The sequence below is a fragment of the Pseudomonas sp. IPO3778 genome (genome assembly GCF_013386825.1).
In the GTDB taxonomy this organism is placed as follows: domain Bacteria; phylum Pseudomonadota; class Gammaproteobacteria; order Pseudomonadales; family Pseudomonadaceae; genus Aquipseudomonas.
Genome location: NZ_JACARC010000034.1, coordinates 38,032 through 263,599 on the forward strand (window position 1 = coordinate 38,032; position 225,568 = coordinate 263,599).

214 protein-coding genes, 1 pseudogene and 1 riboswitch are annotated in these 225,568 nt (G+C 61.5%); of the genes and pseudogenes, 100 read left to right on the plus strand and 115 right to left on the minus strand.

The features are described 5' to 3' along the window. Positions 1–24: 24 nt before the first annotated feature. Positions 25–1,128, minus strand: a complete 1,104-nt coding sequence (locus HX855_RS16355) for a GlxA family transcriptional regulator (protein WP_003216915.1) — start codon at positions 1,126–1,128, stop codon at positions 25–27. Positions 1,129–1,644: 516 nt separating this feature from the next. Next, positions 1,645–3,021 (minus strand): L-serine ammonia-lyase, encoded by a 1,377-nt coding sequence (locus HX855_RS16360; RefSeq protein ID WP_177087051.1) that lies wholly within the window; start codon positions 3,019–3,021, stop codon positions 1,645–1,647. A gap of 435 nt (positions 3,022–3,456) precedes the next feature. Here HX855_RS16360 and HX855_RS16365 point away from each other — a divergent pair, with 435 nt between their 5' ends. The 3 genes from HX855_RS16365 to choV all read left to right on the plus strand — a co-directional run bounded on the left by HX855_RS16365 (position 3,457) and on the right by choV (position 6,492). Next, a complete protein-coding gene (locus HX855_RS16365; RefSeq protein WP_010167544.1) occupies positions 3,457–4,404 on the plus strand; it encodes a choline ABC transporter substrate-binding protein in 948 nt (315 codons plus the stop codon). Between the two features lie 67 nt (positions 4,405–4,471). Beyond that, positions 4,472–5,317, plus strand: a complete 846-nt coding sequence (gene choW, locus HX855_RS16370; protein ID WP_076017809.1) for a choline ABC transporter permease subunit — start codon at positions 4,472–4,474, stop codon at positions 5,315–5,317. Continuing rightward, positions 5,314–6,492, plus strand: coding sequence for a choline ABC transporter ATP-binding protein (gene choV, locus HX855_RS16375; protein ID WP_010167547.1), 1,179 nt, complete (start codon positions 5,314–5,316; stop codon positions 6,490–6,492). Before choW ends, choV begins: the two co-directional genes overlap by 4 nt. 156 nt (positions 6,493–6,648) lie before the next feature. Here the strand turns inward: choV and HX855_RS16380 are convergent, their stop codons facing one another. Further along, positions 6,649–8,583 carry a BCCT family transporter gene (locus HX855_RS16380; protein WP_309139806.1) on the minus strand — a complete coding sequence of 645 codons (1,935 nt, stop codon included), beginning with the start codon at positions 8,581–8,583 and terminating at the stop codon, positions 6,649–6,651. Between the two features lie 376 nt (positions 8,584–8,959). On the opposite strand from HX855_RS16380, the gene betI reads away from it, so the two are divergent. From betI to yccS, 10 genes are all read left to right on the plus strand, one after another. Next, complete coding sequence (betI, locus tag HX855_RS16385) at positions 8,960–9,553, plus strand: transcriptional regulator BetI (protein ID WP_177087047.1); 594 nt, start codon at positions 8,960–8,962, stop codon at positions 9,551–9,553. Between the two features lie 109 nt (positions 9,554–9,662). Further along, entirely contained in the window at positions 9,663–11,135 is a 1,473-nt protein-coding gene (gene betB, locus HX855_RS16390) for a betaine-aldehyde dehydrogenase (protein ID WP_177087045.1), read from the plus strand. Between the two features lie 196 nt (positions 11,136–11,331). Then, positions 11,332–13,035 carry a choline dehydrogenase gene (gene betA, locus HX855_RS16395; RefSeq protein WP_177087043.1) on the plus strand — a complete coding sequence of 568 codons (1,704 nt, stop codon included), beginning with the start codon at positions 11,332–11,334 and terminating at the stop codon, positions 13,033–13,035. 216 nt (positions 13,036–13,251) lie between these two features. Further along, positions 13,252–14,694, plus strand: a complete 1,443-nt coding sequence (locus tag HX855_RS16400) for a TldD/PmbA family protein (RefSeq protein WP_177087041.1) — start codon at positions 13,252–13,254, stop codon at positions 14,692–14,694. After that, positions 14,694–16,010, plus strand: a complete 1,317-nt coding sequence (locus HX855_RS16405; protein ID WP_177087039.1) for a TldD/PmbA family protein — start codon at positions 14,694–14,696, stop codon at positions 16,008–16,010. The genes HX855_RS16400 and HX855_RS16405 overlap by 1 nt, the downstream gene beginning before the upstream one ends. A 385-nt stretch (positions 16,011–16,395) precedes the next feature. Next, the gene (locus tag HX855_RS16410; protein ID WP_177087037.1) at positions 16,396–17,286 is read left to right on the plus strand and encodes an alpha/beta fold hydrolase; all 891 of its coding nucleotides are present in this window, start codon (positions 16,396–16,398) and stop codon (positions 17,284–17,286) included. A gap of 37 nt (positions 17,287–17,323) precedes the next feature. Continuing rightward, positions 17,324–18,751 (plus strand): multidrug transporter subunit MdtD, encoded by a 1,428-nt coding sequence (gene mdtD, locus HX855_RS16415; protein ID WP_003216894.1) that lies wholly within the window; start codon positions 17,324–17,326, stop codon positions 18,749–18,751. 130 nt (positions 18,752–18,881) lie between these two features. Further along, positions 18,882–20,219, plus strand: coding sequence for an ATP-dependent RNA helicase DbpA (gene dbpA / locus HX855_RS16420; protein WP_237151081.1), 1,338 nt, complete (start codon positions 18,882–18,884; stop codon positions 20,217–20,219). A gap of 163 nt (positions 20,220–20,382) precedes the next feature. After that, positions 20,383–21,561, plus strand: a complete 1,179-nt coding sequence (locus HX855_RS16425) for an NAD(P)/FAD-dependent oxidoreductase (RefSeq protein ID WP_177087035.1) — start codon at positions 20,383–20,385, stop codon at positions 21,559–21,561. 238 nt (positions 21,562–21,799) lie between these two features. Beyond that, positions 21,800–23,983, plus strand: a complete 2,184-nt coding sequence (yccS, locus tag HX855_RS16430; RefSeq protein WP_177087033.1) for a YccS family putative transporter — start codon at positions 21,800–21,802, stop codon at positions 23,981–23,983. A gap of 88 nt (positions 23,984–24,071) precedes the next feature. Here yccS and HX855_RS16435 read toward each other — a convergent pair whose 3' ends face one another. Continuing rightward, positions 24,072–24,809: an ABC transporter substrate-binding protein gene (locus HX855_RS16435; protein WP_177087031.1), complete on the minus strand. Its 738-nt coding sequence runs from the start codon at positions 24,807–24,809 to the stop codon at positions 24,072–24,074. Positions 24,810–25,029: 220 nt separating this feature from the next. Between HX855_RS16435 and HX855_RS16440 the strand changes: the two genes are divergently transcribed. Beyond that, positions 25,030–25,482 (plus strand): GNAT family N-acetyltransferase, encoded by a 453-nt coding sequence (locus tag HX855_RS16440; RefSeq protein ID WP_177087029.1) that lies wholly within the window; start codon positions 25,030–25,032, stop codon positions 25,480–25,482. Positions 25,483–25,649: 167 nt separating this feature from the next. Here HX855_RS16440 and HX855_RS16445 read toward each other — a convergent pair whose 3' ends face one another. From HX855_RS16445 to HX855_RS16455, 3 genes are read right to left on the minus strand one after another with little or no spacing between them, the layout of a single operon-like run. After that, positions 25,650–25,946 carry a helix-turn-helix domain-containing protein gene (locus HX855_RS16445; protein ID WP_177087027.1) on the minus strand — a complete coding sequence of 99 codons (297 nt, stop codon included), beginning with the start codon at positions 25,944–25,946 and terminating at the stop codon, positions 25,650–25,652. Between the two features lie 19 nt (positions 25,947–25,965). Beyond that, on the minus strand, positions 25,966–26,466 hold the full coding sequence (locus tag HX855_RS16450; RefSeq protein ID WP_010167569.1) for a M48 family metallopeptidase: 501 nt from the start codon (positions 26,464–26,466) through the stop codon (positions 25,966–25,968). 43 nt (positions 26,467–26,509) lie between these two features. Continuing rightward, positions 26,510–28,621 (minus strand): bifunctional diguanylate cyclase/phosphodiesterase, encoded by a 2,112-nt coding sequence (locus HX855_RS16455; protein WP_177087025.1) that lies wholly within the window; start codon positions 28,619–28,621, stop codon positions 26,510–26,512. Positions 28,622–28,929: 308 nt separating this feature from the next. Here HX855_RS16455 and HX855_RS16460 point away from each other — a divergent pair, with 308 nt between their 5' ends. The 3 genes from HX855_RS16460 (at position 28,930) to HX855_RS16470 (ending at position 31,730) form a co-directional block, all read left to right on the plus strand. After that, complete coding sequence (locus HX855_RS16460; RefSeq protein WP_177087023.1) at positions 28,930–29,595, plus strand: polysaccharide lyase family 7 protein; 666 nt, start codon at positions 28,930–28,932, stop codon at positions 29,593–29,595. Between the two features lie 141 nt (positions 29,596–29,736). Then, complete coding sequence (gene alr, locus HX855_RS16465) at positions 29,737–30,966, plus strand: alanine racemase (RefSeq protein WP_177087021.1); 1,230 nt, start codon at positions 29,737–29,739, stop codon at positions 30,964–30,966. 470 nt (positions 30,967–31,436) lie between these two features. Then, positions 31,437–31,730, plus strand: a complete 294-nt coding sequence (locus tag HX855_RS16470; protein WP_008434070.1) for a hypothetical protein — start codon at positions 31,437–31,439, stop codon at positions 31,728–31,730. A 60-nt stretch (positions 31,731–31,790) separates the two neighbouring features. Here the strand turns inward: HX855_RS16470 and fba are convergent, their stop codons facing one another. From fba to tkt, 6 genes are all read right to left on the minus strand, one after another. Further along, positions 31,791–32,855: a class II fructose-bisphosphate aldolase gene (gene fba, locus HX855_RS16475; RefSeq protein WP_003177554.1), complete on the minus strand. Its 1,065-nt coding sequence runs from the start codon at positions 32,853–32,855 to the stop codon at positions 31,791–31,793. A gap of 162 nt (positions 32,856–33,017) precedes the next feature. After that, positions 33,018–33,353, minus strand: coding sequence for an MliC family protein (locus HX855_RS16480; RefSeq protein ID WP_177087019.1), 336 nt, complete (start codon positions 33,351–33,353; stop codon positions 33,018–33,020). 60 nt (positions 33,354–33,413) lie between these two features. Further along, positions 33,414–33,641: a hypothetical protein gene (locus tag HX855_RS16485; RefSeq protein ID WP_177087016.1), complete on the minus strand. Its 228-nt coding sequence runs from the start codon at positions 33,639–33,641 to the stop codon at positions 33,414–33,416. Positions 33,642–33,670: 29 nt separating this feature from the next. Beyond that, complete coding sequence (locus HX855_RS16490) at positions 33,671–34,834, minus strand: phosphoglycerate kinase (RefSeq protein ID WP_177087014.1); 1,164 nt, start codon at positions 34,832–34,834, stop codon at positions 33,671–33,673. A gap of 19 nt (positions 34,835–34,853) precedes the next feature. Then, a complete protein-coding gene (gene epd, locus HX855_RS16495; protein ID WP_177087012.1) occupies positions 34,854–35,903 on the minus strand; it encodes an erythrose-4-phosphate dehydrogenase in 1,050 nt (349 codons plus the stop codon). A 170-nt stretch (positions 35,904–36,073) separates the two neighbouring features. Continuing rightward, positions 36,074–38,071 carry a transketolase gene (tkt, locus tag HX855_RS16500; protein WP_177087010.1) on the minus strand — a complete coding sequence of 666 codons (1,998 nt, stop codon included), beginning with the start codon at positions 38,069–38,071 and terminating at the stop codon, positions 36,074–36,076. Positions 38,072–38,318: 247 nt separating this feature from the next. Here tkt and HX855_RS16505 point away from each other — a divergent pair, with 247 nt between their 5' ends. From HX855_RS16505 to HX855_RS16525, 5 genes are all read left to right on the plus strand, one after another. After that, complete coding sequence (locus HX855_RS16505) at positions 38,319–39,314, plus strand: metalloregulator ArsR/SmtB family transcription factor (RefSeq protein ID WP_177087008.1); 996 nt, start codon at positions 38,319–38,321, stop codon at positions 39,312–39,314. Positions 39,315–39,333: 19 nt separating this feature from the next. Continuing rightward, on the plus strand, positions 39,334–40,524 hold the full coding sequence (gene metK, locus HX855_RS16510) for a methionine adenosyltransferase (RefSeq protein WP_177087006.1): 1,191 nt from the start codon (positions 39,334–39,336) through the stop codon (positions 40,522–40,524). 112 nt (positions 40,525–40,636) lie between these two features. Next, positions 40,637–40,912, plus strand: a complete 276-nt coding sequence (locus tag HX855_RS16515; RefSeq protein ID WP_177086476.1) for a hypothetical protein — start codon at positions 40,637–40,639, stop codon at positions 40,910–40,912. 38 nt (positions 40,913–40,950) lie between these two features. Then, positions 40,951–42,636 carry an NAD-dependent DNA ligase LigB gene (ligB, locus tag HX855_RS16520; RefSeq protein ID WP_375140085.1) on the plus strand — a complete coding sequence of 562 codons (1,686 nt, stop codon included), beginning with the start codon at positions 40,951–40,953 and terminating at the stop codon, positions 42,634–42,636. Positions 42,637–42,717: 81 nt separating this feature from the next. Beyond that, on the plus strand, positions 42,718–43,113 hold the full coding sequence (locus tag HX855_RS16525) for a DUF1090 domain-containing protein (RefSeq protein WP_177087004.1): 396 nt from the start codon (positions 42,718–42,720) through the stop codon (positions 43,111–43,113). A gap of 6 nt (positions 43,114–43,119) precedes the next feature. Here the strand turns inward: HX855_RS16525 and HX855_RS16530 are convergent, their stop codons facing one another. Next, complete coding sequence (locus HX855_RS16530) at positions 43,120–43,569, minus strand: cytochrome c (RefSeq protein WP_088425324.1); 450 nt, start codon at positions 43,567–43,569, stop codon at positions 43,120–43,122. A gap of 128 nt (positions 43,570–43,697) precedes the next feature. Between HX855_RS16530 and HX855_RS16535 the strand changes: the two genes are divergently transcribed. Continuing rightward, the gene (locus HX855_RS16535) at positions 43,698–44,867 is read left to right on the plus strand and encodes a murein transglycosylase A (RefSeq protein ID WP_177087002.1); all 1,170 of its coding nucleotides are present in this window, start codon (positions 43,698–43,700) and stop codon (positions 44,865–44,867) included. A 143-nt stretch (positions 44,868–45,010) separates the two neighbouring features. Here the strand turns inward: HX855_RS16535 and HX855_RS16540 are convergent, their stop codons facing one another. Both HX855_RS16540 and HX855_RS16545 read right to left on the minus strand, forming a co-directional pair. Further along, positions 45,011–45,397, minus strand: a complete 387-nt coding sequence (locus tag HX855_RS16540) for an MAPEG family protein (RefSeq protein ID WP_177087000.1) — start codon at positions 45,395–45,397, stop codon at positions 45,011–45,013. Positions 45,398–45,428: 31 nt separating this feature from the next. Then, on the minus strand, positions 45,429–46,262 hold the full coding sequence (locus HX855_RS16545; RefSeq protein WP_177086998.1) for an EamA family transporter: 834 nt from the start codon (positions 46,260–46,262) through the stop codon (positions 45,429–45,431). A gap of 199 nt (positions 46,263–46,461) precedes the next feature. Between HX855_RS16545 and HX855_RS16550 the strand changes: the two genes are divergently transcribed. Together HX855_RS16550 and HX855_RS16555 are read left to right on the plus strand one after the other, a co-directional pair. After that, positions 46,462–47,631 carry an MFS transporter gene (locus tag HX855_RS16550; RefSeq protein WP_177086996.1) on the plus strand — a complete coding sequence of 390 codons (1,170 nt, stop codon included), beginning with the start codon at positions 46,462–46,464 and terminating at the stop codon, positions 47,629–47,631. A 157-nt stretch (positions 47,632–47,788) separates the two neighbouring features. Then, positions 47,789–49,054: a sodium:proton antiporter gene (locus HX855_RS16555; RefSeq protein WP_177086994.1), complete on the plus strand. Its 1,266-nt coding sequence runs from the start codon at positions 47,789–47,791 to the stop codon at positions 49,052–49,054. Here the strand turns inward: HX855_RS16555 and HX855_RS16560 are convergent. From HX855_RS16560 to HX855_RS16570, 3 genes are all read right to left on the minus strand, one after another. Beyond that, positions 49,048–49,935 (minus strand): formate/nitrite transporter family protein, encoded by an 888-nt coding sequence (locus HX855_RS16560; protein ID WP_177086992.1) that lies wholly within the window; start codon positions 49,933–49,935, stop codon positions 49,048–49,050. The genes HX855_RS16555 and HX855_RS16560 overlap by 7 nt on opposite strands. A gap of 67 nt (positions 49,936–50,002) precedes the next feature. Continuing rightward, positions 50,003–51,946: a patatin-like phospholipase family protein gene (locus HX855_RS16565; protein WP_177086990.1), complete on the minus strand. Its 1,944-nt coding sequence runs from the start codon at positions 51,944–51,946 to the stop codon at positions 50,003–50,005. 97 nt (positions 51,947–52,043) lie between these two features. Beyond that, positions 52,044–52,448 carry an acyl-CoA thioesterase gene (locus HX855_RS16570; protein ID WP_010167614.1) on the minus strand — a complete coding sequence of 135 codons (405 nt, stop codon included), beginning with the start codon at positions 52,446–52,448 and terminating at the stop codon, positions 52,044–52,046. A 198-nt stretch (positions 52,449–52,646) separates the two neighbouring features. Continuing rightward, positions 52,647–52,752: riboswitch (S-adenosyl-L-homocysteine riboswitch) on the plus strand. 21 nt (positions 52,753–52,773) lie between these two features. Between HX855_RS16570 and ahcY the strand changes: the two genes are divergently transcribed. The 4 genes from ahcY to HX855_RS16590 all read left to right on the plus strand — a co-directional run bounded on the left by ahcY (position 52,774) and on the right by HX855_RS16590 (position 58,305). Beyond that, positions 52,774–54,183, plus strand: a complete 1,410-nt coding sequence (gene ahcY / locus HX855_RS16575) for an adenosylhomocysteinase (RefSeq protein WP_177086988.1) — start codon at positions 52,774–52,776, stop codon at positions 54,181–54,183. A 174-nt stretch (positions 54,184–54,357) separates the two neighbouring features. Further along, positions 54,358–55,203, plus strand: a complete 846-nt coding sequence (gene metF / locus HX855_RS16580; protein WP_177086986.1) for a methylenetetrahydrofolate reductase [NAD(P)H] — start codon at positions 54,358–54,360, stop codon at positions 55,201–55,203. A gap of 183 nt (positions 55,204–55,386) precedes the next feature. Further along, complete coding sequence (locus HX855_RS16585) at positions 55,387–56,190, plus strand: ABC transporter substrate-binding protein (RefSeq protein WP_177086984.1); 804 nt, start codon at positions 55,387–55,389, stop codon at positions 56,188–56,190. Between the two features lie 222 nt (positions 56,191–56,412). Further along, positions 56,413–58,305, plus strand: a complete 1,893-nt coding sequence (locus tag HX855_RS16590; RefSeq protein ID WP_177086982.1) for a DEAD/DEAH box helicase — start codon at positions 56,413–56,415, stop codon at positions 58,303–58,305. A 68-nt stretch (positions 58,306–58,373) separates the two neighbouring features. On the opposite strand, the gene HX855_RS16595 is transcribed toward HX855_RS16590, so the two are convergent. Next, positions 58,374–58,970 (minus strand): YceI family protein, encoded by a 597-nt coding sequence (locus tag HX855_RS16595; protein WP_177086980.1) that lies wholly within the window; start codon positions 58,968–58,970, stop codon positions 58,374–58,376. Positions 58,971–59,002: 32 nt separating this feature from the next. Continuing rightward, positions 59,003–59,554 (minus strand): cytochrome b, encoded by a 552-nt coding sequence (locus tag HX855_RS16600; RefSeq protein WP_076017768.1) that lies wholly within the window; start codon positions 59,552–59,554, stop codon positions 59,003–59,005. 281 nt (positions 59,555–59,835) lie between these two features. Here HX855_RS16600 and HX855_RS16605 point away from each other — a divergent pair, with 281 nt between their 5' ends. Further along, positions 59,836–61,242 (plus strand): adenosylmethionine--8-amino-7-oxononanoate transaminase, encoded by a 1,407-nt coding sequence (locus tag HX855_RS16605; RefSeq protein WP_177086979.1) that lies wholly within the window; start codon positions 59,836–59,838, stop codon positions 61,240–61,242. An 88-nt stretch (positions 61,243–61,330) separates the two neighbouring features. After that, positions 61,331–62,050 carry a 16S rRNA (uracil(1498)-N(3))-methyltransferase gene (locus HX855_RS16610; protein ID WP_177086977.1) on the plus strand — a complete coding sequence of 240 codons (720 nt, stop codon included), beginning with the start codon at positions 61,331–61,333 and terminating at the stop codon, positions 62,048–62,050. Positions 62,051–62,192: 142 nt separating this feature from the next. Here the strand turns inward: HX855_RS16610 and HX855_RS16615 are convergent, their stop codons facing one another. From HX855_RS16615 to HX855_RS16625, 3 genes are read right to left on the minus strand one after another with little or no spacing between them, the layout of a single operon-like run. After that, positions 62,193–63,128 (minus strand): transporter substrate-binding domain-containing protein, encoded by a 936-nt coding sequence (locus HX855_RS16615; protein ID WP_256353025.1) that lies wholly within the window; start codon positions 63,126–63,128, stop codon positions 62,193–62,195. Between the two features lie 24 nt (positions 63,129–63,152). Further along, positions 63,153–63,506 (minus strand): RidA family protein, encoded by a 354-nt coding sequence (locus HX855_RS16620; RefSeq protein WP_177086975.1) that lies wholly within the window; start codon positions 63,504–63,506, stop codon positions 63,153–63,155. Positions 63,507–63,516: 10 nt separating this feature from the next. After that, positions 63,517–64,758, minus strand: coding sequence for a D-amino acid dehydrogenase (locus HX855_RS16625; RefSeq protein WP_177086956.1), 1,242 nt, complete (start codon positions 64,756–64,758; stop codon positions 63,517–63,519). 108 nt (positions 64,759–64,866) lie between these two features. On the opposite strand from HX855_RS16625, the gene HX855_RS16630 reads away from it, so the two are divergent. Beyond that, positions 64,867–65,769, plus strand: a complete 903-nt coding sequence (locus HX855_RS16630) for a LysR family transcriptional regulator (protein WP_177086954.1) — start codon at positions 64,867–64,869, stop codon at positions 65,767–65,769. A gap of 105 nt (positions 65,770–65,874) precedes the next feature. On the opposite strand, the gene HX855_RS16635 is transcribed toward HX855_RS16630, so the two are convergent. Beyond that, entirely contained in the window at positions 65,875–66,492 is a 618-nt protein-coding gene (locus HX855_RS16635; RefSeq protein WP_177043129.1) for a hemolysin III family protein, read from the minus strand. A 247-nt stretch (positions 66,493–66,739) separates the two neighbouring features. On the opposite strand from HX855_RS16635, the gene HX855_RS16640 reads away from it, so the two are divergent. From HX855_RS16640 to HX855_RS16650, 3 genes are read left to right on the plus strand one after another with little or no spacing between them, the layout of a single operon-like run. Then, positions 66,740–67,306: a chromate transporter gene (locus tag HX855_RS16640; RefSeq protein ID WP_177086952.1), complete on the plus strand. Its 567-nt coding sequence runs from the start codon at positions 66,740–66,742 to the stop codon at positions 67,304–67,306. After that, the gene (locus tag HX855_RS16645) at positions 67,306–67,848 is read left to right on the plus strand and encodes a chromate transporter (RefSeq protein WP_177086950.1); all 543 of its coding nucleotides are present in this window, start codon (positions 67,306–67,308) and stop codon (positions 67,846–67,848) included. The genes HX855_RS16640 and HX855_RS16645 overlap by 1 nt, the downstream gene beginning before the upstream one ends. A gap of 37 nt (positions 67,849–67,885) precedes the next feature. Then, entirely contained in the window at positions 67,886–68,800 is a 915-nt protein-coding gene (locus HX855_RS16650; protein WP_177086948.1) for a LysR substrate-binding domain-containing protein, read from the plus strand. A gap of 120 nt (positions 68,801–68,920) precedes the next feature. On the opposite strand, the gene madM is transcribed toward HX855_RS16650, so the two are convergent. The 13 genes from madM to HX855_RS16715 form a co-directional block, all read right to left on the minus strand. Further along, the gene (gene madM / locus HX855_RS16655) at positions 68,921–69,685 is read right to left on the minus strand and encodes a malonate transporter subunit MadM (protein ID WP_177086946.1); all 765 of its coding nucleotides are present in this window, start codon (positions 69,683–69,685) and stop codon (positions 68,921–68,923) included. A 5-nt stretch (positions 69,686–69,690) separates the two neighbouring features. Next, positions 69,691–70,083, minus strand: a complete 393-nt coding sequence (gene madL / locus HX855_RS16660; RefSeq protein WP_177086944.1) for a malonate transporter subunit MadL — start codon at positions 70,081–70,083, stop codon at positions 69,691–69,693. Between the two features lie 67 nt (positions 70,084–70,150). Further along, the gene (mdcH, locus tag HX855_RS16665; RefSeq protein ID WP_177086942.1) at positions 70,151–71,056 is read right to left on the minus strand and encodes a malonate decarboxylase subunit epsilon; all 906 of its coding nucleotides are present in this window, start codon (positions 71,054–71,056) and stop codon (positions 70,151–70,153) included. Beyond that, positions 71,053–71,649: a malonate decarboxylase holo-ACP synthase gene (locus HX855_RS16670; RefSeq protein ID WP_177086940.1), complete on the minus strand. Its 597-nt coding sequence runs from the start codon at positions 71,647–71,649 to the stop codon at positions 71,053–71,055. The genes mdcH and HX855_RS16670 overlap by 4 nt, the downstream gene beginning before the upstream one ends. Further along, the gene (gene mdcE / locus HX855_RS16675) at positions 71,643–72,419 is read right to left on the minus strand and encodes a biotin-independent malonate decarboxylase subunit gamma (protein ID WP_177086938.1); all 777 of its coding nucleotides are present in this window, start codon (positions 72,417–72,419) and stop codon (positions 71,643–71,645) included. Before mdcE ends, HX855_RS16670 begins: the two co-directional genes overlap by 7 nt. Continuing rightward, entirely contained in the window at positions 72,416–73,258 is an 843-nt protein-coding gene (locus HX855_RS16680; protein ID WP_177086936.1) for a biotin-independent malonate decarboxylase subunit beta, read from the minus strand. Before HX855_RS16680 ends, mdcE begins: the two co-directional genes overlap by 4 nt. Next, the gene (locus HX855_RS16685; RefSeq protein WP_088425476.1) at positions 73,251–73,550 is read right to left on the minus strand and encodes a malonate decarboxylase subunit delta; all 300 of its coding nucleotides are present in this window, start codon (positions 73,548–73,550) and stop codon (positions 73,251–73,253) included. The genes HX855_RS16680 and HX855_RS16685 overlap by 8 nt, the downstream gene beginning before the upstream one ends. Then, positions 73,550–74,398: a triphosphoribosyl-dephospho-CoA synthase gene (locus HX855_RS16690; RefSeq protein WP_177086934.1), complete on the minus strand. Its 849-nt coding sequence runs from the start codon at positions 74,396–74,398 to the stop codon at positions 73,550–73,552. Before HX855_RS16690 ends, HX855_RS16685 begins: the two co-directional genes overlap by 1 nt. Beyond that, entirely contained in the window at positions 74,399–76,069 is a 1,671-nt protein-coding gene (mdcA, locus tag HX855_RS16695; protein ID WP_169386924.1) for a malonate decarboxylase subunit alpha, read from the minus strand. A 291-nt stretch (positions 76,070–76,360) separates the two neighbouring features. Next, positions 76,361–77,104, minus strand: coding sequence for a hypothetical protein (locus HX855_RS16700; protein ID WP_177086932.1), 744 nt, complete (start codon positions 77,102–77,104; stop codon positions 76,361–76,363). Positions 77,105–77,217: 113 nt separating this feature from the next. Next, a complete protein-coding gene (locus HX855_RS16705; protein WP_177086930.1) occupies positions 77,218–77,652 on the minus strand; it encodes a hypothetical protein in 435 nt (144 codons plus the stop codon). After that, a complete protein-coding gene (locus tag HX855_RS16710; protein WP_177086928.1) occupies positions 77,615–78,244 on the minus strand; it encodes a nucleotidyltransferase domain-containing protein in 630 nt (209 codons plus the stop codon). The genes HX855_RS16705 and HX855_RS16710 overlap by 38 nt, the downstream gene beginning before the upstream one ends. A 61-nt stretch (positions 78,245–78,305) precedes the next feature. Beyond that, positions 78,306–78,632, minus strand: a complete 327-nt coding sequence (locus tag HX855_RS16715) for a DUF6124 family protein (protein ID WP_177086926.1) — start codon at positions 78,630–78,632, stop codon at positions 78,306–78,308. Between the two features lie 668 nt (positions 78,633–79,300). Between HX855_RS16715 and HX855_RS16720 the strand changes: the two genes are divergently transcribed. From HX855_RS16720 to HX855_RS16735, 4 genes are all read left to right on the plus strand, one after another. Then, on the plus strand, positions 79,301–79,765 hold the full coding sequence (locus HX855_RS16720) for a mobile mystery protein A (protein WP_177086924.1): 465 nt from the start codon (positions 79,301–79,303) through the stop codon (positions 79,763–79,765). Further along, positions 79,756–80,343: a mobile mystery protein B gene (locus tag HX855_RS16725; protein ID WP_177086922.1), complete on the plus strand. Its 588-nt coding sequence runs from the start codon at positions 79,756–79,758 to the stop codon at positions 80,341–80,343. The genes HX855_RS16720 and HX855_RS16725 overlap by 10 nt, the downstream gene beginning before the upstream one ends. 441 nt (positions 80,344–80,784) lie before the next feature. After that, a complete protein-coding gene (locus tag HX855_RS16730) occupies positions 80,785–81,063 on the plus strand; it encodes a type II toxin-antitoxin system RelE/ParE family toxin (RefSeq protein ID WP_177087144.1) in 279 nt (92 codons plus the stop codon). 14 nt (positions 81,064–81,077) lie between these two features. After that, positions 81,078–81,365, plus strand: a complete 288-nt coding sequence (locus tag HX855_RS16735) for a HigA family addiction module antitoxin (RefSeq protein WP_010167658.1) — start codon at positions 81,078–81,080, stop codon at positions 81,363–81,365. 19 nt (positions 81,366–81,384) lie between these two features. Here HX855_RS16735 and HX855_RS16740 read toward each other — a convergent pair whose 3' ends face one another. Then, positions 81,385–82,020, minus strand: coding sequence for an NBR1-Ig-like domain-containing protein (locus HX855_RS16740; RefSeq protein ID WP_256353024.1), 636 nt, complete (start codon positions 82,018–82,020; stop codon positions 81,385–81,387). Positions 82,021–82,228: 208 nt separating this feature from the next. On the opposite strand from HX855_RS16740, the gene HX855_RS16745 reads away from it, so the two are divergent. Further along, complete coding sequence (locus HX855_RS16745; RefSeq protein ID WP_177087142.1) at positions 82,229–82,864, plus strand: LysE/ArgO family amino acid transporter; 636 nt, start codon at positions 82,229–82,231, stop codon at positions 82,862–82,864. A 140-nt stretch (positions 82,865–83,004) separates the two neighbouring features. On the opposite strand, the gene HX855_RS16750 is transcribed toward HX855_RS16745, so the two are convergent. The 6 genes from HX855_RS16750 to pilG form a co-directional block, all read right to left on the minus strand. Continuing rightward, a complete protein-coding gene (locus tag HX855_RS16750; protein WP_010167660.1) occupies positions 83,005–83,460 on the minus strand; it encodes a chemotaxis protein CheW in 456 nt (151 codons plus the stop codon). Continuing rightward, complete coding sequence (locus tag HX855_RS16755; RefSeq protein ID WP_177086918.1) at positions 83,453–89,293, minus strand: Hpt domain-containing protein; 5,841 nt, start codon at positions 89,291–89,293, stop codon at positions 83,453–83,455. Before HX855_RS16755 ends, HX855_RS16750 begins: the two co-directional genes overlap by 8 nt. Before the next feature lie 147 nt (positions 89,294–89,440). Then, positions 89,441–91,480 (minus strand): methyl-accepting chemotaxis protein, encoded by a 2,040-nt coding sequence (locus HX855_RS16760; RefSeq protein ID WP_177086916.1) that lies wholly within the window; start codon positions 91,478–91,480, stop codon positions 89,441–89,443. Continuing rightward, on the minus strand, positions 91,477–92,001 hold the full coding sequence (locus HX855_RS16765) for a chemotaxis protein CheW (RefSeq protein ID WP_177086914.1): 525 nt from the start codon (positions 91,999–92,001) through the stop codon (positions 91,477–91,479). The genes HX855_RS16760 and HX855_RS16765 overlap by 4 nt, the downstream gene beginning before the upstream one ends. 12 nt (positions 92,002–92,013) lie before the next feature. Then, complete coding sequence (gene pilH, locus HX855_RS16770) at positions 92,014–92,379, minus strand: twitching motility response regulator PilH (RefSeq protein ID WP_017476512.1); 366 nt, start codon at positions 92,377–92,379, stop codon at positions 92,014–92,016. Between the two features lie 47 nt (positions 92,380–92,426). Continuing rightward, entirely contained in the window at positions 92,427–92,834 is a 408-nt protein-coding gene (pilG, locus tag HX855_RS16775; RefSeq protein ID WP_003213736.1) for a twitching motility response regulator PilG, read from the minus strand. Between the two features lie 239 nt (positions 92,835–93,073). On the opposite strand from pilG, the gene gshB reads away from it, so the two are divergent. From gshB to HX855_RS16810, 7 genes are all read left to right on the plus strand, one after another. After that, entirely contained in the window at positions 93,074–94,027 is a 954-nt protein-coding gene (gshB, locus tag HX855_RS16780; protein WP_010167673.1) for a glutathione synthase, read from the plus strand. Positions 94,028–94,104: 77 nt separating this feature from the next. After that, a complete protein-coding gene (locus tag HX855_RS16785) occupies positions 94,105–95,004 on the plus strand; it encodes an energy transducer TonB (protein ID WP_177086912.1) in 900 nt (299 codons plus the stop codon). Positions 95,005–95,194: 190 nt separating this feature from the next. Beyond that, positions 95,195–95,764 carry a YqgE/AlgH family protein gene (locus HX855_RS16790; protein ID WP_003213742.1) on the plus strand — a complete coding sequence of 190 codons (570 nt, stop codon included), beginning with the start codon at positions 95,195–95,197 and terminating at the stop codon, positions 95,762–95,764. Continuing rightward, the gene (gene ruvX, locus HX855_RS16795; RefSeq protein WP_003213744.1) at positions 95,764–96,201 is read left to right on the plus strand and encodes a Holliday junction resolvase RuvX; all 438 of its coding nucleotides are present in this window, start codon (positions 95,764–95,766) and stop codon (positions 96,199–96,201) included. Before HX855_RS16790 ends, ruvX begins: the two co-directional genes overlap by 1 nt. A 72-nt stretch (positions 96,202–96,273) precedes the next feature. Beyond that, entirely contained in the window at positions 96,274–96,780 is a 507-nt protein-coding gene (pyrR, locus tag HX855_RS16800; RefSeq protein ID WP_003213746.1) for a bifunctional pyr operon transcriptional regulator/uracil phosphoribosyltransferase PyrR, read from the plus strand. 24 nt (positions 96,781–96,804) lie between these two features. Then, positions 96,805–97,809, plus strand: a complete 1,005-nt coding sequence (locus HX855_RS16805) for an aspartate carbamoyltransferase catalytic subunit (RefSeq protein WP_177086910.1) — start codon at positions 96,805–96,807, stop codon at positions 97,807–97,809. Then, positions 97,806–99,077, plus strand: coding sequence for a dihydroorotase (locus HX855_RS16810; RefSeq protein ID WP_177086908.1), 1,272 nt, complete (start codon positions 97,806–97,808; stop codon positions 99,075–99,077). The genes HX855_RS16805 and HX855_RS16810 overlap by 4 nt, the downstream gene beginning before the upstream one ends. Before the next feature lie 133 nt (positions 99,078–99,210). Here HX855_RS16810 and HX855_RS16815 read toward each other — a convergent pair whose 3' ends face one another. Then, positions 99,211–99,639, minus strand: a complete 429-nt coding sequence (locus HX855_RS16815) for a TM2 domain-containing protein (RefSeq protein WP_177086907.1) — start codon at positions 99,637–99,639, stop codon at positions 99,211–99,213. Positions 99,640–99,889: 250 nt separating this feature from the next. Between HX855_RS16815 and HX855_RS16820 the strand changes: the two genes are divergently transcribed. Beyond that, positions 99,890–100,525 (plus strand): C40 family peptidase, encoded by a 636-nt coding sequence (locus HX855_RS16820; protein WP_177086906.1) that lies wholly within the window; start codon positions 99,890–99,892, stop codon positions 100,523–100,525. A 173-nt stretch (positions 100,526–100,698) separates the two neighbouring features. Here HX855_RS16820 and HX855_RS16825 read toward each other — a convergent pair whose 3' ends face one another. After that, positions 100,699–101,733, minus strand: a complete 1,035-nt coding sequence (locus HX855_RS16825) for a type IV pilus twitching motility protein PilT (protein WP_177086904.1) — start codon at positions 101,731–101,733, stop codon at positions 100,699–100,701. A 57-nt stretch (positions 101,734–101,790) separates the two neighbouring features. Here HX855_RS16825 and HX855_RS16830 point away from each other — a divergent pair, with 57 nt between their 5' ends. The 9 genes from HX855_RS16830 (at position 101,791) to HX855_RS16870 (ending at position 108,533) form a co-directional block, all read left to right on the plus strand. Beyond that, positions 101,791–102,477 carry a YggS family pyridoxal phosphate-dependent enzyme gene (locus HX855_RS16830; protein ID WP_177086902.1) on the plus strand — a complete coding sequence of 229 codons (687 nt, stop codon included), beginning with the start codon at positions 101,791–101,793 and terminating at the stop codon, positions 102,475–102,477. Between the two features lie 33 nt (positions 102,478–102,510). Next, positions 102,511–103,329, plus strand: a complete 819-nt coding sequence (proC, locus tag HX855_RS16835; protein ID WP_177086900.1) for a pyrroline-5-carboxylate reductase — start codon at positions 102,511–102,513, stop codon at positions 103,327–103,329. 24 nt (positions 103,330–103,353) lie between these two features. Further along, positions 103,354–103,941, plus strand: a complete 588-nt coding sequence (locus HX855_RS16840; protein WP_177043870.1) for a YggT family protein — start codon at positions 103,354–103,356, stop codon at positions 103,939–103,941. Between the two features lie 230 nt (positions 103,942–104,171). Next, on the plus strand, positions 104,172–105,311 hold the full coding sequence (locus HX855_RS16845) for a homoserine O-acetyltransferase (protein WP_177086898.1): 1,140 nt from the start codon (positions 104,172–104,174) through the stop codon (positions 105,309–105,311). A gap of 10 nt (positions 105,312–105,321) precedes the next feature. Then, entirely contained in the window at positions 105,322–105,942 is a 621-nt protein-coding gene (metW, locus tag HX855_RS16850) for a methionine biosynthesis protein MetW (protein ID WP_177086895.1), read from the plus strand. Between the two features lie 21 nt (positions 105,943–105,963). Continuing rightward, positions 105,964–106,398, plus strand: coding sequence for a DUF4426 domain-containing protein (locus HX855_RS16855; RefSeq protein WP_177086893.1), 435 nt, complete (start codon positions 105,964–105,966; stop codon positions 106,396–106,398). Next, positions 106,395–106,991, plus strand: a complete 597-nt coding sequence (rdgB, locus tag HX855_RS16860; protein WP_177086891.1) for an RdgB/HAM1 family non-canonical purine NTP pyrophosphatase — start codon at positions 106,395–106,397, stop codon at positions 106,989–106,991. Before HX855_RS16855 ends, rdgB begins: the two co-directional genes overlap by 4 nt. Further along, complete coding sequence (gene hemW, locus HX855_RS16865; RefSeq protein ID WP_256353022.1) at positions 106,988–108,190, plus strand: radical SAM family heme chaperone HemW; 1,203 nt, start codon at positions 106,988–106,990, stop codon at positions 108,188–108,190. The genes rdgB and hemW overlap by 4 nt, the downstream gene beginning before the upstream one ends. A gap of 19 nt (positions 108,191–108,209) precedes the next feature. Then, on the plus strand, positions 108,210–108,533 hold the full coding sequence (locus HX855_RS16870) for a DUF3392 domain-containing protein (RefSeq protein ID WP_003213776.1): 324 nt from the start codon (positions 108,210–108,212) through the stop codon (positions 108,531–108,533). Positions 108,534–108,684: 151 nt separating this feature from the next. Here the strand turns inward: HX855_RS16870 and trmB are convergent, their stop codons facing one another. The 4 genes from trmB to HX855_RS16890 all read right to left on the minus strand — a co-directional run bounded on the left by trmB (position 108,685) and on the right by HX855_RS16890 (position 110,949). Next, positions 108,685–109,410, minus strand: coding sequence for a tRNA (guanosine(46)-N7)-methyltransferase TrmB (gene trmB, locus HX855_RS16875; protein WP_177086889.1), 726 nt, complete (start codon positions 109,408–109,410; stop codon positions 108,685–108,687). A 9-nt stretch (positions 109,411–109,419) separates the two neighbouring features. Next, entirely contained in the window at positions 109,420–110,214 is a 795-nt protein-coding gene (locus HX855_RS16880) for a thiazole synthase (protein WP_177086887.1), read from the minus strand. A 65-nt stretch (positions 110,215–110,279) separates the two neighbouring features. Then, positions 110,280–110,480 carry a sulfur carrier protein ThiS gene (gene thiS, locus HX855_RS16885; protein ID WP_177086885.1) on the minus strand — a complete coding sequence of 67 codons (201 nt, stop codon included), beginning with the start codon at positions 110,478–110,480 and terminating at the stop codon, positions 110,280–110,282. Between the two features lie 91 nt (positions 110,481–110,571). Beyond that, positions 110,572–110,949 (minus strand): DUF423 domain-containing protein, encoded by a 378-nt coding sequence (locus HX855_RS16890; protein WP_177086883.1) that lies wholly within the window; start codon positions 110,947–110,949, stop codon positions 110,572–110,574. Between the two features lie 74 nt (positions 110,950–111,023). On the opposite strand from HX855_RS16890, the gene mtgA reads away from it, so the two are divergent. Next, positions 111,024–111,746: a monofunctional biosynthetic peptidoglycan transglycosylase gene (gene mtgA / locus HX855_RS16895; RefSeq protein WP_177086881.1), complete on the plus strand. Its 723-nt coding sequence runs from the start codon at positions 111,024–111,026 to the stop codon at positions 111,744–111,746. A 196-nt stretch (positions 111,747–111,942) separates the two neighbouring features. Here mtgA and rpoH read toward each other — a convergent pair whose 3' ends face one another. From rpoH to ftsY, 4 genes are all read right to left on the minus strand, one after another. Next, positions 111,943–112,797 (minus strand): RNA polymerase sigma factor RpoH, encoded by an 855-nt coding sequence (gene rpoH / locus HX855_RS16900; protein ID WP_003176698.1) that lies wholly within the window; start codon positions 112,795–112,797, stop codon positions 111,943–111,945. A 129-nt stretch (positions 112,798–112,926) separates the two neighbouring features. Then, positions 112,927–113,949 carry a permease-like cell division protein FtsX gene (ftsX, locus tag HX855_RS16905; RefSeq protein ID WP_177086879.1) on the minus strand — a complete coding sequence of 341 codons (1,023 nt, stop codon included), beginning with the start codon at positions 113,947–113,949 and terminating at the stop codon, positions 112,927–112,929. Next, positions 113,946–114,617, minus strand: coding sequence for a cell division ATP-binding protein FtsE (ftsE, locus tag HX855_RS16910; protein WP_003213784.1), 672 nt, complete (start codon positions 114,615–114,617; stop codon positions 113,946–113,948). The genes ftsX and ftsE overlap by 4 nt, the downstream gene beginning before the upstream one ends. Beyond that, positions 114,614–116,035, minus strand: coding sequence for a signal recognition particle-docking protein FtsY (gene ftsY, locus HX855_RS16915; RefSeq protein WP_177086877.1), 1,422 nt, complete (start codon positions 116,033–116,035; stop codon positions 114,614–114,616). The genes ftsE and ftsY overlap by 4 nt, the downstream gene beginning before the upstream one ends. Before the next feature lie 232 nt (positions 116,036–116,267). Between ftsY and HX855_RS16920 the strand changes: the two genes are divergently transcribed. From HX855_RS16920 to HX855_RS16935, 4 genes are all read left to right on the plus strand, one after another. Beyond that, positions 116,268–117,623, plus strand: coding sequence for a pitrilysin family protein (locus HX855_RS16920; protein WP_177086875.1), 1,356 nt, complete (start codon positions 116,268–116,270; stop codon positions 117,621–117,623). Beyond that, on the plus strand, positions 117,616–119,106 hold the full coding sequence (locus HX855_RS16925) for a pitrilysin family protein (RefSeq protein WP_177086873.1): 1,491 nt from the start codon (positions 117,616–117,618) through the stop codon (positions 119,104–119,106). Before HX855_RS16920 ends, HX855_RS16925 begins: the two co-directional genes overlap by 8 nt. Then, on the plus strand, positions 119,106–119,723 hold the full coding sequence (gene rsmD, locus HX855_RS16930) for a 16S rRNA (guanine(966)-N(2))-methyltransferase RsmD (protein WP_177086871.1): 618 nt from the start codon (positions 119,106–119,108) through the stop codon (positions 119,721–119,723). Before HX855_RS16925 ends, rsmD begins: the two co-directional genes overlap by 1 nt. Before the next feature lie 246 nt (positions 119,724–119,969). Then, complete coding sequence (locus HX855_RS16935) at positions 119,970–120,965, plus strand: hydrolase (RefSeq protein ID WP_177086869.1); 996 nt, start codon at positions 119,970–119,972, stop codon at positions 120,963–120,965. A gap of 120 nt (positions 120,966–121,085) precedes the next feature. On the opposite strand, the gene HX855_RS16940 is transcribed toward HX855_RS16935, so the two are convergent. Continuing rightward, on the minus strand, positions 121,086–121,940 hold the full coding sequence (locus HX855_RS16940) for a sulfurtransferase (protein ID WP_177086867.1): 855 nt from the start codon (positions 121,938–121,940) through the stop codon (positions 121,086–121,088). A gap of 39 nt (positions 121,941–121,979) precedes the next feature. Continuing rightward, positions 121,980–122,651, minus strand: coding sequence for a TetR/AcrR family transcriptional regulator (locus HX855_RS16945; RefSeq protein ID WP_177086865.1), 672 nt, complete (start codon positions 122,649–122,651; stop codon positions 121,980–121,982). 147 nt (positions 122,652–122,798) lie between these two features. Between HX855_RS16945 and HX855_RS16950 the strand changes: the two genes are divergently transcribed. From HX855_RS16950 to HX855_RS16970, 5 genes are all read left to right on the plus strand, one after another. Next, complete coding sequence (locus HX855_RS16950; protein ID WP_177086863.1) at positions 122,799–124,226, plus strand: coniferyl aldehyde dehydrogenase; 1,428 nt, start codon at positions 122,799–122,801, stop codon at positions 124,224–124,226. A 28-nt stretch (positions 124,227–124,254) separates the two neighbouring features. Beyond that, on the plus strand, positions 124,255–124,800 hold the full coding sequence (locus HX855_RS16955) for a twin-arginine translocation pathway signal protein (protein ID WP_177086861.1): 546 nt from the start codon (positions 124,255–124,257) through the stop codon (positions 124,798–124,800). 33 nt (positions 124,801–124,833) lie between these two features. Then, a complete protein-coding gene (locus HX855_RS16960) occupies positions 124,834–126,429 on the plus strand; it encodes a GMC family oxidoreductase (RefSeq protein ID WP_177086859.1) in 1,596 nt (531 codons plus the stop codon). A 114-nt stretch (positions 126,430–126,543) separates the two neighbouring features. Then, positions 126,544–127,023, plus strand: a complete 480-nt coding sequence (gene coaD / locus HX855_RS16965) for a pantetheine-phosphate adenylyltransferase (RefSeq protein ID WP_049711086.1) — start codon at positions 126,544–126,546, stop codon at positions 127,021–127,023. A 340-nt stretch (positions 127,024–127,363) separates the two neighbouring features. Then, on the plus strand, positions 127,364–127,615 hold the full coding sequence (locus HX855_RS16970) for a YfhL family 4Fe-4S dicluster ferredoxin (RefSeq protein ID WP_003213796.1): 252 nt from the start codon (positions 127,364–127,366) through the stop codon (positions 127,613–127,615). Between the two features lie 133 nt (positions 127,616–127,748). Here the strand turns inward: HX855_RS16970 and mutM are convergent, their stop codons facing one another. Both mutM and HX855_RS16980 read right to left on the minus strand, forming a co-directional pair. Then, complete coding sequence (gene mutM, locus HX855_RS16975) at positions 127,749–128,561, minus strand: bifunctional DNA-formamidopyrimidine glycosylase/DNA-(apurinic or apyrimidinic site) lyase (protein ID WP_076013010.1); 813 nt, start codon at positions 128,559–128,561, stop codon at positions 127,749–127,751. Between the two features lie 21 nt (positions 128,562–128,582). After that, positions 128,583–129,395, minus strand: a complete 813-nt coding sequence (locus HX855_RS16980) for an HDOD domain-containing protein (RefSeq protein ID WP_177087138.1) — start codon at positions 129,393–129,395, stop codon at positions 128,583–128,585. Between the two features lie 298 nt (positions 129,396–129,693). Between HX855_RS16980 and HX855_RS16985 the strand changes: the two genes are divergently transcribed. The 4 genes and pseudogenes from HX855_RS16985 to ilvD all read left to right on the plus strand — a co-directional run bounded on the left by HX855_RS16985 (position 129,694) and on the right by ilvD (position 135,214). After that, complete coding sequence (locus HX855_RS16985; protein WP_015886370.1) at positions 129,694–130,890, plus strand: class I SAM-dependent rRNA methyltransferase; 1,197 nt, start codon at positions 129,694–129,696, stop codon at positions 130,888–130,890. 241 nt (positions 130,891–131,131) lie between these two features. Then, on the plus strand, positions 131,132–132,328 hold the full coding sequence (locus tag HX855_RS16990) for an MFS transporter (protein WP_177086857.1): 1,197 nt from the start codon (positions 131,132–131,134) through the stop codon (positions 132,326–132,328). A 213-nt stretch (positions 132,329–132,541) separates the two neighbouring features. After that, positions 132,542–133,000, plus strand: a pseudogene (locus HX855_RS16995) (transposase). A gap of 372 nt (positions 133,001–133,372) precedes the next feature. Beyond that, complete coding sequence (gene ilvD, locus HX855_RS17000) at positions 133,373–135,214, plus strand: dihydroxy-acid dehydratase (protein WP_177086855.1); 1,842 nt, start codon at positions 133,373–133,375, stop codon at positions 135,212–135,214. A 198-nt stretch (positions 135,215–135,412) separates the two neighbouring features. On the opposite strand, the gene HX855_RS17005 is transcribed toward ilvD, so the two are convergent. Then, positions 135,413–136,471 carry a haloacid dehalogenase-like hydrolase gene (locus HX855_RS17005; protein ID WP_256353021.1) on the minus strand — a complete coding sequence of 353 codons (1,059 nt, stop codon included), beginning with the start codon at positions 136,469–136,471 and terminating at the stop codon, positions 135,413–135,415. 241 nt (positions 136,472–136,712) lie between these two features. Between HX855_RS17005 and HX855_RS17010 the strand changes: the two genes are divergently transcribed. Beyond that, positions 136,713–138,104: an L-cystine transporter gene (locus HX855_RS17010; protein WP_177086853.1), complete on the plus strand. Its 1,392-nt coding sequence runs from the start codon at positions 136,713–136,715 to the stop codon at positions 138,102–138,104. 147 nt (positions 138,105–138,251) lie between these two features. Here HX855_RS17010 and HX855_RS17015 read toward each other — a convergent pair whose 3' ends face one another. Next, the gene (locus tag HX855_RS17015) at positions 138,252–138,764 is read right to left on the minus strand and encodes a dihydrofolate reductase (RefSeq protein ID WP_177086851.1); all 513 of its coding nucleotides are present in this window, start codon (positions 138,762–138,764) and stop codon (positions 138,252–138,254) included. Positions 138,765–138,854: 90 nt separating this feature from the next. Between HX855_RS17015 and HX855_RS17020 the strand changes: the two genes are divergently transcribed. Together HX855_RS17020 and HX855_RS17025 are read left to right on the plus strand one after the other, a co-directional pair. Next, the gene (locus tag HX855_RS17020) at positions 138,855–140,234 is read left to right on the plus strand and encodes a DUF2868 domain-containing protein (protein ID WP_177086849.1); all 1,380 of its coding nucleotides are present in this window, start codon (positions 138,855–138,857) and stop codon (positions 140,232–140,234) included. Beyond that, positions 140,227–141,600 carry a GTPase/DUF3482 domain-containing protein gene (locus HX855_RS17025; protein WP_177086847.1) on the plus strand — a complete coding sequence of 458 codons (1,374 nt, stop codon included), beginning with the start codon at positions 140,227–140,229 and terminating at the stop codon, positions 141,598–141,600. Before HX855_RS17020 ends, HX855_RS17025 begins: the two co-directional genes overlap by 8 nt. Here the strand turns inward: HX855_RS17025 and HX855_RS17030 are convergent. The 7 genes from HX855_RS17030 to HX855_RS17060 all read right to left on the minus strand — a co-directional run bounded on the left by HX855_RS17030 (position 141,597) and on the right by HX855_RS17060 (position 150,584). Next, positions 141,597–142,151 carry a phosphonate degradation HD-domain oxygenase gene (locus tag HX855_RS17030; protein ID WP_177086845.1) on the minus strand — a complete coding sequence of 185 codons (555 nt, stop codon included), beginning with the start codon at positions 142,149–142,151 and terminating at the stop codon, positions 141,597–141,599. The genes HX855_RS17025 and HX855_RS17030 overlap by 4 nt on opposite strands. Beyond that, positions 142,151–143,275: a TIGR03364 family FAD-dependent oxidoreductase gene (locus tag HX855_RS17035; protein WP_177086843.1), complete on the minus strand. Its 1,125-nt coding sequence runs from the start codon at positions 143,273–143,275 to the stop codon at positions 142,151–142,153. The genes HX855_RS17030 and HX855_RS17035 overlap by 1 nt, the downstream gene beginning before the upstream one ends. A gap of 125 nt (positions 143,276–143,400) precedes the next feature. Next, positions 143,401–144,417 (minus strand): putative 2-aminoethylphosphonate ABC transporter substrate-binding protein, encoded by a 1,017-nt coding sequence (locus HX855_RS17040; RefSeq protein WP_177086841.1) that lies wholly within the window; start codon positions 144,415–144,417, stop codon positions 143,401–143,403. 23 nt (positions 144,418–144,440) lie between these two features. After that, entirely contained in the window at positions 144,441–146,165 is a 1,725-nt protein-coding gene (locus HX855_RS17045; RefSeq protein WP_177086839.1) for a putative 2-aminoethylphosphonate ABC transporter permease subunit, read from the minus strand. A gap of 1 nt (position 146,166) precedes the next feature. Then, on the minus strand, positions 146,167–147,231 hold the full coding sequence (locus HX855_RS17050) for a putative 2-aminoethylphosphonate ABC transporter ATP-binding protein (RefSeq protein WP_177086837.1): 1,065 nt from the start codon (positions 147,229–147,231) through the stop codon (positions 146,167–146,169). Positions 147,232–147,427: 196 nt separating this feature from the next. Then, positions 147,428–148,291, minus strand: a complete 864-nt coding sequence (locus HX855_RS17055; protein ID WP_177086835.1) for a LysR family transcriptional regulator — start codon at positions 148,289–148,291, stop codon at positions 147,428–147,430. A 16-nt stretch (positions 148,292–148,307) separates the two neighbouring features. After that, positions 148,308–150,584: a heavy metal translocating P-type ATPase gene (locus HX855_RS17060; RefSeq protein ID WP_177086833.1), complete on the minus strand. Its 2,277-nt coding sequence runs from the start codon at positions 150,582–150,584 to the stop codon at positions 148,308–148,310. An 85-nt stretch (positions 150,585–150,669) separates the two neighbouring features. Here HX855_RS17060 and cadR point away from each other — a divergent pair, with 85 nt between their 5' ends. Continuing rightward, positions 150,670–151,119 (plus strand): Cd(II)/Pb(II)-responsive transcriptional regulator, encoded by a 450-nt coding sequence (cadR, locus tag HX855_RS17065; protein WP_177086831.1) that lies wholly within the window; start codon positions 150,670–150,672, stop codon positions 151,117–151,119. A 3-nt stretch (positions 151,120–151,122) separates the two neighbouring features. Here the strand turns inward: cadR and HX855_RS17070 are convergent, their stop codons facing one another. From HX855_RS17070 to HX855_RS17110, 9 genes are all read right to left on the minus strand, one after another. Then, the gene (locus tag HX855_RS17070) at positions 151,123–152,643 is read right to left on the minus strand and encodes an aldehyde dehydrogenase (NADP(+)) (protein ID WP_177086829.1); all 1,521 of its coding nucleotides are present in this window, start codon (positions 152,641–152,643) and stop codon (positions 151,123–151,125) included. Between the two features lie 24 nt (positions 152,644–152,667). Then, positions 152,668–153,666: an ABC transporter permease gene (locus HX855_RS17075; protein ID WP_177086827.1), complete on the minus strand. Its 999-nt coding sequence runs from the start codon at positions 153,664–153,666 to the stop codon at positions 152,668–152,670. Positions 153,667–153,692: 26 nt separating this feature from the next. After that, positions 153,693–155,201 (minus strand): sugar ABC transporter ATP-binding protein, encoded by a 1,509-nt coding sequence (locus HX855_RS17080; RefSeq protein ID WP_256353020.1) that lies wholly within the window; start codon positions 155,199–155,201, stop codon positions 153,693–153,695. Between the two features lie 69 nt (positions 155,202–155,270). Then, positions 155,271–156,359, minus strand: a complete 1,089-nt coding sequence (locus tag HX855_RS17085; protein WP_177086823.1) for a sugar ABC transporter substrate-binding protein — start codon at positions 156,357–156,359, stop codon at positions 155,271–155,273. A gap of 90 nt (positions 156,360–156,449) precedes the next feature. Further along, entirely contained in the window at positions 156,450–157,160 is a 711-nt protein-coding gene (gene rpiA / locus HX855_RS17090; protein ID WP_177086821.1) for a ribose 5-phosphate isomerase A, read from the minus strand. A gap of 40 nt (positions 157,161–157,200) precedes the next feature. Then, entirely contained in the window at positions 157,201–158,040 is an 840-nt protein-coding gene (locus HX855_RS17095; RefSeq protein ID WP_177086819.1) for a MurR/RpiR family transcriptional regulator, read from the minus strand. Continuing rightward, positions 158,037–158,711, minus strand: coding sequence for an HAD family hydrolase (locus tag HX855_RS17100; RefSeq protein ID WP_177086816.1), 675 nt, complete (start codon positions 158,709–158,711; stop codon positions 158,037–158,039). Before HX855_RS17100 ends, HX855_RS17095 begins: the two co-directional genes overlap by 4 nt. Before the next feature lie 10 nt (positions 158,712–158,721). Continuing rightward, on the minus strand, positions 158,722–160,221 hold the full coding sequence (gene xylB, locus HX855_RS17105) for a xylulokinase (protein ID WP_177086814.1): 1,500 nt from the start codon (positions 160,219–160,221) through the stop codon (positions 158,722–158,724). Positions 160,222–160,224: 3 nt separating this feature from the next. Beyond that, a complete protein-coding gene (locus HX855_RS17110; RefSeq protein ID WP_177086812.1) occupies positions 160,225–161,709 on the minus strand; it encodes an aldehyde dehydrogenase in 1,485 nt (494 codons plus the stop codon). Positions 161,710–161,996: 287 nt separating this feature from the next. Here HX855_RS17110 and HX855_RS17115 point away from each other — a divergent pair, with 287 nt between their 5' ends. The 3 genes from HX855_RS17115 to HX855_RS17125 are packed head-to-tail and all read left to right on the plus strand — an operon-like array spanning position 161,997 to position 164,873. Continuing rightward, on the plus strand, positions 161,997–163,139 hold the full coding sequence (locus tag HX855_RS17115; RefSeq protein ID WP_177086810.1) for a fumarylacetoacetate hydrolase family protein: 1,143 nt from the start codon (positions 161,997–161,999) through the stop codon (positions 163,137–163,139). Then, the gene (locus tag HX855_RS17120) at positions 163,136–164,101 is read left to right on the plus strand and encodes a C-terminal binding protein (RefSeq protein WP_177086808.1); all 966 of its coding nucleotides are present in this window, start codon (positions 163,136–163,138) and stop codon (positions 164,099–164,101) included. The genes HX855_RS17115 and HX855_RS17120 overlap by 4 nt, the downstream gene beginning before the upstream one ends. 10 nt (positions 164,102–164,111) lie before the next feature. Beyond that, positions 164,112–164,873 carry an SDR family NAD(P)-dependent oxidoreductase gene (locus HX855_RS17125; RefSeq protein ID WP_177086806.1) on the plus strand — a complete coding sequence of 254 codons (762 nt, stop codon included), beginning with the start codon at positions 164,112–164,114 and terminating at the stop codon, positions 164,871–164,873. Positions 164,874–164,908: 35 nt separating this feature from the next. On the opposite strand, the gene HX855_RS17130 is transcribed toward HX855_RS17125, so the two are convergent. The 3 genes from HX855_RS17130 to HX855_RS17140 form a co-directional block, all read right to left on the minus strand. Continuing rightward, positions 164,909–165,742, minus strand: a complete 834-nt coding sequence (locus tag HX855_RS17130) for a thymidylate synthase (RefSeq protein ID WP_177086804.1) — start codon at positions 165,740–165,742, stop codon at positions 164,909–164,911. A gap of 51 nt (positions 165,743–165,793) precedes the next feature. Then, positions 165,794–166,606, minus strand: a complete 813-nt coding sequence (gene lgt / locus HX855_RS17135; RefSeq protein WP_177086802.1) for a prolipoprotein diacylglyceryl transferase — start codon at positions 166,604–166,606, stop codon at positions 165,794–165,796. Positions 166,607–166,672: 66 nt separating this feature from the next. Continuing rightward, positions 166,673–167,455: a sulfite exporter TauE/SafE family protein gene (locus tag HX855_RS17140; protein ID WP_177086800.1), complete on the minus strand. Its 783-nt coding sequence runs from the start codon at positions 167,453–167,455 to the stop codon at positions 166,673–166,675. An 89-nt stretch (positions 167,456–167,544) separates the two neighbouring features. On the opposite strand from HX855_RS17140, the gene HX855_RS17145 reads away from it, so the two are divergent. Further along, complete coding sequence (locus HX855_RS17145) at positions 167,545–168,291, plus strand: NRDE family protein (RefSeq protein ID WP_177086797.1); 747 nt, start codon at positions 167,545–167,547, stop codon at positions 168,289–168,291. Between the two features lie 99 nt (positions 168,292–168,390). Here the strand turns inward: HX855_RS17145 and ptsP are convergent, their stop codons facing one another. Together ptsP and HX855_RS17155 are read right to left on the minus strand one after the other, a co-directional pair. Then, positions 168,391–170,670 carry a phosphoenolpyruvate--protein phosphotransferase gene (gene ptsP, locus HX855_RS17150; protein WP_177086795.1) on the minus strand — a complete coding sequence of 760 codons (2,280 nt, stop codon included), beginning with the start codon at positions 170,668–170,670 and terminating at the stop codon, positions 168,391–168,393. A gap of 22 nt (positions 170,671–170,692) precedes the next feature. Beyond that, the gene (locus tag HX855_RS17155; RefSeq protein ID WP_003176750.1) at positions 170,693–171,172 is read right to left on the minus strand and encodes an RNA pyrophosphohydrolase; all 480 of its coding nucleotides are present in this window, start codon (positions 171,170–171,172) and stop codon (positions 170,693–170,695) included. Between the two features lie 143 nt (positions 171,173–171,315). On the opposite strand from HX855_RS17155, the gene HX855_RS17160 reads away from it, so the two are divergent. Next, on the plus strand, positions 171,316–171,972 hold the full coding sequence (locus HX855_RS17160) for an HAD family phosphatase (protein ID WP_177086793.1): 657 nt from the start codon (positions 171,316–171,318) through the stop codon (positions 171,970–171,972). A gap of 111 nt (positions 171,973–172,083) precedes the next feature. Here HX855_RS17160 and HX855_RS17165 read toward each other — a convergent pair whose 3' ends face one another. Both HX855_RS17165 and ilvA read right to left on the minus strand, forming a co-directional pair. Next, positions 172,084–172,497, minus strand: a complete 414-nt coding sequence (locus HX855_RS17165; protein WP_177086791.1) for a DUF2269 family protein — start codon at positions 172,495–172,497, stop codon at positions 172,084–172,086. A gap of 40 nt (positions 172,498–172,537) precedes the next feature. Further along, positions 172,538–174,052: a threonine ammonia-lyase, biosynthetic gene (gene ilvA, locus HX855_RS17170; RefSeq protein ID WP_177086789.1), complete on the minus strand. Its 1,515-nt coding sequence runs from the start codon at positions 174,050–174,052 to the stop codon at positions 172,538–172,540. A gap of 136 nt (positions 174,053–174,188) precedes the next feature. Between ilvA and rpiA (HX855_RS17175) the strand changes: the two genes are divergently transcribed. Beyond that, a complete protein-coding gene (gene rpiA / locus HX855_RS17175) occupies positions 174,189–174,860 on the plus strand; it encodes a ribose-5-phosphate isomerase RpiA (protein WP_177086787.1) in 672 nt (223 codons plus the stop codon). Between the two features lie 119 nt (positions 174,861–174,979). Here rpiA (HX855_RS17175) and HX855_RS17180 read toward each other — a convergent pair whose 3' ends face one another. The 4 genes from HX855_RS17180 to HX855_RS17195 form a co-directional block, all read right to left on the minus strand. Continuing rightward, on the minus strand, positions 174,980–175,894 hold the full coding sequence (locus HX855_RS17180) for an SdiA-regulated domain-containing protein (protein ID WP_177086786.1): 915 nt from the start codon (positions 175,892–175,894) through the stop codon (positions 174,980–174,982). 118 nt (positions 175,895–176,012) lie between these two features. Beyond that, a complete protein-coding gene (locus tag HX855_RS17185; protein ID WP_177086784.1) occupies positions 176,013–176,942 on the minus strand; it encodes an SdiA-regulated domain-containing protein in 930 nt (309 codons plus the stop codon). Positions 176,943–177,179: 237 nt separating this feature from the next. After that, positions 177,180–177,845, minus strand: coding sequence for a fumarylacetoacetate hydrolase family protein (locus tag HX855_RS17190; protein ID WP_177086781.1), 666 nt, complete (start codon positions 177,843–177,845; stop codon positions 177,180–177,182). A gap of 22 nt (positions 177,846–177,867) precedes the next feature. After that, complete coding sequence (locus HX855_RS17195) at positions 177,868–179,262, minus strand: FAD-binding oxidoreductase (RefSeq protein ID WP_003213844.1); 1,395 nt, start codon at positions 179,260–179,262, stop codon at positions 177,868–177,870. 204 nt (positions 179,263–179,466) lie between these two features. On the opposite strand from HX855_RS17195, the gene serA reads away from it, so the two are divergent. After that, the gene (gene serA / locus HX855_RS17200) at positions 179,467–180,696 is read left to right on the plus strand and encodes a phosphoglycerate dehydrogenase (RefSeq protein WP_177086779.1); all 1,230 of its coding nucleotides are present in this window, start codon (positions 179,467–179,469) and stop codon (positions 180,694–180,696) included. A gap of 139 nt (positions 180,697–180,835) precedes the next feature. Here the strand turns inward: serA and HX855_RS17205 are convergent, their stop codons facing one another. Beyond that, positions 180,836–181,276 (minus strand): DUF4399 domain-containing protein, encoded by a 441-nt coding sequence (locus tag HX855_RS17205; protein ID WP_177086777.1) that lies wholly within the window; start codon positions 181,274–181,276, stop codon positions 180,836–180,838. A gap of 134 nt (positions 181,277–181,410) precedes the next feature. Between HX855_RS17205 and HX855_RS17210 the strand changes: the two genes are divergently transcribed. After that, positions 181,411–182,190: a transporter substrate-binding domain-containing protein gene (locus HX855_RS17210; protein WP_177086775.1), complete on the plus strand. Its 780-nt coding sequence runs from the start codon at positions 181,411–181,413 to the stop codon at positions 182,188–182,190. Positions 182,191–182,299: 109 nt separating this feature from the next. Here the strand turns inward: HX855_RS17210 and HX855_RS17215 are convergent, their stop codons facing one another. Together HX855_RS17215 and HX855_RS17220 are read right to left on the minus strand one after the other, a co-directional pair. Then, positions 182,300–182,794: a DUF523 domain-containing protein gene (locus HX855_RS17215; protein WP_177087123.1), complete on the minus strand. Its 495-nt coding sequence runs from the start codon at positions 182,792–182,794 to the stop codon at positions 182,300–182,302. Between the two features lie 2 nt (positions 182,795–182,796). Then, positions 182,797–183,429 (minus strand): 2OG-Fe(II) oxygenase, encoded by a 633-nt coding sequence (locus HX855_RS17220; protein ID WP_177087121.1) that lies wholly within the window; start codon positions 183,427–183,429, stop codon positions 182,797–182,799. A 131-nt stretch (positions 183,430–183,560) separates the two neighbouring features. Here HX855_RS17220 and HX855_RS17225 point away from each other — a divergent pair, with 131 nt between their 5' ends. Further along, a complete protein-coding gene (locus HX855_RS17225; RefSeq protein ID WP_063026433.1) occupies positions 183,561–184,313 on the plus strand; it encodes a DUF2059 domain-containing protein in 753 nt (250 codons plus the stop codon). Between the two features lie 101 nt (positions 184,314–184,414). Here the strand turns inward: HX855_RS17225 and HX855_RS17230 are convergent, their stop codons facing one another. After that, positions 184,415–185,356: an alpha/beta hydrolase gene (locus HX855_RS17230; RefSeq protein WP_177086773.1), complete on the minus strand. Its 942-nt coding sequence runs from the start codon at positions 185,354–185,356 to the stop codon at positions 184,415–184,417. Positions 185,357–185,467: 111 nt separating this feature from the next. Between HX855_RS17230 and HX855_RS17235 the strand changes: the two genes are divergently transcribed. From HX855_RS17235 to HX855_RS17250, 4 genes are all read left to right on the plus strand, one after another. Next, on the plus strand, positions 185,468–186,052 hold the full coding sequence (locus HX855_RS17235) for a DUF6436 domain-containing protein (protein WP_177086771.1): 585 nt from the start codon (positions 185,468–185,470) through the stop codon (positions 186,050–186,052). Between the two features lie 147 nt (positions 186,053–186,199). After that, positions 186,200–186,556, plus strand: a complete 357-nt coding sequence (locus HX855_RS17240) for an EamA family transporter (RefSeq protein ID WP_177086769.1) — start codon at positions 186,200–186,202, stop codon at positions 186,554–186,556. Continuing rightward, positions 186,556–186,969, plus strand: a complete 414-nt coding sequence (locus tag HX855_RS17245) for a multidrug efflux SMR transporter (protein WP_177043825.1) — start codon at positions 186,556–186,558, stop codon at positions 186,967–186,969. Before HX855_RS17240 ends, HX855_RS17245 begins: the two co-directional genes overlap by 1 nt. Next, complete coding sequence (locus HX855_RS17250; RefSeq protein WP_177086767.1) at positions 186,966–188,192, plus strand: DegT/DnrJ/EryC1/StrS family aminotransferase; 1,227 nt, start codon at positions 186,966–186,968, stop codon at positions 188,190–188,192. Before HX855_RS17245 ends, HX855_RS17250 begins: the two co-directional genes overlap by 4 nt. Here the strand turns inward: HX855_RS17250 and HX855_RS17255 are convergent. Beyond that, the gene (locus HX855_RS17255; protein WP_177086764.1) at positions 188,182–189,063 is read right to left on the minus strand and encodes a hypothetical protein; all 882 of its coding nucleotides are present in this window, start codon (positions 189,061–189,063) and stop codon (positions 188,182–188,184) included. The genes HX855_RS17250 and HX855_RS17255 overlap by 11 nt on opposite strands. Beyond that, positions 189,060–190,145, minus strand: a complete 1,086-nt coding sequence (locus HX855_RS17260; protein ID WP_177086762.1) for a GNAT family N-acetyltransferase — start codon at positions 190,143–190,145, stop codon at positions 189,060–189,062. Before HX855_RS17260 ends, HX855_RS17255 begins: the two co-directional genes overlap by 4 nt. 226 nt (positions 190,146–190,371) lie before the next feature. Between HX855_RS17260 and HX855_RS17265 the strand changes: the two genes are divergently transcribed. Continuing rightward, positions 190,372–192,726: a penicillin acylase family protein gene (locus tag HX855_RS17265; protein WP_177086760.1), complete on the plus strand. Its 2,355-nt coding sequence runs from the start codon at positions 190,372–190,374 to the stop codon at positions 192,724–192,726. Between the two features lie 128 nt (positions 192,727–192,854). Here HX855_RS17265 and HX855_RS17270 read toward each other — a convergent pair whose 3' ends face one another. Next, the gene (locus HX855_RS17270) at positions 192,855–193,757 is read right to left on the minus strand and encodes an AraC family transcriptional regulator (RefSeq protein WP_177086758.1); all 903 of its coding nucleotides are present in this window, start codon (positions 193,755–193,757) and stop codon (positions 192,855–192,857) included. A 99-nt stretch (positions 193,758–193,856) separates the two neighbouring features. Between HX855_RS17270 and HX855_RS17275 the strand changes: the two genes are divergently transcribed. Then, complete coding sequence (locus HX855_RS17275; RefSeq protein WP_010167834.1) at positions 193,857–194,210, plus strand: carboxymuconolactone decarboxylase family protein; 354 nt, start codon at positions 193,857–193,859, stop codon at positions 194,208–194,210. Here HX855_RS17275 and HX855_RS17280 read toward each other — a convergent pair. After that, a complete protein-coding gene (locus HX855_RS17280; protein ID WP_177086756.1) occupies positions 194,188–195,153 on the minus strand; it encodes a GlxA family transcriptional regulator in 966 nt (321 codons plus the stop codon). The two genes, HX855_RS17275 and HX855_RS17280, sit on opposite strands and share 23 nt — an antisense overlap. Positions 195,154–195,421: 268 nt before the next feature. Here HX855_RS17280 and HX855_RS17285 point away from each other — a divergent pair, with 268 nt between their 5' ends. Next, on the plus strand, positions 195,422–196,063 hold the full coding sequence (locus tag HX855_RS17285; protein WP_010167840.1) for an HD domain-containing protein: 642 nt from the start codon (positions 195,422–195,424) through the stop codon (positions 196,061–196,063). A 142-nt stretch (positions 196,064–196,205) separates the two neighbouring features. Here the strand turns inward: HX855_RS17285 and HX855_RS17290 are convergent, their stop codons facing one another. The 8 genes from HX855_RS17290 to HX855_RS17325 all read right to left on the minus strand — a co-directional run bounded on the left by HX855_RS17290 (position 196,206) and on the right by HX855_RS17325 (position 205,452). After that, on the minus strand, positions 196,206–197,093 hold the full coding sequence (locus tag HX855_RS17290) for an ABC transporter permease subunit (RefSeq protein ID WP_177086753.1): 888 nt from the start codon (positions 197,091–197,093) through the stop codon (positions 196,206–196,208). Next, the gene (locus HX855_RS17295; protein ID WP_177086751.1) at positions 197,090–198,010 is read right to left on the minus strand and encodes an ABC transporter permease subunit; all 921 of its coding nucleotides are present in this window, start codon (positions 198,008–198,010) and stop codon (positions 197,090–197,092) included. The genes HX855_RS17290 and HX855_RS17295 overlap by 4 nt, the downstream gene beginning before the upstream one ends. After that, positions 198,007–199,149 (minus strand): ABC transporter ATP-binding protein, encoded by a 1,143-nt coding sequence (locus tag HX855_RS17300; protein ID WP_177086749.1) that lies wholly within the window; start codon positions 199,147–199,149, stop codon positions 198,007–198,009. Before HX855_RS17300 ends, HX855_RS17295 begins: the two co-directional genes overlap by 4 nt. A gap of 75 nt (positions 199,150–199,224) precedes the next feature. Beyond that, positions 199,225–200,319 (minus strand): polyamine ABC transporter substrate-binding protein, encoded by a 1,095-nt coding sequence (locus tag HX855_RS17305; protein WP_177086746.1) that lies wholly within the window; start codon positions 200,317–200,319, stop codon positions 199,225–199,227. A gap of 240 nt (positions 200,320–200,559) precedes the next feature. Beyond that, positions 200,560–201,654 carry a polyamine ABC transporter substrate-binding protein gene (locus HX855_RS17310; RefSeq protein ID WP_177087119.1) on the minus strand — a complete coding sequence of 365 codons (1,095 nt, stop codon included), beginning with the start codon at positions 201,652–201,654 and terminating at the stop codon, positions 200,560–200,562. Positions 201,655–201,851: 197 nt separating this feature from the next. Next, entirely contained in the window at positions 201,852–203,216 is a 1,365-nt protein-coding gene (locus HX855_RS17315; protein ID WP_177086744.1) for an aspartate aminotransferase family protein, read from the minus strand. Between the two features lie 58 nt (positions 203,217–203,274). Then, a complete protein-coding gene (locus HX855_RS17320; RefSeq protein ID WP_177086741.1) occupies positions 203,275–204,633 on the minus strand; it encodes a glutamine synthetase family protein in 1,359 nt (452 codons plus the stop codon). Positions 204,634–204,672: 39 nt separating this feature from the next. Continuing rightward, positions 204,673–205,452, minus strand: a complete 780-nt coding sequence (locus tag HX855_RS17325) for a gamma-glutamyl-gamma-aminobutyrate hydrolase family protein (RefSeq protein WP_177086739.1) — start codon at positions 205,450–205,452, stop codon at positions 204,673–204,675. A gap of 278 nt (positions 205,453–205,730) precedes the next feature. Between HX855_RS17325 and HX855_RS17330 the strand changes: the two genes are divergently transcribed. Then, positions 205,731–207,107, plus strand: coding sequence for a glutamine synthetase family protein (locus tag HX855_RS17330; protein WP_003213894.1), 1,377 nt, complete (start codon positions 205,731–205,733; stop codon positions 207,105–207,107). Between the two features lie 220 nt (positions 207,108–207,327). Continuing rightward, positions 207,328–207,966 (plus strand): TetR/AcrR family transcriptional regulator, encoded by a 639-nt coding sequence (locus tag HX855_RS17335; protein WP_177086737.1) that lies wholly within the window; start codon positions 207,328–207,330, stop codon positions 207,964–207,966. 117 nt (positions 207,967–208,083) lie between these two features. Here the strand turns inward: HX855_RS17335 and HX855_RS17340 are convergent, their stop codons facing one another. From HX855_RS17340 to argE, 10 genes are all read right to left on the minus strand, one after another. After that, positions 208,084–208,299, minus strand: a complete 216-nt coding sequence (locus HX855_RS17340) for a molybdopterin-binding protein (RefSeq protein ID WP_003213899.1) — start codon at positions 208,297–208,299, stop codon at positions 208,084–208,086. A gap of 29 nt (positions 208,300–208,328) precedes the next feature. After that, positions 208,329–209,135: an aliphatic sulfonates ABC transporter ATP-binding protein gene (gene ssuB / locus HX855_RS17345; RefSeq protein WP_008438906.1), complete on the minus strand. Its 807-nt coding sequence runs from the start codon at positions 209,133–209,135 to the stop codon at positions 208,329–208,331. Then, the gene (ssuC, locus tag HX855_RS17350) at positions 209,132–209,920 is read right to left on the minus strand and encodes an aliphatic sulfonate ABC transporter permease SsuC (protein WP_177086735.1); all 789 of its coding nucleotides are present in this window, start codon (positions 209,918–209,920) and stop codon (positions 209,132–209,134) included. The genes ssuB and ssuC overlap by 4 nt, the downstream gene beginning before the upstream one ends. 9 nt (positions 209,921–209,929) lie before the next feature. After that, positions 209,930–211,078 carry an FMNH2-dependent alkanesulfonate monooxygenase gene (gene ssuD, locus HX855_RS17355; protein WP_177086733.1) on the minus strand — a complete coding sequence of 383 codons (1,149 nt, stop codon included), beginning with the start codon at positions 211,076–211,078 and terminating at the stop codon, positions 209,930–209,932. Between the two features lie 25 nt (positions 211,079–211,103). Further along, positions 211,104–212,072, minus strand: a complete 969-nt coding sequence (locus tag HX855_RS17360) for a sulfonate ABC transporter substrate-binding protein (protein WP_177086730.1) — start codon at positions 212,070–212,072, stop codon at positions 211,104–211,106. A gap of 94 nt (positions 212,073–212,166) precedes the next feature. Beyond that, positions 212,167–212,760, minus strand: a complete 594-nt coding sequence (gene ssuE, locus HX855_RS17365; protein WP_177086728.1) for an NADPH-dependent FMN reductase — start codon at positions 212,758–212,760, stop codon at positions 212,167–212,169. A 317-nt stretch (positions 212,761–213,077) separates the two neighbouring features. Continuing rightward, positions 213,078–213,716, minus strand: a complete 639-nt coding sequence (locus tag HX855_RS17370; protein WP_065950423.1) for a peroxiredoxin — start codon at positions 213,714–213,716, stop codon at positions 213,078–213,080. Positions 213,717–213,989: 273 nt separating this feature from the next. Further along, positions 213,990–215,333, minus strand: a complete 1,344-nt coding sequence (locus tag HX855_RS17375; protein WP_177086726.1) for an OprD family porin — start codon at positions 215,331–215,333, stop codon at positions 213,990–213,992. A 594-nt stretch (positions 215,334–215,927) separates the two neighbouring features. Continuing rightward, entirely contained in the window at positions 215,928–217,226 is a 1,299-nt protein-coding gene (argA, locus tag HX855_RS17380; protein ID WP_010167865.1) for an amino-acid N-acetyltransferase, read from the minus strand. A gap of 135 nt (positions 217,227–217,361) precedes the next feature. Beyond that, positions 217,362–218,510, minus strand: coding sequence for an acetylornithine deacetylase (gene argE / locus HX855_RS17385; protein ID WP_177086724.1), 1,149 nt, complete (start codon positions 218,508–218,510; stop codon positions 217,362–217,364). Between the two features lie 158 nt (positions 218,511–218,668). Here argE and HX855_RS17390 point away from each other — a divergent pair, with 158 nt between their 5' ends. Further along, positions 218,669–220,036, plus strand: coding sequence for an inorganic triphosphatase (locus HX855_RS17390; protein WP_076013066.1), 1,368 nt, complete (start codon positions 218,669–218,671; stop codon positions 220,034–220,036). 82 nt (positions 220,037–220,118) lie between these two features. Here the strand turns inward: HX855_RS17390 and HX855_RS17395 are convergent, their stop codons facing one another. Then, positions 220,119–220,592: an Lrp/AsnC family transcriptional regulator gene (locus HX855_RS17395; RefSeq protein ID WP_177086721.1), complete on the minus strand. Its 474-nt coding sequence runs from the start codon at positions 220,590–220,592 to the stop codon at positions 220,119–220,121. A 127-nt stretch (positions 220,593–220,719) separates the two neighbouring features. Here HX855_RS17395 and HX855_RS17400 point away from each other — a divergent pair, with 127 nt between their 5' ends. The 6 genes from HX855_RS17400 (at position 220,720) to HX855_RS17425 (ending at position 225,501) form a co-directional block, all read left to right on the plus strand. Next, complete coding sequence (locus HX855_RS17400; protein WP_177086719.1) at positions 220,720–221,058, plus strand: hypothetical protein; 339 nt, start codon at positions 220,720–220,722, stop codon at positions 221,056–221,058. Between the two features lie 84 nt (positions 221,059–221,142). After that, positions 221,143–222,846 (plus strand): GspE/PulE family protein, encoded by a 1,704-nt coding sequence (locus HX855_RS17405; protein ID WP_177086717.1) that lies wholly within the window; start codon positions 221,143–221,145, stop codon positions 222,844–222,846. Between the two features lie 59 nt (positions 222,847–222,905). Further along, positions 222,906–223,826 (plus strand): SPFH domain-containing protein, encoded by a 921-nt coding sequence (locus tag HX855_RS17410; RefSeq protein WP_003213925.1) that lies wholly within the window; start codon positions 222,906–222,908, stop codon positions 223,824–223,826. 10 nt (positions 223,827–223,836) lie between these two features. Further along, positions 223,837–224,283 (plus strand): NfeD family protein, encoded by a 447-nt coding sequence (locus HX855_RS17415; protein WP_177086715.1) that lies wholly within the window; start codon positions 223,837–223,839, stop codon positions 224,281–224,283. A 68-nt stretch (positions 224,284–224,351) separates the two neighbouring features. Beyond that, complete coding sequence (locus HX855_RS17420) at positions 224,352–224,669, plus strand: DUF2388 domain-containing protein (RefSeq protein WP_008438896.1); 318 nt, start codon at positions 224,352–224,354, stop codon at positions 224,667–224,669. A 160-nt stretch (positions 224,670–224,829) separates the two neighbouring features. Next, positions 224,830–225,501 carry an outer membrane protein gene (locus HX855_RS17425; protein ID WP_177086713.1) on the plus strand — a complete coding sequence of 224 codons (672 nt, stop codon included), beginning with the start codon at positions 224,830–224,832 and terminating at the stop codon, positions 225,499–225,501. Positions 225,502–225,568: the final 67 nt, after the last annotated feature.

A 225,568-nucleotide genomic window follows, 5' to 3' on the forward strand; every position in this document is an offset into this window, starting at 1 on the left:
TCGCGAGCAAGCTCGCGCCTGGTGTTAGAGCCTTACACTGGCGAAAGTCGACTCATTCCTGGCCTGGCTCAACGCCGACAACGGCCCGGACAGCGGTGACAACACCAGCGCCTGGGGAATCGGCATCATCGCCACTTGCTGCGTGGTGTTGGAACCCACGCGCTCATCCCGCGGCGGAATGCCGAAGTATTCGCGATAGCACTTGGAGAAGTGCGGCGTGGAGACAAACCCGCACACCGACGCCACTTCGATGATCGACATCGGCGTTTGCTTGAGCAACTGCCGTGCACGGATCAGGCGCAGCTTGAGGTAGTAGCGCGACGGCGAACAGTGCAGGTATTTCTGGAACAACCGCTCCAGCTGACGCCGGGAAACCGCGACGTACACCGCCAGTTCATCGAGGTCGATCGGCTCTTCCAGGTTAGCCTCCATCAGCGCGACGATTTCCTGCAGTTTCGGCTGGTTTGTGCCGAGCATGTGCTTGAGCGGCACACGCTGGTGATCCTGTTCGTTGCGGATGCGTTCGTACACGAACATCTCGGAGATCGCGGCCGACAGTTCACGGCCGTGGTCGCGGCTGATCAGGTGCAGCATCATGTCCAGCGGCGCGGTGCCGCCGGAGCTGGTGAAGCGGTTGCGGTCGAGGGTAAACAGGCGTGTGCTCATGGCCACGCGGGGGAAGGCTTCCTGCATCGACGCCAGGCATTCCCAGTGCACGCTGCAATCAAAACCGTCCAGCAGGCCGGCGCAGGCCAGGGCCCAACTGCCGGTGCACACCGCGCCGAGGCGGCGGGACTGGCGCGCCTGGCTTTGCAGCCACGACACATGCTCACGGGTCACGGTGCGCTGGATACCCACGCCGCCGCAGACAATCACGGTGTCCAGGGCCGGGGCTTTGTGCATGGAAGCATCGGGGGTGATTTGCAGACCGTCGCTGGCCCACACCTGGTTTCCGTCCACACTCAACGTCGTCCAGCGATACAGCTCGCGGCCGGAGAGTTGGTTGGCCATGCGCAGGGGTTCGACTGCGGAGGCCAGGGAAATCAGCGTGAAATTGTCCAGCAGCAAAAAGCCGATGGATTGAGGCGCACGGTTCTGGGGTTGGGCCCCGGAGTTGAACGACGTCATCGCGGTATCTCCTCACACAAAGCGGGTGATGGCCTCAGGCGAGGCTCTTGTTATTGCGCTCATCACCTTAAGGAAACTCCTGTGGCGAGAGGCTTTGTATTGATAGAGCAAATGCCATGCCTAAAGTTGAATGCGCATTCAATAACTCCTGAAAACGACCTCATGACGCGTCTATATAAGCCCGCGCATGGAGTGGGGGATATGACCCGAAAAAGACGTGAGAGGACGCAGGCTCAAGGTGTGTGAGCAGATCGGTAGCACTTGTGGGAAGCGAGAGAAACGACGTGGGAAAAGTCTGTCACCACAGGCACGGGTGACGGATGGTCATGGCGCGAAATCGTTCGGGAGCTACTTATCTAATTGCGACGCGCTAAAAGGTGGCGTGACGAACGGGAGATGCTCAATGTAGGAGCGAGCTTGCTCGCGAAAAACCTGAGAGCGCCGCGCTGATTCAGGGTGAACGCGTTATCGTTCACGACCTTCGCGAGCAAGCTCGCTCCTACAGGGGGGCGTACTTCAACACTCCACCGCACTCACCGCCAACCCACCCCGCGATGTCTCCTTGTACTTGTCATGCATATCCGCCCCGGTATCCCGCATGGTGCGGATCACCCGGTCCAGGGAGATAAAGTGCTGGCCATCGCCCCGCAACGCCATCTGCGCCGCATTGATCGCCTTGACGGCGGCAATCGCGTTACGCTCGATGCACGGCACCTGCACCAGCCCACCCACCGGGTCGCAGGTCAGGCCGAGGTTGTGTTCCAGGCCAATCTCCGCGGCGTTGCACAACTGCTCCGGCGTCGCCCCGAGAATCTCCGCCAGCCCCGCCGCCGCCATGGCGCACGCCGAGCCGACTTCACCCTGGCAACCCACTTCAGCCCCCGAGATCGACGCGTTCTTTTTACACAGGATGCCCACCGCCGCCGCGCCGAGGAAATAGTCGACCACGTTGGCCTCGGTCACCTCTTCGCTGAATTTCATAAAGTAGTGCAGCACCGCCGGGATGATCCCCGCCGCGCCATTGGTAGGGGCCGTGACCATGCGCCCGCCGGCGGCGTTTTCTTCATTCACCGCCAGGGCGAACAGGTTGACCCACTCCATCGCGCTCAGGGTTGAGCCGATCACATTGGGTTTGCCCAGCTCCTGCAAGCTGCGGTGCAACTTGGCTGCACGACGCCTTACATTGAGGCCGCCGGGAAGAATGCCTTCGTGCTTGAGGCCTTGCTCCACGCAATCCTGCATGGCCCGCCACAGCGTCATCAGGCCGCTGCGGATCTCGTCTTCCGAGCGCCAGGTTTTTTCATTCGCCAACATCAGTTCAGCGACCCGCAGGTTGTGGGTCTTGCACAGCTGGAGTAATTCCACCGCACTGGAAAAATCATAGGGCAGCTCGGTGCGGTCCATGTCTGCCACACCGCTGGCGGCCTGGGCTTCATCCACCACAAAACCGCCGCCGACAGAGTAGTAGGTATCGCGGTGCATCTCGCCGTTATCACCAAACACCACCAGGGTCATGGCATTGGGGTGGAAGGGCAGGTTTTCGTCGAGCAACAGCATGTCCCGCGCCCACAGGAACGGCACCGGCAACCGCCCGTCCAGCAGCAGGGTGTTGGTCTCGCGCAGGGTTTCGATGCGGATGCCGATGTGCGACGGATCAATCGCGTCCGGCCACTCGCCCATCAGGCCCATGATCACGGCGTTATCGCTGCCGTGACCGATGCCGGTGGCCGACAAGGAGCCATACAGCTGAACTTCGACGCGCCTCACTTGTTCCAATACATCACGTTCACGCAGTCCTTGAACGAACAACGCCGCGGCGCGCATGGGGCCGACGGTGTGAGAACTCGAAGGCCCAATGCCGATCTTGAACAGGTCGAAAACGCTGATAGCCATTGCCGTGAAACTCCGCAGATGAACAGGCCAGGCGCACATAACGCCCGGTGACGGAGCTGCTACGCTCATGTCGCAATCCGCCCAGATGGCAGCATCATCAAGCTTTTGTCTGCCCTCACGGCGTCTCACACCGACGTACCCATGCTTACCAGCGCCGCGCTCGTGGAAGGCGACGTTTTGGCCGTTTTTTGCGGTGCAGATCGGTAAAAAGTGCAGTTTTGCCTTGGAAAAAATCTGTAAGCGACGTCACCGACACTGGATACGACCATCCCTGTACTGGATACGACGCCCCCTGTAGGCGTCAGATTTTCACTGGTACATGATCAGTCTCGACTCGTTTGCACAGTTGCGTGGCAGAGCTGTGCCGCACGCCCAACCGCAACACCTATAAGCGCGGTGTTATTGCCGCCAGAAAAACACCAGGAGTCCACCCCCATGAAAGGTTCCCCGTCGTTGTTGTTGGCCGCCATGCTGAGTCTGCCAGCCCTGGCTCACGCTGCAGAACCGGCGCAATGCCAGACCGTCAATTTCTCCGATGTCGGCTGGACCGACATCACCGTCACCACCGCCACCACCAGCGAAGTCCTCAAGGGCCTCGGCTACAAACCCCGCACCACGATGATTTCCGTTCCGGTGACCTACAAGTCCCTGGCTGACGGCAAGAACATGGACATCTTCCTCGGCAACTGGATGCCGACCATGGAAAACGACATCAAGCAGTACCGTGATGCCGGCACCGTGGAAACCGTGCGCGCCAACCTGGAAAACGCCAAGTACACCCTGGCCGTGCCGGAAGCGCTGTACAACAAGGGCCTGAAAGACTTCGCCGACATCGTCAAATTCAAGGATGAGCTGGGCGGCAAGATCTACGGGATCGAGCCGGGCAACGACGGCAACCGCACCATCCAGACCCTTATCGACAAAGACGCCTTCGGCCTGAAAACCGCCGGCTTCAAAGTGGTCGAATCCAGCGAAGCCGGGATGCTCTCGCAGGTGGAACGCGCCACCAAGCGTGACCAGGCCATCGTGTTCCTCGGCTGGGAACCGCACCCGATGAACACCCGCTTCAAGATGAAGTACCTGACCGGGGGTGATGATTCATTCGGCCCCAACTACGGCCAGGCCACCATCTACACCAACGTCCGCAAGGGCTACACCCAGGAATGCAGCAACGTGGGCCAGTTGCTGAAAAACCTGTCGTTCACCCTGAACATGGAAAGCACCCTGATGGGTAACGTCCTGGACGACAAAATGAAGCCGGACGCAGCCGCCAAGGCGTGGCTGAAGAAGAACCCGCAAGTGCTCGACACCTGGCTCGCCGGTGTGACCACTGTCGATGGCAAACCAGGACTGGAGGCCGTCAAAGCTTACCTCGCCAAGTAACCGCTGACCCCGGGCCGGTACGCTGGCCCGGGATGTTTTTCCTCTTCGCATGTGGACATTCACTACCATGCTGACTGAACATAAAATCCCGCTAGGCCAGTACATCGCTGCCTTCGTTGAATGGTTGACCCAACACGGGGCCAACTACTTCGACGCAATCGCATCGACCCTGGAAACGATGATCCACGGCGTGACGTTCGCGCTGACCTGGTTCAATCCGCTGGCATTGATCGGTCTGATTGCGCTACTCGCTCACTTCATTCAACGCAAATGGGGCCTGACGGTATTTGTCATCGCCTCCTTCCTGCTGATCCTGAACCTGGGGTACTGGCAGGAAACCATGGAGACCCTGGCGCAGGTGCTGTTCGCCACCCTGGTCTGTGTGGTGATCGGCGTGCCGCTGGGCATTGTTGCCGCGCACAAACCGATGTTCTACACCCTGATGCGGCCGGTGCTCGATCTGATGCAGACCGTACCGACCTTCGTCTACCTCATCCCTACCCTGACCCTCTTCGGGCTGGGTGTGGTGCCCGGGCTGATTTCCACGGTGGTGTTTGCGATTGCCGCGCCTATCCGTCTGACTTACCTGGGTATCCGTGATGTGCCGCAAGAGTTGATGGACGCCGGCAAGGCCTTTGGCTGCTCGCGCCGTCAGTTGCTCTCGCGGATTGAACTGCCCCACGCCATGCCGAGCATCGCCGCCGGCATTACCCAATGCATCATGCTGTCGTTGTCGATGGTGGTGATCGCGGCCCTGGTGGGCGCCGATGGCCTCGGCAAGCCGGTGGTCAACGCGCTGAACACCGCCGACATCGCCCTGGGCTTTGAAGCAGGCCTGGCAATCGTGTTGCTGGCCATCATGCTCGACCGCATCTGCAAACAACCCGACGCCAAAGTAGGGGGTGATGCATGAGCATTATCCGGTTCGAAAATGTCGACGTGATCTTTTCCAAAGACCCACGCGAGGCGCTCAAGCTGCTGGACCAGGGCATGACGCGCAACGAGATCCTGAAAAAGACCGGGCAGATTGTCGGCGTTGAAAACGCCAGCCTGGATGTGGAGAAAGGCGAAATCTGTGTGCTGATGGGCCTGTCGGGCTCGGGCAAGTCGAGCCTGCTGCGCTGTATCAATGGCTTGAACACCGTCAGCCGCGGCAAGCTGTTTGTGGAGCACGAAGGTCGCCAGATCGACATCGCTTCCTGCACCCCCGCCGAGCTGAAAATGATGCGCACCCAGCGCATCGCCATGGTCTTCCAGAAGTTCGCCCTGATGCCTTGGCTGACGGTGCGCGAAAACATCAGCTTCGGCCTGGAGATGCAAGGCCGGCCGGAGAAAGAGCGGCGCAAGCTGGTGGACGACAAGCTGGAGTTGGTGGGTTTGTCGCAGTGGCGCAACAAGAAGCCCGACGAGCTGTCCGGCGGCATGCAGCAACGTGTAGGCCTGGCCCGCGCACTGGCGATGGACGCCGATATCCTGCTGATGGACGAACCGTTCTCGGCACTCGACCCGCTGATCCGCCAGGGTTTGCAGGATGAACTGCTGGAGCTGCAACGCAAGCTGAGCAAGACCATCGTATTCGTGAGTCACGACCTGGATGAGGCGCTGAAACTGGGCAGCCGCATCGCGATCATGAAAGACGGCCGGATCATCCAGTACAGCGTGCCGGAAGAGATCGTGCTGAACCCGGCGGACGACTATGTGCGGACCTTCGTGGCGCACACCAACCCGCTGAACGTACTGTGTGGCCGCAGCCTGATGCGCACGGTGGATAACTGCACCCACGTCAACGGCTCCATCAGCCTGGACCCGGGTGGCGACTCGTGGCTGGACCTGGCCGAAGGCAACACCATCAAGGGCGCACGGCAGAATGGCGCGGTGCTGAACTTGCAGAACTGGGCACCGGGGCAATCGGTGGAAGGCTTGGGCCGGATGCCGACGCTGGTGGACTCCAATATCGGCATGCGCGAGGCGTTGCAGATTCGCTATCAGACCGGGAACAAGCTGGTGCTGCAGGACAACAACAAGGTGGTGGGGATCCTGGGTGACAGCGAGCTCTACCATGCCCTCCTGGGCAAGAACCTGGGGTAAATCCTCCTGAAGGAACGGGGTCAATGTGGGAGCTGGCTTGCCTGCGATAGCTGCAGTGAATTCACCACTGCAATCGCAGGCAAGCCAGCTCCCACATTTGACCCCATTCCAACCTTGGAACAGCGGCGCCAGTGAAGGCACCGCTCTTTTCAACACTCAGCTATAGACACGGCCAAGGAGCTGCCGATGGCTTTCAAACTGATCGAGCACGTCCCGGGTGATTTGCTCCTGGGTGAAGCCCATCAGGTCGTATTCCTGAGGCCCGTTGTGCAGGTAAACCTCGGCGCGGTAGTAGCGCGTACGCTCTTCCTCAGGCAAGTCGTTCGGTGCCGACGAATAAGCATCCAGGCTCACTTCGTAAACAAACGGATTACCCTCCTCCCTCTCGATGCGCACGCCAATGCAGCGCTTGGACTTGCCCAGCAGGGTTTGCACTTCCAGCCCCTGGTCACGCAAGGCAGTCGCCGCGTCTTCCAGCGCCGGTGTGACGTGCTTGTCCATAAAGCGCTGCACGGTCCCCTGGCTCGGTTGCAGGTCCAGCGCGGTCAACCGCTCGCTGAACCCACGACGACCACGTTCAGCCAATTGCGCCTGCTCAAGCTCAATCGCCACATCCTGGCGCATCGCCTTGTGCAAGCCGAACATGAACAGGATCAGCACCACCGAGAACGGCAGTCCGGCCAGCACCACCATGGTTTGCATGGCTTCAAAGTTACCGGCAAACAACAAACCGATGGTCACCAGCGTGATCACGACCGACCAGAAGATCCGCAGCCAGTGCGGCGCATCCTCGTCAACGTTGCCGCCCTTGCAGGAAAGATTCGCCATCATCACCGCGCCGGAATCCGCCGGGGTCAGGAAGAGTACGAAGCCCACAAAGATCGATACGCCAATCACGATCTTCGACGCCGGGTAATGCTCCAGCAGTTGGTAGATCGCCATGGACGGTTGTTCCAGGGCGGTCTTGCCCAACTCCACCGCGCCATGGTTCAACACCAGGTCCAGGGCCGAGTTGCCGAAGATCGACAACCACGCCAGGGTGAAGCCCAGGGGGATCAGCAGCACGCCGGCCACCAGTTCACGCACCGTGCGACCACGGGAAATACGCGCGATGAACATGCCCACGAATGGTGCCCAGGAAATCCACCAGGCCCAGTAGAACAGGGTCCACAGGCCCATCCAGCGTTCGGTTTTGTCGGCGTCGCCTTCGTACACATACAGGTCGAAGGTTTTCAGCACGATACCGTTCAGGTAGTCGCCGGTGTTTTGCACCAGGCCATTGAGCAAGTGCAGGGTCGGGCCAAACAGCAGCACGAAGATCAGCAGGCCGCTGAACAGCACGATGTTCAGGTTGGACAGGCGGCGAATGCCGTTTTCCACACCCGACACGGCGGCGATGGTTGCCACGGTGCTCATCACGATGATCACGATCAGCAGGTTGGTGTTGCTGTGCGCCATGCCGAACAGGTTTTCCAACCCGGACGACACCTGCATCGAACCAATCCCCAGGTTCGTCACCAGGCCCAGCAGGGTCACAAACATGCCGAAGCCGTCCACCGCGTGACCGGCCGCGCCTTTCACCCAACGCTCGCCCACCAGCGGGTACAGCGCCGAGCGCAAGGCCAGCGGCTGGTTATGACGGTAGGCAAAGTACGCCACGGCCAGGCCGACCAGCGCGTAGATCGCCCAGCCATGCAGGCCCCAGTGCAGGAAGGTCAGTTGCAACGCCTGGCGTGCAGCGCCATTGCTGGCGGCCGCGCCTTCAGGCGGGTTGAAGTAGTGGTCCAGCGGCTCGGACGCGCCGAAGTACAGCAGCGAGATGCCGATGCCCGACGAGAACAGCATGCCGGCCCAGGCGCCGTAGCTGAAGTCCGGGGTGTCATCCTTGCTGCCCAGTTTCAATTTACCGTAGGACGAAAACGCCAGGCCCACCACAAACACCAGGTAGGCGGCGATCACGACCATGTAGTACCAGCCAAAGCTTTTCGACAACCAGGCTTGGGCCACACCGAGCATTCTGCCGGCTTCCTGCGGGGCGATGATCAGAATCGCGGTCAACAACAGAATCAGCGCGGTGGAGGTGTAGAACACCCAACCGTTGACCCGCACCTTTTCCGGCGGGGTCTTTATAAGAGAGGCAGAACTCATGGCACAGATGCTCCGGGCAGTGCAGAGAAACACAAGGCAACGCATGACCCGAGCCATCGATTTTTCGGCAGTCGACGGACGGGTGTATAAAGACACCCCGAAAAACCATGAACCCACGGCGAACCGCTGTGCCGGGCTGTTTCATGGGTTTTCCCGATGTCAGGTGGCGCCACATACACGTAGGAAATACCTGTAGGCAGCGACCATTTGTCGCAGATCTTATTCTTTGTTGATTGAACGTTCAATCAAAACAAAATAGACTGGCCCACAAGCCGACGGACGTTTATCGCCCGTTGGCAGGCCTAAGGAGAGGTGCACCATGCCCAAGGTCGGTATGCAACCCATACGCCGCCAGCAGTTGATCGAAGCCACATTGACTGCGGTCGATCAGGTCGGAATGGGGGATGCCAGCATTGCGCTGATCGCCCGTCTGGCCGGTGTCTCGAATGGCATCATCAGTCACTATTTTCAGGACAAGAATGGCCTGATCGCCGCCACGATGCGGTACCTGATGAACGTCCTGATCGAGAACGTCACCGAGCGCCGGTTGGCGCTGAAGGACGACAGCCCGCGGGCTCAACTCCAGGTGATCATCGAAGGCAACTTCGACGCCAGCCAGGTCAACGGCCCGGCCATGAAAACCTGGCTGGCCTTCTGGGCCACCAGCATGCACCACCCGTCATTGCACAGGCTGCAGCGGATCAACGATCACCGTCTGTATTCCAACCTGTGCTGCCAGTTCCGCCGAGCGTTGCCGTTGCCCGAGGCACGCAGCGCAGCCCGAGGCCTGGCGGCCCTGATCGACGGTTTGTGGTTGCGCGGCGCCCTGTCGGGAGACGCTTTCGACACGGAGCAGGCGCAACGGATCGCTTACGAATACATGGATTTCCAATTGGCCAAGCAGGTGAGTTAGAGCACACATAAACGCTCAACCCCTGAACGACTGCCGGTCGGTGTTGCCAGAACCCCATGGCCCACCTTCGGCGGTTAACGCCAACCACTTATGCACTTGCGAGGACTTTATGGCCCGTTTCGAACTGCAAAAACTCTACATTGACGGCGGCTACTCCGACGCTGGCAGCGATGCCACTTTCGAAGCCATCAACCCGGCTAACGGTGAAGTTCTCGCCAACGTGCAACGCGCCACTAAAGAAGACGTTGAGCGCGCCGTGGTCAGCGCCGAAAAGGGCCAGAAAATCTGGGCCGCCATGACCGCCATGGAGCGTTCGCGCATCCTGCGTCGTGCCGTTGAAATCCTGCGTGAGCGCAACGACGAACTGGCCGCCCTGGAAACCCTGGACACCGGCAAGCCGTACTCCGAAACCCAATACGTCGACATCGTCACCGGCGCCGACGTGCTGGAATACTACGCAGGCCTGGTGCCCGCCATCGAAGGCGAGCAGATCCCGCTGCGCACCACTTCGTTCGTCTACACCCGTCGCGAGCCGCTGGGCGTCGTCGCCGGTATCGGCGCGTGGAACTACCCGATCCAGATCGCCCTGTGGAAATCCGCACCGGCCCTGGCCGCCGGCAACGCGATGATCTTCAAGCCAAGCGAAGTCACCTCGCTGACCACCCTGAAACTGGCTGAAATCTACACCGCCGCCGGCGTTCCGGATGGCGTGTTCAACGTCCTGACCGGCAGCGGCCGTGAAGTCGGCACCTGGCTGACCGAGCACCCGCGCATCGAGAAAGTCTCCTTCACCGGCGGCACCGACACCGGCAAGAAAGTCATGGCCAGCGCTTCGAGCTCTTCGCTCAAAGAAGTCACCATGGAACTGGGCGGCAAATCCCCGCTGATCATTTTCGACGACGCCGACCTCGATCGCGCCGCCGACATCGCGATGATGGCCAACTTCTACAGCTCGGGCCAGGTCTGCACCAACGGCACGCGCGTGTTCGTTCCGACCGCCCTCAAAGGCGCGTTCGAAGCCAAGATCGCCGAGCGTGTTGCACGCATCCGCATCGGCAACCCGGAAGATGAAAACACCAACTTCGGCCCGCTGGTCAGCTTCGCCCACATGGAAAGCGTGCTCGGCTACATCGCCAAGGGCAAGGAACAAGGCGCCCGCCTGCTGTGCGGCGGCGACCGCCTGACCGACGGCGAATTCGCCAAGGGTGCCTACGTGGCCCCGACCGTGTTCACCGACTGCACCGACGACATGACCATCGTCCGTGAAGAGATCTTCGGCCCGGTGATGAGCATCCTCACCTACGACACCGAAGAAGAAGTGATCCGCCGCGCCAACGACACCGACTTCGGCCTGGCCGCCGGCCTCGTGACCAAGGACCTGAACCGCGCCCACCGCGTGATTCATCAGCTGGAAGCCGGTATCTGCTGGATCAACGCCTGGGGCGAGTCCGACGCGAAGATGCCGGTGGGTGGCTACAAGCAGTCGGGCGTGGGCCGTGAAAACGGGATCAGCTCGCTGAACAACTTCACTCGCATCAAATCGGTACAGGTTGAGCTGGGCGACTACGCCTCGGTGTTCTAACCCCCGATTTAGTCTGGTATGGCCCTTGTGGCGAGGGAGCTTGCTCCCGTTGGGCTGCGCAGCAGCCCCATCCCAGGCACTGCAGTTCTTTCAGACAGAACTCGATCGCTGATTTTGCGACTGCTACGCAGTCGAGCGGGAGCAAGCTCCCTCGCCACAAAAGCAGCCTGAACCGAATTTTATGAGGGTGCATTTAATGTCCCAAGAATACGACTACATCATTGTGGGTGCCGGCTCCGCCGGTAACACCCTGGCGACCCGTCTGACCGAAGACGAAGGCGTCACCGTCCTGCTGCTGGAAGCCGGCGGCCCGGACTACCGTTTCGACTTCCGTACCCAGATGCCCGCCGCCCTGGCGTTCCCGCTGCAAGGCCGTCGCTACAACTGGGCCTACGAAACCGATCCAGAGCCACACATGGACGGCCGCCGGATGGAGTGCGGTCGCGGCAAGGGCCTCGGCGGCTCCTCGCTGATCAACGGCATGTGCTACATCCGCGGCAACGCGATGGACTACGACAACTGGTCGAAGCTGCCAGGTCTGGAAGACTGGACGTACCTGGACTGCCTGCCGTACTTCCGTAAAGCCGAAACCCGTGACATCGGCCCGAACGACTACCACGGTGGCGAAGGCCCGGTCAGCGTGACCACGCCAAAGGCCGGCAACAACCCGCTGTTCCACGCGATGGTGGAAGCCGGCGTACAGGCCGGTTACCCGCGTACCGAAGACTTGAACGGCTACCAGCAGGAAGGCTTCGGCCCGATGGACCGTACCGTGACGCCAAACGGTCGTCGCGCCAGCACCGCCCGCGGTTACCTGGACACGGCCAAGAAGCGCTCGACGCTGACCATCGTCACCCACGCCCTGACCGACAAAGTGCTGTTCGAAGGCAAGCGCGCCGTGGGCGTGCGTTACCTGATCGGTGCCGCCGAAGAACGTGTTGAAGCCCGTGCCCGCAAGGAAGTCCTGGTGTGCAGCGGCGCAATCGCTTCGCCGCAACTGCTGCAACGCTCCGGTGTTGGCCCGGCCAAACTGCTGGAAAGCCTCGACATCCCGGTGGTCCACGACCTGCCTGGCGTCGGCGAAAACCTGCAGGACCACCTTGAGCTGTACCTGCAATACGCGTGCACCCAACCGGTGTCGCTGTACCCGTCGCTGCTCTGGTACAACCAGCCGGCCATTGGTGCCGAGTGGCTGTTCAACGGCACCGGCATCGGCGCCAGCAACCAGTTCGAAGCGGGCGGTTTCATCCGTACCCGTGAAGAATTCGATTGGCCGAACATCCAGTACCACTTCCTGCCGGTCGCGATTAACTACAACGGCAGCAACGGTGTGAAAGAGCACGGTTTCCAGGCACACATGGGCTCCATGCGTTCGCCGAGCCGTGGCCGTATCCAGCTGAAGTCGAAGAACCCGCGGGACTACCCGAGCATTCTCTTCAACTACATGGCCACCGAACAGGACTGGCAGGAATTCCGCGACGGCATCCGCCTGACCCGTGAAATCATGCAGCAGCCGGCGCTCGACCAGTACCGTGGCCGCGAAATCAGCCCGGGCATCGACGTACAGACCGACGAGCAACTGGATAAATTTATCCGCGAGCACGCCGAGACCGCGTTCCACCCGTCCTGCTCGTGCAAGATGGGCACCGACAAGATGGCCGTGGTTGACGCCGAAGGCCGTGTGCATGGCATGCAGGGTTTGCGTGTGGTGGATGCGTCGATCATGCCGATCATCACCACCGGCAACCTGAACGCGCCGACGATCATGATCGCCGAGAAAATCGCCGACAAGATCCGTGGCCGTAAGCCTTTGCCGCGCAGCACTGCGGATTACTACGTAGCGGGCGACGCCCCGGCGCGTGGCAAGCCGATGCGTGAAGTGGGTCCTGTTGCGCAGTAACTGATAGACCCAGGTGCCTGCATCGCAGGCAAGCCAGCTCCCACATTTGACCTCGTTCGCCAGAACAACTCAGTCACATGTGGGAGCCGGGCTTGCCCGCGATGAGGCCCGACCCGACACTGCAAAACCCCTCCTCTACACTTTCCTTGATCAGCTCCCCAGCCCAGGCCTACTCTGTTTGCCTGCCCGCGCCGAGCCGCCCACAAGGAAGGCCCCATGTTCGACCACCACGCCACACTCAAGAAACAGTTCAGTGCCCTGCGCACCACCGCCGAATTCTTCTCCCTGCGTTACGTTCGCGAATCCGGCCAGTACCTGTCGGTACGCAAGAACGTCGCCGAGCCGCCACACCTGAGCCAGGACGAGGGCGCGATGCTCACCGTGCGCCTCAACGGCGTCGAAGCCTACGCCGCGACCCACGACCTTTCCCTGTCCGGCCTGCAAGCCGCCCTTGAGCGTGCCGAACAGCAAGCCCGGCTGATCAAACCCCACGCCCTGCTCGACCTGCGCGACCAGCCGGTGTCCAGTGACATCGCCGACTACCTGTCGCCCAGCCTCGACCAACCCTTCCCGTCCCTGAGCGAGTGCTACCAACTGCTGGGCGCTGAATCGGCCGCCGTGCCCAAGGATGAGCGCCTGGTGAACTGGGAAGTCAGCCTGGGCACCACCCACGTTGAACAGATCTACCTCAACAGCGCCGGCGCCGAACTGCGCCAGGCCCAGCGCTTTGTGTTCCCGGGCGTGAACGTCACGGCCTACGACGGCAACGACAGCCAGACCCGCACCCTGGGCGGCACCAACTTCGGCCAGCAAGGCGGCTTCGACGTGATCAGCCGCTTCGGCCTGGTGGGCGCCGCACCGCAGATCGCCGACCAGGCGCTGCAACTGTTGCTGGCACCGAATACGCCACAAGGCCCGCGCGACCTGCTGCTGATGCCTGACCAGATGATCCTGCAGATCCACGAATCCATCGGCCACCCGCTGGAACTGGACCGCATCCTCGGCGACGAGCGCAATTACGCCGGCACCAGCTTCGTCAAGGCCAGCGACTTCGGCCACCTGCAATACGGCTCCCCCCTGCTGAACGTGACCTTCGACCCGGACATTCCCGAGCAACTCGCCAGCTACGGGCATGACGACGACGGCACCAAGGCCAGCAAACAATTCCTGATCCGCGAAGGCCTGCTGCTCAAGCCGCTGGGCGGTGCGCTGTCGCAATACCGCTCCGGCATGCAGGGCGTGGCCAACAGCCGCGCCTGCAGCTGGAACCGCGCGCCCATCGACCGCATGGCCAACCTGAATATCGAGGCCGGCGACCAGAACATGGCGCAGCTGATTGGCGGTATCGAGCACGGCATCCTGATGTCCACCAACCGTTCCTGGTCGATTGATGACGCGCGCAACAAATTCCAGTTCGGCTGCGAGTGGGGCCAGTTGATTGAAAACGGCGAACTCAAAGGCGTGGTGAAGAACCCCAACTACCGGGCGATTTCCGCGCAGTTCTGGCGCAACCTCAGCGCCGTTGGCGACGCCAGTACCTTCAAGGTGCTGGGCACGCCGAACTGCGGCAAGGGCGAACCCAACCAGGTGATCCGCGTCGGCCATGCGTCGCCGGCCTGTGTGTTCAGCCACGTGGATGTATTCGGGGGAGACGCCTGATGAATAATTTCAAAGCCCTGGTGGACTGGCTCAAGCAGGCCATCACCGATCACGAACAATTTCACCTCGGCTACGCCGACGAGTCGTCCGAGTTTGTGCGTTTCAATCACGGCAAAGTGCGCCAGGCCGGCCAGGTGCAACAGGCCAGCCTGAACCTGAAGCTGATCAACGACGGGCGCCACGCCGACCTCGGCATCACCCTGGCCGGCGAGCCTGAGCTGGATCGCCAGCGCCTGGCCGCCGGCCTGCAACAACTGCGCGAGACCTTGCCGTTGCTGCCCCAGGATCCGTACCTGCTGCTCAATCACAACGCCTGGCAAAACAAGGACCAACAGGACCGCCCGCTGCCGGACCTGGCCCAGGTGCTGGAAGCAATCAGCCAGGCGGCCGACGGTGTGGACATGGTTGGCTTCTACGCCGCCGGCCCCATCAGCCGAGGCTTTGCCAGTTCATCCGGCGCCTTCGGCTGGCACCAGGCCAACAGCTTCAATTTCGACTTCAGCCTGTTCCACCCCAACGGCGAAGCGGTGAAGGCCAGCTACGCCGGCAACGATTGGGACAGCACAGTCTTCGCCCAACGCTTCCAGCAGGCCCGCGAGCAGCTGGAGTTCCTCGGTCGCCCGCTGCACCCGCTGGCACCGGGGCAATACCGCGCTTACCTCGCCCCGGCGGCCATGGAAGAAATCATCAGCATGCTGACCTGGGGCGGTTTTTCCGCCCAGGCCATCGCCAGCAAGGGCAGCCCGTTGCAGCGCCTGTATGCCGGCGATCAAGCCTTAAGCCCGCTGGTGGCGGTAGACGAACAGGTCAGTGGTTCCCTGAGCTCGGCATTTTCCCGGGACGGCTACCCACGCAGCGACGTAAAGCTGATCAGCGGCGGCAAGGCCGAAGGCCAACTGGTGAACTCCCGCAGCGCCGCCGAATACGGCCTGAGCACCAACGGCGCCAGCAGCGATGAGTCTCCCAGCGCGTTGCAGATGGCGGCCGGCAACCTGGCCCAGGCCGATATCCTCAAGCAACTGGGCACCGGCTTGTACATCAGTAACCTGTGGTACCTGAACTACTCCGACCAGCCCGCCGCGCGCCTGACCGGCATGACCCGCTTCGCCACGTTCTGGGTCGAAGACGGCGAGATCAAGGCGCCGGTCAGCACCATGCGCTTTGATGACAGCGTGTACAGCCTGCTGGGCTCGCAACTGGAAGCGTTGACTGCCGATCGGGAATTACTGCTGTCGGCGAGTACGTACAGCCAGCGCAATACCTCGTCCAATCTATTGCCGGGCGCATTGGTAAAACGCCTGACCCTGACCTTATAAACAACGCAAAACCCATGTGGGAGCGGGCTTGCTCGCGAATGCGGTGTATCAGCTACAGATGTATTGGCTGACACCGCGCATTCGCGAGCAAGCCCGCTCCCACATTTGCTTGCATTCCACATTCTGATCGAACCCAACCTCAAAACCTCAGTCCAGGCACCTGGTCGTCCGGCCAGTTGTCGCTCGCGAAAAACCTCGTTATAAAGGTTGGTGGCACCTAGCCATACAACCACACCGTAGGAGCGAGCCGGCTCGCGAAAAACCCGAGAGCACCGCGTCTAGGCTGGCAAACCGCGTCATCGTTGAAGATCTTCGCGAGCAAGCTCGCTCCTACACTCAAGTGATGCACGACCTTGCCCGGGATAGGGCAAGCTGGAGCGTTGACATGAATCATGGAAGTTTTGTCATTGAGAAGCTGTTCAAGCACTACAACGTTCACGTAGAACAGCTGGGTAACAACCCAGAGAAGAAAACCGTGCTGTTGGTCAACGGCGCACTGTCCACCACCCGCTCGTTTGCCCGCACCAGCAAGTGCCTGTCCGAGCACTTCAATGTGCTGATGTTCGACTTGCCGTTCTCCGGCTATTCGCGCCCGCACAACACTGACCTCGACCTTGTGACCAAGGACGATGAAGTGCAGATCCTGCGGGCATTGGTGGAACGCTTTCAGGTCAACCACCTGGTGTCGGCCTCATGGGGCGGGATTTCCACGCTGCTGACCCTGGCCCATAACCCGCCGTCCATTGAAAGCTCGGTGGTGATGGCGCTGGCGCCCAACCTCAACCAGGCCATGCTCGAATACGTAGAGCGGGTGCGGGTGCTGATCGAGGCCGATGACAAATCCGCCGTCGGCCACCTGCTGAATGAAACCGTCGGCAAATATTTGTCGCCGCGGCTCAAGCGCAACAACCACCGGCACCTGTCGACCATGGCGACTAACGAGTACCGCCAGGCGCGTTTCCATATCCACCAGGTACTGGCGATGGGTGACGGCAATTACCTGCCGCAACTGAGCCGGATCGAATCCCCGGTGCACTTCCTCAACGGCGTGCTGGACGAGTACACCCCGGCAGACGAAGCCCGACTGTTCAAAAAATACGTCGGCCGCAGCAGCTTCGCCACCGCCGAACACACCGGCCATTTGCTCGATCTGGAATCCCGCGAAGCGGCGCTGGCGGTACACCGTGCGCTGCTCGATTTCCTGGTGGGCAAACACGCGGCGTTGTCAGATATAGACGAAGCGCCAGTGGGAAAAGGAGCTGCCGATGGCGCATAATCGCCAACACATAGGCTGCTAACAAAAAAGGTAACTCATGCCGAATCGCGCCCCTCTCGATGCCAAGACCGCCCGCTGGCTACCCTGGGTGGTCGCGATTGCCTTCTTTATGCAGTCGCTGGATGGGACGATTCTCAACACCGCCTTGCCGGCCATGGCCCGGGACCTGGCGGAGAACCCGTTGCGCATGCAGGGTGTGGTGATCGCCTACATGCTCACCGTGGCCTTGCTGATTCCCGCCTCGGGTTGGGTGGCCGACCGCTTCGGCACCAAGAAGATTTTCTTCGGCGCGATCATGCTGTTCAGCATCGGTTCGTTGCTTTGCGCACTCTCCAGCACGCTGACCATGCTGGTGGGCGCGCGGGTGATCCAGGGCCTGGGCGGTGCCTTGATGTTGCCGGTGGGCAGGCTGGTGGTGCTGCGCGCCTACCCGCGTTCGGAGCTGGTGCGGATCATGGGCTTCATCACCATTCCCGGGCTGCTCGGCCCGTTGCTCGGCCCGACCATGGGCGGCTGGATGGTGCAGTACCTGACCTGGCACTGGATCTTCCTGATCAACCTGCCGGTGGGCATCATCGGCTGCTACGCCGTGTGGAAATTCATTCCCGACCTGCGCGGCAGTGAACGTACGCGTTTCGACGGTGTGGGTTTCCTGCTGTTCGGCGCGGCGATGGTGCTGATCACCATCGCCATGGAAGGCCTCGGCGAATTGCACCTGCCGCACCTGCGGGTGATGTTGCTGCTGTTTGGCGGCCTCGCGTGCCTGGCGGCCTATTGGCTGCGGGCCGGGCATATCGACAATCCACTGTTCTCACCGGTGCTGTTCAAGACCCGCACCTTTGCCGTGGGCATCCTCGGCAACCTGTTCGCCCGCCTCGGCAGCGGTGCGTTGCCGTTCCTCGTGCCGCTGCTGTTGCAGGTGGCGCTGGGTTACTCACCGTCCGAAGCCGGGATGAGCATGCTGCCCCTGGCGGCGGCGGCGATGTTTGCCAAGTCTATCGCCCGGCCGCTGATCGAGCGCCTCGGCTACCGCGTGGTGCTGACCGGCAACACCCTGGCGCTGGGCATCATGCTGGCGAGCATGGGCCTGGTCAGCGAACACACGCCCTACCCGCTGCTGCTGAGCATGCTGGCGATCCTGGGGGCGATCAACTCGCTGCAATTCACCGCGATGAACACCGTGACCCTGATCGACCTCGACGACGCCCAGGCCAGCAGCGGCAACAGTTTGCTTTCGGTCGTGGCGCAGTTGTCCCTGAGCCTCGGGGTGGCCTGCGCCGGTGCGCTGCTGGGTGGTTTCACCGCAGAAGTGGGCAACGACGGGGTCGACACCGTGCTCGGCGCGTTCCAGCTGACGTTCGTTACCGTGGGCATCATGGCGATGCTGGCGGCGGCGATCTTCCTGCAACTGTCGCCAAAAGACGGCAAACGCGTGGTCAGCCGCGAGCACGACATCGAGCATTAACAGGCTTCTCGTCTAGAACTTGCAGGGAAAATCCTTCGGGACTGGTACACTGCGCGACATTTTGTTTTGCAGAGCCAGTCCCGTGACTACCATCGCCACCGCTTTTAATACTTTGCCGCTCTCCGCCGCCATGCTCGCTAACCTCGACTCGCTGGGTTATGTCGAGATGACGCAGATCCAGGCGCAAAGCTTGCCGGTGATCCTCAAAGGGCTGGACCTGATCGCCCAGGCCAAGACCGGCAGCGGCAAGACCGCGGCTTTCGGCATCGGCCTGCTGAACCCGATCAACCCGCGCTACTTCGGCTGCCAGGCCCTGGTGATGTGCCCGACCCGCGAGCTGGCCGACCAGGTGGCCAAGGAAATCCGTCGCCTGGCCCGCGCCGAAGACAACATCAAGGTGTTGACCCTGTGCGGCGGCGTGTCCCTGGGCCCGCAGATCGCTTCCCTGGAACACGGCGCCCACGTCATCGTCGGCACCCCGGGCCGCATCCAGCAGCACCTGCGCAAGGGTTCGCTGGTGCTGGACGGCTTGAACACGCTGATCCTCGATGAAGCCGACCGCATGCTCGACATGGGCTTCTACGACGCCATCGAAGACATCATCAGCAAGACCCCGGCCCGCCGCCAGACCCTGCTGTTCTCGGCCACCTACCCGGTGAGCATCAAGCAGCTGGCCTCGAAATTCATGCGCGCGCCGCAGCAGGTCAAGGCCGAAGCGTTCCACTCGGACGACCAGATCGAGCAGCGCTTCTACGAGATCTCCCCGGAAGAGCGCATGGACGCGGTGACCAAGGTGCTGGCGCATTTCCGCCCGGCGTCTTGCGTGGCGTTCTGCTTCACCAAGCAGCAAGTGCAGGAAACCGTGGATCACCTGACCGCCAAAGGCATTTCCGCCGTCGGCCTGCACGGCGACCTGGAACAGCGCGACCGTGACCAGGTGCTGGCGATGTTCGCCAACCGCAGTACGTCGGTACTGGTCGCCACCGACGTGGCCGCCCGTGGTTTGGACATTGATGCACTGGACATGGTGATCAACGTCGAACTGGCCCGCGACTCGGAAATCCACATCCACCGTGTAGGCCGTACCGGCCGTGCCGGTGAGACCGGTATCGCCATCAGCCTGGTTGCCCCGTCCGAAGCCCACCGTGCCCAGGCCATCGAACAGTTGCAGAAATCGCCGCTGAACTGGGACCAGCTGGACAACCTCAAGCCTCAAAGTGGCGGCCCGTTGCTGCCGGTGATGAGCACCCTGTGCATTGCCGCCGGCCGTAAAGACAAGGTTCGCCCAGGCGACATCCTTGGCGCACTGACCGGTGACGCCGGGATTCCGGGTGCCCAGGTCGGCAAGATCGCGATCTTTGATTTCCAGGCCTTCGTGGCCGTGGAACGCGGGATCGCCAAGCAGGCGCTGCAGCGCTTGAATGACGGCAAGATCAAAGGCCGTTCGTTGCGGGTTCGCATCCTGTAAAAATACCGCGTTCCTGTTGAAGGAACCGAATCAATGTGGGAGCTGGCTTGCCTGCGATAGCATCAACTCGATCTGACAGACAGACCGAGTCGGCTGCATCGCAGGCAAGCCAGCTCCCACATTTGATTGCATTTCAGATCAATATTTTTGTGAGGACATGGCTGTGCGCTCGACCGAAGTTGTGATCATTGGCGCCGGCGCCGCAGGCTTGATGTGTGCGCTGACCGCCGCCGGGCGTGGGCGCAAGGTGATGTTGATCGACCACGCGAACAAGGCCGGCAAGAAGATCCTGATGTCCGGCGGTGGCCGCTGCAATTTCACCAATATGTACACCGAGCCGGCCAACTTCCTGTCCCACAACGCGCACTTCTGCAAGTCCGCCCTGGCCCGCTACACCCAGTGGGATTTCATCGGGCTGGTGGCCAAGCACGGCGTGCCGTATCACGAGAAGAAACTTGGCCAGCTGTTCTGCGACAACAAGTCCAGCGACATCCTCGGGATGCTGCTGGATGAGTGCATCCAGGTGGGCGTGAGCCTGCACCTGGACACCTCGGTGCAGGAAATTGCCAAGGTCGACAGCGGCTATCAGTTGCAAACCACCCTCGGTGAGCTGCGCTGCGAATCGCTGGTGATCGCCACCGGTGGCCTTTCGATCCCGACCCTGGGCGCCACCGGTTTTGGTTACCAGGTGGCCAGGCAGTTCGGCCATGAACTGCTGCCGACCCGCGCCGGGCTGGTGCCGTTCACCATCACCGACCAGCTCAAGGAATTGTGCGGCGAGCTGTCCGGTACGTCCGTGGACTGCCTGGTGAGCTGCAACGACCAGAGCTTTCGCGAGAACATCCTGTTTACCCACCGCGGCCTGAGCGGGCCGGCGATCCTGCAGATCTCCTCTTACTGGGAACCCGGCGACACCGTGGAAATCAACCTGCTGCCCGACCACGACGCCCACACCTGGCTGCAAGCGCAACAGGTCGAGCGCCCGAACAGCGAGTTGAAAACCCTGCTGGGTGAGATCTTCACCAAGAAGATGGCCAACCTGCTGGCCGACACCTGGTTCGTTTCCAAGCCGATGAAGCAGTACACCCATGCCGAGATTGCCGACATCGCCGGCAAACTGGGGAGCTGGCAGCTGGTACCGGCGGGCACTGAAGGCTATCGCACCGCCGAGGTCACCCTGGGTGGGGTGGACACGCGGGAAGTCTCGTCCAAGACCATGGAATCCCTGAAAAGCCCCGGGCTTTATTTCATCGGGGAAGTGTTGGATGTGACCGGTCACCTGGGTGGGTTCAACTTTCAGTGGGCGTGGGCTTCCGGGTATGCAGCCGCTCAATTTGCCTGATTCAGGGATGTACTCGGTCAAACGGTGGGAGCTGGCTTGCCTGCGATGAGGCCGGCACCTTCAACATCTTGATTGACTGACACACCGCCATCGCAGGCAAGCCAGCTCCCACATTGGTTTGGGGTGTTCTTGAGAGAATGCCTGTAATAAATTTTGCTGTTGGATGTGATCGCCACGCTTGCCGTGGCGTCCTTGATAGCTCAATTTAGCGGCATCGTCCCGGAAGACCCCAGACTTCATGTCATCGACCTCCTTCAAGCAGTCCATGCGGCGCCTTTGGGCACTGGATAAGTTCAGTTACAGCGTACGGGTGTTCATCGCCCTGACCGGCAGCATGGCGCTGTGCTGGTACCAGAACGAAATGACGCTGCTGATCCCGTTGTTCCTGGGGATTATCGCCAGCGCCCTGGCCGAGACCGATGACAATTGGCAAGGCCGACTCAACGCCCTCGCCGTGACATTGGTGTGCTTCAGCACCGCCGCACTGTCGGTCGAATTGCTCTTCCCTTATCCATGGATCTTCGCGATTGCCCTGGCCCTGGCCAGCTTCGGCCTGACCATGCTCGGAGCGCTGGGCGAGCGTTATGGGGCGATTGCGTCCGCCACCCTGATTCTGTCGGTCTACACCATGATCGGCGTGGACCAGCGCGGTGGCGCCGTCACCGACTTCTGGCATGAACCCTTACTGCTGGTGGCCGGTGCCGCGTGGTATGGCGCGCTCTCGGTGTTGTGGCAGGTGCTGTTTTCCAACCAGCCGGTGCAACAAAGCCTGGCGCGGTTGTTTCGCGAGCTGGGGCGTTACCTCAAGCTCAAGTCGTCGCTGTTCGAGCCAATCCGCCAATTGGATGTGGAAGCCCGGCGCCTGGAACTGGCGCAGCAAAATGGCCGGGTGGTGGCGGCGCTGAACGCCGCCAAGGAAATCATCCTGCACCGGGTCGGCAATGGCCGGCCGGGCTCCAAGGTCAGCCGCTACCTCAAGCTGTACTTCCTGGCCCAGGACATCCACGAACGCGCCAGTTCTTCGCACTACCCCTACAACGCGCTGGCCGAAGCCTTCTTCCACAGCGACGTGCTGTTCCGCTGCCAGCGCCTGCTGCGCCAGCAAGGCAAGGCCTGCCAGACCCTCGCCGAATCGATCCAGCTGCGCCAGCCCTTCGTCTATGACGACAGCTTCGCCGAGGCCCTGGGCGACCTGAATGCCTCCCTGGAACACCTGCGCATCCAGAGCAACCCGGCCTGGCGCGGCCTGCTGCGCTCCTTGCGCGCCCTGGCCGCCAACCTGTCCACACTGGACCGCCTGCTGGGCGACGCCGCCAACCCCGACAGCCTGGCCGACGCCACTGACAGCAGCCTGCTGGACCGTGCACCGCGCAACCTCAAGGAAATGTGGACCCGCCTGCGCACCCAGTTGACGCCCACCTCCTTGCTGTTCCGCCACGCCCTGCGCCTGCCCCTGGCGCTGAGTATCGGCTACTGGATGGTGCACTTGATCCACCCGTCCCAGGGCTACTGGATCATCCTCACCACCCTGTTTGTGTGCCAGCCGAACTACGGCGCCACCCGGCGCAAGCTGGGCCAGCGGATCATCGGCACCGCCATCGGCTTGACCATCGCCTGGGCACTGTTCGACCTGTTCCCCAACCCGCTGATCCAGTCGATGTTCGCCATCGCCGCCGGCCTGGTGTTCTTTATCAACCGCACCACCCGCTACACCCTGGCGACCGCGGCGATCACGCTGATGGTGCTGTTCTGCTTCAATCAGGTGGGCGACGGTTACGGGCTGTTCCTGCCGCGGCTGTTCGATACCTTGCTCGGCAGCCTGATCGCCGGGCTGGCGGTGTTCCTGTTCCTGCCGGACTGGCAAGGCCGACGCCTGAACAAGGTGCTGGCCAACACGCTGACCTGCAACAGCATCTACCTGCGCCAGATCATGCAGCAGTACGCCGCCGGCAAAAGCGACGACCTGGCTTACCGCCTGGCCCGGCGCAACGCCCACAACGCCGACGCGGCGCTGTCCACCACCCTGGCCAACATGCTGATGGAGCCGGGGCATTTCCGTAAGGAAGCGGATGTAGGGTTCAGGTTCCTGGTGCTGTCCCACACCCTGCTCAGCTACCTGTCGGGGCTCGGTGCACACCGCGAAACCCAGCTGCCGGCCGAGGTGCGTGAGCACTTGATCGACGGCGCCGGGAAGGCGCTGGCGGCGAGCATTGACGAGATCGCCACCGGGCTGGCCAACAAGCAGCCGATCGCGATCCAGAGTGATGCCGAGGAAGCGCTGGCGGTGGACCTGGAGCAAATGCCGGATGAGATCGATGAGGGGCAGCGGCTGGTGCAGACGCAACTGGCGTTGATCTGCCGGCAATTGGGGCCGTTGCGCACACTGGCGGCTCACCTGATCAAAGATACCGGCGCGGATTAAACCGCTATCGCGGGCAAGCCCGGCTCCCACAGTTGACCGAGTACTCCTGTGGGAGCTGGGCTTGCCCGCGATGGGGCCCGCCAAAACACTACATCCCGTGCTGCTTCATCAACCGCGCATAACTGCCATCCGCTTTCATTTTCGCGATCTCCCGATCAAACCCGGCGACGATCTGCTCGTGTTGCGGGTTTTTCAGGCTGACCAGAATGTGCAGGCTGTTTTCGCTCAACGGCACCGGCAAAAACTCCACCGCGTTGCGTACGGTGGCGGACTCCCGGGCCAGGTAGTAACGGGCGACAAATTCATCCTCCACCGTCAGCCGTACCCGCTGCGCGGCCAACATGCGCACCGCCATGGCAAAGCTATGCACAGGGACTTTCTGCAACTGCGGATCGGCGTCGAACGCCGCCGAATAGGCGTAGCCGCGTACCACCGCGATGGGATAGTCGTGCAGTTGCTGCAGGTTCTGATACTCGATGGGATCGTCACGGCGCTTGAGAAACAGCACGCGGTTGAGCAGATACTCACCGGAAAACTGCCCCAGTTGCGTACGCGCGTCGTCGTACCAGGCATTGACCAGCACGTCATAACGCCCCTCACCCACCCCCATCAGTGCGCGGGCCCAGGGCACCTGTTCAAACTCACTGCCATAGCCGGCCCGAGCCAGGGCGGTGGTCACGATGTCGGTGGCCAACCCGCCATTGACCAGGGTGGCGTCGGTAAATGGCGGCCAGGCATCCGCCACCAGGCGTAAACGTTCTGCCGCCGCCGTCTGGGCCAGCAACAACAAACCGATCAAAGCAACGGCACGAGAAAATCGCGGCATGCTCAAGTCCTTGGCGGGCGTTCTATGGCCTGACCTCAGGGTTGAACCCAAGGGTTTAACAGTAGCTCATCAATGAGCCTGCACTGCAGATTACACAAAGAAGGCAGCGGCGATTGCACTGAATGATGGCAAATTGACGTCACTCACAAAAAACCACAATTTAGACACTCGCCTTCCGCACGCTTACTATCCTGACCAGACAATTAGCCGAGAGAACACCATGACAGTCGAATGGGTCTGCAAACACCACAGTGACTTGGGCAAGGAGCAGCTATACGCGATTTTGCGCCTGCGCTCGGAGGTCTTCGTTGTCGAGCAGAAATGCGTGTACGCGGACCTCGATGGCCAGGACCTGGACGGTGATACCCATCACCTGATGGCCTGGGGGGATGGTCAATTGCAGGCTTACCTGCGCCTGCTTGATCCTGAATCCCAGGGCGGTGATGTGGTGATTGGCCGAGTGATCGTGGCGCCGGGCGCACGGGGCACCGGGCTGGGCCATCAGATGATGGATGAGGCCCTCCGGCAGGCGGAGAAGCAGTGGCCCGAAGTCCCGATCTATCTGTCGGCCCAGGCGCACTTGCAGGGGTATTACGGGCGGTACGGGTTTGTGGTGGCGGGGGAGGAATACCTTGAGGATGATATTCCACACATTGGTATGCGTCGGGCCTGAACCTTTTAAGGGAAGGCATCGCTGAATTTTTATAGGCAGGCATCACGAATGTGGCGAGCGAGCTTGCTCGCGTTGGGCTGCGAAGCGGCCCCAAGAAAAGCGGGAGCGCTGCGCACTCCAACGCGAGCAAGCTCGCTCGCCACAGGACAAGCCCAGTCGCCACAGGGTCAGGGGTAATCCAGTACGCGCTTGATCTGGCTTAGGTTCGCCTCGATCCAGCGCCGATCAATCGCCCCCCAATCACGAATCCGATAGCACCCGGCATGGTTGCGGGCGCCGTCTTCCTGTTCAAACTCACACACAATGTCCAGGTCCGCCAACGCCGCGATCGTGTCCTGGGCGGTGCGCCGGGGCATGCCCGTCACCTCGGTGAGGGCCGGGACGCTGCTGGCCAACTGGCTGTCGATCAGGTACGCCACGTACAGGCGTCGGTAGAAGCTGCTTTTGGTCTTGCTCACATCCATGCTCGATCGCCTTTGAAGGTTAGGGCTTGCCCTGCAGGTCCCGCCAGGTCAGGTACACCCGCAGGTCGAATTCCACCTGATGGTAGCCCGGCAGCATGTACTCACAGAGTTTGTAGAACGCCTTGTTGTGGTCCGATTCCTTGAAGTGCGCCAGTTCGTGTACCACGATCATGCGCAAAAACTCCGGGGCGGCTTCCTTGAACAGCGAGGCGATGCGGATTTCTTTCTTCGACTTGAGGTTGCCGCCCTGCACCCGGGAGATGGTGGTGTGCAGGCCGAGGGCGCGGTGGGTCAGGTCCAGGCGGTTGTCGAACAACACTTTGTCGATGGCCGGGGCGTTGCGCAGGTGCTCCTGCTTCAGCGCCTGGGCGTAGCTGTACAGCGCTTTGTCGCTCTGCACGCCGTGACGCTCGGGGTAGCGCTGGGTCAGGTAGTCGCCCAGTTGGTCCTTGGCGATCAACTGACGCACTTGCTCCTGCAATGCTGCGGGGTAGGCCTGGAGGTATTTCAGCGCGGTCATGGGATCAACAACGGGTATTTGAATGGGCGCCAGTGTAGCGAATTCAGCCGAGCGCTGCGCGCAGGTGCCAGTTGGCAATTTCATCGGCGGTCAACGGGGGTGCCACGTGCGGCCCCTGGATGAACTGGCACCCATTGGCCTTGAGCCATTGCGCTTGCACCTGGGTCTCAACGCCCTCGGCGATCACCAGCAGGTCGAAATGCCGGCACAGCTCGATAATGCTCCGTGCCATCGCCGCATCCCGGGATGAACCTGGCAGGCGCGCCACCAGCTTGGGGTCGAGCTTGAGGGTGTCGAACTCCAGGTCCCGCAGGTGCGCCAGGGAGCAATGGCCCGCGCCGAAGTCGTCCAGGGCGATCCGCACCCCCGCCTGGCGCAACAGCTTGAGCTGCTTGGTGGACTCGTCCAGGTTGTGCATCAGGCTTTCTTCGCTGATCTCCACTTCCAGTTGCCGGCCTTGCAGGGCATGTCGCTCCAGCACCTGCTGCAGTTGGCTGGCCAGGTTCGGCATATTGAACTGGCTGCTGCTCAAGCTCACGCTCAGCACCAACTCATCGCTGAGCCCCGCCTTCCACGCCTGCCGCTGCGCCGCCACCTGCTGGTAGATCCAGCTGCTCAACTGGCTGATCAACCGCGCCTCCTCCAGCAATGGCAAAAACAACCCAGGCGGCACATCGCCCACGCTCGGGTGCTGCCAACGCAGCAGCGCCTCGACGCCTCGCAGGTGGCCGTCGTGCAACGACACCTGCGGCTGGTACACCAGGGTGAAATCCTTGCTGTCGATGGCGCTGCGCACACTGTCTTCGAGCATCAGGCGCGAGCGGGCCCTGCCGTTCATTTCTTGATCGTAATAGCGATATTGCTGACGCCCGGCGCGCTTGGCTTCGTACATGGCCACGTCCGCCGCACGCAGCAGGCCGTTAAGGTCCGAGCCGCAGTCCGGGAACGTGGCGATGCCGATACTGACGCCGAGCATCACATCCAGGCCGTCGACCTGCTGACAGATCGACACCCGTTCGATCAGTTTTTCCGCAATCTTGGCCGCCTGCTCCGGGAACTCCAGCTCCAGCAACGCGGTGAATTCATCCCCGCCCATGCGGCCGAGGATGTCGTAGGCGCGCAGGCACGCCTTCAACTGCTCCGAGACCCAGCGCAATACCCGGTCACCGGCGTCGTGCCCCAGGGAATCATTGACCCGCTTGAACCCGTCCAGGTCCAGGTACAGCAGCACCAGCGACTGCTCGTTACGCTCGCTGCGCAACAGCACATTTTCCACCGCCTGGTGAAACCCGCGCCGGTTGAGCAGGCCGGTCAGCGGGTCCGTGACCGCCTGGTACTCCAACTGCTGATGCAGATGGCGCACCTCGGACATGTCCAGCACGGTGACCACCATGGCTTTCTGCTCGGCGGGCAACGGTGCACACGACATCGCCACCGGCAGTTGCTGGCCGGGCGCGGTGCGCAGGATCGCGTCGTGCAGGCGCCAGGTTTCGCCGCGTTTGTAGCCTTCGTACAAGGCAGAGTCAGACCAGCCAGGCACATGGGGCTTCTGCAGAAAGCCGAGGAACTCCGCGCCCTGGATCTCGGCAACCGGCGCATTCAGCAGCCGTGAAATCGCCGGGTTGGCGTAGCTGATCACGCCGTCTTCGCCCACCACCAGAATGCCTTCGGCGGCGTTGTCCAGCACCGACGCATTAAAGGCCCGGGCCGATTCCAGGTCATGACTCAGGCGTTGCAACGCACGGCGGTTGCGCTGGTGCTCCAGCAGGGCCTGGACCTTGGGCTTGAGAATATTGGGGTCGAAGGGTTTGAGCAGGTAGTCGATGGCGCCACTGGCATACCCCTCCAGCATCGCCGCCGGCGACTGGGCGTGGGCACTGAGAAAGATGATCGGGGTCAGTTGCGTGCGCTGGCTGCCCCGCATCAGCCGGGCCACCTCGAACCCGTCCATGCCGGGCATCATCACATCCAGCAGCACCAGGTCGACGTCATGTTCGAGCAGCAACCCCAGGGCTTCAATCCCGGACGCCGCCGTCACTACCTGCCAGTCTTCACGCTGCAATAGCGCACGCATGCTGATCAGGTTTTCGGGATAGTCATCGACCACCAAAAGCACTGAGCAACCATCGCGGGGCTTGATTGGAGCGCATTCCATTGCTGCTTCTCTTCCGTTTGAGTCACTCCGGTCATTTTTGCGACAAAACCGGATAAACAATAAGGGGTCACTCTAGACCCGGATCCTCGAAAGCAGAAGCCATGACAGTGCCATCATCGCGCCAAAGTCCAGACAACCGACTAACGGTCAGTGTCTACAGCCCCCGATTTACGGGAAACATGGCTTTTTGACATTTGTTTGGCGCCAACAAACCGCCATAAAATCATTAACAATCCATTTCCAGCCACCTATAAAGAAAGTGCCCGCTCTCGAGCCGCAACCTTCTCCCCCTGTTTAAGGCGCTTTCAATGATTGATCTGTCCACCTGGAACCTGAGCATCCCCGTTGGCTCCCCGCCCTCGACCATCGACACCCCAAAACTGCTCAGCGGGTTCAAGGACCAATACTTCCAGGCCGAAGGCAGCAGCGTGCAATTCTGGACCCCGGTCACCGGCACACGTACCGAAAACGCTGTTTACCCCCGCAGCGAACTGCGGGAAACCTACGCCGATGGTCGCCTGCGCAACTGGCTGTACAGCGACGCCGATAACTTCCTGCGGGCCACCCTGGCGGTCAACCAGGTGCCGTCTTCCGGCAAGGTCGTGATCGGTCAAATCCACGCCTATGACAGCCAGAAACCGCTGATCAAGGTCGAGTACCAGTACAAGGAAAAAACCCAGACCGGCAACATCGTCGCCAAGGTGCGCATGCGCCCCGATGAAGATGAAGGCCGGGTGATTATCGTTGCCGAAAACGTACCGCTGGACCGCAACTTCACCTACGTCATCCACCTGAATAAAGCCGGCCTGTTGAGCGTCGACGCCGCCAGCGGGCAATGGAACGAACGCATTGGCGCGGCGTGGGGCAAACAGCCGCTGTACTTCAAGGCCGGTGCCTACGTGCAGGACAACAGCGGCAACAGCAAGGAAGGCGCCCGGGTGACGTTTGCCAAGCTGGACATTGACCACGACTGACGCTGATTCGCTTCAGCGACCGGTCCCACGACGCTTTAGGACAGAACCGCGACCCAGGGTCTCGACTTTCTTGTAGGACAATCCGAGTATGGCGCCGCGCACGCGCACTACCCCCTATAAGAAAGTCATGGAGACTGCCCAATGCCCTTTTCCCGCACCCTGCTCGCCCTCTCCCTGGGCATGGCTCTGCTGCAAAACCCGGCCTTCGCCGCCCCGCCTCTCTCGATGGCCGACGGGGTGGCCCAGGTCAATATCCAGGACAGCAACGCCTGGGTTGAAATCAACAAGGTCGCCTTCGAAAACAACATCCGCACCCTGCAAGCCAGCCTCGCCGACAAATCGAAAATCTGCGCCGTGCTCAAGGCGGATGCCTACGGCCACGGCATCGGCTTGCTGATGCCTTCGGTGATCAAACTGGGCGTGCCCTGTGTCGGCATCGCCAGCAACGAAGAAGCCCGCGTGGTCCGTGAAAGCGGCTTCAAGGGCCAACTGATCCGCGTACGCACCGCCGCCCTGAGCGAGCTGGAAGCTGCGCTGCCGTATAACGTCGAAGAGCTGGTGGGCAACCTGGACTTCGCCGTGCGCGCCAGCCTGATCGCCGAAAACCACGGCCGCCCGCTGGTCGTGCACCTGGGCCTGAATTCCAGCGGCATGAGCCGCAACGGCGTGGAAATGACCACCGCCCAAGGCCGCCGCGACGCCGTAGCCATTACCAAGGTGCCGAACCTGCAGGTGACGGCGATCATGACCCACTTCGCCGTCGAAGACGCCGCCGACGTGCGCACCGGGCTCAAGGCATTCAATGAACAGGCCAACTGGCTGATCAACGTCGCCCAACTCGACCGCAACAAAATCACCCTGCACGCGGCCAACTCCTTCGCCACCCTGGAAGTGCCCGAGTCGCGGCTGGACATGGTTCGTCCGGGCGGCCTGCTGTTTGGCGATACCGTGCCCTCGTTCACCGAGTACAAACGGGTGATGCAATTCAAATCCCACGTGGCGTCGGTCAACAGCTATCCGAAGGGCAACACCGTGGGCTACGACCGCACCTACACCCTGGGGCGGGATTCGAAACTGGCAAACATCACCGTCGGCTATTCCGACGGCTACCGCCGGGCGTTCACCAACAAGGGCGTGGTGCTGATCAACGGCCATCGCGTGCCGGTGGTGGGTAAGGTGTCGATGAACACGTTGATGGTGGATGTCACCGACGTGCCAACCGTGAAGAGCGGCGATGAGGTGGTGTTGTTCGGCAAACAGGGCGCGGTGGAGACCAGCCAGGCGGAGGTTGAAGACATCAACGGGGCGTTGCTGGCGGATCTGTATACGGTGTGGGGTAACTCGAATCCGAAGGTGCTGGTGGAGAACTAAGTCTCCTCACGTCTCGTAGGCACTGTCCTATGGACCCAAGGATCATTCGGTGATTAACACAATCGTTTAAACAACACTTATCCCTGTGGGAGCCGGGCTTGCCCGCGATGGCGGTGTATCAGTCACAGAATAAGTTGGCTGACCCACCGCCATCGCGGGCAAGCCCAGCTCCCACAGGGGCTTTGTGTCCTACAGGGCCGTTGCGGTGAATCGGAGCGCCGCTTATAGTTCGCCCCGTCGCCGGCATTGAACGGCGATAGGGTTTCGCAGCCCTACAGAGTTAATACCGTACCCGTCAAAATACGACATAGGCAGTCCTGCCAATGCTCGGCTTTTTATGGCGGTTGTACGTGGGAGACCTTCGGGTCTGCCGGGTCTTAACTCCTCGGTCTGCGAACCCGCGTACAGCTGCCACCCTATTTGTTTCGCAGCAAACGGTGGCCAATTTTCTTTTGAGTTAAGGATTTGCCATGAAGCCACAACTCCCACCCCGCCGTTTCACCCCTTGCACCGAAACAGCCACCGAATACCCCGTGCTATTGATCGACAGCGATGCACCACTCACGGACCTGCACGCCTGCCTGCGTGAACGCCTCAACGCCGCCCTCGAACACCTCAACCTGATGGCCTGCTCCAGCCTGCCCGATTTTGCGGAGCGTGACCTGAACCACGTAGCCAACACCGCCCGCATCCTGGTGCAGGACGTAAGCGACGTATTCCGCGTCATCGAATACCGCGGCTTCGACACCCCCGCAGCCGCCTGATCAAATTTCAGCCACAAAAAAGCCCGCATCACTGCGGGCTTTTTCATGAACGTGTAGGGCTTAGTTGACCTTGGCGTTCAACTCACCTTTCAGGTAACGCTGGTACATCGCTTCCAACGAGATCGGCTTGATCTTCGAAGCGTTGCCCGCCGTACCGAAGGCTTCGTAACGCGCGATGCACACGTCACGCATGGCAGTCACGGTAGCGCCGAAGAATTTACGTGGGTCGAACTCGCTCGGGTTGGTGGCCATCAGGCGACGCATCGCACCGGTGGAGGCCAGGCGCAGGTCGGTGTCGATGTTGACCTTGCGCACGCCGTACTTGATGCCTTCAACGATTTCTTCAACCGGCACGCCGTAGGTTTCTTTGATGTCGCCGCCGTACTGGTTGATGATCGCCAGCCACTCTTGCGGTACCGAGGAAGAACCGTGCATCACAAGGTGGGTGTTAGGGATGCGCTTGTGGATTTCCTTGATGCGGTCGATGGCCAGCACGTCGCCGGTAGGCGGCTTGGTGAACTTGTAGGCGCCGTGGCTGGTGCCGATGGCGATAGCCAAGGCGTCAACCTGGGTCTTTTTCACGAAGTCGGCGGCTTCTTCCGGATCGGTCAGCATTTGGCTGTGATCCAGTACGCCTTCGGCGCCGATGCCGTCTTCTTCACCAGCCATGCCGGTTTCCAGGGAACCCAGGCAACCCAGCTCGCCTTCAACCGAAACGCCGCAGGCGTGAGCCATGGCCACGGTTTGCTGGGTGACGCGTACGTTGTATTCGTAGTCGGTCGGGGTCTTGCCGTCTTCGCCCAGGGAACCGTCCATCATCACCGAGCTGAAGCCCAGCTGGATGGAACGCTGGCACACGTCAGGGCTGGTGCCGTGGTCCTGGTGCATGCACACCGGGATGTGCGGGAATTCTTCGATCGCGGCGAGGATCAGGTGACGCAGGAACGGAGCACCGGCGTATTTGCGCGCACCGGCCGAAGCCTGGACGATCACTGGAGAGTCAGTCTTGTCAGCGGCTTCCATGATGGCGCGCATCTGCTCAAGGTTGTTGACGTTGAAGGCTGGAACGCCATAGCCGAATTCGGCTGCGTGGTCCAACATCTGGCGCATGCTGATAAGTGCCATTGTGAGTCTCTCTCCCGGTCGAGGGTCGTTAATCGTGCAAGCCTGCCGTAGCGGCGGCTGCTATTCAAGTTATTGAAGGTCAGGCTTTCAATGCCTGCCCTGCTTAATCGTTAAACCAATGTTTCGGTGCGGCTGATGGCCCCTTCGCAGGCAAGCCAGCTCCTACATCGCTTTACAGCCGCGCCCGATCAAATCATCGGTGGCAACCCAGTAAACCAGGCCTTCCTCACCTTTTGTGTGAAACGCCAACTGGCCGTCGCTGTATTGCACGCCCGAGGCTGCGACTTCCTGCTTGAGGCGATAAACCTGGTCCGAACCACCCAGGCGTACATCCACCTGGGTGTGGGCCTGGTCGGCAAAGCGCCAGTTGACTTGCGCCTGGCTGTCACACGTCCAGGTGGTCCATTTGTCTACGGGCTCAGCCTGCTTGTTGAACATGTTCAGGTGGGTGCATCCGGCCAATAAAGCCAGTGCTGCCAGGGCGAAAACGCCTTTCATTGCCAATCCTCAAGCGGCGACCTGCGGCCACCGCTGCTGTCGGTTATTGAATCAGACCCGTCAAGGGCAACCCTGTTCCTGACCTTTGGGCGGGGAATCGTATTTCTCCAACCCGTCGGGCCCGATGCGCTTGTTGATCACCGGCATGGTTTCGGCTTGCCAGTCGGCCTGGTAGCAGCTCTTTCGCGGCGCAGCCCCGGCCTTTTCAGGCTCGGGCGCCGCTTTGGGGGGGCTGCCGCAGCCGGCCAACAGGCCCGCTGCGATCACCAGTGCCAACGACTTGATCATCGGAATGCTCCTTTTCCTCAGCAAGTGCCTCAGCCCTTCGCCCGGCTTTCCAGCACTTCAACGGCCGGCAGTACCTTGCCTTCGACGAATTCGAGGAATGCACCGCCACCGGTAGAAATGTAGGAGATCTGGTCAGCAACGCCATATTTATCGATGGCCGCCAGGGTGTCACCACCGCCGGCAATGGAGAACGCCGAGCTTTCAGCGATGGCGTGAGCCAGCACTTTGGTGCCGTTGCCGAACTGGTCGAACTCGAACACGCCCACCGGACCGTTCCACAGGATGGTCCGGGACGATTTCAGCAGTTCAGCGAAGTTGGCTGCCGTTTGCGGGCCGATATCCAGGATCATGTCGTCGGCGGCCACGTCAGCGATCAGCTTGACGGTGGCTTCGGCGCTTTCGGCGAACTCTTTGGCGACGACCACGTCCACTGGCAGCGGCACGCTGACCTTGGCGGCGATGGCGCGGGCGGTGTCCAGCAGGTCCGGCTCGTACAGCGACTTGCCCACCGGGTGGCCGGCAGCGGCCAGGAAGGTGTTGGCAATGCCGCCGCCGACGATCAGCTGGTTGCAGATCTGGCTCAGGCTGTTCAATACGTCGAGCTTGGTGGACACCTTGGAGCCGGCAACGATGGCCGCCATCGGTTGGGCCGGAGCGCCCAGGGCCTTGCCCAGTGCGTCCAGTTCAGCCGCCAGCAACGGGCCAGCCGCCGCAACCTTGGCAAACTTGGCCACGCCGTGGGTCGAACCTTCGGCGCGGTGAGCGGTGCCGAAGGCGTCCATCACGAACACGTCGCACAGGGCGGCGTATTGCTGGGCCAGTTCGTCGCTGTTCTTTTTCTCGCCCTTGTTGAAGCGTACGTTTTCGAACAGCACGATGTCGCCGGCCTTCACGTCCACGCCGTTCAGGTAGTCGGCCACCAGCGGCACGTCGCGGCCCAGGGCCTTGCTCAGGTACTCGGCCACAGGCTTGAGGCTGTTTTCGGCCGAGAACTCACCTTCGGTCGGGCGACCCAGGTGGGAGCAGACCATCACGGCCGCGCCTTTTTCCAGGGCCAGCTTGATGGTCGGCAGCGAGGCCAGGATTCGCGCATCGCTGGTGACAACACCGTCCTTGACTGGGACGTTGAGGTCTTCGCGGATCAGTACGCGCTTACCTTGCAGATCGAGGTCGGTCATCTTCAACACGGTCATGGGTGGCAATTCCTGAGAGCTAAAGTTGTGGAGAGGCTGTTTGCAGGTAGTGTTCTGCAACGTCCAGCATACGGTTGGCAAACCCCCATTCGTTGTCGAACCAAGCCAGGATGTTCACCAGCCGGGGGCCGGAAACACGGGTCTGGCTGGCATCGACGATGGCCGAATGCGGGTCGTGGTTGAAATCACAGCTGGCGTGCGGCAACTCGGTGTAGGCCAAAAGCCCTTTGAGCGGGCCGCTGGTGGCGGCGTCGCGCAAGATCCGGTTGACCTCACTGGCGTCGGTGTCGCTGACGGTTTGCATGGTGATGTCCAGGCACGACACATTTACCGTCGGTACCCGTACGGCTTTGGCCTGGATTCGCCCGGCAAGTTCCGGCAACAGTCGCTCGATACCTCGCGCCAGGCCGGTGGACACCGGAATCACTGACTGAAAGGCCGAACGTGTACGACGCAGGTCTTCATGGTGGTAGGCATCGATCACTGGCTGATCGTTCATCGCCGAGTGAATGGTGGTGATCGACACGTACTCCAGGCCAATGGCCTGGTCCAGCAGGCGCAACAGCGGCACGCCGCAGTTGGTGGTGCAGGAGGCGTTGGACACCAGCAGCTCGGCGCCGGTCAGGCAATCCTGATTGACGCCGTAGACGATGGTGGCGTCCACATCCGCCTCGCTGGCCATCGGCTGGGAGAACAATACCCGTGGCGCACCGGCGTCGAGAAAACGCTGGCCATCGGCACGGGTGTGATAAGCACCGGAGCATTCCAGCACCAGGTCGACGTCCAGCGCAGCCCAGTCGATGCCCTCGGGAGTGGCACTGCGCAAGACCTTCACGCAGTTGCCATTAATATGCAGACAATCGTCCTCGACCCGCACTTCGCCGGGGAACCGGCCGTGGGTGGAGTCAAAGCGTGTCAGGTATTCGATGCTGGCCATGTCAGCCAGATCGTTGATCGCGACAATTTCAAACCCGGCCGCCGCCCCTCGCTCGAACAGAGCACGCAAGACGCAACGACCAATCCGGCCGTAGCCGTTGAGTGCAACTTTGTAGGGACGCGGTTGAGGCATGGGGTTCTCGCATTGTGGGCGACACAAACCATTGTAGGAGCGAGCTTGCTCGCGAAGAGCCCGAGAGCGCCGCGTTAAACCAGAAACGCTGCGTTATCGTTGACGATCTTCGCGAGCAAGCTCGCTCCTACAGTGGGTGCGGCAACCAAATGGTCACCGCGTTCGAGCTTTTAGTCTTCCAGCAATTCTTCAGCCTGACCCAGGATGTTTTCCAGGGTGAAACCGAACTCTTCGAACAACGCTGGCGCCGGCGCCGACTCACCGTAGGTGGTCATGCCGATCACACGGCCTTCCAGGCCCACGTACTTGTACCAGTAGTCGGCGTGAGCCGCTTCGATGGCGATACGTGCGCTGACCTGCAACGGCAATACCGATTGCTTGTAGTCGGCATCCTGGGCTTCGAAGACGCTGGTGCACGGCATGGAAACCACACGCACGTTGCGACCGGCGGCGGTCAGCTTGTCGTACGCCTGAACCGCCAGGCCCACTTCGGAACCGGTGGAGATCAGGATCAGCTCCGGCTCGCCGATGCAGTCTTTCAGCACATAGCCACCACGGCTGATGCCTTCGATCTGCGCCGCGTCGCGGGTTTGGTGCTGCAGGTTCTGACGGGAGAAGATCAGAGCCGAAGGGCCGTCTTTACGCTCGATCGCGTGCTTCCAGGCCACAGCCGATTCGACCGCGTCCGATGGGCGCCAGGTGTCCAGGTTCGGCGTGGTGCGCAGGCTGGTCAGTTGCTCGACCGGCTGGTGCGTCGGGCCGTCTTCGCCCAGGCCGATGGAGTCGTGGGTGTAGACGAAAATCACACGTTTCTTCATCAACGACGCCATACGCACGGCGTTGCGCGCGTATTCCATGAACATCAGGAAGGTCGCGCCGTAAGGCACCAGGCCGCCGTGCAGGGCAACGCCGTTCATGATGGCGCTCATGCCGAACTCGCGCACACCGTAGTACATGTAGTTACCGCTGGCGTCTTCAGCCGAGACGCCTTTGCAACCTTTCCACAGGGTCAGGTTGGAACCGGCCAGGTCAGCCGAACCGCCGAGGAACTCCGGCAGCAACGGGCCGAAAGCGTTCAGGGTGTTCTGGCTGGCTTTACGGCTGGCGATGGTTTCGCCCTTGGCCGCCACTTCGGCGATGTAGGCCGCGGCTTTTTCCGAGAAGTCGGCAGGCAAGTCGCCGGCCAGGCGGCGTACCAGCTCGTTGGCCAACTCAGGGAATTCGGCGGAGTAGGCCGCGAAACGCTGGTCCCACTCGGCTTCGGCGGCCAGGCCGGCTTCCTTGGCGTCCCACTCGGCGTAGATGTCGGCCGGGATTTCGAACGGGCCGTGGGTCCACTTCAGCGCAGCGCGGGTCAGGGCGATTTCCGCGTCACCCAGTGGGGCGCCGTGGCAGTCTTCCTTGCCTTGCTTGTTCGGCGAACCGAAGCCGATGGTGGTCTTGCAGCAGATCAGGGTCGGCTGCTCGCTCTTGCGGGCGGTATCGATGGCGGTCTTGATCTCTTCAGGATCGTGACCGTCGACATTGCGGATCACCTGCCAGTTGTAGGCTTCGAAACGCTTTGGCGTATCGTCGGTGAACCAGCCTTCGACTTCGCCGTCGATGGAGATGCCGTTGTCATCGTAGAAGGCAATCAGCTTGCCCAGGCCCAGGGTACCGGCCAGGGAAGCGACTTCGTGGGAAATGCCTTCCATCATGCAGCCATCACCCAGGAACACGTAGGTGTGGTGGTCGACAACGTTGTGGTTTGGACGGTTGAACTGCGCGCCCAGCACTTTTTCAGCCAGGGCAAAGCCCACGGCGTTGGCCAGGCCCTGGCCCAGCGGGCCGGTGGTGGTCTCGACGCCAGGGGTGTAGCCGTATTCCGGGTGGCCCGGGGTGCGGCTGTGGATCTGGCGGAAGTTTTTCAGGTCGTCGATGGTGACGTCGTAGCCGGTCAGGTGCAGCAACGAGTAGATCAGCATCGAGCCGTGGCCGTTGGACAGGATGAACCGGTCACGGTCGGCGAACGACGGGTTGCTCGGGTTGTGTTTCAGGTAGTCACGCCAAAGTACCTCGGCGATATCCGCCATGCCCATCGGGGCACCGGGATGGCCGCTGTTGGCTTTTTGCACGGCATCCATGCTGAGGGCACGAATGGCGTTGGCACGCTCACGACGGCTGGGCATCGCTGATCTCCTGGAGTTGAATAAAAGAAACGGAAAAAAGGACCGGCATTTTCCCTCAGCCACCGCCTGCGGGCAATGACAGATAGTCACTTGAGGGTGTTTTTCCTGCGGATTGGCTGGAGAAACCGTTCACCGGTTCGTCCAAGGGTTATAGCGACTGCTTATAACCACCGATTATCGACCAATATCAAAACTTTTTGATATTGGCCTTGCAGGGTTTTCCTGCCGTCTCTAGACTGCTGGCCTTATGAACTTAAGCGCACCTTCCATTCGCCCCGACGACAGCGACGAGCTGGCAGCCCTGTGCAAGGCAGGCGGCGATCCGTTGCGCCTGAATGTACTGCGTGCGCTGACCAACGACTCGTTCGGGGTACTGGAGCTGGCACAGATCTTCGCCATCGGCCAATCCGGCATGAGCCACCATTTAAAGGTACTGGCCCAGGCCGACCTGGTGGCCACCCGCCGTGAAGGTAATGCGATTTTTTACCGTCGCGCCCTGCCCCACACCGAACAGTTGGGCGGCAAGCTGCACGCCGCGCTGCTGGAAGAAGTAGACGACCTGACCCTGCCGGTGGATGTTCAATCGCGCATCAGCCAGGTGCACGGGCAACGCGCTGCCGCCAGCCAGGACTTTTTCTCACGGGTAGCCGACAAGTTTCGCGCCCAGCAGGACCTGATCGCCGGGTTGGCGCAATACCGCGACAGCGTGCTGGCACTTTTGGACAAGCTGAGCTTCAGTGATGAGGCCACGGCGATCGAAGTGGGCCCCGGTGACGGCGGTTTTCTTCCGGAACTGGCACGCCGCTTTCATCAGGTCACGGCGCTGGACAACAGCCCGGCGATGCTGGAGCTGGCCCGCCAGTTGTGTGAGCGCGAGTCGCTGGGCAATGTCCGCCTGCAGTTGGCGGACGCCCTGAATGACACCAGCCTGCAGGCCGATTGCGTGGTGCTGAACATGGTCCTGCACCATTTCGCGGCCCCGGCAGAAGCCCTCAAGCAGATGGCAAATTTGCTGCAACCAGGCGGCAGCCTGTTGATTACGGATTTATGCAGCCACAACCAGAGTTGGGCCAGGGAGGCCTGCGGTGATCTCTGGCTGGGTTTTGAACAGGACGATCTGGCTCGTTGGGCCACCGCTGCGGGACTCGTTCCCGGGGAAAGCCTCTATGTAGGTTTACGTAATGGTTTCCAGATTCAGGTCCGCCATTTTCAGCGGCCGGCTGGCGACACTCACCATCGGTAAATATCAGGAAAACATCGAGATGAGCGAATACTCCCTTTTCACCTCCGAGTCCGTGTCTGAAGGGCATCCGGACAAAATCGCCGACCAGATTTCTGATGCGGTGCTGGACGCCATCATCGCCGAAGACAAGTTCGCCCGCGTGGCGTGCGAGACGCTGGTGAAAACGGGCGTGGCGATCATCGCCGGTGAAGTCACCACCTCTGCCTGGGTCGACCTGGAGCAGATCGTTCGTGACGTGATCACCGACATCGGCTACAACAGCTCCGACGTCGGCTTCGACGGCGCGACCTGCGGCGTGATGAACATCATCGGCAAGCAGTCCCCTGACATCAACCAAGGTGTCGACCGTGCCAAGCCTGAAGATCAGGGCGCCGGCGACCAGGGCCTGATGTTCGGCTATGCCAGCAACGAAACCGACGTGCTGATGCCAGCACCGATCACCTTCTCTCACCAGTTGGTGAAGCGCCAGGCCGAAGCCCGTAAATCCGGTGCGTTGCCATGGCTGCGCCCGGACGCCAAGTCCCAGGTGACCTGCCGCTACGAAGGCGGCAAAGTCGTTGCCATCGACGCCGTCGTGCTGTCGACCCAGCACAACCCGGAAGTTTCCTACGCAGACCTGCGCGAAGGCGTCATGGAACTGATCGTCAAGCATGTGCTGCCTGCCGAACTGCTGACCAAAGACACTCAGTTCCACATCAACCCGACCGGCCAGTTCATCATTGGTGGCCCGGTGGGCGACTGCGGCCTGACCGGCCGCAAGATCATCGTCGACAGCTACGGCGGCATGGCCCGTCACGGCGGTGGCGCGTTCTCCGGCAAGGATCCCTCCAAGGTTGACCGTTCCGCAGCCTACGCTGGTCGTTATGTCGCCAAGAACATCGTGGCTGCCGGCCTGGCCGAACGTTGCGAGATTCAAGTGTCCTACGCCATCGGTGTGGCACAGCCTACGTCGATCTCGCTGAACACCTTCGGTACCGGCAAGATCAGCGACGACAAGATCGTCAAGCTGGTGCGTGAGATCTTCGACCTGCGTCCGTACGCAATCACCACCATGCTCGACCTGCTGCACCCGATGTACCAGGAAACTGCAGCCTACGGCCACTTCGGTCGTACCCCGGAGCAGAAGACCGTCGGCAACGACACCTTCACCACGTTCACCTGGGAAAAGACCGACCGCGCCAACGACCTGCGCACTGCCGCCGGCCTGTAAGCCCTGCGGTGTACACAAAGCCCTGCCGGGTTCTCCCGGCAGGGCTTTTTATTGCCGGATGATTGGCGGGCACTGTTCACGTCCTTTGGATCCACTGCTTGCAGGCTAAATAATGGCCCACCAGAATCCGCGCCCTCCCGGGTCTTCACCTCTTTCCAATGGCGAAGAGATGAACGTGAAGGCCATGCAGGCCGCCCTGGATCAAGCAAACAAAGGTTGCAAAAAAGTCGGCGAGTCTCAGGACAAGCTCGATGCCGGCCAGCAAAAGCAGCAGGCCATGGCGGACAGCAATGACACCGTGAGCGCCCTGGGCGGTCTGTTCAAGTCAGCAGAAACATCGGGTAAAAAGCCTCGCGGTTGCGGGGCTTTTTTATGCCCGCCGGGATGACTTAGGCTGGGCGCCCTTTCAGAGCAAGGATGCTCATGATGACGTCGCCTATGCGCTTGCTGCTTTTCTTTTTACTCAGCTTTTCGCCGCTCATTGCCTGGGCGCGGGAGTGTCCCGACTGGGAGGCCGATCAGGCCCAGGCCCAGATCACCACTCTGGCGCAGCAAGTCACGTTGTGGGATGACAGCTACCACCGGCTCGGCCAGTCATTGATCAGCGATGAGCTCTACGACCAGGCCCGCCAGCGCCTTGCCCAATGGCGCAGGTGTTTCGTCCCCTCTGTTCCAGTTACAGACAACCCATTGGGCAGCGCGCGAGGCACCATCGCCCACTCGACGCCACACACCGGCCTTGAAAAACTGCTGGATGATCGCGCGGCTGAAGCCTGGCTGAACACTCGCCAAGACGTATGGATTCAGCCCAAGGTCGATGGCGTCGCCGTCACACTGGTTTACCGCAAGGGCCGGCTAAGCCAGGTCATCAGTCGCGGCGACGGCCGGCTGGGGCAGGACTGGTCAGCCTCCGCCCGCAGGATTCCCGGGATCATCCAGCAACTGCCCGAACCCGTTGACCTGCTGTTGCAAGGTGAGCTCTATTGGCGACTGAACGACCACGTGCAGGCTGCCACAGGTGGCAGCGGCGCCCGCGGCAAAGTGGCCGGCTTGATGAATCGCCGGCAGTTGAGCGAAGCCGATGCCGCCACGATTGGCCTGTTTGTCTGGGCCTGGCCCGAAGGCCCCGATGATTTTTCCGAGCGCCTGAGCCAGCTGGCGCAATGGGGTTTTACCGACAGTGCCCGCTACAGCCATCCGGTCAAGGACATTACCGAAGCGGCGCACTGGCGCAGCTACTGGTACAGCCACCCCCTGCCCTTCGCCAGCGACGGCGTGGTGCTGCACCAAAGTCAGCGGGCGCCGGCCGAGCGCTGGCGGGTCAGTGCGCCGTATTGGGCGGTGGCCTGGAAGTACCCGGTGGTCAAGGCGCTGGCCCAGGTACGCAAGGTGCACTTCAAGATTGGCCGCACCGGGCGCATCACCTCCATCCTGGAGTTGGAGCCGGTACTGCTCGATGACCGGAAAATCAGCCGGGTCAGCGTTGGCTCCCTGAAGCGCTGGGAGGAACTGGATATTCGCCCGGGCGACCAGGTGTCCATCAGCCTCGCCGGTCAAGTCATCCCACGCCTTGACCGTGTCATCTTGCGCAGCCAGCCACGGGTCGAACTGCAGATCCCCCGGGCCAAAGACTTCCACCCCCTGAGTTGCTGGCAACTGTCCCCAGGCTGTGAGGAGCAACTGCTTGCGCGCCTGACCTGGCTGAGTGGCGCCCAGGGCCTGGCCCTGCCCCATATCGGCCGTGAAACCTGGAACACCTTGATTCAGGCCGGTCTAATCGGTGGCCTGCTCGATTGGTTAACCCTGGATGAGGCAGAGCTTGCTAACATTGACGGCTTCGGTGAACGCAGCAGCGTGCGTTTGCTCGACAGCTTGCGCAGCGCCCGGCAGCGACCGTTCGCGCAATGGCTGATGGCCCTGGGAGTACCGCCCACGGCCCGCAACAATCTACAAGGCGGCTGGCAAACCCTGGCCGCCAAAGACACTCAGGCCTGGCTGGCCGAGGACGGCATAGGCCCGGGCCGCGCGGCGCAATTGAGCGCTTTTTTTCGCGACCCGCAGGTGCTGGCCTTGAGTGAGACATTACGGGCTGCCGGGATAGAGGGTTTTTGACCTCTGCCCGGCGGCATTAAGCGGTGCCGGCAGAATTCATCCTGCCCACCTGATTGCGACCTTGTTCACCTTGGAGCCTTTATGAAATTTCTTGCACCTTTTGCCCTGTTGACCGTCGCCACCCTTATGGCCACGCCACTGCTGGCGGCCGAGGAAACCCAGCCACTCACCGGCTGCGCCGCCAAGCGCCAGGCCATCAGCACCCAGATCGAAGAAGCCAAGGCCCACGGCAACAGCGAACAGCAAGCCGGCCTGGAAAAAGCCCTGAGTGAGGTCACTGCCAACTGCACCGACGCGTCCTTGAAAAAGGAGCGCGAAAACAAAGTGCTCGACGCCAAGCACGAAGTCAGCCGCCGTCAGGCCGACCTCGACAAGGCCATGAAAAAGGGTGACTCCGACAAGATCAACAAGCGCAAGGACAAGCTGGCCCAGTCACGCAAGGACTTGCAGGAAGCCCTCGACGAACTGGACAAGTAAGACGCCTCAGTGATCGCGAAACTGTTTATGGCAGGCGGTGCAGGCATCTTCGACTTTCTGCACGGCCGGCCCGAGATTGCTGGCCTTGTAAGGCTGGACCTGGCTGGCGATCACCAATTCACCGGTGGCCGCTTCAAGGTTTCGGGCCATTTCCTGGAAGCGTGCCTGTTGCTGCCACACATCGTCCTTGGCGCTGGTGTGATCTTCTTCACGCACGCTCGGGAAATGTTTCCACGGCTCATGGGACAACGCATCGAGCTTGACTGCGCCTTCGGCAAATTTAGCGCCGTCGAACGGAATACGCCCACGCAGCATGCCGCCCAGGTCTTCGCCGGTCTTGAGCATCTGCTTGAAAATCGCCTTGCGCTGGCCAAGGGGCGAATTAGGATCAACCCCGCCGCAGGCGGAGAGTGTCAGGCAGGCCAGCAATACAACGGTCAGTCTTTTAAAAGTCATGATGGCTCAAGGTCACGGGAAACGGCGGCCAGTATCCTCGCCCCGCCCCTAAAGACCAATACCCCTATTAATAATAAGGGTTGCTCGAACGCCAACCGGCTTGGGCAATCGCTTCAGGAATTTTGTGTATGAATACCCGTTTTAAACCCTGGAGCCGCCTGGCGTGGGCTCTGCCAATGGTCGTGTTGCTGGCCGGTTGCAACGCCGGCAAGGACGATAAAGCCAAGCCCCACGCCATCGCAACCTACGCCAGCGCCACCTGGGAAAACTTACCGGCGGTGTCGGACAGCGACCTGCAAGCCGGCTTCGAGTCCTGGCGCAGTGCCTGCCAACGGCTCAAGGCTGACCCGGTGTGGGGCACGACGTGCGCAGCAGCGGCCACCGTGCCGCCAACCGCCGTGGCGATTCGCGACTTCCTCAAGACCAACCTCGATGTCTACGGCCTGCGCTCGGCCGACAACAGCCCCAACGGCCTGATTACCGGCTACTACGAACCGGTTTACCCCGGCAGCCTCAGCGAAACCCCCACCGCCCACGTGCCGGTGTTTGGCGTGCCGGATGACCTGATCATCGTCAACCTGGAAAGCATCTACCCGGAACTGAAGGGCAAACGCCTGCGCGGGCGCCTTGAGGGCCGGGTGCTCAAACCCTATGACGACGCCAGCGCCATCAACCAGCAGGGTTCCACCGCCAAGCCGATCGCCTGGCTGACCAACCCGATGGACCTGCAATTCCTGCAGATTCAGGGTTCGGGCCGTATCCAACTGGCTGATGGCCGCCAATTGCGTGTGGGTTACGGCGATCAAAACGGCTACCCGTACCGCCCCATCGGCCGCTGGCTGGTGGAGCAAGGCGAGCTGAAAAAAGAAGACGTGACCATGGGCGCCATCAGCGCCTGGGCCAAGGCTCATCCCCAGCGAATTCCAGAATTGCTGGCGAGCAACCCCAGCTACGTGTTCTTCAGCGCCCGTCCCGACAGCAACGAAGGCCCCCGCGGCTCGCTGAACGTGCCGCTGACAGCGGGTTATAGCGTGGCGGTGGACCGCAAGGTGATTCCGTTGGGTAGTTTGTTGTGGCTGTCCACGACACGACCGGACGGTACACCGATTGCTCGCCCGGTGGCCGCGCAGGACACCGGCGGTGCAATTACCGGCGAAGTGCGCGCCGACCTGTTCTGGGGCACCGGTGATGCCGCTGGTGAGCTGGCGGGCAACATGAAGCAGCAGGGCCAGATTTGGATGCTGTGGCCTAAAGGCGCAGCGCTGCCGAAAATTCCGGATGCGCCGGCGGGGAGCTGAATAACACCACTGATCTATGGGGGGCGGCGGGCTTGTGTGGGAGCGGGCTTGCTCGCGAAGGCGGTGTGTCAGTCACCGGATGTATCGACTGATCCACCGCCTTCGCGAGCAAGCCCGCTCCCACATTTGAACAGCGCCAGGCTTTAGATCGAGACGAAGAAGAAACTCGCAATCAACGCCATCCCCACCGCCCACACCACCGACCGCAGCATCGCCCAGTCCGCCAGGTAGCAGATGATGTAGAGCAGTCGGCTGGTGATAAACAGCACCGCCAGTACGTTGATCGTCACCAACGACGCAGCGCCTGCCAAATGGGCAATGATCACCGCCGCCGCAAAGGCCGGGGTCACTTCAAAACTGTTGAGTTGCGCGCTGTGGGCACGCTTGGCGAACCCCTCCAGGGTCTCCAGGAAGGCTCGCGGGTCATGGTTCTGCCGGGGCCCGAACTTGCCGCCGCTGAACTTGGCCACCCCCGTGCACAGGTACGGCAGAAAGATTGCGATCAACACACACCAGAAAGCGACTGTCATCACCCATTCCTTTTTTAGTTTTGTCCGACGGTTAGAGTTTCATCACAAACATGCCAATCAGTACCAACCCACAAGCTATGAGCCGCGGTCGGCCGAAAGGTTCTTTCAGGTACCGCATGCCGAACAGCACCACCAGGATCACGCTGACTTCCCGCAGCGCCGCCGCCTCGGCAATCGAGCCCAACTGCATGGCCCAAAGCACCAGAGCGTAGCTCAACAACACACACAACCCGACGCTCAGCCCCAGCCGCCACTGCGTGCGCCAGAACAGCCCGAACGCCGCCCGCTTGCGCACCACCGCCAGCAACGGAAACGGCCAGGCGCTGATCAGCGTCAACCACACCAGGTAATCCAGCGGGTGCGACCAACGGCGCAACGCCTGGCCATCGAGGAAGGTGTAGCAACCGATGCACAGGCCAATCAGTGCCACCACCGGCAGCATCGACCAGGGCAGCCGGTCACCGCCACCGCCCTGCCACAACAGGCACAGCATGCCGAACGGAATCAGCAGGATGCCAAGGATCTGCTGGGTGCTGAGCGCCTCACCGGCAAACACCAACGTCAGCGCCAGCACCACCAGGGGCGACAGCCCGCGCATCAGCGGGTACACCAACCCCAGGTCACCCACCCGATAGGCCTGGATCAGCAGGTAGCGGTAAAGCAACTCAAACAGTGCCGACGCGATGATCCATGGCCAGATGTCCAGCGGCGGCAACGACACAAACCCCACCGCCAACACGACGAACAGCAACGCCACAGTGTCCATGCACGCGATCACCAACAGGCGCTCGCCGCTGAATTTGATCAAGGTGTTCCACGTCGCATGCAACAGCGCCGCTACCAGTACCAGAGCTGTTGCAATCACCGGTGACTCCCCAGTCATAAATCGCAGAATTGATTCGCGATATTTCAGCACCTGTTTATACTAAAGCCGACCACGCCGCACTCAGTTGCGCAAAGACCTATTCCAATAAATTTTTGCTGTTGGCCGACCTTCCCAGGTTCGGGCGTCGGCATGCGTATGCCTGATCAGAGCGTCACGATTATCGACAGGAGATCCTCGCATGCCGCTCGCCTTGCTTGCACTGGCCGTTGCTGCCTTTGGCATCGGCACCACCGAATTTGTCATCATGGGCTTGTTGCCCGACGTCGCCCGTGACCTGTCCGTCAGCATCCCGAACGCCGGCCTGCTGATCACCGGCTACGCCCTGGGCGTGGTGTTCGGCGCACCGATCCTGGCGATCGGCACCGCCAACATGCCGCGTAAAGCCACGCTGTTGGGCATGACCCTGATGTTTATCCTCGGCAACGTGCTCTGCGCACTGGCACCGAACTACGCGACGCTGATGGCCGCCCGGGTGGTCACCGCGCTGTGCCATGGTGCGTTCTTCGGGATCGGCTCGGTCGTGGCCGCCGGCCTGGTGGCGCCGAACAAACGGGCGCAGGCGATTGCGATGATGTTTACCGGCCTGACCCTGGCCAACGTGCTCGGGGTACCGCTGGGCACGGCGTTGGGCCAATACGCCGGCTGGCGCTCGACGTTCTGGGCAGTATCGGTGATCGGTGTCATTGCCGCCCTGGCCCAATGGCGGTGGCTGCCCAAACACATCGCAATGGACAAGGCCAACCTCGCCAGCGAGTTCAAGGTGCTGACTCAACCCAACGTGCTGCTGGCCCTGGGCATGAGCGCACTGGCGTCCACCAGCCTGTTCAGCGTCTTCACCTACATCGCGCCGATCCTGCAAGACATCACCGGTGTCAGCCCCCACGGCATCACCCTGATGTTGCTGCTGTTCGGCGTCGGCCTTACGGCAGGCAGCATGCTCGGCGGGCGCCTGGCCGACAGCCGCCTGCTGCCCGCGCTGGTGGGCATGGCCCTGGCGGTGGTGCTGATATTGGCGGTGTTCACCCAAACCAGCCGCTCGGTGATTCCGGCCGCGATCACCTTGCTGCTGTGGGGCGTGTTCGCCTTTGCCCTGTGCCCCATCCTGCAACTCTTGATCATCGACCAGGCCCATGAAGCACCGAACCTCGGCTCAACCCTGAACCAGAGCGCCTTCAACCTGGGCAATGCCGCCGGCGCCTGGATCGGCGGGCTGGTGGTGGCCAGCGGTGCCGACCTGTCGGACCTGCCCTGGACCGGCGCATTGCTGGGCTGCCTGACGGTATTGGCGGCACTTTTCTTCATCTACCTGCAACGTCGCAGTACAACTGCGGTCAACGTACCCAACTGATAAATGTGTTCCGTGTGGGAGCTGTCGAGCTTTAGCGAGGCTGCGATGCCGGCGCTGCGGTCTTGCAAGCACACCGAGGTGATGCCATCGCAGCCTCGCTAAAGCTCGACAGCTCCCACATTTGATCTTCACTCCCCCCTCTGTCCAAGGACCCCGGATGCTTGAACTTGTCGCTGCGTTTATTTGCCTGACCACCCTGCTCACGTATGTGAATTACCGCTTCATCGGCCTGCCACCCACCATCGGTGTGATGGTGACGGCGCTGATGTTTTCCTTGCTGCTGCAAGGCTTGAGCTTTATCGGCTACCCCGGCCTCGAAGAACGCGTCCAGCAGTTGATCGGCCAGATCGACTTCGGCGACCTGCTGATGAACTGGATGCTCTCGTTCCTGCTGTTCGCCGGCGCCTTGCACGTCAACCTGAGCGACCTGCGCAGCTACCGCTGGCCCATCGGCCTGCTCGCCACGTTCGGCGTATTGATCGCCACCGTGGTGATCGGCAGCCTGGCGTTCTACATCTTTGCCCTGTTCGGCTGGCACGTGAGCTTCCTGTACTGCCTGCTGTTTGGTGCGCTGATTTCCCCCACCGACCCGATTGCCGTACTCGGTGTGCTGCGGACCGCCAACGCGTCCAAGCCGCTGAAAACCACCATCGTCGGCGAATCCCTGTTCAACGACGGCACGGCGGTAGTGGTGTTCACCGTGTTGCTGGGCATCGCGCAACTGGGCGAGACGCCCACGGTGGGCGCCACGGCCATGCTGTTCGCCCATGAGGCGATTGGCGGCGTGGTGTTCGGCGGGCTGATCGGCTACATCGTGTACCTGATGATCAAGAGCATCGAGCAGTACCAGATCGAAGTGATGCTGACCCTCGCTCTGGTGATCGGCGGTTCGGCGATGGCCACCGAACTGCATGTGTCGGCACCGATTGCGATGGTGGTCGCCGGGCTGATCATCGGCAACCTGGGCCGCAAGCTGGCGATGAACGACATGACCCGGCGCTACCTCGACGGCTTCTGGGAGCTGCTCGATGACATGCTCAACGCGCTGCTGTTTGCGCTGATCGGCATGGAGCTTCTGCTGTTGCCGTTCAACTGGCTGCACGTGCTGGCGGCAAGCTTGCTGGCGGTGGCGATCCTGTTGTCACGCCTGCTGACGGTCGCCCCGGCGATCCTGCTGCTGCGGCGCTGGCGCACGGTGCCACGCGGCACCATTCGCATCCTGACCTGGGGCGGTTTGCGCGGCGGTGTGTCCGTGGCATTGGCCCTGGCCCTGCCGCTGGGCCCGGAGCGTGACTTGCTGCTGAGCATCACCTACATCGTGGTGCTGTCGTCCATCCTGTTGCAGGGCTTGAGCATCGGCAAGCTGGTCAAGCATGTGACCAAGGATGAGCCGGCGCCTGCCGCGACGCCGGACACTCACTGATCCTTGTTGATCCGCTGCGGATGCCTCGGGTCCGCAGCGGCGTTTCCCGGCAAGCTGCTTTCGCTGCGAATCTGCGCGTGGCTGATCAGCGCAAAGATAAAGCTGCCGCCGATGATATTGCCCGCCAACGTCGGCCCGGCAAATACCAGCCAGAAGTCCTTCCACGGCAGTTCGCCGGCAAACACCAGGTACGACACTTCCGCCGAACCCACCACGATGTGGGTGAAGTCTCCCAGCGCCATCAGGTAGGTGATCAGGATGATGATCCAGATCTTGGCGCTTTCCATGGACGGGATCATCCAGACCATGGTGGCGATCATCCAGCCGGACACAATGCCCTTGGCGAACATCTGGGAGGTGTCGTTCTCCATGACCTTGCGGCCGATTTCCAGGAAGGCCAGGTCGGTCTTGGTGTCGAAGATCGGCAGGTGCAGCATCACGTACGCCACCAGCAAGGTGCCGCACAGGTTGCCCACCAGCACCACCGTCCATAAGCGCAGCAGCCGGCCGGCATTATTCAGCGTGGGTTTGCTCATCACCGGCAACACCGCTGTCAGGGTGTTTTCAGTGAACAGTTGCTGGCGTGCCAGGATCACCGCCAGAAAGCCCGCGCAGTAACCAAAACTGGCAATCACCTTGAACCCTTCACCGTCCGGCAGCCGTGAATTGAGCAAGCCCATGCCCATCAGCGACAGGCCCATGGTCAGGCCGGCGGCCAGCGCCGACCACCACAGCGCTGCCACGGTGCGCTCCAGCTCCTGATCGCCCTGGGTACGGATGATTTCATGCAGAACCGCCGCGCGAGGCGGCTGGTTCTTATCGACGTCATGCTGCTCTTCATCCGACAGGTTGGGGGTCTTGCCGTCTTTTTCAGTGGCCATGGCGTTCCTGACTCCGTTGTGTGCCTGTAGCTACGACACGCGGCGTTCAGGGCTGTTCAGTGGCGGATCACTTAACGGGCAGGCGCCACGCCTTGGCCATTTGGATGGTGGTAGAGCTGAACGCCTTCTTCCACGGTTTATTTCGTGCCTGATAGCGATTGATGATGGTATCGAGCACCCGATTGAACTCGGCCGGGGTGGTGACCTGTGAGAGGTCATATTCGGCTTGCCGCAACAAGGCGACGTTGGCATCCGGCTGGCCCGGGCGGAACAGCGACGGGTAAATCACCTCCCGCGTAAAGTTGCCGGCAATCACCGCGATATCGCGCCGTTTCATCTCGGCAACGGCGCTGGACATGACGCTGGACATCGGGCTTGCATCAGCCGATGGCTTGGCCATCACCTGCAGAAGTTGTTGGAAATTGGGATTCCCCGCCGTGTTCAGTTGCCGCCCCAGCCATTCGACATGCTCGGGCCGGCGGGCAAGTGCATCCAGGTTACGCAAGGCAGACGCGATCTTCGGCGTGATCGTCAACGTGTCGCTTGCCTGATTGGCCTCGCTGATCGCGTTATCCAGGGTGTGCAGAACCTCTATCGCGCTCTTTCGAAACAGCAGCACATCAGCGGCGGCCTTGTCCTTTTCCAGGCCTGCCTGGGCGCTGGCAAACATCTCATCGTCCATGGCCAGCACGGCGTCGTCCAATGAGCCGAATGAATGCTGCTCACGCGCGGCGGCACGGCTTTCCATGTGGGTCTCGACCGCCTTGCGAGCCAGCACCTGCAGGTTTTTCTTCTGCTCGGCCGTCATGGTGAAATTTACCGTGCCGTTGAGCATGCCGCGAAAATCACCTTTGTCGGTGTTCAGGGGCAACGTCACCGTCTGGTCTGCGACGTCTTTGAGTCGGGTGTTTTGATACGCCTCGGCAGCCGAGTAAGGCGTGCCGGTAACGGCGTCGGCCACGCTATCACCCATGCCGCCACGATCCTTGGGCTTGCCGGGAGCCTCGAGCTCGAAGTCGATGACCAGCGACTCGGTCTTGCTCAAGGGGCTCTGCGCAAACTCACGATCAACCGCCCCCGAAGCCGGCGTATTGAGGAGCAGGCCGCCATCCTTGAACGCGGTTTCTTCGGCCAACGCCTGGAAACCGTGGCCTTGCTCGGTCGGGCTCTTGAACAGCACCGGCAACGAACCGGAAATATGCGCCGCCCGGGCGATGTCCATGTCCGGCGTCAGGCTGGCGTTGAACACAACCAACTGCGGTCGCCCGTCAAACATGCCGGTGCCGGTGATGTTCAGTTGCTTGATCGCCGGAATGTGCCGGCTCAATACCGCCAGATCACCAAAGGTTGGCGCGCCACCGGCACTGAGTTTGTCGGCGATTTTCATGACCTCGGCGGGCCGGGTTTGCCGGGGCGTGTTAGCGATGTGCGCAAGAATCGACCGGCGCGACTCGTTGCGCACCAACTCCTCAAGCGGCAGCGCTTCGGCTTGCAGGCGCGGCAGCATCGTGAACAGCAGTCGGGCAATATTGCCAGCAGCGCCGGGCAAGCGCCCAGCGAGTTTACCCAGCTTGGAACTGGCATTTTGCAGCCACGCCACCAGCGGGTTTTTGCTGTTCAGCAGTTCGGGGAGTTCAAGGTTATTGGACAGCGTTTCGAAGGCCTTGGCGTCCATGCCACTGGCCAGCACGGCGGCGGAGATCGCACCCGCAGACGAACCAGAAATGACCTTGATGCCCGCCAAGGCATTCTTTTCTTCAAGCGCCTGTATGACGCCCGGGAAAGCGATGCCCTTGGCACCGCCACCACTGAGCACCAGGTGCTTGACCGGCGCGGGTGACAACCCTACCTGCACCTGCCCGTCGCCGGTACGCGCGAGGGTCAGCTTGTGCTCACCCGCATTCTCTACCAGCGTCGTTTTTGCGGTTTGAGCGGACGCCGCAGCAGTCTCGGGGCGCTTGAAGGATGGAGCCTCGGTAACGTGGCTCGGTAAGGATTTAGGTAATTGCATACGCGGGTTCTCTCTACAGGATGTAGTCCTGAGTGACGAGAGAGCCCGGGAATGATCCGTCCGGAATGATCCAGTAAAGAATCACCCCATTGCCGGGTTATTCGCTGATGCCGTCTTCCTGAAACTGGTCCTTCACGTATTTGATCTCGGTGCGGCCATGGGGCGCCGGCAAACCGTCTTCACCCAGGTTGACGAAGACCATTTTTTCCACGGTCAGAATGCTCTTGCGGGTGATCTTGTTGCGCACTTCGCAGGTCAGGGTGATTGAGGTGCGGCCAAACTCGGTGGCGGTGATGCCCAGCTCGATGATGTCGCCCTGGCGCGAGGCGCTGACAAAGTTGATTTCAGAGATGTACTTGGTCACCACCCGCTGGTTGCCCAACTGGACAATCGCGTAGATGGCCGCTTCTTCGTCGATCCAGCGCAGCAGGCTGCCACCGAACAGGGTGCCATTGGGGTTGAGGTCTTCGGGTTTTACCCATTTGCGGGTGTGGAAGTTCATGTTCACTCCAAAGCGTGTTGCGAAATGATGGGCAACATCATGGCAGACGCCGGGCCCAAGCTCTATGAGCCATTGCCTATCAGCCCCATGAGCGATCTTCATGCCGCCGACAGAAAGGCTTTAGAAGTCAGGCGCAGACGGCTATAATCGCCTCCGCTTCAAAACGGTCATCTTCGATTGATACCGTTCTCCCGCCACCTGTCCGAGGGGCGCTGCAGCAGGCTCGACCTGTCAGGCTCGGATGGGGCGTTGTCCGGCCTGGTTAGCCAGCTGGATACTAAACGCACAACGGCGCCCATTCGCACACTACGAATGGAGGCTCTTCATGAGCGCTGTAATCACGCCTGCAGGTTTTACCGACTACAAAGTCGCCGACATGTCCCTCGCTGCCTGGGGCCGTCGCGAAACCTTTATCGCCGAATCCGAAATGCCAGCCCTGATGGGTCTGCGCCGCAAGTACGCCTCTGAGCAGCCGCTCAAAGGCGCGAAGATCCTCGGCTGCATCCACATGACCATTCAGACTGCCGTGCTGATCGAAACCCTGGTTGCCCTGGGTGCCGAAGTACGTTGGTCGTCCTGCAACATTTTCTCGACTCAAGACCAGGCTGCTGCCGCTATCGCTGCTGCCGGCATCGCCGTGTTCGCCTGGAAAGGCGAGACCGAAGAAGAGTACGAGTGGTGCCTGGAGCAAACCATCCTGAAAGATGGCAAGCCATGGGACGCCAACATGATCCTCGACGACGGCGGCGACCTGACCGAGCTGCTGCACAAGAAATACCCGGCTATCCTGGACCGCGTCCACGGTGTGACCGAAGAAACCACCACGGGCGTTCACCGCCTGCTGGACATGCTGGCCAAGGGCGAGCTGAAAATCCCGGCCATCAACGTCAATGACTCGGTGACCAAGAGCAAGAACGACAACAAGTACGGCTGCCGTCACAGCCTGAACGATGCGATCAAGCGCGGCACCGACCACCTGTTGTCCGGCAAGCAAGCGCTGGTGATCGGCTACGGTGACGTGGGCAAGGGTTCGTCCCAGTCCCTGCGCCAGGAAGGCATGATCGTTAAAGTGTCCGAAGTGGACCCGATCTGCGCCATGCAAGCCTGCATGGACGGCTTCGAAGTGGTTTCGCCGTTCATCGATGGCGTCAATGACGGCACCGAAGCGAGCATCGACAAAGCCTTGCTGGGCAAGATCGACCTGATCGTGACCACCACCGGTAACGTGAACGTGTGCGACTCGAACATGCTCAAGGCCCTGAAAAAGCGCGCCGTGGTGTGCAACATCGGTCACTTCGACAACGAAATCGACACCGCTTTCATGCGCAAGAACTGGGCATGGGAAGAAGTGAAGCCACAGGTGCACAAGGTTCACCGTACCGGCGCAGGTGATTTCGACCCGCAGAACGACGACTACCTGATCCTGCTGGCTGAAGGCCGCCTGGTCAACCTGGGCAACGCCACCGGCCACCCAAGCCGCATCATGGATGGCTCGTTCGCCAACCAGGTACTGGCCCAGATCTTCCTGTTCGGCCAGAAATACGCCGACCTGTCGCCGGCCCAGAAAGCCGAGCGCCTGACCGTGGAAGTACTGCCGAAGAAACTCGACGAAGAAGTGGCCCTGGAAATGGTCCGCGGCTTCGGCGGCGTGGTGACTCAACTGACCAAGACCCAGGCCGACTACATCGGTGTGGGCGTTGAAGGTCCGTTCAAGCCGCACGCTTACCGCTACTGATTTGCCTGCTGCCTGCTCCCCCTGTGGGGGTGGGCTTTTGTGGGAGCGGGCTTGCTCGCGAAGGCGGTGTGTCAGTCGACTTATCTACTACTGACATACCGCCTTCGCGAGCAAGCCCGCTCCCACATTGACGGTGTACACCTTCTGGCTTTATGAGTTTCCATAGGTATGACCATGTCCCAAGACCGTCGCTACAGCTTCGAGTTCTTCCCAACCAAGACCGATGCTGGGCATGAAAAACTGATGGCGACAGCCAAGCAGTTGGCCAGCTACCACCCCGATTTCTTCTCCTGCACCTACGGTGCCGGTGGCTCCACCCGCGATCGCACGATCAACACCGTGTTGCAGCTGGAAAGCGAAGTCAAAGTACCTGCGGCTCCGCATTTGTCGTGCGTGGGCGACAGCAAGGCCGACCTGCGCAGCCTGCTGACCCAATACAAGCAAGCCGGCATCAAGCGCATCGTCGCCCTGCGCGGTGACCTGCCGTCCGGCATGGGCATGGCCAGCGGTGAGCTGCGCTACGCCAATGACCTGGTGAGCTTCATCCGTGAAGAAACCGGTGATCACTTCCATATCGAAGTGGCGGCATACCCGGAGATGCACCCCCAGGCCCGCAATTTCGAAGACGATCTGCAGAACTTCGTGCGCAAGGCCAACGCCGGCGCCAACAGCGCGATCACCCAGTACTTCTTCAACGCCGAAAGCTACTTTTACTTCGTCGAGCGTGTGCAGGCGATGGGTGTGAACATCCCGATCGTGCCGGGCATCATGCCGATCACCAACTACAGCAAACTGGCGCGTTTCTCTGACGCCTGCGGCGCGGAAATCCCACGCTGGATTCGCAAACAACTGGAAGCCTATGGCGACGACGTCAAAAGCATCCAGGCGTTCGGCGAACAGGTCATCAGCGAAATGTGTGAACAATTGCTGCAAGGTGGCGCCCCAGGGTTGCACTTCTATACCCTGAACCAGGCTGAGCCAAGCCTCGCTGTCTGGAACAACCTGAAGCTGCCACGCTAAGGTCTGCTCCGAAGTGCCAGGGCCCTCATATCGAGGGCCTTTGTCGTTCCAGTGATCGCTGGATATAGGCATGGCCCGGTTTCGCGGGACACGGCCCGGCAGAATCAGGAACAACGCCAAGGGTGCCCGAAGATCGCTGTGCCAGAGCTTCTCTTTAGCTCAAGACAATCGTAATCTCAGGGCATGCCTGTCACTTTCCGGTTGTTGACTGCTGTCTTTTTCGCTTGCCTGAGCCTCGGCGCCCAAGGCGAGAAACTGCGCATTGTCACCGAACCCTGGGCGCCTTACGTCTACGACGACAAAGGCACCATGCGCGGGCTCGACTACGAGACCACGGTGATCGTGTTCCAGCGCCTGGGCATCGACGTGCAATGGCAATTCCTGCCCTGGAAGCGTTGCCTGGCGATGCTCGACCAGGGCCAGGCCGACGGCGCGCTGGATATCTTCCACAGCAACGAACGAGACAATGTGCTGCTGTACCCCAGCGAACCCCTGTCCGAGGTGGAGTTCGTGCTGTTCTACGCCAATGACCGCCCGCATCCATTCCAGACCTTTGACGACCTGCGCGGCCTGACCATCGGCACCTCGCCGGGCTATCTCTACGGCGCCGAGTTCAGCGATTCGACCCTGTTCAAGCAGGAGCCGGCCGCCAGCCATGAGGCCAACTTCGGCAAACTGGCCCTTGGGCGGGTCGACCTGGTGATCACCGATCGCCGGGTGGGCCAGCACGTCCTCAAGGCGCTGGGGCTTACAGACCAGATCACCCAGGCGCCCACGGTGATCAGCCGCCAGCCGCAATTCCTCGCAGTACGTCGCGGGGCCGGTATGGATTTGCTGGTGCAGCGCTTTGCCGCCGAACTCAAACGTTTCAAGCAAGAGCCCGCCTACACGGCCTTGAGCGCCAAATATGCCGGCAGCAGCCCTCAAACCAGCGCCTCGGCCTTGCCGGCACACACCGTTGAGCAGCAGGAAAGCAGCGCAGAGTGATTGCTCTGTTATACTCCGGCCTTTCCGCCAGGCTTACGCCCGGACGCTTCGGTCTTGCAAAAGGCACCCGACCCCGCTACAGCGCAGCTTTCAAGCCCGCGCGAGCCGTCTGAGTGCCCGCCAGCCCCAGCAGGACCGGACGGGATTGCGTTCATCTAAACGCCATTCACGCCAGGCAAGACTATCCCTCTGGGCCAAGCCCTAACTAAAACAGGATTACTCATGTCCTTTGCTTCCCTCGGTCTCTCCGAGGCTTTAGTCCGCGCCATCGAGGCAGCGGGCTATACCGAGCCTACTCCGGTGCAACAGCGGGCCATTCCCGCCGTGTTGCAAGGCCGCGACCTGATGGTTGCGGCTCAGACAGGTACTGGTAAAACCGGCGGTTTCGCCCTTCCGATCCTGGAGCGGTTGTTCCCCAACGGTCATCCGGACAAATCCCAGCGTCACGGCCCGCGCCAACCGCGCGTACTGGTCCTGACCCCTACCCGGGAACTCGCCGCCCAAGTGCACGACAGCTTCAAGCTGTATGCCCGCGACTTGAAGTTCGTCAGCGCCTGCATCTTCGGCGGCGTCGGCATGAACCCTCAGGTTCAGGCCATGTCCCGCGGTGTTGACGTGCTGGTTGCGTGCCCGGGTCGCTTGCTCGACCTGTGTGGCCAAGGCAGCGTCGATTTGTCCCACGTGGAAATCCTCGTGCTGGACGAAGCCGACCGCATGCTCGACATGGGCTTTGTCCATGACGTGAAAAAGGTCCTCGCGCGCCTGCCGGCCAAACGCCAGAACCTGCTGTTCTCGGCCACGTTCTCCAACGACATCACCGCTTTGGCGGGCAAGTTGTTGCACAACCCCGAGCGCATTGAAGTCACGCCGCCGAACACCACGGTCGAGCGTATCGAGCAGCGCGTGTTCCGCCTGCCCGCCAGCCACAAGCGTTCCCTGCTGGCCCACCTGATCACCGCCGGCGCGTGGGAACAGGTACTGGTGTTCACCCGCACCAAGCACGGCGCCAACCGCCTGGCCGAGTACCTGGACAAGCACGGCCTCACCGCCGTCGCCATCCACGGCAACAAGAGCCAGAACGCCCGCACCAAAGCCCTGGCCGACTTCAAGGCCGGTGAAGTGCGCATCCTGGTGGCCACCGACATCGCCGCTCGCGGCCTGGACATCGACCAGTTGCCACACGTGGTCAACTTCGAGCTGCCAAACGTCGACGAAGACTACGTGCACCGTATCGGCCGTACTGGCCGGGCCGGTCGTTCGGGCGAGGCCATTTCCCTGGTCGCTCCCGACGAAGAAAAGCTGCTGAAAAGCATCGAGCGCATGACCAAGCAGAAAATCGCCGACGGCGACCTGATGGGCTTCGATTCCAGCGCCGTTGAGGCTGAGAAGCCTGAAGTGCGCGAACGTCCGGACGTGCGTAACCCGCGCAACAACCCACGCGGTCCGAAGGGCGATGGCCCGAACGGCGGCGGCGGTGGTGGCGGTCGTAAAGACAAGGGCAAAGACAAGGGCGGCAAGGACAAGGCTGCGACCAATGGCCGTGGTGAACGCCCGGCCCGTGAGCAAAAGCCCCGTGAAGGCACCCCGGCCCGCGAACAGCGCCAGCCGAGCCAGCCGCCACGCGCTTCCGCTGACCGTGCTCCGGACGAGTTCCTGGACGACGACGTGGACAACTTCGGCAACCGCGTTGACTACGTGCCCCAGGCCAAGCCGGCCCAGGGTCGTGGTCGTCGTCCGGGCGCTCCAGCCCAGGGCGCTGGTGCAGGCGCAGGTTCTGCGCCACGCACCGGCGGCCAGCCACAAGGTCGCCAGAACGGTCCGCGCAGCAGCAACGGCGCCACCACCGGCACCCCGCCGGCCAAGCGCAGCGGCCCGCGTAATGGCGCACCCCGTGACGGCCAGGCCCGTCGCGAAGAGTCGCGCAACCGTCGCCCGGCCCGTGATGATCAACCTCGTTTGTCTGAGCCTGCGGTGCAAAACCCGCGCGGCGGCCCGGCACCGAAGATCATCCACAAAGAGTCGAAAAGTGATCGCACGCTGACACCTGAGCAGTTGGATCAACTGCCAGGCCGTCCACGTGGTGAAAAGCCGGCGTTGCTGACCCGCAACCGCTGATTTTCAGCGCTTCATAAAAAATGCCCCGGATCGCGAGATCCGGGGCATTTTTGTGTGGCCGGCGAAAATTACTTCGCTTTCACACCTTCAAACGACACGTACAGCTCAACAGTGTTGGACGCCGGGCCCAGGTCCATCTGCTTGCCGAAGTCCTGGCGGTTGAAGGTGGCGGTGCCTTCAAAGCCGGCACGGTAGCCGCCCCATGGGTCCTTGCCTTCACCCAGGAAGGTGGCCTTGACGACAATCGGCTTGGTCACACCGTGCAGGGTCAGGTCGCCAGTCACGTCAGCGGTGACGTGGCCCGCAGCGTCTTTACCGGTGGTTTTAACACTGGTGGAGACGAACTTGGCATCGGCAAACTTGCCAACGTCCAGGAAGTCTTTGCTGGCGATGTGCTTGTCACGTTCGGCGTGGTTGGTGAACACGCTGGCGGTGCGGACGTTGAATTCAATCTTGCTGTCTTCAGGCTTGGCGGCGTCGAAGCTGAACTTGCCGTCCAGGTCCTTGAAGGTACCGGTGATGAAGCTGTAGCCCAAGTGGCTGATCTTGAAGTCAACGAAGGCGTGCTGGCCTTCCTTGTCGACAACGTAGTCAGCGGCCATCGCCTGACCGGCAGTCAGCAGGGCAGAACCGATGGCCAGAGCGGCGAGAGTCTTTTTCAACATGCTTTCTATTCCTTGTGAGTCGAGGTTGAACATCAGGCTTTGCGCCCCAGCATACGAACCAGGGTCACATCACGATCAATGAAATGGTGTTTCAACGCAGCCACACCGTGGAGGCCGGAGAACACCACCAATACCCAGGCGAGGTACAAGTGCACCACGCCTGCGGTGTCTGCCTGGTCCGGTAGCCCGGAAACCAGTGCAGGAATCTCAAACAGGCCAAATACCGGGATCCCGACACCGTCTGCGGTGGAAATCAGGTAACCGGCAATCATCACGGCAAACAGCCCGAGATACAGGAATGCGTGGCCAAACGCAGCCCCCAGACGCGTCATGCGGCTATAGCTGGCAAGCGGTGGCGGCGGCGGGCTGAGCAAACGCCAGACAATACGCACAAGCATGATGGCGAAGAGCGTGATGCCGATGCTTTTGTGCAGGTCCGGGGCGTCTTTGCGCCAGGTGCTGTAGTAGTCGAGACCGACCATCCACAGGCCCAACGCGAACAGACCGAACACCACCAGGGCCACGCCCCAGTGCAAAACAATACTGACCCAACCGTAACGGGCCGATGAATTACGTAGTTGCATGTCCCAAATCCCGTAAGAGCTGCGCCCAAGACTATCGGTTTACCTATCGAATTAAAGCCGAAAATTTCGCTTTGAAATATCGAGAAATACGATCAAGAGCGTATGCAGAGTAAGTTAACAAGAGATTAAGGACTATCCAGAAGAAACGTGACGGACTGTCCTGTGTTTACCACCAATTTACGCTTCAAACTCGCAATGGGTTGTGACACAGGCCGGCATTGCATAGGCTTGCGCGATTGTTTCGCCCGCGCCTGCCGCGAGCCGCTTCGAGGAGAATGAACATGGGTTTGAATAATCAGTGGATGCAACGCGACCTTGCGGTGCTGTGGCATCCCTGCACCCAGATGAAAGACCACCAGCAACTGCCGCTGATCCCGATCAAGCGCGGTGAAGGCGTCTGGCTGGAAGACTTCGAAGGCAAACGCTACCTCGACGCCGTCAGTTCCTGGTGGGTCAACGTGTTTGGCCACGCCAACCCGCGCATCAACCAGCGCATCAAGGATCAGGTGGATCAGCTGGAGCACGTGATCCTCGCCGGTTTCAGCCACCAGCCGGTGATCGAGCTGTCCGAACGCCTGGTGAAGATGACGCCCGAAGGCCTGACCCGCTGCTTCTACGCCGACAACGGTTCGTCGTGCATCGAAGTCGCGCTGAAGATGAGCTTTCACTATTGGCTCAACCGTGGCCTGCCGAACAAGAAGCGCTTTGTCACCCTGACCAACAGCTACCACGGCGAAACCATCGCCGCGATGTCGGTGGGCGATGTGCCGCTGTTCACGGAAACCTACAAGGCACTGCTGCTGGACACCCTCAAGGTGCCGAGCCCGGACTGCTACCTGCGCCCCGACGGCATGAGCTGGGAAGAACACTCCCGGAACATGTTCATGGCCATGGAACAGACCCTCGCCGAGCACCACGACACCGTTGCTGCCGTGATCGTCGAACCGCTGATCCAGGGCGCCGGCGGCATGCGCATGTACCACCCGGTGTACCTCAAGCTGCTGCGCGAGGCCTGCGACCGCTATGGCGTGCACCTGATCCACGATGAAATCGCCGTGGGCTTCGGCCGCACCGGCACGATGTTCGCCTGTGAACAGGCCGGCATCCGCCCGGACTTCCTGTGCCTGTCCAAGGCCCTGACCGGCGGCTACCTGCCGCTCGCCGCCGTGGTCACCACCGACGACGTGTACGACGCCTTCTACGACGACTACCCGACCCTGCGCGCGTTCCTGCACTCCCACAGCTACACCGGCAACCCGCTGGCGTGTGCGGCGGCCCTGGCGACCCTGGATATCTTCGAAGAAGACAACGTCATCGAAAACAACAAGGCCCTGGCCCAGCGCATGGCGACCGCCACCGCGCACCTGGTGGACCACCCCCACGTCTCGGAAGTGCGCCAGACCGGCATGGTACTGGCCATCGAGATGGTGCAGGACAAGGCCACCAAGACCGCCTACCCCTGGCAGGAACGCCGCGGCCTGAAGGTGTTTGAACATGCCCTGGAACGTGGCGCGTTACTGCGGCCATTGGGCAGCGTGGTGTACTTCCTGCCGCCGTACGTGATCACCCCGGAGCAGATCGACTTCCTGGCGGAAGTGGCCAGCGAAGGGATCGACATCGCCACCAACAGCAAGGTCAGCGTGGCGGTGCCGAAGGATTTCCACCCGGGGTTTCGTGATCCGGGCTGATTGATCGCTGATCGTTCCCACGCTCCGCGTGGGAACGCAGCCCTGGACGCTCCGCGTCCGCCCTGCACACTATTTCCAGAGAACAGAAATGAGACTGTCCCGCTTTTTTGTCGACGCCCCCCTGAGCCTTGGCGACCACGAGTTGCCGGAAGCCCAGGCGCATTACATCAGCCGCGTATTGCGCATGAGCGAGGGCGACGCCGTGCAGCTGTTCGACGGCTCCGGCGATGAGTTTCGCGCCAGCTTGCTGGAAGTGGGTAAAAAACGCGTGGTGGTGCAGGTCACCGAAACCTTCGCCGGGCAGATCGAATCACCGTTGCAGATTCACCTCGGCCAGGGCCTGTCCCGTGGCGAGCGAATGGACTGGGCGATCCAGAAAGCCACCGAGCTTGGCGTGAACGAAATCACCCCGATCTTCAGCGACCGCTGCGAAGTGCGCCTCAAGGACGAACGCGCCGACAAACGCCTGCAGCACTGGCGCCAGGTGGCGATCAGCGCGTGCGAGCAGTGCGGTCGTTCGCGGGTGCCGGTGATTCATCCACCGCTGTTGCTGGCGGATTGGTTGAAGCAGGTCGAAGCGGATTTGAAGCTGGTGCTGCACCCGGTGGCCGAGCCGCTGGTGAGCCATGCCAAGCCTGGGAGCCTGGCCTTCCTGATCGGGCCGGAAGGTGGTTTGACCGACGCAGAAGTCGAAACGGCCCAAGGTGCGGGCTTTCATTCCGCACGATTGGGCCCACGGGTGCTGCGGACCGAAACAGCACCGGTGGTGGCACTGGCCGTAGCCCAGCAATTGTGGGGCGATTTCTAAACTCGCTTTGCAAACCCAATCAAATGTGGGAGCTGGCTTGCCTGCGATAGCGGTGGGTCAGCCCTACATCTGTTGCTGATACACCGCTATCGCAGGCAAGCCAGCTCCCACACTTTTAGTCGGGTGACCAACCCAGATCGGTTTACTCCACCGGGTCACTCACCGGCCTGGCAATAATCGCCTTCAACTCACTGGTCATCGGAAACTCCAGGTTCAAGCCCTTGGGCGGAATCGGCTGTTCAAACCAGCGCTGGTAAATCCCGTTGATCTCCCCCGAGCGGTAAAGCCCCGCCAGGGTTTCGTTGACCACCGCTAGAAACTGCGGGTCATCCTTGCGCACCATGCAGCTGTAGATTTCCCGCGACTGTTCTTCCCCGACCACCACCCACTTGTGCGGGTCCTTGGCCTTGGCACGCTCGCCATAAAGCAACGCGTCATCCATGTAGAACGCCGCCGCCCGGCCCGACTGCAGCATCTGGAAGGCTTCGCCGTGGTCCTTGGCGCTGATCACCGACATGTTCAATTTATGATCAACGTTGTAGCTCTTCAGGAACCGTTCGTTGGTGGTGCCGGCGGTGGTCACCACGTTCTTGCCCTTAAGGTCGGCGAAGCTTTTGATGCCGCTGTCGTTGGCGGTCAGCAACTGGCCCTTCACGTAGATAAACCCGTAGGAAAACGCCACCTGCTTCTGCCGCTCGGCGGTCACGCCGGTGGAACCGCATTCCAGGTCCACCGTGCCGTTTTGCACCAGCGCAATCCGGGTCTGGGAGGTCACCAGGTTGTACTTCACGTTCAGCGTCGGCACCCCGGTTTTCTGCTGGATGCGCTCGACGATCTTGTTGGCCAGGTCTACCGAGTAGCCCATGGGTTTTCCGCTGTGGTCACCCACGTAGGAGAACGGTACCGAGGCATCGCGGTAGCCGAGGGTGATGCTTTTGGCGTTGGCGATCTTGCTCAGCGTGCCTTCCAGGGGGGCTTCGGTTGCCTGGGTCTGAGCGCTCAATATCAGGGCCAGGAAGAGTATGGGGCTGCTGCGCAGCCCAACGGGGGACAAGCCCCCTCGCCACAGTTTTTGCATGGTTAGTCTCCATTTTTGTTTTAGTTATGGGCGGCGGGCAGCGATGACGCTGATCTCCACCAATACGTCGGGCCGGGCCAGTTGCGCCTGCAACGTGGTACGCGTCGGCGCCTGACCTGGCGATAGCCAGGCGGACCAGACTTCATTCATCGGCGCAAAACCGTCCTGGATATTGTTCAGGTAGATGGTCGCGTTCAGCAGATGATCTTTGTCGCTGCCGGCTTCAGCCAGCAACCCGTCAATCTTGGCCAGCACCTCCTGGGTCTGTGTCGTCACATCCCGGCCTTCTCCCGGCACCTGGCCGGACAGGAACACCAAATCCTGAAACACCACGGCGCCAGACAGGCGATTGTTGCTGTTGATTCGGGTGATGGTCATCAAGGCATCCTCAAGCGGCGCGGGGCGCAAAGCCCTGCATATCAATGGAAGGGGTGTGCCGGCCAATCAACTCGGCCAGCACCTGGCCGCTGCCGCAGGCCAGGGTGAACCCGAGGGCACCATGGCCGAGGTTAAGCCATAAGTTGCTGCAGGCGCTGGCACCAATCAGCGGCACGCCGCTGGGTGTGGCCGGGCGCATGCCGGCCCATTCGACCGCATGCGGGTAGTCACCGGCCAGGGGGAAAGTCTCAAGGGCCTGGCGTTTAATCAGCGCCAGGCGCTTGGGTTCAAGCCGGGTGTCGAAGCCAACGATGTCCACCATCGCCGCCACCCGCAGTTGTTCACCGATGCGGGCGTAGACGATCTTGCGGTCGTAGTCGGTGATGCTGATGTTCGGCGCCTGATGCTGCGGGCCAATCGGCACACTCAGGCTGTAGCCCTTGAGGGGATACAACGGCAACGACATACCCGGCAAGGCCAGCTCGGGGCTGCGGTGCCCGGCGGCCAGTACCAGGTGCTCTACAGACAATGCCTCGTTGCCCATCTCTATCGAATGCACCCGGCCCCCATGGTGATGGATCCCGGTCACCTTGCGCCCCAGCAGAAATGTGCAGCGCCCCGAGGCCTCAAGGCGCGCCGCCAGCTGTTGGCAGAAGGCATGACAGTCGCCCACCTCTTCGTTGGGCGTGTAGATGCCGCCAAAAAAGCGGCCGCCGTCCAGGGTCGGCTCCAGCCGTTCACAGTCTGCCGCCGAGAGCACTTGCTGTTGCAAAGGGTCGGTGACTTTATTCAGTGCGCGCTCATAGCTGTGGAGGGTGCGAAAGGTCACCAGCTTGCCATTACGCCGCCAGTGGAAGTCGCCTAGTTGGTCTTCTTCACGCCAGCGTTGCAGGGTGTTCTGGCTCAGGGAGGCCAGGCGCAGCAGATGGGCCGCATTGCGCTGGTTCACCGAGCCACGGCAGGCGCCCAGGAATGACGCCATCCAGCGCCACTGTGCCGGGTCCATGCGTGGGCGCAGCTTCAGCGGCGAGTCACCGCGCAGCATCCAGCCGATGGCTTGCAGCGGCACGCCTTTGTCGGCCAGGGGCGCGACATAGCGGTAGGACAACTGCCCGCCATTGGCGAAGCTGGTCTCGCTGCCCAGGGTTTCCCGGGCTTCGACCACGGTCACGTCCATACCGGCACGCACCAGGGCGTAGGCACTCGCCAAGCCGATAACCCCACCGCCGATGATGCAAACCTGCTGAGCCATGTCCGTTCCTTAACCCTGTGTTGTCCGGGTTGAAGGTTAGGGGCAGGTGACAGCGGCGGGACAATGAATAAAGATGGGTCACCCATAAACAAAGGTTATGGACTGCCCATGCGCTTGCGTCATATCGAAATCTTCCAGGCTATCCGCCAGACCGGCTCCATCAGCGCCGCCGCCCAGTTGCTGCACGTCTCGCAGCCGGCGGTGAGCAAGGTGCTGCAACACGCCGAGTTGCAGTTGGGTTTCCCGCTGTTCCTGCGCATCCGCGGCAAGCTGCAACCGACGCCGGAAGCCTTGGCGCTGGAGCGGGAGGTCGACAAAGTGACCGAAAGCCTTCAAGGCGTGCGGCGCCTGGCACACAACCTGCGCCGCGAGCCGGGCCAGCGCCTGCGTATCGGCGCCACGCCGGCGCTGGCCCTGTCGTTGCTGCCACCGGCCATTCGCGAGTGGACCCAACGCTACCCGGACATCGCCTGCGAGCTGTCCAGCGCCCACAGCCGCGAGCTGGTGCAAAACCTGCTGATGCGTGAAGTCGACGTGGCCCTGACGCTGCAACCGCCCGACCACCCGGCACTGAGCGCCCAGCCGTTGGCCCACGGCGTGCTGGTAGCGCTGGCGCCCAAGGATTACTGGAAGGAAAACGAGCTGGGCAAACCGCTGCCGCTGATGGCGTTGGCGGGCGCGCCGTTGATTGGACTCTCCAGCGCCGACCCGTTATCGGCCAAGCTGGACAGCTACCTGGAAGCGGTCGACCCGCCGCCCCGGGTCAGCATCGCGGTGCAGACCTATTCATTGGCCAGGGCCATGGTCGAATCCGGCGCCGGGCTGGCGGTGATCGACCCCTTCACCGCTCTGGGTGCATCACCGGCCACCACCTGCATTCGCCCGCTGGCGCCGCCGCTGCCGATCACTTTGTATGCCCTGACCCGCGCTGACGAACCGCCGCCGCATATGCTCGCGAGCCTGCTGGAGATCTTCGGCAGCCGCGCCCAGGAGCAGTTGGACCGGCTATAACACAGGCCTAATGTGGGAGCGGGCTTGCTCGCGAAGGCGGTGGATCAGCCAGGTACATGTATTAACTGACCCACCGCCTTCGCGAGCAAGCCCGCTCCCACACTGTCAGAGTACATAGCCCATGATCGCCACAAAATGCAGCAGGCTGCCGCCGATCACAAACAAATGCCAGATCCCGTGGGAGTGACGCAGGCGGTCCTCCAGGGCAAAGAAAATGATGCCCACGGTGTACAGCACCCCGCCCGAGGCCAGCCAGGCAAACCCGGTGGGGCCCAGCGCAGCGATCAGCGGCTTGACCGCCACCAGCACGATCCAGCCCATCACCGCATAAATCACGATGGACAGGATCCGCGCCTCGGAACGTGGCTTGATCTCCTGCAGGATGCCGATCACCGCCAGCCCCCACACAATCCCGAACAGCGTCCAGCCCCACGGCCCGCGCAGCGTCACCAGGCAAAACGGCGTGTAGCTGCCGGCGATCAGCAGGTAGATCGAAAAGTGATCAACCTTCTGCATGATCGCTTTCTTGCGCCCACGCACGCTGTGGTAAACGGTGGACGCGCTGTACAGCACCAACAACGTGAAACCGTAGATCGCCACGCTGACAATCTTCCAGGGGCTGCCGTCCATCCCGGCCACCACCAACATCCATACCGCGCCAATAAAGGCCGCTACCGCCCCGAGCAAATGGCTCCAGGCGTTGAATCGTTCCCCGTGATACATGTGTCACTCACCTCGAATAACCGTTATCACCCCGTCCATTCTGACGTCACCCGGCCAATATCAGGTAACAACCTTTCTTCATTTGCCCAAATGCACACGCCGATAGATGATTCGCTTCATCCTGTGGGAGCTGGCTTGCCTGCGATAGCGGTGGGTCAGCCCTACATCGGGTGCTGATACACCGCTATCGCAGGCAAGCCAGCTCCCACATAAAAGCACCCCGCTCCCGAACCCATCGGTAATCCCCATGCCCGACCTCGAACCTGCCCCGCCTCACCCCAGTCTGTGGCAGTTGTTTTACAACTTCGCCATGGTCGGCCTGTTCGGCTTCGGCGGCGTGATGCCCTGGGCGCGGCAGATGATGGTTGACCGTCGGCAGTGGGTCAGCGAACAAGGCTTCAACGAGCTGCTGACCACCGGCCAATTCTTCCCCGGGCCGAATATCGCCAACGTCGGCATCATCTATGGCCGGCGCCTGCATGGCTTGCCGGGTGCGGTTGTGACCGTGGTCGGCTTGTATCTGTTCCCCTCGCTGATCACCGTGCTGGCCGGCTTCGCCTATGCCAAATGGTGGAGCCATGAGGTGGTGCAGCAGATCTTCGGCGCCGTGATGCCGATCGCCACCGGGCTGATGCTGGGCACCACCTTGCGCCTGCTCAAGGCCATGCCGCGCACGCTCGCCAACTACAGCGCGTTCGTCCTGACCTTCGTGTTGATGGCGGTGCTGGTGTTGCCGCTGTGGATGGTCTTGCTGATTTGCATCCCAAGTTCCCTGGCGTTGAGTTTTGTCGGCAAGCAGAAGGTGGCCGGCTGATGCAGAGCGCTCTCTTCCACCTGATGATCCAGTGTGCGCTGTGGTCGCTGATGTCGATTGGCGGCAACATGGTTGCCGTGAGCGATATTCACCGCTACTCGGTGACCGACATGAACTGGCTCACCGACGCACAGTTTGTCGCCTTCTTCGCCCTCTCCCAGGCGCTGCCGGGGCCCAATGGCATGCTGCTGGTGTTTATCGGCCAACAGGCCGCCGGGCTGCCTGGCGCTCTGGTGGCGTTGCTGGCCAAACTGGTGCCCTGCTCGGTGCTGACGTACCTGGGCGCCGGCTGGCTGGAAAAACACACCAAGACCCCGTGGGTGCAGCGGGTCAAGGGCAGCCTGTTACCCATCTCGATCGGGCTGATCCTGGCCGCCAGCTACATCCTGATGAACAGCCTGGAAAACAACGCCACCAGCCTGGTGCTGACCCTGGCCAGCGCCGGCGTGGTGTATTACACGCGGCTCAATGCGATCTGGCTGATCATCCTCGGCGTGGTGTTGGGCCTGTGCAGTGCATGGCTGGGAGTGAACTGGTTTTAGGGGCACAATCGACGGCATTCGAACAAGAGTCACCCTCATGCTGATCGACGAAGAATTCACCCTCAAGAAACTGGAAATCTTCCTTGCCTTCATGCGCACCGGCAACCTGGCGCGGGCGGCGGCGGAGTTGCAGACCAGCAACGTCAGCGTGCACCGGGCGATCCACTCCCTGGAAAACGCCCTGCGCTGCCCATTGTTCAAGCACGAGGGGCGCAACCTCACCCCGCTGGAGAGCGCCTATGTGCTGGAAGAGCGTGCGCAGAAACTGGTGCAGGAGGTGGTCGACAGCGTGCGGGTGACCCGCGAGGCCGCCGGTTTCTCCGCCGAGCGTTTCAAGCTGGGCTCGCTGTATTCGTTGACCGTGAAGACCGTGCCGCAGTTGATCATGGGGCTGAAGATTCGCCGCAGCGAACTCAACATCGACCTGATCCTCGGCTCCAATTTCGACTTGCTGTACAAGCTGAAGAACATGGAAGTCGACGCGATCCTGATCTCCCTCGACGAGCACGCCAACGACCCGGACTGCGAGCAGATCGCGCTGTTTTCCGACGATATCTTCCTCGCCACCCCGGCGGACTCACCCTTCGACCGTGAGCAGGAAATCGACCTGGCGGACGTACGCGACGCCACCTTCATCACCCTCACCCAAGGCTTCGCCACCCACCAGGATGGCAACCGCGTGTTCAAGCAGGCAGGGTTCGCACCGAAGGTGGCGATGCAGGTCAACGACATCTTCACCCTGCTGAGCATGGTCAGCTCGGGCGTGGGGTATGCGCTGCTGCCGGGGCGGATCGCGGCGGTGTATGAGAATCGGGTAAAGCTGATTCCCCTGCAACCGCGCTACCGCTTGCAGCAGCACATTGGCGTGGTGTTTCTGAAAGCCAAGGAGCGCGACCCGAATTTGCTCGCGCTGTTGGCAGAGTGCCGGATGTATGCCAATCGCCAGGCTTGAGACCGCTATCGCGGGCAAGCCCGGCTCCCACATTTGACCGAATTGTCTGGGAGTACTCGGTCAAATGTGGGAGCTGGCTTGCCAGCGATGAGGCCCTCATGAACCACAATGAATCAGGGCCTAGCCCACCAGCCCGCGCATGATCAGGAACAACAGCGACGGCCCCAGCAAACAGCCCAGCGCCGTATAGAACGCAGCGGTCAGGCAACCATAAGGCACCAGCTTCGGATCCGTGGCGGCCAACCCGCCCGCCACGCCGCTGGAGGTGCCCATCAGCCCCCCGAAAATCACCGCGCTGCGCGGGTTGTTCAGGCCGATCATCGGTGCCACGAACGGCGTCATCACCATCACCAGAATGGCCTTGATCAACCCGGCGGCAATCGACAGCGCCATCACTTCGGAACTCGCCCCAATCGCCGCACCGGTCACCGGGCCCACGATGTAGGTCACCGCGCCCGCACCGATGGTGGTCAGGCTCACCGCATCGGTATAACCAAACGCCATGGCCACGCCGACCCCGGCGATAAACGATGAACCCACGCCGACAAACAGCGCCAGCACACCCACATAGCCGGCGCGCTTGAGCTCATCGACACTCACCCCAAACGCCGTGGCCACAATCGCAAAGTCCCGCAGCATCGCGCCGCCCAACAGGCCGATACCCGACAGCAATGGAATATCCACCACCCCTTTGGAACCCCCGGTAAACGCGCCGCCGACATAGGACAGCACCAGCCCCAGCAAAATGGCGATGGCCGAGCCGTGCAGACGGCCTTTGGTAAAGTTATTGGAGATCCAGTAGGACACCCACATGGTCAGGCCGATTACCGCAAAACCACTGATCAAGCCGTAGCCGGTGATCACTTTCATCATCGATTCGTACATGGCGATCACCCGGCTTCTTTGGTGGGAACAACGGCGTCCGGCTCACGGTTGCCGATGCGTGACAGCACCGGCACCAAGGCAAAGCCCAGCACCACCGCCAGCGTGCCCGCCAGAATCGCCATGGGCCCGCCCTTGATCGCGCCGTAGACGTTTTGCTGAGCGGCCATAGCCACCACAATCGGAATATAGATTGCCGCCCAGAACGTCAGGCCTTGCTCAGACTTGCCGACAAACAGGCCGCGCTTTTGCAAGTAGCTGCCCAGGCCGATCAGCAACAACATGGCGATACCCACGCCACCGACGTTGGCCGGAATGCCCATCCACTTGCCGAGCAACTCGCCCACAAACAGTCCCACCAGCGTACAGAACGCCAGGAACGCCACACCGTAAATGATCATGCTGGTTATCCTCAAAGTGCTTCATCGAAATTGTTGTTTTTGTGCTTCGAAAGCCTTGGGTGGTGCTTTATCGGTGGCGGTTCTCCTCCTCTCGCAGCAGGGCTTGCAAGGTGTCCAGGCGGGCGCCTTCGAAGGCGATGACGGTGCCTTGCTCGAACACCCGGCGCGCCAGGCCCGTGAGCACGGCGCCGGGGGGCAGTTCGAGGTGCAGGCGCACGCCACGCTCATAGGCGCTTTGCACGGTGCCGCGCCAGTCGACGATGCGGCACATGTTGAAGGCCAGGTCGTCGCGCAGGTGCTCGGTGTTGTGGATCGGCCGGGCGCGGGTGCTGCTCAGATAGGTGATGGCCGGCGTTTTCAGTGTCACTTCAGCGAAGGCTTGAGCCAGCGCCTCAGCGGGTTTTTCCAGCAGCGCGCAATGGGACGGCACGCTGACGGCCAGGCGCTTGGCGACACCGTTGCCGCGAACCAGATGGGCAACTGCCGTCATGGCCTCGTCGCTGCCGGCGATGACCGTCTGGTTGTCGGCATTGATATTGGCCAAGTACACCGGGGTTTGCGGGCTATGGACCTGGGCGAGCAAGGCTTCGACGGTGGACAGGTCTGGGCCGATAAGGGCGGTCATGCCATAGCCGTGGGGATAGGCCTGTTGCATCAATTCGCCGCGCAGGCTGACCAGTTTAAGCGCGTCGGCAAAGTCCAAAGCCCCGGCAATCACGGCAGCCGGGTAGGCGCCGATGGACAGCCCGGCGACGTAATCGGGGGTGTGTTCCAGCAAGCGCGCACTGGCGACGCCGGCAATCAACAGGCAGAGCTGCACCGCACGGGTCGAGGCCAGCGCTTCGGCGGAATCCAGCGCAAGCACATCCTCATTGAGGGCAGCACTGGCTTCGTCCAGCACCGCACGCGGCAGTTGCTGGAGCATGCCCGCACGCTGGGCGCCCTGCCCCGGAAACGCCAGGAGGCTGCTCATGCCACGGCCTGCCACGGGTCGGTCACTAACTGCGCGCCGCTGGCATTTTTCAGCAGCACGCGGCGTGAACCACCCGCCCACTCACGCAACGCGACCGCGCCAAAAGGCGTTTGCAGTTGCAGGTCCACGGCGCACACCGCGGTGTCGAGTATCGCCAGCAGGTCCTCTGCATCGCCGCGATCAAGCCGCCCGGGCGTGCGCAAAATCAAATCCAGGTCACTCTTGGCGTGCAGCGCTTCAATGCCGCTGGCCAGTTCGAAACCGGCACTGCCGGTGACGCCCCACGGCTCGTTCGCCAACACCGGCCGCAGTTGCGCGAGTGCCTCCAACGCCGGCAAATCCCGTGGCGAGATTACGCCGCGCAGGGCTTCCGGTACCACGCGCCGCTGCACCGCCGACATCGGCATCACGGCGGCGAACCGCTGCTCACGCAAGCGCCCACGCACACCCACTGCCACCTGGCCCGGCGGCGCAATGGCACGCCGCACCACCACCGGATGCCCGGCGTCCAACGCTTCCAGCACCCAGGCCGGAGCATCCTCGGGCGCATGCGCCGGAGTCATGCCCCAGAGCAAGTCGTGGGCGTTCACCATTGCTCCCGCAGCAGTTGGCGCACGTGGCTGGAGGCGGCGCGGTTGGTGGCGCCCAGGCGACCGCTCAGGTCGCGGCCACCCGCTTGCACATCCTTGATCGCGTGCACCAGGCAATCACTGACGCGCACCACATCGTCGGCGCTGGGTTGCTCAATCTGGCTGACCGACAAGGTCTCCCAGAGCAAACCGAGGCTGGCATAACTGTCGATGTCATAGGCCATCGGCGGCACGCTGGCGGCCAGGGCTTCCAGCTCTTCGACACTGCGCAGGGTCACCCGCGCGGCCGAGGCCTTGCCCATGGCATGCACCATCACGCCCGGGTCGCGCAGGGCAATCAGGCGATTGGCCTGGTATCCGTGGGCGAGGAAGGCGCCGGACATCGCCTTGCCCACCAGCAGCGCGATCACCGGGTGACCGGCCAGGCGCGCACGGGCGTAGCTGTCGGCGGCGGCGGCCAATGCCTGGTGAATGCCCAAGGCTTCTTCGCGACGGCCATAAGCCTGGCTCGGCACATCGACGATGGCGATCAGCGGACGCTTGTCGCCGGTGTTGATCGCTTCGTCCACCGCCTTGGCCAAGCCCCAGCCTTCGAGTAAACCGACTTCACCGTTGCGAGCGCGAGGAAAGCGATTGTCTGGATCGGTGACCACGGCAATAAAGCGCACGGGCTGATCACCGAGTACACCGTCGGCGACTTTCAGCGAGTTCGGCAAACCACCCACAGGCGTTGCATCGCCGCTCAACGCGTTGAACCACTGCAAACCTCTCATGAGCGTTCTCCCTGATACAGATCGCGAACCGTCGCCGGGTCGATTTGCGGTTCGGCGTTCAGTGCTGCCAAGCGTTCCAGATAGTGTTCCACCTGACGGCTGCGCTGGTTTTCCGGCAAGCCCTGGTGCAGCAGTTCAGTGACGTGCTGCTGAATCTGCGCCACGTCGTCAGCCACATACCGGTCGGCCAAGCCACTGTTGAAGCGCTGTTCGCCGCCGGTCAGGCTCCAGATGAAGGGCCGGTCGCGGGAGTCGTATTCCTCAAGCCCGGCTTCCTGTTCGATCACCTGCGGGCCGTTCAGACCCAGGCGCGCCTCGCGGGTCACCAGCAGGTAACTGCACAGGCCGGCCGCGATGGACATGCCACCAAAACAACCCACGCTGCCCGCCACCACACCGATCACCGGCTGGTACTGGCGCAGGTCGACAATTGCCGCGTGAATATCGGCAATCGCTGCCAGGCCCAGGTTGGCTTCCTGCAAGCGCACGCCGCCGGTTTCCAGCAGCAGGATGGCGCGGGTCGGGATGCCGTTGCGGTTGTCTTCAGCGGCCAGCTCCAGGGCGCCGGCCATCTTTGCGCCGCCGACTTCACCGAGGCTGCCGCCCTGGAAATTGCCTTCGATGGCCGCAATGACCACCGGCAACCCGTCGATGCTGCCCTTGGCGATCACCACGCCGTCGTCGGCCTGAGGCACCACGCCCTGGCGGCTCAGCCAGGGGGACATGACGCGCTGGAACGGGTCGATCAATTCGCGATAGCTGCCCGCATCGAGCAAGGCCTTGGCCCGCTGCCGGGCGCCAAGTTCGACGAAACTGTGGGTGTTCAGCAAGTCAGTCATGACCGATCTCCTCGAAGCCCTGCTCCAGGCGCAAGCGCACCACGCCGGGAGTGGCGCCGAAGTCGTGGATATCGATGTTCAGTGCGGGCGGTGTCTGCTCCTGGAAGATTCGTTCAAACAGGTGCTGCCAACGTAGCTGCGCGCCGTTCACCGAGGTTTGCACCTGAATCGTCAGGGTGCCGGCAGTGCCCGGTTCCAGCAGCACTTCCAGGTCGCCGGAGCCGACACAACCCACCAGCGCACGGCCCTTGGCGGGCGGCCCGGCGGGGAATTCAAAGGATAAGGTTTCCATCACAGCGCTCCGTCGAGGCGGTCGATAAACAGGCAGGCGGCCAACAGGTCGGCGGCGCCACCAGGGGAGGCATTCAGCGCCAGCAGTTGCTGGTCCAGCTCATGCAGTTGGCGGCGGCCGGCGAGGCTTGCGCTGCCACCGGCGTCCAGCACCGCTTGGGCACCTTGCTGCATGGCCTGCAAGCCTTCGGGGCCGGCGCGATAGAGCACACAGGTGTCGGCCAGGTCGGTCATGATCGCCAGTAAGGCATCGAGCCGCGCGTTCTGTTCGCCGTGTTGGTGCAGGCGGCTTTTTTTCAGTTGTGGCAGGCCGCGTTGCAGCACCGAGGGGAAGCCCAGTTGCGCTTCTTCACGGGCACCGCGAGCGCCATAACGTTGTGCGACTTGGGCGCCGTGGCTCAGGGGCTGCGGCGCGTAGCGATCGTTGAGCAGCGCCAGGCGGGCCGCGCGCAAAGCCACTGCGCCGGGGGTGCTGGACTCGGGTTGCAGGGCGGCGGCGGCCACTAATAAGCCAAGTGCCCAAATCGCGCCGCGATGGGTGTTTACGCCGCTGGTGGTGACGAGCATCGCCTCTTCGCCTTCGCGACCGATCCGCCCAAGGGCTTCACGCAAGGGCAAACCGACGTCGCCAAACTCAATAGCCGCTTCGGCCATTTCCTTGAACGCCGGCCACAACGACAGTGCCGAGGCGTGCATCAAGCCGAGGTGCAAATCGGTATGGGCGCCGTTGCCGCGTCGGTCCACCAGCGCCGGTTTTGGCGACAGATCGGCTTCATCAATCAAGGCGTCGACGGCCATGTCGGCCAGGCGTTCGGCCAGGGTCAGGTCGTGCAGTTTGAGTGCGTGCATTTACCAGCTCCTGAACTTGGCGGGCGGGTTGTACAAACCACCGGACCACGCCACCAGATCGGCCACGCTCTTGGCGGCGAGCAGCTCGCGGGTGGCGTCGGTGCGGCGGATGCCGAGGTCTTCGGGCAACGCGATCAACCCTTCGCGGCGCATGCGCGCGGTGTCTTTGGGGTTGTGACGCATGCCGATGGCGGTAACGCCTGCGACGGCAGCGATCATCGCCTGGCGCTCTTCGAGGGAGCGGGCCTTGTACAGGTAGGCGATGCCTTCTTCGGTGAGCAAGTGGGTGACGTCATCGCCGTAGATCATGATCGGCGCCAGGGGCATGCCGCTTTTGCGTGCAACTTCTACCGCGTCGAGGGTTTCGACGAAGGTCGGTTTGCCGCCTTCCTGGAAGGTCTCGACCATTTGCACCACCAGCTTCTTGCCGCGTTCGAGCAAGGCTTCCGGGGCATCGTCGTGGCGCATATCGAGCCAGGCCGGCGTGCCGTGGCGGCGACCGCGTGGGTCGTGGCCCATGTTCGGCGCCCCGCCAAAACCGGCAAGGCGGCCACGTGTGACCGTGGAGGAATGCCCGTCGCCATCGACCTGCAAGGTGGCCCCGATAAACAGGTCCACCGCGTATTGCCCAGCCAGTTGGCAGAACATCCGGTTGGAACGCAGCGAGCCATCGCGACCGGTGAAGAACACATCCGGCCGGGCGGCAATGTAGTTTTCCATGCCCAGTTCGGTGCCGAAGCAATGCACGCTTTCCACCCAGCCACTTTCAATCGCGGGGATCAGGGTTGGGTGTGGGTTTAGGGTCCAGTTGCGGCAAATCTTGCCCTTAAGACCCAGGGATTCACCGTAGGTTGGCAGGATCAATTCAATGGCCGCGGTGTTGAAACCGATGCCGTGGTTCAGGGACTGAACGTTGTGTTTTTCGTAGATTCCACGGATCGCCATCATCGCCATCAACACATGCACTGGCTTGATATGGCGTGGGTCGCGGGTGAACAGCGGTTCGATGTAGAAAGGCTTGTCGGCGACCACCACGAAGTCGACCCAACTGGCGGGGATGTCGACGCGGGGCAGGTCGGTGACGTCATCCACCAACTGGTTGACCTGGACGATGACGATGCCGTCGCTGAAAGCGGCCGGCTCGATCAGCGCGGGCGTGTCTTCCGTGCTGGGGCCGGTGTAGATATTACCGGCGCGGTCGGCCATGAAACCGGCGGACAGGACCACGTTGGGAATCAGGTCCACCACCAGTCGGGCGTAGAGTTCGATGTAAGTGTGAATCGCGCCGATTTCCAGCAGGCCGTCTTCCAGCAACTGGCTGATGCGCAGGGATTGAGTGCCGGCGAAGGAGAAATCCAGCTTGCGGGCGATGCCCTTTTCAAACAGGTCCAGGTGCTCGGAGCGCCCGACGCTGGGCATGATCATGTGCAGATCGTGAAGCTTGGCGGGGTCGGTCTTGGCCAGGGAGCGGGAGAGGAAATCCGCCTGCTTCTGGTTGTTGCCTTCCAGCACCACACGGTCGCCGGGGAGGATCAGGGCTTCCAGGGCTTCGACGATGCGGTCGCTGGGGAGCACGGCGCCATCGGCGAAGGATCGCACCAGTGCGAGCCGGCGCTGCTTCTCATCGCGCCGCCGCGTCCAGCGCGAATCGGGGGAAGTTGTTGTTGTCATGGTCGCTCCACGGGATGTGCTGTCGTGGGCTGTACCTTAGGAGGGTATTGGGGGGGCATCAATCAAGCTGGGCGGTGGATCGTTACGATTGGCGTAATGGTTCATCAGCAAACGCTGGTTTGGAACCGACAGAAATCAAATGTGGGAGCTGGCTTGCCTGCGATGGCATCGCTGCGGTGAGCCTGACTCGCCGAGTCGCCCGCATCGCAGGCAAGCCAGCTCGCACAATTTGATCGGTGGTGCTGGCAATAGTCCCAAAAAGGGAACGTTGGGCCGCTCATTAATCGTCATCTATATGATGCGGTGAATAATTTTGGCCCGACTGTAAGCAGCGAACAGTCTCAATGCGCCAGCCAGTCCGGCACCTATCAAACCGATCAACGTAAAAACCCAAATGCTGGCAAGCTCCCACACGCCTGAAAGCGCTTGCGCATAGATAATTAAAATAAACACAAAAAATAAGAACAGCAGTATTCCAGCCAAAGCTTCATATCGCATAATTTTGTGACGACATGCTGTTATCACCCATCCGATTAATGCCCCGAGAGATGTCACCAACATGCCAGAAAGCTCATGCTCTGTTGCCACTGTTCGCCCCAGAAATTCAGAGACTAAACAGAATGAAAATATCGACAAAGATGAAAGCCCGACAAATACAAACGCGCAATCATAAAAGTTAAATAAGCCATCTCGAAACTTAATGTCTTCTGATTTACTCACGTCTTCGGTGATCGCAACCGCGAGTAGGCCAGCTCCAAGCCCTCCCAATGTCATCACGACAAAATTAGTGATCACTCCTTTCAGCACGTCTTGATGAACTTTCATATTGATATATTCGACGTACATCAGGATGCCTACCGCACCGATCGTCGAAATGAGAAAACCCCAGAGTTTTCTGCGCCCGGAATTTGAGTCATACATAGTCACAGCGGCAGTCAGTGACAGCACGATCCCCCACCAAATTAATGCACCTGTAAAAGCAGATTTATTATAAAGAGCTGCAAAGTCTCTGACGAACCCATCTATAAACCACATAATCAAGCTCCTTCCCAACGATAAAAAACACCTTCTTTATCGGCAGGCGCCTGACAAACTTTACCTCATACCAACCTCTCATAGGTTGTTTGACCATACTCTTCCTGAGTTGATTAATTCCGGTATTGGAACGCAAGCGCCTCTTCAACTTTCCCTGCCAAAGCTTGCGTGCTTTCAACAAGATGTCCGAGCAAAGCTTCATCCTCATCCATATACCCTTCATATTCCGCCAGGTTGCGGCGCTCGTGGCATAGCGCAAACAGTCTCACCTGGACCTTGCTGGCTCCGGAAGTATGAACCAGGGATTGGAACACCAGATAGCGCTTGTCCGAGCGATAGCCGTGCAAGCGCAAGGCTGTCAGGGCGACTGCATGGGCGGCGTTGTAGGCCAGATCAAAACGGCTGGCGAACGATAATTGCGGAGTTTTGGCGTCCTTCAATCGATCCCGGGCTGAGCGCATCAACCCGTCACATTCCTTTCGATCCGGAGGCTCCGCCTTCAAGCCACCACTACGTTGCAAGTTCTCCAGATTCGCGTTGCTGTCCATCCTTGGACTCCAAGGGGTTTTCCCCAATCAGGTTGATCTTGTCCTGCTCCGCCACCCGCTGCACAAAACTGTTCCCGGCATTCCATTTGCCGATCCAGTCTTCGGGGGTATAGAGCGTCGGGTTGATGGTGCGGCCCAGTTGCTCTTCCAGCGGCATGAGCTGCTCCATGACTTCACTGTAGTTGAGGCTTTCGCCGATCAGCATCAGATCTATGTCACTGGATGAGTGCGCCTCACCCTTGGCGATAGAGCCGTAAATAAATGCCCACTTCAGTTGCGCGGCAAAGGGAGCCAGTGCGTTGCGCAATGGCTCATCCAGGCTCAGGGTCTTGCGCACGATGGCCAACAGCTCCGAATAAATGGGGCACTGCGGATTGGCCTGGTAGTGGGTTTGGTTACCCTGGCGTGTCACCGTCAGGATGCCTGCCAACTGCAAACGCTCCAGCTCGCGGGTCAGGCTGCCCTTGCCCACCTTTGCCCAGCGGGCGATTTCATTGGTGAAGAAGCTTTGGTCGGGCTTGCCAAAGAGCAAGCCCAAGACTTTTTGCTGGGTCACGGTGAAGAGCGCAGTACTAAGGGGCAAGGTTTGCATGACTGTGATCGAAGAGTCCCAAAAAGGGAACGATAGGTCCCTTTTTGGGAACGATCAAGTTTTAACCTGCAGAAGAAGGAGCGACCTGCTCCAGTGCTTGATCCACCAACAACTGCCCCAGCTCACTCATCTGTTGAATGGCCAGCACCACGCCGCGCTGCGAGCCTTCCAATTCAAAGGCCAGATTGGAGGTCAGGGCGTTGAGTGAGGCAAAGGTTTCAGAAGCGTTGGCCAGCAAGGCTTCAGTGGATTGAGAGGGAGAGACGGCAAAAAGTGAGGATGAAGCAGAAGTCGGAAAGTAATGATCCATGGCACGCTCGGCGGCGGCCTGGAGTTTACGGTGTTCGATTTCGGTGTTGTGCGGCGGATTGGGGGTAGGTTTGAACATGATGAAACTCCTAAACAGATGAGTAAGGAGCGCCACCGTTCGCTTGCACGCGAATGAGGGTGGCGACCGTGCGCAGGTGTGCAAGACCGGGCCTGTTTAGGACACCCAGCAGGTCCGAAGACCTCCTGCGCGCAGCCGCCATAAAGCAGCGAGCACAAAAAACGCCCGTTGGATGGCTGGGCGTTTGTACGCCTAAACAGTTTCGTCGGACTTGCACGTCCGTGTCACCGTTTTTTGCGATGACGGACGAAGACTAGGCGCGATCGCAGGGCACAACAAGTTCATGCACAGCGCGAGAGGTTGCAGGAAAAATCCGAAGGCAAACACGCGCCGATTGTTCCTACGAGCTTTTCGGGTTGTTGCTCGGAATCGTCCCATCTAGCCTTCATTTCCAAATCGTATAGCCGCTGAAAGCGGCCGAATGTAAAGCGCCAACGACCAAGCGGAGTTGTAGTGAGCGGGCTTACCCCGCTCACTACAAGGATCACACGAACTCATCCATACCGATTGCCTATAACCATACTATATATCCACTATTGATCGTACTTGAGCATACATAATGAATAATTATGTATGCTCATAGCCTATCAATAAATATTTAAACGTGTGCTTAAGGGCATACAATAGGCACGATACGAATACTTCCAGGCTAAAACAGGTGGCATCTCATGGCCTCATCCGATCTCTCTAAATTGCGCCTAACCCAAGTGGAGCGGGCACTCGAACCCTTTGAAGCCCTGCGAGGCAAGCCCACGCCGCCGGGCGGCTGGCTACGCTCCATCAGGGAAGCACTGGGCCGATCGTTAAGGGCTCAAGCAGCCTTGGTTGGCGTAGCCTTCGCAACCTTGCAACAGTCGGAACGGGCCGAAGCCGAAGATCGGATCACACTCGCGCAATTACGCAAGCTGGCGGCGGGTTTGGACTGCGAGCTCGTCTACGCCCTGGTGCCGCGAAAACCACTGCACCAGACGGTTGAAGCCCGCGCCGAGTGGCTGGCCAGACAAGAGATTATGGGTGTCACCCACACAATGAGCCTTGAAGATCAGCGGCCTTCAGATACGTTCATCGAAAGCCAGGTGGATGATCGACGCAAAGAACTGCTCTCCGGATCGTGGGCTCGACTATGGCGATAGAACTTGAACTCAAACCTGGGCAAACACCGTTAGACCTTGATGAAGCCGCAGGCCTGAAGCCAAAGCACATCGGTACTCAAGGTGAACTTGATGAATGGGAAGCGGCAAACATCATCAAGGCCATGCGCTGGCTTGGGCGGCAAAAAAAGCTGGACGTCCTGGACGAACACTTCTGCCGTCAACTTCACATCAAAATGTTCAGCGATACCTGGCTCTGGGCCGGGACGTTTCGCAAGTCCGACAAAAATATTGGCTGCGACTGGACGAAAATCTCAGTCAACCTGCGCCAGTTACTCGATAACACGACCTACTGGCTGGAGCACGACGTGTTCCCTGCCGAAGAGGTGGCTGTGCGCTTCCACCACCAACTCGTGTCGTTGCACCCATTCCCCAATGGAAACGGACGACACTCACGCCTTATGACCGACTGTCTCCTGAGGCAGCAAGGGCTCGCTCCGTTCTCTTGGGGAAGCGCGAACCTGATAGCAGCCAGCGAAGTACGCACGTTATATATCCATGCACTGCGTGCCGCCGACATAAATGACTACGGCCCCCTTCAGGCTTTCGTGCGTAGTTGAGCGTATGTTGCCACCCGACGGAGATTGAGATTAATTGGTAAAGCAGTGTGTTCGTAGGGTGGCAGTTGTGCGCAGGGATGCCATTCCGATCATCGCCATTCCCGTTGAGTCACCAACTGTTCAACCCCCTTCAACAACGCTTGTGTATGCGCAATCAGTTGCTCCAACAACCCCGCGTCACCGTTTTTTTGCGATGACGGGCGAAGACTAGGCGCGATCGCAGGGCACAATAAGTTCATGCACAGCGCGAGAGGTTGCAGGAAAAATCCGACCGTAAATCACAAGCTGATTGTTCCTACGAACTTTTCGGGTTGTTGCCCGGAACCTGCCTCTCTAGCCTTTTCGGTCCGAATCATGTCACCGACTGGGCGTTATGAATCTGATACCCAAACCCGATACAAGGCCATTGCACAGCGTGATGTATCACATCACAATCTCGCCATGATCGTTAGCTGGAAACATAAAGGCCTCAAGGTCTTTTTTGAGACTGGCTCTACCAAAGGCATCAACGCAGACCATGCAAAACGCTTGCGTCGTGTGTTGCTGGTTCTGAATAGAGCCAAACACCGTGATGAACTGGACCTGCCCGGCTGGCGGTTTCACCGATTGAAAGGCGATCTGATCGACTACTGGTCCGTCAGTATCAGCGGTAACTGGCGCATTATTTTTCGGATGTTCAATGACCAGGTAGAACTGGTTGATTATCTGGACTACCACTGAGTAAAGGCATCGATATGGACATGCATAACCCTCCCCACCCTGGCGAAATCCTGCTTGAGGACGTGATCCCGGCCTTGGGCATCACCATTACTGAGATGGCACGGCGTCTTGGCTTCGCCAGGGAGACATTCTCTAGAATCCTCCACGGACATGCGCCCATCAGCCCGGATCTTGCCGTAAGGCTTGAACGGGCAGGTATCAGCAAAGCTCGGTTGTGGCTATCGATGCAAAGTGCGTATGACCTATGGCAAGCAGAGCATCGGGAGCAACCGAGAATCGAGCGGTTTGCACGGATTGACTGACAAAAATCCGACCGGGCACTCAACGCGCCATGACATTAACCAACACATGCAAAATGAACGCAGGCCCGTAACAAGGTTCCCCCTGCGCATCCTCAATTCTCCAGATTGAAGCCACCGTGCAGGTTTCCCTGGGTGCTGCAAACTCCACGCTGATATGCACCGGCTGACCCGGCAGCGTATCGGCAATAGGGAGTTCGCTGTGCAGGCTACGCAGGTGAGTATCCATCACCACCTCCAGTTGGCCTTGTGCGTCAGCGCGACGGGCAATCACATATTCCCCGTCAACACGCACCAGTCGCCGCCCACGCCAGGGTCGTGTGCCTAGATTCTGAATCTCCCAGGTTTTCTGAAAAACTTCCCCCGGCAACACGACCGTTTGATCAGGCGTCGTGACATCGGCATTGAACACGGCAATGTCTTGCGGATCATCAATACCTACTGCCCGATTGGTGGTCGCCATCGAGCACGCATTGGCGGGCGCGCCTGTCAGGTCAGCGAAGTAGCGAAACAGCAGCAAAGGAGAAACCTGCAACGCCTTGGCCAGCTTGATCAACGTGCGTACGGACGGGTCTTTGGACGCACCGCCCGCCAGAGCGTACAGGTAGGTCCTGGAGATTCCCGCCTCCTTGGCCAACATCGTCAGGGGTTTGCCCAACTCTCGGCTGCGTCGCGCAACCAGTGACCTGAGGGTATCTCGCGTTTTTATATTCATACGGAGTTGTTGGTTCCCACGTTTAGGTGACCATCATTTCTTTGTCCGCCAAAAAAGACAACCTGCTCGCCGCCCCGTGCCTTGAACCCTGCACACTCGCCCCCTACCAGCTTCGTTGAACACCCTTTACATCTACCTTTCCGAGCACCTCATGATTCCTGACTTCAACGCCCTTTATCTTGAAGGTCTGATATTAGGCATCGGATTGTTCGCCGCTCCTGGACCGAAGGACACCCTGGTCATTCGCCAGGGTGTCAGTCGCGGTCCCGTCTGGGGCGTGGTGGCGGTATGCGTGTTCGCCGATATCATCCTCATCGCTCTTGGCGTTACGGGCTTGGGCTCATTGCTCGGCAGCCAGCCAGGTTTGGTAGCTTTTTTGCTGCTGTCAGGAGCGGCCTATCTATTGTGGTTTGGTGGGCAGAGGTTATTGGCGTGCGTGCGTAACAAGTCGATGCCAGAGACTCAGGGTGACCTCACCTCACAACGAGGATTACTGCGCACGGCGGTGATACTTGGATTTGCCAATCCGTATGCCTGGCTGGATACCGTGGTGCTGATTGGCTCTATTGGTGCGGCAAAGCCCAGCGGCCAACAAGCGTCCTTCGCCAGCGGGGCGATGACCGCGTCGCTGGTGTGGTTTGTGGTTTTGGCATTGGGATGTCAAAGGCTGACGGGGTTGTTTCGTTCGGCAAAGGTCTGGCGTTTATTGGACGCGGGCGTGGCGGTTTTGATGGTGTACCTGGCAGGGATGCTGATTGCTGATTTTCTGGTGCTGCACCCTCTCTGAATGAGAAAAGCCCGCTCAAATAAAGGCAACCGCAGAGCGCCTGGCTATATGAGGTGGTTGGTTTTGGGGCCGCTTCGCAGCCCAGCGGGAGCAAGCTCCCTCGCCACAGGGGTCATCATTGGTCTTGGAAAATAGCGGATTCAGGCCAATCCAGCCTCGACCAACAACGCTTCCAACCCCATCAGGTCCGGCACCCTGGCCACATGCTCACCCACCTGCACCGCCGCCAGTTCCAGCGGGCACAACGGCACGTCCACATAACTCAGTTGGCTATCGAGCTTGTACGAGCGCGGAATCCCCTGGATCACCAACGCAATAAACTTCAATGTCGGCCGTCCTCCAAGGGCGTTCAGCACCACAATCCGTGCCCGTTCGCCCACCACGCCCGATTCGCCACACGCGGCCTCAAAGCTGATCAGCGGCAACTGCCGATCCCGCCAGGTGACTTGCCGCAGGTACCACGGCGGCGCGTCGCTGGCCGGTTCGCCGCGCTGGAAGTCGATCAGTTCGGCCACGGCGACGTTGGGCAATAACAGGTGGCGGTCGGCCAAGGGCAGCAGCAAGCCAGTAAGTTGCGTAGCGCGGTGATCAAGCACGGGACTTGCTCCAGTAAGCGATGCTTTCCAGCAGCACCGACTCTTGATAAGGCTTGCCGAGGTAGTCGTTGACGCCAATCGCCATGGCGCGGTCGCGGTGTTTTTGCCCAGTGCGCGAGGTGATCATGATGATGGGCATGCGCATCAGCCGTGGGTCGTCGCGTACCTGGATGGCCACTTCGAAACCGTCCATGCGCGGCATTTCGATGTCGAGCAGCATCAGGTCCGGGGTGTGCTCTTCCAGCACGGCCATGGCGTCGATGCCGTCCTTGGCGGTGAGCACGTTCATGCCGTTGCGCTCCAGCAAACGGCTGGTGACTTTGCGCACGGTGACCGAGTCGTCCACCACCAGTACCAGCAGCGGGCGCTTTTTCAGGGGGTCGTTGAGGATCAACGGTGCGTCGGCCGCCTGGGCCGGCAGGGCCGGTGGCCGAGCGCGAATATGCGCCAGCAGGTCGATGATCAGTACCACGCGGCCATCGCCCAGGATGGTGGCACCCGACAAGCCCTTGACCCCGGCAAACTGCGGCCCCAGGCCCTTGACCACGATCTCGCGGGTGCCGGCCATGGCATCCACTTGCACCGCCACGCGCCGCTCGTTGCACTGCACCAGCAGCACCGGCAGCGGTTGGTACTGGCCCAGCAGGTTCGGGCGGCCAACGGTGTGCAGCAGGTCGCCGAGGTAGAACAGTTCGTAGCGCTGGCCGGCGTACTCGTAACGCGGCGGGTCCTGTTGGAAATGCCCTTCCAACTCATGGGGCATGACCCGCACCAGGCCTTCGATGGTGTTCAGCGGGATCGCGTATTGATCACCCGCACACTGCACCATCAACGCCTGGTTAACCGACACGGTGAACGGCAGGCGAATGCGAAAATGCACGCCCTGCCCCGACGTCGAATCGATGACCATCGAACCACCCAACTGGCGCACTTCTTCATGCACCACGTCCATGCCCACGCCACGCCCGGAAATCTGGGTGATTTTTTCGGCGGTGGAAAACCCCGGCTGCAGGATGAACTGCAGCACATCGCGGTCGCTGATTTCCAGATTCGGGTCGAGCAAACCCCGCTTGATTGCCTTGCGCCGCACGGCCTCAAGCGGCACGCCGGCACCGTCGTCGCGCATGTCGAAAACGATGTCGCCGCCTTCGTGCGTCAGGTCCAGGGTGATCCGGCCTTTTTCCGGTTTGCCCGCCAACAGGCGCGCGTCGCGGGATTCAAGGCCATGGTCAACGGCGTTGCGCAGCATGTGTTCCAACGGCGCGACCATGCGTTCCAGCACGTTGCGATCCATCTCGCCTTCAGCGTTGCCGACGATAAATTCCACGTCCTTGCCCAGCTCGCCCGCCACTTGCCGCACGATGCGTTTAAGCCGCGGCAGCATGCGTTCAAAGGGCACCATGCGCGTGCGCATCAGGCCTTCCTGCAACTCGGTGTTGATGCGCGCCTGTTGCTGCAGCAGGTCGTGGGCGTCCTGGTTACGACGCTCGAGGGTTTCCTTGAGGTCCAGCAGGTCGGAGGCCGATTCAAACAAGGCCCGGGACAGTTGTTGCAGCTGGGAATGGCGGTCCATTTCCAGCGGGTCGAATTCTTCATAGCCCAGGCGTTCGGCCTCGGCCTGCTGGCGGCTGAGGATGCGACCCTGGGTTTCGGTGTCGAGGCGGCGCAACTGGTCGCGCATGCGCTCGATGGTGGTTTCCACTTCATGCAGGGCGATGCTCGCATCGTTGACCTGTTGCTCAATACGCCCCCGGAAGATCGAGGTTTCGCCGGCCAGGTTGACCAGGTCATCCAGCAAGTCGGCCGATATTTTCACCATGTCGGCGGCCGGATCGCTGGCCGGCAGGGCCTCGGCCTTGGTCGCCGCCAAGGCAACCGGTGCAGCGCTCACGTCAGCCGGATGCACCAGGCTTTTGATCCGCTCGATCAACTGATCCACGGCGCCCACCGGCATACCCGCCGCCACCGCGTCGATCATCTGCGCCAGGCGGTCGTGACAACCTTGCAGCAACGCGAACAGTTCAGCCGAGGGCGCCAGCAAACCTGCAGACAGGCCTTCGTAGAGAAATTCCAGCTCATGGGCCAGGTCGCCAATCGGGCCGATCTCGACCATGCGCGCGCCACCCTTGAGGGTGTGCAGGTCCCGCAGCAGGGTCTCGACTTCCTGGCGACTTTTCGGCTCGGCCTGCCAGCGCAACAGCGCGGCGCCGGAGCTGTCGAGGATGTCGGCGGCTTCTTCGAGGAAGATATCCAGCAGCTCCGGATCAGTGCCCGGCGTCTCGACTTCGGCGGCCGCTGCGGGCGCCGCTTGCCCGGTGCCTTGGCGCAATTCACGCAGGTGGCTGATCAGGTCGGTGGCGTCGCTCAGCGGTTGCGGGTGTTGCAACTGTTCAAGCAGCAGCGCCAGTCGCTCATGGCTGGCCATCAGTACGTTCCCCAGCTCGGCGGAATAGCTGTAGCGACGGTCTACCAGGCCTTCGTAAAGGTTTTCCAGCTCCAGGGCCAAGTCGCCTACGGCGCCGATTTCGGCCATGCGTGCACCGCCCTTGAGGGTGTGCAAATCCCGCTGCAACGACGACAGCGGCGCAGGGTTATCCGGGTCCAGCAACCAGCGTTTGAGGGACTGGCCGGCGCTGTCGAGAATATCCACCGCTTCCTCAAGGAAGATCTCGACGATCTCCTCATCCATCGCGAAACCCTGGTCCAGCTTCGCCGTGGCGGCACCCAGTTCGGAGATGCTCAGCGCGCGACTGCCATCGGTTTTGATCAGGCCGGTGGCGGACGGGTCAAGCCCTTCATCCAGCAACTCGCGCAAGGCTCGCACACGGGCCGGCGCCGCGCTGATTTCCTGGCCGGCGGCCAGTTGGTCGAGCATGTTGATCAAGGCTTCGTGGGCCTGTTCGGCCTCGTGGAAGAAGCGCTCGCTGACCGCCAGGCTGCTCTCTTCCACCGCGCCGTAGAGGTCGAGCAAGGCTTCGCACAACTCGTCCATCGGGTGCAGGTCGGCCAGGTGCGCGCCCTCGCCCAAGGTGGTCAGTTCGTCCAGCAGCGCGCTCAGTTCCTGACGCTCGCCGGGGTGCTGTTGCCAGCGGCGCAACAGGCTTTCGGCGTCCAGCAGGATGTCCATGCCCTGGGCCAGGAAGTTGGCGATCAACTGCGGGTCGCGCTTGATGCGCAGGCCGGTGTTGGGCGCATTCAGCAGGGCTTCAAGCTGGCTGTTCAGCAGGTTCTGCGTGCGTTCGATCAGCCCTGCCGCGCCGGTAATGGCTGCGTGGGGATCACTGTCCAGCTGGCGCACGCCACGCTGGAACAGCGCCTCGGCTTCCAGCAGCAATTCGATTTCATCCAGGTCCAGCGGCAGGCGGTGAGCCTTGTACTCGCGGGTCAGATGGTCCAGCGGTCGCGCCAGTTCGGCGATGGGCAACACGCCGGCCATGTAGGCGCTGCCCTTGAGGGTGTGCAGTGCGCGTTGCAGTTCATCGCTGACTTGCAGTGGCAGGTGCTCGGTGGCCTGTTGCAGGAAATGGTTGAGGCTGTCGAGGTGGCTCTGGGCTTCGTTGCGGAAGATCTCCAGCAGTTGCGGGTCCAGGGTGGCCGGGTCTGTGGCTGACGGCTCGATACGGCTGGCCAAGGCATGGGCCCGTGCCGCCAGTTCGTCTACGTCGTCGCGCTGGCGCTGGGCATCGGCGGCGAAATCGGTGATCAGCTCAGGCAGCAATGCCAGCGCGTCATCCAGCACCGCTTGCACCTCCGGGCCCGGCGCGACGCTGCGCTCGAGCACCCGGTTGAGCAGGTTCTCAACCGACCAGGCCAACTCCGCCAACACCAGCGCGCGGACCATACGACCGCTGCCTTTCAAGGTGTGGAAGGCTCGGCGCATTTCGCTCAGGGTGGCCTTGTCTTCCAGGCTCGCGGTGCCGGCGGGTACGTAGCGGTGCAGCACGTCGAGGACTTCGGCGGTTTCTTCGAGGAAGACTTCCCGCAACTCGTCGTCGATGGCTTCTTCGCCCGCAGGCGGCGGCAGCAGGCTGCCAGGACGCTGGAGCGCCGGCGGATTGAGGCGTGAGGTGGGGCTGGCCAGCGCATCCGCGAGAAACGGAATTTGCTCCGAAGGCGAGTCGTCCTGAGCGAGCAGTGCCTGGCGCCAAGGCTTTTCGGCCGGCAGATAGCCCAGCGCTGCGAGGCCTTCGGCGGCGACTTCCAGCACACGCTCGCCCGGGGCGTCGTGGTCCTGGAGCATGCGCTCCAGGTAGTACTCGAGGCTGGTGAGCACGTCGGCAAAATGCTCAAGCTGCGCCTCGGAAGGTGCGGCGTCGCTGACCATCAGTTGCTCGTTGACGTAATCATTGCAGCCACGCATCAGGCTCGCCGCCCGGGGCAGCGGAATCATCGCCAGGGCGCCGCGCACCTGGGTCAGCAACTCGGGCAACGACTCCAGGCGCTGGCGGTCCCAGTGGGCCTCAATGCAGTCGATCACCAGCTCCTTGGCCTGGGTCAGGCACTGGCAGGACTCGCGGATCACCAGGTGATGGATCTGCGTCAGGTCGGTGGTGGGCAGGCGGCTTTCTTCACGGCGTTCCGGCTCGACGGTGCCGACCATCCCGGCCAGCGTGGCTTCGACGTAGAGCAACGCACCGGCGACGTCCATCAAGACTGCGTCGTTGGGCTCGCGCTGCCCTTGGGCCAGGCCAAGTACCACCGCCAACTGGTCGATGATCACTTTGCGCGGCTGGCCAAAGCCCAATACGGCCAGGGTGTCGGCGATCTGGCGCAAGGGCGCCAGCAACGCATCAAGGTCCGAGGCGTGCTGGCGGTCGCTGCGTACAAACAGGTCCAGGCGCTCCTTGACCCGCACCAGTTCCTCGCACAGCGCGCCGAGCACAGAGCCCATGGCATCGCGGTCGGGGCCGGCCAGGCGGGCACGTTCGGCGTCTACCACGGCGCTGTCGGGCAGGGCTTCATCGAGGCCATAACGTTCTTTCAAACTTTGCATCCGTGGAGTCGGTCGGGTGACTTTGGCGACGTAGAACAACAGGCTCTTGAGCAACTCATCCGGGGCAGGGGTGTTGATCCCGTCGATGCCCTGGATCAGCAGGCGCTTGAGTTCCTTGTCGCAGGCTTTAAGCAAACTGCGCAACGCCGGGCTGTTGGCGACCACGCCAATGAGCATGCCTTCCACCAGCGCCGAGGTCACCTGCCACAACGGTAACAGCGGCGCACCCTGGCACAGGGCTTCGAGGCGGGCGAAGACCCGCGCCATGTCTTCCAGGTTGCTGGGGCCGTGGTCTTCGCGCAGCAAGCCCACCAGTGCCTGTTGCAGCATCTGCCGCCACTGGCGCAGCAACCCGGGGAAATCCTCCGGCGTGCGCTGGGCCAGCGCTTCTTCGGGCAGCGGCGGGATCATCAGCAGTTGCGGGCTGAACAGGCTGGTTTCCGAGAGCAGGCTTTCGCCGCGCACGCTGCGCAGGTCGTTGAGCAGCGGCAGCACCACCAAGGGCAAGTCGCGCCGGGCACTGTGTACACGGTCGAGGTACAGCGGCAGTTGGCCGAGGCCCTGTTGCAGCAGGCGAATGCCCTCGTCGCGCTGGCTGACGCGCGCGCCTCGCAGGGCAAGGGCCAGTTGTTCCATTTCTTCAGCGAACAGGGCTGCGCCGTAGAACTCGACCATCAGCAGGCTGCCGTGGACCTGATGGATGCAGGCCAGGCACTGGCTGATGGCCTCGCGGCTGCCGTCTTCCACGTAGGCGTCCAGCGCCGAACGGGCCTGTTTCAGGGTTTCGGCAATTTCGCCCTTGACCCATTCGAGGGCCACGTAGTCGTGCCGATCAACCATAACCGCTCCCGTCTGAATTCATGAGTTGCTGTGTTGCTTGAACATACATCCCTGTAGGAGCGAGCTTGCTCGCGAAGAACGCTAACGATGACGCGGGCATTCTGAATGCACGCGGCGCTCTCTGGTTTTTCGCGAGCAAGCTCGCGCCTACAGCGCCGGTGGCAACGTGAACCCGGACACCGACCGCCGCAACTGACTGGCCATTTTTGCCAGGTTGCCGATGCTCTCGGCCGTGGCGGTGGAGCCCGACGACGTCTGAGTGGTGATCTGTTGAATCACGTTCATCGTCAGGGAAATCTGCCCCGCCGACGACGTCTGTTGCTGCGCCGCGTTGGAGATACTCTGGATCAACGCCGCCAACGTCTTCGACACGCCTTCGATCTCTTCCAGTGCCACGCCGGCGTCCTGAGCCAGCCGCGCACCGCGCACCACTTCGGTGGTGGTCTGTTCCATGGAAATCACCGCTTCGTTGGTGTCCGTCTGGATCGCCCGCACCAACGTTTCGATTTGCCGCGTCGCCGCCGAAGAACGCTCGGCCAGCCGTTGCACTTCATCGGCCACCACCGCAAACCCCCGCCCGGCATCACCGGCCATGCTCGCCTGGATCGCCGCGTTGAGGGCCAGGATGTTGGTCTGCTCGGCGATGTCGTCGATCAGGCTGACGATGTCGCCAATCTCCTGGGACGATTCCCCCAGGCGCTTGATGCGCTTGGCGGTGTCCTGGATCTGCTCGCGGATGTTGTCCATGCCGTGGATGGTGTTGTGCACCACCTCGTTGCCCTTGTTGGCGATCTCTACCGAGCGCTCGGCCACGGCCGAAGATTCGGCGGCGTTGGCCGACACTTGGTCAATGGACTGGGCCATCTGGTTGATCGCCGTGGACGCTTCGGCAATCTGCTGCGCCTGATGCTCCGAAGCCTGGGCCAGGTGCATGGCGGTGGCTTGGGTGTCTTGCACCGCGCCCGCCACTTGGCCGGCGGTGAGGTTGATGGTCGCCACCAGGTCGCGCAGTTGGTCCACGGAATAGTTGATGGAGTCGGCGATGGTGCCGGTGAAGTCTTCGGTGACCGAGGCGGTGACGGTCAGGTCGCCGTCGGCCAGGTCTTCGATTTCATCCAGCAGGCGCATGATCGCGTTCTGGTTACGCTCGTTCTTCTCGGCAGTTTCCCGCAATTGGCGGTTGGTCTCGCGGACCATTACCAGGCCGATCAGGATGATCGAGGCCAGCGCCAGCAAGCCCAACACGTAACCGCCGATGGTGTCGAAGGTGCGCCCGTCTGCCAGGTTTTCAAACCCGGTGGCCAGGTGGGAGGCTTCGTCCAGCAGGGTTTGCGACAGGTTGAAAATATTGCTCGCCGAAGCGCGTACCTGGAACAGCTGCGGCGAGGTCTCGAGGATTTCGTCCACGGAGCCGGAGACGAACTCAAACAGCTCGGCGATTTCCGCCAGCCGCGCCTGGGCATCATGGTCTTCAACCTGGGTGATGCGCAGCCCGGTATTGCCCTGGAGCATGCCATTCAGCACCTGGCCGAAACGGTTGGCATCGCGGCCAAAGGCATCGGCGGCCTGCACGGCGGTTTCATCGCCTGCCAGCACGGTGTTGACCGCACCGAGAATGCGCTCAGCCAGCAACGATTGACGCTGGGCCAAGGCCACCTGGCTGGCCGGTGCGCCGCGTTGCAGGAGGATATCCACCACCTTTTCCGACTCGACCTGCAACTGCGGCACCGTTTCCGCCAGGGTGGCGGCCACTTGGTGCAACGACAGCACCGTCTGTTCACTGGCCAGGATCGCATCGGCGTTTTTCAGCAGCGCTTCCCAGTCGGTCTGCACCGCGCGCATTTCCGCACGCACGGCGGGCGGCGCAGCGGGCAGGCCGGTAGCCGGGTCGCCTTTTTTCAGGTAACCCCAGCGCTGGGCGAAATCGTTGCGCGCATCCCCCAGCAGCTTGAACGCAGCAGCCTTGCCGGCAGCGGCCTCGGTGGCGTTCTTGGCGATGCGCTGGGACAGCACCCGCAGTTCACCGGCGTGGCCGATGTACTGTTTGTCGTAGGTGGACTGGGTGTTGAGGTACGCAAAGTTGGCGAACAGCAGCATGATGAACACGATCAACGCGATAAACAGGACGATGATCTGGGAGCGGCTGCGGGACGCTTCCTGGGGTTTGGCGGGGGTAACGGTACTCATGCGGCCACATCCATGAAGCCTGGAGCCTGGGCCAGGGCGAAGGGGCTGAAGACCTGCCACAGCGGGTCGCCGTCGAACTGGCCCAGGATAAACGGCGCGCCGGCCGCGGCGTTCGTCGACAACGCGTCTTGTGCGAAATGCTGCATGCCCACCACCTCGTCCACCAACAGGCCGACAAACACGTCCTGATATTCCACCACCAGCACCCGCCGTTGCTTGCGCGCCACCGACAGGTCAAAGCCGAGGAACCCGCCCAAATCCATCACCGGCAACAAGCGCCCGCGCAGGTTGGCCACGCCCTTGACCCACGGTTTGACGCCGGGCATCAAGGTGCAGCGTGGTTCATGCAGCACTTCGGCGACTTCGCCCATGGGCGCCACGTACCAGTGCTCGCCCAGGCGAAACCCGATCCCGCTCCAGCTGTGCAGCCGGGTTTCCTGGGACGGCAGGTCGGCGGCCAGCAAGCGGCAGCGGCGGTCGATGTCCAGCAGCAGCTCGAAGGCAGTTTGCGACTCGGTCATGGGAACGTGCCGTCAGCCGGCCAGCACCTTGTTCAGGGTGGCGATCAGGGTTTCTTCGTCCACGGGTTTGGTCAGGTAGTCCTTGGCGCCCTGGCGCTCGCCCCAGATCTTGTCGGTTTCCTGATCCTTGGTGGTGATGATGATCACCGGGATGTGCCCGGTTTCAGGGTCTTTGGTCAGCTGACGGGTGGCCTGGAAGCCGTTGAGACCCGGCATCACGATGTCCATCAATACTGCGTCAGGTTTTTCCTGGCGGGCCAGCGCGACGCCATCGCCGCCGTTCTGGGCCTTGAGGACTTCATGACCATGCTTTTCGAGCATTTCGGTCAATTTGTACATTTCAGTCGGCGAATCGTCGACGATCAGAACACGTGCCATGGTTTTCCCCACTTCTTTAGTAGACGCAAGCCCTCGTGGGGCCCTCGTCAGTGTGCTTGTTCTACTGCGGCGAAGCCCGGTACATAGGCCTTGATCGCACTCAGCAGTTCTTCCTTGCTGAAAGGCTTGGTCAAAAATTGATCAGAACCGACGATGCGCCCCTTGGCCTTGTCGAACAGGCCATCCTTGGAGGACAGCATGATCACCGGGATCGACTTGAACGCCGGGTTGTTCTTCACCAGGGCGCAGGTCTGATAACCATCCAGGCGCGGCATCATGATGTCGACAAAGATAATGTGCGGGTGATGGTCAACAATCTTGGCCAGGGCATCGAAACCGTCGATGGCCGTGATGACGTCGCACCCTACGTTCTTCAACAGTGTTTCGGCCGTGCGGCGAATCGTTTTCGAATCGTCGATCACCATCACTTTCAAGGCGTTGGAATGCTGTTCCATATCTGCTCTACCATCGCCACAGCGAATAGGTTTTCGGTGTGTACTGCCTGATGTTGCACAGGATGAGCGCCGTAAGCCTCGGAATTCAAGGGCTGATACGCCATGGCAGCCTTTTTAGCACAGTCTCAGAACGCAATCTATCGGCCGACCCGCCCGGTGGTTTTTCCTTGACCCACAACAGCCGCAGCGCCACTCTGACGCCACTTTTATGCGCCCTTATTTGCTAGAGGAAATCCCCCATGAGCGTTCGCGTCGGCATTGTCATGGACCCTATCGCCAGCATCTCCTATAAAAAGGATAGCTCGCTGGCCATGCTGCTGGCCGCCCAGGCCCGCGGCTGGAGCCTGTTCTATATGGAACAGCCGGACCTTTACCAGGGTGACGGTGAAGCGCGGGCACGGATGCGCCCCCTGCAGGTGTTTGCCAACCCTGAGAAGTGGTTCGAACTGCAAGACGAAATCGACAGCCCCCTGAGCGACCTCGACGTGATCCTGATGCGCAAGGACCCGCCGTTCGACATGGAGTTCGTCTACTCCACCTACCTGCTGGAGCAGGCCGAACGCGCGGGCGTGCTGATCGTCAACAAGCCCCAGAGCCTGCGGGACTGCAACGAAAAGCTGTTCGCCACGCTGTTCCCGCAGTGCACGCCGCCGACCGTGGTCAGCCGCCGCGCCGATGTGCTGCGTGAATTCGCCGCCAAGCACGGTGATGTGATCCTCAAGCCGCTGGACGGGATGGGCGGCACGTCGATTTTCCGCCACCGCGCCGGCGACCCGAACCTGTCGGTGATCCTGGAAACCCTGACCGCGCTGGGCACCCAGCAGATCATGGGCCAGGCCTACATTCCGGCGATCAAGGACGGTGACAAACGCATCCTGATGATCGACGGCGAGCCGGTGCCTTACTGCCTGGCGCGTATTCCGGCCGCCGGCGAGACCCGCGGCAACCTGGCGGCCGGTGGCCGGGGTGAAGCCCGCCCGCTGACCGACAAGGATCGCTGGATTGCCGCCCAAGTCGGCCCGACCCTGCGCGAAAAAGGCCTGCTGTTTGTAGGACTGGACGTAATTGGCGAAAACCTCACCGAAATCAACGTCACCAGCCCGACCTGTATTCGCGAGATCGACAATGCATTTGGCACGAACATCGGCGAAATGCTGATGGCGGCGATTGCCTCCAAGCTACAAGCCAAGTGACATAGAACAACCGGACACAAACCAACATTGCGCTATCATGCCCCACCTGTGAAATGCGCGATGTTGGTTTTCTTGTCATGACGCTCCCGTCCGATCTGCCCCCCGAACTCTCCCACAGCGGCGTGCGCCCGGCTGATCGGCTTGGATTTACCCTGTTTCTGGCGGCGTTGATTCACCTGGCACTGATCCTCGGCCTGGGCTTCACCTTTGCCGAGCCCAAGCAGATCACCAAGACCCTGGAGATCACCCTCGCCACCTTCAAAAGCGAAAAGAAGCCCGAGAAGGCTGACTTCCTCGCCCAGGACAACCAGCAAGGCAGCGGCACCCTCGACAAGAAGGCCGTGCCCAAGACCACTGAAGTGGCGCCGTTCCAGGACAACAAGGTCAATAAAGTCACGCCACCGCCGGCGCCCAAGCCGGAAGTGAAACAGGCCGCACCCAAGGCAGCGGTCACCACCGTGGCGCCCAAACCCCACAAAGCCCCGACCCAGCGCGAAAAGGCCAAGACCGAACCCGCGCCCACTCCGCGAGCCCCAACCTTTGACAGCTCGCAACTCTCCAGCGAAATCTCCAGCCTGGAAGCCGAACTGGCCCACGAACAACAGCTGTACGCCAAGCGCCCGCGAATCTACCGCCTGAACGCCGCCTCCACCATGCGCGACAAAGGCGCCTGGTATAAGGACGAGTGGCGCAAGAAGGTCGAGCGCATCGGCAACCTGAACTACCCGGATGAAGCCCGCCGCCAGCAGATCTACGGCAATTTGCGGCTGTTGGTGTCGATCAACAGCGATGGCACCTTATATGAAGTGCAGGTGCTGGAGTCCTCCGGCCAGCCGCTGCTGGACCAGGCGGCGCAACGCATCGTGCGCCTGGCGGCGCCTTTTGCGCCGTTCACCGGAGACCTGGCCGACATCGACCGCCTGGAAATCATTCGCACCTGGCGCTTTGCCAAGGGTGATCGGCTTTCCAGCAACTAATCGACCCGGCTCTCTGTAGGAGCGAGCTTGCTCGCGAAGGTCGCGAACGATAACGCGGGCTTCCTGGTTTACCCCGGCGCTCTCAGGTTTTTCGCGAGCAAGCTCGCTCCTACAGAGAATCAACACGCCAAACCAATTCCTGCGCATCCTCAGCTTGTCAGTTTGCCCCTCCAACGCCACACTAGCGGACATGAAAAATGTCAGCCCGACCTACCTCAAGCACCAATTCCTGATCGCCATGCCCCATATGGCCGACCCGAACTTTGCGCAGACCTTGACCTACATCGTCGAGCACACCGCCAATGGTGCGATGGGGCTGGTGGTCAACCGCCCGCAAGACCTGAACCTGGCCGATATCCTCGAGCAATTGCGCCCGGACATCGACCCACCTGCCAGTTGCCAGCACGTACCGATCTACATCGGCGGGCCGGTGCAGACGGACCGGGGTTTTGTGTTGCACCCCACCGGGCCGAAATTCCAGGCGACCGTGGACCTTGAAGGGTTGTCCCTGTCCACGTCCCAGGATGTGCTGTTTGCGATCGCCGATGGCGTGGGGCCTGATCAAAGTGTGATCACCCTGGGCTACGCCGGCTGGGAAGCCGGGCAACTGGAGGCTGAGCTGGCGAGCAATGCCTGGCTGACCTGCCCGTTTGACGCCGACATCCTGTTCAACACCCCCAGCGAACTGCGCCTGGAAGCCGCCGCCGCCAAGCTGCGAATCAACCTCAGCCTGTTGACCAGCCAGGCGGGGCACGCCTGATGGCCTTGCGTCTGATCCTCGGTTTTGACTACGGCACCAAACAGATTGGCGTCGCTGTCGGCCAGGTCATCACCGGCCAGGCCCGCGAGCTGTGCACCCTGAAAGCCCAGAACGGCGTGCCGGACTGGAACCAGGTCGAAGCACTGATCAAGGAATGGAAGCCCGACGCCGTCGTGGTCGGCCTGCCCTTGAACATGGACGGCACCCCGAGCGAGATGTGCCTGCGGGCCGAAAAATTCGCCCGCCGCCTGAATGGCCGCTACAACCTGCCCTTCTATACCCACGACGAACGCCTGACCACCTTTGAGGCCAAGGGCGAGCGCCGCGACCGTGGCGGACAGAAAGGCAGTTACCGCGACAACCCGGTGGATGCCATCGCCGCGGCCTTGCTGTTGCAGGGCTGGCTGGATGAAAACACCGCTTTATTTGAATCCTGACTGACGCGGCTTGCCGCGTCTTCTTACGTTTGAGCCCGGACCTTGCCTGCGCGAGGCCTAGAAGGAGCACCCATGAGCCTGCCCAATCCCGCCGACCTGATCAGCCAGATGGCGATCCGCCTCAAGGCGCACCTGGAACACCGTGCCATCAGCGAGCCGCGTTTTATCGGCATTCGCACCGGTGGCGTGTGGGTGGCCCAGGCGCTGCTGGAAGAACTGGGCAGTGACTCGCCCCTGGGCACCCTGGACGTGTCTTTCTACCGCGACGACTTCAGCCAGAACGGCCTGCACCCCCAAGTGCGCCCTTCGGCGCTGCCGTTCGAGATCGAAGGCCAGCACCTGGTGCTGATCGATGACGTACTGATGAGCGGTCGCACGATTCGCGCCGCCATGAACGAACTGTTCGACTACGGCCGCCCGGCCAGCGTGACCCTGGTCTGCCTGCTCGACCTGGACGCCGGCGAATTGCCGATCAGCCCGGACGTGGTCGGCGCCACGCTGTCCCTTGAAGCCCATCAGCGGGTAAAATTGTCCGGTCCCACGCCGCTCGAACTCGAACTGCAAGACCTTGCCCTTTAAACCGCCTTGTAAAGAGTCCCCGCGATGACGCCTCTAGATGCCAAGCGCCCGCTGCAGCTCAATGCTCAGGGCCAGCTGCAACACTTCCTGTCCCTCGACGGCTTGCCCCGCGAACTGCTCACCGAAATCCTCGACACGGCCGACTCGTTCCTCGAAGTCGGCGGCCGGGCGGTGAAAAAAGTCCCGCTGTTGCGCGGCAAGACCATCTGCAACGTGTTCTTCGAGAACTCGACCCGCACCCGCACCACCTTTGAGCTGGCTGCCCAGCGGCTGTCGGCTGACGTGATCACCCTGAACGTGTCCACTTCGTCGGCGAGCAAGGGCGAAACCCTGCTCGACACCCTGCGCAACCTGGAAGCGATGGCCGCCGACATGTTCGTGGTGCGTCACGGCGACTCCGGCGCCGCGCACTTCATCGCCGAGCACGTGTGCCCGAACGTGGCAATCATCAACGGCGGCGACGGCCGCCACGCCCACCCGACCCAAGGCATGCTCGACATGCTCACCATCCGTCGGCACAAAGGCAGCTTTGAAAACCTCTCGGTGGCCATCGTCGGCGACATCCTGCACTCGCGGGTAGCGCGCTCGAACATGCTGGCCCTCAAAGCCCTGGGTTGCCCGGACATCCGCGTGATCGCGCCCAAAACCCTGCTGCCGATCGGCATCGAGCAATACGGCGTGAAGGTCTACACCAACATGGCCGAAGGCCTGAAGGATGTGGACGTGGTGATCATGCTGCGCCTGCAACGCGAGCGCATGGCCGGCGGCCTGCTGCCGAGCGAAGGCGAGTTCTACCGCCTGTTCGGCCTGACCACCGCCCGCCTGGCCGGTGCCAAGCCGGATGCCATCGTGATGCACCCGGGCCCGATCAACCGTGGCGTGGAGATTGAGTCGGCGGTGGCCGACGGCCCGCAGTCGGTGATTCTCAACCAGGTGACCTACGGCATCGCCGTGCGCATGGCGGTGTTGTCCATGGCCATGAGCGGGCAAACCGCACAACGTCAATTCGAGCAGGAGAACGCCCAGTGAAGCTCAGCATTCTCGGCGCCCGAGTCATCGATCCGGCCAGCGGCCTGGATCAAGTTACCGATCTGCACCTGGAAGCCGGCAAGATCATTGCCATTGGCGCCGCCCCCGCAGGCTTCAGCGCCAGCGAAACCATCGATGCCACCGGCCTGATCGCCGCGCCCGGGCTGGTGGACCTGAGTGTCGCCCTGCGCGAGCCGGGCTACAGCCGCAAAGGCAGCATCGCCAGCGAAACCCGCGCCGCCGCGGCCGGTGGCGTCACCAGCCTGTGCTGCCCGCCCCACACCAAGCCGGTGCTGGACACTTCGGCGGTGACCGAACTGATCCTCGACCGTGCCCGCGAAGCCGGCAACTGCAAAGTGTTCCCCATCGGCGCCCTGAGCAAAGGCCTGGACGGCGAACAACTTGCCGAGCTGATCGCCTTGCGCGACGCCGGCTGCGTGGCCTTTGGCAACGGTCTGGAGAGCTTTCGCAGCACCCGCACCCTGTGCCGTGCGCTGGAATACGCCGCGACCTTCGACCTGACGGTGATTTTCCACTCTCAGGACCGTGACCTGGCCGAAGGCGGCCTGGCCCACGAAGGCGCCACCGCGAGCTTCCTCGGCCTGCCGGGCATTCCGGAAACCGCTGAAACCGTGGCCCTGGCCCGGGACCTGCTGTTGGTGGAGCAAAGCGGCGTACGCGCGCACTTCAGCCAGTTGACCAGCGCTCGCGGCGTGGCCCTGATCGCTCAGGCGCAAGCCCGGGGTTTGCCGGTGACGGCGGATGTGGCGCTGTATCAGCTGATTTTGACGGATGAGGCGTTGATCGACTTCTCCAGCCTGTATCACGTGCAGCCGCCCCTGCGTACCCGCGCTGACCGTGACGGTTTGCGCGCGGCGGTGAAGTCCGGGGTGGTTTCGGCGATTTCCAGCCATCACCAGCCTCACGAGCGGGATGCCAAGCTGGCACCGTTCGGCGCGACAGAGCCGGGCATCAGCAGTGTGGAACTGTTGCTGCCGCTGGCAATGACATTGGTGGAGGATGGCTTGCTGGACCTGCCGACGCTGCTGGCGCGCCTCAGTGCGGGCCCTGCCGAGGCGCTGCGCCTGCCGGCGGGCAAGTTGGCGGTGGGTTCGGCGGCAGACCTGGTGCTGTTTGACCCGGCCAGCTCCACGATTGCCGGGGAACACTGGCTGTCCAAGGGCGAAAACTGCCCGTTCATCGGCCATAGCCTGCCGGCGACTGTGCGGTACACGCTGGTGGATGGGCGGATCAGCTACCAGGCGTGACCCCTCGCACCTCTAATGTGGGCACGGTCAAATGTGGGAGCTGGCTTGCCTGCGATAGCATCACCTCGGTACATCAGATACACCGAGGTGCCCGCATCGCAGGCAAGCCAGCTCCCACATTGGTTCAGAGTGCTTAACGAGCGCCGTTGCGCTCGGCATTACGGATCGAAATCTGCGTATTCAACGTCCAGAAGTCATACAGCACACCAATCAGAAACAAGCCCCCAGTCAGCAGGTAAATGATCCCGCTGATCCATTTGCCCTGGTACATGCGGTGCAACCCGAACACACCCAGGAACGCCAACAGGATCCACGCCACGTTGTATTCAATCGGCCCGGCGGTAAATCGCAGGTCCGCTTCCCGGTCCATCGCCGGAATCAGGAACAAGTCGATCAGCCAGCCAATCCCCAGCAACCCGAAGGTGAAGAACCAGATCGTCCCGGTCACCGGTTTGCCGTAATAAAAGCGGTGAGCACCGGTAAAACCGAAAATCCAGAGCAGGTAACCGATCACCTTGCTGTGGGTGTCTTGTTGCGAAACATCCTGTCGATAGGTGTTCATGGAGTACCCCTTTTGCCTCGATAGATAAATATTTCTGGTTTCTTTGTGACTTTTTTACGAGCGCCCGACGTGTGGCAAATGGTATCTTCGCTTCCCTCAAAGCCTTATACCGCCTGAGTTGTGTAGGACAATCGCGGCAATTCGTCACGGTTTTCCTGAATTTGACCCCAGGGTTCAGTCGACAAACGGCCTGAGAAAGACACGAAAAGCTGTTATAAAGTTGCGCGCAAACCAAAAAGAGCCTTGCCTAATGCGACCATTTTTCAAGACATGGCTAACCATTTGCCTATTAATGCCACTGGCCGCCCACGCCACCAATCGTGAGCAACGACTTCCCAGCGTCAACGGTTTCACCCCTAAAGTTCACGCCACCACCAGCTCCGCCAAATCGGTAAAGCTGACCGTCAAGCGCCCGACTCAACTGAGCAAGGCCCACGGTAAAACAGCTCCAGGGCTGATGGCCGTCAACACCAAGCAAAGCAGCAATGTCCTCAGCCGCGCCGTCAACGTGCTCGGTACACCTTATCGTTGGGGCGGCAGCAGCCCAAGTAAAGGGTTCGACTGCAGCGGTTTGGTGAAATATGCGTTTAACGACGTAAAAGCCGTGGATTTGCCGCGCACCTCCAACGCCATGGCTGCTGGCCACGGCATGAAAGTTGAGCGCAAGGATTTGAAACCGGGTGACCTGCTGTTCTTCAAACTGAAGAGCCGCCAGGTGAACCACGTTGCCATCTACCTGGGCAACGACCGCTTTATCCACGCACCGCGTCGTGGCAAGTCCGTGAGCATCGATACGCTGAAGAAGCCGTTCTGGGACAAGAACTACGCGATTGCCAAGCGTGTTCTGCCTAAAGAACAAAACAACCTGCGGATTGTGCAGCGCTGATCTGAGGCTGATGTGGGAGCTGGCTTGCTGTGGTGAGCGGGCTTGTGTGGGAACTGGCTTGCCTGCGATAGCATCACCGCGGTGTGACTGATACACCGGGGTGCCTGCATCGCGGGCAAGCCCGGCTCCCGCATAAGCCAGGCCTGCATTAAATGTTCATCGTCCAAGCGATCTCAAATATCCCCAGGCACCCTCGCCTTCTCCCGGGCATGCTCCCGGCTGATCAGCCCCTGGCTGACCAATTCCTTCAAGCTCATGTCCAACGTCTTCATCCCCAGCGCCCCGCCGGTCTGGATCGCCGAGTACATCTGCGCCACTTTGTCTTCGCGGATCAGGTTACGGATCGCCGGTGTGCCCAACATGATTTCGTGAGCCGCCACCCGCCCGCCGCCGATCTTCTTCACCAGCACTTGGGACACCACCGCCTGCAAGGACTCCGAGAGCATCGAGCGGACCATGGCCTTTTCCCCGGCCGGAAACACATCCACCACCCGGTCCACGGTTTTTGCCGCTGAGGTGGTGTGCAACGTGCCGAACACCAGATGCCCGGTTTCCGCCGCTGTCAGCGCCAGGCGGATGGTTTCCAGGTCTCGCAATTCCCCCACCAGAATCACATCCGGGTCCTCCCGCAACGCCGAACGCAGCGCGGCCGAGAAACTGTGGGTGTCGCGATGCACCTGCCGCTGGTTGATCAGGGCGCTTTTCGGGTGATGGATGAACTCGATCGGGTCTTCAAGGGTGAGGATGTGCTGGCGGCGATGGGTGTTGAGGTAATCAATCATCGCCGCCAACGTCGTGGACTTGCCGGAACCGGTCGGCCCGGTGACCAATACCAGCCCGCGGGGCATGTCCGAAATGCACCGGAACACCTCACCCAATCCCAGGCTTTCCAGGCTCTGCACCGTTGAAGGGATGGTCCGAAACACCGCGCCCATGCCCCGGTGCTGCTGGAACACATTCACCCGAAACCGCGCCACGTCGGGCAACTCGAAGGCAAAATCCGTTTCAAGAGATGTTTCGAAATCCTTTTGCTGGTGATTGTTGAGTAAAGGGCTGAGTAGCTCCGCCACTTGCGCAGGCTCGAGCACCGGCCAGTCGAGGGGCCAGACTTCGCCATCGACTCGCAACATCGGCGCCAACCCGGCCGACAGATGCAGGTCTGAGGCCCGCAGGCGCACGCTGGCGGCCAGCAGTTCAGTGATATCCATAGGGCTTTCCATTTCCAGTAGAATGCCGCGGACTCCATATCCACGGGCGCAACTTGAATGTCGACCATAGCAGACAACATCGGCCTGGTTTCCGAGCGGATCCGTGCAGCAGCCCAGGCCGCGCAGCGCGACGCAGACAGCGTGCACCTGCTGGCCGTGAGCAAGACCAAACCTGCAGACGCCGTGCGCGAAGCCTATGCCGCCGGGATGCGTGACTTTGGCGAGAACTATCTGCAGGAAGCCTTGGGCAAACAGGCCGAATTAACTGACCTGCCCTTGAGTTGGCACTTCATCGGCCCCATTCAATCGAACAAGACTCGTGCGATCGCCGAGAACTTCGCTTGGGTGCATTCCGTGGACCGCTTGAAAATTGCACAACGCCTGTCCGAGCAACGCCCGGCTGACCTGCCGCCGCTGAATATCTGCATCCAGGTCAACGTCAGTGGTGAAGCCAGCAAGTCCGGCTGTACACCCGCCGACCTGCCTGCCCTGGCCGACGCCATCAGCGCCCTGCCGCGCCTGAAGCTGCGTGGCTTGATGGCGATCCCCGAACCGACCGACGACCGTGCAGAGCAGGACGCAGCCTTCGCCACCGTGCGCGACCTGCAAGCGGGCCTGAACCTGCCGCTCGACACACTTTCCATGGGCATGAGCCATGACCTTGAGTCGGCCATCGCCCAAGGGGCCACCTGGGTGCGGATCGGTACCGCCCTGTTTGGTGCCCGCGACTACGGCCAGCCGTGAAATGGCTGACTTCCATCTGAGTAAGGACCTGTCATGAGCAACACGCGTATTGCCTTTATCGGCGCCGGTAACATGGCGGCCAGCCTGATCGGCGGCCTGCGGGCCAAGGGCCTGGAAGCACAACAGATTCGCGCCAGCGATCCGGGCGCCGACACCCGCGCCCGCGTCAGCGCCGAGCACGGCATCGAAACCTTCGCCGACAACGCACAAGCGATTGAAGGCGTTGATGTGGTGGTGCTGGCGGTCAAGCCACAAGCCATGAAAGCCGTGTGCGAAAGCCTGCGCCCGAGCCTCAAGCCCCACCAACTGGTGGTGTCCATCGCCGCCGGCATCACCTGCGCCAGCATGAACACCTGGCTCGGCGCCCAGCCCATCGTGCGCTGCATGCCCAACACCCCGGCGCTGCTGCGCAAGGGCGTGAGCGGTTTGTACGCCACAACAGAGGTGACCGCCGCCCAACGCGACCAGGCACAGGAGCTGTTGTCCGCCGTGGGTATCGCCCTGTGGCTGGAACATGAGCAGCAGCTGGATGCCGTGACCGCCGTGTCCGGCAGCGGCCCGGCCTACTTCTTCCTGCTGATCGAATCCATGACCGCCGCCGGCGTGAAACTGGGCTTGCCACACGAAGTCGCTGAGCAACTGGCCGAGCAAACCGCCCTGGGCGCCGCACAAATGGCCGTGGCCAGTGATGTCGACGCCGCCGAGCTGCGCCGTCGCGTGACCTCGCCGGGCGGCACCACCCAAGCGGCAATCGAATCATTCCAGGCCGGGGGCTTTGAAGCCCTGGTGGAAAAAGCACTGGGTGCCGCAGCACATCGTTCGGCCGAAATGGCCGAGCAGCTGGGCAAATAGTCGTCCCCCACATAGGAATCAAACATGCTCGGAATCAATGACGCTGCCATTTTCATCATCCAGACGCTGGGCAGCCTGTACCTGCTGATCGTGCTGATGCGCTTTATCCTGCAACTGGTGCGGGCGAACTTCTACAACCCACTGTGCCAATTCGTGGTGAAGGCCACCCAACCGCTGCTCAAGCCGCTGCGCCGGGTGATCCCGAGCCTGTTCGGCCTGGACATGTCCTCGCTGGTGCTGGCGCTGTTGCTGCAGATCCTGCTGTTCGCGGTCATCCTGCTGCTTAACGGCTACCAGGCCACCACGCTGCTGTTGCTGCCGTGGGCGCTGATCGGGATTTTCTCGCTGTTTTTGAAGATCATTTTCTGGTCGATGATCATCAGCGTGATCCTGTCCTGGGTCGCCCCGGGCAGCCGCAGCCCTGGCGCCGAGCTGGTAGCGCAGATCACTGAACCGGTGCTGGCGCCGTTCCGCCGCCTGATACCGAACCTGGGTGGCCTGGATATCTCGCCGATCTTTGCGTTTATTGCGATTCAGTTGCTGCAAAGCTGGGTGATTCCACGCCTGGCGTTCTATGCCTTCATGCCCAAAGAACTGTTCGGTCTTATCTGACAACAATGTGGCGAGGGAGCTTGCTCCCGCTGGGCTGCGCAGCAGCCCCAAAAAGGATGACCCCGCTGCACCTGCACAATTGCGGCGGCCGGATTGGGAGCGCTCCGCGCGCCAACGGGAGCAAGCGCCCTCGCCACTAAAAGCCTTAAAAAAAACCTCTGCGGGCCTTTGCTTGCCGCTGGGTGCAGCGGTCTTTAGACTTACGCCTCATTTAAACGAGAGCAGGGTCGATGCCAGCTGCCTTCCCCCCCGATTCTGTTGGACTGGTCGTGCCCCAAGTGGCGCACTTCAGCGAACCGCTGGCCCTCGCCTGCGGCCGTTCGCTGCCCGCCTACGACCTGATCTATGAAACCTACGGCCAACTGAACGCCACCGGCAGCAATGCCGTGCTGATCTGCCACGCCCTGTCCGGTCATCACCATGCTGCGGGTTTCCACAGCGTGGATGAGCGCAAGCCCGGCTGGTGGGACAGTTGCATCGGCCCCGGCAAGCCCATCGACACCAACAAGTTCTTTGTGGTCAGCCTGAACAACCTCGGCGGCTGCAACGGCTCCACCGGCCCCAGCAGCCTCAACCCTGACACCGGCAAGCCGTTTGGTGCCGACTTCCCGGTCTTGACCGTGGAAGACTGGGTGCACAGCCAGGCCCACCTGGCCGACACCCTGGGCATCGCCCAATGGGCCGCCGTGATTGGCGGCAGCCTGGGCGGCATGCAGGCCCTGCAATGGACCATCACCTACCCGGACCGGGTGCGCCATTGCCTGGCCATCGCCTCGGCCCCCAAGTTGTCGGCGCAGAACATCGCCTTCAACGAAGTGGCGCGCCAGGCGATCCTCACCGACCCCGAGTTCCACGGCGGTTCGTTCCAGGAAGCCGGCGTGATCCCCAAGCGCGGGCTGATGCTGGCGCGAATGGTCGGGCACATCACCTACCTGTCGGATGACTCCATGGGCGAGAAATTCGGCCGCGGGCTCAAGAGCGAGAAGCTCAACTACGACTTCCACAGTGTCGAGTTCCAGGTCGAAAGCTACCTGCGCTATCAGGGCGAGGAGTTTTCCGGGCGTTTCGACGCCAACACCTACCTGCTGATGACCAAGGCCCTGGACTACTTCGACCCGGCGGCGAACTTCGACGATGACCTGGCAAAAACCTTCGAAAACGCCACGTCCAAGTTCTGCGTGATGTCGTTCACCACCGACTGGCGCTTCTCGCCAGCCCGCTCGCGGGAACTGGTGGATGCGCTGATGGCCGCCAAGAAAGACGTCTGCTACCTGGAGATCGATGCACCGCAAGGCCACGACGCCTTCCTGATCCCGATCCCGCGCTACCTGCAGGCCTTCAGCAACTACATGAACCGAATTGCACTGTGAGAAGAACGCCATGAGAGCCGACCTGGACATCATCCAAGACTGGATCCCCGCTGGCAGCCGCGTGCTCGACCTGGGTTGCGGCGATGGCGAACTGCTGAGCTGGCTGCGCGACAACAAGCAAGTCACCGGCTACGGCCTGGAAAACGACCCGGACAACATCGCCCAGTGCGTGGCCAAGGGCATCAACGTGATCGAGCAGGACCTGGACAAGGGCCTGGGCAACTTTGCCAGCAACAGCTTCGACATCGTGGTCATGACCCAGGCCCTGCAAGCCGTGCACTACCCGGACCGGATCCTCGACGAAATGTTGCGCGTTGGCCGCCAGTGCATCATCACCTTCCCCAATTTCGGCCACTGGCGCTGCCGCTGGTACCTGGCCACCAAGGGCCGCATGCCGGTGTCGGACTTCCTGCCGTACACCTGGTACAACACGCCCAACATCCACTTCTGCACCTTCGAGGACTTCGAAGCGCTGTGTGGCGAGCGTGATGCCAAAGTCATCAACCGCCTTGCCGTCGATCAACAGCACCGTCACGGCTGGGCGAGTAAGCTATGGCCTAACCTGTTGGGTGAGATCGGGATCTACCGGGTCAGCAGCCCGGGCCTGACGGACCACCAGATTGCCGTCTAACCATTTTCAAGGAGGACGATCATGAGTCGTTTGGCTGCTTTTCTACTCACCGCGTGCCTGAGCGTCAGCGCTATGGCGGCGGATGTTATCGATGGTAATCGCCAGAAAGAATTCGGCGATATCACGGTGCACTACAACACCCTGACCACCAGTTTCCTCACGCCGGAAATGGCCCAGGAAGCCGGAATCGTACGCAGTAAAGAGCTGGGCATGATCAATGTGTTCGTGAACAAGGGCGTGGAATCGATAGACGCCACCGTCACCGGCACAATCAAAGACCTGGGCGGCAAGAGTGAGATGCTGACGTTCAAGAAAATCACCCAGAAAGGTTCTACGCTTTACGTCGCCCAGTACCCGGTGCCGCAGCAGGAAACCAAGATTTTCACCATCAACGTTGAAACCGGTGGCAAAGCCCACGGTTTCAGTTTCAACCAGGAACTGTTTCCGGCGCAATGATGAACCTCACACAACTCGTACTGGCCAGCCATAACGCCGGCAAACTCAAAGAACTCCAGGCCATGCTCGGTCACTCCGTGCAACTGCGCTCGATTGGCGAGTTCAGCCAGGTAGAGCCGGAGGAGACCGGCCTGTCGTTTGTCGAAAACGCCATCCTCAAGGCCCGCAATGCCGCGCGCATTTCCGGCCTGCCGGCACTGGCCGACGATTCGGGCTTGGCGGTGGACTTCCTCGGCGGCGCACCGGGCATCTACTCGGCGCGTTATGCCGATGGTAAAGGCGACGCCGCCAACAATGCCAAGCTGCTGGACACCCTCAAGGACGTGCCGGACGCCGAGCGCGGCGCGCAGTTTGTCTGCGTGCTGGCCCTGGTGCGCCACGCCGATGACCCATTGCCGATCCTCTGCGAAGGCCTGTGGCACGGGCGCATCCTGCACGCGGCCAGCGGTGAACACGGTTTCGGCTACGACCCGTTGTTCTGGGTGCCGGAGCGCAATGTCTCCAGCGCCGAACTGAGCCCCGCCGACAAGAACCAGATCAGCCACCGCGCCCGCGCAATGGATTTGCTGCGCCAGCGTCTGGGTTTGAAATGACCCAGAACACCTCCGCGCAGCCACTGATTCTCGGTGGCGCGCAAACCCCTCGGGCGGCCCTGCCTCACCTTCCGCCCCTGGCGCTGTACATCCACATCCCGTGGTGCGTGCGCAAATGCCCTTATTGCGACTTCAACTCCCACACCGCCAGCAAGGTGCTGCCGGAAGAAGAGTACGTCGACGCATTGCTGGCCGACCTCGATCTGGACCTGCATGCGGTGTATGGCCGGGAGCTGAGTTCGATCTTCTTCGGCGGGGGCACCCCAAGCCTCTTCAGCGCCGCGGCGCTGGGCCGACTGCTCAAGGGTGTGGAAGCGCGTATCCCGTTTGCCGCAGACATCGAGATCACCCTGGAAGCCAACCCCGGTACCTTCGAGCAAGAGAAGTTCGTGGCGTACCGCAAGCTGGGGATCAATCGGCTGTCGATTGGCATCCAGAGCTTCCAGCAGGAAAAACTTGAGGCCCTGGGCCGTATCCACAACGGCGACGAAGCCGTGCGTGCCGCCGGCATGGCGCGCCAGGCCGGGTTCGACAACTTCAACCTGGACCTGATGCACGGTTTGCCCGATCAGTCCCTGGACGACGCCCTGGGCGACCTGCGCCAGGCCATCGCCCTCAAGCCCACGCATTTATCCTGGTACCAACTGACCCTGGAACCCAACACGGTGTTCTGGAACCAGCCCCCGGTGCTGCCGGAAGACGACACCCTGTGGGACATCCAGGAAGCTGGCCAGGCATTGCTCGCCGAACACGGTTACGCCCAGTACGAAGTCTCGGCCTACGCCCAGCCGGGCCGACCGGCGCGGCATAACCTGAACTACTGGAGCTTTGGCGACTTCATCGGCATTGGTGCCGGCGCCCACGGCAAGCTCAGCCACCCGGACGGGCGCATCGTGCGCACCTGGAAAACCCGGGCGCCGAAGGACTACCTCAACCCGGCGAAAAACTACCTGGCCGGGTCCAAAGAACTGACCAACGAAGAGCTACCGTTCGAGTTCCTGATGAACGCCCTGCGTCTTACCGACGGTGTCGAGGCGAAGCTTTACGCCGAGCGCACCGGACTCGACCTGGCGAGCCTCGATGAAGCCCGTAAGGATGCCGAACAAAGTGGCTTAATGCAGGTCGAACCGTCACGCCTGGCGGCCACCGACCGCGGGCAACTCTTTCTCAATGACCTGCTGCAGAAGTTTCTGAGCTGATTGCTCTTAAGGAAATCGAATGGATTTGGTACTTGATCTACTCGCCACCGTGTCCCGTTGGAGCCGTAGCAACCTGTCGGAAATCTCCCTGGCGCTCGTCGGCTGCCTGCTGGTGCTGTTTGGCGCCGACATCAAGGGCTGGGTCGAAGCACGGCTGGGCAGCATCGCGGGCGCGTTACGCGTACCGCTGATGGCGCTGGTGTGCATGATCGGCAGCGGTGCGGCGCTGATCTATGCCACACCGTGGATTGTTCGGGGGTTGAGCCAGTTCAACAACTACAGCCTGGCGCCGGTGCTGTTGGTGGTGCTGGTGTTGATTGGGGTTGTGGCGGATCGGCGCTGACTCCAGGAACGGCACAAGCCACTGTAGGAGCGGGCTTGCTCGCGAAGAACGTCAACGATAACGCAGCGCTATCAGGTAGCACGCGTCGCCTGTTGGTTTTTCGCGAGCAAGCTCGCTCCTACAGTGAGTTGCATTTCATGGCTGTGGCGAGTTAGTCCACTTTCTCGAACTTCAAATCCCACACCCCATGCCCGAGCCGCTCGCCGCGACGTTCGAACTTGGTGATCGGCCGTTCAGCCGGGCGCGGGACGCATTTGCCGTCTTCCGCCAGGTTGCGGTAGCCAGGGGCAACGTCCATCACTTCCAGCATGTATTCGGCATACGGCTCCCAATCGGTGGCCATGTGCAGCACACCGCCCACTTTCAGCTTGCTGCGCACCAGTTCCGCGAATGACGCCTGGACGATGCGGCGCTTGTGGTGACGGCTCTTGTGCCAGGGGTCCGGGAAGAACAGCATCAGGCGGTCGAGGCTGTTGTCGGCGATGCAGCGGTTGAGCACTTCGATCGCGTCGCAGTCGTAGACCCGCAGGTTGGTCAGGCCCTGGGTCAGCACGCCATTGAGCAGCGCGCCCACACCCGGACGGTGTACTTCAACCCCGATAAAATCCTGCTCCGGCGAGGCCGCGGCCATTTCCAGCAGGGAATGGCCCATGCCGAAGCCGATTTCCAGGGAGCGTGGCGCCGAACGGCCGAACACCTGGTCATAATCCACCGGTGCATCCGCCAGCGGCAGGACGAACAGCGGCGTGCCCTGCTCCAGGCCTTTTTGCTGGCCTTCGGTCATGCGACCGGCGCGCATCACAAAACTCTTGATGCGGCGGTGCTTGGACTCGTCGCCTTCTTCCACGGTGTTCGGCGTTTCGTTTGATTCAGTCATCAATGGCTCTTACTTGATCAGACCATCCAGCGGCGAGGAGGCGCTGGCGTAAAGTTTTTTCGGCATGCGCCCGGCGAGGTACGCCAGGCGGCCCGCGACGATTGCGTGGTTCATGGCTTCAGCCATCATGATCGGTTGCTGCGCGTGGGCGATGGCCGAGTTCATCAGCACCGCATCGCAACCCAGCTCCATGGCGATGGTGGCGTCGGAGGCAGTGCCCACACCCGCATCCACCAGCACCGGAATCCTGGCTTCTTCAAGGATGATCTGCAGGTTGTACGGATTGCAGATGCCCAGGCCGGAACCGATCAGGCCGGCCAGCGGCATGACGGCGATACAGCCGATTTCGGCCAGTTGGCGGGCGATGATCGGGTCATCGCTGGTGTAGACCATCACGTCGAAGCCTTCTTTGACCAGGGTTTCGGCGGCCTTGAGGGTTTCGATCACGTTGGGAAACAGGGTTTTCTGGTCGGCCAGCACTTCCAGCTTCACCAGGTTGTGGCCGTCGAGCAGCTCACGGGCCAGGCGGCAGGTGCGCACGGCTTCGATAGCGTCGTAGCAACCGGCCGTGTTCGGCAGGAAGGTGTAGCGATCCGGCGACAGCACGTCGAGCAGGTTCGGCTCGCCTTCGATCTGGCCGAGGTTGGTGCGGCGCACGGCGAAGGTGACGATCTCGGCGCCCGAGGCTTCGATGGCCAGGCGGGTTTCTTCCATGTCGCGGTACTTGCCGGTGCCGACCAGCAGGCGGGACTGGTAGGTACGACCGGCCAGGACGAAGGGCTTGTCGCTACGAACGATGCTCATGGGAAATCCTCGAGTTGGGGTGAGGTTCTGCAGAATGCGGGTTGGCGCCCTTGAGCGCCGGACGGCTAGCCGCCGCCGATGGCGTGGACCACTTCGACCTGGTCGCCTTCGGTGAGCGCGGTCTCGGCGTGCTGGCTACGCGGGACGATATCCAGGTTGAGCTCCACTGCGACACGGCGTCCGGTCAGGTCCAGACGGGTCAGCAGGGCCGCAACGGTTGCACCGTCGGGCAGTTCAAAGGATTCGCCGTTCAACTGAATGCGCATGCCACGGGCCGCCATCGTTTTTAGGGGCCAGCATTCTAGCGTGATCGGCGGTGATGACCCAAGCCCTCCGGTCAGCAACCTGCTGCCAGCTTCAGACGGCCTGAAGACGCCAGGCCGCGAGGCCCAGGAAGAACCAGCCCAGCAGGAAAGCCAGGCCTCCGAACGGGGTGATGATGCCCAGCTTGCTGATACCGGTCAGGGTCAGCACATAGAGGCTGCCGGAGAACAGCAGGATGCCCACAGCAAAGGACACGCCCGCCCACGTCACCAGGCGGCCCGGGATATGTGCCGCCAACAGCGCCACACCGAACAGCGCCAGGGTGTGCACTAACTGGTAAGTCACGCCGGTGTGGAAAATCGCCAGGTACTCGGCGCTCAGGCGGTTTTTCAGGCCGTGGGCGGCAAACGCGCCAAGGGCAACGCCGGTGAAACCGAAAAAGGCAGCCAGCATCAGAAAGCCACGCAACATGAGGAACTCCAGTCAGACTCGGTGGGCAGGGTCTGTATAATGGCCCGCTCAACGGGTTCGGCCAAGCCATCTCTATGCTGCGTCTCCTCTTCAAGCGTTTTCTCAAAGTCCTCAAGTGGTTCGCCATCGCCAGTGTGTTGCTGGTGCTGCTGTTCCGTGTCGTGCCGCCACCGGGGACCATGCTGATGGTTGAGCGCAAGGTCGAATCCTGGGTCGACGGTGAACCGATTGACGTACAGCGCACGTGGGTGCCGTGGGACCAGATCTCCGACGAACTGAAAGTGGCGGTGATGGCGGGCGAAGATCAGCGCTTCCCGCAACATTGGGGTTTTGACTTCGGTGCGATCCAGGCGGCGTTGCTGCATAACGAACGCGGCGGCTCGATTCGCGGCGCCAGCACCTTGAGCCAGCAGGTGTCGAAAAACCTGTTTCTGTGGACCGGCCGCAGCTATTTCCGCAAAGGCCTCGAAGCCTGGTTTACCGGGTTGATCGAGATTTTCTGGCCCAAGCAGCGAATTCTTGAGGTGTACCTCAATAGCGTGGAATGGGATGACGGCGTGTTTGGCGCAGAAGCGGCGGCGCGGCATCATTTTGGGGTGAGCGCCAAGGCACTGACCCGCCAGCAGGCCAGCTACCTGGCGGCGGTGCTGCCTAATCCGCGGGTGTGGAGTGCCAGCCATCCAACGTCGTATGTCGCGCGACGGGCCGCCTGGATTCGGCAGCAGATGAGTCAGTTGGGTGGCGATAGCTACCTGAATGAGCTGAACACCTCACGCAAAGCTCCCTGGTCCGACTGACACAACACAAAAACAAATGTGGGAGCGGGCTTGCCTGCAATAGCGGTGTGTCAGCCTGCAAATGTGTAGGCTGGCAGGCCCTCATCGCAGGCAAGCCAGCTCCCACAGTGGGCTGAGTTGAATTCGAATGGTGTGAACACAAACAAAAATGCCCCAATCTCTCGATCGGGGCATTTTTTTGTCACTTCGCAGCTGTTCAGGCAGCGATCGACAGTTTCAGCTTGTTCATCGCACTCTTCTCGAGCTGACGAATCCGCTCGGCCGACACGTTGTACTTCTGCGCCAGGTCGTGCAGCGTGGCTTTTTCTTCCGCCAACCAGCGTTGGTAGAGGATGTCACGGCTGCGGTCGTCCAGCACTTCCAGCGCTTCGTGCAGGTTGTGGTTGGAGTTGTCGCTCCAGTCGGCGTCTTCCAGTTGACGCGCCGGGTCGTACCGGTGGTCTTCCAGGTAGTTGGCCGGCGATTGGAAGGCGCTGTCGTCGTCCGCTTCGGCGGCCGGGTCGAAGGCCATGTCATGGCCGGTCAGGCGACTTTCCATCTCGCGCACTTCACGTGGCTCAACGCCGAGGCTTTCGGCCACGCGATGCACTTCTTCATTGTTCAGCCACGCCAGGCGTTTCTTCTGGCTGCGCAGGTTGAAGAACAGTTTGCGCTGGGCCTTGGTGGTCGCGACTTTCACGATGCGCCAGTTGCGCAGGATGAACTCGTGGATTTCCGCCTTGATCCAGTGCACGGCAAACGACACCAGGCGCACACCCATTTCCGGGTTGAAGCGCTTTACAGCCTTCATCAGGCCCACGTTGCCTTCCTGAATCAGGTCAGCCTGGGCCAGGCCGTAGCCGGAATAGCTACGGGCGATATGTACGACAAAACGCAGGTGGGCGAGCACCATCTGCCGAGCCGCCCCCAAATCCTGCTCATAGTAGAGACTCTCGGCCAGTTCACGCTCCTGCTCGGGCGTCAGCAATGGAATGCTGTTGACCGTGTGCACATACGCCTCCAGGTTCGCACCCGGGACCAGAGCATAAGCAGGTTGCAAAGAAGTGGTCATACGAAAAAACCTCCGACTCACATAACTCGTGCAGTTCAGCACTGCGAAAATTGACCGGGAACCGTAGGACAAGTTCCCTAAACCACTGATACGGTCAATACAAACGAAACCACATTACCCAGGCATTAACTACTTCGGTGCCAGCTCACGTAAATGCCGTGCGACCGCAATCCAAGCACCGATATACCCCAAGAGCACTGCGCCAAGCAACAATGACAGACCATCGGCTGCCGGTACGCCGGCGAGGGCAAAATCACTGCCGTACAAGCCGGCGAGCCCCACTACCGCGTCGTTCAGCCAATTCAGGCCAAATGCCAGCACGCCCCAGGACAGAATCCCCGCACCGAAGCCATAAAGCGCGCCCATGTACAGAAAAGGACGACGCACATAGCTGTCGGTGCCGCCGACGAGTTTAATCACTTCTATCTCGGTGCGGCGGTTTTCAATATGAAGACGAATGGTATTGCCTATCACCAAAAGTAATGCAGACACCAACAACACCGTCAGGCCGAACACAAACCGGTCGCCCAGCTTGAGAATCGCCGCCAAACGCTCGACCCAGACCAGGTCAAGTTGCGCCTGTTGGACCTTGGGCAGCTCTGCGAGTTTTTGCCGCAGAGCTTCCAGGGTCGTCTTGTCGACTTCATCCGGCGTCACCAACACCACGCCCGGCAGCGGGTTTTGCGGCAACTCCTTGAGTGCCTCGCCCAGGCCCGACTGTTGCTGGAACTCTTCCAGGGCTTGATCGCGGCTGATGTACTCAGCCTCGGCCACACCCGGAAGACCTTTGATCTCGTCGCGCAGCGCTTCGCCGTCTTTGGCGCTGGCATCCAGGTCCAGGTACAGGGAAATCTGCGCCGCCCGCTGCCATGAGCCGCCCAGGCGCTCCACATTATTAAGCAGCAGCGACAACCCCATCGGCAGGCTCAAGGCCACGGCCATCACCAGGCAGGTAAAGAAGCTGCCGATCGGCTGCTTGCCCAGGCGGCGCAGGCTGTCGACCAGGCTCGCACGGTGGCTTTCAATCCAGGCGTGCACCTGGGTGCTGAAATCGGGGCCGTCGTCTTCGTCGCGTTTTTTCTTCTGTGGCTGCGGATCGGCCGGTTTTGGCGCAACGCGCTCGGAAACCTTCGGGCTGCGTGTCGCACTCATACCCCAGCCTCCCCGTCACCGATCAGGCGGCCGCGTTGCAGGGTGAGCATGCGGTGGCGCATGCGGGCGATCAACGCCAGGTCGTGACTGGCGATCAGCACGCTGGTGCCCAGGCGGTTGATGTCTTCGAACACGCCCATGATTTCTGCGGCCAGGCGCGGGTCGAGGTTACCGGTGGGTTCGTCCGCCAGCAGCAAGGCCGGGCGGTGCACGATGGCGCGGGCGATGCCGACGCGCTGTTGCTGGCCGGTGGACAGGTCGCCGGGGTAGAGGTCGGTCTTGTCCGACAGCGCAACGCGCTCCAGGGCCGAATCCACACGTTTGACGATTTCGGCCTTGGACAGCCCGAGGATCTGCAGCGGCAAGGCGATGTTGTTGAACACCGTGCGGTCGAACAGCAACTGGTGATTCTGGAACACCACGCCGATCTGCCGGCGCAGGAATGGAATCTGCGCGTTGCTGATGGTGGCCAGGTCCTGGCCCGCCAACAGCAATTTGCCAGTGGTTGGGCGTTCCATGGCCAGCAGCAGGCGCAACAAGGTACTTTTACCGGCGCCCGAATGGCCGGTGACAAACAAGAATTCGCCGCGACGCACCCGGAAACTCAGCTCATGCAAGCCGACATGCCCGTTGGCGTAGCGTTTACCGACCTGTTCGAAACGAATCATGAACGCTCCCGCTCGGCAAACAGTGCCTGTACAAAGGGTTCGGCTTCAAAAGTGCGCAGGTCGTCGATGCCTTCACCGACGCCGATGTAACGAATCGGCAACCCGAACTGCTTGGCCAGGGCGAAGATCACACCGCCCTTGGCCGTGCCGTCGAGCTTAGTCAATGCCAGGCCGGTCAGCTGGACCGTCTGGTGGAATTGTTTGGCCTGGCTGATGGCGTTCTGGCCGGTACCGGCGTCCAGCACCAGCAGCACCTCGTGAGGCGCATCGGCGTCGAGCTTGCCGATCACGCGGCGGACCTTCTTCAGCTCTTCCATCAGGTTGTCTTTGGTGTGCAGGCGACCGGCGGTATCGGCGATCAGCACGTCGATGTTGCGCGCCTTGGCGGCCTGTACCGCATCAAAGATCACCGAGGCCGAATCGGCGCCGGTGTGCTGGGCGATGACCGGGATCTTGTTGCGCTCGCCCCACACCTGCAATTGCTCCACGGCGGCGGCGCGGAAGGTGTCACCGGCGGCGAGCATGACTTTCTTGCCTTCCAGTTGCAGCTTCTTGGCCAGCTTGCCGATGGTGGTGGTCTTGCCGGCGCCGTTGACGCCCACCACCAGAATCACGAATGGCTTGTTCTGCGTATTGATCACCAGCGGCGCTTCCACTGGCTTGAGCATGTTCGCCAACTCGGCCTGCAGCGACTTGTAGAGCGCATCGGCGTCGGTCAGCTGCTTGCGCGCGACCTTCTGGGTCAGGCTCTGGATGATCACGGCGGTGGCTTCCACACCCACGTCGGCGGTCAGCAGGCGGGTTTCGATGTCTTCCAGAAGCTCGTCATCGATGGTCTTCTTGCCGAGGAACAGGCTGGCCATGCCTTCGCCGATGCTGGCGCTGGTCTTGCTCAGGCCTTGCTTGAGGCGGGCAAAGAAGCCGGTCTTGCTGGTTTCGGCGGGCGCGGCAGGTTCTTCGATGACCGCTGGCGCGGCGACCACAACCGGCACAGGCTCGGCGACCACCGGCGCGGGCGCTTCAACCACCGGCGGCGCTGCAACCACAACGGCCACCGGCTCCGCGACGGCCGGAATCGGCGGCGTCACGTGCTCGGCTTGCTCGTCTTCAACCAGTGCCACGGGCTCTTCGGCCACCGGCAACACCAACCACGGCTCGGGCGCAGGTTCTGGTTCTGGCTCCGGCTCGGGTTCAGCCTCAACCACCGGCTGCAACACCGGCTCGGCCATCGGCAACACCACCGGGGCCGGCATCTCGGCAACCGGTTCGGCTTCTACTAAGGATTCGGGGATCGGTTCTGCTTGAACCTGCGGCTGTTCGACGACGGTTTCCTGCGGCTTTTTGCGCAGCCATCCGAACAGGCCTTTCTTCTCGCCAGCCGCAGCTGGGGTCTTCTTGTCGTCGTTGGAACCAAACATGGAGACGGCTATCTCAAGGTAGCGACGCGCCAGGGGGCGCGTCGGTAAATAAAATTCGATGCGTAACAGACTGTTTTTTAGCCAGCTCGTTCATGCGCAACATTTTGTAAGGCCTAAATAGGGCCTCAACAAGACAGCCGTAGTGGCCGTCCCTAGGTCGGATCAGTATCCTAGCACCTCCTCGCCCGCCGACGCTAAGACCAAGCGGGCAGCTCAACAGGTTTAAAAACGAATGAATGCTCTAGCCCGCCGCGCCGCAGGCCTGCTGCTCAGCACAGTTTGTCTGCCCCTTTCAGCTTTGGCTGCCGACCCACAACCCACCCACGAATTCACCCTGGACAACGGCCTCAAGGTCGTCGTGCGCGAAGACCATCGCGCCCCGGTGGTGGTTTCCCAGGTCTGGTACAAGGTAGGTTCGAGCTACGAAACCCCGGGCCAGACCGGTTTGTCCCACGCCCTGGAACACATGATGTTCAAGGGCAGCGCCAAAGTCGGCCCCGGCGAAGCCTCGTTGATCCTGCGGGACCTGGGCGCCGAGGAAAACGCCTTCACCAGTGACGACTACACCGCCTACTACCAAGTGCTGGCCCGCGACCGCCTGGGCGTCGCCTTCGAGCTGGAAGCCGACCGCATGGCCAGTCTGCGCCTGCCGGCCGACGAGTTCAGCCGCGAGATCGAGGTGATCAAGGAAGAGCGCCGCATGCGCACCGACGACAACCCGATGTCCAAGGCCTACGAGCGCTTCAAGGCCATGGCGTACCCGGCCAGCGGCTACCACACGCCGACCATCGGCTGGATGGCCGACCTGGACCGCATGAAGGTAGAAGAGCTGCGCCACTGGTACCAATCCTGGTACGTGCCGAACAATGCCACGCTGGTGGTGGTGGGCGACGTGACCCCGGATGAAGTCAAAACCCTGGCCCAACGCTACTTCGGCCCGATTCCCAAGCGCGACGTGCCACCGGCGAAAATCCCGCTGGAACTCGCCGAGCCCGGCGAACGCCTGCTGACCCTGCATGTGCAGACCCAACTGCCCAGCGTGATCCTCGGTTTCAACGTGCCAAGCCTCGCCACCGCTGAAGACAAGCGCTCGGTCAACGCCCTGCGCCTGATCTCGGCCCTGCTGGACGGCGGCTACAGCGCGCGCATCGCAACGCAGCTGGAGCGCGGTGAAGAGCTGGTGTCCGGCGGCTCGTCGAGCTACGACGCCTATACCCGTGGCGACAGCCTGTTCACCCTGACCGCCACACCGAACCTGCAGAAGAAAAAGACCGTGGCCCAGGCTGAAGCCGGCCTGTGGCGCCTGCTGGATGAACTGAAGGCCAAGCCACCCAGCGCTGACGAGCTGGAGCGGATTCGCGCCCAGGTCATCGCCGGCGTGGTTTACCAGCGCGACTCGATCACCAGCCAGGCCACAGCCATCGGCTCCCTGGAGACCGTCGGCCTGTCCTGGAAGCTGATGGACACTGAGCTGGCCGAGCTGCAAAGCGTCACCGCCGAAGACATCCAGAAAGCTGCACGCACCTATTTCACCCGCGAACGTCTCAGCGTCGCCCATGTTTTGCCTGAGGAGACCGCTCATGAGTGAACGTAAAAACAACCGCCTGGTGCTGCCTGGCCTGGTCGTGGTCACTTTGGCTGCGGCGTGCGTGGTGTATTTCCTGCGTCCCGGCGAGTCCGTTGCCAGCCAGGCGCTGGAGCAGGCCAAGTCGGCCAACACACTGCAGTCCCTGGCGGAGCTGGACGGCAAGGCGCCGACCAACCGCAAGCTCGACGTGCAAACCTGGACCACCGCCGAAGGCGCCAAGGTGCTGTTCGTCGAAGCCCATGAGTTGCCGATGTTCGACATGCGCATCCTGTTTGCCGCCGGCAGCAGCCAGGACGGCAACACCCCGGGCCTGGCGCTGTTGACCAACGCCATGCTCAATGAAGGCGTGCCGGGCAAGGATGTCAGCCAGATTGCCGCCGGTTTCGACGGCCTGGGGGCTGATTTCAACAATGGCGCTTACCGCGACATGGCGCTGGTGTCCCTGCGCAGCCTGAGCGCCAGCGACAAGCGTGATGCGGCCCTCGCGCTGTTTGACGACGTGATCGGCAAGCCGACCTTCCCGGCCGACTCCCTGGCACGCATCAAGAACCAATTGCTGGCGGGCTTCGAGTACCAGAAGCAGAACCCCGGCAAACTGGCGAGCATCGAGCTGTTCAAACAGCTCTATGGCGATCACCCTTACGCGCACCCAAGCGAAGGCAACGCCCAGAGCGTGCCGAAGGTCACCCTCGCGCAGTTGAAGGACTTCCACGCCAAGGCCTATGCCGCCGGCAACGCCGTGATTTCTGTCGTCGGCGACCTGACCCGCGCCGAAGCCGAAGCCATGACCGCCAAGGTTTCCGCGTCCCTGCCTAAAGGCCCGGCGCTGGCGAAGATCGCCCAACCGGTGGAGCCGAAGGCTGGCACTACGCATATTGAGTTCCCGTCCAAGCAGACAACCCTGCTGCTGGCGCAACTGGGCATCGACCGTGCCGACCCGGACTACGCCGCGCTGTCTCTGGGCAACCAGATCCTCGGCGGCGGTGGCTTCGGTACCCGCTTGATGAGCGAAGTGCGCGAGAAACGCGGCCTGGCCTACGGCGTATACTCCGGCTTCTCGCCGATGCAGGTACGCGGCCCGTTCATGATCAACCTGCAAACCCGTGCCGAAATGAGCGCCGGTACGCTGCGACTGGTGCAGGACGTGCTCGCCGACTACCTGAAGACCGGCCCGACACAAAAAGAACTCGACGACGCCAAGCGCGAACTGGCTGGCAGCTTCCCGCTGTCCACCGCGAGCAATGCCGATATCGTCGGGCAGCTGGGCGCCATGGGTTTCTACAACCTGCCGCTGAGCTACCTGGAAGATTTCATGAAACAATCCCAGGCGCTGACCGTTGATCAGGTCAAAGCTGCTTTGAACAAACATTTGAGTGCCGACAAAATGGTCATCGTGACCGCCGGCCCGACGATTGCGCAAAAGCCACTACCGCCCCCCACAGATAAACCCGCCGAGCAACCGCTCGGGGTTCCGGAGCATTAATGGCCCGTCCATCCCGTCCCAAAAAACCTGTCCACAACGTTCACAACGGTGTGGGCCAACTGCGCATCATCGGCGGAGAGTGGGGCAGCCGTAAGCTGAGCTTCCCCGACGTCGTGGGCCTGCGCCCGACGCCAGACCGGGTGCGTGAAACCCTGTTCAACTGGCTCGCGCCGTACATCGCCGGGGCCAAGGTGCTGGACCCGTTCGCGGGCAGCGGCGCGCTGTTCCTGGAGTCCCTGTCCCGGGGCGCCGCGCTGGGCCAGGCACTGGATGCCAGCAACGTGGCGGTTGCCAGCCTCAAGGAACACCTGGGCACCCTGCGGTGCACCACCGGGCAAGTACAGACTGCTGACGCGCTGCGCTACCTGGAAACCCAGGAAGCGCGGGAGTTTGACGTGGTGTTCCTTGATCCGCCGTTTAACCAGAACCTGCTGCCGACTGTGTGTGCACTGCTGGAAGAGCGTCAGTGGCTGGCGCCGGACGCCTGGATCTACACTGAAAGCGAAACCGCACCGTCCACGCTCGGCCTGCCGGGCACCTGGCGCCTGCACCGGGAGCAGAAATCCGGGCGGGTGTATTACGCGTTGTGGCAACGTACGACGTCGGGCGCCGCATAAACACCTGAACTTGCTTAGCCCAATGTGGTGAGGGAGCTTGCTGTGGCGAGGGAGCTTGCTCCCGCTGGGCTGCGCAGCAGCCCCAAAGCAGGCGATGGTGTTTCCTGAGAGATTGAGGGGTTAGCGTTTAGGGCCGCTTCGCAGCCCAGCGGGAGCAAGCTCCCTCGCCACAGCAAGCTCCTCACCACAGCAAGCTCCCTCGCCACAGGTTGCTCACCCGCCCAGCCACACGCCGCGAGAACCATCGTGTCAAAAACGCCCGACCGCTTCACCCCCGCCTTCGGCCTCGGCAATCCGCACCTGCAAACGCTGTGGGGGCCGCTGTGGCGCAAAACCACCCACATCGAACGCCAACGCGAACGCCTGTGGCTGGCCGACGGCGACTTTCTCGACCTCGACTGGCATGGGCCCCATGACGCGCAAACGCCGCTGGTGCTGGTACTGCACGGCCTGACCGGCTCGTCCAACTCGCCCTACGTGGCCGGCCTGCAAAAAGCCCTGGCGGCTCAAGGCTGGGCCAGCGTGGCCTTGAACTGGCGCGGCTGCTCCGGCGAACCCAACCTGCTTGCCCGCAGCTACCATTCCGGCGCCAGTGAAGACCTGGCCGAAACCATCGCTCACTTGCGGGCCAAGCGCCCGCTGGCGCCGCTGTATGCGGTGGGTTACTCACTGGGCGGCAATGTGCTGCTCAAGCACCTGGGTGAAACCGGCGACGCCTCGGGGCTGCAAGGCGCGGCAGCAGTGTCGGTGCCGTTTCGCCTGGACCAGTGTGCCGATCGCATCGGCCTGGGCTTTTCACGGGTTTACCAGAAGCATTTCATGCGCGAAATGCTGGCCTATATCCGGGTCAAACAAAGCCGGTTTGTAAAGGATGGCCGCGAGGCGGGCCTGAAAACCCTGGCCGACCTGGGCTCGCTGGAGAAGATGCGCACGTTCTGGGACTTTGACGGCCGGGTCACCGCGCCGCTGCACGGGTTCCTCAATGCCGAGGACTATTACCGCCGAGCCTCCAGCCGCTATTACCTGGGGGCCATTCGTACACCGACGCTGATCATCCAGGCGGCGGACGACCCCTTCGTGTTCGCCCACAGCCTGCCCGAGGCCAGCGAACTGTCGGATTGCACCGCGTTCGAATTGCTGGCCAAGGGCGGGCATGTCGGGTTTGTGGAGGGGTCACTGAAGCAGCCGGGTTACTACCTGGAGCGCCGCATTCCCGCCTGGTTGCTGGCACAACACGGATAAAAATGTGGGAGCGGGCTTGCTCGCGAAGGCGGTGTGTCAGCCAATCTATCTGCGACTGACACACCGCCTTCGCGAGCAAGCCCGCTCCCACACTGTGGATCAGACCGGGCCAGGTAGACCTCAGTCGCCGGTTGCCACTTCCCGCTTTGGATCAGTGATCCACTCGCTCCACGACCCCGCGTACAACTTGCCCAACGGGTAACCCGCCAGGCACAGCGCAAACAGGTTGTGGCAGGCGGTCACGCCCGAGCCGCAGTACGCCACCAGTTCATCCGGCGAGCGGTCTTGCAGCTTGGCGGCGAAGCGTTGCTTAAGCTGGTCCGCCGGCAGGAAACGACCGTCGCTGCCCAGGTTTTCATTGAACGCCGCACATTGCGCCCCCGGGATATGCCCGGCCACCGGGTCAATCGGCTCCACGTCCCCGCGAAAACGCGGCTGGGCGCGGGCGTCAATCAGGGTCAGGCCGGGCTGGCCGAGGCGTTTTTGCAGGTGCTCGGCGTCCAGTTGCAGGTGGTTGTCCGGAGTACCGCTGAAGGTACCGGGCTCGATCACCGGGCCATCCAGGCTCAGGGGAAAACCCGCCGCGTGCCAGGCTTTCAGCCCGCCATCGAGGATGAAAACCCCGTCGCGCTTGCCCAGCCACGCCAGCAACCACCATGCGCGGGCGGCGTAGGCACCGGGGCCGTCGTCATACAGAACGATATCGCTGTCGGCGTTCACGCCCCAGGCCCGCAGCTGCTGGATAAACGCATCTGCCGCCGGCAGTGGATGACGACCGGTCACCCCCTTGGTCACCGGCCCGCTGAGGTGGCGTTCCAGATCAGCGTACTGCGCCCCTTCGATATGCCCTTCGGCGTAGCTGCACAGCCCGTAGTCCGGGTCTTCCAGGGCAAATCGGCAATCAAGGATCACCAGCCCGCCGGCCTTCTGGCGCTCGGCCAGTTGCTGGGGGCTGATCAGTTGGGCAAGCGGCATGACTGACTCCTGTGGCGACGTTAGCGTTCGGGAAACATCCTACTTCACTTCTTCCAGCGCCTGATTCAACGGCACGTAAAACTCTTTGAACAGTGCATCCACCGCGTCCTTGGCCTGGGGGGTGATAAACCCGGCTTCCAGCACCAGCACCTGGTACACACCGCGCTTGATCGCCTCGGCGCTCAGGTGGGTGGACTTTTCATTGGTGGTGCACAGGAACCGCACCCACGAGGTGAGGATGATCCAGGCGTTCAGGGTCAGGGCCTCGGTTTGCACCGGGTCCATGTTCAGGATGCCGGCATCGACAAACCCCTGGTAAATGGCCGCGCCCTGAATCAGGCAGCGCTGGGAAAACCGCCGGTAGCCGGTGGCCAGTTCCGGGTCGCTTTCCAGCAGGTGTTCAAGGTCTCGGTGCAGAAAGCGGTAGCGCCACATGCCGGCGAGCACCGCCTGCAGGTAGAAGCGCTTGTCTTCGACGGTGACCGAGCGGCCCTGGGGCGGGCGCAGGAAGCTGTCCACCAACGCTTCGTACTCACGAAACAGCACGGCGATAATCGCCTGCTTGTTGGGGAAGTGGTAGTACAGGTTGCCCGGGGAAATTTCCATGTGGGCAGCGATATGGTTGGTGCTGACACTGCGCTCGCCCTGCTGGTTAAACAGCTCCAGGCTGGTTTGCACAATGCGCTCGCTGGTCTTTACTCGTGGTGCCATGGGAAATCAACTTCTAGACCCGTGATGGCGGCATCTTACGGACTATCCTTGTCCGGATAAATCGGTACGTTCGTGCAATGTTATTTGACAATTTAGAGCAATGACTCTAAAAACTGAAGCATTCCAATAACAATCGGGAACTTCGCCATGTCTGCCAACGTTGCCTACCTGCAAGATTCCCAGGCGCTGGACCAGCTCCAGGACCTGTTCGACGCTCAACGCCAGGCCTATGCGGCCAATCCGATGCCGCCGGCCGCCCAGCGCCAGCAATGGCTCAAGGCCCTGCGTGACCTGCTGAGCGATGAGCGCCAGGCGCTGATCAACGCCATCAGCCGTGATTTCAGCCACCGCAGCGCCGATGAAACCCTGTTCGCCGAATTGATGCCCAGCCTGCACGGCATTCACTACGCCAGCAAACACCTCAAGGGCTGGATGAAACCCTCCCGTCGCGCCGTAGGCATCGCCTTCCAGCCCGCGTCGGCCAAGGTCATCTATCAACCGTTGGGCGTGGTCGGGGTGATCGTGCCCTGGAACTACCCGTTGTACCTGGCCATTGGTCCGCTGGTGGGCGCGTTGGCGGCGGGCAACCGAGTGATGCTCAAGCTCAGTGAGTCCACGCCCGCCACCGGCGAATTGCTCAAGGCGTTGCTGGCGAAGATCTTCCCTGAAGACCTGGTGTGCGTGGTGCTCGGCGAAGCAGAAGTCGGCATGGCGTTCTCCAAGCTGCGCTTCGATCACCTGCTGTTCACCGGCGCCACCAGCATCGGCAAGCACGTGATGCGCGCAGCGGCCGAGCACCTGACGCCAGTGACCCTGGAATTGGGCGGCAAATCCCCGGCGATTGTGTCCGCCGATGTGCCCCTGAAAGACGCCGCCGAACGCATCGCCTTCGGCAAGGCCCTGAATGCCGGGCAAACCTGTGTGGCGCCAGACTACGTGCTGGTGCCGGAAGACCGTGTCGACGGTTTCGTCGAGGCCTACAGCAAGGCGGTTCGCGGGTTCTATCCGACCCTGGCCGCCAACCCGGACTACACCGCGATCATCAACGAACGACAGCTGGCCCGGCTCAACGGCTACGTCAAAGACGCCACCGACAAGGGCGCCACCCTGATCCCGCTGTACGACCAGGGCCAGGAACGGCGCATGGCCCACAGCCTGCTGCTGAATGTCAGCGACGACATGACCGTGATGCAGGACGAAATCTTCGGCCCAGTGCTGCCGATCGTGCCCTATCGCGGCCTCGACCAGGCCTTCGCCTACATCAATCAACGCCCTCGCCCACTGGCGCTGTATTACTTCGGCTACAACAAGGCCGAACAGAATCGCGTACTGCACGAGACCCACTCCGGCGGCGTGTGCCTGAACGACACCCTGCTGCACGTGGCCCAGGACGACATGCCCTTCGGCGGCATCGGCCCGTCCGGCATGGGCCATTACCACGGCCATGAGGGTTTTCTCACCTTCAGCAAGGCCAAGGGGGTGCTGATCAAGCAGCGCCTGAACGCAGCCAAGCTGATTTACCCGCCCTACGGCAAATCCATCCAGAAGTTGATCCAGAAGCTGTTCGTCCGCTAACAACCCCATCACCGGGATAACAATAAGAATGAACCCTAGCCTGACTGAATCACCCGCGCTGTCACGGCGCGGCGTACTGAAAATCGGCCTGTGCGCCAGCGCCTTCCTGGCCACCGCCGGGCTGGGCGCCAGCCTCAGCGGCTGCTCCAGCAGCACCCCGGCCAGCGGCTTTGCGATGTTGCGCAGCAGTGACCTGCCGTTTTTGCGGGCGGTGATCCCGGTGCTGCTGGAGGGCGCAGCCAGCGCCGAGGCGGTGGTGGCGGGTATCGACGACACCCTGAAAAAGCTCGATTTCAGCCTGCAACACCTGTCGCCCGAGATGTTCAAGCTGACCCAGCAACTGTTCGACGTGTTGGGCATGGCCGTCACCCGCGGGCCGCTGACCGGGGTGTGGGGCAGTTGGGAGAACGCCAGCGCCGAGCAAATACGCAACTTCCTGCACCGCTGGGAAAACAGCTACCTGAACCTGCTGCGCATGGGCCAGGGCTCGTTGCTCAAGCTGGTGATCATGGCCTGGTACTTCCGCCCTGAGTCCTGGGCGCATTGCGGTTACCCCGGCCCCCCGAAAATCTGATCTGCATCCCTATAAAAACAAGAGAAGACCCTGATGCCCGTACCTGATCTGTTCCGCGATGGCATGGCCCGCGGCTGGAAAACCCACAATGGCGCCGCCCTCGACCAGGACCTGACCCTGGAAGCCGACGTCGCGATCATCGGCAGCGGCGCCGGCGGCGGCACCACCGCCGAGATCCTCAGCGCCGCCGGCTACAAGGTGCTGCTGATCGAAGAAGGCCCGTTGAAAACCAGCAACGACTTCAAGCTGCTGGAGGACGAGGCCTACGCCAACCTCTACCAGGAAGGCATCGGCCGCATGAGCAAGGACGGCGCCATCACCATCCTGCAAGGCCGTGCCGTTGGTGGCTCCACGCTGATCAATTGGACCTCCAGCTTCCGCACCCCGGACCCGACCCTCGCCCACTGGGCCAGCGAGTACGCAGTGAAGGGCCACAGCAGCGCCGAGATGGCGCCCTGGTTCGAAAAAATGGAACAGCGCCTGGGCATCGCGCCCTGGGCCATGCCACCGAATGCCAACAACGACGTGATCCGCAAAGGCTGCGAAAAGCTCGGCTACAGCTGGCACGTGATCCCGCGCAACGTGCGTGGGTGTTTCAACCTGGGGTATTGCGGCATGGGCTGCCCGGTCAACGCCAAGCAATCGATGTTGGTGACGACCATCCCGTCCACCCTGGAGAAAGGCGGCGAGTTGTTGTACCTGGCCCGCGCCGAACGCCTGAAATTCAGCGGTGACACCATCACCAGCCTCGAATGCGTGGCCATGGATCAATATTGTGTGGCCCCCACCGGGCGCAAAATCACGGTGAAAGCCAAGCACTACGTGCTGGCTGGCGGCGGCATCAACAGCCCGGCGCTGCTGCTTCGCTCCGACGCGCCCGACCCCCACTCACGCCTGGGCAAGCGCACCTTTCTGCACTTGGTGAATTTTTCCGCCGGGCTGTTCGACGAGGTGATCAACCCGTTCTACGGAGCGCCGCAGTCGATCTATTCCGACCACTTCCAATGGCAGGACGGCACCACCGGCAAAATGTCCTACAAGCTCGAAGTGCCACCGCTGCATCCGGGCCTGGCCAGCACCTTGCTCGGCGGTTACGGCACGCAGAACGCGCTGGACATGGGCCAACTGCCCAAGACCCACGCCATGCTTGCGCTGTTGCGGGACGGTTTCCACCCCGACAGCCCGGGCGGCAGCGTCGAATTGCGTGGCGATGGCACCCCGGTGCTCGACTATCAGGTTTCACCCTACGCCTGGGACGGCCTGCGCCGGGCGTTTCACAGCATGGCGGAGATTCAGTTTGCCGGTGGCGCCAAGTCGGTGATGCCGCTGCACGGGGATGCGCGCTACGTGAACACCCTGGCCGAAGCCCGCAGCATGATTGACGGTTTGAACCTGGAATTGCACCGCACGCGGCTCGGCAGTGCTCATGTGATGGGCGGTTGTGCCATGGGTGAAGAAGCGAAAAACGCCGTGGCGGACAGCCTCGGGCGGCATCACCAACTGCGCAACCTGTCGATTCACGATGGCTCGTTGTTCCCCACCAGCATTGGGGCAAACCCGCAGTTATCGGTGTATGGATTGACGGCGCAACTGGCGACGGCGCTGGCCGATCGTCTGAAAACGGGATGAAAAACCGGGGTATTCGCGGTGTCTATAGTGCTTTCTTCTGAATATGGCGACTTGGCCCACCGGTAATGCTGCGATACCATCCGGTTCCCCAACGGACTCCGCCAGGACGACGCGATGAACCGAGTGTTGTACCCAGGTACCTTCGACCCAATCACCAAGGGCCATGGCGATCTGGTCGAACGCGCCTCGCGCTTGTTCGACCATGTGATTATCGCGGTCGCTGCCAGCCCCAAGAAAAACCCGCTGTTTCCCCTGGAACAGCGCGTGGAGCTGGCCCGTGAGGTCACCAAGCATCTGCCCAACGTTGAAGTGGTCGGCTTTGCCACGCTGCTGGCGCACTTTGCCAAGGAACAGAACGCCAACGTATTCCTGCGCGGCCTGCGGGCGGTGTCAGACTTCGAATACGAATTCCAGCTGGCCAATATGAACCGCCAACTGGCGCCGGACGTGGAAAGCCTGTTTCTTACGCCGTCGGAGCGTTATTCGTTCATTTCTTCGACGCTGGTGCGGGAAATCGCCGCGCTGGGCGGGGATATCACCAAGTTTGTGCACCCGGCAGTGGCGGATGCCCTAACCCTGCGATTCAAGAAATAACTGCGGCCTATGGGCTTGTTGTGGCGAGGGGCTTGTCTGTGGCGAGGGGGCTTGTCCCCCGTTGGGCTGCGAAGCAGCCCCAATAAAAACGCCGCGTAGTATCAGGTAAAACCCGATCGCCTGGTTTGGGGCAGCTTCGCAGCCCAACGGGGGACAAGCCCCCTCGCCACAGACAAGCCCCCTGACCACAGACAAGCCCCCTGACCACAGACTCCCCCCTGACCACAGCCCCTGACCACAGCCCCTCGCCACAGCCCCCTCGCCACAGGGGCGCCAATGCGGCACAATTGCGCGCATTAGTTTTCAGATGCCTTGGCTGACAGCCCTGGCAGGAGTTTCCATGTCCCTGATCATCACCGACGATTGCATCAACTGCGACGTCTGCGAACCCGAGTGCCCGAACGCTGCCATTTCCCAGGGTGAAGAGATCTACGTGATCGACCCCAACCTGTGCACCCAGTGTGTCGGCCACTACGACGAACCCCAGTGCCAGCAGGTCTGCCCGGTGGATTGCATCCCGCTGGACGAGGCTCATCCGGAGACGGAAGAGCAGCTGATGGAGAAGTACCGGTTGATTACCGGCAAAGCCTAAGTCCCTTGGCGCTTCATTAGGCCCCTTCGCGAGCAAGCCCGCTCCCACATTCGACTGCATTCCAAAGGTGGAACTCGATCGAATGTGGGAGCGGGCTTGCTCGCGAAGACGCCATCAGCACCACCACACCTTGTCAGCTCTGACATTTCGGGCAAAACACACTTGCCCGCTGCCCCAGCGTCACACTGCGCAATTCGGTCCCACAGACCTTGCACGCCTCGCCGCCCCGGCCATAGACGAACAATTCCTGCTGGAAATACCCCGGCTGCCCGTCGCCGCCGATAAAGTCCCGCAGCGTGGTGCCGCCGCGTTCGATCGCCGCCGCCAGGATGCGTTTAATCTCGATCGCCAGCTTCAAATAACGCCCACGGGAAATGCCCTTGGCTTCCCGACGCGGATCAATTCCGGCGGCGAACAGTGCTTCCGTCGCGTAGATATTGCCCACGCCCACCACCACCGCGTTGTCCATGATGAACGGCTTCACCGCCATCGACCGCCCGCGGGACAGCTGGAACAGCCGCTCGCCGTCAAACAGGTCGGTCAACGGCTCCGGCCCCAGGCGAATCAGCAGCTCATGGTTCAGCGGGTCGAGGCTCCACAGCATCGCACCAAAGCGCCGTGGGTCGGTGTAGCGCAGGGCCAGGCCCGACTCCAGCTCGATGTCCACGTGCTCATGCTTGGCCGCCGGGCTTCCGGCCTCCACCAGCCGCAGGTTGCCCGACATGCCCAAGTGGCTGATCAAGGTGCCGACTTCGGCATTGATCAACAAATACTTGGCCCGCCGCTCCACCAGCACAATGCGTTGCCCGGACAACCGCACATCAAGGTCTTCCGGGATCGGCCAGCGCAGGCGCCGTTCACGCACCACCACACGGCTGACCCGCTGGCCTTCCAGGTGCGGCGCAATACCGCGCCGGGTGGTTTCGACTTCGGGTAACTCGGGCATGTGTACCTCGTGGAGAAAGGGTCAGTGCGCGCCCAGCTCGCGGATCGACAACTTCAAACTCTCGAAGTCGTAGTCCGACAGGCCGATGTGGTCCAGCACCAGCGGGCCGATGGCATTCCACTCATGGTCATCCGCCTGGTTGCCCAGCACGCGGTAGGACGCGCAGATGTGCTCGGCCATTTTCAGGATCGCCAGCAGGTTTTTCAGCTGCGGCTTGTGGTTGGCGTCGTCGCTGAAAATCGCCAGGGCGTTGTGGTGATTGGCGATGGCGTCGGTCACATGCTCCGGCAGGCGCCAGGATTTGGCGGTGTAGTACCCCACCACGGCATGGTTGGTGTTGAACGCGCGGTTTTCGGTGTCGACCACACGGCATTCAGGGCCGGCGCTGGCGTAGGCCTCTTCCAGCACGCTCATGTAGTTCGGGAAACGCTTGAGCATCAACGGCACGCCGCAATCGTGGAACAGCCCCAATGCGTAGGCTTCATCGACCGCCTGGCTGCCGGTGCGCTTGGCCAGGGCCAGACAGGTCATGGCCACGTCCTGGGCGGTGTCCCAGAAACGGTTGAGGGTGACGATGGTGTCATCGCTCATCTCGCCCTTGATCGACTGCGCGTTGATCAGGTTGACGATGGAGCGGCTGCCCAACAGGTTCACCGCGCGCTGGATCGAGACAATCTTGTTGCTCAACCCGTAATACGGCGAGTTGACGATCTTCAGCAGCGAGCCGGAAAGGCCCGGGTCCTGGGCGATCAGCCGGGCAATCACTTCCAGGTCCGGGTCGGGCATGTACTGCTCCATCTGCAAATCCACCATGATTTGCGGTTGGGGCGGCACGCTGATGCCTTGCAGGCTCTGTTGGATCTGTTCGGCGGATAGCTCTTGGGACATAGGGGGCACACTCTGGACTAGGCGGCGATTCTAACCTTTATCAAGATCTGACCGACACCTCAAAAACCGGATTGAAACCGGATCAAATGTGGGAGCGGGCTGGCTCGCGAAAGCGCAGGATCCGTCAATACATTCAGTGACTGACCCACCGCCTTCGCGAGCAAGCCCGCTCCCGCATGTCCGGCGGCGCCGCCAAGTCCTACACAACACGGTATACTCCCGCTCTTTTTTCCGGAGCGACGTCATGTCCCTGCCAAGCCTGCGTCTCAAAGCCAACGCCGATCGTCGTTTGCGCAACGGCCACCTGTGGGTCTACAGCAACGAAATCGACGTGGCCGCCACACCTCTTCACGGCTTCCAGGCAGGCGACCAGGCGATCCTGGAAGCCGCCGGCGGCAAGACCCTCGGCATCGTGGCCATGAGCCCGAACAACCTCATCTGCGCCCGCTTGCTGTCCCGCGACATCAAGCTGCCGTTGGACAAGTCGCTGCTGGTGCACCGCCTCAACGTGGCCCTGTCCCTGCGCGACCGCCTGTTCGACAAGCCGTTCTACCGCCTGGTGTACGGCGACTCCGACCTGTTGCCGGGCCTGGTGGTCGACCGTTTCGGCGACATCCTGGTGGTGCAGATCGCTTCGGCGACCATGGAAGCCCACAAGGAAGACGTGATCGCCGCGCTGACCCAAGTGCTCAAGCCAAGCGGCATCCTGTTCAAGAATGACTCCGCTGCCCGTGATGCCGAAGGCCTCAACCGCTACGTCGAAACCGTGTTCGGCCTGGTGCCGGAGTGGGTTGCCCTGGAAGAAAACGGCGTGAAGTTCGAAGCCCCGGTGATCCAGGGTCAGAAAACCGGCTGGTTCTACGACCACCGCATGAACCGCGCCCGCCTGGCCCCGTATGCCAAAGGCAAACGCGTACTCGATCTGTACAGCTACATCGGCGGCTGGGGCGTGCAAGCCGCTGCGTTCGGCGCCAGTGAAGTGTTCTGCGTCGACGCCTCCGCCTTCGCCCTCGACGGTGTCGAGCGCAACGCGGCCCTGAACGGCGTTGCCGAGAAGATGACCTGCATCGAAGGCGACGTGTTCGAAGCCCTCAAAGAGCTGAAAGCCAGCGAAGAGCGTTTCGACGTGATCGTGGCCGACCCGCCGGCCTTCATCAAGCGCAAGAAAGACATGAAGAACGGCGAAGGCGCCTACCGCCGCCTGAACGAGCAAGCCATGCGCCTGCTCAGCAAGGACGGCATCCTGGTCAGCGCTTCGTGCTCCATGCACCTGCCGGAAGATGACCTGCAAAACATCCTGCTGACCAGCGCCCGTCACCTGGACCGCAATATCCAGATGCTGGAACGCGGCGGCCAGGGCCCGGATCACCCGGTGCACCCGGCGATTGTCGAGACCCGGTATATCAAGAGCATTACGTGCCGGTTGTTGCCCAATAGCTGACACACCGACCGGTTTGAATTGAAACCGGATCAACTGTAGGAGCGAGCTTGCTCGCGAAAAACGGAAAGGCAACACGGGCTACCTGATAGCGCTGCGTTATCGTTGACGTTCTTCGCGAGCAAGCTCGCTCCTACAGTGGCAACAAACACCATCACGGGAAACGCCCTACAACACTTTTGATTGAATTCCATTTTTCGCAGACTAGTATCGGTTTCTGGTTTTACTCCGGAAAATAACAACAATGTCTGAGTCCTCGTATTCGCCGCCCAATGGCGACGTAAAACGCCAACAACTCTCGCGCTTCATCCTCATCACCTGCATCTCCCTGATCAGCTTTTTCCCGATCAACATCCTGCTGCCCTCCTTTCCTGCCCTGGCCGTGAAGTTCGACACTTCAACCGCCGAGGTCGCCTTATCCATCAGCCTGTTCACCCTGGTATTTGCGATTTCCCAACTGATCGCCGGCCCGCTTTCAGACAAGTTCGGACGCAAGGAAGTACTGCTGGGATGTATCGTTGTTTCCACCCTCGGCTCGATCGGCTGCGCACTCGCAACAAGCTACCCGAGCTTCCTGCTGTTTCGCGCCGTGCAGGCCATTGGTTGTGGCTTTTTTGTACTCGGCCATGCGCTGGTGGAAGACCTGTTCGAAGAACAGGACCGCGCCCGCATCCGCATCTATTACATGACCTTGAGCGGATCGTTTGTTGCGCTCTCGCCGCTGCTGGGCTCCTGGCTGCAAACCACATTCGATTGGCAGGGCAGCTTCTACGGGTTTGCGGTGATGGCGCTGGGCATGTTTATGCATGCGTACCTGGTATTGCCGTCCAAGGCCGCCAGCCCTGAAAGAGCGCCCATCTCGATCATCGCCACGCTGAAATCCATCGCCGGGAATCGGGACTTCATCCGCTATTGGTGGATCGCCGCGTTGGTATTCGCCTGTTACTTCGCCTTGATCAGCGTGACGCCGCTGATTTTCATGGATGAGTTGAAGCTGTCCGAATACCAGTACGCGGTGGTACTGATGGTGTACGGCATCGCCTATCTGCTGGGTGGCGTCGCGGCGAGCGCCCTGCAAAAACATATCTCCCTCACGCGGCAGATCAACATTGGCCTGGTCCTGCTCGGCGTCGCCGGCGTGCTGCTGGCGCTGATCATCCGCTATGAAGCCATGACCACCATCAGCCTGCTCATCCCAATGCTGATCAGCGCCCTGGCCGTAACTTTGGTCCGCCCCGCAGCGATTTCCGCGGCGATGTTGCTGTTCTCCAGCAGCGCCGGCACTGCAGCCTCGGCTGGCAACAGCATCATGTTCATCACCGCCGCCATCAGCAGCGCCGCACTCGCCCAAGCGGGGAGCAACCTGCTGATGACCATCGCCATCAGCTTCATCGTGTTCAGCGTCTGGGGCGTGGTGACGAATATCAGAGTTGGACGCTAACAACCTCCCAACCCCACTGTAGGAGCGAGCTTGCTCGCGAAAAACCAACAGGCGGCGCGGGCTACCTGATAGCGCTGCGTTATCGTTGACGTTTTTCGCGAGCAAGCTCGCTCCTACAGGAAGCCGGGACATATTCAGAACCAGTGTTTAAACGCCAATAGACGCTGCAGCCTCCTACCGTTTCTCTTCCACCCACACGAAGAGGACGAAGGAATGTCCAACCCGCAAAACGCACATCGGCTGCGTATAGGCCGCTATTCAGAATCAGGGCGCATTTACCTGCTCACTGCCGTCACACATCAACGATAGCGGGTCTTCCAGGACTGGCGCCTTGGCCGCCTGCTTGTTCGCGAATTCAGAAAGGCTCAGGACGACGGCGAGGCGACGTCGCTGGCCTGGGTGGTAATGCCGGACCATTTCCATTGGCTGGTTGAATTGCACAATGGTGATTTGCCGAGACTGATGCGGATGACCAAGTCGCGAAGTGCCCACGCCATTAACAACGCGAGGAGTTGCCACGGGACACTTTGGCAAAAGGGCTACTTTGACCGAGCGCTGCGTCGGGAGGACGACCTGAAGACGATGGCTCGTTACATCGTTGCCAATCCCTTGCGGGCGGGTTTGGTGGAGCATATCGGCCAGTACCCGCTATGGGACGCCATCTGGCTCTGACCCACCCTCCACTGTAGGAGCGAGCTTGCTCGCGAAAAACCAACAGGCGACGCGGGCCACCTGATAGCGCTGCGTTATCGTTGACGTTTTTCGCGAGCAAGCTCGCTCCTACAGTCCCCCGCACGTCCCGTAGCCGCTATCTTCACGGTTTCGGCCATTCCCTCCGGCCGCCAGCGGTGTAGAATCGGACCTATTCATCGCCAGTCATCCCCCGGCGGGTTTATGAGCTCAAGGCCAAGGCGCACGGTGATCCCGCAGCGTTTGAGGCAACTTCCGGACACACGGCCATTTCTGAGTGTTCCAGACGTCAATAGAAGCTCACTTCCCCTTTAGCACCTGATTAGCACCTGATTAGCCGCCCGGAGAGCTCCAATGCCCGATTACCGCTCGAAAACATCCACCCACGGCCGCAACATGGCCGGCGCCCGCGCTCTGTGGCGCGCCACGGGGATGAAAGATGACGACTTCAAGAAGCCGATCATCGCGATTGCCAACTCGTTCACCCAGTTCGTACCCGGCCATGTCCACCTCAAGGACCTGGGGCAACTGGTCGCCCGCGAGATCGAACGCGCCGGCGGTGTTGCGAAAGAATTCAACACCATCGCCGTGGACGACGGCATCGCCATGGGTCATGACGGCATGCTGTATTCCCTGCCGAGCCGCGAGATCATCGCCGACTCCGTGGAATACATGGTCAACGCCCACTGCGCCGACGCCATTGTGTGCATCTCCAACTGCGACAAGATCACCCCCGGCATGCTGATGGCCGCCCTGCGCCTGAATATCCCGGTGATCTTCGTCTCCGGCGGCCCGATGGAAGCCGGCAAGACCAAACTCGCCTCCCACGGCCTCGACCTGGTGGACGCCATGGTCATCGCCGCCGATTCCAGCGCTTCTGACGAGAAGGTCGCGGAATACGAGCGCAGCGCCTGCCCGACCTGCGGTTCGTGCTCCGGCATGTTCACCGCCAACTCGATGAACTGCCTGGTAGAAGCCCTGGGCCTGGCGTTGCCGGGCAACGGCTCGACACTGGCCACCCACAGCGACCGCGAGCAGCTGTTCCTGCAGGCCGGCCGCACCATCGTCGAGCTGTGCAAGCGTTACTACACCGAGAACGATGAGTCGGTGTTGCCGCGCAACATCGCCAATTTCAAGGCGTTCGAAAACGCCATGACCCTGGACATCGCCATGGGCGGTTCCACCAATACCATCCTGCACTTGCTGGCCGCCGCACAAGAAGCCGAGATCGACTTCGACCTGCGGGACATCGACCGCCTGTCCCGTCACGTGCCGCAACTGTGCAAAGTCGCGCCGAACATCCAGAAGTACCACATGGAAGACGTGCACCGCGCCGGCGGGATCTTCTCGATCCTCGGTTCGCTGGCTCGTGGTGGTTTGCTGCACACCGACCTGCCGACCGTGCACAGCAAATCCCTGGCTGAAGGCATCGCCAAGTGGGACATCACCCAGACCACCGACGAAGCCGTGCATCACTTCTTCAAGGCAGGCCCGGCCGGCATCCCGACGCAGACCGCGTTCAGCCAGTCGACCCGTTGGGACACCCTCGACGACGACCGTGAAAACGGCTGCATCCGCAGTGTCGAGCACGCCTACTCCCAAGAAGGCGGCCTGGCCGTGCTGTACGGCAACATCGCCCTCGATGGCTGCGTGGTGAAAACCGCCGGTGTCGACGAGTCGATCCACGTGTTCGAAGGCCGCGCCAAGATCTACGAAAGCCAGGACAGCTCGGTACGTGGCATCCTCGCGGACGAAGTGAAGGAAGGCGACATCGTCATCATCCGTTACGAAGGCCCGAAAGGCGGCCCGGGCATGCAGGAAATGCTCTACCCGACGTCGTACCTGAAATCCAAGGGCCTGGGCAAAGCCTGCGCCTTGCTGACCGACGGCCGTTTCTCCGGCGGTACGTCGGGCCTGTCCATCGGCCACGCTTCGCCGGAAGCCGCTGCCGGCGGCGCCATCGGCCTGGTGCAGGATGGCGACAAGGTGCTGATCGACATTCCGAACCGCTCGATCAACCTGTTGATCAGCGACGAAGAACTGGCGGCACGCCGGGTTGAGCAAGACAAGAAAGGCTGGAAGCCGGTGGAAAAGCGTCCGCGCAAAGTCACTACCGCGTTGAAGGCTTACGCCCTGCTGGCCACCAGTGCCGACAAGGGTGCAGTGCGTAACAAGGCAATGCTGGACGGCCTGTAAGCCTCGCCCATAAAAATGCCCCGCCAGGTGCGGGGCATTTTTTTGCCTGGAGAAAATCCCCAGAAGCGCAGGAGATCAAAAATGTGGGAGCTGGCTTGCCTGCGATAGCAATCTGTCAGTTGATGCATCTGCCGACTGACACTCCGCTATCGCAGGCAAGCCAGCTCCCACACTGACCGCGTTTCGACTTAAGAGGCCTTACTGAATCTCGTCCGGCTTGACGATCACCCAGTTTTTATCCGCCGTCACCGGCAACCCTTCCTTGGCCTGGGCCGCCGCGTGCTTGGCGATCATGCCGTTCAACTGGGTCATGTATTTATCCTTGCGGTTGATCCACAGGTGGATGCCGCCCTTGGACACGTCCACATCGTGGAACAGCATGTAGCCGTCACTGGTCGGGGTGTCGCCACCGACGATCACCGGTTTCTTCCATTCATCAATGTAAGTCAGGATCGCCGCATGCTTGCCGGCCATCCAGGTCGCCGGGGTCCACAGGTACGGGGTCAGTTCCAGGCCGAGGTTGGCTTTCTCGTCATACTTACCGGCGGTGATCTGTTTGCGGGCAGTGGTCAGCTCGCCGGTCTTGCGGTCTTTCAGCAAGGTGCTCACGCCAATGACGTTCTCGGGTTTGACGTTGTAGCCGTACTTCGGATCAGCCGCGACCATGCGCACCAGTTCCTCGGACGCGGCGGTCATCACGTACACCTCGATGCCGTTTTCCATCAGCTTGTTGAACAGTTCAGCCTGGCCGGTGAAGACTTTCGGCGGCTGCACGTCCATGTTCTTGACCACGTCACCGTCGTAGTAGGTGACCGGCACCGGCTTGCCCGACGCCATCATCTCGTCGACATAGCCTTTGAGTTCCTTGAGGGTGAAGCCGGAGAAAATCTGCGCGACCCATGGGTAGCAGACCATGTCGTCGACTTCGCAGAGGCGGTAGTAGTAGCTGAACAGGCTTTCCTTGTGGTCGGCGGTGTCTTTGAACGGAATCAGCTTCAGGGAAGGGTCCATGGTGTCGCGGGTGATCAGGCCCTTGTTTTCCAGGTACGGCAGCAGCGACTCTTCAAGGTCGTAGCGGTAACTGGTGTTGTCCATGTCGAACACCGCGAAGTTGCCCTTGTTGGCATTGGCAGCAATCATCGTGTCCAGTTGCTTGGCGGCAGCCGCCGGCCAGTGTTTCAACTCGGTGGCGGCAAAGGCCTGGCTCGCAAGGCCCAGGCACAGCGCGGCGGCAAACAGTTTCGGCGCTAGCTTCATGTGCATTTTCTCCCTGAGTGAAAGACATCGACGCTAACAAATCTGTGTGACAGTTATCGCCCGAGCGCGACCGCTTTCGTCGTGATCGCGCCAACGGCATACGCCTGGACGTCATTGGCTTATTCCAAAAACGACAGTCACCATTCCATAAAGGTATTAAATCAATATATTTCAAGCTGTTAGCATTTCCGGTTCGCAATCGCAGGCTCACGCGATTGGCTGCTTTCTCAACGGAGCTTCAATGAATCTGCCCCTGATTCTCAATTTACTGGTGTTCGTGGCCCTGTTGCTGGGCCTGGCACAAACCCGCCGAACCCACTGGAGCCTCGCCAAGAAGGTGTTGTTTGCGCTGGTACTCGGCGTGATCTTCGGTGTGGTGCTGCACGCGATTTATGGTGCCGGCAACCCGGTGCTCAAGGCCTCGATCGGCTGGTTCGACCTGGTCGGCAACGGTTACGTGCAGTTGCTGCAAATGATCGTGATCCCGCTGGTGTTCGCCTCGATCCTCAGCGCCGTGGCCCGCCTGCATAACGCCTCGTCCCTGGGTAAGATCAGCTTCCTGACCATCGGCACGCTGCTGTTCACCACGGCGATTGCGGCGCTGATTGGTATTGGCCTGACCAACCTATTCGGCCTCACCGCCGAAGGCCTGGTAGCCGGCACCCAGGAAATGGCGCGCCTGCAAGTGATCCAGAGTGATTACGCGGGCAAGGTGGCCGACCTGAATATCCCGCAACTGCTGCTGTCGTTCATCCCGCAGAACCCGTTCGCCGACCTGGCCCGGGCCAAGCCGACGTCGATTATCAGCGTGGTGATCTTCGCCGCATTCCTCGGGGTTGCCGCGCTGCAGTTGCTCAAGGATGACGTGGAAAAAGGCCAGAAAGTCCTCAACGCCATCGACACCCTGCAAGCCTGGGTGATGCGCCTGGTGCGCCTGGTGATGAAGCTGACCCCTTACGGCGTATTGGCGCTGATGACCAAGGTGGTCGCCGGCTCCAACCTGCAAGACATCATCAAGCTCGGCAGTTTTGTGGTGGTGTCGTACCTGGCCCTGGGCCTGATGTTTGTGGTGCATGGCCTGCTGCTGTCCCTGGCCGGGATCAACCCGTTGCGGTTCTTCCGCAAGGTCTGGCCGGTGCTGACGTTTGCCTTCACCAGCCGCTCCAGCGCCGCGAGTATTCCGCTGAGCATTGAAGCGCAAACCCGTCGCCTGGGCATCCCGCAGTCCATCGCCGGCTTTGCCGCCTCGTTTGGCGCAACGATTGGCCAGAACGGTTGCGCGGGTCTTTACCCGGCGATGCTGGCGGTGATGGTTGCGCCGACGGTGGGCATCAACCCGCTGGACCCGCTGTGGATCGCGACGCTGGTGGCGATTGTGACCTTGAGTTCTGCCGGCGTGGCGGGTGTGGGCGGCGGTGCGACATTTGCCGCGCTGATCGTGCTGCCGGCGATGGGTTTGCCGGTGTCACTGGTGGCGTTGCTGATTTCGGTTGAGCCGCTGATCGACATGGGCCGTACGGCGCTGAACGTGAACGGTTCGATGACGGCGGGGGCGATTACCAGCCAGATCATGCAGCAGACGGATAAAGAGCTGTTGAATGCGGATGAGCATGCGGAGTTGGCGCAGGCTTAACGGCTGAACGTTGTGGCGAGGGAGCTTGCTCCCGCTGGACCGGGCTGGCGCTCCAGTGCGAAGCGCTCCCAAGATTCTTGGGGCTGCTGCGCAGCCCAGCGGGAGCAAGCTCCCTCGCCACAGCAAGCTCCCTCGCCACATGAATTTTCAGGCTTTTTCCCAAACCTCAAAGTTGTACGCCGGCTTGTCACCCTCAGCCGCATTCTCGACATTCGACACCAGCGTCCACTGGTTCACATCAAACGCGGGAAACCACGCATCCCCGTCCGGGCTCAACGCCACGCGCGTCAAATACAGGCGATCCGCCTGCGCAAGCCCCTGGGCATACAACTGCGCACCGCCGATCAGCATCAGCTCATCCACGCCCTGCGCCTTGGCCCATTCCTCAGCCCGCTCCACTGCCGCATCGAGGGACGGAAAAACTTCCGCACCTTCCAGCGCAAGATCGGTCTGACGGCTAACCACAATGTTCAACCGACCCGGCAACGGTCGACCCAGGGAATCCCAGGTTTTGCGCCCCATGATGATCGGCTTGCCCAAGGTGGTGGCCTTGAAATATTTGAAATCCCCCGGCAAATGCCAGGGCATGCTGTTGTCGACGCCGATCACACGGTTTTCACCGAGGGCTGCGATCAGGCTTAAAGGGAGAGTTTTTTTCATGGCGACGAGAATACCAGAGCCACGCGCGGCATACCCCAACCGGCGTTCCAGCGGTTATGCTCCAGGCTCACTGGCTCAACAGGATGACGTGTGACTGCCCTGAATCCCCTGCAAACACTCTGGCTGACCGAAACCGTGCGCCTGCGCGAGGAACACGCGGGCGCGCTGGAAGACCAGGAAGCCAATCGCCAGGCCCGCAGCACCGGCGGTGACCTGCCCACGCGCATTCAAAACCGCGCGCTGTGGCTGGCCGAGCGCGACGGTTTGACCGTTGCCCTGACCCGCTGGCTGCAAGGCGCGCGCCTGGCGCTGATCCTGCTGGCGGCCGTCGCCATCGTCAGCGGCGCCGGCCTGGCCTTTGCTGCGCTGGGTAACGGCCTGGTGCCGGTGAATGTGTTCTGGGCCTTGGGCAGCCTGCTGGGTTTGAACCTGATCCTGTTGTTGAGCTGGGCCCTGGGCCTGCTGTTTGCCGGTGAACATGGGGCCAGCCTTGGCCGCCTGTGGTTATGGCTCAGCGAAAAACTCGCCCGGGACGCCAAGGCCGCACAACTGGCCCCCGCCCTGCTGCTGTTGCTGCAACGGCGCAAGCTCAATCGCTGGGCCGTCGGCGTGCTGGTCAACAGCCTGTGGTTGCTGGCGCTGCTCAGCGCCATGGTGATCCTGCTGACGCTGCTGGCCACCCGGCGCTATGGCTTTGTCTGGGAAACCACTATTTTGCGGGCCGACACCTTTGTCGCCGTCACCCAAACCCTCGGCGCCCTGCCCGCCTTGCTGGGCTTCAACGTGCCCACGGTCGAGATGATCCGCGCCAGTGGCGATGCCGCCCTGAATATCGAAAGTGCCCGCCAGGCCTGGGCCGCGTGGCTGGTGGGCGTGCTGCTGGTGTACGGCATCCTGCCGCGGCTGGTCCTCGCGCTGCTGTGCCTGTGGCGCTGGAAACACGGGCGCGCAGGCTTGAGCCTCGACCTCAACCTGCCCGGCTACAGCCAACTGCGGGAACGGCTGATGCCCAGCAGCGAACGGCTTGGGGTCAAAGATGCCGCGCCCGAACAGTTGCACCACGTGACCGGCGGCGTCAGTGAACTGGAAAGCGACGGCGCCCTGCTGGTGGCCATCGAACTCGACGACCAACGCCCGTGGCCGCCGAAGCTCCCGACCAGCGTCAAGGATGCGGGCATCCTCGACAGCCGCGAATCCCGCAACAAACTACTGGAACAGCTCACCCGCTTCCCGCCCGCACGCCTGGCCATCGCCTGCGACCCACGGCGCTCGCCGGATCGCGGCAGCCTCGCACTGATCGCCGAACTGGCCCGCAGCGCCACGGCTACCCGCGTCTGGCTGCTGCAAGCGCCGGCCGGCCAAGCCCTGGATGCGGAGCGCCTGGGGGACTGGCACACAGCCCTGCAACAGCTGGAGATTCCATTCGCCGATTGCGCGCCGCTCACGTGGCTGGAGACCGGTCATGACTAAGCCCCTGAAACTGGCGGTGGTGGGCCACACCAACGTCGGCAAGACCTCGTTGCTGCGCACCCTCACGCGCGACGTAGGTTTTGGTGAAGTCTCCCATCGGCCCAGCACCACCCGGCAGGTGGAGGGCGCACGCCTGTCGGTAGACGGCGAAGCGTTGCTGGAGCTGTACGACACGCCCGGCCTGGAAGACGCCATCGCCCTGCTCGACTACCTCGAACGCCTGGACCGCCCGGGCGAACGCCTTGACGGCCCGGCACGGCTGGCGCGTTTCCTGGAAGGCAGCGAAGCCCGGCAGCGTTTCGAACAGGAAGCCAAGGTGCTGCGCCAACTGCTGGCCTCCGACGCCGGGCTGTATGTGATCGATGCCAGGGAGCCGGTGCTGGCCAAGTACCGCGACGAGCTGCAAGTGCTGGCCAGTTGCGGGAAACCGCTGCTGCCGGTGCTCAACTTTGTCAGCAGCGCCGACCACCGCGAGCCGGACTGGCGCGAAGCCTTGGCCCGCCTCGGCCTGCACGCACTGGTGCGTTTCGACAGCGTGGCGCCGCCGGAAGACGGCGAGCGCCGCCTGTATGAAAGCCTCGCCCTGCTGCTGGAAAATTCCCGTGGGCAACTGGAGCGGCTGATCCTCGACCAAGAGGCTCAACGCCAGGCTCGCCAGCAAAGCGCTGCACGCCTGATCGCCGAACTGCTGATCGACTGCGCCGCCTGCCGGCGCAGCGTGGTCAGCGAAGCCGACGTGGAACAACACGCCATCAGTGAACTGCGCAAAGCCGTGCGCCAGCGCGAACAACGCTGCGTGGAAGCCTTGCTCAAGCTGTTCGGCTTCCGCCCCCAAGACGCCGCCGCCAGCGATTTACCGCTGCTGGACGGGCGCTGGGGCGATGACCTGTTCAACCCCGAAACCCTCAAGCAATTGGGCGTGCGGGTCGGCGGCGGCATCGCGGCCGGCGCCGCAGCCGGTGCAGGCGTGGACTTACTGGTCGGCGGCCTGACCCTCGGCGCCGCCGCCCTCGCCGGGGCCATCGCCGGTGGCGCCCTGCAAACCGCCCGCAGCTACGGCAGCCGCCTGTTGGGCAAGATCAAGGGCCAACGCGAGCTGACCGTCGACGACAGCGTGCTGCGCCTGTTGGCCCTGCGCCAGCGGCAACTGCTCAAGGCCCTGAACCTGCGCGGCCACGCGGCGATCCACAGCATCAAGGTCGACACCCCCCAGGACAAGACCTGGCGCGAAGGCAAGCTGCCGGAAGCCCTGCACAAAGCCCGCGCCCACCCGCAATGGTCGTCCCTCAACCCCCATCCCAAGTTGAGCCAGGCCGAACGCCAGGAGCAGATCGAAGCCCTGGCCCAACGCCTGGACGAGACCTAAGCCGCCAACAACTGCCGGGCCTTGGACTTCAACACCTCAAGGTCCAGCACCGGCACGTGCATTTCCTTGGCCTGTTCGTCCCAGTGACGCATGCGCAAACTCACGGCGCACAGCGGGTCCTGCTCAAACGCCTGGGCCTCTTCGGCCGTCATCACGCCGCCCTGGTAACCCAGGGTGCGACGGCTGGCTTCGCTCAAGCGCGCGTAGTAGTCCGGCTGGCTGAAGGTCAGGTAACGCTTGGCCTGCACGTGGTACTCCACGAGTTTGGCCATGCGCTCGCTGAAACCTGCCCGACGCAGGTAATCGGCGCCCAGCCGCTCATGGCTGACCACGCCATAACCGCCCATGTTCTCACCACCTTGCCCGCAGATATGCCCGATATCGTGGAAGAACGCCGCCAACACCACTTCATCATCGAAGCCTTCGGCCATGGCCAACTGCGCAGCCTGGGACATGTGCTCGATCTGCGAGACCGGCTCACCGATGTAGTCGGCGGCGCCGTGTTGTTCGTATAAGCCAAAGACGTCGGCGATTGCCTGTTCAACGTTCATCACGCATTCCCCCAGAGCTCTGTGATATTGCGCTCGGCCATCGCCGGCCCGACGCTCATGCCTACACCCGTGTGCATCAACGCCGCGCTCACCCCCGGCGCCGCCCGCAGGAATGAAAACGGCCCCGGCCCACGGGAACCATAGACGCCCTGCCAGCGTTCCACGACCTGGACCTTGCAACCCAGGGTGTGCTCGGCCAGTTCGATCATCCAGTTGTCCACCTGTTCGCCGTTGAAGGGCGATGGATCGCTGCCGTAATGGTGGGAATCACCGATGATCAGCTCGCCATAAGGCGTCGGGCTGATCAGCAGATGGATGCCGTTTTCGTGCAGGTGCGGCACATCCCGCAGGATTTCGGCCTGCACCGGCGCGGCTTCCGGCAAATCGGCGAAGGCGCCGTAGTGCACGCAACTGAGACCGGTCAGCAGGGCGTGTTGCAGGTTCAAATCCACCGCAGGTCGGGCGCGCAGCATTTGCAGGCGGCAGATTTGCGGGTTGAGCTCGGCGATCTGCTCGGCCAGCAGCGTCTGGTAGTCATGGCCGGAGCACACAATGATCTGCTCGCCGCGAAAGGACCCGGCGGTGGTGTGCACCTGGCCGGGCTCGATGTCGCGCACCAGAGTGGAGAAGTGAAACTCCACATTGAGTTCGCGGATCAGGTAGTTGATCAGCGCCGGAATGGCTTCGCGGGAATACAGCTGTTGGTCGTCCATACCGTGGAGCGCGGCACGGTGATGTTTGAACTGGCCGCCGTACAGATCAGCCATGGCGCCGCCTTGCAGCAACTCGACGCGATAACCGTGCTCCTGGGCACGTCCGGCGCAGAAGGCTTCAAGCAGGTGCTCTTCGGCTTCGGTACGGGCGAACAGGTAGGAGCCGTTGCGCTTGAGCTGAATACCCGCCAACTGTGCCCATTGGCCCCAGATATCGTGGCTTTCCCGCGCCAGGTCGAGCATCGGCCCCGGCGGCTGGCCGGTGACCAGTGCCTGGCCGAAGTTGCGCACCGAAGCGCCCAGTGGCGTGGCGCTGCGCTCGAAGACCTTGACCTTGAGGCCGCGTTTGGCGGCGGCGTAGGCGTGGGACAGGCCGAGGATGCCGGCGCCGATGATCAGCAGTTGTGTCATGAAGACCTCTCGTTCCCACGCTCCGCGTGGGAATGCATCCTGTGACGCTCCGCGTCACGACTACAAAAACGGACGCAGAGCGTCCAGAGCCGCATTCCCACGCAGAGCGTGGGAACGATCGGTGGTTATTGTTTTTCCGACTTGCCGTCATAGCGCTTGCGCCACTCGGTCAGGATGCTGTCGCGGTTTTTCGAGGCCCAGGCAAAGTCGTTCTTGATCAGCCGCTGCTCGTAGTCAGCCGGCAATTCGGTCTGCGGCTTGGCAATACCCGGCTGGGCCAGTACCGCGAAGTTTTCCTTGTACAACTCCATCGCCGCGGGGCTTGCGGAGAAGTCGGCGAGTTTCTGTGCCGCGTCCGCGTGGGCCGTGCCTTTGATCACGGCGGTGGCTTCGATGTCCCAGCCCAGGCCTTCTTTCGGCAGGATGATGTCCAGCGGTGCACCCTGGCGCTTCAACTGCACGGCCGGGTATTCGAAGGAAATCCCTATCGGGAATTCACCCGACGCCGCCAGCTTGCACGGCTTGGAACCGGAGTGAACGTACTGGCCGATGTTCTGGTGCAGGTCGTCCATGTACTGCCAGCCCTGCTTCTCGCCGAAGGTCTGCAACCAGGCGCTGACGTCCAGGAAACCGGTGCCGGAGGAGGCCGGGTTGGGCATCACGATCTTGCCCTTGTACTCAGGCTTGGTCAGGTCTTGCCAGCTCACCGGCTTGCTCAGGCCCTGCTTTTCGGCTTCGACGGTGTTGAAGCAGATGGTCGCAGCCCACACATCCATGCCGACCCAGGCGGGCGGGTTGGCGGCGTCGCGGTAGTTCGCGCCGATCTTGCCCAAGTCTTTGGGTGCGTAGTTTTGCAGCATGCCCTGCTGGTCGAGAATCGCCAGGCTGGACGCCGCCAGGCCCCACACCACGTCAGCTTGCGGGCGGGCTTTTTCGGCCAGCAGCTTGGCGGTGATGATGCCGGTGGAATCGCGCACCCATTTGATGTCGATGTCCGGGTTAGCCTTTTCAAAGGCCTCTTTGTAGGTCTTCAACTGCTCGGCTTCGAGGGCCGTGTACACGGTCAACTCGGTCTTGGCGGCAAAGGCATTCAGGCTGAACGCAGTGAGCACAGCAGCGGCTAACGCCAGGGGCTTGAACATGGTGCAGTTCCTTTATGGGTGAATTATTGGCCGGGCGCGGTTTGGCGCCAGGCCTGGGAGCGGCGCAACAAGCCGCGTGAGGCCCACGCCAGCAGCAAGGACACGCCCGCCGAGGTGAACAGAATCAGGGTCGACATGGCCGCCGCACCGCCCACGTTGCCGGCGTCGTCCATGTTCAACACGGCGACGGCGGCGAGGATGGTGTCGGGGCTGTAGAGGAAGATCGCGGCCGAGACGGTGGTCATCGCCGACACGAACAGGTAACGCACGATGTCCAGCAGCGCCGGCAGGCAGATCGGCACGGTGACCCGCAGGTAATGACGGTACAGCGGCGCCTTCAGCGACAGGGCGGCGGCTTCGAACTCGGCGTCCAGTTGGCGCAGGGCCGTGGTGGCGGTCATTTGCGCAGTGGTCAAATAGTGAGCAATGGTGCACACCACCAGCAACGTCATGGTGCCGTAGAGCACATGCAGCGGGTTGCCGTTAAGGTTGAAAAAGAACACGTAACCCAGGCCCAGCACCAACCCCGGCACCGCCATCGGTACGAAGCTGAGCATGCGCAACGCCAGGTTCAGGCCCTTCTGGCCCTTGGTTTTTTCCATCAGGTAGGCGCCGGTGAAGATCAGCACGCTGCCGATCAACGCGGTGCCCAAGGCCATGGTGATGCTGTTGCGGTAGGCCAGCCAACCGCCGCCGGCCGTGTCTTCAAACTGGTAGTGGGCCAGCGACAACGACAGGTTGTAGGGCCAAAACTTCACCAGCGATGAATAGACCGCCATGCCGAACACCAGCAGCAGGCTCGCGCAGATCAGCAGGACGATGGCCAGGTAGCAGCCGTCCCGCAGCTTCGACGGCGCCGGCTGGAACACTTGGGCGCGGCCGCTCATGGAGTCGCCATGACGACGGCGCAGCCAGGCGTCCACACCGAAGCTGAACAGCGCCGGTAGCAGCAGGACCATACCAATCAAGGCTCCACGACCAAATTGCTGCTGGCCGACCACCGCCTTGTAAGCTTCCAGTGCCAGCACTTGGTAGTCGCCGCCCACTACCACAGGCACACCAAAGTCGGTGATGGTCAGGGTGAACACCAGGCAAAACGCGGCAAAGACCGCCTGACGCGTCGCGGGCCAGGTGATGCTGCGAAACGCCCGGGACGGGCTGGCGCCCATGCTCGATGCCGCATCGAACAAGCGTGCATCCGCCAGGGAAAGCGCCGACAGCAGAATCATCAAGGCATGGGGAAAGGTGTAGATCACTTCACCGAGGACAATGCCCCAGAAGCCATAGATGTTGTCCGACAGCAGCCCGCGCAGCATGCCCTGGTTACCGAACAGGTAGACCAGCGCAATCCCCGGCAGCATCGACGGCGCCATCAACGGCAGCAGCGACATCCCGCGCCAGATCGCCTTGCCCGGAATCAACGTGCGTTGCAGGGCGTAGGCAAACAGATAAGCCAGGGGCACGACGATGGCCGCCACGCTGAGGGAAACCTTCAGGCTGTTACCCAGCAACCAGTGGAAGTTGTCGCTGGTGACCAACTCCCGCGCCGCCACGAGGCCGCCGCCCTGCCCGGCTTCACTGCTGAAACCGCGCCAGAAGATCGCCATCAGCGGCATCAGCACCGCCACGCCCAACAGGCACAGCCAGAGCAGCTTGCCGCCGACCACAAAAATGCGGTCGCCGACTTGGGCACGGGAAACCTGACGAGCCACGTTGTCGGGTATCGGCAGAGTCATATCGCGGGCCATCTCAGGCAAACACCTGCAGGCTGCGCGGGGGCAGCGCGACCCAGATGTCCTGGGCGCCGAGGCGCGGCATGGCTTCCGGCGCGAGTTCGGCCAGCAGTGGATGGCCGGGCAGTTGGTCCAGTTCAAAGCTCATGCGGCAGCGGTTGCCGAGAAAGGTGATCTCGCGGACCTTGGCCGGGAACAGGTTTTCTTCATGCACCGGCGGGTTGACGCTGATGGCTTCCGGGCGGCAGAACAAACGGCCCGATTTTGCACCGCCCGCGTTGTCTGCCAGGCGCATATTCATCCCGCCGACCTGGGCGTGGCTGACGCTGTTGCGGCTGAACGGCAGCCAGTTGCCCTGGCCGACGAACTCGGCCACGAACGGTGTGGCCGGGCGGTCGTAGATTTCCTGGGGCGTGGCGTATTGCTCGACCTTGCCGTTGTTCATCACGGCGATGCGGTCGGCCATCAGCATGGCCTCGTCCTGGTTGTGGGTGACCATCAGGGTGGTGATGCCCAGGCGGCGCTGCAGTTGGCGCAGCTCGGTGCACAGGTGCTCACGCACTCGGGCATCGAGGGCCGACATCGGCTCGTCCAGCAGCAGCAAGGACGGTGCCGGCGCCAGGGCGCGGGCCAGGGCTACACGTTGTTGCTGGCCGCCGGAGAGCTGGCCGGGAAATTTCTTTTCGCTGCCCACCAGGCCCACAAGTTCCAGCATCTGGCCGACGCGCTTGCGTACCTCATCGCGGCCGCTGCCGGTGAGGCCGTAGCCGATGTTCGCTTCGACGGTGAGATTGGGGAACAGTGCGTAGGACTGAAAGAGAATGCCGTAGTCCCGTGCCTGGGGTGCCAGCAGGGAAACATCCCGCTCGCCGAGGTATAACTCGCCACTGTCCTGGCGCTCCAGGCCGGCGATGCAACGCAGCAAGGTGGTCTTGCCGCAGCCTGACGGGCCCAGCAGGCACACCAATTCGCCGGCGGCGACATCCAGGGACACGTTGTCCAGCGCGGTGAAGGCGCCGAAGCGTTTCTGCACACCGCGCACTTTCATTGGCGCGCCGGGGTTGGTCATGGCTGTGTTCATGGAGGCACCTCATCAAACTGATGAAGGTCATCCTAGGGAGACAATGCGTCCCTCGTGTGGCAGAAAGGCAAAACACAGTGATAGTGGTATTCGTAGATTTTTGTAGGAGCGAGCTTGCTCGCGAAAAACCTGTGGGCAACGCGTTCATCCTGGATGCCCGCGTTATCGTTGGCGATTCTCGCGAGCAAGCTCGCTCCTACAGGGGGGACATTTCCTGCGCCAACCCCAGGAACGCCGCCGGCAACCGCGCGCCCTTTCGCTCTTTAAGGCAGTACAAATACTCGGGAATCTGCGGGGCATTCTCGATGGTCAGCACACGCAATTGCGGGTCGTGGGGCACTTCCTGCCGGGCAATGATGCTGATGCCGATATTGCGCAGCACCGCTTCACGGATCGATTCCCGGCTGCCGATCTCCAGCAGCGGCCCGTAACTCACACCGGCGCCCTGCAACATTTCTTCGGTCAATCGGCGGGTGGTGGAGCCCGGTTCGCGCATCAGCAAGGTGTGCCCGGCCAGCGCAGTCAGCGGTACATGGTCGAGCACCGCCAGCGGATGGTTGCGGTGCACCGCCAGTACCAGCGGGTCCATGCCCAGCACTCGGCGAATCAGCCGCGGGTCGTCAAGCAACTGGGATGAGGCGGCAACGTCAACGCGGTAATCATCCAGCGCTTCCAGCACTTGCTGGGAGTTGCCGATTTCCACCGAGACCTCAACCTGTGGCAGTCGCTCGCGGAAGGTTTTGACCAGGTCGAGGATGTAATACGGCGCCGTCGCGGCAATCCTCAACGCGCCTTGCACCTGGCCACTGTTGCGCAGGAAAAACTCAATGTCCGCCTCCTGCTGCAACAGCGCCTTGACCATCGGCAACAGCCGCGCACCTTCGTCGCTGACGGTCAGGCGGCGCCCGCCACGGTAGAACAGTTCAACCGAGTACTGGCTTTCCAGGTGACGAATCTGGGTGGTCACCGTGGGCTGGCTCAGGCCGAGTTTTTTCGCCGCCTGGGTAATGCTGCCCAGGCGGGCGACCATGTAAAACGCCTTCAGCTCGGCACTCAGCACACCACCCTCTCATCGACTATTTGCGCAACAGGCGCAGACCATTGAACACCACCAGCAGGCTCACGCCCATGTCGGCGAACACCGCCATCCACATGGTGGCCATTCCGAGGAAGGTCACCGCGAGGAAGATCGCCTTGATCACCAAAGCCAGGCCGATGTTCTGCTTGAGGATACTCGACGTTTGCCGCGACAGCCGAATGAATGCCGGAATCTTGCGCAGGTCATCGTCCATCAGGGCCACGTCGGCGGTCTCGATGGCGGTGTCGGTACCGGCGGCGGCCATGGCAAAACCGATCTCGGAGCGGGCCAGCGCCGGCGCGTCGTTGATGCCGTCGCCCACCATGCCGACCCGGTGGCCCTTGGCGTAGAGCGCTTCAATGGCTTGCAGCTTGTCGGTGGGCAACAGGTCGCCCTGGGCCTGGTCAATGCCCACCTGATCCGCGATCGCCTTGGCGGTGTGGGTGTTGTCGCCGGTGAGCATCAGGGTCTTGATGCCCAGGTCATGCAGCTGCTGGATGGCTTCGCGGCTGGTGTCCTTCACAGTGTCGGCCACGGCGAACAGCGCCAGCGGGCCGGACTTGTCCAGCAACAGGACCACGGACTTGCCTTGTTTTTCCAGGGCGAAGAGCTTCTCCTCCAGGGCCGGCGAGCACAGGTTCAGCTCTTCCACCAGGCGGTGGTTGCCCAGGTAGTACACCTCACCATTGATCTCGCCCTTCACGCCGCGACCGGTCAGGGCCTCGAAGTTATCCACAGTGTGAACGGTGAGATTCTTATCCACAGCCGCGTTGGCGATCGCCAGGGACACCGGGTGATCGGAGCGCCCGGCCAGGCTGGCGGCCAGGGCCGGCGCGCGGTCTTCCATGTTCGGGACCAGCGCCAGGTAATCGGTTTGCACCGGTTTGCCGTGGGTGATGGTGCCGGTCTTGTCCAGGGCCAGGTAGTCGAGCTTGTAACCGCCCTCCAGGTACACGCCGCCCTTGATCAGGATGCCTTTGCGCGCCGCAGCGGCCAGGCCGCTGACGATGGTCACCGGGGTGGAAATCACCAGCGCACACGGGCACGCGACCACCAGCAATACCAGGGCGCGATAGATCCAGTCGAACCAGACGCCACCCATGAACAGCGGCGGAATCAGGGCCACGCCCAAGGCAAAGATGAACACGGCCGGGGTGTAGATTTTCGAGAAGCTGTCGACAAACCGCTGGGTCGGCGCGCGGGCGCCCTGAGCCTGTTCCACGGCGTGGATGATTCGCGCCAGGGTGGAGTTGTTGGCCGCTGCGGTGACTTTGTATTCCAGGGAGCCGGCCTGGTTGATGGTGCCCGCGAAGACTTTATCGCCCACGGTCTTTTCGATCGGCAGGCTTTCACCGGTGATCGGCGCCTGGTCGATGGTGGATTGGCCCGAGGTGACTTCACCGTCCAGGCCAATCCGCTCGCCGGGACGAACCCGCACGATGGCGCCAATTTCGATGATTTTAACCTCTTGTTCAACCCAACTGCCGTCAGCCTGACGGACCGTGGCCTGCTCCGGGGTCATCTGCATCAAGCCGCTGATAGCGTTACGGGCGCGGTCCAGGGACTTGGCTTCGATCAGTTCAGCCACGGTGAACAGGAACATCACCATCGCCGCTTCGGGCCACTGGCCGATCAGGATTGCGCCGGTCACGGCGATGCTCATCAGGGCATTGATGTTCAGGTTGAGGTTCTTCAGGGCGATCCAGCCCTTTTTATAGGTGGTGAGGCCGCCGCTGAAGATCGAGATCAGCGCGACCAGGGCAATCACCCACGTCGGCGCGGCGTTGGTGAAGTGCAGCACTTCAGCGCCCAAGGCACCGACGCCGGACAACGCCAGCGGCCACCAGTGTTTCTTCGCGGGCGGCTCGGCCGGGGCTACGCCTTCCTCGATGGGATCAGCCTGCATGCCCAGGGACTTGATGGCCTCGATGATCGGCGCGGTGGTCGGCAGGTCGTGGGTCACGCCGAGGATGCGGTTGATCAGGTTGAATTCCAGTTGCTGTACGCCGGCGAGCTTGCCCAGTTTGTTCTGGATCAGCGTCTGCTCGGTGGGGCAGTCCATGGCTTCGATGCGGAAGGTGCTCAGCCGCGAGCCCGCTGTCGGGGCTTCAGTCAGCTTCACCAACGCAGGCGCGGCCTTGCTGGAACAGCAGGAATCGCCATGGCTGCCATGGTCGTGCTTCTGCACAGGCTTGAGCTTGGGGCCGTGATCGTGCGCGTGGTCATGATCATGGTCGTGGTCGTGCTTGTGCGGGGTGTGGATGGAATCGCTCATTCTGTCGCGTCCGTAAAGGTGCCTGTTGCCAAGTAAAGACCCTGTAGCCACTATAGGGTCAAGCACCCTTTTGGAGATTGCTGCGATGAAGATCGGCGAATTGGCAAAACTGACGGATTGCCAGGTGGAAACCATCCGTTATTACGAGAAGGAAGGCCTGCTGCCGCCGCCGGCGCGCAGCGAAGGCAATTACCGCCTGTACACCCAGGCACACACCGAGCGGCTGGTGTTTATCCGCAACTGCCGCAGCCTGGACATGACCCTTGAGGAAATCCGCAGCCTGCTGGGCCTGCGAGACAGTCCCCAGGACCAGTGCGAAAGCGTGAATGCGTTGATCGACGAGCACATCCACCACGTCAAGGCGCGGATCGACGGGCTGCTGGCGTTGCAGGAACAGTTGCTCGACCTGCGCCAACGCTGTGGCGGCGGGCCGGACCTGGATCAGTGCGGGATTTTGCAGCGCCTGGAAGTCAGCGGCGGAGTGACGGCCAGTGAAGCCGAACACTCCCATGTGGGCCGCAGCCACGGCCACTGAGGATCAGAGGTGTCGCAGGTCCTCGGGCAACAAGGCCGGCGGAATATTCTGATAGCTGACCGGCCGCAGGAATCGGCGGATGGCCATGGTGCCCACCGACGTGGCGCCAAAGTTGGTCGACGCCGGATATGGCCCGCCATGCACCATCGCCTCGCTCACTTCGACCCCCGTCGGGAAACCATTGACCAGGATGCGCCCGGCCTTGCGCTCCAGAATCGGCAGCAGGCGCCTGACGTCATCGGTATCAGCCCCATCCATATGAATCGTGCAGGTCAGTTGCCCCTCCAGGGAACGCGCCACCTGCAACAACTCATCGGCATTCGCCACGGTCACGACCAGGCCAAGCGGGCCAAAGACTTCGTGGCCGAGTGACGCATTGGCCAGCCATTCGCGGCCGGTGGTGGCAAAAAGATAGGGCGTGGCATGGCGCAGCTCACAGGTGGTGGTCAGCACCTCACGCACGCCGACCGACTCCGCCACCCGATCACGCCCGGCCCGGTAGGCCGCGGCAATGCCCTCGGTGAGCATGACTTGCGCACCCACCGGTTCCAGCGCCTGCACCGCCGCCCGGATAAACCCGGTGGCCGCCTCGCCCTCGGCCAACACCGCAACCCCCGGGTTGGTGCAGAACTGCCCGGCGCCCTGGGTCAGTGAACCGGCCCAGCCCCTGGCAATCTCCAGCCCGCGTTCGCGCACGGCGTGAGGCATCAGAAACATCGGGTTCACCGAGCCCAGCTCGCCATAAAACGCAATCGGCTCAAAGCGCTTGGCGCACAGGTCAAACAGTGTACGGCCGGCGGCCAGCGAACCGGTAAAGCCCACCGCCTTGATCAGCGGATGCTGCACCAGGCGCTGCCCCACGGCCCGGGAACCGCCGTGAACCAGGCTGAACACGCCCGGGTGAACCGCGCACTTTTCAATCGCGGCGTGAATCGCCTCGGCCACGATCTCGCTCGTTCCCGGATGTGCTTCATGCCCTTTCACCACCACCGGGCAGCCGGCGGCCAGCGCAGAGGCCACATCGCCGCCGGCGGTGGAGAATGCCAGGGGAAAGTTCGACGCGCCAAACACCGCCACCGGCCCGAGGGGACGCTGCATCAGCCGGATATCCGGACGCGGCAGCGGCTGACGATCCGGCAGCGGCACGTCATGCCGCCGGTCGAGGTAATCGCCCGCCAGAATATGCGCGGCAAACAGCCGAAGCTGGCCCACGGTACGCCCGCGCTCGCCCTGGAGGCGCGCCTCGGGCAAGCCGGTTTCCAGTGAGCCGACAGCGGTGATCGTCTCGGCCCGGGCCTCGATTTCATCGGCAATCGTATTCAGAAACGTCGCCCGCGCCTCCCGCGTCGAGTAACCAAAGCTCCAAAACGCCTCCTCGGCCGCCTCACAGGCACGGTTCACCAGGTCGACGTTACCGGCCGAAAAGTGGCTGACCGGGCCGTGGGTTGGCGCATTGGAAAAGGTCGTGTCGGTCGCGACCCACTGCCCCGCGATAAGGTGCTTGCCGTGCGCAGTAAAAGACATTGGCGTTTCCTGAAATGGGATGAGTTAACCGAAATACCGCACGCGGATGGCGTCGATGGCCACCGCGATAAAGATCATCACGCCACCAATCATGCCGACGTAGAACGACGGCACATTCACGATGGCCAGGCCGACCTGGATAACCGTCAGCAGCAACACACCGCCCAGTACGCCCTTCACGTTGCCGCGCCCCCCAAACACACTGACGCCGCCGATAATCGGCGCCGCAATCGCGTAGAGCAGGTAGCTGGAGCCTTGGCTCGAGGTGATCGCCATCTGCCAGGAAGCCAGCAGAAAGCCGGCCAGCGCGGCCAGGAAACCGGAAATGGTGTAGGTAATGATCTTGACCCGGTCGACGCGGATACCGGCGGAGTTCGACGCAATCGGGTTACCCCCCACCGCGTAGATCGAACGGCCCAGCACCGTGCGCCGCAGCACAACGCCCATCACCACCAGCGCCAGCAGAAACACCACCGGCATCAGCGGCCAGCCATCAATCGTCACCTGGCCGATCCAGATATAACCGTCGGCCATGTTAGTCAGCGTGGTGCCCTGGGTCAGTGCCAGCAAGGCGCCCTGCAAAATGATCATCATCGCCAGGGTTTCAATCAGCGAGACCATCTTCAGGCGCGTGATGCACAGCCCGTTGAAGAAGCCGATCAGGGTGCCCACCAGCAAGCCGATAGCCACGGCCAGGTACCACGGCAAGCCCCAGCTGGAGTAGGCCAGCGCCCCCACCGCCGAAGAGAAGCCGGCATTGGCCGGAATCGACAGGTCGATTTCCGCCACCAGCAGCGGCAAGGCCACCGCCAACCCCAGGGTGCCCAGCACCGTGGCCTGCACCATCACGTTCTGCAGGTTGAACAGGGTGAAGAAGAACTCGTTGAAGGCGCCGAACAGGGCCACCAGCGCGATCAGCCAAATCCACACCACATTGTGTAAAACCCAGCCCAATACCGCAGGGCCATTGAGCTTGGTCGCGGCAGGCGACACCCGGGTTACGGGCCTGGCGATAGTTTCCATTTCGGTGTCTCCACTCTTATTCTTTTTCAACTGCTGGATCCTTGTACGGATGCGCGAATGCGCTCGACGGTGATGTCCTCTCCCGTCAATGTTTCCTTGATCGTGCCCTGATCGAAGATGCACACACGGTCCACCGCGCGCACCAACTCATCGGTGTCGCTGGAGACGATGATCACCGCCACGCCGGCATCGCTGAGTGCGTCGATGATGCGCAGCACGTCCTGCTTCACCCCCATGTCGATGCCACGGGTCGGCTCGTCGACCATCAGCAACCGTGGCTGAGTGGCAAGCACACGGCCCAGGCAGACCTTCTGCTGGTTGCCGCCGCTGAGGGTGTTGACCGAGTAATCCGGGTTGGGAGACTTGACCCCCATCGCCGCAAAGTAGTGATCGATCACCGAGGTTTCGGCCTGGGTGTCGATAAAGCCCAGGCGGGTCCGCGCGCCCAGTGAAGACATGGCGATGTTGCTGCCGATGGACATCTGGCCCACGGCCCCGTCCTTGCGGCGATCGTCGGAGAGGTAGGCGATGCCCGCCTCGAACGCCGCGCTCGGCGATCGCGGCAATGGCCGCACCGCTTCGCCATTGATCGAGAGCGTGCCCATCGACGGGTGCAACCCGAAGATGGCACGGGCCATTTCCTTCGCACCGGCACCCGGCAGGCCGGTGAACCCCACCACTTCGCCGGGCGCAATATCGAGGCGGTCCAACGCCAGGCATTTGCCCCGAACGCCGCGCAACGAAACCGCCGGGGCCTTGCCGACATGGTCACGGCGCTTGCGCTGGAACAGCTCCACGCCATGACCAATCACCAATTCGGTGAGCTGCTCCGAGGTCAACGCGGTGAGGTCATCGCGGGTGCCGGCCAGGCTGCCGTCACGCAACACGGTGACCGCGTCGCAGATCTCGAGAATTTCATCGTTGTAGTGAGAGATGAAAATGAAGGTCACGCCTTCGCTTTTCAGGCGCAGCATAAAGTCGAACAACTGCCGCCGGTCGACCACCGTCAATGAGGCCGTGGGCTCGTCGAGAATGATGACCTTGCCCCCGGAAAACATCGCCCGCAGGATGTTCAGCTTGCGCCGCGCCACCGCGTCGAGGCTGCCGGCCAAGGCCTGGGGGTCGATGCCCGAACCGTCGAGCATCCGCGCCGCATCGGCGCCCAACTGTTTCCAGTCGATAAGCCCGTTACGCGTCGGCCAGATGCCCAGCATCAGGTTCTCGGCCGCCGTCAGATTGCCGATGATCATCGGCTCCTGGGTCACCAGAAACACCCCGGCCAGCTCCATCGCCTTGACGTCCACCTGCTTGAGCACGCGGCCATCCATGAGAATTTGCCCGGAGGTGGGGATGACCTGGCCCGAGATGATCCCCACCAGCGTGGACTTGCCCGCGCCGTTCTCGCCCAGCAGCCCATGGATCGAGCCGCGACGAATCTGCGTGGACACACCGCGCAAGGCATGCACCGGGCCATAGCTTTTGGCGACGTTATCGATCGTCAGGATCGTGTCGTCGGGCGTTGGGTGTAAGGTCATTTTCTTATACTCACCATCACCTGGTCGGAGAAACATCGCGGCAGAGCGTCACCCTGCAGCGACAGCCCATCACTTGGAGGACACACCCCACACTTTCTCTGCGACGTAGCCCCAGTGGCGTTTGTCGTCGGCGTTTTCCGGGGTAATCAGGAACGCCGGGATAATCAGCGCCGGACCGGTCTTGCTCTGCACGATTTCACCGGTCTCCCAGAAGTAATCCTTGTTCTGGTAGGGCCCCAGGGGAACCGCCTCGCCCTTGAGGGCGTGCTTGGTGATCATCTCGACGGCAATCTGGCCGTAAGCTACCGGGTCCTGGGACACACAGCCGTCCATGTAGCGGTCCTTGATCCACTCAAGGGCTGCCGGCTCACCGTCGATGTTGATGAAAATGACGTGGCCTTTTTCACCGATTTTCTTCCAGCGGTCTTTCTGCTTGAGGGCCGCGACGATCCCCCGCGAAGGGGAGTCGGAAGGGGCATGCACCGCGTCCAGGTCGGGGAATTCCGAGAGGGTGGACAGGGTCACCGACTGCATTTTGTCCAACTGGCCCTCCGTAGGCCGGGCCAGGTATTTGATCTCGGGGTACTTGGCGAATACCGAGTCCATGCCCTCCTTGCGCAGGCGCCAGGCCACCGACGCCAGGGCGCCGAAGCAGTTGAGCACCGTGCCTTTGGGGCTGCCGTATTTGTCCACCAGGCGCTTGACGATTTCTTCGGCGGCCATCACGCCACCCTTGAAGTTATCGAAGCTGACGGTGATCGCCACGTCGCCGCCGTCGGCCGGGGTATCGATGATGCCCACCGGAATCTTGCGTTGGTTGTAGCGTTTGATCGCCGAGACAATCGCCTGGCTGTCGATGGGGTCGCTGATGATCGCCGTCGGCTGGGACAGCATCAGGCTCTGCCATTGCCCCAGTTGGGTGGTGGTGTCGAAGCTGGCGTTGGTCGCCTGGAATTTCCCGGAGAGTGCCTGGACCGCTCGCTTGACCGACTCTTCCTGGATCACGAAAAAGTAGTAGTCCAGGCTCTTGTTGGAGTAGGCAATCGACAGTGGCGTCGCCGCAAAGGCGCTACGCCCCAGCATCGCTCCCAACCCAAGGACTACACCGCCAGCCAGCACGTTACGGCGGCTTACGTTTGATAGATCGACTTTTTTCATGGAAGTATCTCCGACTTATTATTGTAGGTTTAATACTGTCTTTCGCCTTCTTTCACGCAGGTGCAGCCTTGCTCCGGGCAGCGGATACGGTTATCGCATCCGCACGTAGGAAGACCCGTCGAAACATCCCACCACCATGCCCACCGCCTCACGGGTGAACAGGCCGTTTTCCACTACGCCAGGAATACGGTTGAGTTCGATCTCCAACGGTGCCGGGTCGTGGATGACCGGGCCACACTGGCAATCAAGAATGAAGTTGCCGCTGTCGGTGACCACCGGCTCGCCATTGCGCAGGCGGCGGATGATGGTGACCTCGGTAATGCCCTGCTCGGCCAACACCCGCTTCACCAGGCGCTCGGTCTGCTTCCAGCCAAACTGCACCACTTCCACCGGCAACGGGAACTGGCCCAGGCTATCGACAATCTTGGTTTCGTCGCACACGCAGATCATGCGTTTGGAGGCATGGGCGATGATCTTTTCCCACAGCAGGCAGGCGCCGCCGCCCTTGATCATGTTGAACTGGCGGTCGATCTCGTCGGGGCCGTCGACGGTCAGGTCGAGCTCACCGATTTCGTTCGGGTCGGTAATTTCGATGCCCACTTCACGCGCCACATCGTTGGTCGAGCGGGAGGTCGTGGTGCAGGTCACGTGCAGGCCGTCGGCAACCAGCTTGCCCAATTCACGAACGAAGAAGTGCGAGGTGGTCCCGGAACCCAGGCCCAGCTTCATGCCGTTGCGCACAAACGCTTCGATCACTCGGCGTGCCGCGACTTTCTTGGCTTCGTTCTGTTGGTTACTCATTTACGCCTCCTACTTGGGCAGTGTTCCCACAGGCTGTGGGTCAAATCTTGTCGGTTCGCCATGAGTCGAGGGCGGTCAGTTGATCGGGGAACTGACTGCCACTGGCGATCGCAATCGCCGCGACCAGCATGTTGGTCACCAAGTGATGGTTCAGCCGCGACGCCAGCGGCGTCATCAGCTCGGTATGTTCATAGGGCTTTACCGCGATCACTACGTCGCTGACCTTGGCCAGCGGGCTGTCATCGGCCGCAATCGACACCACTTTCGCCCCGGCCTTGCGTGCGGCGATCGCCACATCGACCATCTGCCGGGTATGCCCCGACTGGGAAAAGATCAGCGCCACTTCGCCGGTGCGTGCGCCTTCGGCGTGCATCCCCTGGCGCTTGCCACCCAGCAGGGCCTGGCAGCGCATGCCCAGGCGCTGGAACTTGTGCTCGGCATCCAGCGCGTTGACCACGGAAATGCCGGTGGCGTAGATCCCGGTCCAGGTGGCGGCCTGCAACAGGCGGGCTGCGTCGGCGACGGTTTCCGGCTGAAGGTCTTCTTCCAGCCGCTGGATAGCATTCAGCGAATTGCGGCAGGTCTTGCGCACAATGTTTTCGATGCTGTCATCCGGGATGATCTGCTCGTAGGCAAACGGCGCCGACGGCACCAGGCTCTGCACCAGGTGCAGCTTGAACTCCTGGTAACTCTCAAAGCCAAACCGCCGGCAAAAACGCATCACGGTCGGGTCGCTGACCGAACAGGTTTCCGAGAGCTTGGCCATGCTCATTTGCAGGACCTTGGCCGGCGAGGTGGAAACAAAGTTGGCCACCCGGCGTTCGGCCCGGTGCATGTCTTTGCTTTCATCAATAATGCGTTGCAGCAAACTGTCGCTCATATGCGCTCCTTGGCGATGGGTGGGCTGCGTTGTAACAGATCAGCCAAACGGTTCAAGCGCTGCTCCCGGGAAATCTCCACATTCGGCCCGCCGCCCCAAGGCACCACAAAAAACCCCACGCCCGCCGCCTGCGCCGTCGCCTGGTCGACCCGGGTGTCACCCACATAAGCCCAGGCGCCGTCTTCCAGGGCCATGGCCTCGGCCACCGCCAGCAAGTGCCGGGGGTCGGGTTTGCACGCCGGCACCGCGTCGGCCCCCAGGGCCACCTCGAACAACCCGGCCAGGCCCAGTTGCTCCAAGACCTTGCCGGTGACGGCGTGGTTTTTGTTGGTGCAGATCCCCAGGCGAATCCCCGCATCACGCAGGGCCTGAAGGTCTTCACGCACATGCGGGTAAAACCGCGTGCTACCCGCCGGGTCGTCCATGTAAGCCTGCAAGTAGCCGTCGAACGCGCGCTGCACCTGCTCCTCGTCATAGGCAATGCCCAGGTCTTCAAGGATGTCGACGATCAAACGCCGAGGCCCGTTGCCGAGAAAATTTTCGACATGCACCGGGTCCAGTGCCGGCCAGTCGTTCAGCGCGAAGCCGACATTCAGCGCTTTGGCGATATCGAACGCGCTGTCGATGAGCGTCCCGTCAAGATCGAAAATAAGCGCGCTATAGACGGACATGAAAAGACTCCTAATCAAAAAGAGGGGCACCGAGCTCGACAAAGGTGTCCCTGAGCGTCGGATAAAGACCGTGATAAATGCGATGCGCCTGAGCGAAAACCTCGGCCGTGGCGGCATCCGGCGCCTGGCGCGTAATCGCCCGGCAACTGGCCGCCGCGCTGGCCGAATCGGCCCACACACCCACCGCCAGCCCGGCCACCAGCGCCGCACCGAACGCAGCCCCTTCGGCGGCACCCTCAGTGGTCAGCACATCACAGCCGAAAATATCCGCTTGCATCTGGCGCCACAGCGGCGATCGCGCGCCGCCGCCGGAGGCCTTGATCACACGGCCGGCAATGCCCAGTGGCTGCATCAGCGCGTGCATGTCGGCAAGCGCGTGCACGGCACCCTCCATCACGGCGCGCGCCATATCGCCACGGTGATGGCGACCGGTCAGGCCCACGAAGGCCGCGCGCAGTTCCGGCTCCGGATAAGGGCAGCGCTCACCGTTCAGATAGGGCAGGAACAACAGGCCATGGGCGCCCGGTGCGCTATCGCCCGCCTCGGCCATGACCTGATCGAAGGACGCACCGGCACAAAAGGTGTCGCGAAACCAGTTCATCGAACCGCCGGCGTTCAACGACACGCCCATGCAATGCCACTTGTCTGCGGCAACGTTGCAAAACACCTGCAAGCGACCGTCCGGGTTGTCCTGGGGTGCATCCAGCGCCGCCGCAAGAATCCCGGCGGTGCCGATGGTAGTTTGCAATTCGCCGGGCGCAATCACCCCGGAACCAATGGTCTGGATCACCGAGTCACCGCCACCGCCGGCCACCGGCAAGCCTGCAGGCAGGCCGAACAACTGCGCGCCTGCCGGGCTGATGCGGCCGGAAATCACTTGGGATTCGAACACCGGCGGCAGCAAGGCCGGATCAATCCCCAGCGTCTCCACCAGGCCCGTCGCCCATTGCCGCGAGCGCACATCGAACAGCCCGGTACCCGAGGCGTCCGAGACTTCGCTGGCGACCTCGCCGGTCAGGCGCAGACGCAAGTAGTCCTTGGGGTTGAGCACGCAGGTGGTGCGGGCAAACAACTCGGGCTCGTGGCGTTGCATCCAGAGGATTTTGCCGCCGGTGTAACCCACCAGCATCCGGTTGTTGGTGGCCACCAACAAACCCTCGAGGCCACCGGCGGTCTCGGTGATCCAGTCACATTCGGCGGCGTTGCGCTGATCGTTCCACAGGATCGCCGGGCGCAACACGCGCCGGGACGCATCCAGCGGCACCAGCCCGTGCATTTGCCCCGACAGCCCCACACACAGCAATTCCACGCCCGGCGTCTTGGCCAGCACGCCGGCAATTGCGCGGCGTGCGCCTTCTATCCACAACTCGGGGTCTTGCTCGGTCCAGCCGGGCCTGGGTTGGGAGAGCGGGTACGTTGCCGTGTCGGCGGCAATCACCGCGCCGTGAACGTCGAGCAGCAATGCCTTGCAACCCGAGGTGCCGATATCAATGCCAATAAGTGCCTGCATGGCTCAATTCCCGACGCCATGGTGCAGACGGACGTGCTTGAAGTTGAAGTACTCCAGCAACCCTTCGCGACCATGCTCGTAACCCACACCGCTCTGTTTGCGGCCACCGTAGGGCGCATTCATGATCCCGGCGTCGACGTTGTTGATGGCCACATTGCCGTAGTCCAGCCCGGCCGACAGCGTGTGAATCTCGGTCAGGTCGCGGGCATAGGCGTAAGACGCCAGGCCATAAGGGGTGTCGTTGGCCAACGCGATCGCTTCGGCCAGGTCGTCGAACGGTGCAACGCCCACCAGCGGGCCGAAGGTCTCTTCGCTCATGACCAGCATCTGGTGCGTGCAATCGGCGACGACGGTTGGGCGCATGAAATGCCCATTCGCGTATTCCGCGCCTTCCGGCGCCTTGCCGCCGGCGATCAAGCGAGCACCCTTGGCCAGCGCGTCTTCCAGGTGCGCGCGGGTTTTATTCAGGGGTTCGGCGGAGGCCATCGCGCCGAGGTCGGCGGCGGGATGTTCAAGGCCGTTGTGCACACTCAAGGCATCGGCGGCCGCGCCCAGCTTGCTGAGGAAGGCCGGGTAAATCGAGCGATGGACATAGATGCGGTTGATCGCGATACAAATCTGCCCGCAGTTACGGAAACTGCGGCGGGCCGCGCCTTTGACGGCGGCATCCAGGTCGGCGCTGGCCGTCACCACCATCGGGCAATTGCCGCCCAACTCCAGTGACAGGCGCTTGACCTGCGGGCAAGTGCGCTGGATGTGCAAGCCCACCGCACTGGAGCCGGTAAAGGCCACTTTGCTGACCTGCGGGTGCTCCACCAAGGCTTGTCCGACCTGCGAGCCCTGACCGGTCAACACGTTGACCACACCGGCCGGAATCCCGGCTTCGAGGCATTTTTGGGCAATCGCCAACGCAGTGTAGGGCGTCAGTTCGGCAGGCTTGATCACAATGGTGCAACCCGCCGCCAGGCTGGCGCAGAGCTTCCAGCCCACCAGCTCCGCCGGGTAGTTCCACGGCGTAATCGCCGCAACCACACCGATCGGCTCACGCACCACCAGGCTCTGAAAGCCCGGCTGGTCGTTGGGCACAATCTCGCCGTGTACGCGGGTCGCTTCCTCGGCATAAAAGTGGCAGGCCTCGGCGAGCTTCAGCACTTCGCCCTTGGCCTCGTTGACGGGCTTGCCTTGTTCGGCGGTCATGATCTGCGCCATGTTCAGCGCATCGGCACTGATCAGGTCGCCCAAGCGATGCAGGGCACTGGCGCGGGTTTTGGGCAGCTCGCGGGACCAGGCGGCAAACGCGTGATGGGCGGCAGACACCGCCTCTTCGATTTCCTGGGCAGTGGCGCTGGCAATGTGGCCGAGCACCTCACCGGTCGCCGGGTTCTCTACCGGCAAGCGTGGGCCTGCGCCTTGACGGAATTGGCCATTGATAAACAAGGCGCCTTGCAGCGCGGTAATCGATTCGGAGAGAGAATTATTGTTATGCATGGGACTGCTCCGTCACCTATCTCTGCGGTTGAACCACTGACTTAATTCGAAAATATAGTATTGCTAGCTTTTTGCAATAGCCCGTCGAAAATTCACCTTTCCCGGCAGCGCACCAAAATCGCCCACCCACGTCTGAAACACTTAATATTCGCCTTAATTTTCAGCATTTTAGTGCTAAAAGGCGGTTTTCAGCCCAAAAAATGCGATTTCTTTCATGCGAGATGGCTTGACCGTGCTTAAAATCAAAACGTAGCATTACTAGATATCAACAATAAGGAAACCTGCTCATGCTGCCCATCTCACTCAAGAACGCCAAACTGGTAGGTCGGGTCTGGCTCCCCGGCAAAGGCCCTTGCGTTGTTATCCTGCGGGAAAACGTGCTGATAGACGTCACCTCCTCGGTGGTCTCGATGGCCGATTTTCTCGACAACAACCCCGCCGAACGCTTCGACACCCTCAGCGGCGAACCCATCGGCGACCTCGCCGACCTGATCCTTGAACCCTCCGAGATGGGCTATCACTCCGACCGCCCTTGCCTGCTGGCGCCCTGCGACTTTCAAGCCTTGAAAGCCTGCGGCGTGACCTTTGCCAGAAGTATGGTCGAACGCGTGATCGACGAACGAACGGCAGGCGACCCAGGCCGCGCCAATGAATTGCGCACGCTGATCGGCTCACTGATTGGCGATAGCCTGTCCAATGTTCAGGCCGGCTCGCCGAAGGCCGCCGAGATCAAGGCCGCCCTGATTGCCGAAGGGTTGTGGTCCCAGTACCTGGAAGTAGGCATCGGCCCCGACGCCGAGGTGTTCACCAAATCCCAGCCCATGGCGGCCGTGGGTTATGGCGCACAGGTGGGCATCAACCGCATCTCCGAATGGAACAACCCCGAGCCGGAAGTGGTGCTGGCGGTAGACAGCAAAGGCAACATTCGCGGCGCCACCCTGGGCAATGACGTGAACCTGCGGGACGTCGAAGGCCGCTCCGCCCTGCTGCTGGGCAAGGCGAAAGACAACAACGCCTCTTGCTCGATCGGCCCGTTTATCCGCCTGTTTGATGAACACTTCACCCTCACCGACATCGAAAACGCGACCCTGACTCTGTCGGTCAGCGGCCTCGACGGCTTTGAAATGTCTGGCGGTTCCAACATGGCCGAGATCAGCCGCAAGCCTGCCAACCTGGTGTCCCAGGCATGCAACGATTCGCACCAGTACCCCGACGGCTTCATGCTGTTCCTCGGCACGATGTTCGCGCCGACCCAGGACCGGGAGAAAAAGGGCTCCGGCTTTACCCATAAGCCGGGCGACCTGGTGGACATATCGACGCCGCTGCTGGGGACCCTGCGCAACACCGTGGTGTATTCCGACGAGGCCGCGCCATGGACCTATGGCACGCGTGCCCTGATGCGCAACCTGGCAAAACGGGGGCTGTTATGAGTCAGGCAACCCTGAAATTCGTGGTCACCGACCAGGCCTTCGGCAATACCCGCCATGAACAGGCCGCTGCCGCCGCTGCCGGGGCAACGTTCGTTGAGCACCAGTGCCGCACGGAGGACGAAACCCTGGAAGCCGTGCGCGGCGCCCAGGCCGTATTGAACAATTTTGCACCGATGACCCACCGCGTGATGGAGGCCATGGCGCCCGGCGCGGTGGTGGTGCGCTACGGCGTCGGGGTGGATAACGTCGACCTGGCCGCCGCCAAGGCACTGGGGGTGCGGGTGTGCAATGTGCCGGACTACGGGGTTGAAGAAGTGGCCGATCATGCGGCTGCCATGACCCTGGCGCTGGCCCGCAAGCTGGATTATTACGGCGCCGGCATTCAGGGCGGCGAATGGAAAATCGCGCAGATGGTCGACGGCATACGCTCCTTGCGCGACACCACCGTCGGCCTGATCGGCCTGGGCCGCATCGCCCGCGCTTATGCATCGCGCATGGCGGCATTCGGCTGCACCCTTGTCGGCTACGACCCCTACGTCACCAATCAACAGGCCCGCGCCTGCGGGATCGAACCGATGTCACGGGAAGAGGTGATCACCTGCGCCAACGTGTTGTCGCTGCACGTGCCACTGACCCCCGAGACGCGCCATGTCATCGACGCTGGCGCCATGGCCCGCATGCCCAAGGGCGCCATCCTGATCAACTGCTCCCGCGGCGGCCTGATTGATGAAACGGCGCTGGCGGCCGCGCTGGTCAGCGGGCACCTGACCGGCGCCGGGCTCGATGTGTTTGAAAAGGAGCCGCTGCCCGCCACCTCGCCCTTGCGCACGGCGCCACATGTGCTTATGTCACCCCATGCGGCCTTCTTCTCGGACGCGTCAGTGGATGCACTGCAACGACTGGCCAGCGAAGAAGCCCTGCGCGGCCTGCGTGGCGAGGCCCTGCGCTGCCCACTGACCTGAGAGGCAGACCATGAACTACCTTGAAAAACAATCCCTGAGCGGCAAGCTCGCCCTGGTCACCGGGGCGGGCCAGGGCATTGGCGCGGCCATCGCCGAGGCGCTGGCCGCCACCGGCGCTGAAGTGGTTTGCACCGACATCCTGCGCGAGCGCGCCCAGGCCACCGCCCGCGACCTGAACGCCAAGGGCTACACCGCCCGGGCCGAAGTGCTGGACGTGACCGATAGCGCCGCGATCAACGCCCTGGCCGCCGCCCTGCCGGCACTGGACATTCTGGTGTGCAACGCCGGGATCGTCACCAACACCCCTGCCGAAGCGATGACCGACGAGGAATGGGACAAGGTCATCACCGTCAACCTGACGGGCGTGTTCCGCACGTGCCGGGGCTTCGGGCGGCGCATGCTGGAGGCCGGGCGTGGCTCGATCATCAACATCGGCTCGATGTCCGGGCAGGTGGTGAACGTGCCGCAACCGCAATGCCACTACAACGCATCCAAGGCTGGGGTGCATCAGTTGACCAAGTCGTTGGCGGTGGAATGGGCCACACGGGGTGTTCGGGTGAACGCCGTGGCCCCGACGTATATAGAAACGCCCCTGCTGCACGGGCTGGAGAATCAGCCAGGGCTGATTGAACGATGGCTGCAGATGACCCCCGCCGGCCGGATGGGGCAGCCCCACGAAGTGGCGTCACTGGTGCAGTTTTTGGCGTCGGATGCCTCGAGCCTGCTGACGGGCTCGATCATCAATGCGGATGCGGGCTATACCTGCATCTAGGGGGAAGACCGGGCTTGAACGCCCGGCCTTGACGATCAGATCGCCACGTCGGCCTTGATGCTCGGCTCGGCGTCGTAGCCCACGATTTCAAAGTCTTCGAATTTGTAATCGTAGATCGACTCGGGTTTGCGCTTGATCACCAGCTCCGGCAGCTTCTTCGGCGTGCGCGCCAGCTGGGTCTGGATCTGTTCCATATGGTTGCTGTAGGCGTGGGTGTCGCCGGTGGTGACGATGATCTCGTGAGGGATCAGGTCGCATTGCTGGGCCAGCATATGGGTCAGCAGGGCCAGGGCGGCGGTGTTGTACGGCAGGCCGAGGAAGACATCGGAGCTGCGGATGTACAACTGCATCGACAGATGACCGTCGTGCACAAAGGCCTGGTACAGCAGGTGGCAAGGCGGCAGGGCCTGCTTGCCGTCGCGGGCGTTTTGCTGCGGGCTTTTGGTCTCGTCCGGCAGGTACTCGACGTTCCAGCCGTGGAACAGGATGCGGCGGCTGTTGGGGTTGGTCTTCAGCGTCTCGACCATGTAGTCGATCTGGTTGATCTTGCCGCCGTCCTTGGTTGGCCAGGCGGTCCACTGCTCGCCGTACACCGGGCCCAGGTCACCTTCTTCGGTGGCCCATTCGTCCCAGATCTTTACGCCGTTTTCATTCAGCCACTTGATGTTGGTGTTGCCGCTCAACATCCAGATCAATTCGTTGGCGATGCTTTTGAAGTGAAGCTTCTTGGTGGTCAGCAGCGGAAAGCCGTCGGCCAAGCTATGCCGAAACTGACGGGCAAACACGGCCTTGGTGCCGGTGCCGGTGCGATCGCCCTTGGTCAGGCCATTGGTCACGACGTCGTTCAGTAGTTCGAGATATTGCTTCATGTCTATACCTGTATCGTTGAAGCCGGGACCCTCGGGCCCCGGCGTTCGAATTTAAAGCGCGGTGTTCTTGATGCCTTGCGGGCGATTGTAAGCCCACCACAACAGGCCCAGGCCGGCGATGATCATCGGCAGGCTGAGAATCTGACCCATGGTCACCCAGCCCCACGCCAGGTAGCCCAACTGCGCATCCGGCACCCGCACGAACTCGACGACAAAGCGGAAGATCCCGTAGAACAACGCGAACATGCCCGACACGGCCATGGTTGGGCGTGGCTTGCGCGAGAAGATGTAGAGGATCAGGAACAGCGCCACCCCTTCCAGGGCGAACTGGTACAGCTGCGACGGATGGCGCGGCAATTGCGCCGGGTCGCTGAACGGCGGGAACACCATGGCCCACGGCACGTCGCTCGGCTTGCCCCACAACTCGGCGTTGATGAAGTTGCCGATACGCCCGGCACCCAGGCCGATCGGCACAAACGGGGCGACGAAGTCCATCAGTTGGAAGAACGACTTGCCGTTACGCCGGCCAAACCACCAGGCGGCGATCATCACGCCCACAAACCCGCCGTGGAACGCCATGCCGCCCTTCCACACCTCGAAGATCAGGGTCGGGTGGGCGATGTAGGCTGGCAGGTCGTAGAACAGCACATACCCCAGGCGTCCGCCGACGATCACCCCCATCGACATCCAGAACACCATGTCGGAGAGTTTCTCCTTGGTCCAGGTCGGGTCGAAACGGTTCAGGCGCCGGGAAGCCAGCAACCAGGCACCGCCGATGCCGATCAGGTACATCAACCCGTACCAATGGATTTGCAGCGGACCGATGGCCACGGCCACCGGGTTGATCTGCGGGTAAGGCAGCATTGCGACTCCTCGTTAAATCAATAGTCTTGGCGCATCGGACCATGCCGGTGCGCGATTAAGCCTGCGTTACAGCAAAAAATTCAGCCCCACACAAAACAGCAGCCCGGCGAACAGCCGCTTGAGCAAGCGCGGCGACAACCGGTGTGCCAGGCGCGCGCCGAAACGGGCCGCCACCATGCTGGTCAGGGCAATGCCCAGCAGCGCCGGCAAATACACAAAGCCGAGACTATGATCGGGCAGCAACGGATCATGCCAGCCCAAAATCATGAAACTTAACGCACTGGCCAGGGCGATCGGCAAGCCACAGGCCGATGAAGTGGCCACCGCCTGCTGCATCGGCACGCTGCGCCAGGTCAGGAACGGCACCGTCAGCGAGCCACCGCCGGTGCCGAAAATCGCCGAAGACCAACCAATCACGCCGCCCGCCAGGGTCAGGCCAAGCTTGCCCGGCACCTGGCGGCTGGCCTTGGGCTTGAGCTCCAGAGTCATCTGCGTGGCGATCACCAGGGCGAATACACCGATGATCTTCTGCAAATGTGGCCCGGAGATCGCCTCGGCGGTCAGCGCGCCAAAGCCTGCGCCCAGCAGGATACCCACGGCCATCCACACAAAAATCGGCCAGCGCACGGCACCCCGGCGGTGATGCTCGCGCACCGCATTCACCGACGTGAAGATAATAGACGCCAGGGACGTACCGACAGCCAGGTGAGTCAACACCGAGGGATCAAAGCCCTGCAAGGTGAAACTGAACACCAGCACCGGCACGATAATGATCCCGCCGCCCACGCCAAACAGCCCGGCGAGCATGCCCGCACAGGAACCCAGCAGCAAATACAGGAGAAATTCCATGGGTGCCCCCGAAAACAGACCGGCATGTTAACGGATGCAAAGCACCGGGTTCTATGGGTAGAGTGGGCAAAACACAAAGGGATCGCCTTATGTGCCTGATTGTTTTCGCCTGGCGGCCGGGCCATGCCCAGCCGCTGGTCGTCGCGGCCAACCGTGATGAATTCTATGCCCGGCCTACGTTACCACTGGCCCAGTGGCTGGATGCACCCCATGTTTACGCAGGCAGGGACCAGGAAGCGGGCGGCACCTGGCTGGGGCTTGGGGCCGATGGGCGCTTTGCGGCGCTGACCAATATCCGCGATCCGCACCAGCCGCCGGCGCGCAAGTCCCGGGGCGAGTTGGTGGCGCGCTTTCTTGGCGGTTCGCTGCCGGTTGCCGACTATTTGGCCGATGTTAACGGCCGATCGATCGAATATGCCGGGTTTAACCTGTTGGTCGGGACGCCGGATGAGTTGTGGCATTACAACGCCAAGGCAGCAGCGCCGACGCGGCTTGAAGCGGGGGTTTATGGGTTATCCAATGCAGGGTTGGATACGCCGTGGCCGAAGTTGTTGAAGGCCAAGGCGGCCCTGGCTCAGGTGCTGGAAGATCCGCAGCCCGAGGCCTTGCTGGGGATTTTGAGCGACCCGCAGACCGCACCGTTTGCCGACTTGCCGGACACCGGCGTGGGGCTGGCGACGGAGAGTTTGCTGTCGAGTGTGTTTATTGCCAGCCCCAGTTACGGAACGCGGGCGAGTACGGCGTTGATTGTAAATGCCGACGGGACGCGGCATATGGTGGAGCGCAGTTATGGGCCCCATGGTGGCAGGCTGGGCGAGGTGGAACTGAAGCTTTAGCTGTGAACGGGCTGGCGTCATCGCGGGCAAGCCCGGCTCCCACAGGGAAATGCATTCCAAATGTGGGAGCTGGCTTGCCTGCGATGAAGGCGCCTCGGTTTAGAGGGTTTTTGCAGACGCCGGATTGATCATCCGCGCCAACCCAAGGTTCTTCAGCGCCAATTGCAGCGAGCTGTGGATAACTTGCGGGTTGTCGATGGTCATCAACTCCGCCAGCAGCTCCTTGGCCCGGCTCAGGTTGATCTGGCGCAGCATCCATTTCACCTTCGGCAAGTTGGTGGCGTTCATCGAGAGGCTGTCAAAGCCCATCGCCATCAACAGCACCGCCGCCGCCGGGTCACCGGCCATTTCACCGCAGATACTCACCTGCTTGCCTTCGGCATGGGCGTCGCGCACCACGTTCTGCAAGGCTTGCAGCACTGCCGGGTGCAGGTAGTCGTAGAGGTCGGCCACCCGCGGGTTGTTGCGGTCCACCGCCAGCAGGTACTGGGTCAGGTCGTTGGAACCCACCGACAGGAAGTCCACCTGCCGCGCCAGCTCTTTAGCCTGGTACACCGCCGCCGGAATTTCGATCATCACGCCAATCGGCGGCATCGGTACGTCAGCGCCTTCGTCGCGCACTTCGCCCCAGGCCCGGTGGATCAAATGCAGGGCTTCTTCCAGCTCGTGAGTGCCGGAGATCATCGGCAGCAGAATGCGCAGGTTGTTCAGGCCTTCGCTGGCCTTGAGCATGGCGCGGGTCTGGACGAGGAAGATTTCAGGGTGGTCGAGGGTCACGCGAATACCGCGCCAGCCAAGGAAGGGGTTGTCTTCCTTGATCGGGAAATACGACAGTGACTTGTCGCCGCCAATGTCCAGGCTGCGCATGGTCACCGGTAACGGATGGAAGGCGGACAGTTGCTCGCGATAAATCGCCAGCTGCTCCTTCTCACTCGGAAAACGCTGGTTGATCATGAACGGCACTTCGGTGCGGTACAGGCCTACCCCTTCGGCGCCGCGCTGTTGCGCACGGGCCACGTCCGCCAGCAGGCCGGTGTTGACCAGCAGCGGTACACGGTGGCCGTCGAGGGTCACGCACGGCAATTCGCGCAGGGCGTCGAGGCCCTGGGACAGCTGGCGTTCTTCTTCCACCACTTCGGCGTATTGCTTGCGCAGCACGTCGCTGGGGTTGGTGTAGACCTCGCCGTGGTAGCCGTCGACGATCATGTCGATGCCGTCGACCTTGGAATACGGCAGGTCCACCGCGCCCATCACCGTCGGGATGCCCATGGCCCGGGCCAGGATCGCGACGTGGGAGTTACCCGAACCCAGTACCGAGACCAGGCCCACCAGTTTGCCTTCCGGCACTTCGCCGAGCATCGTGGCGGTCAGTTCTTCACTGATCAGAATGGTGTTGTCGGGGTACACCAGCGAGGTCGAGCGCTCTTCCTGCAGGTAGGCCAGCAGACGGCGACCGAGGTCCTTCACGTCCGAGGCGCGCTCGCGCAGGTAGGCGTCGTCCATCAATTCGAAACGGTTGACGTGATCGGTCACCACCTGGCGCAGCGCGCCCTGGGCCCACTGGCCGGTCTTGATCACGTCCTTGACTTCGCTGCCCAGGGACGCGTCGTCGAGCATCATCAGGTACACGTCGAACAGCGCCCGCTCTTCAGGGCGCAGCTGGGTGGCCAGCTTGGTCGACAGGTTGCGCATGTCGTTGCGCACGCCTTCGAGGGCCGTCTTGAAGAGGATGATTTCGGCGTTGATGTCGGTGACGGTCTTGTCCGGCACCACGTCCAGGTCGGCCGGCGGCAGCATGACCACGGCGGTACCGACGGCCGCACCCGGCGAACCCGGTACGCCGACGAACTTGGCTTCCTGGATGCCCTTACCCTGGCGGCCCAGGCCACGAATCGAGCCAGTGGCTTCGGCGTGGGCGATAACCCCGGCGAGCTGCGCGCTCATGGTCACGAGGAAGGCTTCTTCGCCCTCGTCGAACTGGCGGCGTTCTTTTTGCTGGATGACCAACACGCCGACAACGCGGCGGTGGTGAATGATCGGTGCGCCGAGGAATGAGGCGTAGCGCTCTTCGCCGGTTTCGGCAAAGTAGCGATAACGCGGGTGGTCGGCAGCGTTTTCGAGGTTCAGGGGTTCTTCACGCGTCCCCACCAAGCCCACCAGACCTTCATTGGGCGCCATGCTGACCTTGCCGATGGAGCGCTTGTTCAAGCCCTCGGTGGCCATCAGGACAAAACGGTTGGTCTCGGGGTCCAGCAGGTAAACCGAGCAGACCTGGCTGCCCATGGCTTCCTTGACGCGCAACACAATAATCCCCAACGCCGCCTTGAGATCCTTGGCGGAGTTAACTTCCTGGACGATCTTGCGCAGCGTATTGAGCATGGCTCGGGGTCGAACTCCGTCGTCAGTCGCGCGCTAAAAGGCGCGGGGCAAGCTCTTTAAGAGCGCGACGATAAACCTCGCGCTTGAATGTCACCACCTGGCCCAACGGATACCAATAACTGACCCAGCGCCAGCCATCGAACTCCGGTTTACCGGTCAAATCCATCCGCACCCGCTGCTCGTTGGAGATCAGGCGCAGGAGAAACCATTTCTGTTTCTGGCCGATGCACAGCGGTTGGCTGTGGGTACGTACCAGACGTTGCGGCAAACGATAGCGCAACCAGCCTCGGGTGCAGGCCAGAATTTGCACATCTTCGCGTTCAAGGCCTACTTCTTCATTCAACTCACGGTACAAGGCGTCTTCAGGGGTTTCGTCGGGGTTGATCCCGCCTTGAGGAAACTGCCAGGCATCTTGGTTGATTCGGCGAGCCCATAGCACCTGTCCGGCATCATTCGTAAGAATAATCCCGACATTAGGACGGAAACCATCGGGGTCGATCACGGCAACAACCTCGCAAACGCATGTCACCGCATTGTTCCACAAAGATTGATACAGCGGCAACGAGGCTGCTTACCTTATGTGCACTCTTGTGAAAAGACCGTATTCTGGACGCCTTTTTACAGACTTTTCAGCGAGTAACTGCAATGCGCCTGGCTTTATTCGACTTGGACAACACGCTTTTGGGGGGTGACAGCGATCACGCCTGGGGCGATTACCTCTGTGAACGCGGGATTCTCGACGCGGTGGCCTACAAGGCGCGCAACGATGAGTTCTACCAGGACTACCTGGCCGGCACGCTGGATAACGCCGAGTACCTGAACTTCTGCCTGGAAATCCTCGGCCGCACCGAGATAGCCCAGCTGGACGAATGGCACCGCGACTACATGCGCGACTGCATCGAGCCGATCCTGCTGCCCCAGGCGGTTGAGTTGCTGGCCAAACACCGTGCGGCAGGCGACAAACTGGTGATCATCACTGCCACCAACCGCTTTGTGACCGCGCCGATTGCCGAGCGGCTGGGGGTTCAAACCCTGATTGCCACGGAATGCGAGATGGAAGGTGGCCGTTACACCGGGCGCAGCACGGATATCCCGTGCTTTCGCGAGGGCAAGGTGACGCGCTTGAATCGTTGGCTGGAAGAGACGGGGTACAGCCTGGAAGACAGCTACTTCTATAGCGACTCCATGAATGACCTGCCGTTGCTGGAGCAGGTGACGCATGCAGTGGCGGTGGATCCGGATCCGAAACTGCGGGCCGAGGCCGAAAAGCGTGGCTGGCCGGTGATCACCCTGCGCGGCTGATAACCCGCTGTAGGAGCGAGCTTGCTCGCGAAGATCGTTAACGAAAACGCGGGGAACCTGACTCCCCGCGGCACCCTCAGGTTTTTCGCGAGCAAGCTCGCTCCTACAGGGTCAGACAGGCTTGGCCCCCATCAACCCGGCAATCGCCACAAACCCCACCAGGCTCACCACCGCCAGCGCCAGGGTGAAGTTCACACTCCCCGCCCCGCCCAACCGCAGTCGATTAAGCCGCGCCACCAGCCAAAACCAGCTCAGCGCCGCCACGGTGTAGATCACACTCGAGCCCAAAATCCACGTTTGCCCCAGCGGCCAGCCGATCAAGTGCACCAGCCACCAGCCGGTGAACGGCATGCTCACCACGCAAATCCCCATCAACAACCACACAAACACCCACGGCCGCTGCACGGTATAGGCCGGCCCCGCGCTGCGTTTGCGCCAGGCCAGCACCGCCAGGGCGAGGCCGCTGAGCAGCAGCAATACCGTAGCCGCGATGTGGATAACTTTAAGGGTGGTCAGCGTTTCCATGTTCTCGATTCCTTGAAGGCCGCCCAGTCAGCGTAGTCGCTCAACCGAGGAACAGCTGGTAGGCCGGGTTATCACTTTCATCCCAATACGGGTAGCCAATGGCTTCCAGCGCCGCCGGCACCAGGTGACGCTCGTCTGCCGGCACTTGAAGGCCCGCCACCACACGCCCGTCGGCGGCGCCGTGGTTGCGATAGTGGAACATCGAGATGTTCCAGCGCCCGCCCAATTTGTTAAGAAAGTTGAACAGCGCCCCCGGACGCTCCGGGAATTCGAAGCGGAATACCACTTCATCGCTGACGTGGGCCGCATGACCGCCGACCATATGACGGATATGCAGCTTGGCCAGTTCGTTTTCCGTCAGGTCCAGCACCGGGAAACCCTGACGGGTGAGGCTGGCGATCAGCGCGCTGCGCGGGTCATTTTCCGGGTGGGTCTGCACGCCGACAAAAATGTGCGCCTCACGGCCGGAGTGGTAGCGGTAGTTGAATTCGGTGATCTGGCGCTTGCCCACGGCTTCGCAGAAGGCCTTGAAGCTGCCCGGTTTCTCGGGGATGGTCACGGCGATAATGGCCTCGCGGCCTTCACCCAGCTCGGCACGCTCGGCCACGTGGCGCAGGCGGTCGAAGTTGACGTTGGCCCCGGAATCAATGGCCACCAGGGTTTGTCCGGTGATGCCACGGGTCTCGACGTACTTCTTGATGCCCGCCACGCCCAGGGCGCCGGCGGGCTCGGTGATGGAGCGGGTGTCGTCGTAGATGTCCTTGATCGCCGCGCAGATTTCATCGGTGCTGACGGTGATCACTTCATCTACGTAGTCCTTGCAGATCTCGAAGGTGTGCTGGCCAATCTGCGCCACCGCCACGCCGTCGGCGAAGAGGCCCACGGTCGGCAACACCACGCGCTCACCCGCCGCCATGGCGGCTTGCAGGCAGTTGGAGTCGTCCGGCTCGACGCCGATGATCTTGATTTCAGGCCGCAGGTACTTCACATACGCCGCAATACCGGCAATCAGGCCGCCACCGCCCACCGGCACGAAAATCGCGTCCAGCGGCCCCGGGTGCTGGCGCAGAATCTCCATCGCCACGGTGCCCTGCCCGGCAATGGTGTGCGGATCATCGTAGGGGTGGATGTAGACGTAGCCCTTTTCGTCGACCAGCTTCAGCGAATACGCCAACGCTTCCGGGAACGTATCCCCGTGCAGCACCACTTTGCCGCCACGGGAGCGCACGCCTTCGACCTTGATCTCGGGGGTGGTCTTGGGCATCACGATGGTGGCCTTGACCCCCAGCACCTTGGCCGCCAGGGCCAGGCCCTGGGCATGGTTGCCCGCCGAGGCTGTGACGACGCCGCGCGCACGTTCCTCCAGGCTCAGTTGAGTCAACTTGTTGTAGGCGCCGCGAATCTTGAACGAGAACACCGGCTGCAAGTCTTCGCGCTTGAGCCAGACCGTGTTGCCCAGGCGCTCGGAGAGCTGGCGGGCGGTCTGCAGCGGGGTTTCTACGGCAACGTCGTAAACGCGCGAGGTGAGGATCTTTTTGACGTACTGTTCAAGCATCGGAAAGCATCACTGGGCGGGTTGGGCAGGGCCAAGGAGTCTAACCCAGCGTTTGGCCGGGCGACCACACGAAAACCGAGGTTTTGTTGGGTTATACTCGCGCCCCTCTTTACTCCCCGCCCGTTCCGGAGCCCGCATGACCCAGGATCAACTCAAACAGGCAGTGGCCCAGGCCGCCGTCGATTTAATCCTTCCTAAACTCGACGATAAAAGCATCGTCGGTGTCGGCACCGGCTCCACCGCCAACTGCTTTATCGATGCGCTGGCCCTGCACAAAGGTGCGTTCGACGGCGCGGTGGCCAGTTCCGAAGCCACGGCCGCGCGGCTCAAGGGCCACGGCATTCCGGTGTATGAGCTGAACACCGTCAGCGACCTGGAGTTCTACGTCGACGGCGCCGATGAAAGCGACGCGCACCTGAACCTGATCAAAGGCGGCGGCGCCGCCCTGACCCGCGAGAAGATCGTTGCGGCCGTGGCCAAGACCTTCATCTGCATCGCCGACGCCAGCAAACTGGTGCCGGTACTCGGCGCCTTCCCGCTGCCGGTGGAAGTGATCCCGATGGCCCGTAGCCACGTGGCCCGCGAGCTGGTGAAACTGGGCGGCGACCCGGTGTACCGCGAAGGCGTGCTGACCGACAACGGCAACATCATCATTGACGTGTTCAACATGCAGATCACCGATCCGGTGGCGCTGGAGCGCTCGATCAATGGGATCGTCGGCGTGGTCACCAATGGTTTGTTCGCCGCCCGTCCGGCAGACGTACTGCTGCTGGGCACACCGGAAGGCGTGAAAACCCTGAAGGCCTGACACAAATCCAAATGTGGGAGCGGGCTTGCTCGCGAAGGCGGTGTGTCAGTCACCAGATGCTCAAGCTGACCCACCGTCTTCGCGAGCAAGCCCGCTCCCACATTTGTCCTGTGCAGGTCTCAGGACTTGGTTTTTTTGAACACATAGAAAAGATTGGGCTCACTGACCATGTACAACGTGCCGTCGTCGTCCATGGCAATCCCTTCGGCCTGAGGCACCCGCTGCTTCAGGCCATGGCGCCCCTTGAGCAGCGACAGACTGCTCAGGGGACGACCGTCGATATCCAGCTCCAACACCAGGAATGACTCATCCGACAGCGCCAGCAGATGGCCGCTGCGCTCATCGTATTGCAGGCTCGACAGGTCGCGCACAAACAGCCCGGCATCGCGCTTGGGGTTGTTGATCACGTGCACCGAGTAGGTTTTTTCCGGTGTGAAATGGGGAAAGCCGTGCACCTCGTAGATCAGCATCGGGTCACGTTCCTTGGCCACAAACAGGCGCTTGCCCACCGAGTCATAGGCCAGGCCTTCGAACCCCTTGTTGCCCCCCAGGTGCACGCCAAGGGTCATTTGCTCGGCATCCGCGGCGTCGAGGAATTGGGTATCGTCATCCACATGGACCTTGATCAGCCGCTGCTGGCGCTCATCACTGATCACGTAGGTGTTGTCGCTGATGTACTCCACCGCCTCGGCATCACCAAAGCCTACCAGCGCAATGCGCCGCAAGATCTTGCCGTCCAGGGACAGCTCCACCAGCTCGGCATTCTTGTTGGTGACGGTAAACAGACTGTTGCGCACCGGATCATAGGTCAGGGCCGAGACGTCATCGTTGAGGCCCTCGATCACCTGCGCCTCCAGGGTTACCCGGTAATCCCCCAGGCCAATGGAATGTTCACCGGCAGGATTACGCCACGACTGCCAGTTGAACCAGGCACGTTCGAACAGGCGAAATTGCTGGGCAACCACGCCGCACGCGACAAGGGCGATCAGGATCAGGATAAAAAAAGCAGGTTTGGGGCGGGCAAGTCGACGCATCGGGGCGGGGCTCAAGGTAAAAACTGGCGAATGAATATCACGGTCGCCTGAATTTAAACTTAAACGCCCCGGGTGTCTGGCGGATGCCGCAGATAGAGAAAAATCTGACGTAATAGAACTACTGGGCCTGCTTCTCGAAACGATAGAAAAGATTCGGCTCGCTGACCATGTACAACGTGCCGTTCTCGTCCATGGTCACGCCTTCGGCACGGGGAATGGTGTGCTTCAAACCATTGAAGCCGCCGAGCAAGGTCATGAAGCTGACCTGCTCGCCCTTCTCGTCCAGTTCCAGCAGCAGATGGGAGTCAGCCGACAGCGCCAGCAGGTGGCCGGTGCGCGGGTCGACGGTCAGCGCCGACAGGTTGCGCATGTCCAACTCGGTATTGGCCACCTTTTGCTTGTCACCGGTAAGGGTCTGGCTGCCATCGCTTTTCCAGGTGAACAGGGCCGGCGGCCGCTCTTCGCCGAGGATCAGCTGTTGGTTGCGCTTGTCCCAGGTGACGGCCTCAAAGGCTTTGTTCTGGTCCTTGGACGGGCCCAGGTCATAGGACGGGAAGTCGGCTTTGTTCAACTGCTGGGTCTGCGGGTCGACCTTGACGATGGTCAGGCTGTGCTGGCGCTCATCCACCACCGCCAGCAGGCCGTTTTCCATCACGGTCACGCCTTCCGGATTGTTCCAGCCGTTGAGCGGCATCTTGCGCAGCACGTCGCCTTGCAGGGTCAGCTCAACCAGGAACGGGTTCTTGCCCATCACCGAGAACAGGGTTTTGGTCAGCGGGTTATAGGCCAGGTCCGACGCTTCGTCCTTCTCCATGCCGGGCAGCAATTTGCCGTCGATCACGGCGCGGTAGTCCGGGAGCCAGACACTTTCCAGGCGCTCGGTCGACGTTTCGAAGCGTTCTGCCACCCACAGCAAGCCGCGGTCGTCCCAGTGCATCGCCCAGGCCACGCCATAAATGATCGCACCGGCCAGGAACAGCCAGGAATACCAGCGCATGGCAAGGCGCGAACGCAGCGTGGGTTTTACGGAGGGCAGAGGCACGGCCATTACGCTTTCCAGAAAGTCAGCTTTAGGGGATAGCACAGGATCAGAAGGTCCGCGCGCAGGAGGCTGAGGATTATCCGGATGGGGTGTGAAAAAAATGCAAAAACCGATATTTCCAGACAAACACAAAACAATGTGGGAGCCGGGCTTGCCCGCGATGGCGGCGGGTCAGTCAACATTTAAGGCGACTGACACACCGTCATCGCGGGCAAGCCCGGCTCCCACATTTTTGACCGTGTCTTAGCGAACGCTGCTTTCGAACCGGCTCACACCCGGCAGTTCCAGCACCAGCTCATCACCCACATTCAGCGGGCCAACGCCGGCCGGCGTACCGGTGAGGATCACGTCCCCGGCCTGCAGCGAGAAGCAACCGGCCATGTACTGGATCATCGGGATGATCGGGTTGAGCATGATCGCGCTGTTACCGTCCTGGCGCACTTCGCCATTGATGGTCAGGCGGATGCCGATATCGGTCACGTCCGGGAAGGTGCTGCCGACGACGAACGGGGCAATCACCGCCGCGCCATCAAACGACTTGGCGATTTCCCATGGCAGGCCTTTGGCTTTCAGCTCGGCCTGCTTGTCCCGCAGGGTCAAGTCCAGGGCCGGGGCGAAGCCGGAGATGGCATCCAGCACTTCCTCACGGCTCGGCTTGGTCGACAACGGTTTGCCGATCAGCACCGCGATTTCCGCTTCGTAATGCACCGAACCGCGCTCGGCAGGGATGGCGAAACCGCCTTCCAGCGCCACCACGCAGCTGCCAGGCTTGATAAACAGCAGCGGCTCGGTCGGTACCGGGTTATCCAGTTCCTTGGCGTGTTCGGCGTAGTTACGCCCGATGCACACCACTTTCCCCAGGGGAAAGTGAATATTGGTGCCGTCGACATACTTGTGCTGGTAGCTCATGGACCGACTCCTTCAGGGACTGTTAAACAGCGAAAATCTTGCCCGGGTTCATGATCCCGTTAGGGTCGAACACCGCTTTCACTGCCTTCATGTATTCAATTTCAACCGGCGAGCGGCTGTAGGTCAGGTAATCGCGCTTGGTCATGCCCACGCCGTGTTCGGCGGAGATCGAGCCGTTGTACTTCTGCACGGTCTCGAACACCCACTTGTTGACGGTGGCGCACTTGGCGAAGAACTCGTCCTTGCTCAGGTTTTCCGGCTTGAGGATGTTAAGGTGCAGGTTGCCGTCGCCGATGTGGCCGAACCAGACGATTTCGAAGTCCGGGTAGTGTTCCCCGACGATCGCGTCGATTTCCTTCAGGAAGGCCGGCACTTTCGACACAGTCACCGAGATGTCGTTCTTGTACGGCGTCCAGTGGGAGATGGTCTCGGAGATGTACTCGCGCAGCTTCCACAGATTGTGCAACTGGGTTTCGCTCTGGCTCATCACGCCGTCCAGCACCCAGCCCTGCTCCACGCAATGCTCGAACGTGGCGAGGGCGTCGTTGGCCACTTCTTCGGTGGTCGCTTCAAATTCCAGCAGCGCGTAGAACGGGCAGTCGGATTCGAACGGGGCCGGCACGTCGCCACGGCCGAGGACTTTGGCCAGGGCCTTGTCGGAGAAGAACTCGAAGGCGGTGAGGTCCAGCTTGCTCTGGAACGCGTGCAGCACCGGCATGATCGAGTCGAAGTCGGTGGTGCCGAGCACCATGGCCGTGAGGTTTTTCGGCGCACGGTCCAGGCGCATGGTGGCTTCGACCACAAAGCCCAAAGTGCCCTCGGCGCCGATGAACAGCTGGCGCATGTCGTAGCCGGTGGCGTTCTTGATCAGGTCTTTGTTCAGTTCCAGCAGGTCGCCCTTGCCGGTGACGACCTTCATGCCCGCCACCCAGTTACGGGTCATGCCGTAGCGAATGACCTTGATCCCGCCGGCATTGGTGCCGATATTGCCGCCAATCTGGCTGGAACCGGACGATGCGAAGTCCACCGGGTAGTACAGGCCTTTTTCTTCGGCCACGTTCTGCAATTGCTTGGTGACTACACCCGGCTGGCACACAGCGGTGCGGTCGGTGAGGTTCACGTCGAGGATCTGGTTCATATAGTCGAACGACACGACCACTTCGCCATTGGCCGCCACCGCCGCCGCCGACAGGCCGGTACGACCGCCGGACGGCACCAGCGCCACCTTGTGTTCATTGGCCCAACGGACGATGGCCTGCACCTGCTCAGTGGTCTTCGGAAAGACGATGGCCACCGGCGCCGGCGCGAAATGCTTGGTCCAGTCCTTGCCGTAAGCCTCAAGGGAGTCAGCATCGGTCAGGACCTTGCCAGGCTCAACCAGGGTCTTCAGCTCATCAATCAGGGCAGGATGGGTCATCGACAGAACTCTCGAACAATTCATGGTCATCCTGAGAACGCTTCACGTCGCAGGAATGGGTGTTTAGCGGGGCACGTATGCTAGCATACCGCCCCCGCAGGATAGTGCCCAAGGGCGTTCTGCGGTGACGGCTTTCCTGCCGTCCGGGTCAGCTTACGCGATCCGATTCCCTGCCATTTTTCTCCGGGATACAGGTTTACGCAGATGAGCAAGACTTCTCTCGATAAGAGCAAGATCAAGTTCCTTCTTCTGGAAGGCGTCCACCCATCGGCCGTCGAAGTCCTGAAGGCCGCCGGGTACACCAGCATTGAGTACATCACCAGTTCTCTGCCGGAAGCCCAGTTAAAGGAAAAGATCGCCGACGCGCACTTTATCGGCATTCGCTCCCGCACTCAGCTGACCGAAGAGATCTTCGATCACGCCAAGAAGTTGGTGGCGGTCGGCTGTTTCTGCATCGGCACCAACCAAGTCGACCTCAACGCAGCGCGCGAGCGCGGCATCGCGGTGTTCAACGCACCGTATTCCAACACCCGCTCCGTCGCCGAGCTGGTATTGGCCGAGGCGATCCTGCTGTTGCGCGGCATCCCTGAGAAGAACGCTTCCTGCCACCGTGGCGGCTGGATCAAGAGCGCAGCCAACTCCTTCGAAATCCGCGGCAAGAAGCTGGGTATCGTCGGTTACGGCTCGATCGGTACTCAACTGTCGGTATTGGCCGAAGGCCTGGGCATGCAGGTGTTCTTCTACGACACCCTGACCAAGCTGCCATTGGGCAACGCCACTCAGGTGTCGAGCCTGACCGAGCTGCTGGGCATGTCCGACATCGTGACCCTGCACGTACCGGAAACCGCTGAAACCCAGTGGATGATCGGCGAGAAGGAAATCCGCGCCATCAAGAAGGGCGGCATCCTGATCAACGCTGCACGCGGCACCGTGGTGGAGCTGGACGCCCTGGCCGACGCGATCAAGGACAAGCACCTGATCGGCGCCGCCATCGACGTGTTCCCGGTAGAGCCGCGCTCTAACGACGACATCTTCGAAAGCCCGCTGCGTGGCCTGGACAACGTGATCCTGACCCCGCACATCGGCGGTTCCACCGCTGAAGCCCAGGCCAACATCGGCCTGGAAGTGTCGGAGAAACTGGTCAAGTACAGCGACAACGGTACGTCGGTGTCCTCGGTCAACTTCCCGGAAGTGGCCCTGCCGGCTCACCCTGGCAAGCACCGTCTGCTGCACATCCACCAGAACATCCCTGGCGTGATGATGGAGATCAACAAGGTCTTCGCGGAAAACGGCATCAACATTTCCGGTCAGTTCCTGCAGACCAACGAGAAAGTCGGCTACGTGGTAATCGACGTAGACGCCGAGTACTCGGACCTGGCGCAAGAGAAGCTGCAGCACATCAAAGGCACTATCCGTAGCCGCGTGTTGTTCTAAGCCTGTAGGAGCGGGCTTGCCCGCGAAAAACGCTAACGAAAACGCGTGCATCCTGGATGCACGCAGCGCCCTCAGGTTTTTCGCGAGCACGCTCGCTCCTGCAAATAAAAACGGGAGCCCCGCAAGGGGCTCCCGTTTTTTATTTCACGTTAACCGTGATGACTTTCGACGCTACAGTCGGGTTGAACTGCATGTGCAGCTTGTCGCCTGCCACCAGTTGCAGCGTGTGCTTGCCTGGGGTGAGGGTCAGCTCGGTTTCGGTCTGGGCCTTGCCGTAGTGGATCACGGTATCGGTGGCCGGGATCGGCACGCTGGCGTCAGGCAATTCTTTCTGGTCGATCAGCAGGTGGTGGTGGCCGGTGCCCGGGTCCTGGCTGGTGGCCGGGGCCAGTTTCAGGCCTTCCATGCCGAATTTCACGGTGAAGGTTTTGTCGACGGTGGCGCCATCTTTCGGCGACACGATAAACACCTTCGCACCAGCCGGTGGCGCGCTACGCGGAATGCCATCGGCGGCGGTTGCCAGCATCGAAACGCCCAAGAGCAGGCTGGCCAGCGTTGTACGGGTCAAAAAGGCTTTCATTCACTTCTCCAGTTTTTCCGGGAAATCTGTAGGGTTATGACAACTTCACGACAAATTGCTGTCCAAGGCACTCAACACCATAGCAAAGCGAGCCTGAACAACGCCTCGCTCATTCGAAATCTTTAGGAGAGACCATGCGTTTCCTGCCTGGCCTGTTGCTGTTACTGCCCCTTATGAGCCCCTTGGCCCATGCCGAACTGATCGACGATGTGTTTGACCGTGGGGAATTGCGCATCGCCCTGGAGGCCAACACCCCACCGTTCAATTTCAAGGAAGGCGACAAGCTCACCGGCTTTGAAGTGGAGCTGGGTGAATTGCTTGCCAAGGAAATGGACGTACGCGCCTCCTTTATCACCGTGGATGCCGCCGAGTTGATGGCCGGCGTGGAAAGCGCCAAGTACGACGTGGCGATCAACCATATCGCTATGACTCCTGAACTGGCGGATCGTTTCGACTTCAGCGAGCCCTACAGCTACTCCAGCGCGCAGTTGATCGTACGCAAGCAGGAACAGCGCCCGCTCGGCAGCTTTGCGGCGCTCAAGGGCAAAGCGCTGGGCGTGGCCCAGGGCAGCCAGTTTGTGGAGCAGGCGCGCACCGCCGAAGGCGTTGATTTGCGCAGCTACGCCGATGCCAAACAGCCGATCAAGGACGTTGCCGACCAGCAAATTGATGCGGCCATCAGTGACCGCTTGCTGATTCCCTACGCGATTCGTGACAGCGCATTGCCCGTGAAGGGCGGCGCAGACGTTGGCCCGACGTTGAGCCTGGCGATTCCGTTCCAGAAGGGTAACCCGGCGTTCAAGGCCAGCCTGGACAAGGCCCTGCAACGGGTGAAGGCTGATGGCCGGCTGACGGCGCTGTCGGAGAAGTGGTTCGGGATGGATGCGAGCAAGCCGGTGGCGAAGGCCGAATAAACGACTCGGTCAATGTGGGAGCTGGCTTGCCTGCGATAGCGGTGGGTCAGCATCAAAAATGTAGGCTGATACACTGCTATCGCAGGCAAGCCCGCTCCCACATTTTGATCTATGCCGGGCTTGAGAGTTTTGCCAGGGCCGCGGCCGCTTCAGGCAACTCCAGCTCACTGAACACCAGCACCCCATGGCGCTTGAGCAACGCGGCCGTCACGCCTTCGCCGGTTACCTTCACGCCGCTGAAGGTGCCGTCATAGGTCAGCAGGTTGCCGCAAGACGGGCTGTTGGCCTTGAGCACGGCGACACGGATGTGGTGGCGTTGCACCAACGCCAGCGCCTGGCGGGCACCCTCGAGGAAGGCTTCGCTGAAGTCTTCGCCTTGGGCGGTCAGCACTTGGGCGCGGCCTTCCCAGACATCAATCCCCTGCCCGCCCGGAATCTCGGCCGACGGGCGCGGGGTCGGCAAGCCACCCGCCACTTCCGGGCACACGGCAACCACCCGGCCTTCGGCCTGCCACGCGGCCAGTTGGTCGAAAGGCCCGCTGGCCCCTCCGTCGTAGCGTACCCGGTGCCCCAGCAGGCAGCGGCTGACCAGAATCTTTTGCATCATCAAAACGGCTCGTTACCCCGCCGGCGAAACCAGCCGGTGAGGGACAGGCGTTCGCGGGTGGCAGGCATGACTTCATGGGGGATTTCCCCCGACAGGAACACCACCAGGCAACCGCCGGTGGGTACCACATCGTATTCGACGTCGCCCTTGAGGTACATGCGCAACTGGCCACCCTGCTCCGGCAGCCAGGCGTTGTTCAAATAGATCACCGCCGACACCATGCGTCGGTCGTCATCGCGAAAGCGATCCACATGCTTGAGGTAAAACGCCCCCGGCGGGTACATCGCAAAGTGGCTTTCGAAGTCTTCCAGGCCCAGGAACAGACCCCGGTTCATTGCCACCCGCAGGCTGTCCATCAGCTCGAGGTAGTTGTCGCAGGCCACCACTTCGCCCGGCTCCAGCCACTGGATATGGTCACCCCGAATGCCCTCGCGAATCTCCTGGGACGGGCCGCGCCCGACGGCAGCCGGCGCCAATTCACCTTCGGCGGCACGTTTTTGGCACTCAGCCGCCAGTTCGAGGGTCAGAGCCTCGGGCAGGAAGAGCGTTTGCTGCGACCAGCCTTGTGCGGCCAGGTCATCGACAATGCGTAACAGCAGCGGGTGATCGGAGGGTATGGGCATGGCGCGCATAGTATCCATACGCCTGTGAATCCGACAGAGCCGCCGAGCGTCTGAATACACTTTAGTCAGGTGACCGATAGGATTTCTCGACAAATCCTACGCCCGACACGGACAATAGTGGCCGACTGACAGGAGTCCATATGCGTCGTTTGTTTTTTTCCTTGCTGATGCTCTGCGTTTTGCCCGCCTGGGCAGACAGCCATGACCAGTTGTACAAGGTCGCCGGCTGGGCAGACCAGCGCGCGCATTTTAATGACGCCCTCAGTGCCGCCCAGCAACGCTACCGCAACAGTTTGCCGCCCGCCGTGTATCAGGCGCTGGTGGACAACAGCAATAAGCGCTTTGCGCCCCAGTCGGTCGACCAGCGCGCCGAGGCACAGCTGCGCAAGAACCTGGCGGACCCGAAGCCGGCGTTGGCGTTCTTCCAGTCGCCCCTTGGGCGCAAGATTGTCGCCGCCGAGCTGCTGGCAACCCGCCGGGATCAACTGGCCAAGAACGCCCAGGGTTTGCCGCATATGGAGGCCGACGCCACCCGCAGCTTGATCATCGGCCACTTGGCCCAGGCCCTGCCCGCACGGGAAGCCGGGGCTGAAGTCAGCCTGGCGATTGCCGGTGTGGCGGCCGACAGCCTGAGCCAGATGATCCCCGGCCTGTTGGGCGGTGGTCAGGCACAGGGCATGCTGAACGGCCAGCGCGAGCGCCTGATGCAGCAGATTGGCAATGATTTGAACAACACGCTGCTGTACGTCTATCGGGACTTGTCCGACCCGGAGCTGGAAGAATTCGCGACGTTTGCGGAGTCGCCGGATGGCAAGGCGTACTACAAGGCGGCATTGGCGGCGATTCGTGCCGGGCTGGCGGTAGGGCAAAGTACTTCAAGCCTGGCACCGTAAACGATGTGGGAGCTGGCTTGCCTGCGATAGCGGTGGGTCAGTAATGAAAGTGTGGCCTGACACCGCTATCGCAGGCAAGCCAGCTCCCACAGGGAACAGCGTTATTTCAGGTGGTCGGTGAGAAACCTGAAGTATTGCTGCCGAATCTCCGGAATCTCATTCACCAAATGATGCCTGCCCCGCGGCAGCATCAGCACCTGCGGCTGGTCGAACTTGCTGCGCAGCACGTTCAGGTTGTGCTGCCAGTCCACCGTCATGTCCTCTTCCCCCTGCACAATCAACGGCTGCCGCGTACTGCGGGGCGCCGCTTCAATGCGTTTGATCCAGCGCGCCAACGCGCCCACCCACGCGGTCGGCAGTTGCCGGGGCTGCAACGGGTCGGCCTCCAGGAACGGCTTGAACTGCGGGTCGTTGGTGTTATCGCTGAAACGCCGGGCAATGCCTTTGACGAACGGCCTGAGCAGGTAATAGCTGAGCTGCGACCAGCCCCAGGCGCGAGGCCGTACCAGCGGTGAGAGCAGAAAGGTCTTGCCCTGGGCCGGGCTGTCGGTGCCGTGGTTAAGCAGGTGATCCAACACAATCGCGCCCCCAGTGCTTTGCCCGAACAAGTGCCACGGCTGCGGCAACTGCAACGCCTTGGCCTGTTCGAACAGCACCTGCACCACGTCCTGGTACACCTCAAAGTCATCGATGCTGGCCCGCTCGCCGCTGGACAGGCCATGGCCCGGCAAATCGCAGGCGATCACCACAAAGCCCTGGTCCAGCGCCCAATCCACGGCGTTGCGGTACAGGCCCATGTGGTCGTAGAAGCCATGAAACAGGAACATTGTCGCCACCGGAACGGGCGGCCACCACACCTGGCAGACCACGTCGAACCCGTCCACCGCAAAGCGCCCCAGACGACTTGTCGCCGGCACCTTTCGGGCGGGCAGGTCCAGGCCGTAGAAGCGCTGGTAGACCCGGGCCTCGGCAGAAAGCGGCTGCGCGTCCACCAGGGGCCGCAGGCTTTCGCGTAGATGATCAGGGTCAAACGTAACGGGCATAAGAACTTCCAGGCGGTGGCTTCAACGCATTGAACAGATGAATATCGAGCCGCGATATTCATCTGTCAGGGCAAGCATGGCAAGCTACGCGTCCTCCGAGGATCGATCCAAATGCGACAGCCCTACCGCACCACCCTCTTCGCCAGCCTGATCGTGATTATTTGCGCCGGTGTGTTATGGGCGGCGTATGACTGGTTCCAGGGTCGCTACCTGCGGGCGTTCAGTGAGCATACGGCGGTGTTTTCCGGTGACACCCTGAGCCTGCCGCCCGAGCTGGCCGGCCCCGGCCCCATCCGCCTGGTGCACTTCTGGGACCCGGCCTGCCCGTGCAACGTCGGCAACCAACAGCACCTCGGCGAACTGATCGAGCAGTACGCGCCGCAAGGCGTGGAGTTCTACTCCCTGCAGAAAGCCGGCAGCCACGGCCAGTTGCCGGCCACCCTCGGCGCAATGAAGGCCCTCAAGGCCCTGCCCGGCGCCCAACACGTGCCCGCCAGCCCCGCCGTAGGCATCTGGGACCGCAGCGGCAAGCTGGCGTACTTTGGCCCCTACAGCGAAGGGCTGACGTGTAATTCCAGTAACAGCTTTATCGAGCCTATCCTGAAAGCCCTCGGAAGCGGGCGCGAGGTGAATGCGACCCACACCCTGGCAGTCGGCTGTTATTGCGAGTGGAGCGCGGCAACTCCAACCCCCTGACCCGGGCGGCGCCAAGCTGAACAGACGCTGTTCGTTCGGCAAACTCGAACAACGGTATCGGCATGCTGCTGTATCGTAAGCGACAAGCGGGGCGGACGGCGCTTGAGCCGTCGGTGCCAGGCGTATAAGCAGACGATACGGGAACACATGAGTCAATTAACCATCATCCTCTGGATGCTCAACGTCATTGTTGATACATCCGGCCAGTTGGCGTTCAAAGCCGCGGCCTCAGCCAGCGCCGAGCATGACGGCATGGCCCACTGGCGCCATATGCTCAAGCGTCCGTGGATCTGGCTGGGCATCATCTGCTACGTCTTCGAGTTCGTGCTGTGGCTGGCCTTCCTGACGCTGGTGCCGTTGTCGGTCGGGGTGATGCTGGGCTCCATCAATATTGTGGTCATCATGATTGCGGGCCGTTTCCTGTTCAAGGAACGCCTGAGCAAATGGCGGTTGATCGGCATCATGCTGATTGCCTGTGGCGTGACCGTCGTGGGGTTTGAGTAATGAAACGGTTTTATATCCTGGGTTTTCTGTCGCTGATCATTTTCGATACGTTGGCGCAGGTCAGCTTCAAATTCGCCTCGATTCATGCCGAACCGCTGACGATGGACGCCGCGTGGCTGGTCCGCGTGTTCGGTGCGCCGTGGATCTACGGCGCATTCGTGGGCTACATCGGCGCGTTCTTTACCTGGATGACCTTGCTCAAGTACGCGCCGGTCGGCCCGGCGTTTGCGGCCTCACACCTGGAGCTGATCAGCGTGACGCTGATCTCGGTCTGGCTGTTCAACGACACCTTGACCCTGCCCAAGATCGTCGGCGGTGCGCTGATCATTGCGGGCATCCTGTGCCTGGCCCGCAGCGAAGACAAAGAGAGCAAGACCGTCGAGGCCGAGCCCTCGCAGACGCTGGCGTCATGACCCGCGTGGCCGGCCCACGGGAAATTCCGCCGACGGCGGGGCTTCCCCTGCGCTGGCAGGATTTATTCAGCACTTCAGGTGACCTGGCCCGTTCGCTGGCCCAACAACTCGATATTCCCCTGCCCGCCCTGCCCTGCTCCGGCACCGCCGCCCTGATCATGGCGCTGCGGGTGTTGCAGCAGCGCATGCCGGGGCGCACCGAACTGATCGTGCCGGCCTATACCTGCCCGCTGGTGGCCCTGGCGGCCCATCACTGCCCGCCTTTGCGCGTGGTGGCGTGCGATCTGCAGCCCGACAGCCTCGACCTCGACGAACAACAGCTGGCGCAGTTGTGCACCGAAAACACCCTGGCGATCGTCGTCACCCACCTGGCCGGGCGCGTGGCGGATGTGGGCGCTGCCATTCGTATTGCCGCGCCGCTCGGCGTGGCGGTGATCGAAGACGCGGCCCAAGCCATGGGTGCGCTGGATGAAGGCAAAAGCGTCGGGCTAAAAGGTGACATCGGCTTTTTCAGCATGGCACTGGGCAAAGGCCTGACGACGGCGGAAGGCGGCGTGTTGTTCAGCCGGGACGCGGCGCTGCATCAGGCCTTGCACCAGCAATGCCGGCAGGACTTGCCCTTCAGCCTGCGCTGGGAACTGCAACGCAGCGCCGAACTATGGGGCTATGCGATGGCGTATCAGCCGCGCGGGCTGAAGTACGTGTATGGCAAGCCGCTGCGGGCGGCACTGGCGCGGGGCGATGAAGTGGCGGCGGTGGGCGACGATTTTTCCGTCAACGACATTCCGTTGCACCGGCTGGGCGGCTATCGCCAGAAAGTCGGTGCCGCCGCCCTGGCACGCTTGCCCGAGCATTTGCAGCAAGGGCGCCTGCGAGCCTTGCGCCGCGTGGCGCAACTCAACCGCTTGCCCGGCGTGTCGGTGTTGACCGACGGCCCCGGCCAGCAAGGCACCTGGCCGTTCCTGATGGTGGTGATGCCCAGCGCTCAAACCCGCGATACCGCCATGGCGCAGCTGTGGACAGCGGGCCTGGGCGTCACCCGCCTGTTTATCCACGTGCTGCCGGGCTACTCGGCACTCACCCCGCTATTGCAGCAAGGCGCTCATATTCCCTGCGCACAAAGCTTCGCCGCCCAGACGCTGTCGATCAGCAACAGCCACTGGCTGACCGACGCGCTGTTTGAGCAGGTGCTGGACCATCTACGGCGAATTCTTAAGCGCTGACCCAGCTCTGATCGATACGGGTCAACAAGCGTGCATTCAACTCATTCTGCTGCTGTTGCCAGAGGACCACCTGGTTCTCCGGCAGCTCTTCCTGGCCATCCGACGCACTCAGCCAGCGCTTGAACTTGCTCTGGTAGTGATAGGCCGACACGTCGCCGGTAATGTCCGCGCCAATAATGCTGCCCTCGCAGGCATCGATCAGCGCATTCAAATGCTTCTCCAGAAACTCGCCCTGGTCCCAGTTGGTATTCACCACCTCCGGGCTCAGCACGTCTTTATCGATGGAGAGATACACCGGCAGCGAACGGTCGAGCTGGGCCACGAACGCGCTCATCAACTCGTCTGCATTGCTGAAGGCGCGATTGCTGCGGCCTGCGCCGATCCAGTTCAACCAGCGGGTATCGACGTTGGTGTTCCAGTAGGTCAGCTTGCGTTTCACCAGCGGTGACCAGTGATTCTCCCAGGCGTGCTTGAGGGAAATGTCCGGCGAGCCAATGCCCAGCACGTGAACATGCTCGACCTGCGGCAAGCGGCTGGCCCAGTACACCCAGGACCCACAATGGATACCAAACGGATAGCGCATGTTGTCCGGGTGGTTGTCGCAAATGATCAGCTGGATTTTTTGCTGGGTGGGCAGACGGTTCAACAGCAACTGGCTGAGGTGGTGATAGTCACCGCTGCCGGTAAACACACAGCCGTAGTCGCTGGGCATCTGCGCGTGCAGGGCGCTCTCCAGCTCCTTGAATTGCGCCCAGCGGCAGCCGAAGCGAATCTTCTCCTGCCAGGCGTGCAGCGGCAGGGTGATGGCGCCGGGAATGTTATTCACGGCGCCATCAAAATCGAGGATCAACGCGGGACGGGCCTGACTCATGAGGTTTGCTCCTGCTGCCACTGCATGTCGCTTTCAAAATGGTGACGGAAACGGTTCAACACCTTGCGCAACAGCGGGTTCCTCACCCATACCAGATGGCGAGTGAAGGTAAACCTGGCGCCGAGGCTGGACTTGACCTGTGGGTCGGTCCAGCCCGCCACATAAAATTCCAGGCCCTTCTCCAGCGCGTACTCCAGGTTCACAAACCAGCTGACAAAGTACAGGTTGTGCTCCAGCGCCAACGGGTAGTTCAGGCCGATGTACTTGTCGAGCAACTTGCCGTCTTGCTGATAGCACAGGTTATAGCCCACCAGTTCGTCCTCGTCCCAATAGCAGAACACATGCCCGCCGCTGCTGGCATCGGTCAGCAGCTGGATGAAGAATTCGGGGGTGAGCAAATCGAAGTGGATTTCGCTCTGTGCGTACACCGCCTTGTACAGCCGGTACAGCTCCTGCTGCCATTGCTCGTCGCTGAAGCGGGCGTCGCCAGTGTCCAGGATCTCGATGCGCAGTTTGTCGCGGCTGCGCAACTTGCGCCGGATGTTGCGCCGGCGGCTATGGGACAGCCGCGACAAATAGTCGTCAATCGAAGTGAAGTCGATGGGCACATAGGCCAGTGCCTGGCCCTCGACACTGATGAACCCGAGCTGGCTGCACGCCTCGATCAGGCCTTGTGCATAGCGATTGTCCTCGACGCTGAGCAGCGGAGAATCCAGCGGCACATCTTTCACGATGGTGAGTTTGCGTTGCGGCGCGCACTCCTGTTGCAGCCATTGGGCCAGGTCCTGTGGCGGCACGTTCAGCGGGAACGGAGAGTATTCGCTGACCGTGGTGCCGACAAAGCAGGTGTCGATATGCAGCCATGACTGCCACAAACGGTAGCCCGGCCAGCCGCGCAGGCGGGCACGCAACTCATCGTCGGCAGTGGTCTGCAGGTCGAACCGGGTGAAAAAGTACGGCAGTCCCTGTACTGACAGCTGGGCGTCGAACCCAACCGGCGGGTATCGCAAAAAGCTGCTGATCAGCGATGGCGTTTCCATGCAGCAGGCATAAGGCACCTGTGCACGGCTGGGATCTGTCATAAATTGCATTCCGAAAGTGATAGCAAAGGCGCGCCCGGATGGCCTGATCGTGAAGGGCGCAGCGGGTTTCATGTAACAGAGCAAACATAATAACCCGCCCACTCGCCTCCCACTTCAGAACCCCGACTTCATGCAGGTGAGGTTCAGGGAACACGATGCCAACAGCTTCTTCCTCACCGCTCGCCAAACCCACTAAACTGCCCGGATCACTAATAAGGGACAACCCATGAAACGCATCCTGACCGCGCTGGCCATTCTGCTCGTCGCCCTGATGGTGGGCGCCGGCTGGTACGTGTACAGCAAGCAGCCCACCCGCCAGGGCACCGTGGAGCTAGCCCACTTGCAAGGCTCGGTCACCGTGCGTTACGACGACCGTGGCGTGCCCCATATCCGCGCCGAGAACGAGACCGACCTGTACCGGGCCCTGGGCTATGTGCACGCCCAGGACCGCTTGTTCCAGATGGAAATCATGCGGCGCCTGTCCCGTGGCGAACTGGCCGAAGTGCTGGGCCCCAAGCTGCTGGAGACCGACAAACTGTTCCGCAGCCTGCGCATTCGTGAGCGTGCCTTGAGCTACGTCGAGCACATGGACCATGAGTCGGCGTCCTGGAAGGCCCTGCAAGCCTACCTCGACGGCGTCAACCAGTATCAGGACAGCCACGCCAGCCCCATGGAGTTCGACGTACTGGGCATCCCCAAGCGCCCGTTTACCGCCGAAGACACCATCAGCGTCGCCGGCTACCTGGCCTACAGCTTTGCCGCGGCCTTTCGCACCGAGCCCTTGCTGACCTACGTGCGCGATCAGCTGGGCAACGATTACCTGAAAGTCTTCGACCTCGACTGGCAACCCAAGGGCGCGCTGAACCTGGCCGCCGGTGACTGGAAAGACCTTGGCGCCATCGCCCAGTTGAGCGAGCAGGCCCTCGCCGAAAACGGCCTGCCGCAGTTCGAAGGCAGCAACGCCTGGGCCATCAGCGGCAGCCGCACCAAGAGCGGCAAACCGTTGCTGGCGGGCGACCCGCATATCCGCTTCTCGGTGCCGTCGGTGTGGTACGAAGCCCAGCTGTCGGCGCCGGGCTTCGAACTGTACGGTTATCACAACGCACTGGTGCCAGTGGCGTTCCTGGGCCACAACAAGGATTTCGGCTGGAGCCTGACCATGTTCCAGAACGATGACCTCGACCTGATCGCCGAAAAGGTCAACCCGGACAACCCCAACCAGGTCTGGTACCACGACCAGTGGGTGGACATGACCAGCAGCGAGCAGCAGATCGCGGTCAAGGGCCAGGACCCGGTGACATTGACCCTGCGCAGGTCGCCCCACGGCCCGATCATCAATGACGTGCTCGGGGAGAACGCCGGCAAGACGCCGATTGCGATGTGGTGGGCGTTCCTGGACACCGAGAACCCGATCCTCGACGGCTTCTACCAGCTCAACCGTGCCGACACCCTCGCCAAGGCCCGCGCGGCGGCGGCCAAGGTCCAGGCGCCGGGCCTGAACATCGTGTGGGCCAATGCCAAGGGGGATATCGGCTGGTGGGCGGCGGCGCAATTGCCGATCCGCCCGGCCGGGGTCAACCCGGGCTTTATCCTCGACGGCAGCACGGCCCAGGCGGACAAACTCGGCTTCTACCCGTTCAGCGCCAACCCCCAGGAAGAAAACCCGGCGCGGGGTTATGTGGTGTCGGCCAACGCCCAGCCGGCGTCGCCCACCGGCATGCCGATCCCCGGGTATTACAACCTGGCCGACCGTGGCCAGCAGTTGAACGCCCAACTGAGCGACAACAGCGTGAAATGGGACGTGAACAACAGCCAGGCCTTGCAGCTCGGCACCACCACCGCCTACGGCCCACGGCTGCTGGCGCCGCTGCTGCCGGTGCTGCGTGACGTGGTCAAGGACCCGGCGCAGTTGAAACTGGTGGAGCAACTGGCCGCCTGGAAGGGTGATTACCCACTGGACTCCACCAGTGCCACGCTGTTCAACCAGTTCCTGTTCAACCTCACCGATGCGGCGTTCCGCCCGAAACTGGGCGACGCGATGTTCAAGACATTGCTCACCACCCGCGTGGTCGATGCCGCCTTACCGCGCCTGACCGCCTCACCGGATTCGCCGTGGTGGGACGGGCACCGTGCCGACACGGTCAAGCTGGCCTGGGACAACAGCCTGCAACACCTCAAGGCGACCTTCGGCGATGACCCGGCGCAATGGCAATGGGGCAAGGCCCACACCCTGACCCACGGCCATCCGCTGGGCTCGCAGAAGCCGTTGGACATGATCGTCAACGTCGGCCCGTTTGCCGCTCCCGGCAGCCATGAAGTGCCCAACAACCAATCTGCACAGATCGGCCCTGCGCCGTGGCCCGTGACCTACGGCCCCTCGACCCGGCGCCTGATCGACTTCGCCGACGCCGCCCATGCGCTGACCATCAACCCGGTTGGGCAGAGTGGTGTGCCCTTCGACAAGCACTATGCCGACCAGGCGGAAACGTACATCGAGGGCGGGTATGAGCAGGCGCATTTCAATGATGAGGAAGTGACGGCGAATACCCGCAGTACGCTCAAGCTGTTGCCGGCCAGGTAGGTGGTTGAAATACGGACTGTGTGGGAGCTGGCTTGCCTGCGATACAGACGCCTCGGTGTCTCAGTTAAACCGAGGTGATGCCATCGCGGGCAAGCCCGGCTCCCACATTTCGACCTGTGTTGTTGCGTCTAGCGGGCGCGCAGCCGCCCCGGCGCCTCACCATAGGTCTCCTTGAATTTCTTGCTGAACGCCGCCTGGGATTGGTACCCCGCCTGGGCGGCAATGTCCGTCAGGCTCAGCCGCGACTGATGCAGCAGGTTAAACGCCAACTCCATGCGCAACTGCGTCAACAACACCCACGGCGACACACCCGCCACTTTGACAAACGCCCGCATGAAGGTCGCACGGGACATCGAGGCGGCGCTGGCCAGGCTGTCGATGGTCCATTCATGGCCGGGCTCCGCCAGCATCGCCTGCCAGGCCTTGCCCAGGCGTTTGTCGGCCAGCAGGGCAAAGGTGCCCGCCGCCGGCGCTTGCTGTGTGAGCCAGGCCCGCAAAATCAGGGTGAACAACGCCGACGACAGCGCATCGATAAAAAACCGCGCGCCCAACTGCTGACCGTCCGCCTCGCTGCGCAGCAAGGCGATCAGTGCCGCCAACTGCCCATCGGCCTGCCACTGCCGGCTGGACACCACCAGGTAGTCCGGCAACGCACTGAACAACAACGACTGGCGGTTGTAGCGAAAGCTGCCGCAGAGCATGTCCACCTCCGGCTGATCGCTCCCCAGGCGATGGATCGGCAGCAGGCCGCCCTCGATCACGGTCTGCGCCATCGGCTGTACCCGGGCACCCTGGCTGCGTACCAGGTGCGTCGCGCCACCGGGCATCAACAGGATATCGCCCTGCTCCAGCGTCACCTGCTGCCCGCCGGACAATTCAGCACGGCAGGTCCCCGCCAGCACAATGTGATACGGCGCCACGCCCAGCGGCTCGGGTTCGTGGTCCATGGCCCAGTCGCCCTGGAACTGGCAACGCAAATCCAGGCTGCCCCGCAGGTTGGCCAACGCGATCAAGGTGTCGATGGAATTCATTTGCGAGCATCGGTCAAAAAGGTGAGTGGATCGAACAAAAGTGCCAAACCTGAACCGCGCACACTCGCTTCACACCCAACCTGTTCAGGAGTTAACGCAATGTTCAATAACTGGTCCGACTTGCTGCCTACCGTGAAAAAAGCCTTTGGCGCACTGGGCAAGAGCAACCCGAAGATGGTCAAAGCCTACATGGCGCTGGGGGAAGCTGCCGAGGAAAACAACGTCCTCGATGCCAAGACCCGTGAGCTGATTTCCATCGCCGTGGCCATCACCACCCGCTGCGACGGTTGCATCGGCGTGCATGCCGACGCGGCGATCAAGGCCGGCGCCACCCGCGAAGAAGTGGCCGCGACGCTCGCTACCGCGATTTCGCTGAACGCCGGCGCGGCGTACATCTACTCGCTGCGCGCCCTGGAAGCCTACGACACGCTCACACCGGCGCCGCAAAGTTAAGCCGGAACTGTTGCGGCGTCACGCCCAGCCGGCGATTGAACACACTGCGCATGTGCTGGGCATCGCGAAAGCCACACTGGTAAGCCACGGTCTTGAGCGGTGCGTGGGTGCTTTCCAGCATCACGCGCGCCGCGTCCACCCGCGCCCGCTCGACGAATTCCGCCGGGGTGATCCGGGCTTCCCGGGCGAATACCCGGGAGAAGTTGCGCGCGCTCATGTTCGCCGCCTTGGCCAGATCAGCGATGGTCAAGTCCCCCGTCAGGTTTGCCAATACATACAACTGCACCAGCGCCACCGCCGAGGTGGCTTCGGCGTGGGGGGTCAGAAACGGGCTGAACTGCGACTGCCCACCGGACCGCTGGGTAAACACCACCAGACGCTTGGCCACGCTGAGGGCGACTTCCGGGCCGTGATCCTGGGCCAGCAGGTACAACGACAGGTCGATGCCCGCCGTCACCCCGGCGGAGGTGTAGAGATCGCCGTCCTGTACGTAGAGGCGGTCGGCTTCCACTTGGGCCGACGGGCACAAACTGGCCAGGTCGGCGGCGTCGCCCCAATGGGTGGTGACGGTGCGCCCGTCCAGCAAACCGGCGCGGGCGAGCAGGAAGGCGCCATTGCAGATGGAGCCGAAACGCTGGGCCCGCGCACTGGCGTCCCGCAGCCACTGGTTGAACACCGGGCCGAAATCCTCAAAGGGCAACTGCGGCCCGCCGGCCATCAGCAGCAAATCGTAAGGCTCGACGGCTTCGCTGAAATGCCGGTGAGCCAGCAACGACAGGCCGTTGGAACACGCCATGTTGCCGTGGCCCAGGCCAATCACCTCCAGTTGGTAATGCGCCTCGGGCGGCAGAAAACGGTTAGCCTCGCAGAACACATCCAGGGGTCCGGTCACGTCCAGTGACTGGACGCCGGGGAAGATCAGGATGGCAACGGTTTTACCCATGGGCAGGAACACCTTTTTCTAACTGAATAAATGCAAAACCCCTGTGGGAGCTGGCTTGCCTGCGATACAGGCGACTCGGTCCATCAGGTATACCGAGGTGATGCTATCGCAGGCAAGCCAGCTCCTACAGTTGATCGCGTATGGCCTTGGCGCGATATCACGGCACATTGGCCGGGATCGCACCCTCGCCGCGGTGGCCGCCTCGCGGGCGCGGGACCAGACTGGACTCATCGGCGCCCACCCCGGCGCTTTCTTGAGGAGAACGACCATGAGCACCACCATCGCCGGCATCAAGATCCCGGACAGCGCCCTGGCCAAGGCCACCACCGAATACATCCGCGACATCGAATCCGACCTGCTGTACCACCACTCCCGCCGGGTGTTCCTGTTCGGCGCCCTGAGCGGTGAGCGCCAGCAGTTGGCCTATAACCCGGAGCTGCTGTACGTCGGTGCCATGTTCCACGACCTGGGCCTGGTGGAAGGCCACCGCAGTGACGACGAACGTTTTGAAGTGGACGGCGCCAACGCAGCGGCGGATTTCCTCAAGCCTTACGGGTTGAGCGATGACGACATCGAGCAGGTGTGGCTGTCGATTGCCCTGCACACCACGCCGGGCGTGCCCAAGCATCTGCGTCCGACCGTGGCGCTGGTGACTGCGGGCGTGGAAATGGACGTGCTGGGCATGGAATACGCGGCATTCAGCAGCGTACAGCGCGAGGCAGTGGTGCATGCGCATCCACGGGGTGAAGGGTTCAAGGAATGCATCATCTGCGCGTTTGCCGACGGCTTGCGCCATCGCCCGCAGACCACGTTTGGCAACGTGAAGACCGATGTGCTGGTGGATCAGGAACCGGGGTTCAAGCCGATGAACTTTGTCGAGGTGATTCGCAAGTCGCCTTGGGTGGCCTGAAACACACCCTTATAAACACCACAAAACTACTGTGGGAGCTGGCTTGCCTGCGATGGCGGTGTGACAGTCGACTAATTTGTTGACTGATACACCGCTATCGCAGGCAAGCCAGCTCCCACATTTTTTAAGCCAGCTCCGTCAGTTAGACCGGTGCCGGTGCGCGACGCGAATCCGCCGGCTTTTCCCAACCATCCGCAGCCGCTTCTTCAATCGCCTGCTGGATCGCTTTCTTGCGAATCTCTTCGGCACGACGGCTGAAGAACCACACCAGGAATGTCACGATCGACACCGCCAACAGGATCAGGCTGGCCACGGCGTTGATCTCGGGTTTAACCCCCAGACGCACCGCCGAGAACACTTCCATCGGCAACGTGGTCGAACCCGGCCCCGACACAAAGCTGGCCAACACCAGGTCATCCAGGGACAACGCGAACGACATCATGCCGCCCGCCGCCAGCGACGGCGCGATCATCGGGATGGTGATCAGGAAGAACACCTTCCACGGCCGCGCGCCCAGGTCCATTGCCGCCTCTTCGATCGACAGGTCCAGCTCTCGCAAGCGCGCCGAGACCACCACCGCCACATACGCCGAACAGAACGTGGTGTGGGCGATCCAGATGGTCACCAGCCCGCGTTCCTGGGGCCAACCGATCATCTGCGCCATGGCCACGAACAGCAGCAACAACGACAGACCGGTGATCACTTCCGGCATCACCAGCGGCGCGGTCACCAGGCCGCCGAACAACGTGCGGCCCTTGAACTGGCTGATACGCGTCAGCACAAACGCCGCCAACGTACCGAGTGCCACCGCCGCAATCGCCGTGTAGCAGGCAATTTCCAGGGAGCGGCCCACCGAGCCCATCAACTGGGTGTTGTCCAGCAGGCCCACGTACCACTTCACCGACCAACCGCCCCACACCGTCACCAATTTGGATTCGTTGAACGAGTAGATCACCAGGATCAGCATCGGCAGGTAGATAAACAACAACCCCGCCACCAGCATGAAGCTTGAGAAACTGACGCGCTTCATATCTTGCCCTCCATCTCTTTGGCTTGGCTGCGGTTGAACAGGATGATCGGCACGATCAGGATCGCCAGCATCACCACCGCCAGGGCAGACGCCACCGGCCAGTCACGGTTGTTGAAGAACTCTTGCCACAACACTTTACCGATCATCAGGGTTTCCGGGCCGCCCAGCAGTTCCGGGATCACAAACTCGCCCACCACCGGGATAAACACCAGCATGCAGCCGGCGATGATGCCGTTCTTGGACAGTGGCACGGTGATCTTCCAGAAGCTGTTGAAGGTGCTCGAACCCAGGTCCGATGCGGCTTCCAGCAGGCTCTGATCGTGCTTCACCAGGTTCGCGTACAGCGGCAGGATCATGAACGGCAGGTAGGAATAGACCACGCCGATGTACACCGCGATGTTGGTGTTGAGGATCTGCAGCGGTTCGTTGATCAACCCGATGGACATCAGGAAGCCATTGAGCAAACCGTTGTTGCTGAGGATGCCCATCCACGCATACACGCGGATCAGGATCGCGGTCCACGTCGGCATCATGATCAGCAGCACCAGCACGGTCTGGCTTTCCTTGCGTGCGCAGGCAATGGCATAGGCCATCGGGTAGCCAATCAGCAGGCACAACAGCGTGCTGAAAAACGCCATTTTCAGCGAGCCCAGGTACGCCGCGATGTATAAGTCGTCGCCTGCCAGCAGGCTGTAGTTGGCCAGGTTGAGCACCAACTGCAGTTTCTGTTCAACGAAGGTGTAGATCTCGGTATACGGCGGGATCGCCACGTCGGCTTCGGCAAAGCTGATCTTCAAGACGATGAAGAACGGCAGCATGAAGAACAGGAACAGCCAGAGGAAAGGGATCCCGATGACCACATGCCGGCCACCGGGGGTTATTCGTTGCAGCTGGCGTTTGAGCTTCTTCATGTTCATGAGCGAAGTACCACGCCGCTGTCGTCTTCCCACCACACGTACACCTGGTCACCCCAGGTTGGACGCTGGCCACGGCGTTCGGCGTTGGCCACGAAGGATTGCACCAGCTTGCCGCTCGGCAACTCGACGTAGAACACCGAGTGGCCGCCGAGGTAGGCGATGTCGTGAACCTTGCCGCTGGACCAGTTGTATTCGCAGGTCGGCATGTCCGCGGTCACCAGCAGCTTTTCCGGACGGATCGCGTAGGTGACCGACTTGTCCTGCACCGAAGTGCTGATGCCGTGGCCGACGTAGATGTTGCGGTCGAGGTCTTTGCAGGTGATGGTCGCGTGGCCTTCGGCGTCGTCGATCACTTCACCTTCGAAGATGTTGACGTTGCCGATGAACTCGCACACCAGGCGGCTGGTAGGCGTTTCATAGATATCGATCGGGCTGCCGATCTGGGCGATCCAGCCCAGGTGCATGATCGCGATGCGCTCGGCCATGGTCATGGCCTCTTCCTGGTCGTGGGTCACCATCACGCAGGTCACCCCTACGCGTTCGATGATCTCCACCAGTTCCAACTGCATCTGCGAACGCAGCTTCTTGTCCAGGGCGCCCATCGGCTCATCGAGCAACAGCAATTTCGGGCGCTTGGCCAGGGAACGCGCCAATGCCACCCGCTGGCGTTGACCGCCAGACAGCTGGTGCGGCTTGCGCTTGGCGTACTGGCTCATCTGTACCAGCTTGAGCATCTCGGCCACTCGGGCGTCGACTTCCGACTTGGGAATCTTGTCCTGTTGCAGGCCAAACGCGATGTTCTGGGCCACGGTCATGTGGGGGAACAAGGCGTAGGACTGAAACATCATGTTGATCGGCCGCTCGTACGGCGGCATGTCGGTGATGTCCACACCGTCGAGGTAAATGCGTCCTTCCGTTGGGCGCTCGAAGCCTGCGAGCATGCGCAGCAAGGTGGATTTACCCGAACCCGATCCGCCGAGCAAGGCGAAGATCTCGCCTTTCTTGATTTCCAGGGACACATCGTCCACGGCAATCGTCTCGTCGAATTTCTTCGTGACCCGGTCGATTTTGACCAGCACCTGTTTCGGTGTCTGGTCGCCCTCGAGGGCTTTCTTATAGGCGCCGGAGGCAACTGCCATTTACGAAACTCCCAGAATAAAAAGAGTGCAGCTCACCCAATGTGGGCAAGCCCAGGATAGTTTGAGCGTTAAGCCTTACTTGCCCGTCTTGACCTTGGTCCAGCTACGGGTCATCAAGCGTTGCACTTTCGGGGGTAGCTCGAAGTTGACAAAAGTCCGGTCGAGAACCGCCTGCGGTGGGTAAACCGCTTCGTCGGTGCGTATCGATTGCTCCATCAGTTTGTCCGCCCCTGGGTTAGGGTTGGCGTAACCGACGTAATCACTGACCTGAGCGATCACCTCAGGTTTCAGCAAATAGTTGATGAAGGCGAGGGCCTCTTTGACGTTGCTGGCATCCTTGGGAATGGCCAGCACGTCAAACCAGAGGTTGCCGCCTTCTTTGGGAATCACATAGGCGATGTTCACGCCTTTGCCCGCCTCGGCCGCACGGGCCTTGGCCTGGAACACATCACCGGAGAAGCCGGCCGCCACGCAGATATTGCCGTTGGCCAGGTCGGAGATGTATTTGGAAGAATGGAAGTAGGTCACGTAAGGACGCACTTTCAGGAGTTTCTCTTCAGCCTTCTTATAGTCTTCAGGGTTGGTGCTGTTGGGATTGAGGCCCATGTAGTTGAGGACCGCCGGCAGCATTTCATCCGCCGAGTCCATGAACGACACGCCGCAACTCGCCAGCTTTTTCATGTTTTCCGGCTCGAACAGCACGGCCCAGGAATCGATCTTGTCGATGCCCAGCACTTCTTTGACTTTATCGACGTTGTAACCAATGCCGTTGGTGCCCCACAGGTACGGCACGGCGTACTGATTACCCGGGTCGTTCTTTTCCAGACGCTTGAGCAGCGCCGGGTCGAGGTTGGCATAGTTGGTCAGTTGCGACTTGTCGAGCTTCTGGAACGCCCCGGCCTTGATCTGCTTGCCGAGGAAGTGGTTGGACGGCACGACCACGTCATACCCGGTACGCCCGGCCAGCAACTTGCCTTCCAGGGTTTCGTTGGAATCAAACACGTCGTAGACCGGCTTGATACCGGTGGCCTTTTCAAAGTTGGCCAGGGTGTCGGGGCCGATGTAGTCCGACCAGTTATAAATATGCACCGTCGGTGCGGCCTGCACGCTGACCGCCAGCGTGATACCTGCACCCACGAGCATGGCTTTGCGAAATAAAGAAATTGGCAAGTGGAGGTCCTCTTAAATAGTTGGGCCCAAAGTTGTTGCCCGGCAACAAAACCGGCGCGCAACTTACCCTCGATAAACCGATCCGGCAAAACTTTCTGTCATTTAATGGGTGGGAGCGGGTTATGTGGGAGCGGGCGTGCTCACGAAAGCGACGTGTCAGCCAGCCTATGTATCAACTGATACACCGTTTTCGCGAGCAAGCCCGCTCCCACACATGCCCTCTCCCACAGATCTTAAGGCTTACTTGCCCGATTTGATCTTGGTCCAGCTGCGGGTCATTTCCCGCTGAGTAGCCGCCGGCAAGTCAGCAATGGCATACAACTTGGCTTGTACGTCCGCTGGCGGATAAATGCCTGGGTCGCTGGTGATGTCCTTGTCGACCAATGCAGTGGCTTTCTCGTTACCGTTCGGGAAACGCACGCTGTTGGTAATGCTCGCCATGACTTCCGGCTTGAGCAGGTAGTTCATGAACTTGTAGGCGGCGTCGACGTTTTCGGCATCTTTAGGGATGGCGACCATGTCATAGAAGCTGCCGGCACCTTCTTTCGGAATGTCGTAAGCAACCTTGACCTTGCCACCGGCTTCAGCCGCACGGGACTTGGCCTGTTGCACGTCACCCGAGTAACCCACGGCGACGCAGATGTTGCCGTTGGCCAGGTCGGAAATGTACTTGGACGAGTGGAAGTAACCGATCGAAGGACGCAACTTGAGGAACAGGGCCTCGGCTTGCTTGAGGTCTTCTTTCTTCTGGGTGTCGGTCGGCAGGCCCAGGTAATGCAGTGCCACCGGCAGCATTTCGGTTGGCGAATCGAGGAAGCTCACACCGCAGCCCTTCAGCTTGGCAAGGTTTTCCGGCTTGAGGATGGTGTCCCACGAATCGATCTTGTCGATGCCCAGTGCGGCCTTGACCTTCTCCGGGTTGTAGCCGATGCCGATCGAGCCCCACATGTACGGGAAGGCGTGCTTGTTGTCCGGGTCGCTGACGGACACGGCTTTAAGCAGCGACTTGTTCAGGTTGCCGTAGTTCGACAACTTGGACTTGTCCAGTTCCTGGTAAACGCCGGCCTTGATCTGCTTGGCAAGGAAGTTGTTCGACGGCACCACGATGTCGTAACCGGACTTGCCGGCCAGCAACTTGGCTTCCAGGGTTTCGTTGGAGTCGAACACGTCGTACACCACTTTAATGCCCGACTCTTTTTCAAAGTTGGCGATGGTGTCCGGTGCGATGTAGTCGGACCAGTTGTAAACGTGCAGCACTTTATCGTCTGCGTGTGCCGCGCCCGCCATTGCGCCCATCAGGGACAAGGCGAGGAGGGTCTTGCCAGCGTTCTTCAAACCTAATGCCTTCATTTGGTGATGCTCCAATTTTTTCTTTTTTGGGCCACGTTCTTTACGTCGTCTCACGGCCCTTCCAAAGGGCAACAAAACAGGGCGACAGTCTGGCAAGTTCAGGGGCCGGCTTTCAACCAAAGCCCCGTTTTAATCACTGCCCGGACGCAGCGCCCGAAGCCGCTGCGCACTGAGCCTAGCACTTAGCCCTGCAAAGCCGCCAAAGTCAGGTCCAGGCAATGCCGCGCCTTGGTCACCAACTCGTCTACCTCGGCCTTGCTGATCACCAGCGGTGGCGAAATGATCATGGTGTCGCCCACGGCGCGCATGATCAGGCCATTCTCGAAGCAGAACGTACGGCAGATCATGCCGGCGCCCTTACCTTCATAACGCTTGCGCGTGGCCTTGTCCTGCACCAGCTCAATCGCACCGAGCATGCCCACACCGCGAACTTCACCCACCAACGGGTGATCAGCCAGCTCCCTCAGACGCTTTTGCAAATAGGGTGCCGTTTCGTCGTGAACACGCTTAACAATTTGTTCATCGCGCATGATGCGGATGTTTTCCAGGGCCACCGCCGCCGCCACCGGGTGACCGGAATAGGTGAAGCCGTGGTTGAAATCACCGCCTTCGTTGAGCACGGCGACCACCTCATCCCGCACGATCAGGCCACCCATCGGGATGTAGCCCGAGGTCAGGCCCTTGGCGATGGTCATCATGTCGGGCTTGAGGTCGTAGAAATCGCTGCCGAACCACTCACCGGTACGGCCAAAGCCGCAGATCACTTCGTCGGCGACGAACAGGATGTCGTACTTGGCGAGGATTTCCTTGATGCGCGGCCAGTAGCTGGCGGGCGGAACGATCACGCCACCGGCACCCTGGATCGGCTCGGCAATAAAGGCACCGACGTTGTCCACGCCCAGTTCCAGGATCTTCTCTTCCAACTGGTTGGCCGCCCACACGCCGAATTCTTCCGGGCTCATGTCGCCGCCTTCGCCAAACCAGTACGGCTGGGCGATGTGGACGATGCCCGGGATCGGCAAGTCGCCCTGTTCATGCATATAGGTCATGCCGCCCAGGCTGGCGCCGGCCACGGTGGAGCCGTGGTAGCCATTCTTGCGGCTGATGATGGTTTTCTTGTTCGGCTGGCCCTTGATCGCCCAGTAGTGGCGGACCATACGCAGCATGGTGTCGTTGCCTTCGGAGCCCGAACCGGTGAAAAACACGTGGTTCATGCCTTGTGGCGCGATATCGGAGATGGCTTTGGCCAGTTCCAGCACCGGCGGGTGGGCGGTCTGGAAGAACAGGTTGTAGTAAGGCAGTTCTTTCATCTGTTTGGCGGCGGCGTCAGCCAGTTCATCACGACCGTAACCGATCGCTACGCACCACAGGCCGGCCATGCCGTCGAGAATCTTGTTGCCTTCGCTGTCCCACAGGTAAACGCCGTGGGCTTTGGTGATGATCCGTGGGCCTTTCTCTTTCAATTGCTTGAAGTCGCTGAACGGCGCCAGGTGGTGATCGCTGCTCAAGGCTTGCCATTCACGGGTTTGCGGGTTGTTGCTGGACATACCAATCTCCTAGATGTTTCAGGTGAGGACGCGCCGTTTGAAGGGCGCGCCCGGCGCATCAGACGGCGAAGAGCAGGAATTCCCGCTCCCACGAACTGATCACGCGCTTGAAGTTTTCATGCTCGGCCCGCTTGACCGCGACGTAGCCTGTGATGAATTTTTGACCCAGGTATTTCTCGATGGTCTTGCTGTTTTCCATGCGTTCCAGGGCGTCTTCGATGGTCAGCGGCAGGCGCAGGTTGCGTCGCTCGTAACCACGGCCCACCACCGGCGCGCTCGGGCTGATGCCTTCAACCATGCCGATGTAGCCACACAGCAAGCTGGCGGCAATTGCCAGGTACGGGTTGGCATCGGCGCCCGGCAGGCGGTTTTCCACCCGGCGGTTTTGTGGGCCGGCGTCTGGAACCCGCAGGCCAACGGTGCGGTTTTCTTCGCCCCACTCCACGTTGACTGGCGCCGAGGTGTCGGGCAGGAAGCGGCGGAACGAGTTGACGTTGGGCGCGAACAGCGGCAACAGCTCGGGGATGAATTTCTGCAGGCCGCCAATGTGATGCAGGAACAGCTCGCTCTTGGTCCCGTCTTCATTGGAGAAGACGTTCTTGCCGGTGGCGATGTCGATGATGCTCTGGTGCAGGTGCATCGCGCTGCCGGGCTCGCCAGTCATGGGCTTGGCCATAAAGGTGGCCGCCACGTCGTGCTTGAGCGCCGCCTCGCGCATGGTGCGCTTGAACACCAAAATCTGGTCGGCCAGGGACAGTGCGTCGCCGTGACGGAAGTTGATTTCCATCTGCGCCGTGCCGTCTTCGTGGATCAGGGTGTCGAGGTCCAGTTCCTGCAGCTCGCACCAGTCGTAGACGTCTTCGAACAACGGGTCGAATTCGTTGGCCGCTTCTATAGAGAAGGACTGGCGACCGGTTTCCGGGCGGCCGGAACGGCCAATCGGCGGTTGCAGGGGGAAGTCCGGGTCTTCGCAGCGCTTGGTCAGGTAGAACTCCATCTCCGGCGCCACGATGGGCTGCCAGCCTTTATCGGCGTAGAGCTTGAGGACTTTCTTGAGCACGTTGCGCGGCGACAGCTCGATCGGGTTGCCTTGCTTGTCGTAGGTGTCGTGGATCACCTGGGCGGTAGGTTCTATGGCCCAGGGCACCAGGAACACCGCGTTCTCGTCCGGGCGGCAGATCATGTCGATGTCGGCCGGGTCGAGCAATTCGTAATAGATGTCGTCTTCGACATAGTCGCCGGTCACGGTCTGCAACAGAACGCTCTCGGGCAGGCGCATGCCTTTTTCGGCGATGAACTTGTTGGTCGGCGAGATCTTGCCCCGGGTGATGCCGGTGAGGTCGCCAATCATGCATTCGACTTCTGTGATCTTGTGGTCTTTCAACCAATCGGTGAGCTGGTCGAGGTTGTTACTCATAAATGCCTCTGGGCTGTGTTTCCTGACATCCATTAAAGGTCAGGCGTAAGTTGACGCAGCATCCGCGTCGCGTTGCATCACCCGCTTTCGACAGGCATTGCCAAATGCCTGGAAGATCGCGAGGTAGTGCGGGTTAGAGCTTACCTGCCATTCGGGGTGCCATTGCACTCCTAAAGCAAAAGCCTTGCCCGCGGGGATCGAAAAGCCTTCGATCAAGCCGTCCGGCGCGGTGGCCTCGACCTGCAAACCGGGCGCCAGGCGGTCGATGCCCTGGGAATGAATCGAGTTGACCTGGATCGTGTGTGGCAAACCCAGGCTTGCCAATACCCCATTCGGGGAGATGGCCACTGGGTGCGCCGGGCCATACTGGATGTCCAGCGGCTGGGTGTCGTCTTCGCGGTGATCCATCATGCCCGGCACTTCGTGAACCTTCTGGTGCAGGCTGCCGCCAAACGCTACGTTCATTTCCTGGAAGCCACGGCAAATCCCCAGCACCGGAACGCCCGCTGCGACGGCGGCGCGCAGCAGCGGCAAGGTGGTTTGGTCCCGTGCAGAATCATGAGCAGTCCCGGGCGCGCTGGCCGGACCGTCGTAGTGAAAGGGTTCGATGTTGGAAGGTGAGCCGGTAAAAAGAATGCCGTCCAGGCCGTCAAGAATATTGGCCGGGTCGAGCAGATCCGCCAGGGACGGAATAATCAATGGCAAGCCCTTGGCAGCGGTGGCCACTGCACGGACGTATTTGTCGCCACTGATGTGATAAGCATGCAGACCTACCTGTTTGGAGCAGGCGGTGACGCCGATTAACGGCAGGCGAGACATGAAGCACCCCGGTATTATTGCTGTTATGGGTTTGAATCGAGCTTAGCCTTGTTCATTTTTTTACACAACACCCCCGTAAAAAATACAACACGGCCCGCTCAAACGTGCTGGTTCCAAGAGCACCAAACCCAAAAAATCGCCCCAAAAAGCCCCAAAAAAGCCCTCAAGGCGCTTTTTTAGGGCAAAAAAGGCCTCGCTTGACTTCGGGATGCCGTTCGGGTTGACTGAAACCCGAAGAGATCAATGATTGATATTTTTAACAACAAAGGTGTTGCATCATGTCGGTACCCCCGCGTGCCGTTCAGCTTAACGAAGCGAACGCGTTCCTTAAGGATCATCCTGAGGTTCTGTACGTAGACCTTCTAATTGCGGATATGAATGGTGTGGTGCGCGGCAAGCGCATCGAACGCACCAGCCTCCACAAGGTTTACGAGAAGGGCATTAACCTGCCTGCCTCTCTATTTGCCCTGGATATCAACGGCTCAACGGTGGAAAGCACCGGCCTGGGTCTGGACATCGGTGATGCTGACCGAATCTGTTATCCAATCCCCGACACCCTGTGCAATGAACCGTGGCAAAAGCGCCCAACCGCGCAATTGCTGATGACCATGCACGAACTCGAAGGTGAACCTTTCTTCGCCGATCCTCGCGAAGTCCTCCGCCAAGTTGTAAGCAAATTTGACGACCTCGGTCTGACCATCTGCGCCGCATTCGAGCTGGAGTTCTACCTGATTGACCAGGAGAACGTGAATGGCCGGCCACAACCGCCCCGCTCGCCGATCTCCGGCAAACGCCCGCACTCGACACAGGTCTACCTGATCGACGACCTCGACGAATACGTCGACTGCCTCCAGGACATTCTGGAAGGTGCAAAAGAGCAAGGCATCCCTGCCGACGCCATCGTCAAGGAAAGTGCCCCGGCGCAGTTCGAAGTGAACCTGCACCACGTTGCCGACCCTATAAAGGCCTGCGACTACGCGGTACTGCTCAAGCGTCTGATCAAGAACATCGCCTACGACCATGAGATGGACACCACCTTCATGGCCAAGCCTTACCCGGGCCAGGCAGGCAACGGCTTACACGTACACATTTCGATCCTGGACAAGGACGGCAAGAACATCTTTGCCAGCGAGGATCCCGAGCAGAACGCCGCATTGCGTCACGCGATCGGCGGTGTGCTGGAGACCCTACCCGCCCAAATGGCGTTCCTGTGCCCTAACGTCAACTCCTACCGTCGTTTTGGCGCACAGTTCTATGTGCCGAACTCGCCGTGCTGGGGCCTGGATAACCGCACCGTGGCGATTCGCGTACCGACCGGCTCGTCCGACGCCGTACGTATCGAACACCGTGTCGCCGGCGCCGACGCCAACCCTTACCTGCTGATGGCTTCCGTGCTGGCAGGCGTGCACCACGGCCTGACCAACAAGATCGAGCCTGGCGCACCGGTGGAAGGCAACAGCTACGAGCAGAACGAACAGAGCCTGCCGAACAACCTGCGTGATGCCCTGCGCGAGTTGGACGACAGCGAGGTGATGGCCAAGTACATCGATCCTAAATACATCGATATCTTCGTCGCCTGTAAGGAAAGTGAGCTGGAAGAGTTCGAACACTCCATCTCCGACCTTGAGTACAACTGGTACCTGCATACCGTGTAAGCGGTTGTCGCATTGAAAAAACGCCACAGGCTTTTGGTCTGTGGCGTTTTTTTATGCCTGCCTGTAGGAGCGAGCTTGCTCGCGAAAAACCTGAGCGCACCGCGTTGATTCAGGATGCCAGCGTCATCGTTAACGACCCTCGCGAGCAAGCTCGCTCCTACAAGGTATGGATCATGTTCGCGCTCTGCGTACAATGCCCGCTGCCCTGTAGGAGACTTCAATGAATCGCCCCGCCGCCCCTCGCAAACCCCGCGCCCGCAGCCAGGCCCGGATCGACGCGATCCTCGACGCCGCCCGCACGTTGCTGGCCGCCGAAGGTGTGGCCAGCCTGTCGATCTACAGCGTGGCCGAACGGGCGCAGATTCCGCCGTCATCGGTGTACCACTTCTTCGCCAGCGTGCCGGCCTTGCTCGAAGCGCTGACCGCCGACGTCCACGCCGCCTTTCGCGCGGCCATTCAAGCACCCATCGACCACAACTCACTCAGCCACTGGCGTGACCTGTCCTGCGTGGTCGAGCAGCGCATGCTCACCATCTACAGCAACGACGCCGCCGCCCGACAATTGATCCTGGCCCAGCACGGCCTGACCGAAGTGACACAGGCTGACCGCCAGCACGACCTGGAGCTGGGAAACCTGATGCATGAAGTGTTCAACCGGCATTTCGAGGTGCCGAGCCTGCCCGCCGATGTCGACGTGTTTGCCCTGGCCCTGGAGCTGAGCGACCGCGTCTACGCGCGCTCGGTGCACCAGCACGGGCAGATCACCCCGCGTATGGCCGAGGAAGGCATGCGGGTGTTTGATGCGTATGTGGGGCTTTATCTGCCGGCGTTCTTGCCCAAGCGGGTGGTCACTGCCTGATTGATGTGTTGCCCACAAAGGCCTTATCGCAGGCAAGCCAGCTCCCACATTTGACTGCGTTCACAGATCAAAATGTGGGAGCTGGCTTGCCTGCGATGGCGGTTTCAAGAACGCCGATCACAACTTGGCGATCGACACCTCGGTGGATTTGACGAAGGCAATCACTTCACTGCCAATCACCAGCTCCAGCTCTTTCACCGAACGGGTGGTGATCACCGAAGTGACGATGCCGGACGCGGTCTGTACGTCGATTTCCGACAGCACGTCGCCTTCGACGATTTCCTTGATAGTGCCTTTGAACTGGTTACGCACGTTGATGGCTTTAATAGTCATGGTCGTTCTTCCTGTGTAAGACAAGTGAGTTATTGCGCCCAACGCAATTGCGTAGGCAGCGGTGAAACAGGTTCGGGTTCCGGCGGAGTGCCGGGCAGCGACAACACACGGTTAAGCACTTCGGTTTCCAGCGCCGCCAGGCGGTGGGAGCCGCGTACCCGCGGCCGTGGGAGTTCCACGTGCAGGTCCAGGCCGATTTCGCCGTCTTCGATCAGGATCACCCGGTCGGCAATGGCCACGGCTTCGCTGACGTCGTGGGTCACCAGCAGCACGGTAAAGCCGTGCTTCTGCCAGAGGTTCTCGATCAGTTGCTGCATCTCGATGCGGGTCAGGGCATCCAGCGCCCCCAGCGGTTCGTCCAGCAGCAACAGGCGTGGTTGGTGAATCAAGGCGCGGGCCAGGGCCACGCGCTGCTTCTGGCCACCGGACAACGCCGCCGGCCACTCATTGGCGCGCTCGGCCAGGCCGACCGCTTCCAGCGCTTCCAACGCCTGTGGGCGCCAGTTGCCCTTGAGGCCCAGGCCCACGTTGTCGATGATCTTTTTCCACGGCAGCAGGCGCGCTTCCTGGAACATCAACCGCGTGTCTTCAATCGCTTCGCTCAGCGGCGCGGAACCGGCGAGCAATTCGCCGCCACTGGCTTTATCCAGGCCGGCCAGCAGGCGCAGCAAGGTACTTTTGCCGCAACCGCTACGGCCTACTACCGCAACGAATTGCCCCGCAGGAATGTGCAGGTCGATTTCCTTGAGCACTTCCCGCGCGCCGAACGCCTTGCGCAACTTGCGCACGGCCAGGGGAATGCCCCGCAGCAGACGTGGAGGTTGTTGAGCTGTCATGCCGCACCTCCTTTATTCGATTGATAGGCCGGGTGCCAGCGCAGCCAGACACGTTCCAGGCTACGGGCGGCCAGGTCTGCCAGCTTGCCGAGCACGGCGTACAGCACGATCGCCAGTACCACCACGTCGGTTTGCAGGAATTCCCGGGCGTTCATCGCCAGGTAGCCAATGCCGGAGCTGGCGGAGATGGTTTCCGCAACGATCAGCGTCAGCCACATAAAGCCCAGCGCAAAACGCACGCCGACCAGGATCGAAGGCAAGGCCCCCGGCAAAATCACCTGGCGAAACAGGCTGAAACCAGACAAGCCATAACTGCGGGCCATTTCCACCAGCGCCGGGTCGACGTTGCGGATGCCGTGGTAAGTGTTGAGGTAGATCGGAAACAGCGTGCCGAGGGCGACCAGGAAGATCTTCGCCGTCTCATCAATGCCGAACCACAGGATCACCAGCGGGATCAGCGCCAGGTGCGGCACGTTGCGGATCATCTGCACCGAACTGTCCAGCAGGCGTTCACCCCAGGTGGACAGGCCGGTGATAAAGCCCAGGGCCAGGCCAATGCCGCCGCCAATGACAAAACCCAGGCCCGCACGCCAGCCGCTGATGGCCAGGTGTGTCCAGATTTCGCCGCTGCGCACCAGGCTGACGCCCGCTTCGACCACCGCGCTGGGCGCCGGCAGAATGCGGGTCGACAACCAACCGGCCGACACCGAAAGCTGCCATACCGCCAGCAACAGAATCGGCAGCGCCCACGGCGCCAATCGATGACTTAATTTTTCAAGGTTCATGGCGGCGCCTCAGCTCTGGGACGCAGCTTTGGGAAGGATGTCGTTGGCGACCATTTCGCCGAACGGGCTGACGTAACCGGCGCCTTTGGGCAACTCGGGACGCTCGATGTCCAGGTGCGGGAACAGCAACTCGGCGACGCGATACGACTCTTCCAGGTGTGGATAACCGGAGAAGATAAAGGTGTCGATGCCCAGGTCGGCGTATTCCTTGACGCGCGCAGCCACGGTCGGGCCATCGCCCACCAAGGCTGTGCCGGCACCACCGCGTACCAGGCCGACGCCGGCCCACAGGTTGGGGCTGACTTCCAGGTTGTCGCGGCTGCCGCCATGCAAGGCGGCCATGCGTTGCTGGCCCACGGAATCAAAGCGCGACAACGAGGCCTGGGCACGGGCGATGGTTTCATCGTCTACGTGGGAGATCAGTTTGTCGGCGGCCTGCCAGGCTTCGGCGTTGGTTTCACGCACGATCACATGCAGGCGAATACCGAAGCGCAGGGTACGCCCGAGCTTGGCGGCCTTGGCGCGAACCTGTGCGATCTTTTCCGCCACCGCGGCCGGTGGCTCGCCCCAGGTCAGGACCATTTCCACCTGTTCGGCTGCCAGGTCCTGGGCCGCGTCGGAGGAACCGCCGAAATACAGCGGCGGACGGGGTTGCTGGATCGGCGGGTAGAGCAATTTGGCGCCTTTGACGCTGATGTGCTGGCCGTCGTAATCAACGGTTTCGCCTTCCAGCACGCGGCGCCAGATGCGGGTGAATTCCACCGACGCCTGATAACGCTCTTCATGGCTCAGGAATAAACCGTCGCCGGCCAATTCTTCCGGGTCGCCACCGGTCACCAGGTTGAATAACGCCCGGCCACCGGACAAACGATCCAGGGTGGCCGCCTGACGTGCCGCCACCGTCGGGGAGATGATCCCGGGGCGCAGCGCGACAAGGAATTTCAAGCGCTGGGTCACCGGGATCAGCGACGCCGCCACCAGCCACGAGTCTTCGCAGGAGCGGCCAGTGGGGATCAGCACGCCGCCGAAGCCCAGGCGGTCTGCCGCCTGGGCCACTTGCTGCAGATAACCGTGATCAACGGCGCGAGCGCCTTCGGCGGTGCCAAGGTAATGGCCGTCACCGTGGGTAGGCAGGAACCAGAAAATATTGAGGCTCATGGAGTTGTCTCCTGAAGAAGTCGGATTACGGCGCTTTGGCAACGGCGGCGGGTGGCGTCCAGATCACGTCCTTGATGCTCAAGGGCTTGGGGATCAATTTGAGTTGGTAGAAGCTGTCGGCGATTTTCTGCTGTGCGGCGACCACATCCGGGGTCAGGAACAGCGCGCCATAGCCCTGGCGTTTCACCGAGGTCAGGGTGATGTCCGCCGGCAGGCCCAGCAGCGGTGCGACTTGTTCGGTGACCTGTTCCGGGTTGGCCTTGGACCATTCGCCCACGGCGCGTACTTCTTCCACCAGGGCCTTGATCACTTCAGGGTGTTTTTCGGCGTAAGGCCTGGTGGCCAGGTAGAACTGGTGGTTGTCGGCAATGCCGGTGCCGTCACGCAGGGTGCGGGCTTGCAGTTGTTTCTCGGCGGCCGCCTGGTACGGGTCCCAGATCACCCAGGCATCGACGCTGCCACGCTCGAACGCGGCGCGGGCATCGGCGGGCGGCAGGAACACGGTGTGCACATCGGTGTATTTCAGGCCGGCATCTTCCAGGGCACGCACCAGCAGGTAGTGCACATTGGAGCCTTTGTTGAGGACGATTTTCTTGCCCTTGAGGTCTTGCACCGAGGTGATCGGCGAATCTTTCGGCACCAGGATCGCTTCACTGGTGGGCGCCGGTGGCTCGTAGGCGACGTAGAGCAAATCGGCACCGGCCGCCTGGGCGAACACGGGCGGGGTTTCGCCCGTCACGCCGAAGTCGATGGAGCCGACGTTCAAACCTTCCAGCAACTGCGGGCCGCCGGGAAATTCCGTCCACTGCACCTGCACGCCCTGCTCGGCCAGGCGCTTTTCCAGCGAGCCCTTGGCCTTGAGCAGCACCAGGGTGCCGTATTTCTGATAGCCGATCCGCAGGGTCTCGGCGGCTTGAGCTTGAACAATGGCGCCGAAGGACACAGCCGCAGCAAACAGTGCGACCAGACCACGACGCAAGATGACAGTGCGCATGGCGCTCTCTCCACAATACGATTAGGGGGTTGGCTGCACCTGCTTGGCCGTTGGCGGCTGAGTAAGGTGAGTAGTACTTAAATTCCGGTAAGGCTTAAATGCTCCAGCGAGCACTCAACAAACGTTCATTCAACACATGGGGATCAAGGGGTTTCGGGCGGCGGGCCATGGCGCTGTAGAACGTCTCCAGGGCCTCGCTCAAGCGTTGTTCCAGCACCGGCACCAGTTGCGCCTGGGCGCTGCCTTCGCCGTAGGCGATCTGGCTGTCTTCGGCGAAAATCCCGTGGAGCAACTCCTGGGCTTTCAATGCCGACAGCACCGGCTTCAGTGCGTAATCCACCGCCAGCATGTGCGCGATGCTGCCGCCGGTGGCCATCGGCAATACCACTTTGTGGGCCAGGGCGCGTTCGGGCAGCAGGTCGAGGATGGTTTTCAGGGCACCGGAAAACGAGGCCTTGTACACCGGCGTAGCGATCACCAGGCCATCGGCATTCGCCACCTGCTCCAGCAGGTCGATGATCTTCGGGCTGTCGAACCGTGCGTGCAGCAAGTCTTCGGCCGGGAAGTCCCGTATCTGATAACTCACCACTTCCACGCCTTGTTGCTGCAGCCAGTTGCGGGTGTGATCCAGCAAGACCCCGGACCGGGAACGTTGGCTGGGGCTACCACCAAGTGTTACGACCAGCATGTAGGAAATTCCTTTGGAAAGTGTCGGCGGTTCGCTATGTGGCGATGGCGCCAAGATGGAACAGACCATATCAGCCAATTTATATATCTATAAATCTTATTTTTTCATTTGTTTATTCTTTAAATGCATATACCGCTCACTAAACTCCAGGCATAAAAAAAGGCCGTCGAAACGGCCTTAAAACCCCTGCTTTGTGAGACGGTTTGCAGCATGAACTCTTTGTTGCCTGCCAGGCCGCCATCGCGGGCAAGCCCGCTCCCACAGGGGAATGCGATCAACTGTGGGAGCCGGGCTTGCCCGCGATGGCGGTATCAGCCTTAACGGTTTGGTTGAGGTGTAAGCCGCAGATACGGCTTCACCGCCCGGTAGCCCTTCGGAAAGCGCTTCTTGATCTCTTCCTCGTCCTTGAGCGACGGCACGATCACCACCTCGTCACCGTCCTGCCAGTTGGCCGGGGTGGCGACTTTGTGGGTGTCGGTCAGTTGCAACGAGTCGATCACCCGCAGGATTTCATGGAAGTTGCGGCCGGTACTGGCCGGGTAGGTAATGGTCAGGCGAATCTTTTTGTTCGGATCAATCACGAACAGCGAACGTACGGTGAGGGTGTCACTGGCGTTCGGGTGGATCAGGTCGTACAGGTCGGAGACCTTGCGGTCTGCATCGGCCAGGATCGGGAAGTTGACGACGGTGTTCTGGGTTTCGTTGATGTCTTCAATCCACTTGTGGTGCGAGTCCACCGGGTCGACCGACAGGGCAATGGCCTTGACGCCGCGCTGGGCGAATTCATCTTTCAGCTTGGCGGTAAAGCCCAGCTCGGTGGTGCACACCGGGGTGAAGTCCGCGGGGTGGGAAAACAGCACGCCCCAGCTATCGCCCAGCCACTCGTGAAAGCGAATCTTGCCGGCGCTGGAATCCTGTTCAAAGTCGGGGGCGATGTCGCCCAGTCTGAGGCTCATGGTGTGGCTCCTGATGAGTGCTTATGGAAACCACTGTGCCTGCGTTGCGGATTATTTAAAAAGAATAAATATCGATTTATCTAGACGATAAAAGAATATTAAAAATCTATTCATTGGAAAGTCGAACGGGCGAAGCGCACCATTCTCTTCAAGGTTCGAGAAGGCCTTGAGACGCTGTACAAAGAGGGGTTCAGGAAGGGCTTGCGGGGGTTGAGCCCGACTTGAAAAGTAAAGCACCCTGCCCGGCATTGCGCCGGGCAAGGTTTTACGCTCTTACTTGAACGCGTAGGTGTAGCTGAGGATTACGCGGTTTTCGTCCTGGTCGCGAGTACTTGCCAGGTCGGTACGCCACATGGCGTTTTTCCAGGCAACGCCCAGGTTTTTCAGCGGACCTTCTGGAACAACGTAGGCCAGAGTCAAGTCACGCTCCCACTCGGTTTTTTCACCGGCGGCGGTATCGATGTTGTTGCCACGCAGGTAAACCACACCGGCGGTGAGGCCAGGTACGCCAACCTTGGCGAAGTCGTACGCGTAGCGAGCTTGCCAGGTACGCTCGCCGGCACGGGCGAACTTCTGGATCTGCATGTCAGTGGTGGTGCTGTTCGACGAGCCGTCACCTTGGTTCAACCAAGGGAAGTCGCTATCGCCCTTGGTGTACTGGTAACCAGCGCCAAAGGTGTGACCGGCAACCGAGTACAACGCCAGGTAGCTGTACAGGTCGTTGTCGACTTTACCCTTGGTGGTCGTGTTGCCGTAGAAACCGGTGGTGTAGTAACCGGCAGTATCACCGTTGGCACCGTTGTCGCGGCTGCGGTAGTAACGCAGGTCACTTTTCAGAGTGCCTGGACCGATTGCCCAGTTGTGGACCAAGCCCAGGAAGTTCTGCGCGTAGAAGTCCTTCAGTTCGCCGTAGTAGTACGAAGCAGTCAGGTCTTTGGTGATTTTGTAGTCAGCACCGGCGTAGTAGAACTTGTTGACGAAGTTACCCGCGTCATAGTTCGAGCTGCCGTTGGCACCTGCCAGCGACAAACCTTCGTTGTTGCTGGAGTTACGACCTTTGGAATGCTCGATCTGACCGGCAGTCAGGGTCAGGTCCTTGATCTCGTTCGAAGAGATCTCGCCACCCTGGAAGGTTTGTGGCAGCAGACGACCGTCGTTGGTCTTGATCACCGGGTTGTTCGGCTGCAAGGTACCGATTTTCAGCACGGTCTGGGAGATCTTGACCTTACCGGTCACGCCCAGGCTGGCGAAATCGTTAACGGCTTTGTTGCCATCACTTGGGAATACGGTGCCGCCGGAAGCAGTACCGGTGTAGTTACCGTGGTTTTCACGGCTGGAATCCAGACGTACGCCGTACAGGCCGATAGCATCAAGACCGAAGCCTACAGTGCCCTGGGTAAAACCAGAGATGAAGCGCAGGTCGAAACCCTGGCCCCATTCAGCGTTTTTGCTGCGGGTGTTGGACGTTTTAGAAGGAACGCCATCACGGTTGTCGGTGTTGATATAAAAGTTGCGCAGGCCAAGGGTGATCTTGCTGTCATCGATGAAACCTGCGGCGCCTGCTTGTTGAGCGATTGCCCCCAAAGCTACGGCCAACGCCAATGTTGACTTCTTCATGTACCGCTCCTCTCATTTCTAATTTTTGTATTTCTTAGGTCTCGGGTCTGACGCCCTCGATCCACAGATGCGCGATTAGCGCCGGATAGTGACTGACAAGTCAATCGTAACCTTGTGTGTCTACTACTTTCGTCTAACCGCAGTTAATTTGGTCCTTGCAGGGTAATGAGTTTTTCATACACCCAAAAAGAATTGTTTCATCCTTTTTCATACGATTCAGGAATAACGCTTTCCATGGAGCGGCCAAGCCGTTAAGGCGACACCGCTCCATAAGGGTGTTCCAGAAAAGTATGTCTCTACGTTTTTTTAGATCGTTTTGTGTTGACCAAAATGGGTCATACGTCACTCACGATCAAAAACGCGACGCCATCATGGCCAAACGCACATCATTCCGTCAATTTGTTACAGTTTTTGTGTCGACGATTTTTTTTGCCGTCCCAGCAATCCACCTCACCGTACGCGGCGATAATGTCACTTTGATGTCAATTGTGTGGATAAATAAACAAATCCGGCCTGTGACGTCACTGCACCCGCCCCGGATGCAGGACTCGCCAAATTGACAGGCGAGAGGATTGCCCCCTCGCCTCTTCAGGCTTACAACGCCTTTTCGAAAATCTTCGAATTGCGCTGATAGTTGTACAACGAAGCCCGCGCCGACGGCAGGCGGTCGACTGTACTCGGCACAAAACCACGCTCGCGAAACCAGTGGGCCGTACGGGTAGTGAGCACGAACAACGTCTTCAACCCTTGGGCCCGGGCACGGGTCTCGATGCGCTCCAGCAGTTCGTCGCCGCGACCGCCATGGCGGTATTCCGGGTTCACTGCCAGGCACGCCAGCTCGCCTGCGTCGGAGTCGGCGATCTGATACAGCGCCGCACAGGCGATGATCATGCCTTCACGTTCCACCACGCTGAACTGCTCGATTTCCCGCTCCAGCACTTCCCGGGAACGACGCACCAGAATCCCCTGCTCTTCCAGCGGACTGATCAGGTCCAGCAAGCCGCCGACGTCTTCAATCGCCGCTTCACGCACCAGTTCGAACTGTTCCTGGGCCACCAGCGTGCCGCCGCCGTCCCGGGTGAACAGCTCGGTCAGCAAGGCACCGTCCTCGGCATAACTGACAATATGGCTGCGCCCTACGCCGCCTCGGCAAGCCTCGGCGGCCGCGTCCAGCAGTTCGGCCTGGTAGTTGCTGCCCAAGCGTTGCAGATGTGCGGGCACCTGTTGCGGCCGCAGCTCACGCACCAAGCGACCGTGTTCGTCGATCAGGCCAAGGTCGGCGCCGAACAGCAGCAACTTGTCCGCGCCCAGGTCGATGGCGGCACGGGTGGCGACGTCTTCGCAGGCGAGGTTGAAAATTTCACCGGTGGGCGAGTACCCCAGCGGCGACAGCAGCACGATGGAGCGCTCGTCCAGCAGGCGGTTGATGCCCTTGCGGTCGACCCGGCGTACTTCGCCGGTGTGGTGATAGTCCACACCTTCCAGCACACCGATCGGGCGCGCCGTCACCAGGTTGCCGCTGGCCACCCGCAGGCGCGAGCCCTGCATGGGCGAGGACGCCATGTCCATCGACAACCGCGCTTCGATGGCGATGCGCAGATGGCCGACTGCATCGATCACACACTCCAGGGTCGCGGCATCGGTGATGCGCAAGCCTTCGTGGTACGCCGGGGTCAGGCCGCGGGCAGCGAGGCGGGTTTCGATTTGCGGGCGCGAACCGTGGACCAGCACCAGCCGCACACCCAGGCTGTGGAGCAGCACCAGGTCATGGACAATGTTGCCGAAGTTCGGATGTTCCACACCATCGCCCGGCAGCATGACCACAAAGGTGCAGTCGCGGTGGGCATTGATGTAAGGCGAAGCGTGACGAAGCCAATTGACGTATTCGGGCATAAAACCTGGGCCTGTAATAAAAAGCAGCCAAAAAAGGATGAATCATGGAAACGCACAGCGGGCTGTTGGTTATCGTCGGAACAGGCTTGGCGACACGCTCGCTCTCCTTCTATGTACGGATGGGCAGGGGTTAATTTATGCGGGTTTCAGGCAGTAATGTTGAATCAGTTCCCGCAATAGACGCACTGTAGGCGTCAAGCGTGACATTTCAAGGTACTCGCCGGGCTGGTGAGCGCAGGCGATATCCCCAGGGCCGAGCACCAGGGTTTCGCAACCAAGGCGCTGAAGATAAGGCGCTTCGGTGCCGAACGCTACTGCTTCAGCGCGATGACCGGTCAGTCGTTCAGCCACCCGCACCAACTCGGCATCCTCGGCCTGCTCGAATGGCGGCACTTCCGGAAACAGCGGCGCATAGTCGATCTTCACCTTATGGCGTTCGGCCAGGGGTTCGAGCTTCTGCCGGATGGCGGCCCGCAGCACCTGCGGGTCCATACCGGGCAAGGGCCGCAGGTCGAACTCCAGGGAACACTGGCCGCAGATGCGGTTGGGATTATCGCCACCGTGGATGCAGCCGAAGTTCATCGTGGGTTGCGGCACGCTGAACTGCGGGTTGCGGTATTCGCGCTGCCACGCCAGGCGCAGGCCGCGCAGTTCGCCAATGGTGTCGTGCATGGCTTCGAGGGCGCTGTGGCCCAGGCTTGGGTCCGACGAATGGCCGCTGCGCCCGAGAATGTCGATGCGCTCCATCATCACGCCTTTATGCAGGCGGATGGGCTTGAGGCCGGTGGGCTCGCCGATCACCGCCGCGCGGCCTAGAGGACGGCCCGCTTCCGCCAGCGCGCGGGCACCGGCCATTGAGCTTTCTTCATCGCAGGTGGCGAGGATCAGCAGCGGTTGCTTGAAGGGTTGGTCCAACAACGGTTGCACGGCCTCGATCACCAGCGCAAAAAAGCCCTTCATGTCGCAACTGCCCAGTCCTACCCAGCGGCCGTCGACTTCCGTCAACTTGAGCGGATCGGTCTGCCATAGCGCGCCGTCGTAAGGCACGGTGTCGCTGTGCCCCGCCAACACCAGGCCACCAGGGCCGGTGCCGAAACTGGCCAACAGGTTGAATTTGCCGGGGCTGACCTGCTGGATGTCGCAGGCAAAGCCCAAGTCCCCCAGCCAGGTGGCGAGCAAATCGATCACCGGACGGTTGGATTGGTCGAGAGAGGCCTGGGTGCAACTGACCGAAGGCGCGGCAATCAGCGCGGCGAACTGTTCTTTCATGGACGGTAAAGGCATGCGCTGTCTCTCAACTTCCCGGACGAAACCCATCATAGAGCTATCTGCGGTGCACAATAAACCGTTGCGGCACGTTGCCGGGCTCAGTCCTGTACACTGCACGACCTTGGCAGCCACACATTTCCCCGGCTGCGCTCCCGATCCTGGATTTTCCGGCCATGCAGAAAGAAACCGAAATCAAGCTCCGCGTCAGCCGCGAAACCCTCGCTGCGCTACGTGAGCACCCGTTACTGAAAAAACGCAACAAAAGTGGCTGGGAACGCCGTGAGTTGATGAACCAGTACTTCGACACGCCGGAGCGCGACCTGGCCCAGGCCAAGGTTGCCCTGCGCCTGCGCAAAGACGGCGACGAAGTGATCCAGACCCTCAAGACCCGTGGCCAGAGCGTCGCCGGCTTGTCGGAACGCAATGAGTACAACTGGGACCTGGCCAAAGCCAAGCTCGACGTGAAGAAACTCGACGGCGAATGCTGGCCCGAGCAATTGGCTGAACTGGACAAAAAGACCCTGAAGCCAATATTCACCACGGATTTCGTGCGCGAGCGCGCCGAAATCGCCTGGGGCCGCGGCAAGGCCAAGGTGGTGATCGAAGCCGCCCTGGACCTGGGCCACGTGGTCGCCGGCAAGCAGAAAGAAGAAATCTGCGAACTGGAACTGGAGTTGCGCGAAGGCGACCCGGCCGCCCTGCTGGAGCTGGCCGCTGAACTGGCGGCGACCCTGGCGTTGATGCCATGCGATATCAGCAAGGCCGAACGTGGCTATCGCCTGTTCGACGCCAACAGCTACTCCCTGAGCCTGCCGGCACCGGTGCTGCACGCCGAGATGCCGCTGGACGACGCGTTCGCCGCTGTCATGTGGCACCTGTTGGGCAGCAGCCAGCGCCTGGCCGAGCAATACCGTTTCAATGGCCACTGGCGTCTGCTGCAAGACTGGGTGGAAAACCTCGGCGAACTGCGCGCTCTGCTAGGCAGCCTCGGCCAGGCCGCGCCGCGCCAGTCCACCAGCGAACTGCGTGCCGCACTGGACGCCTTGCTGGAAGACTGGCGCCCGCTGGTGCAGGCCGGTGACGACGATGAAGACATCCGCAAGGCCGCGCCGGAGCAGTTCGCCGAAGAACTGGAAGACGTGCGCTGGGGCCTGTTCTCCCTGACCACCTCCCGCTGGCTGCTGGCCCGCACCTGGGCGGCGGAACGCAACGTGCGTGGCAATCGCCAGGGCGCCGCCCAACTCGCCAACTGGCTGCCGCGCCTGCTGGCCGACGACGCCGTTGCCCTGCAACTGCCGCGCTATCAGCAACAGCCGGAAGACCTGGCCGAGCAACTGCCGCGTATCGAACGCATCCTGGCCTGGCTGCACCATGCACGCCAGGTGCTGGATATCGCCGAGCTGGACCGTTTGTATGGCGAGCTGAACAAGCTGGCGCACCTGGCCAACCAGCCGATTACCGATGAGTCGCTGGATGCGCGGATGCATCAGGCGATCGCGGTTTATCAGAATCGCGCCTGGAAAACCCTGCTGCGTCTGTAAGATCGCTATCGCGGGCAAGCCCGGCTCCCACACTGGAATGCATTCCCCTGTGGGAGCCGGGCTTGCCCGCGATGGGCCTCCCCTATCCGCGCAAAACCGGCAGGCTGGTGGTGGACTTGATCTCCGACAAGGCCACTATCGAGTTGACCTCCTGGATCCCCGGCACCATCGACAGTTTTTCGAAGAAAAACCGCTCATACGCCTCAATGTCCGATGTGACGATCCGCAGTAAAAAATCCACCGCCCCCATCAGCACATAACATTCCAGCACTTCCGGGAAGCCGCGAATCGCCTCGGTGAATTCCGTGAAGTTGGAACGGCCGTGGGCGTTGAGTTTTACCTCGGCGAAAATCTGCGTGTTGAGGCCGATTTTCTTGCGATCCAGCAAGGTGACCTGGCCGCGAATCACGCCCTCCTCTTTGAGCCGCTGAATCCGACGCCAGCAGGGCGACTGTGACAAGCCCACCTGTTCGGCGATCTGCGCGCTGGAAAGCGAAGCGTCTTCCTGCAACAGCGCCAGGATGCGCCGGTCGTACACGTCCAACTCACTGTGCATAGAAATACCCAATAATCATGCTTTGTAGAATTGTATGATTCTCTTATAAGCCAATACGGGCTTTTTTAGATAAGAAATCTCCCGCGCCGAATGTAAAAATTTCTCCAGTCGAATCCGGAGAATCATCATGCACGTCGTCGAAGCCGCCAGCCCCGCCCCACGCGTCGATGCCTGGGCCGTCAGCAATGCCCACTGCCAGGCGCACTATCAAATCCTCGCCGAGGCGGAGCCCGACCTGTTATGCCGGGTGCTCAACTATTTTGCCCTGCAGTTCCTGATTCCTGTCCACGTGAACGTGCAGCGCGAAGAAGACGTGCTGGCGATCGATATCATCGTGGATGGCCTGAGCTGGCATCGGGCCCAGGTGATCGGTGAAAAACTTCGTAACCTGATCAGCGTGTGCTCGCTGGAGCTGCATCCGGCTGAGGCTGCGCGGCCTGCGGCGATGCAGGCGGCCGGTCAGTAAAAGCCTGCAATAAACCCCGGAGGCCGGAGCGCAAAGGGTGACTAGCCTGAGGACTACACCTCACCGTTGCCCAGGAACGTCGCCATGTCCGTTGCGCCCAACCTCCAGGATAGCTGGCTGGAAATCCATCAATTGCTGCCCGCCCTGATCGACCAGGGCCTGGTGCCCGCAGACCTGAGCGTACCGGCCAACAGCGCGCTACATCCCCTGGAATGCATCGCCAGCCAGGGGCCGCCTCTGGAAACCCTGACCGAATGGCTGGCCCGTCATTGCGGCCAGCCCTACCTGCGTATCGACCCGCTGAAAATCGATGTCGCGGCGGTGGTACCCCTGATGTCCTATGCCTTTGCCCAGCGGCACAGGATCCTGGCCGTTGCGATCGACGCCCACAGCGTCACGGTCGCCAGCGCCCAGCCATACGTGAGCAGCTGGGAAGCCGGCCTGGCCCAGGTGTTGAAGCGCTCCATCCGGCGGGTGGTCGCCAACCCCCAGGCGATTCAGCGCTGCACCGTGGAGTTTTACCGGCTGGCGAAATCGGTCAGCGGCGCGGTTGACCAGAAAACACTCGGCGCGCCCAACATCGAGCAGCTGCTCAACCTCGGTGCCAGCGACCAGGAGCCCGACGCCAATGACGCCCACATCGTCAATATCGTCGACTGGCTGCTGCAATTCGCCTTTGGCCAGCGGGCCAGTGATATCCATATCGAACCCGGACGCGACCAGGGCCGTGTGCGGTTTCGCATCGATGGGCTGCTGCACGACGTCTATCAATTCCCGTCCCAGGTGACGATGGCGGTGGTCAGCCGCCTGAAAAGCCTGGGCCGGATGAACGTGGCAGAAAAACGCAAACCCCAGGACGGCCGGGTAAAGACCCAAAGTCCCACGGGCGGCGAAGTGGAGCTGCGCCTGTCGACCCTGCCCACGGCCTTCGGCGAAAAGCTGGTGATGCGGATTTTCGACCCCCAGGTGCTGCACAAAGACTTCCAACAATTGGGGCTCTCCAGCGATGACCTGCAACGCTGGCAATCCATGACCGGCCAGGCCAACGGCATCATCCTGGTCACCGGCCCCACCGGCTCGGGCAAGACCAGCACCCTGTACACCACGCTCAAGCAGCTGGCGACCCGGGAGGTCAACCTGTGCACCGTCGAAGACCCGATCGAGATGGTGGAGCCGGCGTTCAACCAGATGCAGGTCCAGCACAACATCGACCTGACCTTCGCCAGCGGCATCCGTGCCCTGATGCGCCAGGACCCGGACATCATCATGATTGGCGAGATTCGCGACCTGGAAACCGCAGAAATGGCAATCCAGGCCGCCCTGACCGGGCATCTGGTGTTGTCGACACTGCACACCAACGACGCACCCGGCGCCATCAGTCGCCTGATGGAACTGGGCATTCCTCATTACTTGATCAACGCCACCCTGCTGGGGGTCATGGCCCAGCGTCTGGTGCGTGTGTTGTGCCCGCACTGCAAGCGGCCTGCCGGGCAGGTCTATCAGGCAGTCGGTTGCGGGGAATGCAGGGACAGTGGTTATCGAGGGCGGGCCGGGATCTACGAGATCATGCTGCTGAACGATCACCTCAAGGCCATGATCACCCCGGGCGCCGACATCCAGGCCCTGCGCCATGCGGCTCTGGGCCAAGGAATGTGCAGCTTGCGGTCTGCCGGAACACGCAAGGTCATGGCAGGGCTGACCACCCTGGAAGAAGTGTTGCGGGTGACGCCTGGGGATTCAGAAACAAATCCGTTGATTGAAGGGCCGGTAAACCGTCCTTATCCCTGACAACACCGTTACAATCGGTCAAACCTCGCGTTACCGCCAACACCAGACAAGGAATCGTTATGCAGATCGGAACCGTACTGCTGCTTTTTGTAGGCTTGGCCGTCGCCATCCTCTTCATGGGCTTCAAGGTCGTGCCACAGGGTTATCAGTGGACGGTCGAACGCTTCGGCCGCTACACCAACACCCTCAAGCCGGGCCTGAACATCATCATTCCGGTCATGGACCGCATCGGTCGCAAGATCAACGTGATGGAAAGCGTGCTGGATATTCCGCCCCAGGAAGTCATCACCGCCGACAACGCCACGGTACAGATCGACGCCGTGTGCTTCTTCCAGGTGGTGAACACCGCCCAGGCCGCCTACGAGGTGAACAACCTCGAACACGCCATCCGCAACCTGCTGCAAACCAACATCCGGACTGTACTCGGCTCCATGGAGCTCGACGCGATGCTCAGCCAACGCGACGGCATCAACGAAAAGCTGCTGCGCACCGTCGACGAAGCCACCGCTCCTTGGGGCATCAAGATCACCCGTATCGAGATCAAGGACATCAGCCCGCCTGCCGACCTGATGGCCGCGATGTCCGGCCAGATGAAAGCCGAGCGAATCAAGCGTGCGCAAATCCTCGAAGCCGAAGGCCTGCGTGCCTCCGCCATCCTGACCGCCGAAGGCAAGAAGCAGGCGCAGATTCTTGAAGCCGAAGGGGGCCGTCAGGCCGCGTTCCTGGAATCCGAAGCCCGCGAGCGCCAGGCCGAAGCAGAAGCCCGCGCCACTCAAGTGGTATCGGAAGCGATCGCCACCGGTAACGTGCAGGCCATCAACTACTTTGTTGCCCAGAAATACATCGATGCACTGGGCAAGCTGGCCTCGGCCAATAACAGCAAGGTGATCCTGATGCCGCTGGAAGCCAGCCAGGTCATTGGCGCCGTCGGCGGCATCGGCGAGATCGTCAAGGCAACCTTCGACAACAAGAAAGCCTGAGGCACGCACCATGTGGGAATTCCTGCAGCACCTGTCGTTTTGGGACTGGCTGGCACTGGGCACCGTGCTGCTGATCCTTGAAGTGTTCGGTGCCGGTGGTTATCTGCTGTGGATGGGCATCGCCGCAGCAGCCGTGGGCGTGATCAAGTTCCTGATCCCGAACCTGGGCCTTGAGTGGCAACTGCTGCTGTTCGCCGTATTGTCGATCCTCACGGCGGTTTACTGGTGGCGACGCCAGCGCAGCAGCGCCAAGGTCAGCGACCAGCCGGGGCTGAACATGCGCGGGTCGGAGCTGATCGGGCGCACCTTTGTGGTGCATCAAGCGATTATCGAAGGCCGGGGCAAGGTCAAGATCGGCGATGGCGTATGGATCGCAGCCGGCCCGGACGCGCCCGTGGGCGCCCACGTGCGTGTCATCGGTCAGGACGGCGTCATTTTGAAGGTTGAAACTGTTTAGTCACTAATGGAACTCGGCTGAGCTATCTACAATCAAACGTTGAGATAACCCAGTCGGAGTCACCCATCATGCGTCTAAAATATGCTGTCGCAACCCTCGCTGTGCTTTCCCTTCCTGTCGGTTCAGCCATGGCCGACAGCTTCTGGCGTAATGTCATCTCATCGGGTGCCACCACTGGCTCGACGTACCTGACTTTCAAAGACCATAAGATGGTGGTCGCCGCTCAAGACGACGCCGGTAGCTTCGTCGCCAGTGACGGCAACATCCGTGGCCCTTACCTGGAAGCTGCAATGCAGAAGGTCCGTGCCGATAACCCTGGCCTCAAAGCCACGGACATGGATTTGGCCAATGCGATCCTGGCGAAAAACGCCATTGCGTCCGAGTAATACCTCCGCGTAAAAAATGCCGCTCTTCGGGAGCGGCATTTTTTTGCCCCGCTTTCCTACAGCCGACGCTGGCGATTCAGTATTCGAACAGGAAAAGTCCTGTCGAACTGCCCGTGCGCCCGGCAACAAGCTATCGATTCTCTTCAGATCAAGCGAATCGATGACCATGCAAAAACTCTCTTGCGCCCTTTTGCTCGCCGCTGTTGCCGCCCCATATGCCCAGGCAGAAGGCTGGTACGGGTCAGCGAAGCTCAACAGTGCCCGCCAAAACCTCTCAAGCTCGTTGCTCACCAGCCCTCGTGTTACCGATCGTGTCTCGGCCCCGGATAGCAGCAAGACGTTTACCGGCTCATTCGCCATGGGCTATGCGTTTACAGACGGCTGGCGCCTGGAAGGTGAATACACCACGCCCAGCCACTCAAACTTCAAATCCCATTGGGCGCCGTTCAATGCCAACGTCAATAACCTGCAGGCCGACAGCCAGCGCTTGATGCTGAACGGTTACAAAGACATCCCCATCAACGACTGGCTCTCGTTTTACGGTTCGGCCGGTGTAGGGCTGGCTCAAATTGATGCCGAGGGTTATCAGACCAACACCACCCGCCGCTTCGCCAGCAATCGCCAACATAATGTTGCCTACAGCGTAGGCCTGGGTCTGGAAGCCAGACTCAGCGAAACCTTTACCCTGGGCACAGGCTGGCGTTACGTGGATATGGGCCGGGTCGAAACCGGCTACAACACCTTCGCCAACCGTATCAACGCTCGCGACGAGCAGCTCAAGGGCAAGCTCAAGGAACAGAACGTGTTTCTTGAGGCCCGTGTTTCCTTCTGACGCAGGCACCGGGAATGCCGCCGCGTCGGCGGCATTTTTATCCCGAGGGTGACGATTCATTCACAGG

Bases quoted from the DNA above. Each gene is read 5' to 3' on its own strand.
- HX855_RS16355 (WP_003216915.1), bottom strand. From the start codon at position 1,128: ATGACGTCGTTCAACTCCGGGGCCCAACCCCAGAACCGTGCGCCTCAA.
- HX855_RS16360 (WP_177087051.1), bottom strand. From the start codon at position 3,021: ATGGCTATCAGCGTTTTCGACCTGTTCAAGATCGGCATTGGGCCTTCG.
- HX855_RS16365 (WP_010167544.1), top strand. From the start codon at position 3,457: ATGAAAGGTTCCCCGTCGTTGTTGTTGGCCGCCATGCTGAGTCTGCCA.
- choW (WP_076017809.1), top strand. From the start codon at position 4,472: ATGCTGACTGAACATAAAATCCCGCTAGGCCAGTACATCGCTGCCTTC.
- choV (WP_010167547.1), top strand. From the start codon at position 5,314: ATGAGCATTATCCGGTTCGAAAATGTCGACGTGATCTTTTCCAAAGAC.
- betI (WP_177087047.1), top strand. From the start codon at position 8,960: ATGCCCAAGGTCGGTATGCAACCCATACGCCGCCAGCAGTTGATCGAA.
- betB (WP_177087045.1), top strand. From the start codon at position 9,663: ATGGCCCGTTTCGAACTGCAAAAACTCTACATTGACGGCGGCTACTCC.
- betA (WP_177087043.1), top strand. From the start codon at position 11,332: ATGTCCCAAGAATACGACTACATCATTGTGGGTGCCGGCTCCGCCGGT.
- HX855_RS16400 (WP_177087041.1), top strand. From the start codon at position 13,252: ATGTTCGACCACCACGCCACACTCAAGAAACAGTTCAGTGCCCTGCGC.
- HX855_RS16405 (WP_177087039.1), top strand. From the start codon at position 14,694: ATGAATAATTTCAAAGCCCTGGTGGACTGGCTCAAGCAGGCCATCACC.
- HX855_RS16410 (WP_177087037.1), top strand. From the start codon at position 16,396: ATGAATCATGGAAGTTTTGTCATTGAGAAGCTGTTCAAGCACTACAAC.
- mdtD (WP_003216894.1), top strand. From the start codon at position 17,324: ATGCCGAATCGCGCCCCTCTCGATGCCAAGACCGCCCGCTGGCTACCC.
- dbpA (WP_237151081.1), top strand. From the start codon at position 18,882: ATGCTCGCTAACCTCGACTCGCTGGGTTATGTCGAGATGACGCAGATC.
- yccS (WP_177087033.1), top strand. From the start codon at position 21,800: ATGTCATCGACCTCCTTCAAGCAGTCCATGCGGCGCCTTTGGGCACTG.
- HX855_RS16435 (WP_177087031.1), bottom strand. From the start codon at position 24,809: ATGCCGCGATTTTCTCGTGCCGTTGCTTTGATCGGTTTGTTGTTGCTG.
- HX855_RS16440 (WP_177087029.1), top strand. From the start codon at position 25,030: ATGACAGTCGAATGGGTCTGCAAACACCACAGTGACTTGGGCAAGGAG.
- HX855_RS16445 (WP_177087027.1), bottom strand. From the start codon at position 25,946: ATGGATGTGAGCAAGACCAAAAGCAGCTTCTACCGACGCCTGTACGTG.
- HX855_RS16450 (WP_010167569.1), bottom strand. From the start codon at position 26,466: ATGACCGCGCTGAAATACCTCCAGGCCTACCCCGCAGCATTGCAGGAG.
- HX855_RS16455 (WP_177087025.1), bottom strand. From the start codon at position 28,621: ATGGAATGCGCTCCAATCAAGCCCCGCGATGGTTGCTCAGTGCTTTTG.
- HX855_RS16460 (WP_177087023.1), top strand. From the start codon at position 28,930: ATGATTGATCTGTCCACCTGGAACCTGAGCATCCCCGTTGGCTCCCCG.
- alr (WP_177087021.1), top strand. From the start codon at position 29,737: ATGCCCTTTTCCCGCACCCTGCTCGCCCTCTCCCTGGGCATGGCTCTG.
- HX855_RS16470 (WP_008434070.1), top strand. From the start codon at position 31,437: ATGAAGCCACAACTCCCACCCCGCCGTTTCACCCCTTGCACCGAAACA.
- fba (WP_003177554.1), bottom strand. From the start codon at position 32,855: ATGGCACTTATCAGCATGCGCCAGATGTTGGACCACGCAGCCGAATTC.
- HX855_RS16480 (WP_177087019.1), bottom strand. From the start codon at position 33,353: ATGAAAGGCGTTTTCGCCCTGGCAGCACTGGCTTTATTGGCCGGATGC.
- HX855_RS16485 (WP_177087016.1), bottom strand. From the start codon at position 33,641: ATGATCAAGTCGTTGGCACTGGTGATCGCAGCGGGCCTGTTGGCCGGC.
- HX855_RS16490 (WP_177087014.1), bottom strand. From the start codon at position 34,834: ATGACCGTGTTGAAGATGACCGACCTCGATCTGCAAGGTAAGCGCGTA.
- epd (WP_177087012.1), bottom strand. From the start codon at position 35,903: ATGCCTCAACCGCGTCCCTACAAAGTTGCACTCAACGGCTACGGCCGG.
- tkt (WP_177087010.1), bottom strand. From the start codon at position 38,071: ATGCCCAGCCGTCGTGAGCGTGCCAACGCCATTCGTGCCCTCAGCATG.
- HX855_RS16505 (WP_177087008.1), top strand. From the start codon at position 38,319: ATGAACTTAAGCGCACCTTCCATTCGCCCCGACGACAGCGACGAGCTG.
- metK (WP_177087006.1), top strand. From the start codon at position 39,334: ATGAGCGAATACTCCCTTTTCACCTCCGAGTCCGTGTCTGAAGGGCAT.
- HX855_RS16515 (WP_177086476.1), top strand. From the start codon at position 40,637: ATGGCCCACCAGAATCCGCGCCCTCCCGGGTCTTCACCTCTTTCCAAT.
- ligB (WP_375140085.1), top strand. From the start codon at position 40,951: ATGACGTCGCCTATGCGCTTGCTGCTTTTCTTTTTACTCAGCTTTTCG.
- HX855_RS16525 (WP_177087004.1), top strand. From the start codon at position 42,718: ATGAAATTTCTTGCACCTTTTGCCCTGTTGACCGTCGCCACCCTTATG.
- HX855_RS16530 (WP_088425324.1), bottom strand. From the start codon at position 43,569: ATGACTTTTAAAAGACTGACCGTTGTATTGCTGGCCTGCCTGACACTC.
- HX855_RS16535 (WP_177087002.1), top strand. From the start codon at position 43,698: ATGAATACCCGTTTTAAACCCTGGAGCCGCCTGGCGTGGGCTCTGCCA.
- HX855_RS16540 (WP_177087000.1), bottom strand. From the start codon at position 45,397: ATGACAGTCGCTTTCTGGTGTGTGTTGATCGCAATCTTTCTGCCGTAC.
- HX855_RS16550 (WP_177086996.1), top strand. From the start codon at position 46,462: ATGCCGCTCGCCTTGCTTGCACTGGCCGTTGCTGCCTTTGGCATCGGC.
- HX855_RS16555 (WP_177086994.1), top strand. From the start codon at position 47,789: ATGCTTGAACTTGTCGCTGCGTTTATTTGCCTGACCACCCTGCTCACG.
- HX855_RS16560 (WP_177086992.1), bottom strand. From the start codon at position 49,935: ATGGCCACTGAAAAAGACGGCAAGACCCCCAACCTGTCGGATGAAGAG.
- HX855_RS16565 (WP_177086990.1), bottom strand. From the start codon at position 51,946: ATGCAATTACCTAAATCCTTACCGAGCCACGTTACCGAGGCTCCATCC.
- HX855_RS16570 (WP_010167614.1), bottom strand. From the start codon at position 52,448: ATGAACTTCCACACCCGCAAATGGGTAAAACCCGAAGACCTCAACCCC.
- ahcY (WP_177086988.1), top strand. From the start codon at position 52,774: ATGAGCGCTGTAATCACGCCTGCAGGTTTTACCGACTACAAAGTCGCC.
- metF (WP_177086986.1), top strand. From the start codon at position 54,358: ATGTCCCAAGACCGTCGCTACAGCTTCGAGTTCTTCCCAACCAAGACC.
- HX855_RS16585 (WP_177086984.1), top strand. From the start codon at position 55,387: ATGCCTGTCACTTTCCGGTTGTTGACTGCTGTCTTTTTCGCTTGCCTG.
- HX855_RS16590 (WP_177086982.1), top strand. From the start codon at position 56,413: ATGTCCTTTGCTTCCCTCGGTCTCTCCGAGGCTTTAGTCCGCGCCATC.
- HX855_RS16595 (WP_177086980.1), bottom strand. From the start codon at position 58,970: ATGTTGAAAAAGACTCTCGCCGCTCTGGCCATCGGTTCTGCCCTGCTG.
- HX855_RS16600 (WP_076017768.1), bottom strand. From the start codon at position 59,554: ATGCAACTACGTAATTCATCGGCCCGTTACGGTTGGGTCAGTATTGTT.
- HX855_RS16605 (WP_177086979.1), top strand. From the start codon at position 59,836: ATGGGTTTGAATAATCAGTGGATGCAACGCGACCTTGCGGTGCTGTGG.
- HX855_RS16610 (WP_177086977.1), top strand. From the start codon at position 61,331: ATGAGACTGTCCCGCTTTTTTGTCGACGCCCCCCTGAGCCTTGGCGAC.
- HX855_RS16615 (WP_256353025.1), bottom strand. From the start codon at position 63,128: ATGCAAAAACTGTGGCGAGGGGGCTTGTCCCCCGTTGGGCTGCGCAGC.
- HX855_RS16620 (WP_177086975.1), bottom strand. From the start codon at position 63,506: ATGACCATCACCCGAATCAACAGCAACAATCGCCTGTCTGGCGCCGTG.
- HX855_RS16625 (WP_177086956.1), bottom strand. From the start codon at position 64,758: ATGGCTCAGCAGGTTTGCATCATCGGCGGTGGGGTTATCGGCTTGGCG.
- HX855_RS16630 (WP_177086954.1), top strand. From the start codon at position 64,867: ATGCGCTTGCGTCATATCGAAATCTTCCAGGCTATCCGCCAGACCGGC.
- HX855_RS16635 (WP_177043129.1), bottom strand. From the start codon at position 66,492: ATGTATCACGGGGAACGATTCAACGCCTGGAGCCATTTGCTCGGGGCG.
- HX855_RS16640 (WP_177086952.1), top strand. From the start codon at position 66,740: ATGCCCGACCTCGAACCTGCCCCGCCTCACCCCAGTCTGTGGCAGTTG.
- HX855_RS16645 (WP_177086950.1), top strand. From the start codon at position 67,306: ATGCAGAGCGCTCTCTTCCACCTGATGATCCAGTGTGCGCTGTGGTCG.
- HX855_RS16650 (WP_177086948.1), top strand. From the start codon at position 67,886: ATGCTGATCGACGAAGAATTCACCCTCAAGAAACTGGAAATCTTCCTT.
- madM (WP_177086946.1), bottom strand. From the start codon at position 69,685: ATGTACGAATCGATGATGAAAGTGATCACCGGCTACGGCTTGATCAGT.
- madL (WP_177086944.1), bottom strand. From the start codon at position 70,083: ATGATCATTTACGGTGTGGCGTTCCTGGCGTTCTGTACGCTGGTGGGA.
- mdcH (WP_177086942.1), bottom strand. From the start codon at position 71,056: ATGAGCAGCCTCCTGGCGTTTCCGGGGCAGGGCGCCCAGCGTGCGGGC.
- HX855_RS16670 (WP_177086940.1), bottom strand. From the start codon at position 71,649: ATGGTGAACGCCCACGACTTGCTCTGGGGCATGACTCCGGCGCATGCG.
- mdcE (WP_177086938.1), bottom strand. From the start codon at position 72,419: ATGAGAGGTTTGCAGTGGTTCAACGCGTTGAGCGGCGATGCAACGCCT.
- HX855_RS16680 (WP_177086936.1), bottom strand. From the start codon at position 73,258: ATGACTGACTTGCTGAACACCCACAGTTTCGTCGAACTTGGCGCCCGG.
- HX855_RS16685 (WP_088425476.1), bottom strand. From the start codon at position 73,550: ATGGAAACCTTATCCTTTGAATTCCCCGCCGGGCCGCCCGCCAAGGGC.
- HX855_RS16690 (WP_177086934.1), bottom strand. From the start codon at position 74,398: ATGCACGCACTCAAACTGCACGACCTGACCCTGGCCGAACGCCTGGCC.
- mdcA (WP_169386924.1), bottom strand. From the start codon at position 76,069: ATGACAACAACAACTTCCCCCGATTCGCGCTGGACGCGGCGGCGCGAT.
- HX855_RS16700 (WP_177086932.1), bottom strand. From the start codon at position 77,104: ATGTGGTTTATAGATGGGTTCGTCAGAGACTTTGCAGCTCTTTATAAT.
- HX855_RS16705 (WP_177086930.1), bottom strand. From the start codon at position 77,652: ATGGACAGCAACGCGAATCTGGAGAACTTGCAACGTAGTGGTGGCTTG.
- HX855_RS16710 (WP_177086928.1), bottom strand. From the start codon at position 78,244: ATGCAAACCTTGCCCCTTAGTACTGCGCTCTTCACCGTGACCCAGCAA.
- HX855_RS16715 (WP_177086926.1), bottom strand. From the start codon at position 78,632: ATGTTCAAACCTACCCCCAATCCGCCGCACAACACCGAAATCGAACAC.
- HX855_RS16720 (WP_177086924.1), top strand. From the start codon at position 79,301: ATGGCCTCATCCGATCTCTCTAAATTGCGCCTAACCCAAGTGGAGCGG.
- HX855_RS16725 (WP_177086922.1), top strand. From the start codon at position 79,756: ATGGCGATAGAACTTGAACTCAAACCTGGGCAAACACCGTTAGACCTT.
- HX855_RS16730 (WP_177087144.1), top strand. From the start codon at position 80,785: ATGATCGTTAGCTGGAAACATAAAGGCCTCAAGGTCTTTTTTGAGACT.
- HX855_RS16735 (WP_010167658.1), top strand. From the start codon at position 81,078: ATGGACATGCATAACCCTCCCCACCCTGGCGAAATCCTGCTTGAGGAC.
- HX855_RS16745 (WP_177087142.1), top strand. From the start codon at position 82,229: ATGATTCCTGACTTCAACGCCCTTTATCTTGAAGGTCTGATATTAGGC.
- HX855_RS16755 (WP_177086918.1), bottom strand. From the start codon at position 89,293: ATGGTTGATCGGCACGACTACGTGGCCCTCGAATGGGTCAAGGGCGAA.
- HX855_RS16760 (WP_177086916.1), bottom strand. From the start codon at position 91,480: ATGAGTACCGTTACCCCCGCCAAACCCCAGGAAGCGTCCCGCAGCCGC.
- HX855_RS16765 (WP_177086914.1), bottom strand. From the start codon at position 92,001: ATGACCGAGTCGCAAACTGCCTTCGAGCTGCTGCTGGACATCGACCGC.
- pilH (WP_017476512.1), bottom strand. From the start codon at position 92,379: ATGGCACGTGTTCTGATCGTCGACGATTCGCCGACTGAAATGTACAAA.
- pilG (WP_003213736.1), bottom strand. From the start codon at position 92,834: ATGGAACAGCATTCCAACGCCTTGAAAGTGATGGTGATCGACGATTCG.
- gshB (WP_010167673.1), top strand. From the start codon at position 93,074: ATGAGCGTTCGCGTCGGCATTGTCATGGACCCTATCGCCAGCATCTCC.
- HX855_RS16785 (WP_177086912.1), top strand. From the start codon at position 94,105: ATGACGCTCCCGTCCGATCTGCCCCCCGAACTCTCCCACAGCGGCGTG.
- HX855_RS16790 (WP_003213742.1), top strand. From the start codon at position 95,195: ATGAAAAATGTCAGCCCGACCTACCTCAAGCACCAATTCCTGATCGCC.
- ruvX (WP_003213744.1), top strand. From the start codon at position 95,764: ATGGCCTTGCGTCTGATCCTCGGTTTTGACTACGGCACCAAACAGATT.
- pyrR (WP_003213746.1), top strand. From the start codon at position 96,274: ATGAGCCTGCCCAATCCCGCCGACCTGATCAGCCAGATGGCGATCCGC.
- HX855_RS16805 (WP_177086910.1), top strand. From the start codon at position 96,805: ATGACGCCTCTAGATGCCAAGCGCCCGCTGCAGCTCAATGCTCAGGGC.
- HX855_RS16815 (WP_177086907.1), bottom strand. From the start codon at position 99,639: ATGAACACCTATCGACAGGATGTTTCGCAACAAGACACCCACAGCAAG.
- HX855_RS16820 (WP_177086906.1), top strand. From the start codon at position 99,890: ATGCGACCATTTTTCAAGACATGGCTAACCATTTGCCTATTAATGCCA.
- HX855_RS16825 (WP_177086904.1), bottom strand. From the start codon at position 101,733: ATGGATATCACTGAACTGCTGGCCGCCAGCGTGCGCCTGCGGGCCTCA.
- HX855_RS16830 (WP_177086902.1), top strand. From the start codon at position 101,791: ATGTCGACCATAGCAGACAACATCGGCCTGGTTTCCGAGCGGATCCGT.
- proC (WP_177086900.1), top strand. From the start codon at position 102,511: ATGAGCAACACGCGTATTGCCTTTATCGGCGCCGGTAACATGGCGGCC.
- HX855_RS16840 (WP_177043870.1), top strand. From the start codon at position 103,354: ATGCTCGGAATCAATGACGCTGCCATTTTCATCATCCAGACGCTGGGC.
- HX855_RS16845 (WP_177086898.1), top strand. From the start codon at position 104,172: ATGCCAGCTGCCTTCCCCCCCGATTCTGTTGGACTGGTCGTGCCCCAA.
- metW (WP_177086895.1), top strand. From the start codon at position 105,322: ATGAGAGCCGACCTGGACATCATCCAAGACTGGATCCCCGCTGGCAGC.
- HX855_RS16855 (WP_177086893.1), top strand. From the start codon at position 105,964: ATGAGTCGTTTGGCTGCTTTTCTACTCACCGCGTGCCTGAGCGTCAGC.
- rdgB (WP_177086891.1), top strand. From the start codon at position 106,395: ATGATGAACCTCACACAACTCGTACTGGCCAGCCATAACGCCGGCAAA.
- hemW (WP_256353022.1), top strand. From the start codon at position 106,988: ATGACCCAGAACACCTCCGCGCAGCCACTGATTCTCGGTGGCGCGCAA.
- HX855_RS16870 (WP_003213776.1), top strand. From the start codon at position 108,210: ATGGATTTGGTACTTGATCTACTCGCCACCGTGTCCCGTTGGAGCCGT.
- trmB (WP_177086889.1), bottom strand. From the start codon at position 109,410: ATGACTGAATCAAACGAAACGCCGAACACCGTGGAAGAAGGCGACGAG.
- HX855_RS16880 (WP_177086887.1), bottom strand. From the start codon at position 110,214: ATGAGCATCGTTCGTAGCGACAAGCCCTTCGTCCTGGCCGGTCGTACC.
- thiS (WP_177086885.1), bottom strand. From the start codon at position 110,480: ATGCGCATTCAGTTGAACGGCGAATCCTTTGAACTGCCCGACGGTGCA.
- HX855_RS16890 (WP_177086883.1), bottom strand. From the start codon at position 110,949: ATGTTGCGTGGCTTTCTGATGCTGGCTGCCTTTTTCGGTTTCACCGGC.
- mtgA (WP_177086881.1), top strand. From the start codon at position 111,024: ATGCTGCGTCTCCTCTTCAAGCGTTTTCTCAAAGTCCTCAAGTGGTTC.
- rpoH (WP_003176698.1), bottom strand. From the start codon at position 112,797: ATGACCACTTCTTTGCAACCTGCTTATGCTCTGGTCCCGGGTGCGAAC.
- ftsX (WP_177086879.1), bottom strand. From the start codon at position 113,949: ATGAGTGCGACACGCAGCCCGAAGGTTTCCGAGCGCGTTGCGCCAAAA.
- ftsE (WP_003213784.1), bottom strand. From the start codon at position 114,617: ATGATTCGTTTCGAACAGGTCGGTAAACGCTACGCCAACGGGCATGTC.
- ftsY (WP_177086877.1), bottom strand. From the start codon at position 116,035: ATGTTTGGTTCCAACGACGACAAGAAGACCCCAGCTGCGGCTGGCGAG.
- HX855_RS16920 (WP_177086875.1), top strand. From the start codon at position 116,268: ATGAATGCTCTAGCCCGCCGCGCCGCAGGCCTGCTGCTCAGCACAGTT.
- HX855_RS16925 (WP_177086873.1), top strand. From the start codon at position 117,616: ATGAGTGAACGTAAAAACAACCGCCTGGTGCTGCCTGGCCTGGTCGTG.
- rsmD (WP_177086871.1), top strand. From the start codon at position 119,106: ATGGCCCGTCCATCCCGTCCCAAAAAACCTGTCCACAACGTTCACAAC.
- HX855_RS16940 (WP_177086867.1), bottom strand. From the start codon at position 121,940: ATGCCGCTTGCCCAACTGATCAGCCCCCAGCAACTGGCCGAGCGCCAG.
- HX855_RS16945 (WP_177086865.1), bottom strand. From the start codon at position 122,651: ATGGCACCACGAGTAAAGACCAGCGAGCGCATTGTGCAAACCAGCCTG.
- HX855_RS16950 (WP_177086863.1), top strand. From the start codon at position 122,799: ATGTCTGCCAACGTTGCCTACCTGCAAGATTCCCAGGCGCTGGACCAG.
- HX855_RS16955 (WP_177086861.1), top strand. From the start codon at position 124,255: ATGAACCCTAGCCTGACTGAATCACCCGCGCTGTCACGGCGCGGCGTA.
- HX855_RS16960 (WP_177086859.1), top strand. From the start codon at position 124,834: ATGCCCGTACCTGATCTGTTCCGCGATGGCATGGCCCGCGGCTGGAAA.
- coaD (WP_049711086.1), top strand. From the start codon at position 126,544: ATGAACCGAGTGTTGTACCCAGGTACCTTCGACCCAATCACCAAGGGC.
- HX855_RS16970 (WP_003213796.1), top strand. From the start codon at position 127,364: ATGTCCCTGATCATCACCGACGATTGCATCAACTGCGACGTCTGCGAA.
- mutM (WP_076013010.1), bottom strand. From the start codon at position 128,561: ATGCCCGAGTTACCCGAAGTCGAAACCACCCGGCGCGGTATTGCGCCG.
- HX855_RS16985 (WP_015886370.1), top strand. From the start codon at position 129,694: ATGTCCCTGCCAAGCCTGCGTCTCAAAGCCAACGCCGATCGTCGTTTG.
- HX855_RS16990 (WP_177086857.1), top strand. From the start codon at position 131,132: ATGTCTGAGTCCTCGTATTCGCCGCCCAATGGCGACGTAAAACGCCAA.
- ilvD (WP_177086855.1), top strand. From the start codon at position 133,373: ATGCCCGATTACCGCTCGAAAACATCCACCCACGGCCGCAACATGGCC.
- HX855_RS17005 (WP_256353021.1), bottom strand. From the start codon at position 136,471: ATGAAGCTAGCGCCGAAACTGTTTGCCGCCGCGCTGTGCCTGGGCCTT.
- HX855_RS17010 (WP_177086853.1), top strand. From the start codon at position 136,713: ATGAATCTGCCCCTGATTCTCAATTTACTGGTGTTCGTGGCCCTGTTG.
- HX855_RS17015 (WP_177086851.1), bottom strand. From the start codon at position 138,764: ATGAAAAAAACTCTCCCTTTAAGCCTGATCGCAGCCCTCGGTGAAAAC.
- HX855_RS17025 (WP_177086847.1), top strand. From the start codon at position 140,227: ATGACTAAGCCCCTGAAACTGGCGGTGGTGGGCCACACCAACGTCGGC.
- HX855_RS17030 (WP_177086845.1), bottom strand. From the start codon at position 142,151: ATGAACGTTGAACAGGCAATCGCCGACGTCTTTGGCTTATACGAACAA.
- HX855_RS17035 (WP_177086843.1), bottom strand. From the start codon at position 143,275: ATGACACAACTGCTGATCATCGGCGCCGGCATCCTCGGCCTGTCCCAC.
- HX855_RS17040 (WP_177086841.1), bottom strand. From the start codon at position 144,417: ATGTTCAAGCCCCTGGCGTTAGCCGCTGCTGTGCTCACTGCGTTCAGC.
- HX855_RS17045 (WP_177086839.1), bottom strand. From the start codon at position 146,165: ATGGCCCGCGATATGACTCTGCCGATACCCGACAACGTGGCTCGTCAG.
- HX855_RS17050 (WP_177086837.1), bottom strand. From the start codon at position 147,231: ATGAACACAGCCATGACCAACCCCGGCGCGCCAATGAAAGTGCGCGGT.
- HX855_RS17060 (WP_177086833.1), bottom strand. From the start codon at position 150,584: ATGAGCGATTCCATCCACACCCCGCACAAGCACGACCACGACCATGAT.
- cadR (WP_177086831.1), top strand. From the start codon at position 150,670: ATGAAGATCGGCGAATTGGCAAAACTGACGGATTGCCAGGTGGAAACC.
- HX855_RS17070 (WP_177086829.1), bottom strand. From the start codon at position 152,643: ATGTCTTTTACTGCGCACGGCAAGCACCTTATCGCGGGGCAGTGGGTC.
- HX855_RS17075 (WP_177086827.1), bottom strand. From the start codon at position 153,666: ATGGAAACTATCGCCAGGCCCGTAACCCGGGTGTCGCCTGCCGCGACC.
- HX855_RS17080 (WP_256353020.1), bottom strand. From the start codon at position 155,201: ATGACCTTACACCCAACGCCCGACGACACGATCCTGACGATCGATAAC.
- HX855_RS17085 (WP_177086823.1), bottom strand. From the start codon at position 156,359: ATGAAAAAAGTCGATCTATCAAACGTAAGCCGCCGTAACGTGCTGGCT.
- rpiA (WP_177086821.1), bottom strand. From the start codon at position 157,160: ATGAGTAACCAACAGAACGAAGCCAAGAAAGTCGCGGCACGCCGAGTG.
- HX855_RS17095 (WP_177086819.1), bottom strand. From the start codon at position 158,040: ATGAGCGACAGTTTGCTGCAACGCATTATTGATGAAAGCAAAGACATG.
- HX855_RS17100 (WP_177086816.1), bottom strand. From the start codon at position 158,711: ATGTCCGTCTATAGCGCGCTTATTTTCGATCTTGACGGGACGCTCATC.
- xylB (WP_177086814.1), bottom strand. From the start codon at position 160,221: ATGCAGGCACTTATTGGCATTGATATCGGCACCTCGGGTTGCAAGGCA.
- HX855_RS17110 (WP_177086812.1), bottom strand. From the start codon at position 161,709: ATGCATAACAATAATTCTCTCTCCGAATCGATTACCGCGCTGCAAGGC.
- HX855_RS17115 (WP_177086810.1), top strand. From the start codon at position 161,997: ATGCTGCCCATCTCACTCAAGAACGCCAAACTGGTAGGTCGGGTCTGG.
- HX855_RS17120 (WP_177086808.1), top strand. From the start codon at position 163,136: ATGAGTCAGGCAACCCTGAAATTCGTGGTCACCGACCAGGCCTTCGGC.
- HX855_RS17125 (WP_177086806.1), top strand. From the start codon at position 164,112: ATGAACTACCTTGAAAAACAATCCCTGAGCGGCAAGCTCGCCCTGGTC.
- HX855_RS17130 (WP_177086804.1), bottom strand. From the start codon at position 165,742: ATGAAGCAATATCTCGAACTACTGAACGACGTCGTGACCAATGGCCTG.
- lgt (WP_177086802.1), bottom strand. From the start codon at position 166,606: ATGCTGCCTTACCCGCAGATCAACCCGGTGGCCGTGGCCATCGGTCCG.
- HX855_RS17140 (WP_177086800.1), bottom strand. From the start codon at position 167,455: ATGGAATTTCTCCTGTATTTGCTGCTGGGTTCCTGTGCGGGCATGCTC.
- HX855_RS17145 (WP_177086797.1), top strand. From the start codon at position 167,545: ATGTGCCTGATTGTTTTCGCCTGGCGGCCGGGCCATGCCCAGCCGCTG.
- ptsP (WP_177086795.1), bottom strand. From the start codon at position 170,670: ATGCTCAATACGCTGCGCAAGATCGTCCAGGAAGTTAACTCCGCCAAG.
- HX855_RS17160 (WP_177086793.1), top strand. From the start codon at position 171,316: ATGCGCCTGGCTTTATTCGACTTGGACAACACGCTTTTGGGGGGTGAC.
- HX855_RS17165 (WP_177086791.1), bottom strand. From the start codon at position 172,497: ATGGAAACGCTGACCACCCTTAAAGTTATCCACATCGCGGCTACGGTA.
- ilvA (WP_177086789.1), bottom strand. From the start codon at position 174,052: ATGCTTGAACAGTACGTCAAAAAGATCCTCACCTCGCGCGTTTACGAC.
- rpiA (WP_177086787.1), top strand. From the start codon at position 174,189: ATGACCCAGGATCAACTCAAACAGGCAGTGGCCCAGGCCGCCGTCGAT.
- HX855_RS17180 (WP_177086786.1), bottom strand. From the start codon at position 175,894: ATGCGTCGACTTGCCCGCCCCAAACCTGCTTTTTTTATCCTGATCCTG.
- HX855_RS17185 (WP_177086784.1), bottom strand. From the start codon at position 176,942: ATGGCCGTGCCTCTGCCCTCCGTAAAACCCACGCTGCGTTCGCGCCTT.
- HX855_RS17190 (WP_177086781.1), bottom strand. From the start codon at position 177,845: ATGAGCTACCAGCACAAGTATGTCGACGGCACCAATATTCACTTTCCC.
- HX855_RS17195 (WP_003213844.1), bottom strand. From the start codon at position 179,262: ATGACCCATCCTGCCCTGATTGATGAGCTGAAGACCCTGGTTGAGCCT.
- serA (WP_177086779.1), top strand. From the start codon at position 179,467: ATGAGCAAGACTTCTCTCGATAAGAGCAAGATCAAGTTCCTTCTTCTG.
- HX855_RS17205 (WP_177086777.1), bottom strand. From the start codon at position 181,276: ATGAAAGCCTTTTTGACCCGTACAACGCTGGCCAGCCTGCTCTTGGGC.
- HX855_RS17210 (WP_177086775.1), top strand. From the start codon at position 181,411: ATGCGTTTCCTGCCTGGCCTGTTGCTGTTACTGCCCCTTATGAGCCCC.
- HX855_RS17215 (WP_177087123.1), bottom strand. From the start codon at position 182,794: ATGCAAAAGATTCTGGTCAGCCGCTGCCTGCTGGGGCACCGGGTACGC.
- HX855_RS17220 (WP_177087121.1), bottom strand. From the start codon at position 183,429: ATGCGCGCCATGCCCATACCCTCCGATCACCCGCTGCTGTTACGCATT.
- HX855_RS17225 (WP_063026433.1), top strand. From the start codon at position 183,561: ATGCGTCGTTTGTTTTTTTCCTTGCTGATGCTCTGCGTTTTGCCCGCC.
- HX855_RS17230 (WP_177086773.1), bottom strand. From the start codon at position 185,356: ATGCCCGTTACGTTTGACCCTGATCATCTACGCGAAAGCCTGCGGCCC.
- HX855_RS17235 (WP_177086771.1), top strand. From the start codon at position 185,468: ATGCGACAGCCCTACCGCACCACCCTCTTCGCCAGCCTGATCGTGATT.
- HX855_RS17240 (WP_177086769.1), top strand. From the start codon at position 186,200: ATGAGTCAATTAACCATCATCCTCTGGATGCTCAACGTCATTGTTGAT.
- HX855_RS17245 (WP_177043825.1), top strand. From the start codon at position 186,556: ATGAAACGGTTTTATATCCTGGGTTTTCTGTCGCTGATCATTTTCGAT.
- HX855_RS17250 (WP_177086767.1), top strand. From the start codon at position 186,966: ATGACCCGCGTGGCCGGCCCACGGGAAATTCCGCCGACGGCGGGGCTT.
- HX855_RS17255 (WP_177086764.1), bottom strand. From the start codon at position 189,063: ATGAGTCAGGCCCGTCCCGCGTTGATCCTCGATTTTGATGGCGCCGTG.
- HX855_RS17260 (WP_177086762.1), bottom strand. From the start codon at position 190,145: ATGACAGATCCCAGCCGTGCACAGGTGCCTTATGCCTGCTGCATGGAA.
- HX855_RS17265 (WP_177086760.1), top strand. From the start codon at position 190,372: ATGAAACGCATCCTGACCGCGCTGGCCATTCTGCTCGTCGCCCTGATG.
- HX855_RS17270 (WP_177086758.1), bottom strand. From the start codon at position 193,757: ATGAATTCCATCGACACCTTGATCGCGTTGGCCAACCTGCGGGGCAGC.
- HX855_RS17275 (WP_010167834.1), top strand. From the start codon at position 193,857: ATGTTCAATAACTGGTCCGACTTGCTGCCTACCGTGAAAAAAGCCTTT.
- HX855_RS17280 (WP_177086756.1), bottom strand. From the start codon at position 195,153: ATGGGTAAAACCGTTGCCATCCTGATCTTCCCCGGCGTCCAGTCACTG.
- HX855_RS17285 (WP_010167840.1), top strand. From the start codon at position 195,422: ATGAGCACCACCATCGCCGGCATCAAGATCCCGGACAGCGCCCTGGCC.
- HX855_RS17290 (WP_177086753.1), bottom strand. From the start codon at position 197,093: ATGAAGCGCGTCAGTTTCTCAAGCTTCATGCTGGTGGCGGGGTTGTTG.
- HX855_RS17295 (WP_177086751.1), bottom strand. From the start codon at position 198,010: ATGAACATGAAGAAGCTCAAACGCCAGCTGCAACGAATAACCCCCGGT.
- HX855_RS17300 (WP_177086749.1), bottom strand. From the start codon at position 199,149: ATGGCAGTTGCCTCCGGCGCCTATAAGAAAGCCCTCGAGGGCGACCAG.
- HX855_RS17315 (WP_177086744.1), bottom strand. From the start codon at position 203,216: ATGTCCAGCAACAACCCGCAAACCCGTGAATGGCAAGCCTTGAGCAGC.
- HX855_RS17320 (WP_177086741.1), bottom strand. From the start codon at position 204,633: ATGAGTAACAACCTCGACCAGCTCACCGATTGGTTGAAAGACCACAAG.
- HX855_RS17325 (WP_177086739.1), bottom strand. From the start codon at position 205,452: ATGTCTCGCCTGCCGTTAATCGGCGTCACCGCCTGCTCCAAACAGGTA.
- HX855_RS17330 (WP_003213894.1), top strand. From the start codon at position 205,731: ATGTCGGTACCCCCGCGTGCCGTTCAGCTTAACGAAGCGAACGCGTTC.
- HX855_RS17335 (WP_177086737.1), top strand. From the start codon at position 207,328: ATGAATCGCCCCGCCGCCCCTCGCAAACCCCGCGCCCGCAGCCAGGCC.
- HX855_RS17340 (WP_003213899.1), bottom strand. From the start codon at position 208,299: ATGACTATTAAAGCCATCAACGTGCGTAACCAGTTCAAAGGCACTATC.
- ssuB (WP_008438906.1), bottom strand. From the start codon at position 209,135: ATGACAGCTCAACAACCTCCACGTCTGCTGCGGGGCATTCCCCTGGCC.
- ssuC (WP_177086735.1), bottom strand. From the start codon at position 209,920: ATGAACCTTGAAAAATTAAGTCATCGATTGGCGCCGTGGGCGCTGCCG.
- ssuD (WP_177086733.1), bottom strand. From the start codon at position 211,078: ATGAGCCTCAATATTTTCTGGTTCCTGCCTACCCACGGTGACGGCCAT.
- HX855_RS17360 (WP_177086730.1), bottom strand. From the start codon at position 212,072: ATGCGCACTGTCATCTTGCGTCGTGGTCTGGTCGCACTGTTTGCTGCG.
- ssuE (WP_177086728.1), bottom strand. From the start codon at position 212,760: ATGCTGGTCGTAACACTTGGTGGTAGCCCCAGCCAACGTTCCCGGTCC.
- HX855_RS17370 (WP_065950423.1), bottom strand. From the start codon at position 213,716: ATGAGCCTCAGACTGGGCGACATCGCCCCCGACTTTGAACAGGATTCC.
- HX855_RS17375 (WP_177086726.1), bottom strand. From the start codon at position 215,333: ATGAAGAAGTCAACATTGGCGTTGGCCGTAGCTTTGGGGGCAATCGCT.
- argA (WP_010167865.1), bottom strand. From the start codon at position 217,226: ATGCCCGAATACGTCAATTGGCTTCGTCACGCTTCGCCTTACATCAAT.
- argE (WP_177086724.1), bottom strand. From the start codon at position 218,510: ATGCCTTTACCGTCCATGAAAGAACAGTTCGCCGCGCTGATTGCCGCG.
- HX855_RS17390 (WP_076013066.1), top strand. From the start codon at position 218,669: ATGCAGAAAGAAACCGAAATCAAGCTCCGCGTCAGCCGCGAAACCCTC.
- HX855_RS17395 (WP_177086721.1), bottom strand. From the start codon at position 220,592: ATGCACAGTGAGTTGGACGTGTACGACCGGCGCATCCTGGCGCTGTTG.
- HX855_RS17400 (WP_177086719.1), top strand. From the start codon at position 220,720: ATGCACGTCGTCGAAGCCGCCAGCCCCGCCCCACGCGTCGATGCCTGG.
- HX855_RS17405 (WP_177086717.1), top strand. From the start codon at position 221,143: ATGTCCGTTGCGCCCAACCTCCAGGATAGCTGGCTGGAAATCCATCAA.
- HX855_RS17410 (WP_003213925.1), top strand. From the start codon at position 222,906: ATGCAGATCGGAACCGTACTGCTGCTTTTTGTAGGCTTGGCCGTCGCC.
- HX855_RS17415 (WP_177086715.1), top strand. From the start codon at position 223,837: ATGTGGGAATTCCTGCAGCACCTGTCGTTTTGGGACTGGCTGGCACTG.
- HX855_RS17420 (WP_008438896.1), top strand. From the start codon at position 224,352: ATGCGTCTAAAATATGCTGTCGCAACCCTCGCTGTGCTTTCCCTTCCT.
- HX855_RS17425 (WP_177086713.1), top strand. From the start codon at position 224,830: ATGACCATGCAAAAACTCTCTTGCGCCCTTTTGCTCGCCGCTGTTGCC.